At 73.8% G+C, this 230,686-nt stretch carries 185 protein-coding genes, 2 tRNA genes, 3 pseudogenes and 1 riboswitch (2 of these 191 cut by a window edge); of the genes and pseudogenes, 93 read left to right on the top strand and 97 right to left on the bottom strand.

The genetic code is table 11. From position 1 onward, the window contains the following. Both EMA09_RS26070 and EMA09_RS26065 read left to right on the top strand, forming a co-directional pair. Window positions 1–3,722, top strand: partial view of an RHS repeat-associated core domain-containing protein gene (locus EMA09_RS26070; RefSeq protein ID WP_346655859.1) — the 3' portion only. 898 nt of this gene lie to the left of the window's left edge; only the last 3,722 of its 4,620 coding nucleotides appear in the window; the start codon falls outside the window, past its left edge; the stop codon is at window positions 3,720–3,722. A 17-nt stretch (window positions 3,723–3,739) separates the two neighbouring features. Further along, on the top strand, window positions 3,740–4,294 hold the full coding sequence (locus EMA09_RS26065) for an SMI1/KNR4 family protein (RefSeq protein WP_206306006.1): 555 nt from the start codon (window positions 3,740–3,742) through the stop codon (window positions 4,292–4,294). An 84-nt stretch (window positions 4,295–4,378) separates the two neighbouring features. On the opposite strand, the gene EMA09_RS26060 is transcribed toward EMA09_RS26065, so the two are convergent. The 4 genes from EMA09_RS26060 to EMA09_RS28540 all read right to left on the bottom strand — a co-directional run bounded on the left by EMA09_RS26060 (window position 4,379) and on the right by EMA09_RS28540 (window position 7,341). Then, window positions 4,379–5,251, bottom strand: coding sequence for an RNA polymerase sigma factor SigF (locus EMA09_RS26060; RefSeq protein ID WP_129843405.1), 873 nt, complete (start codon window positions 5,249–5,251; stop codon window positions 4,379–4,381). A gap of 134 nt (window positions 5,252–5,385) precedes the next feature. Then, window positions 5,386–5,823 (bottom strand): ATP-binding protein, encoded by a 438-nt coding sequence (locus EMA09_RS26055; protein WP_129843404.1) that lies wholly within the window; start codon window positions 5,821–5,823, stop codon window positions 5,386–5,388. A 290-nt stretch (window positions 5,824–6,113) separates the two neighbouring features. Beyond that, window positions 6,114–6,911 (bottom strand): SAM-dependent methyltransferase, encoded by a 798-nt coding sequence (locus tag EMA09_RS26050; RefSeq protein ID WP_129843403.1) that lies wholly within the window; start codon window positions 6,909–6,911, stop codon window positions 6,114–6,116. 166 nt (window positions 6,912–7,077) lie between these two features. Then, window positions 7,078–7,341, bottom strand: a complete 264-nt coding sequence (locus EMA09_RS28540; protein WP_168220598.1) for a DUF6199 family natural product biosynthesis protein — start codon at window positions 7,339–7,341, stop codon at window positions 7,078–7,080. Between the two features lie 202 nt (window positions 7,342–7,543). Here EMA09_RS28540 and EMA09_RS26045 point away from each other — a divergent pair, with 202 nt between their 5' ends. Then, window positions 7,544–8,470 carry a helix-turn-helix transcriptional regulator gene (locus EMA09_RS26045; protein ID WP_168220807.1) on the top strand — a complete coding sequence of 309 codons (927 nt, stop codon included), beginning with the start codon at window positions 7,544–7,546 and terminating at the stop codon, window positions 8,468–8,470. 65 nt (window positions 8,471–8,535) lie between these two features. Next, window positions 8,536–9,066, top strand: a complete 531-nt coding sequence (locus tag EMA09_RS26040) for a TerD family protein (protein ID WP_129843401.1) — start codon at window positions 8,536–8,538, stop codon at window positions 9,064–9,066. A 13-nt stretch (window positions 9,067–9,079) separates the two neighbouring features. On the opposite strand, the gene EMA09_RS26035 is transcribed toward EMA09_RS26040, so the two are convergent. Continuing rightward, window positions 9,080–10,165 carry an NAD(P)-dependent alcohol dehydrogenase gene (locus tag EMA09_RS26035; RefSeq protein ID WP_346655858.1) on the bottom strand — a complete coding sequence of 362 codons (1,086 nt, stop codon included), beginning with the start codon at window positions 10,163–10,165 and terminating at the stop codon, window positions 9,080–9,082. A gap of 40 nt (window positions 10,166–10,205) precedes the next feature. Next, window positions 10,206–10,679: a DUF4334 domain-containing protein gene (locus tag EMA09_RS26030; RefSeq protein ID WP_129843399.1), complete on the bottom strand. Its 474-nt coding sequence runs from the start codon at window positions 10,677–10,679 to the stop codon at window positions 10,206–10,208. Window positions 10,680–10,936: 257 nt separating this feature from the next. Between EMA09_RS26030 and EMA09_RS26025 the strand changes: the two genes are divergently transcribed. The 12 genes from EMA09_RS26025 to EMA09_RS25970 all read left to right on the top strand — a co-directional run bounded on the left by EMA09_RS26025 (window position 10,937) and on the right by EMA09_RS25970 (window position 23,752). Then, window positions 10,937–11,977, top strand: a complete 1,041-nt coding sequence (locus tag EMA09_RS26025; protein ID WP_129843398.1) for a LacI family DNA-binding transcriptional regulator — start codon at window positions 10,937–10,939, stop codon at window positions 11,975–11,977. 7 nt (window positions 11,978–11,984) lie between these two features. After that, complete coding sequence (locus EMA09_RS26020) at window positions 11,985–12,950, top strand: sugar ABC transporter permease (RefSeq protein ID WP_129843397.1); 966 nt, start codon at window positions 11,985–11,987, stop codon at window positions 12,948–12,950. Continuing rightward, window positions 12,947–13,828, top strand: coding sequence for a carbohydrate ABC transporter permease (locus EMA09_RS26015; RefSeq protein WP_129843396.1), 882 nt, complete (start codon window positions 12,947–12,949; stop codon window positions 13,826–13,828). Before EMA09_RS26020 ends, EMA09_RS26015 begins: the two co-directional genes overlap by 4 nt. Continuing rightward, window positions 13,828–15,165: an extracellular solute-binding protein gene (locus EMA09_RS26010; RefSeq protein WP_129843395.1), complete on the top strand. Its 1,338-nt coding sequence runs from the start codon at window positions 13,828–13,830 to the stop codon at window positions 15,163–15,165. The genes EMA09_RS26015 and EMA09_RS26010 overlap by 1 nt, the downstream gene beginning before the upstream one ends. Window positions 15,166–15,241: 76 nt before the next feature. Beyond that, window positions 15,242–16,375 (top strand): ADP-ribosylglycohydrolase family protein, encoded by a 1,134-nt coding sequence (locus tag EMA09_RS26005; protein ID WP_240796575.1) that lies wholly within the window; start codon window positions 15,242–15,244, stop codon window positions 16,373–16,375. 11 nt (window positions 16,376–16,386) lie between these two features. Next, window positions 16,387–17,667, top strand: coding sequence for an ADP-ribosylglycohydrolase family protein (locus EMA09_RS26000; RefSeq protein WP_240796729.1), 1,281 nt, complete (start codon window positions 16,387–16,389; stop codon window positions 17,665–17,667). Then, window positions 17,664–18,827, top strand: coding sequence for an ADP-ribosylglycohydrolase family protein (locus EMA09_RS25995; protein ID WP_129843393.1), 1,164 nt, complete (start codon window positions 17,664–17,666; stop codon window positions 18,825–18,827). Before EMA09_RS26000 ends, EMA09_RS25995 begins: the two co-directional genes overlap by 4 nt. A gap of 8 nt (window positions 18,828–18,835) precedes the next feature. Then, a complete protein-coding gene (locus tag EMA09_RS25990) occupies window positions 18,836–20,257 on the top strand; it encodes an ADP-ribosylglycohydrolase family protein (protein ID WP_240796574.1) in 1,422 nt (473 codons plus the stop codon). Beyond that, window positions 20,254–21,234 carry a ribokinase gene (locus EMA09_RS25985; protein WP_129843392.1) on the top strand — a complete coding sequence of 327 codons (981 nt, stop codon included), beginning with the start codon at window positions 20,254–20,256 and terminating at the stop codon, window positions 21,232–21,234. Before EMA09_RS25990 ends, EMA09_RS25985 begins: the two co-directional genes overlap by 4 nt. Further along, entirely contained in the window at window positions 21,231–22,424 is a 1,194-nt protein-coding gene (locus tag EMA09_RS25980; protein WP_129843391.1) for a CoA transferase, read from the top strand. The genes EMA09_RS25985 and EMA09_RS25980 overlap by 4 nt, the downstream gene beginning before the upstream one ends. Further along, window positions 22,421–23,278 carry a CoA ester lyase gene (locus EMA09_RS25975; RefSeq protein ID WP_206306005.1) on the top strand — a complete coding sequence of 286 codons (858 nt, stop codon included), beginning with the start codon at window positions 22,421–22,423 and terminating at the stop codon, window positions 23,276–23,278. The genes EMA09_RS25980 and EMA09_RS25975 overlap by 4 nt, the downstream gene beginning before the upstream one ends. Before the next feature lie 195 nt (window positions 23,279–23,473). Then, complete coding sequence (locus EMA09_RS25970) at window positions 23,474–23,752, top strand: hypothetical protein (protein WP_129843390.1); 279 nt, start codon at window positions 23,474–23,476, stop codon at window positions 23,750–23,752. A gap of 127 nt (window positions 23,753–23,879) precedes the next feature. Here EMA09_RS25970 and EMA09_RS25965 read toward each other — a convergent pair. From EMA09_RS25965 to EMA09_RS25955, 3 genes and pseudogenes are all read right to left on the bottom strand, one after another. Further along, window positions 23,880–24,322: pseudogene (locus tag EMA09_RS25965) on the bottom strand (ankyrin repeat domain-containing protein). Between the two features lie 174 nt (window positions 24,323–24,496). After that, window positions 24,497–25,786 (bottom strand): geranylgeranyl reductase family protein, encoded by a 1,290-nt coding sequence (locus EMA09_RS25960; protein WP_240796728.1) that lies wholly within the window; start codon window positions 25,784–25,786, stop codon window positions 24,497–24,499. A 354-nt stretch (window positions 25,787–26,140) separates the two neighbouring features. Continuing rightward, window positions 26,141–27,145: an aldo/keto reductase family protein gene (locus EMA09_RS25955; protein WP_129843388.1), complete on the bottom strand. Its 1,005-nt coding sequence runs from the start codon at window positions 27,143–27,145 to the stop codon at window positions 26,141–26,143. A gap of 225 nt (window positions 27,146–27,370) precedes the next feature. On the opposite strand from EMA09_RS25955, the gene fdh reads away from it, so the two are divergent. From fdh to EMA09_RS25930, 5 genes are all read left to right on the top strand, one after another. Beyond that, a complete protein-coding gene (gene fdh / locus EMA09_RS25950) occupies window positions 27,371–30,625 on the top strand; it encodes a formate dehydrogenase (RefSeq protein ID WP_129843387.1) in 3,255 nt (1,084 codons plus the stop codon). Window positions 30,626–30,628: 3 nt separating this feature from the next. Beyond that, entirely contained in the window at window positions 30,629–31,618 is a 990-nt protein-coding gene (locus tag EMA09_RS25945; protein WP_129843386.1) for a 4Fe-4S dicluster domain-containing protein, read from the top strand. Between the two features lie 64 nt (window positions 31,619–31,682). Further along, window positions 31,683–32,729: an NrfD/PsrC family molybdoenzyme membrane anchor subunit gene (gene nrfD, locus EMA09_RS25940; protein WP_129843385.1), complete on the top strand. Its 1,047-nt coding sequence runs from the start codon at window positions 31,683–31,685 to the stop codon at window positions 32,727–32,729. Window positions 32,730–32,808: 79 nt separating this feature from the next. Further along, a complete protein-coding gene (locus EMA09_RS25935) occupies window positions 32,809–33,600 on the top strand; it encodes an ABC transporter ATP-binding protein (protein ID WP_240796573.1) in 792 nt (263 codons plus the stop codon). Then, a complete protein-coding gene (locus tag EMA09_RS25930; RefSeq protein ID WP_240796572.1) occupies window positions 33,597–35,204 on the top strand; it encodes a transporter in 1,608 nt (535 codons plus the stop codon). The genes EMA09_RS25935 and EMA09_RS25930 overlap by 4 nt, the downstream gene beginning before the upstream one ends. Window positions 35,205–35,330: 126 nt before the next feature. On the opposite strand, the gene EMA09_RS25925 is transcribed toward EMA09_RS25930, so the two are convergent. Then, window positions 35,331–37,115 (bottom strand): ABC transporter ATP-binding protein, encoded by a 1,785-nt coding sequence (locus tag EMA09_RS25925; RefSeq protein WP_129843383.1) that lies wholly within the window; start codon window positions 37,113–37,115, stop codon window positions 35,331–35,333. Between the two features lie 233 nt (window positions 37,116–37,348). On the opposite strand from EMA09_RS25925, the gene EMA09_RS25920 reads away from it, so the two are divergent. Beyond that, window positions 37,349–38,437, top strand: coding sequence for a Gfo/Idh/MocA family oxidoreductase (locus tag EMA09_RS25920; RefSeq protein ID WP_129843382.1), 1,089 nt, complete (start codon window positions 37,349–37,351; stop codon window positions 38,435–38,437). Window positions 38,438–38,455: 18 nt separating this feature from the next. Here EMA09_RS25920 and fahA read toward each other — a convergent pair whose 3' ends face one another. From fahA to hppD, 3 genes are all read right to left on the bottom strand, one after another. Next, window positions 38,456–39,697 carry a fumarylacetoacetase gene (gene fahA / locus EMA09_RS25915; RefSeq protein ID WP_129843381.1) on the bottom strand — a complete coding sequence of 414 codons (1,242 nt, stop codon included), beginning with the start codon at window positions 39,695–39,697 and terminating at the stop codon, window positions 38,456–38,458. Next, the gene (locus tag EMA09_RS25910; RefSeq protein WP_129843380.1) at window positions 39,694–40,899 is read right to left on the bottom strand and encodes a homogentisate 1,2-dioxygenase; all 1,206 of its coding nucleotides are present in this window, start codon (window positions 40,897–40,899) and stop codon (window positions 39,694–39,696) included. The genes fahA and EMA09_RS25910 overlap by 4 nt, the downstream gene beginning before the upstream one ends. 63 nt (window positions 40,900–40,962) lie before the next feature. Further along, window positions 40,963–42,168 (bottom strand): 4-hydroxyphenylpyruvate dioxygenase, encoded by a 1,206-nt coding sequence (gene hppD, locus EMA09_RS25905; RefSeq protein WP_129843379.1) that lies wholly within the window; start codon window positions 42,166–42,168, stop codon window positions 40,963–40,965. 172 nt (window positions 42,169–42,340) lie between these two features. Between hppD and EMA09_RS25900 the strand changes: the two genes are divergently transcribed. Further along, complete coding sequence (locus tag EMA09_RS25900) at window positions 42,341–42,874, top strand: Lrp/AsnC family transcriptional regulator (RefSeq protein WP_129843378.1); 534 nt, start codon at window positions 42,341–42,343, stop codon at window positions 42,872–42,874. A 173-nt stretch (window positions 42,875–43,047) separates the two neighbouring features. After that, entirely contained in the window at window positions 43,048–43,416 is a 369-nt protein-coding gene (locus EMA09_RS25895) for a hypothetical protein (RefSeq protein WP_129843377.1), read from the top strand. On the opposite strand, the gene EMA09_RS25890 is transcribed toward EMA09_RS25895, so the two are convergent. The 4 genes from EMA09_RS25890 to EMA09_RS25875 form a co-directional block, all read right to left on the bottom strand. Continuing rightward, window positions 43,400–43,990 carry an AAA family ATPase gene (locus EMA09_RS25890; protein WP_240796571.1) on the bottom strand — a complete coding sequence of 197 codons (591 nt, stop codon included), beginning with the start codon at window positions 43,988–43,990 and terminating at the stop codon, window positions 43,400–43,402. The genes EMA09_RS25895 and EMA09_RS25890 overlap by 17 nt on opposite strands. Before the next feature lie 169 nt (window positions 43,991–44,159). Then, complete coding sequence (locus tag EMA09_RS25885) at window positions 44,160–46,352, bottom strand: MMPL family transporter (RefSeq protein ID WP_129843375.1); 2,193 nt, start codon at window positions 46,350–46,352, stop codon at window positions 44,160–44,162. A gap of 95 nt (window positions 46,353–46,447) precedes the next feature. After that, entirely contained in the window at window positions 46,448–48,028 is a 1,581-nt protein-coding gene (locus EMA09_RS25880; protein ID WP_129843374.1) for an AbgT family transporter, read from the bottom strand. Between the two features lie 29 nt (window positions 48,029–48,057). Next, window positions 48,058–49,293, bottom strand: a complete 1,236-nt coding sequence (locus EMA09_RS25875; protein ID WP_240796570.1) for an amidohydrolase family protein — start codon at window positions 49,291–49,293, stop codon at window positions 48,058–48,060. A gap of 93 nt (window positions 49,294–49,386) precedes the next feature. Here EMA09_RS25875 and EMA09_RS25870 point away from each other — a divergent pair, with 93 nt between their 5' ends. Beyond that, window positions 49,387–50,466, top strand: coding sequence for an AsnC family transcriptional regulator (locus EMA09_RS25870; protein WP_346655857.1), 1,080 nt, complete (start codon window positions 49,387–49,389; stop codon window positions 50,464–50,466). Window positions 50,467–50,510: 44 nt separating this feature from the next. Here the strand turns inward: EMA09_RS25870 and EMA09_RS25865 are convergent, their stop codons facing one another. The 5 genes from EMA09_RS25865 to EMA09_RS25845 form a co-directional block, all read right to left on the bottom strand. Further along, window positions 50,511–51,113: a histidine phosphatase family protein gene (locus tag EMA09_RS25865; RefSeq protein ID WP_129843372.1), complete on the bottom strand. Its 603-nt coding sequence runs from the start codon at window positions 51,111–51,113 to the stop codon at window positions 50,511–50,513. Beyond that, a complete protein-coding gene (gene pgi, locus EMA09_RS25860; protein ID WP_129843371.1) occupies window positions 51,106–52,755 on the bottom strand; it encodes a glucose-6-phosphate isomerase in 1,650 nt (549 codons plus the stop codon). The genes EMA09_RS25865 and pgi overlap by 8 nt, the downstream gene beginning before the upstream one ends. Further along, window positions 52,748–53,767, bottom strand: coding sequence for a glucose-6-phosphate dehydrogenase assembly protein OpcA (gene opcA, locus EMA09_RS25855; protein WP_129843370.1), 1,020 nt, complete (start codon window positions 53,765–53,767; stop codon window positions 52,748–52,750). The genes pgi and opcA overlap by 8 nt, the downstream gene beginning before the upstream one ends. Next, complete coding sequence (zwf, locus tag EMA09_RS25850) at window positions 53,764–55,302, bottom strand: glucose-6-phosphate dehydrogenase (RefSeq protein WP_129843369.1); 1,539 nt, start codon at window positions 55,300–55,302, stop codon at window positions 53,764–53,766. The genes opcA and zwf overlap by 4 nt, the downstream gene beginning before the upstream one ends. A 140-nt stretch (window positions 55,303–55,442) precedes the next feature. Continuing rightward, complete coding sequence (locus EMA09_RS25845; RefSeq protein WP_129843368.1) at window positions 55,443–56,249, bottom strand: SAM-dependent methyltransferase; 807 nt, start codon at window positions 56,247–56,249, stop codon at window positions 55,443–55,445. Window positions 56,250–56,575: 326 nt separating this feature from the next. On the opposite strand from EMA09_RS25845, the gene EMA09_RS25840 reads away from it, so the two are divergent. From EMA09_RS25840 to gndA, 4 genes are all read left to right on the top strand, one after another. Continuing rightward, a complete protein-coding gene (locus EMA09_RS25840; protein ID WP_129843367.1) occupies window positions 56,576–57,298 on the top strand; it encodes an N-acetyltransferase in 723 nt (240 codons plus the stop codon). 9 nt (window positions 57,299–57,307) lie between these two features. Continuing rightward, entirely contained in the window at window positions 57,308–57,943 is a 636-nt protein-coding gene (locus EMA09_RS25835; RefSeq protein WP_129843366.1) for a nucleoside/nucleotide kinase family protein, read from the top strand. A 117-nt stretch (window positions 57,944–58,060) separates the two neighbouring features. After that, window positions 58,061–58,891, top strand: a complete 831-nt coding sequence (locus EMA09_RS25830; protein WP_129843365.1) for an aldo/keto reductase — start codon at window positions 58,061–58,063, stop codon at window positions 58,889–58,891. 71 nt (window positions 58,892–58,962) lie between these two features. After that, the gene (gene gndA / locus EMA09_RS25825) at window positions 58,963–60,402 is read left to right on the top strand and encodes an NADP-dependent phosphogluconate dehydrogenase (RefSeq protein ID WP_129843364.1); all 1,440 of its coding nucleotides are present in this window, start codon (window positions 58,963–58,965) and stop codon (window positions 60,400–60,402) included. Window positions 60,403–60,422: 20 nt separating this feature from the next. Here the strand turns inward: gndA and EMA09_RS25820 are convergent, their stop codons facing one another. Beyond that, entirely contained in the window at window positions 60,423–61,055 is a 633-nt protein-coding gene (locus EMA09_RS25820) for a TetR/AcrR family transcriptional regulator (protein WP_129843363.1), read from the bottom strand. Between the two features lie 175 nt (window positions 61,056–61,230). Here EMA09_RS25820 and EMA09_RS25815 point away from each other — a divergent pair, with 175 nt between their 5' ends. Together EMA09_RS25815 and EMA09_RS25810 are read left to right on the top strand one after the other, a co-directional pair. Beyond that, the gene (locus tag EMA09_RS25815) at window positions 61,231–62,850 is read left to right on the top strand and encodes an ATP-binding cassette domain-containing protein (RefSeq protein ID WP_129843362.1); all 1,620 of its coding nucleotides are present in this window, start codon (window positions 61,231–61,233) and stop codon (window positions 62,848–62,850) included. Between the two features lie 60 nt (window positions 62,851–62,910). Next, complete coding sequence (locus tag EMA09_RS25810) at window positions 62,911–63,579, top strand: CatB-related O-acetyltransferase (protein ID WP_129843361.1); 669 nt, start codon at window positions 62,911–62,913, stop codon at window positions 63,577–63,579. Window positions 63,580–63,637: 58 nt separating this feature from the next. Here the strand turns inward: EMA09_RS25810 and EMA09_RS25805 are convergent, their stop codons facing one another. The 7 genes from EMA09_RS25805 to EMA09_RS25775 all read right to left on the bottom strand — a co-directional run bounded on the left by EMA09_RS25805 (window position 63,638) and on the right by EMA09_RS25775 (window position 72,175). Continuing rightward, window positions 63,638–65,020, bottom strand: coding sequence for a GH1 family beta-glucosidase (locus tag EMA09_RS25805; protein WP_129844277.1), 1,383 nt, complete (start codon window positions 65,018–65,020; stop codon window positions 63,638–63,640). A 127-nt stretch (window positions 65,021–65,147) separates the two neighbouring features. Beyond that, window positions 65,148–66,140 carry an ABC transporter ATP-binding protein gene (locus EMA09_RS25800; protein WP_129843360.1) on the bottom strand — a complete coding sequence of 331 codons (993 nt, stop codon included), beginning with the start codon at window positions 66,138–66,140 and terminating at the stop codon, window positions 65,148–65,150. After that, window positions 66,137–67,159: an ABC transporter permease gene (locus EMA09_RS25795; protein WP_129843359.1), complete on the bottom strand. Its 1,023-nt coding sequence runs from the start codon at window positions 67,157–67,159 to the stop codon at window positions 66,137–66,139. Before EMA09_RS25795 ends, EMA09_RS25800 begins: the two co-directional genes overlap by 4 nt. Further along, entirely contained in the window at window positions 67,156–68,139 is a 984-nt protein-coding gene (locus tag EMA09_RS25790; protein ID WP_129843358.1) for an ABC transporter permease, read from the bottom strand. Before EMA09_RS25790 ends, EMA09_RS25795 begins: the two co-directional genes overlap by 4 nt. Further along, window positions 68,136–69,230: an ABC transporter ATP-binding protein gene (locus tag EMA09_RS25785; RefSeq protein ID WP_129843357.1), complete on the bottom strand. Its 1,095-nt coding sequence runs from the start codon at window positions 69,228–69,230 to the stop codon at window positions 68,136–68,138. Before EMA09_RS25785 ends, EMA09_RS25790 begins: the two co-directional genes overlap by 4 nt. A gap of 90 nt (window positions 69,231–69,320) precedes the next feature. Then, window positions 69,321–71,000 carry an ABC transporter substrate-binding protein gene (locus EMA09_RS25780; protein ID WP_129843356.1) on the bottom strand — a complete coding sequence of 560 codons (1,680 nt, stop codon included), beginning with the start codon at window positions 70,998–71,000 and terminating at the stop codon, window positions 69,321–69,323. Window positions 71,001–71,173: 173 nt separating this feature from the next. Continuing rightward, a complete protein-coding gene (locus EMA09_RS25775) occupies window positions 71,174–72,175 on the bottom strand; it encodes a LacI family DNA-binding transcriptional regulator (RefSeq protein WP_129843355.1) in 1,002 nt (333 codons plus the stop codon). Between the two features lie 510 nt (window positions 72,176–72,685). Here EMA09_RS25775 and EMA09_RS25770 point away from each other — a divergent pair. After that, complete coding sequence (locus tag EMA09_RS25770) at window positions 72,686–73,648, top strand: TIGR03557 family F420-dependent LLM class oxidoreductase (RefSeq protein WP_129843354.1); 963 nt, start codon at window positions 72,686–72,688, stop codon at window positions 73,646–73,648. Between the two features lie 67 nt (window positions 73,649–73,715). Here EMA09_RS25770 and EMA09_RS25765 read toward each other — a convergent pair whose 3' ends face one another. Both EMA09_RS25765 and ligD (EMA09_RS25760) read right to left on the bottom strand, forming a co-directional pair. Then, window positions 73,716–75,638: a Dyp-type peroxidase gene (locus EMA09_RS25765; protein WP_129843353.1), complete on the bottom strand. Its 1,923-nt coding sequence runs from the start codon at window positions 75,636–75,638 to the stop codon at window positions 73,716–73,718. 147 nt (window positions 75,639–75,785) lie between these two features. Continuing rightward, a complete protein-coding gene (ligD, locus tag EMA09_RS25760; RefSeq protein ID WP_276324206.1) occupies window positions 75,786–76,736 on the bottom strand; it encodes a non-homologous end-joining DNA ligase in 951 nt (316 codons plus the stop codon). A 181-nt stretch (window positions 76,737–76,917) separates the two neighbouring features. Here ligD (EMA09_RS25760) and EMA09_RS25755 point away from each other — a divergent pair, with 181 nt between their 5' ends. The 3 genes from EMA09_RS25755 to EMA09_RS25745 all read left to right on the top strand — a co-directional run bounded on the left by EMA09_RS25755 (window position 76,918) and on the right by EMA09_RS25745 (window position 80,689). Next, window positions 76,918–77,460 carry a type 1 glutamine amidotransferase domain-containing protein gene (locus tag EMA09_RS25755; protein ID WP_129843352.1) on the top strand — a complete coding sequence of 181 codons (543 nt, stop codon included), beginning with the start codon at window positions 76,918–76,920 and terminating at the stop codon, window positions 77,458–77,460. Further along, window positions 77,457–78,656, top strand: coding sequence for a Vms1/Ankzf1 family peptidyl-tRNA hydrolase (locus tag EMA09_RS25750; RefSeq protein WP_129843351.1), 1,200 nt, complete (start codon window positions 77,457–77,459; stop codon window positions 78,654–78,656). Before EMA09_RS25755 ends, EMA09_RS25750 begins: the two co-directional genes overlap by 4 nt. A 167-nt stretch (window positions 78,657–78,823) precedes the next feature. Further along, the gene (locus EMA09_RS25745; RefSeq protein ID WP_129843350.1) at window positions 78,824–80,689 is read left to right on the top strand and encodes a transketolase; all 1,866 of its coding nucleotides are present in this window, start codon (window positions 78,824–78,826) and stop codon (window positions 80,687–80,689) included. A gap of 27 nt (window positions 80,690–80,716) precedes the next feature. Here the strand turns inward: EMA09_RS25745 and EMA09_RS25740 are convergent, their stop codons facing one another. After that, window positions 80,717–81,088 carry a tetratricopeptide repeat protein gene (locus tag EMA09_RS25740; protein WP_129843349.1) on the bottom strand — a complete coding sequence of 124 codons (372 nt, stop codon included), beginning with the start codon at window positions 81,086–81,088 and terminating at the stop codon, window positions 80,717–80,719. A gap of 247 nt (window positions 81,089–81,335) precedes the next feature. Here EMA09_RS25740 and EMA09_RS25735 point away from each other — a divergent pair, with 247 nt between their 5' ends. Next, entirely contained in the window at window positions 81,336–82,751 is a 1,416-nt protein-coding gene (locus EMA09_RS25735) for an MFS transporter (RefSeq protein ID WP_129843348.1), read from the top strand. Window positions 82,752–82,802: 51 nt separating this feature from the next. Here EMA09_RS25735 and EMA09_RS25730 read toward each other — a convergent pair whose 3' ends face one another. Next, window positions 82,803–83,657: a substrate-binding domain-containing protein gene (locus tag EMA09_RS25730; protein WP_129843347.1), complete on the bottom strand. Its 855-nt coding sequence runs from the start codon at window positions 83,655–83,657 to the stop codon at window positions 82,803–82,805. Then, entirely contained in the window at window positions 83,654–86,137 is a 2,484-nt protein-coding gene (locus EMA09_RS25725) for a glycoside hydrolase family 2 protein (RefSeq protein WP_129843346.1), read from the bottom strand. The genes EMA09_RS25730 and EMA09_RS25725 overlap by 4 nt, the downstream gene beginning before the upstream one ends. 199 nt (window positions 86,138–86,336) lie before the next feature. Between EMA09_RS25725 and EMA09_RS25720 the strand changes: the two genes are divergently transcribed. Beyond that, complete coding sequence (locus EMA09_RS25720) at window positions 86,337–88,469, top strand: alpha-galactosidase (RefSeq protein ID WP_240796726.1); 2,133 nt, start codon at window positions 86,337–86,339, stop codon at window positions 88,467–88,469. Window positions 88,470–88,509: 40 nt separating this feature from the next. On the opposite strand, the gene EMA09_RS25715 is transcribed toward EMA09_RS25720, so the two are convergent. From EMA09_RS25715 to EMA09_RS25695, 5 genes are read right to left on the bottom strand one after another with little or no spacing between them, the layout of a single operon-like run. Further along, a complete protein-coding gene (locus EMA09_RS25715) occupies window positions 88,510–90,678 on the bottom strand; it encodes a glycoside hydrolase family 36 protein (RefSeq protein ID WP_129843344.1) in 2,169 nt (722 codons plus the stop codon). Then, window positions 90,675–91,604 carry an ATP-binding cassette domain-containing protein gene (locus EMA09_RS25710; RefSeq protein WP_129843343.1) on the bottom strand — a complete coding sequence of 310 codons (930 nt, stop codon included), beginning with the start codon at window positions 91,602–91,604 and terminating at the stop codon, window positions 90,675–90,677. Before EMA09_RS25710 ends, EMA09_RS25715 begins: the two co-directional genes overlap by 4 nt. Beyond that, window positions 91,601–93,541 carry a dipeptide/oligopeptide/nickel ABC transporter permease/ATP-binding protein gene (locus tag EMA09_RS25705; RefSeq protein ID WP_129843342.1) on the bottom strand — a complete coding sequence of 647 codons (1,941 nt, stop codon included), beginning with the start codon at window positions 93,539–93,541 and terminating at the stop codon, window positions 91,601–91,603. Before EMA09_RS25705 ends, EMA09_RS25710 begins: the two co-directional genes overlap by 4 nt. A 17-nt stretch (window positions 93,542–93,558) precedes the next feature. Further along, window positions 93,559–94,548 carry an ABC transporter permease gene (locus tag EMA09_RS25700; protein WP_129843341.1) on the bottom strand — a complete coding sequence of 330 codons (990 nt, stop codon included), beginning with the start codon at window positions 94,546–94,548 and terminating at the stop codon, window positions 93,559–93,561. A gap of 9 nt (window positions 94,549–94,557) precedes the next feature. After that, entirely contained in the window at window positions 94,558–96,249 is a 1,692-nt protein-coding gene (locus tag EMA09_RS25695; protein ID WP_129843340.1) for an ABC transporter substrate-binding protein, read from the bottom strand. Window positions 96,250–96,558: 309 nt separating this feature from the next. Between EMA09_RS25695 and EMA09_RS25690 the strand changes: the two genes are divergently transcribed. The 3 genes from EMA09_RS25690 to EMA09_RS25680 all read left to right on the top strand — a co-directional run bounded on the left by EMA09_RS25690 (window position 96,559) and on the right by EMA09_RS25680 (window position 100,577). After that, window positions 96,559–97,836, top strand: coding sequence for an ROK family transcriptional regulator (locus tag EMA09_RS25690; RefSeq protein ID WP_129843339.1), 1,278 nt, complete (start codon window positions 96,559–96,561; stop codon window positions 97,834–97,836). A gap of 283 nt (window positions 97,837–98,119) precedes the next feature. After that, window positions 98,120–99,325 carry a cytochrome P450 gene (locus EMA09_RS25685; protein ID WP_240796569.1) on the top strand — a complete coding sequence of 402 codons (1,206 nt, stop codon included), beginning with the start codon at window positions 98,120–98,122 and terminating at the stop codon, window positions 99,323–99,325. A gap of 151 nt (window positions 99,326–99,476) precedes the next feature. Further along, window positions 99,477–100,577, top strand: coding sequence for a type III polyketide synthase (locus EMA09_RS25680; protein ID WP_129843338.1), 1,101 nt, complete (start codon window positions 99,477–99,479; stop codon window positions 100,575–100,577). A gap of 2 nt (window positions 100,578–100,579) precedes the next feature. Here EMA09_RS25680 and EMA09_RS29365 read toward each other — a convergent pair whose 3' ends face one another. The 3 genes from EMA09_RS29365 to EMA09_RS25665 all read right to left on the bottom strand — a co-directional run bounded on the left by EMA09_RS29365 (window position 100,580) and on the right by EMA09_RS25665 (window position 103,270). Beyond that, window positions 100,580–101,119 (bottom strand): NUDIX domain-containing protein, encoded by a 540-nt coding sequence (locus EMA09_RS29365; RefSeq protein WP_129843337.1) that lies wholly within the window; start codon window positions 101,117–101,119, stop codon window positions 100,580–100,582. Window positions 101,120–101,163: 44 nt separating this feature from the next. Then, window positions 101,164–101,958 carry an SAM-dependent methyltransferase gene (locus EMA09_RS25670; RefSeq protein WP_240796568.1) on the bottom strand — a complete coding sequence of 265 codons (795 nt, stop codon included), beginning with the start codon at window positions 101,956–101,958 and terminating at the stop codon, window positions 101,164–101,166. A 202-nt stretch (window positions 101,959–102,160) separates the two neighbouring features. Further along, window positions 102,161–103,270, bottom strand: a complete 1,110-nt coding sequence (locus EMA09_RS25665) for an FAD-dependent oxidoreductase (protein ID WP_129843335.1) — start codon at window positions 103,268–103,270, stop codon at window positions 102,161–102,163. 53 nt (window positions 103,271–103,323) lie between these two features. Between EMA09_RS25665 and EMA09_RS25660 the strand changes: the two genes are divergently transcribed. Continuing rightward, window positions 103,324–103,746 (top strand): HIT family protein, encoded by a 423-nt coding sequence (locus tag EMA09_RS25660; RefSeq protein ID WP_129843334.1) that lies wholly within the window; start codon window positions 103,324–103,326, stop codon window positions 103,744–103,746. Here the strand turns inward: EMA09_RS25660 and EMA09_RS25655 are convergent. After that, the gene (locus tag EMA09_RS25655) at window positions 103,727–104,797 is read right to left on the bottom strand and encodes an ATP-dependent DNA ligase (RefSeq protein WP_129843333.1); all 1,071 of its coding nucleotides are present in this window, start codon (window positions 104,795–104,797) and stop codon (window positions 103,727–103,729) included. The two genes, EMA09_RS25660 and EMA09_RS25655, sit on opposite strands and share 20 nt — an antisense overlap. Before the next feature lie 77 nt (window positions 104,798–104,874). Between EMA09_RS25655 and ligD (EMA09_RS25650) the strand changes: the two genes are divergently transcribed. Together ligD (EMA09_RS25650) and EMA09_RS25645 are read left to right on the top strand one after the other, a co-directional pair. Beyond that, a complete protein-coding gene (ligD, locus tag EMA09_RS25650) occupies window positions 104,875–105,900 on the top strand; it encodes a non-homologous end-joining DNA ligase (RefSeq protein ID WP_129843332.1) in 1,026 nt (341 codons plus the stop codon). A gap of 190 nt (window positions 105,901–106,090) precedes the next feature. After that, on the top strand, window positions 106,091–107,125 hold the full coding sequence (locus EMA09_RS25645) for a porin PorA family protein (RefSeq protein ID WP_129843331.1): 1,035 nt from the start codon (window positions 106,091–106,093) through the stop codon (window positions 107,123–107,125). A 22-nt stretch (window positions 107,126–107,147) separates the two neighbouring features. On the opposite strand, the gene EMA09_RS25640 is transcribed toward EMA09_RS25645, so the two are convergent. Beyond that, a complete protein-coding gene (locus EMA09_RS25640) occupies window positions 107,148–107,963 on the bottom strand; it encodes an SAM-dependent methyltransferase (RefSeq protein WP_240796567.1) in 816 nt (271 codons plus the stop codon). A gap of 208 nt (window positions 107,964–108,171) precedes the next feature. Continuing rightward, a complete protein-coding gene (locus EMA09_RS25635) occupies window positions 108,172–109,344 on the bottom strand; it encodes an 8-amino-7-oxononanoate synthase (RefSeq protein ID WP_129843330.1) in 1,173 nt (390 codons plus the stop codon). 186 nt (window positions 109,345–109,530) lie between these two features. On the opposite strand from EMA09_RS25635, the gene bioB reads away from it, so the two are divergent. The 7 genes from bioB to EMA09_RS25605 all read left to right on the top strand — a co-directional run bounded on the left by bioB (window position 109,531) and on the right by EMA09_RS25605 (window position 115,652). Continuing rightward, window positions 109,531–110,592 (top strand): biotin synthase BioB, encoded by a 1,062-nt coding sequence (bioB, locus tag EMA09_RS25630; protein WP_129843329.1) that lies wholly within the window; start codon window positions 109,531–109,533, stop codon window positions 110,590–110,592. Next, window positions 110,585–111,913, top strand: a complete 1,329-nt coding sequence (locus tag EMA09_RS25625; protein WP_129843328.1) for an adenosylmethionine--8-amino-7-oxononanoate transaminase — start codon at window positions 110,585–110,587, stop codon at window positions 111,911–111,913. Before bioB ends, EMA09_RS25625 begins: the two co-directional genes overlap by 8 nt. After that, window positions 111,910–112,662 (top strand): dethiobiotin synthase, encoded by a 753-nt coding sequence (bioD, locus tag EMA09_RS25620; RefSeq protein ID WP_129843327.1) that lies wholly within the window; start codon window positions 111,910–111,912, stop codon window positions 112,660–112,662. The genes EMA09_RS25625 and bioD overlap by 4 nt, the downstream gene beginning before the upstream one ends. A 175-nt stretch (window positions 112,663–112,837) precedes the next feature. Continuing rightward, the gene (locus EMA09_RS25615) at window positions 112,838–114,277 is read left to right on the top strand and encodes a GH1 family beta-glucosidase (protein ID WP_129843326.1); all 1,440 of its coding nucleotides are present in this window, start codon (window positions 112,838–112,840) and stop codon (window positions 114,275–114,277) included. Between the two features lie 75 nt (window positions 114,278–114,352). Then, the gene (locus EMA09_RS28535) at window positions 114,353–114,529 is read left to right on the top strand and encodes a hypothetical protein (protein ID WP_168220806.1); all 177 of its coding nucleotides are present in this window, start codon (window positions 114,353–114,355) and stop codon (window positions 114,527–114,529) included. A gap of 52 nt (window positions 114,530–114,581) precedes the next feature. Further along, window positions 114,582–115,226, top strand: a complete 645-nt coding sequence (locus EMA09_RS25610; protein WP_129843325.1) for an endonuclease — start codon at window positions 114,582–114,584, stop codon at window positions 115,224–115,226. Window positions 115,227–115,307: 81 nt separating this feature from the next. Continuing rightward, the gene (locus tag EMA09_RS25605) at window positions 115,308–115,652 is read left to right on the top strand and encodes a DUF3140 domain-containing protein (protein WP_129843324.1); all 345 of its coding nucleotides are present in this window, start codon (window positions 115,308–115,310) and stop codon (window positions 115,650–115,652) included. 70 nt (window positions 115,653–115,722) lie between these two features. On the opposite strand, the gene EMA09_RS25600 is transcribed toward EMA09_RS25605, so the two are convergent. The 3 genes from EMA09_RS25600 to EMA09_RS25590 form a co-directional block, all read right to left on the bottom strand. Further along, window positions 115,723–116,802 carry an MBL fold metallo-hydrolase gene (locus EMA09_RS25600; RefSeq protein WP_240796725.1) on the bottom strand — a complete coding sequence of 360 codons (1,080 nt, stop codon included), beginning with the start codon at window positions 116,800–116,802 and terminating at the stop codon, window positions 115,723–115,725. 290 nt (window positions 116,803–117,092) lie between these two features. Beyond that, the gene (locus EMA09_RS25595; RefSeq protein ID WP_129843322.1) at window positions 117,093–118,193 is read right to left on the bottom strand and encodes a substrate-binding domain-containing protein; all 1,101 of its coding nucleotides are present in this window, start codon (window positions 118,191–118,193) and stop codon (window positions 117,093–117,095) included. Then, complete coding sequence (locus EMA09_RS25590; protein WP_240796566.1) at window positions 118,190–120,160, bottom strand: heparinase II/III family protein; 1,971 nt, start codon at window positions 120,158–120,160, stop codon at window positions 118,190–118,192. Before EMA09_RS25590 ends, EMA09_RS25595 begins: the two co-directional genes overlap by 4 nt. A gap of 131 nt (window positions 120,161–120,291) precedes the next feature. Between EMA09_RS25590 and EMA09_RS25585 the strand changes: the two genes are divergently transcribed. From EMA09_RS25585 to EMA09_RS25565, 5 genes are read left to right on the top strand one after another with little or no spacing between them, the layout of a single operon-like run. After that, window positions 120,292–121,632, top strand: coding sequence for an extracellular solute-binding protein (locus EMA09_RS25585; protein ID WP_129843320.1), 1,341 nt, complete (start codon window positions 120,292–120,294; stop codon window positions 121,630–121,632). After that, window positions 121,629–122,576, top strand: a complete 948-nt coding sequence (locus EMA09_RS25580) for a sugar ABC transporter permease (protein ID WP_129843319.1) — start codon at window positions 121,629–121,631, stop codon at window positions 122,574–122,576. The genes EMA09_RS25585 and EMA09_RS25580 overlap by 4 nt, the downstream gene beginning before the upstream one ends. After that, a complete protein-coding gene (locus EMA09_RS25575; RefSeq protein WP_168220805.1) occupies window positions 122,573–123,457 on the top strand; it encodes a carbohydrate ABC transporter permease in 885 nt (294 codons plus the stop codon). The genes EMA09_RS25580 and EMA09_RS25575 overlap by 4 nt, the downstream gene beginning before the upstream one ends. Then, entirely contained in the window at window positions 123,454–124,488 is a 1,035-nt protein-coding gene (locus EMA09_RS25570) for a hydroxyacid dehydrogenase (RefSeq protein ID WP_240796565.1), read from the top strand. The genes EMA09_RS25575 and EMA09_RS25570 overlap by 4 nt, the downstream gene beginning before the upstream one ends. Continuing rightward, on the top strand, window positions 124,485–126,488 hold the full coding sequence (locus EMA09_RS25565) for a DUF2264 domain-containing protein (protein WP_129843318.1): 2,004 nt from the start codon (window positions 124,485–124,487) through the stop codon (window positions 126,486–126,488). The genes EMA09_RS25570 and EMA09_RS25565 overlap by 4 nt, the downstream gene beginning before the upstream one ends. Here EMA09_RS25565 and EMA09_RS25560 read toward each other — a convergent pair. After that, entirely contained in the window at window positions 126,422–127,384 is a 963-nt protein-coding gene (locus EMA09_RS25560) for a sterol desaturase family protein (protein ID WP_129843317.1), read from the bottom strand. The genes EMA09_RS25565 and EMA09_RS25560 overlap by 67 nt on opposite strands. Window positions 127,385–127,777: 393 nt before the next feature. Between EMA09_RS25560 and EMA09_RS25555 the strand changes: the two genes are divergently transcribed. The 5 genes from EMA09_RS25555 to metG all read left to right on the top strand — a co-directional run bounded on the left by EMA09_RS25555 (window position 127,778) and on the right by metG (window position 135,413). Then, window positions 127,778–128,620 carry a phosphatase PAP2 family protein gene (locus EMA09_RS25555; protein WP_240796564.1) on the top strand — a complete coding sequence of 281 codons (843 nt, stop codon included), beginning with the start codon at window positions 127,778–127,780 and terminating at the stop codon, window positions 128,618–128,620. A 423-nt stretch (window positions 128,621–129,043) separates the two neighbouring features. Then, window positions 129,044–130,351: a transglycosylase family protein gene (locus tag EMA09_RS25550; protein WP_129843315.1), complete on the top strand. Its 1,308-nt coding sequence runs from the start codon at window positions 129,044–129,046 to the stop codon at window positions 130,349–130,351. A gap of 213 nt (window positions 130,352–130,564) precedes the next feature. Beyond that, window positions 130,565–131,377 carry an SAM-dependent methyltransferase gene (locus EMA09_RS25545; RefSeq protein ID WP_129843314.1) on the top strand — a complete coding sequence of 271 codons (813 nt, stop codon included), beginning with the start codon at window positions 130,565–130,567 and terminating at the stop codon, window positions 131,375–131,377. Next, window positions 131,374–133,539, top strand: coding sequence for an EAL domain-containing protein (locus EMA09_RS25540; RefSeq protein WP_206306003.1), 2,166 nt, complete (start codon window positions 131,374–131,376; stop codon window positions 133,537–133,539). The genes EMA09_RS25545 and EMA09_RS25540 overlap by 4 nt, the downstream gene beginning before the upstream one ends. 152 nt (window positions 133,540–133,691) lie before the next feature. Further along, complete coding sequence (gene metG / locus EMA09_RS25535) at window positions 133,692–135,413, top strand: methionine--tRNA ligase (protein ID WP_129843313.1); 1,722 nt, start codon at window positions 133,692–133,694, stop codon at window positions 135,411–135,413. Between the two features lie 9 nt (window positions 135,414–135,422). Here metG and EMA09_RS25530 read toward each other — a convergent pair whose 3' ends face one another. The 14 genes from EMA09_RS25530 to EMA09_RS25465 all read right to left on the bottom strand — a co-directional run bounded on the left by EMA09_RS25530 (window position 135,423) and on the right by EMA09_RS25465 (window position 150,103). Further along, window positions 135,423–135,971, bottom strand: coding sequence for a GAF domain-containing protein (locus EMA09_RS25530; RefSeq protein WP_129843312.1), 549 nt, complete (start codon window positions 135,969–135,971; stop codon window positions 135,423–135,425). Between the two features lie 199 nt (window positions 135,972–136,170). Then, window positions 136,171–137,694, bottom strand: coding sequence for an ATP-binding protein (locus EMA09_RS25525; protein WP_129843311.1), 1,524 nt, complete (start codon window positions 137,692–137,694; stop codon window positions 136,171–136,173). A 162-nt stretch (window positions 137,695–137,856) separates the two neighbouring features. Beyond that, the gene (locus EMA09_RS25520) at window positions 137,857–138,501 is read right to left on the bottom strand and encodes an alpha-ketoglutarate-dependent dioxygenase AlkB (RefSeq protein WP_129843310.1); all 645 of its coding nucleotides are present in this window, start codon (window positions 138,499–138,501) and stop codon (window positions 137,857–137,859) included. A 69-nt stretch (window positions 138,502–138,570) separates the two neighbouring features. Next, the gene (locus tag EMA09_RS25515) at window positions 138,571–139,629 is read right to left on the bottom strand and encodes a polyprenyl synthetase family protein (protein WP_129843309.1); all 1,059 of its coding nucleotides are present in this window, start codon (window positions 139,627–139,629) and stop codon (window positions 138,571–138,573) included. Further along, complete coding sequence (gene hpnE / locus EMA09_RS25510) at window positions 139,626–141,056, bottom strand: hydroxysqualene dehydroxylase HpnE (RefSeq protein WP_129843308.1); 1,431 nt, start codon at window positions 141,054–141,056, stop codon at window positions 139,626–139,628. Before hpnE ends, EMA09_RS25515 begins: the two co-directional genes overlap by 4 nt. Beyond that, complete coding sequence (gene hpnD / locus EMA09_RS25505) at window positions 141,053–141,994, bottom strand: presqualene diphosphate synthase HpnD (RefSeq protein WP_240796563.1); 942 nt, start codon at window positions 141,992–141,994, stop codon at window positions 141,053–141,055. The genes hpnE and hpnD overlap by 4 nt, the downstream gene beginning before the upstream one ends. 19 nt (window positions 141,995–142,013) lie before the next feature. After that, complete coding sequence (gene hpnC / locus EMA09_RS25500; RefSeq protein ID WP_129843307.1) at window positions 142,014–142,925, bottom strand: squalene synthase HpnC; 912 nt, start codon at window positions 142,923–142,925, stop codon at window positions 142,014–142,016. Between the two features lie 150 nt (window positions 142,926–143,075). Then, window positions 143,076–143,870, bottom strand: coding sequence for an ABC transporter ATP-binding protein (locus tag EMA09_RS25495; protein ID WP_168220804.1), 795 nt, complete (start codon window positions 143,868–143,870; stop codon window positions 143,076–143,078). Beyond that, complete coding sequence (locus EMA09_RS25490; protein WP_129843306.1) at window positions 143,863–144,777, bottom strand: ABC transporter permease; 915 nt, start codon at window positions 144,775–144,777, stop codon at window positions 143,863–143,865. Before EMA09_RS25490 ends, EMA09_RS25495 begins: the two co-directional genes overlap by 8 nt. Before the next feature lie 84 nt (window positions 144,778–144,861). Continuing rightward, a complete protein-coding gene (locus tag EMA09_RS25485; protein ID WP_168220868.1) occupies window positions 144,862–145,707 on the bottom strand; it encodes a glycosyltransferase in 846 nt (281 codons plus the stop codon). 47 nt (window positions 145,708–145,754) lie between these two features. Then, on the bottom strand, window positions 145,755–146,540 hold the full coding sequence (locus EMA09_RS25480) for a CDP-alcohol phosphatidyltransferase family protein (RefSeq protein WP_129843305.1): 786 nt from the start codon (window positions 146,538–146,540) through the stop codon (window positions 145,755–145,757). Continuing rightward, window positions 146,518–147,579, bottom strand: a complete 1,062-nt coding sequence (locus tag EMA09_RS25475) for an iron-containing alcohol dehydrogenase family protein (protein ID WP_129843304.1) — start codon at window positions 147,577–147,579, stop codon at window positions 146,518–146,520. Before EMA09_RS25475 ends, EMA09_RS25480 begins: the two co-directional genes overlap by 23 nt. After that, window positions 147,567–148,325 carry a phosphocholine cytidylyltransferase family protein gene (locus tag EMA09_RS25470; RefSeq protein WP_129843303.1) on the bottom strand — a complete coding sequence of 253 codons (759 nt, stop codon included), beginning with the start codon at window positions 148,323–148,325 and terminating at the stop codon, window positions 147,567–147,569. Before EMA09_RS25470 ends, EMA09_RS25475 begins: the two co-directional genes overlap by 13 nt. After that, window positions 148,322–150,103, bottom strand: coding sequence for a DUF5941 domain-containing protein (locus tag EMA09_RS25465; protein ID WP_129844255.1), 1,782 nt, complete (start codon window positions 150,101–150,103; stop codon window positions 148,322–148,324). The genes EMA09_RS25470 and EMA09_RS25465 overlap by 4 nt, the downstream gene beginning before the upstream one ends. A gap of 389 nt (window positions 150,104–150,492) precedes the next feature. Here EMA09_RS25465 and idi point away from each other — a divergent pair, with 389 nt between their 5' ends. Beyond that, window positions 150,493–151,062 carry an isopentenyl-diphosphate Delta-isomerase gene (gene idi, locus EMA09_RS25460; protein ID WP_129843302.1) on the top strand — a complete coding sequence of 190 codons (570 nt, stop codon included), beginning with the start codon at window positions 150,493–150,495 and terminating at the stop codon, window positions 151,060–151,062. On the opposite strand, the gene EMA09_RS25455 is transcribed toward idi, so the two are convergent. After that, window positions 151,037–151,546, bottom strand: a complete 510-nt coding sequence (locus EMA09_RS25455) for an ATP-binding protein (protein ID WP_129843301.1) — start codon at window positions 151,544–151,546, stop codon at window positions 151,037–151,039. The genes idi and EMA09_RS25455 overlap by 26 nt on opposite strands. A gap of 447 nt (window positions 151,547–151,993) precedes the next feature. Between EMA09_RS25455 and EMA09_RS25450 the strand changes: the two genes are divergently transcribed. After that, window positions 151,994–153,760, top strand: a complete 1,767-nt coding sequence (locus EMA09_RS25450) for an ABC transporter ATP-binding protein (RefSeq protein ID WP_129843300.1) — start codon at window positions 151,994–151,996, stop codon at window positions 153,758–153,760. Between the two features lie 49 nt (window positions 153,761–153,809). On the opposite strand, the gene EMA09_RS25445 is transcribed toward EMA09_RS25450, so the two are convergent. The 3 genes from EMA09_RS25445 to EMA09_RS25435 form a co-directional block, all read right to left on the bottom strand. Continuing rightward, a complete protein-coding gene (locus EMA09_RS25445; RefSeq protein WP_129843299.1) occupies window positions 153,810–155,414 on the bottom strand; it encodes an ABC-F family ATP-binding cassette domain-containing protein in 1,605 nt (534 codons plus the stop codon). Between the two features lie 292 nt (window positions 155,415–155,706). After that, entirely contained in the window at window positions 155,707–156,687 is a 981-nt protein-coding gene (locus tag EMA09_RS25440; RefSeq protein ID WP_129843298.1) for an acyl-ACP desaturase, read from the bottom strand. Window positions 156,688–156,877: 190 nt separating this feature from the next. Next, window positions 156,878–159,322 carry a Tex family protein gene (locus EMA09_RS25435; RefSeq protein WP_129843297.1) on the bottom strand — a complete coding sequence of 815 codons (2,445 nt, stop codon included), beginning with the start codon at window positions 159,320–159,322 and terminating at the stop codon, window positions 156,878–156,880. A gap of 392 nt (window positions 159,323–159,714) precedes the next feature. Here EMA09_RS25435 and EMA09_RS25430 point away from each other — a divergent pair, with 392 nt between their 5' ends. Further along, window positions 159,715–160,140: an ATP-binding protein gene (locus EMA09_RS25430; protein ID WP_129843296.1), complete on the top strand. Its 426-nt coding sequence runs from the start codon at window positions 159,715–159,717 to the stop codon at window positions 160,138–160,140. Window positions 160,141–160,168: 28 nt separating this feature from the next. Here EMA09_RS25430 and EMA09_RS25425 read toward each other — a convergent pair whose 3' ends face one another. Continuing rightward, window positions 160,169–162,346, bottom strand: coding sequence for a 3-hydroxyacyl-CoA dehydrogenase NAD-binding domain-containing protein (locus EMA09_RS25425; RefSeq protein WP_129843295.1), 2,178 nt, complete (start codon window positions 162,344–162,346; stop codon window positions 160,169–160,171). 21 nt (window positions 162,347–162,367) lie between these two features. Then, window positions 162,368–163,582: an acetyl-CoA C-acetyltransferase gene (locus tag EMA09_RS25420; RefSeq protein ID WP_129843294.1), complete on the bottom strand. Its 1,215-nt coding sequence runs from the start codon at window positions 163,580–163,582 to the stop codon at window positions 162,368–162,370. Window positions 163,583–163,771: 189 nt separating this feature from the next. Between EMA09_RS25420 and EMA09_RS25415 the strand changes: the two genes are divergently transcribed. Together EMA09_RS25415 and EMA09_RS25410 are read left to right on the top strand one after the other, a co-directional pair. Beyond that, a complete protein-coding gene (locus EMA09_RS25415) occupies window positions 163,772–164,137 on the top strand; it encodes an RIP homotypic interaction motif-containing protein (RefSeq protein ID WP_240796562.1) in 366 nt (121 codons plus the stop codon). Window positions 164,138–164,140: 3 nt separating this feature from the next. Next, window positions 164,141–167,500 carry a tetratricopeptide repeat protein gene (locus EMA09_RS25410; protein WP_129843292.1) on the top strand — a complete coding sequence of 1,120 codons (3,360 nt, stop codon included), beginning with the start codon at window positions 164,141–164,143 and terminating at the stop codon, window positions 167,498–167,500. A gap of 136 nt (window positions 167,501–167,636) precedes the next feature. Here the strand turns inward: EMA09_RS25410 and EMA09_RS25405 are convergent, their stop codons facing one another. Together EMA09_RS25405 and EMA09_RS25400 are read right to left on the bottom strand one after the other, a co-directional pair. After that, a complete protein-coding gene (locus tag EMA09_RS25405) occupies window positions 167,637–168,323 on the bottom strand; it encodes an endonuclease V (RefSeq protein ID WP_129843291.1) in 687 nt (228 codons plus the stop codon). 5 nt (window positions 168,324–168,328) lie between these two features. Beyond that, window positions 168,329–169,780 carry a glycine hydroxymethyltransferase gene (locus tag EMA09_RS25400; RefSeq protein ID WP_240796561.1) on the bottom strand — a complete coding sequence of 484 codons (1,452 nt, stop codon included), beginning with the start codon at window positions 169,778–169,780 and terminating at the stop codon, window positions 168,329–168,331. 22 nt (window positions 169,781–169,802) lie between these two features. Next, window positions 169,803–169,894: riboswitch (ZMP/ZTP riboswitch) on the bottom strand. Between the two features lie 109 nt (window positions 169,895–170,003). On the opposite strand from EMA09_RS25400, the gene EMA09_RS25395 reads away from it, so the two are divergent. Continuing rightward, on the top strand, window positions 170,004–170,225 hold the full coding sequence (locus EMA09_RS25395; protein WP_129843289.1) for a dodecin: 222 nt from the start codon (window positions 170,004–170,006) through the stop codon (window positions 170,223–170,225). Between the two features lie 17 nt (window positions 170,226–170,242). On the opposite strand, the gene EMA09_RS25390 is transcribed toward EMA09_RS25395, so the two are convergent. Then, window positions 170,243–171,145, bottom strand: coding sequence for a carbohydrate kinase (locus tag EMA09_RS25390; RefSeq protein ID WP_240796560.1), 903 nt, complete (start codon window positions 171,143–171,145; stop codon window positions 170,243–170,245). A gap of 151 nt (window positions 171,146–171,296) precedes the next feature. On the opposite strand from EMA09_RS25390, the gene EMA09_RS25385 reads away from it, so the two are divergent. Beyond that, window positions 171,297–172,217, top strand: a complete 921-nt coding sequence (locus tag EMA09_RS25385; RefSeq protein ID WP_129844253.1) for an alpha/beta hydrolase — start codon at window positions 171,297–171,299, stop codon at window positions 172,215–172,217. 24 nt (window positions 172,218–172,241) lie between these two features. On the opposite strand, the gene EMA09_RS25380 is transcribed toward EMA09_RS25385, so the two are convergent. Further along, window positions 172,242–173,171, bottom strand: coding sequence for a helix-turn-helix transcriptional regulator (locus tag EMA09_RS25380; RefSeq protein ID WP_129843287.1), 930 nt, complete (start codon window positions 173,169–173,171; stop codon window positions 172,242–172,244). A 92-nt stretch (window positions 173,172–173,263) separates the two neighbouring features. After that, window positions 173,264–173,506, bottom strand: coding sequence for a DUF397 domain-containing protein (locus tag EMA09_RS25375; protein ID WP_129843286.1), 243 nt, complete (start codon window positions 173,504–173,506; stop codon window positions 173,264–173,266). Between the two features lie 307 nt (window positions 173,507–173,813). On the opposite strand from EMA09_RS25375, the gene EMA09_RS25370 reads away from it, so the two are divergent. Then, window positions 173,814–174,383 carry an ATP-binding protein gene (locus tag EMA09_RS25370; RefSeq protein ID WP_129843285.1) on the top strand — a complete coding sequence of 190 codons (570 nt, stop codon included), beginning with the start codon at window positions 173,814–173,816 and terminating at the stop codon, window positions 174,381–174,383. Between the two features lie 93 nt (window positions 174,384–174,476). Beyond that, window positions 174,477–174,561: transfer RNA gene (locus tag EMA09_RS25365), tRNA-Leu, on the top strand. Window positions 174,562–174,775: 214 nt separating this feature from the next. On the opposite strand, the gene EMA09_RS28530 is transcribed toward EMA09_RS25365, so the two are convergent. Then, the gene (locus EMA09_RS28530) at window positions 174,776–176,356 is read right to left on the bottom strand and encodes a DUF1524 domain-containing protein (protein ID WP_240796559.1); all 1,581 of its coding nucleotides are present in this window, start codon (window positions 176,354–176,356) and stop codon (window positions 174,776–174,778) included. 35 nt (window positions 176,357–176,391) lie between these two features. Between EMA09_RS28530 and EMA09_RS28525 the strand changes: the two genes are divergently transcribed. From EMA09_RS28525 to EMA09_RS25355, 3 genes are all read left to right on the top strand, one after another. Further along, window positions 176,392–176,484: transfer RNA gene (locus EMA09_RS28525), tRNA-OTHER, on the top strand. A 31-nt stretch (window positions 176,485–176,515) separates the two neighbouring features. After that, window positions 176,516–177,466, top strand: coding sequence for a hypothetical protein (locus EMA09_RS29150; RefSeq protein ID WP_240796558.1), 951 nt, complete (start codon window positions 176,516–176,518; stop codon window positions 177,464–177,466). 15 nt (window positions 177,467–177,481) lie between these two features. Further along, on the top strand, window positions 177,482–179,191 hold the full coding sequence (locus tag EMA09_RS25355; RefSeq protein WP_206306002.1) for a cellulase family glycosylhydrolase: 1,710 nt from the start codon (window positions 177,482–177,484) through the stop codon (window positions 179,189–179,191). Window positions 179,192–179,244: 53 nt separating this feature from the next. Here the strand turns inward: EMA09_RS25355 and EMA09_RS25350 are convergent, their stop codons facing one another. Then, window positions 179,245–180,024 carry a methyltransferase domain-containing protein gene (locus tag EMA09_RS25350; protein WP_129843283.1) on the bottom strand — a complete coding sequence of 260 codons (780 nt, stop codon included), beginning with the start codon at window positions 180,022–180,024 and terminating at the stop codon, window positions 179,245–179,247. A 181-nt stretch (window positions 180,025–180,205) separates the two neighbouring features. Between EMA09_RS25350 and EMA09_RS25345 the strand changes: the two genes are divergently transcribed. Continuing rightward, complete coding sequence (locus EMA09_RS25345) at window positions 180,206–180,436, top strand: hypothetical protein (protein ID WP_129843282.1); 231 nt, start codon at window positions 180,206–180,208, stop codon at window positions 180,434–180,436. Window positions 180,437–180,494: 58 nt separating this feature from the next. Here the strand turns inward: EMA09_RS25345 and EMA09_RS25340 are convergent, their stop codons facing one another. After that, window positions 180,495–181,322, bottom strand: a complete 828-nt coding sequence (locus EMA09_RS25340; RefSeq protein WP_129843281.1) for an alpha/beta hydrolase — start codon at window positions 181,320–181,322, stop codon at window positions 180,495–180,497. Window positions 181,323–181,526: 204 nt separating this feature from the next. Between EMA09_RS25340 and EMA09_RS25335 the strand changes: the two genes are divergently transcribed. Continuing rightward, complete coding sequence (locus EMA09_RS25335) at window positions 181,527–183,746, top strand: NADP-dependent isocitrate dehydrogenase (protein WP_129843280.1); 2,220 nt, start codon at window positions 181,527–181,529, stop codon at window positions 183,744–183,746. An 87-nt stretch (window positions 183,747–183,833) separates the two neighbouring features. Here EMA09_RS25335 and EMA09_RS25325 read toward each other — a convergent pair whose 3' ends face one another. Beyond that, on the bottom strand, window positions 183,834–184,637 hold the full coding sequence (locus EMA09_RS25325) for an SAM-dependent methyltransferase (protein WP_129843278.1): 804 nt from the start codon (window positions 184,635–184,637) through the stop codon (window positions 183,834–183,836). 239 nt (window positions 184,638–184,876) lie between these two features. On the opposite strand from EMA09_RS25325, the gene EMA09_RS25320 reads away from it, so the two are divergent. Next, window positions 184,877–185,407, top strand: a complete 531-nt coding sequence (locus EMA09_RS25320) for a GNAT family protein (protein WP_240796557.1) — start codon at window positions 184,877–184,879, stop codon at window positions 185,405–185,407. A 588-nt stretch (window positions 185,408–185,995) separates the two neighbouring features. Here EMA09_RS25320 and EMA09_RS25315 read toward each other — a convergent pair. Together EMA09_RS25315 and EMA09_RS25310 are read right to left on the bottom strand one after the other, a co-directional pair. Continuing rightward, window positions 185,996–186,328: an Lsr2 family protein gene (locus EMA09_RS25315; protein ID WP_129843277.1), complete on the bottom strand. Its 333-nt coding sequence runs from the start codon at window positions 186,326–186,328 to the stop codon at window positions 185,996–185,998. Window positions 186,329–186,581: 253 nt separating this feature from the next. Then, complete coding sequence (locus tag EMA09_RS25310) at window positions 186,582–187,919, bottom strand: APC family permease (protein WP_240796556.1); 1,338 nt, start codon at window positions 187,917–187,919, stop codon at window positions 186,582–186,584. Between the two features lie 207 nt (window positions 187,920–188,126). Here EMA09_RS25310 and EMA09_RS25305 point away from each other — a divergent pair, with 207 nt between their 5' ends. From EMA09_RS25305 to EMA09_RS25290, 4 genes are all read left to right on the top strand, one after another. Next, window positions 188,127–189,176, top strand: a complete 1,050-nt coding sequence (locus EMA09_RS25305) for a lactonase family protein (protein WP_129843276.1) — start codon at window positions 188,127–188,129, stop codon at window positions 189,174–189,176. A 1,008-nt stretch (window positions 189,177–190,184) separates the two neighbouring features. Further along, complete coding sequence (locus EMA09_RS25300; RefSeq protein WP_129843275.1) at window positions 190,185–190,475, top strand: hypothetical protein; 291 nt, start codon at window positions 190,185–190,187, stop codon at window positions 190,473–190,475. Between the two features lie 212 nt (window positions 190,476–190,687). Then, complete coding sequence (locus EMA09_RS25295; protein WP_129843274.1) at window positions 190,688–192,487, top strand: glycosyl hydrolase; 1,800 nt, start codon at window positions 190,688–190,690, stop codon at window positions 192,485–192,487. 109 nt (window positions 192,488–192,596) lie between these two features. After that, window positions 192,597–193,631 (top strand): glycoside hydrolase family 5 protein, encoded by a 1,035-nt coding sequence (locus EMA09_RS25290; protein WP_129843273.1) that lies wholly within the window; start codon window positions 192,597–192,599, stop codon window positions 193,629–193,631. Between the two features lie 4 nt (window positions 193,632–193,635). Here the strand turns inward: EMA09_RS25290 and EMA09_RS25285 are convergent, their stop codons facing one another. Further along, entirely contained in the window at window positions 193,636–194,637 is a 1,002-nt protein-coding gene (locus EMA09_RS25285; RefSeq protein WP_129843272.1) for a small ribosomal subunit Rsm22 family protein, read from the bottom strand. Between the two features lie 27 nt (window positions 194,638–194,664). Here EMA09_RS25285 and EMA09_RS25280 point away from each other — a divergent pair, with 27 nt between their 5' ends. Further along, the gene (locus EMA09_RS25280; protein ID WP_276324204.1) at window positions 194,665–195,822 is read left to right on the top strand and encodes a LacI family DNA-binding transcriptional regulator; all 1,158 of its coding nucleotides are present in this window, start codon (window positions 194,665–194,667) and stop codon (window positions 195,820–195,822) included. Window positions 195,823–195,868: 46 nt separating this feature from the next. Here the strand turns inward: EMA09_RS25280 and mgrA are convergent, their stop codons facing one another. From mgrA to EMA09_RS25260, 4 genes are all read right to left on the bottom strand, one after another. Then, window positions 195,869–196,855 (bottom strand): L-glyceraldehyde 3-phosphate reductase, encoded by a 987-nt coding sequence (gene mgrA, locus EMA09_RS25275; protein WP_168220802.1) that lies wholly within the window; start codon window positions 196,853–196,855, stop codon window positions 195,869–195,871. A 127-nt stretch (window positions 196,856–196,982) separates the two neighbouring features. Next, window positions 196,983–199,478 (bottom strand): glycoside hydrolase family 2 protein, encoded by a 2,496-nt coding sequence (locus EMA09_RS25270; protein WP_129843269.1) that lies wholly within the window; start codon window positions 199,476–199,478, stop codon window positions 196,983–196,985. A gap of 144 nt (window positions 199,479–199,622) precedes the next feature. Further along, a complete protein-coding gene (locus tag EMA09_RS25265) occupies window positions 199,623–200,732 on the bottom strand; it encodes a serine hydrolase domain-containing protein (RefSeq protein WP_129843268.1) in 1,110 nt (369 codons plus the stop codon). Between the two features lie 190 nt (window positions 200,733–200,922). Continuing rightward, the gene (locus tag EMA09_RS25260; RefSeq protein ID WP_129843267.1) at window positions 200,923–201,645 is read right to left on the bottom strand and encodes a hypothetical protein; all 723 of its coding nucleotides are present in this window, start codon (window positions 201,643–201,645) and stop codon (window positions 200,923–200,925) included. Between the two features lie 486 nt (window positions 201,646–202,131). Between EMA09_RS25260 and EMA09_RS25255 the strand changes: the two genes are divergently transcribed. Together EMA09_RS25255 and EMA09_RS25250 are read left to right on the top strand one after the other, a co-directional pair. Continuing rightward, window positions 202,132–203,277 (top strand): wax ester/triacylglycerol synthase domain-containing protein, encoded by a 1,146-nt coding sequence (locus EMA09_RS25255; protein WP_168220801.1) that lies wholly within the window; start codon window positions 202,132–202,134, stop codon window positions 203,275–203,277. Between the two features lie 143 nt (window positions 203,278–203,420). Further along, the gene (locus EMA09_RS25250) at window positions 203,421–205,013 is read left to right on the top strand and encodes an alkaline phosphatase D family protein (RefSeq protein ID WP_129843265.1); all 1,593 of its coding nucleotides are present in this window, start codon (window positions 203,421–203,423) and stop codon (window positions 205,011–205,013) included. A gap of 24 nt (window positions 205,014–205,037) precedes the next feature. Here EMA09_RS25250 and EMA09_RS25245 read toward each other — a convergent pair whose 3' ends face one another. After that, window positions 205,038–206,240 (bottom strand): DUF4032 domain-containing protein, encoded by a 1,203-nt coding sequence (locus EMA09_RS25245; RefSeq protein ID WP_129843264.1) that lies wholly within the window; start codon window positions 206,238–206,240, stop codon window positions 205,038–205,040. Window positions 206,241–206,273: 33 nt separating this feature from the next. Continuing rightward, a complete protein-coding gene (locus EMA09_RS25240; RefSeq protein WP_129843263.1) occupies window positions 206,274–207,704 on the bottom strand; it encodes an MDR family MFS transporter in 1,431 nt (476 codons plus the stop codon). Between the two features lie 71 nt (window positions 207,705–207,775). On the opposite strand from EMA09_RS25240, the gene EMA09_RS25235 reads away from it, so the two are divergent. Then, window positions 207,776–208,426: a TetR/AcrR family transcriptional regulator gene (locus EMA09_RS25235; protein WP_129843262.1), complete on the top strand. Its 651-nt coding sequence runs from the start codon at window positions 207,776–207,778 to the stop codon at window positions 208,424–208,426. A gap of 36 nt (window positions 208,427–208,462) precedes the next feature. Here the strand turns inward: EMA09_RS25235 and EMA09_RS25230 are convergent, their stop codons facing one another. Continuing rightward, window positions 208,463–209,419: a nucleoside hydrolase gene (locus EMA09_RS25230; RefSeq protein ID WP_129843261.1), complete on the bottom strand. Its 957-nt coding sequence runs from the start codon at window positions 209,417–209,419 to the stop codon at window positions 208,463–208,465. A gap of 357 nt (window positions 209,420–209,776) precedes the next feature. Between EMA09_RS25230 and EMA09_RS25225 the strand changes: the two genes are divergently transcribed. The 4 genes from EMA09_RS25225 to EMA09_RS25210 all read left to right on the top strand — a co-directional run bounded on the left by EMA09_RS25225 (window position 209,777) and on the right by EMA09_RS25210 (window position 215,611). Then, the gene (locus tag EMA09_RS25225; RefSeq protein WP_129843260.1) at window positions 209,777–211,702 is read left to right on the top strand and encodes a methylmalonyl-CoA mutase subunit beta; all 1,926 of its coding nucleotides are present in this window, start codon (window positions 209,777–209,779) and stop codon (window positions 211,700–211,702) included. Continuing rightward, on the top strand, window positions 211,702–213,888 hold the full coding sequence (scpA, locus tag EMA09_RS25220) for a methylmalonyl-CoA mutase (protein ID WP_129843259.1): 2,187 nt from the start codon (window positions 211,702–211,704) through the stop codon (window positions 213,886–213,888). The genes EMA09_RS25225 and scpA overlap by 1 nt, the downstream gene beginning before the upstream one ends. Window positions 213,889–213,936: 48 nt before the next feature. After that, window positions 213,937–214,962 (top strand): methylmalonyl Co-A mutase-associated GTPase MeaB, encoded by a 1,026-nt coding sequence (gene meaB / locus EMA09_RS25215; protein ID WP_129843258.1) that lies wholly within the window; start codon window positions 213,937–213,939, stop codon window positions 214,960–214,962. Window positions 214,963–215,122: 160 nt separating this feature from the next. Continuing rightward, a complete protein-coding gene (locus EMA09_RS25210) occupies window positions 215,123–215,611 on the top strand; it encodes a hypothetical protein (RefSeq protein WP_129844246.1) in 489 nt (162 codons plus the stop codon). Between the two features lie 60 nt (window positions 215,612–215,671). Here EMA09_RS25210 and EMA09_RS25205 read toward each other — a convergent pair whose 3' ends face one another. Then, entirely contained in the window at window positions 215,672–217,732 is a 2,061-nt protein-coding gene (locus EMA09_RS25205; RefSeq protein WP_168220800.1) for a glycoside hydrolase family 31 protein, read from the bottom strand. Window positions 217,733–217,918: 186 nt separating this feature from the next. Between EMA09_RS25205 and EMA09_RS25200 the strand changes: the two genes are divergently transcribed. The 3 genes and pseudogenes from EMA09_RS25200 to EMA09_RS29520 all read left to right on the top strand — a co-directional run bounded on the left by EMA09_RS25200 (window position 217,919) and on the right by EMA09_RS29520 (window position 220,599). Continuing rightward, the gene (locus tag EMA09_RS25200; protein WP_129844245.1) at window positions 217,919–219,292 is read left to right on the top strand and encodes a hemolysin family protein; all 1,374 of its coding nucleotides are present in this window, start codon (window positions 217,919–217,921) and stop codon (window positions 219,290–219,292) included. Next, window positions 219,289–220,302: pseudogene (locus EMA09_RS25195) on the top strand (hemolysin family protein); the annotation flags it as partial. The gene EMA09_RS25200 and the pseudogene EMA09_RS25195, both read left to right, overlap by 4 nt. Next, window positions 220,276–220,599, top strand: a complete 324-nt coding sequence (locus tag EMA09_RS29520) for a DUF2795 domain-containing protein (protein ID WP_346655877.1) — start codon at window positions 220,276–220,278, stop codon at window positions 220,597–220,599. The pseudogene EMA09_RS25195 and the gene EMA09_RS29520, both read left to right, overlap by 27 nt. Before the next feature lie 97 nt (window positions 220,600–220,696). On the opposite strand, the gene EMA09_RS25190 is transcribed toward EMA09_RS29520, so the two are convergent. From EMA09_RS25190 to EMA09_RS25160, 7 genes are all read right to left on the bottom strand, one after another. Further along, window positions 220,697–221,980, bottom strand: coding sequence for an MFS transporter (locus tag EMA09_RS25190; protein WP_240796555.1), 1,284 nt, complete (start codon window positions 221,978–221,980; stop codon window positions 220,697–220,699). Between the two features lie 295 nt (window positions 221,981–222,275). Further along, window positions 222,276–223,460 (bottom strand): zinc-dependent alcohol dehydrogenase, encoded by a 1,185-nt coding sequence (locus tag EMA09_RS25185; RefSeq protein ID WP_129843254.1) that lies wholly within the window; start codon window positions 223,458–223,460, stop codon window positions 222,276–222,278. Between the two features lie 45 nt (window positions 223,461–223,505). Beyond that, on the bottom strand, window positions 223,506–223,967 hold the full coding sequence (locus tag EMA09_RS25180; protein WP_129843253.1) for an SRPBCC family protein: 462 nt from the start codon (window positions 223,965–223,967) through the stop codon (window positions 223,506–223,508). A 40-nt stretch (window positions 223,968–224,007) separates the two neighbouring features. After that, window positions 224,008–225,603, bottom strand: a complete 1,596-nt coding sequence (locus EMA09_RS25175; protein WP_129843252.1) for an NAD(P)/FAD-dependent oxidoreductase — start codon at window positions 225,601–225,603, stop codon at window positions 224,008–224,010. Beyond that, window positions 225,600–226,655, bottom strand: coding sequence for an NAD-dependent epimerase/dehydratase family protein (locus tag EMA09_RS25170; protein ID WP_206306000.1), 1,056 nt, complete (start codon window positions 226,653–226,655; stop codon window positions 225,600–225,602). The genes EMA09_RS25175 and EMA09_RS25170 overlap by 4 nt, the downstream gene beginning before the upstream one ends. A 4-nt stretch (window positions 226,656–226,659) precedes the next feature. Then, a complete protein-coding gene (locus EMA09_RS25165) occupies window positions 226,660–227,043 on the bottom strand; it encodes a DUF2267 domain-containing protein (protein WP_129843251.1) in 384 nt (127 codons plus the stop codon). Between the two features lie 9 nt (window positions 227,044–227,052). Next, a complete protein-coding gene (locus EMA09_RS25160; RefSeq protein WP_129843250.1) occupies window positions 227,053–227,472 on the bottom strand; it encodes a CBS domain-containing protein in 420 nt (139 codons plus the stop codon). A 310-nt stretch (window positions 227,473–227,782) separates the two neighbouring features. Here EMA09_RS25160 and EMA09_RS25155 point away from each other — a divergent pair. The 3 genes and pseudogenes from EMA09_RS25155 to EMA09_RS28720 all read left to right on the top strand — a co-directional run. Then, window positions 227,783–228,625: pseudogene (locus EMA09_RS25155) on the top strand (SigB/SigF/SigG family RNA polymerase sigma factor); the annotation flags it as partial. A gap of 28 nt (window positions 228,626–228,653) precedes the next feature. After that, the gene (locus EMA09_RS25150) at window positions 228,654–230,027 is read left to right on the top strand and encodes a cytochrome P450 (RefSeq protein ID WP_206305999.1); all 1,374 of its coding nucleotides are present in this window, start codon (window positions 228,654–228,656) and stop codon (window positions 230,025–230,027) included. 113 nt (window positions 230,028–230,140) lie between these two features. After that, on the top strand, window positions 230,141–230,686 hold the 5' portion of the coding sequence (locus EMA09_RS28720) for an ATP-binding cassette domain-containing protein (protein WP_129843248.1). It continues 519 nt past the right edge of the window; only the first 546 of its 1,065 coding nucleotides appear in the window; it begins with the start codon at window positions 230,141–230,143; its stop codon lies beyond the right edge, outside the window.

Raw genomic sequence — 230,686 nt, 5'->3', positions numbered from 1 at the left:
TGAAGGGCCTCACCACCCTCGGCGGCCTCGCCAAAGGTCTCCGAAGCCTCGGCACGATGGGCCTCCGTGGCATGGCGCAAGGGTTGCGCGGGCTGGCCCGCAGTGCCCGCGGGACGCTGAACGACGCCGCCCAGGGCGTCTACAGCCGCATGCGCAATCTCATCCGCAACCGGGGCACGGACCCCATCGACCTCGCCACCGGCCGGATGTACCTGCCGCAGACCGACGTCGTCCTGCCCGGCGTCCTGCCGCTCGCCTTCACCCGGCGCGCGGACTCCGGCTACACGACGGGCCGCTGGTTCGGCCCCCGCTGGTCGTCCACCATCGACCAGCGGCTCGAAGTGGACGACGAGGGCGTCGTCCTCGTCTCGGACGACGGCATGCTGCTGGCGTACCCGCACGGTCCGGAAGGACAGCCGGTGCTGCCGCTCGCCGGTCCGCGCCGGCCGCTCGTCCGCACCGCCGACGGGTACGTGCTCACCGACCCCGTCATCGGCCACACCCGGCGGTTCACCAGCCCGGACGCCGCCGGGTTCGCTCTGCTGACCGCGCTGCACGACCGCAACGACAACCGCATCACCTTCCACTACGACGCCGACGGCACGCCGACCGACATCCGTCACTCCGGCGGCCACCACCTCCGGCTGACCACCGAGGCCGGGCGCGTCACCCGCCTCGTCCTCGCCGGAGACGGAGCGCGGGAGAAGGACACCGTGCTGCGCCGGTACGACTACGACGGGGCCGGCAATCTGGTCGAGGTGGTCGACGCGGACGGCGGCGCCCTGCGCTTCACCTGCGACGACCGCCTGCGGATCACCTCCTGGACGGACAGCAACGACAGCCGCTACACCTACCGCTACGACGAGCTGGACCGCTGTGTCGCCGAGGGCGGTGATGCCGGGCACATCACGCTCCGGCTGTCCTACGACGGCACCGACCCCGACGATCCGGACCTGCGCGTCACGACCGTCACCACCGCCGCAGGGGCCGTGTCGCGGCTCTCCGTGGACGCGGCGGCGAATGTCGTCACCGAGACCGATCCCCTCGGCAACACGGTGCGCAACGCCTACGACAGCCGCCACCATCTCGTCGCGCACACCGATCAGCTCGGGCACACCACCCGCTACCGGGTCGACGCCCTCGGCCGCCCGCTCACGGTCACCCGCCCCGACGGAGCGGAGATCAGGTTCGCCTACCGGGGCGGGGGCGGTCCGGTGTCGCTCACCCTGCCGGACGGGACGTCCTGGGAGTACCGCTACGACTCCCGCGGCAACCGCATCGCCGAGATCGACCCGGCCGGGGCCGTCACACGGTTCGCCTACGACGAGCACGGCGGTCCGACCGAGGTCACGGACGCGCTGGGAGCTGTGACACGGCTGCGCTGCGACCCGGCCGGGTTGCCCGTCGAGATCACCGACCCGCTCGGCAACCGGTCGACCCGTGTCCTCGACCGGCTGGGCCGTCCGGTGACCGAGTGCGATCCGCTGGGGCGCGTCACCCGGAGCGTCTGGACCGCCGAGGGACGGCTGGCCGAGCGCGTCGAACCGGACGGCAGCCGCCAGCGGTGGACCTACGACGGCGAGGGCAACCGTCTCTCCCACACGGCGCCCGGCGGGGGCGTGACCACGTTCGAGTACACCCACTTCGATCTCCTGGCCGCCCGCACCGATCCGGACGGCGCGCGACACACGTTCTCGTACGACGCGTCGCTGCGGCTGACGGAGGTCGGCGACCCGCTCGGCCGGGTATGGCGGTACACCTACGACGACGCCGGACGCCTGGTGGGCGAGACCGACTTCGACGGGAACCGGTTCTCCTACCTGCTGGACGCGGCCGGGCGCGTGGCGGCCCGCACCAACCCCCTCGGGCAGACGGTCACCTACACCTACGACATGCTCGGCGACCCGGTCGCCAAGTCCGTCGACGGCGCCGTGACCACCTTCGAACGCGACCGCAACGGCGTGCTGATCCGCGCGACCGGCCCCGACTGCTCCATCGAGTGGGAACGGGACGCGCTCGGCAGGATCCTCGCCGAGACCGTCGACGGGCACACCCTCACCTACCGCTACGACCGGAGCGGTCAGCCCCTGGAGCGCGTCACGCCCTCGGGTGTGCGCACGGGCTTCGGCTTCGACGCGGCGGGCCGCCTTGTCACCATCGGCCGGCCGGACCGCCCGTTCCGCCTGGGCCTCGACGCCGCGGGCCGGGAGACCGGCCGGCGGCTCGACGGCGTGTTCGCCCTCCACCAGGAGTGGGACGCGGCCGACCAGTTGACCGGCCAGACGGTCAGCACCGGGCAGGGGCCGGGTTACCGCCGCTCCTACCGGCACAGCGTGGACGGGTACCTCCTGGGCTCGGACGATCCGCTGCGCGGCCCCAGCCGCTTCGAACTCGATTCCATGGGGCAGATCCTGGGCGTCACCCGGCCCGAGGGGACCGAGCGGTACGCGTACGACGCCACGGGCACGCTCACCCGCGCGACCTGGCCGGACTCCCTCCCGGGCGGCGAGGCCAGGGGGGAGTGGGAGCACGCGGGAATGCGGCTGACGCGGGCCGGTGACGTCCGATACCGGTACGACGCCGCCGGCCGCGTCGTGGAGCGCCGCCGGACCCGCCTGTCCCGCAAGCCCGACGTCTGGCGCTGCACCTGGGACGCGGAGGACCGGCTGACCGCCGTCACCACGCCGGACGGCACGCTGTGGCGCTACCGGTACGACCCGTTCGGTCGCCGTGTCGCCAAACTGCGGATGGCGGCCGATGGCGTCACTGTGGCCGAGGAGACCCGCTTCACCTGGGACGGCCAGCTCATCACCGAGACCGAGCACGTCGCGGGCGACGGCGGCACGTCCCACCGCACGACGCTCACCTGGGAGTACAACGGGCTGCGCCCGCTGTCCCAGACCGAGCGGCGGACGGACCCGGCGACGCAGGAGGAGATCGACACCCGGTTCTTCGCGATCGTCACCGACATCGCCGGCACGCCCGCCGAACTCCTCGACGCGTCGGGCGACGTCGTGTGGCACTCCCGGGCCACGCTGTGGGGTGTCACCGGACGCGGGCCGGATCCCGCCGTGTCCACGCCGTTGCGCTTCGCCGGTCAGTACTTCGACCCGGAGACGGGACTCCACTACAACCACCACCGCTACTACGACCCCCGGGCGGCCCGCTACGTCAGCCTCGATCCGCTCGGGCTCGGCGGCGGCCTGAACCCGGTCGGCTATGTGCGGAACCCCCACGTCTGGGTGGACCCCGAAGGGCTCTCGGCGTACGAGCCGGCCGACCCGACCTGGGGCGGCCGGGTTCAGTACGGCCCGACGGGACCGGGGGGCCGGGCGACCGGCGTCCGGGCGTACATCCAGAGCGACATGCTCGGCGGACGCACCCGCCCGCAGGGGATGCCCGCCGGATTCACCTGGCGCTCGGGGAACAACCGGACACACCTGCTCGGAGCGCAACTGGGCGGCTCGAACCGGATGCGGGAGAACTTCGTGACCTTCCGGTCCTTCGCCAACTCCCCCGTGATGCGGCACATCGAGAACCAGGTGGCGGCCGCCGTGCGGGCCGGTGAGGACATCACTTACACGGTCACGCCGATCTACCGGAACGGCACCGACGTGGTACCTGTGGGTATCACCATCGAGGCGTTCGGGACGAACGGCTTCCAGTTCACTCCCTACAACGGCACGAACCCCGCCAACTCCATCAGCATCCTCAACATCTAGCCCAGGTGATCCCTCTCATGAACGACGCACTGACACGGCTCGTCCGCGTCGCGCCTCCCGGGCAGGCTCCGGCCGGCTCGGACTGGTCGGGTGTGGCCGCCTCGCTGGCGATCGAGGCGTTGCCGCCCGACTACACGGCGCTCGCCGATCGCTACGGCGGCGGTCACTTCGACCAGTACCTGTGCCTGCTGCACCCGGCGTGTGAGGTGCCCGACTACAACCTGTTCACCGTCGCACGGCGGCAGGCCGAGGCGCTGCCGCAGCTGTGGGCGTTCGAGGCCAGGCCGCCGCAGCTCGAAGCCCCGGGGACGCGGGCCGTCCCGTGGGCGGTCACGGAGGACGGCGAGGTCCTGTACTGGCTGGTCGGGCCGGGGCGCGCCCCGGCGGAGTGGACGGTACTCGTCAACGAGGGGCGCGGCCCGTACTGGGAACACCACGACGTGGGGTGCGCGGAGTTCCTGGTGTCGCTGCTCACCGGTGAGCGGCGTTCGGAGGTGCTGGCGTCGGACCTTCCCGGGGAGCACCGCTTCGACCCGCTGCCGACGGGGGCGGGCGGGCCGAGCGGCGGCTGACCGCGGGGCGGCGTGCGGCCGCCCCGGGGCCGGCTGTGGTGCGGCGCTCCGGGGCGGGCGGGGTGGGGTGGGTGCGGTGGCCGGTCAGTTGGAGGCCAGCATGCCCTTGCGCAGGCGGGTGAGGATGCGGTTCAGGAGCCGCGAGACGTGCATCTGGGAGATGCCGAGCCGCTCCCCGATCTGCGCCTGGGTCATCTCGTCCACGAACCGCATGTGCAGGATCTGCCGGTCGCGCTCGCCCAGCTTGCCGACCATGGGCGCGAGGGCGCTGACGTCCTCGACCAACTGCATGCCCGGGTCCTCCTGGCCGATGAAGTCGGCGAGGACCGCCTCGCCGTCCTGGCCGGACTCGCCGGTGAGGGTGGCGTCCAGGGAGGTGGAGTGGTAACCGTTGGACGCCTTGCGGGCCTCGATGACCTCCGACTCGGGCAGGCTCATCAGCGCCGACAGCTCCGCGACGGTGGGGGTGCGGCCGAGGCGGGTGCGCAGTTCCTCGGTGGCCTTCGCCAGCTCCACGCGGGCCTCCTGGAGGCGGCGCGGAACGTGGACGGCCCAGCTCGTGTCGCGGAAGAACCGCTTGATCTCGCCCACGATGTACGGCACGGCGAAGGAGGTGAACTCGACCTCGCGGGACAGCTCGAAGCGGTCGATGGCCTTGATGAGGCCGATGGTGCCGACCTGGACGATGTCCTCCATCTGGTCGCCGCGGCCCCGGAAGCGGGTGGCCGCGTAGCGGACGAGGGAGAGGTTCATCTCGATGAGCGTGTTGCGGGCGTACTGGTACTCCCGGGTGCCCTCCTCCAGTTCGGCGAGGCGGGCGAAGAAGACGCGGGACAGCTCCCTCGCGTCCTTGGGGGCGACCTTCTGCGGGGCGCCGATGTGCGGCAGGGGGGCCGCCGAGGTGTCCTGCGCGGTCTCCGTCGCCGAGTGCGCTGTCGTCGCCGTCACGGCTGCCATGGCGTCCACCCCAAACTTTCTCGTCTTGTGTGTCTGAGGGGCACGTACCCGGGCAGTCCGGCGGCATGCCAACTTTTTTCGTGAGTGTTCGCGGAGGCCCCGTGAGGAGACCGGGGACGCCCGCGCGGGAGGGGTCAGCCCAGGGGGACGACGACGTGGATGGTCTTGCCGCCGCCGGCCCCGGGAACGACGGAGACGTCGCTGCTCAGCCGGTTGATGAGCGGCCAGCCGTAGCCGCCGACCGCGGGGCGCCCGGCGGCGTCGGAGTGGGTGACCGTGCGGGGCAGCTCGTCGCTGTCGTCGCTCACCGAAAGGAGGAGGTCGTTCCCGCTGACGGCGGCCGAGAAGCCGGTGACGCCGCCGCCGTGCCGGATGGCGTTGGTGACCAGCTCGGAGGTGACCAGCAGGATGTCGGCCAGGGTGAGATCGTCCCGGGGGTCCACACCGGGGGCCGGGTGCCGGCCCGCCAGGAGGTACTGGACGCGGCCGCGGGCCGCGGCCGCGCTCGTCGGTACGCGTGGCCCGGGGTGCCGGGCCGCCACGTCTTCCGCCGCCACGCCGATACGCTCCATGGTTCTCCCCCTGCTCTTCACTCACCGCATGCCCACGCACGGCTCGCGCACACGGACGCACGTCCACGCCGTCCGGTTCCTTCCCGGATTGCCTGAGATGCGACCGGTATGCGCCCGTGCGGTCCGGCGCCGAGGGGGGCACGGGCCGGACCGATGGCCCGGGAGACGGCGGACACGCCCGGTCGGCCGTCCACTCTACGCCGGAATCGTCCCATACGGGTCGGGGGGCACGCACGGGGCTGCGCCGCGCGACGGGAGGCCGCCGCGCGGCGGACGGGGGCGGGCGGCCGTCAGGGCTTGCGCGCCACGAAGCCCCACTGGTCGGCGGGCCGCTCCACCTCGCCCGCCGGGCGCCACAGGTCGACCGGGCCGAGGCCGGGCGGCAGCAGGTCGAGGCCGGCGGCGACCGCGGCGATCTGGTCGGCGGTGCGCACGATGTACGGCACGGCGCCGGAGTCCCGGTAGCCCTCCTGGGCCTTGAGCATGGCCGGGGAGTCGATCGAGTCGCAGACGACGAGGTGGCTGCCGGGCGCGAGGCGGTCGGTGTAGCGGCGCACGAGGGCCGCGGCCTCCGCCGGATCGGCGATGTGCCCGAGCATCGACAGGAAGAACAGGGCGACCGGCTGCGACAGGTCGAGGGTCTCGCCGGCCTGCGCGATGATCGTGTCGGGGTCGTGCACGTCGGCCTCGATGTACGCGGTGGCGCCCTCCGGGGTGGAGGTGAGGAGCGCCCGCGCGTGCAGCAGGACGACCGGGTCGTTGTCCACGTAGACGACGCGGGACTCGGGGGCGTGGCGCTGGGCGACCTCGTGCGTGTTGTCGGCGGTCGGCAGGCCGGTGCCGATGTCGAGGAACTGGCGGACGCCCGCCTCCTCCACGAGGTACTTGACGGCGCGGCCGAGGAACGCCCGGCTGGCGCGGGCCGCTTCCACGACGACGGGGTGGTGGGCCTTGATGTAGTCGCCGAGCTGCTGATCGACCTCGTAGTGGTCCTTGCCGCCCAGCAGGTAGTTCCAGAAGCGGGCCGAGTGCGGCTGGGTGGTGTCGATGACCGCGCCGGTCCGTGCGGCGTCCGGGTCGTGCGTCATGGGCTGCGTCTCCTGGGGTCAGGGCCTCCGCGCCGGGCGGAGGAGGGCGGGGGCCGGCGCACGTGGCGGCCGTGGTGCGCCCATCCTGCGCGGCGGGGGTCATCCTTTCCCCAAGTCGCTTGCGACGCAAGTTCGTTCGACGCTGGTGGGGGCGATTTCGAGGGTGTCACAAGGCCCGGGTGATGATGAACGCGCCCATCGCGAGGACGCCCACGGCCATGACGCGCATCATCACGTAGCCGGCGCGGGACGGCTCGTTGGCGTCGGGGTCGCGGTAGAAGGGGCGGTTGGCCTTCCAGAGGAGCTGCGGCCGGATGAGCTGGACCAGCGCGACCACCATGATCACGCCCGCCACGACGAAGAACCCGACCTGCTCCGCGCCGCCGCTCGGGCCGGCCGCCAGTGCGTCTCGTACCGTGTCCGAAAACATACGCTTCCGTATGCCCGCGGCGGCCGGTCGCACACGTCCTGATCCCGCACCGGCCCGGGAACCCGGGAACGTCCAACTCACGGCGCAGGTGCGACAACTGACGGGGCGCCAGTTCGTCACCCGGTGTACCGCGGAGCACACCCTCGCGCGATCACTCTGCAACTGGCAGAATGTCACTCGCATGCGCGGGAGAGGAGCACGGATGCGGGTGGAATGCGGGGGGTCGGCGTCGGCCCTCAAACAGCTCGGCCTGCGGCTGCGCACCATGCGGGCCGGTGCCGGCCGGTCGCTGCCCGAGACCGCCGCGGCCATCGGCGTCCCCGCCGTCCGCCTGCACGGCCTGGAGACCGGCCGCCTCGTCCCCGAACCGGCCCAGCTCCGCCCGCTCCTCGCGTTCTACGACCGCGCCGCCGAGACGGAGTCCGTGCTCGCCGAGCTGCGCCACGCCGGCCGGACCCCCTGGTGGACGGCCTACCGCGACCTGCTCCCCCGCTGGCTCGCCGACCACCTGCGGGCCGAGGAGCGCGCCGAGGCCATCCGCTACTACGCGCCGCTCCTCGTCCCCGACCTGCTCCAGACCGCCGAGTACGCCGCCGCGCTGCTGCGCCTCCAGCGGCCCACGGACGACGAGGCCACCACGGCCCGCCGCCTCGACCTGCTGGCCCGCCGCCAGTGCGTGCTGGACCGCCGCGAGCCCCGGCCGCCGGCCGTGTGGGCGCTGATCGAGGAGTCCGTCCTGCACCGGCGCGTCGGCGACGCCGGCGTGATGGAACGGCAACTGGCGCATCTGCGGCATCTCTCCGCGCTCCCCGGGATCACGATCCAGGTCATGCCGATGCACACGACGCACCGCGCGCTGATGAGCGGACCGGTGGAGCTGCTCCGTTTCCCCGGCCCGCACCTGCCCGACCGGCTGGTCCTGCACACCGCCGCGGGGGCGTCCGTCAGCCTGCGGACCAAGGAGGTGCGGCACTACCTGATGGCGCTCGACTCGGCGGCCTGCGCGCCGGACACCGTGCCGATCGGCGCGTGGCCAGGACGGCGCGCGGCGGGCGGGACCGCGTGCCCCGTCGCGCCGCCGCGACGGCCGGGCGGCACGGGCGGGGATCATGGCACTATGAGCAACTGAGGTGCGCGATCCGGTCGTTGCGCGCCGGGTGCGGGAGCGCCCCGGCGGCGGGAGAGGATGAGGCCATGAGCGGTCTTACCAAAGGTCTGGGCAAGGTCGAGGTCGCTGTCAAATGGGATGCCAGCCCCATGGGTGAACCGGACAACGACGTGGACATCGTCGCGGCCACCTACGCGGCCGACGATCCGGGCGGCGCGCCGGTGTACCTGGTGCACTTCGACAGCCGCTCTCCCGACGGCACGATCACCCTCAGCCGGGACAGCCGCACCGGCCAGGGCTTCGGTTTCGACGAGGCGATGACGTTCGAACTCGAGCGTCTCGCCCCCACGTTCGGCCGTGTCGTCGTCGGCGTGACCGTGCAGCAGCGCGGCGGCCCGAAGACGTTCGGCGCCATCCCGAGCACCCGGTTCCGCATCGCCGAGGGGTACGACGAGCTGGCCGCCGGGGACTTCGCGGCGGTGGCGGGGGCGACGTCGGCGGTGATCGCCGCGTTCGTCCGCGACGAGGCGGGCGCCTGGCGGCTGCGGACCGGGCTGCGCGGGTTCGACGCCGACCCGGCCGAGTTCCCGCGGGTGATGGGCGCCGGGCCGGCCTGATCCGCGCGCGCCCTCACCACACGAGGACGGGCTTCACCACCGCGCCCGACCGGTGGTCCGCGACGGCCCGGTTGATGTCCTCGAACGGGTACGTCGTGATCAGCTCCTCCACCGGGAAGCGGCCCGTGGCGTGCAGGTCGAGCAGGCGCGGGATGAAGCGCTCCGGCACCGCGTCGCCCTCGATGCAGCCGCGCACCGTCTTCCCGTTGAGCAGGATGTCCATCAGGTCGACGGTCAGCTCCGCCTCGCCGAGGCCGACGACCACGAGGGTGCCGGTGGGCGCCAGGGCCTTCGCCGCGTGCGCCACGACCGCCGGCACGCCCGTGGTGTCCAGGGCGTGCGTGGCGCCGCCGCCCGTCGCCTCCCGGACGGCCGCCACGAGGTCGGCGCCGGCCGGGTCGAGCGCCGCGCCGGCGCCGAGCCGCGCGGCGTGGGCGCGCCGTTCGGGATGCACGTCGACCGCCACCACGGACCGCACCCCGACCGCGCGGGCCGCGAGCAGCGCGGCCAGGCCGACCGCGCCCGCCCCGTACACGACGAGGCGGGCGCCGGGTCCCGGGCGCAGCACGTTCAGGACGGCGCCGGCGCCCGTCTGGAAGCCGCAGCCGAGGGGCGCGAGCGTGGTCAGGTCGGTGCCGGGGCCGACGACGACCGCGTTGTCCGCGCTGGCGAGGGCGTGCGTGGCGAAGCTGGACTGGCCGAAGAACGAGCCGGCCAGCGGCCTGCCGTCCTGCCACATGGTGGCGGAACCGTCCGCGCGGCGCCCCGAGTTGTTCAGCAGCGCGGTGCGTTCGCAGTACGCGGGCCGCCCCGCGTGGCACAGGCGGCACGCGCGGCAGCTCCGGTAGCTGAGGACGACCTGGTCGCCGGGCCGTACGCCGAGGACCGCGCGGCCGACGCGTTCCACGACGCCGGCGCCCTCGTGGCCGAGGACCACGGGACAGCGGCCCGCCGGCGGCGCAGCCTTCGTCACCAGGTCGGTGTGGCACAGCCCGCCCGCCGTGATCCGTACGAGGATCTCGTCGGGGCGCGGGTCGTCCAGGTCGACCGGCTCCAGGGTGAAGGGCGCTTCCGGGGCGCGCGATACCGCGGCGGTCATCCGCATGGCCAGTTCCTCCGTCGCGCGAGGGTGCTCGGGGTCAGACTCTCTCCAGGAGGAAGTAGAAATGCTGACCATTGTGGAGGACAAATTCGGCCTTGCCGTTCATGATGCCCATGAGGGTGACGTCGTCGACCCGTTTGAAGTGGTCGAACGCCGCGCGCCCGTCGTAGACCATGGTGGCGGTCACCTCGCCGCGGAACTCGATGTTCCACAGACTGGCCTCGCCCCGGCCCAGTTCGACGTCGGAGAAGAGCCGGCCCTTCTCGTCGTAGCAGATCAGGGGCTTGGCGTCGTGGAGTGAGTTGAACGACTTGCCGTACCACCGGCGGCCGACCAGCTCGCGGTGCAGACCGTGGCCGGTCGCGAACACCTCGCCGCGCCACCGGCCGAGGATCTCGGCGGCCGGGACGGGTTCGAGGCAGGCCCATATCCGGTCGAGTTCGTCGCTCGACACCCCCTCACGGGCGGATCGCAGTTCGTTCAGACGCTTCCGTGCCTCGTTCGCGTTCATGCCGTGTCAGCTCCTTCGTCGACGCGTCACGCGGGCGGCGCACCACCGCGCGCCGCCACGGTGATGTCTTCCCGGCGGGCGGGCGGCGTCCGCCCCGCCCCGCGCGAACTGACGGTGCGTCATCGAACGCGCGCGCCGTCGTCATCACTCCGTTGACGCCCTCTTGACGGAGAGGCCATATGGTCGCACCATCTGTAAACGATTTCCGTGCCTGTAAACGTTTACGACAACGCCTGCGACTCCGGGGGATGTTCCAGATGCCGAACGGCGGCCGGCCGACCATCGTCGCGATCGCGGAGCGCGCGGGCGTCTCCATCGCCTCCGTCTCCCGCGTCCTGAACGGGCAGGCGGCCCGCCGTGACACCGTGGAGCGGGTGCGCCGGGCCGCCGACGAACTGGGCTACGTCCCCAACGCCGTCGCCCGCTCCCTCAAGGACGGCCGCACCCGGCAGCTCACGTTCGCCATGCCGGACATCGGCAACCCCGTGTACGTCGCCATGGTCCGCGCCATCCAGGCCGTCGCCAAGGCCGCCGGGTACCGGCTGCTGCTGCACTCGACCGACGCCGTCGCCGAGGACGAGCTGGCCGTGGTGCGCAGCCTCGGCGACCGCACGAGCGACGGCCTGATCCTGTGCCCGATCCGGATAGGCGACGGCCACCTGCGCGCCCTGGCGCGGGCGGCGGGTCCGGTCGTCGTCATCGGGTCGCTGCCGCCGGGGACGCCGGTGGACAGCGTGCGGGCCGACTCGGTCGCGGGCGCCGCGGACGCCGTACGGCACCTGCACGGCACGGGGCGGCGGCGCATCGCGTTCGTCAACGGACCGGCGGACACCGTGCCGGGGCGCAACCGCGCCGAGGGCTACCGCGCCGGGCTCGCGGCCTGCGGTCTGCGCTACGACGAACGCCTCGTCGTGCACACGGAGTTCGGCATCGACGCGGGCACGGCCGCCGCGGGCGGGCTGCTGGCCGCCCGCCCGGACGCCCTGTTCTGCGCGAACGACCAGCTCGCCCTCGGCGCGCTGCGCGCCCTGCTCTCGCGGGGCGTGCGCGTACCGGAGGACGTGGCGGTGGCGGGGATGGACGACAGCGCGCTCGCGCAGGCGGCGTGGCCGCCGCTGACCAGCGTGGACCTGGGGTCGTCGGAGCGCGGGCGGCTGGCCGCGCGGCTGTTGGTGGACCGGCTGGCCGCGGGGCGTTCCGCGGGGGCGCGCGCGGCCGTACCGTTTCGCTCCACCACAGTCCCGCCCCGTCTCGTCGTGCGCGCCTCGACCGCGCCGGCGACCGACCCACCCGCATGAGGTGCGCATGAGTCTCACCGCCCCCCGGGCCGACGCCGCCCCGGGCAGCCGCGGCACACCGCCGCCGAGGACACCGGCCCAGCGCAGACGCGCGTTCGGCCTCGACCGCGGAGCGTGGTTCCTGCTGCTCCCCGCGCTCGTCCCGATCCTGCTGCTCAGCGTCGGGCCGCTGCTGTACGGCATGTCCCTCGCCTTCACCGACGCGCAGTCGGGCCGTACCGACCCCACGCAGTTCGTGGGCCTCGCCAACTTCGCCGACCTCCGGCTCGACCGGCTCTTCTGGGAGTCCTTCCGCATCGGGCTGGTGTGGGCGGTGGCCGTCACCGCGCTGCAACTGCTGCTGTCCACGGGGCTCGCGCTGCTGCTGGACCAGAACCTGCGGTTCCGCTGGCTGGCCCGCACGCTCGCCCTGGTGCCGTGGGCGATGCCCGAGGTCGTCGTCGGCGTGATGTGGCGCCTCGTCTACCACCAGGACGCGGGCGTGCTCAACAAGGCGCTCACCGATCTCGGCATCCTCGACCACAACATCGACTGGCTCACCGACCTGTCCCTCGCGCTGCCCGCCGTCATCGTGGTCGGCGTGTGGTCGGGCATGCCGCAGACGACGGTCGTCCTGCTCGCCGGGCTCCAGAACGTCCCGCACGAACTGCGGGAGGCGGCCCAGCTCGACGGCGCCGGGATGTGGCGGCGGTTCACGACCGTGACCTGGCCGGCGCTGCGCCCGGTCGTCCTCGCCATCACCGCCCTCAACTTCATCTGGAACTTCAACTCCTTCGGCCTGGTGTACGTGCTCACGCAGGGCGGGCCGGGCGGCGAGACGCGGCTGCCGAGCCTGTTCGTGTACGAGGAGGCGTTCGTGTACGGGCAGTTCGGCTACGCCGCCGCCATGGGGCTCGTGATGGTCGCGGTGATGGCGGTCCTGCTCACCGTCTTCCTGCGCAACCGGCTGAAGGACGAGGAGGCCGTCCGATGACCACCCTGGAAACCACCCGGCGCGCACGTCCCCGCGGGCGCCGGCGCGCGCTCGCCGCCGCAGGCCGCACCGGCCAGTACGCGGCGCTGCTGTGCTACCTCGTCTTCCTCGCCTTCCCGCTGCTGTGGCTGCTCTCCACGTCGTTCAAGTCGCCGCAGGAGCTGGGCTCGATCGACCCCGCGTGGATCCCGCGCGAACCCGGGCTCGACAACTACCGTGCGGCGTTCGACGCGCAGCCGCTGCTGCGGTCCGCGCTCAACAGCCTCGTCGTCGCGGGCAGCGCGGCGCTGATATCCGTGGCGATCGCCGTGCCGGCCGCGTACGTGATGGCGCGCCACCGGTCGCGGATCGGGCGGGCGGGCACCGGCTGGGTGCTGGTCAGCCAGATGTTCCCGTTCGTGCTGGTGATCATCCCGCTGTTCCTCGTGCTGCGGGACCTCCGCCTCATCGACTCACAGGCGGGCCTCGTCCTCGTCTACGTCGTGTGGAACCTGCCGTTCGCCCTGTGGATGCTGCGGGGCTTCGTGAAGGCGGTGCCGCCGTCGCTTGAGGAGGCCGCGGCCGTCGACGGCGCCGGCAGGCTGCGGACGCTGACGGGCGTCGTGCTGCCGCTGCTGGTGCCGGGGGTGGTGGCGACGCTGATGTTCTCGTTCGTCACCGCCTGGAACGAGTTCTTCTTCGCCCTGGTCCTGCTCAAGTCACCGGAGAACCAGACCATGTCCGTGATCCTGAACCGCTTCATCGGCGCCGAGGGAGCCGCGGACCTCGGGCCGCTGGCCGCCGCCGCCGTCCTGGCCACACTGCCGAGCCTCCTGCTGTTCGGGCTGCTCCAGCGGCGGCTCGCGGGCGGCATGCTCGCCGGGGCGGTGAAGGGCTGATGCGCGCCGACACCCGCGCCCGCGTGCGCCCCGCGCTCCGCGCCGCCGCTGCCGCCGTCCTCGCCGCCGCGCTGCTGGCCGGCTGCGGTGGCGGCGGCGCGGACGACGACGGCCGGGTCACCCTCGACTTCCTCAGCCTGGCCTGGCAGCAGGAGTCCGTCGAGGCCAACAAGGCCCTCGTGGACGAGTGGAACGCCGCCCACCCCGACGTGCAGGTGCGGTACGTGCAGGGGTCCTGGGACTCGGTCCACGACCAGCTCCTCACGTCGTTCATGGGCGGCGAGGCGCCCGACATCATCCACGACGACGCCGCCGACCTGACCGACTTCGCGTACGGCGGCTACCTCGCCGACATCGGCGGCCTCCTGCCCGACGACCTGCGCGCCGACATACCCGAGGAATCCTGGGGCACGACCACGTTCGACGGCGGCGTGTACGGGGTGCCGTTCCTCCAGGAACCGCGCGTCCTGGTCGTCAACACGCGCCTGGTCGAGGAGTCCGGCGTGCGCGTGCCGACCCCGGAGCAGCCCTGGACCTGGGCGGAGTTCGAGGACGCGAGCCGCGCCCTCACCCGCGACACGGACGGCGACGGCGACACGGACACCTACGGCGTCGCCTGGTCGATGCGCGAGCCGGTCAGCCAGTCGGTGAACCTGTCGCTGTCCACCGGCGGGCGGGTCTTCCACCGCGACGGGGACGGCCGCAACGAGGTCAGGTTCGGCGACGACGACGCGGCCGTCGCCGAGCTGATCAGGCGGCAGGTCACCGAGGACGGGTCCGCGCCCTCCAGCAGCCTCGGCATGTCCGGCTCCGACACGCTGCCCGGCTTCTTCGCCGGGCGCTACGCCATGCTGCCGCTGAACTTCTCCTTCCGGCAGCAGGTCGCGCAGCAGGCGCCGGACGGCTTCGGGTGGAGCGTGCTGCCGATGCCGTCCGGGGACGGCCCCGACGGGCTCGCGCAGGGCGTGTCACCGCAGACCCTCTCGGTCGCGGAGGACAGCGACCACCGGCAGGCGGCGGTCGACTTCATCGCGTTCCTCACCCGCGCGGACCACGCGGTGGAACTGGCGCGCGGGGACTGGATGCTGCCGACAAGCCGTGCGGCCCTGGCCGATCCGTCGTTGAACACGGCGGAGCTCGGCTGGTCGACGGGCGTCGCGGTGGCGGCGCACCTGCGGCCGTCGCCGGTGCTCGGGGTGCGGGGCTACCCGGAGTGGAAGGACAAGATCGCGGCCCCCGCTTTCCAGCGTTTCTACGACGGCGACTACGACCTCGGCGAGCTGCGCGAACAGCTCACCGAGGACGGCAATCGCGTCCTGGACCGGTACCAGCGCTGATCATGGCCCCGTCCCCCCACCACCCGTACCGCCCGCACGCAGCGCCCCCGCGGGGGCGCGGAAACGAGAACGACCCATGATGAGCGCCGGCCCGCAGCGCGTCCTGGCCTCGCCCGAACAGCCCCCACCCCCACGGCCCCCCGCGTCGCGGCTCCCCTCCGCGGCGCGCGGGGCGCCCGCACCGGCGCCGGCGTGCGCCGCGCGGGCGCGGGGCGCGCTCCTCGGCCTGGCCGTGGGCGACGCGATGGGCGCCCCGGCCGAGAACATGAAGCCCTCCCAGATCCGCGCCAGGTGGGGGCGGATCGAGGGCTTCGTGCAGGACGACCCGGCCGGCACCGACGACACCGAGTACGCGATCCTGTCGGGTCTGCTGCTCGCCGAACACGGCTCGGACCTGACGGTCGCCCACGTCGAGTCGGCGTGGCACCAGTGGATCGCCGACCTCGACGAGGGGCCGTTCCGGGGGGCCGGGTTCAGCGAGCGCGGCACGCTGGAGAACCTGCGGCGCGGTCTCGCCGCCCCGATCACCGCCCAGCACCGGCACGCCTGGAGCGACGGGCTCGCGATGCGGGCCGCGCCGTTCGGGGTGTTCGCCGCGGGGCGCCCGCGGGAGGCCGCGCGGCTGGTCGCGGTGGACGGCACGGTGTCGCACGACGGGGAGGGCATCTACGGCGGGCAGGCCGTGGCGGCCGGCGTGGCCGCCGCGATGGTGGCCGACGGGCCCGGCGCCGTGGTGGCGGCGGCCCTCGCCGTCGTTCCCGACGACTCGTGGACGGCGCGGTCGCTGCGCCGCGCGGTGGCCGCCGCGCGGCGGGCGCGCGAGGAGGCGGCGGACAGCGAGCCGGCGATGGAGCGGACGGTCCGCTCCGCGACCGTCATCGGCGGCTACCCGTGGACGGATCTCGCGCCGGAGGCGGTCGGTCTCGCGTTCGGCGCGTTCACGGCGGCGGCCGGGTCGTTCGCCGGGGCGGTGCGGATGGCCGTCAACATGGGGCGCGACGCCGACACGACGGCCGCCGTCGCGGGGGCGCTCGCCGGCGCGCTGCGCGGCGAGGGCGCGATCCCGCCGGAGTGGGCGCGCGGCATCGGACCGGTGCGCGGGAGCTGCCTGCCGTCCATGGCGGGGCGCCATGTGCTGGAGATCGCCGACCTGCTGACGGCCGCGCGGCTCGCCCGCCGGCCGGGCGCGGCAGCGGAGCCGGGCGCGTGACGGCGCGGACGGTGACGGGCGCGCCCGCGGGTCCTGCCCGGCCCGCCGACGACCTGGCGCGGCGTGTCGAGGGCCTGCTGCTCGGCATCGCCGCGGGTGACGCCGCCGGCTGGCCGTCGGGCCGGCACCGCGCGGCGCGGCTCCCCGAGTGGACCCGGCGGCTGACCCGTGAGCTGGACACCTTCGCCGAGGACAACGCGACGACGACCCTGCCCGTGCCGATAGCGCTCAACCAGCCGCCCGAACCGTTGCGGCTCGGCCCGTCCGACGACGCGGAGTGGGCGGCGTTCACCGCGCTCGCGGTCCTGTCGGCGGTGGACGCCGCCGCGCGCGCCGGGGCGGGGGCCGGGGTCGCGCCGCCCGTGGACGTGCCTGCGGCGCTGTCGGGCGCGTGGCACGGGCTGGCCGGGGAGATCGCGGCGGCGACGGACCGCGCGGACGAGATCGAGTCGGCGCAGGTCCCGCTGCGCGCCCGGATCTCCGTGCGCGCCGGCCTCGGCAACCTGGCGGCCGGCCTGCGCCCGCCGGCCACCGGCCACGACAACCCGCACTACTTCGACGACGCCGCCTGCGTACGGGCCACCGTGCTGGCCGCCGTCCACCCGGGTGATCCGGGGGCGGCGGCCGGGCTGGCCGAGTTCGACGCGCGCTTCACCCAGGACGGGGACGGCGTGCACGGCGCGTGCGCCATGGCGGCGGCGGTCGCCGCCGCGCTCGGCGGCGACCCGCTGGACGCGTGCGTGGACGCGGCCCTCGCGTGCCTGCCGGAGGGCACCGAGATCCGGCGCAACGCGCTGCGCGCCGTGGGCCTCGGCCGTGCGGCGGTCGCGGCGCGGCCCGGCCTGCCGGGGAACGCGTTCGCGCTCGTCCCGGTGCTGGAGCACGAGATCGTCGACCACGTCTACAGCTACGGCATCGCGGCCGCCGAGACGGTGCCGGTGGCCCTCGCGGTGGCGACGGCGGCCGCCGGCGCGGTGACCGAGGCGGTGCCGAGCGCGGCGTGCCTCTCCCGGGTCGCCGACTCGGCGCCGGCCCTCGCCGGGGCGCTGACCGGCGCGGTGTCGGGCGCCGGGGGGCTGCCGGGGACCTGGCGGGAGAGCTGTCGCGTCCTCGCGGGCTGCGCGCTGCCGCAGCTCGCCGGGACCGATCTCGTGCCGCTGGCCCGCAGGCTGGCCGGCGCGCCGTTCGGCACGTGGCCGCCCGGCGGGCGGCCGTCCGGTGAGCACCCCCGCCCCGGCGGTCCCGCCGGGGAGCACCCATCGAGCGACAGCAGAGAAGGACCTTCCGCATGAGCACGCCGACCACTCCCCCGCCGTCCCTCGACTCCCGCGTCATCGGCGCCCTGGTGGGCGCGGCCGTGGGTGACGCGCTGGGCGGCGCGGTGGAGGGCTGGAGTCCCGAGGACATCGTGCGGCGGCACGGTGGCCGGGTCACCGGGATCGTGGGGCCGTTCCACCGCGACGCGTGGCGGACGGCGCGGCCGATCGCCCCGTACCACAAGGGCGACGGGCACGTCACCGACGACACCCTGATGACGCACGCCCTGGTGCGGGTCTACGAGAAGGTCCGCGACCACCTCGACGCGTACGCCGTCGCCGACCACCTGGTGCCCGACCTGATCACGACGCCCCGCTGGATCCCCGAACTCGGGGCTGAGGCCCTGCCGTTGCAGCGCGTCTTCCTCGCGGAGAAGTGGATCGTCGCCCGCATCCACTACGGGCACACGGATCCGCGCGAGGCGGGCGTCGGCAACATCGTCAACTGCGGTGCGGCCATGTACATGGCTCCGGTGGGCCTGGTGAACGCCGGCCACCCCGCCGGCGCGTACGCCGAGGCGCTGGACGTCGCGGGCGCGCACCAGTCGAGCTACGGGCGGGAGGCGGCGGGCGTGTTCGCGGCGGCGGTGGCGGCCGCGTGCGCGCCGGGCGCCACACCGGAGTCGGTGACGGAGCAGGCCATCGCCCTGGCCAAGGACGGCACGCGGGCCGCGATCGAGGCGGTGGCCGGGGCGGCGGCTGGCATCGGTGACGTGGCGGCGGCGATCGGGCCGCTGCGGGCGGCCGTCGAGCCGTTCGACACGGTCGGCCCCGTCTACCGGGAGCCGTCCCTCGGCGCGCGGCGTCCGTCGCGGCTGCACGCCATCGAGGAGCTGCCCATCGCGCTCGGCATGCTGCTGGTCGCCGGCGGCGACTACCGGGAGACCGTCCTCGGCGCGGTCAACTACGGCCGCGACTGCGACTCGATCGCCACGATGGGCGGCGCGCTCGCCGGCGCGCTGGGCGGGGAGTCCGTGGTGCCCGACGAGTGGAGCGCGGAGGTGGCACGGGCCAGCCGCCTCGATCTGCGGGCGCCGGGGGCGGCGCTCGCGGCGGTGGCGCGCGAGGTGTTCGCCCGGGACGTCGGGCGACGCCGGGCGCACGAGGCCCTGTTCGGTGCGATCGCGGGGGTGTGAGGGGACTGATGAGCATGGACATGGACATGGGCGCGGGCGCGGTGGGCACGGCGAGCGCGCCGGACGAGCTGCGGCTCACCTGGGCGCAGCCGGAGGACCTGCTCGGCCACGAGCTGCGGCAGGCCGCGCAGGACGGGCGGGACACCACGGCGGTGGAGCGGCGCTGGCGCGCGGCGGGCGGCCGTGCCGCGCCGGAGCGTGCCGGGGCGTCGCCGGGCCCCGCCGATCCGGCGCTGCGGGCGCTCGCCGAGGCGCTGCTGGACGAACTGGCCGCGTTCCCCTCGGCGCTGGCCGACCGGGAGCCGAGCGGCCTGGACGCGATCCGGGCGGCCTGCCCGGAGTGGCCGGCGCCCCGGCCGGGCGCCGCCGCCCCCGCGTCACGGGCCAGGCTGCACGCGGGCTGGCTCGGCCGCGCGGTGGGCTGCGTCCTCGGCAAGCCGGTGGAGAAGCTGCCGCTCGAGGGCATCCGCGCGATCGGCCGCGCCACGGGCAACTGGCCGCCGCGCACCTGGTTCACCGCGCGGGGCCTGCCCGCCGACGTGGCGGCGGCACACCCGTGGAACCGCAGGTCGCGCGCCACGTCCCTCGCCGAGACGATCGACGGCGCCCCGGAGGACGACGACCTGAACTACCCGCTCCTCGGCCTGCTCGTGCTGCGCCGGCACGGGCGCGACTTCACCACGGCGGACGTGGCGCGGCTGTGGCTCGACGTGCTGCCCGCGGGGCGGACGTTCACCGCCGAGCGCGTCGCCTACCGCAACCTGCTGTCCGGCCTCGAACCGCCGCTGACGGCCTGCCACCGCAACCCGTTCCGTGAGTGGATCGGCGCGGTCATCAGGGCGGACGTCTACGGCTGGACGAATCCCGGCGACCCGGCCACGGCCGCCGCGCTCGCGCACCGGGACGCGCGGCTCACCCACACGGCGAACGGCGTGTACGGCGCGATGTTCGCCGCCGCCATGGTCGCCCGCGCGGCGGCCGGCGACGGCGACGTGCACGCGTGCCTGCGGACCGGCCTGTCGGTCGTGCCGCCCGCCTCGCGGCTCGCGGCGGCGGTGCGGTTCGGCGTGCGGGTCGCGCGGGAGGGGCGCGGCGGCGGTTTCGACCCCGTCGTGGACCGGCTGCACGCGCGGTACGGCGACCACCACTGGGTGCACGTCCTGCCGAACGCCGCGCTGCTCACCGCCGCCCTCACCCACGCGGACGGCGACTTCTCCGGCTCGGTGTGCCGGGCGGTCGCCGGCGGCTGGGACACGGACTCGAACGGCGCGACGGCCGGCTCGGTCGCGGGACTGCTGGCCGGCTCCCCCGAGGCGCTGGGCGCCCACTGGACGGCGCCCCTGAAGAACCGGCTCGCGACGACCGTCGCGGGCTTCGACGGCATCGGCTTCGACGAGCTGGCCGCCCTCACCCAGGAGGCATCCGCATGACACCCCCCACGACCGGCGGGCCGCCACCACCGCCGTCGTCCGCGCCGTCCGTGGTCGTCTTCGGGTCGGCCAACATGGACCTGGTCGCCTACGTCCCCACCGCCCCCCGGCGCGGGGAGACCGTGGCGGGCCGGGAGTTCCGTACGGTGCCCGGCGGCAAGGGCGTGAACCAGGCGGTCGCGGCGGCCCGCGCCGGCGGCCGGGTCACGATGATCGGTGCCGTCGGCGACGACGCGTTCGGCGCGCGGCTGCGCGAGGCGCTGGCCGGCGCCGGTGTGGCGACCGGGCCGCTGCGGACGGTGCCGGGGCCGAGCGGGACGGCGCACATCGTCGTGGACGACGACGGCGGCAACGCGATCGTCGTCGTCCCGGGCGCCAACGCCTCGGTCACCGGCCTGGCACCGGGCGACGAACCGGTGCTGGCCGCGGCCGACGCGCTGCTGCTCCAGCTCGAACTGCCCCTGGACGGCGTGCTCGCCGCCGCGCGCGCCGCCCGCGCGCACGGTGTGCTGACCGTGCTCACGCCCGCGCCCGCCCGGCCGCTGCCCGACGAACTCCTCGCCGCCGTCGACCTGGTGGTGCCGAACGAGCACGAGGCCGAGACGCTGACCGGCCGCGCCGACCCGCACGCCGCCGCCGTCGCGCTGCTGGAACGGGTCCCCGAGGTCGTCGTGACGCTCGGCGCGCACGGCAGCCTGTGGGCGGCGCGCGGCGCCGAGCCCGTCGCCGTACCGGCCGTACCGGCGCACGCGGTGGACTCGACGGCGGCCGGCGACACGTTCACCGGCGCGCTGGCGGTGGCGCGCTGCGAGGGGCGGCCGATGCCGGAGGCCATGGCCTGGGCCGCCGCCTCCGCCGCGCTGTCGGTGGCGCGGCCCGGCGCCTCGTGCTCCATGCCGGGGCGCGCCGAGATCGACGAACGGTTCCGCGCGCACCGGGAACAGGACGCGCGGCAGACCGGGGAGGTACCGCGATGACGCACCCGGGAGCCCTGGACGGTCTGCGCGTCCTCGACCTCGCGACGCTGTTCGCGGGGCCGCTGGCCGCGACCCTGCTCGGCGACTTCGGCGCCGAGGTGATCAAGGTGGAGCATCCGCGCCGCCCCGACCCGTCGCGCGGCCACGGGCCGAGCAAGGACGGCGTCGGCCTGTGGTGGAAGCTGCTCGGCCGCAACAAGCGCACCATCACCCTCGACCTGTCGACGGACGGCGGGCGGGACGTCCTGCTGCGGCTCGTCGCGGAGTCGGACGTCGTCGTCGAGAACTTCCGCCCCGGCACGCTGGAGCGGTGGCGGCTCGGCTGGGACGAGCTGTCGGCGGTCAACCCGCGCCTGGTGCTGGCCAGGGTGACCGGCTTCGGGCAGTTCGGCCCGTCGGCGCGGCGGCCGGGGTTCGGCACCCTCGCCGAGGCGATGAGCGGGTTCGCCGCGGTCACCGGCGAGCCGGACGGGCCGCCGACCCTGCCGCCGTTCGGCCTGGCCGACTCCATCGCCGCGCTGTCCACCGCGTACGCCGTGCTCACGGCCCTCGCCGGGCGGGACCGCACCGGCGCGGGCCAGGTCGTGGACCTCGCCATCATCGAGCCGATGCTGACGGTCCTCGGCCCGCAGGCCCTGTGGTACGACCAGCTCGGCTACCTCCAGCAGCGCACCGGCAACCGGTCCGCCAACAACGCGCCCCGCAACACCTACCGCACGGCCGACGGCACGTGGGTCGCGGTCTCCACGTCGGCGCAGTCCGTGGCGGAGCGCGTGATGCGCCTGGTGGGCCGCCCCGACGTCGTCACGCAGGAGTGGTTCGCGACCGGCGCGGGCCGCGCCCGGCACGCGGACGAGCTGGACGCCGCCGTCGCCGCCTGGATCGGGGAGCGGACGCGGGCCGAGGTGCTGTCGGCGTTCGAGAAGGCGGAGGCGGCCATCGCGCCGGTGTACGACATCCGCGACGCGATGGCCGACGAGCAGTACCGCGCGCTCGGCTCGTTCACGCGGGTGGAGGACGAGGAGCTGGGGACCCTCACCATGCAGAACGTCCTCTTCCGCCTCTCCGGCACGCCGGGCGCGGTGCGCTGGGCGGGCCGGCCGCACGGCGCCGACACCGACGAGGTGCTCACCGGTCTCGGGCTGAGCGGCGAGGAGATCGGCGCGCTGCGGGACCAGGGGGCGCTGTGACGGGCGCGCCGGCGCAGGAGGTGCGCCTGACGTGGCTGTACGTCCCCGGGGACCGTCCCGAGGTCGTCGCGAAGGCGCTGCGGTCGGGCGCCGACGTGGTGGTCGTGGACCTGGAGGACGCGGTCACCGCCGGCCGCAAGGCGTACGCGCTGGACGCCGCGGCCGACCTCCTGGCGGAGCGGCCCGCCGTGCCGGTCCACGTGCGGGTGAACGCCCTGGACGGCCCGCTCGCCGAGGCGGAGGTGCGGCGGCTGGCGCCGCTGCCGGGCCTTTCCGGGCTGCGGCTGCCGAAGGTCGAGTGCCCGTCCCTGGTCGGCCGGGTGGCGGCGTGGGCGGCGGACGCGGGCGGTGCCGTGCCGCCGCTGTACGCGCTGCTGGAGAGCGCGCTCGGCGTGGAGCGGGCGTACGCCGTGGCGACGGCGCACCCGGCGGTCGCGGGCATCGCGCTGGGCGAGGCGGACCTGCGGGCCGACCTCGGGGTGCGCGACGCGGCGGGTCTCGCCTGGTCGCGCGGCCGGGCGGTGGTGGCGGCGCGGGCGGCGGGCCTGGCGCCGCCGCCGCAGTCGGTCTTCCCCGACGTGCGGGACACGGCGGGTCTCGCCCGGTCGTGCGCGGAGGGCCGGGCGCTCGGGTTCCTCGGCCGGGCGGCGATCCACCCGCGCCAACTGCCGGTCATCAGGGACGCGTACCTGCCGACCGACGCCGAAGTGGCCGAGGCGGCGGAGATCGTCCGTGCGGCGAGGGAGACGGACGCGGGCGCGCTGGCACTGCCGGACGGCCGCTTCGTGGACGCGGCGGTGGTGTCCGCGGCACACCGCACCCTCTCCCTGTCCCGCCTGGCCCACTCGTCCTGACCCGTTCCCCGGGCGTGGCGGTCGCGGCCGGCGGAGCGCGGTGCCTCCGCCCCCGGCCGGACACCGCAGGCCACGGCCGTAACGCTGTCCGGGACTGTCCCGGACAGCCGGTTCCCCTTCCGCGGTTCAGCTCCGGAAGCCACTGTTGACCCGACTTCGGACCGGGCACAGCCCACCAGGGGAAAGGACGTGCACATGCGCATCCGACACGCACTCGTCGGCGCAACCGCCGCGATCGTCATCGGCACCGGCCTGGCCGCCGCTCCGGCGCAGGCCGCCGCAGGCGCCGCTCCCGCGACCGACTCGTGGACCGGCGACTATCGAGCAGCCGCGAGCTGGCACACCATCGATGAGTACTTCTGGGGCTGGGAGTGCGAGGCCGCCGCCATCCGTCTCGAAAGGGACAAGGGGTGGATCGTCCGGTGCTACGGGGGCAGCCTGGTCAGCTACTACGAACTCCAGCGCTGGTACTGACCGGCGGACGGCACCGCCCCGCCACGGACGCCACCCGTGGCGGGGCACACTTCCGCATGCACCGGGACGGGCACGTCGCGCCTTTCCGAAGCGGGTCGGCGCTGTGCCCCGGCCGATGGTCGCGTCGTCAGGTGTGCGAGGTCCCGGGTTCGTCCGTCGGGCGGGCGCCGGCGGAGTGCAGGGCTGCGAGTGTTTCCGTGTGGGTGCCCTTCTCCGCCCAGTCGAGGGGGACAGGCCCGTGCCGTGGTCCTCGCGGAGGTCGGGGTCGGCCCCGGCCGCGAGGAGTACGCGCACGGTCTCCGTGTGGCCCCAGGACGCCGCCGCGCACAGCGGCGTGCCCTCGTCGCCGTGGCCGCTCTCGGTGTCCGGGTCGGCGCCGGCGCGCAGGAGGAGGCCGGCGATGTCGGCGGCCCCGTGGACCGACGCCGCGTACAGGGGCGTCGTGCCTGCGGGATCGGCCGCCCCCGGGTCGGCGCCGGCGCGCAGGAGGCGGCGGACGAGCGCCGTGTCCCCGGTCATCGCGGCGCCGACCAGGCGGTGCGACAGCTTCTTGGCACGTCTCCGGTTCATGCCGGTCAAGGCTAGGGTCTGCCCGGCGGATCCTGCCTGTCTCGCGACGCTGGCCACGGCACCTCGCTGCGTTGCCGTATCGCGCGAATACGAACGGGTATGAGCTGCGATCCGGCGCCTTGCGATGCACCGCATCCGACGCCGCGAGCCGCGCCAAGACCCGCCGGACAGACCCTAGTGCGGAGAACGGGCCTTCGGGGGCGCCGGGGGCACCGGGCCGCGGGGGCGGCGCACCGGGACGACGCGGATCGCCGTCGCGAGCAGGCGGTCCACCATGTCGCCGCCCCGCTCGTCCGTCAGGTTGGTGAGGAGCCGGAGCAGCGTCCGCATCGCGGCGGGCGAGCGCATGACCTGGCGGCTGACGAACGACGCGGCGGCCGGGCGGGTCAGCATCGCCGCCCACGCCGTGCCGAGCCGGTAGTACCGGCCGTCCCTGCGCTGGATCTCGCGCGGGTACTGACGCAGTACGCGTTCGCGCCAGGCCGGGTCGCGGCGGGCGAAGGCGTCGCTGACGATCTCGGCGGCCAGTTCCCCCGACTCCATCGCGTACGGGATGCCCTCGCCGTTCCACGGGCTCACCATGCCGCCCGAGTCGCCGGTGAGGAGGAGGCCGCGCGTGTAGTGGGGCCTGCGGTTGTGGCCCATCGGGAGGGCGGCGCCACGGATCGGTCCCTCCGCGTTCGCCTCGTCGCGCAGGCCCCAGGCGGCGGGGGTGCCGGTGAGCCAGGTGCCGAGGAGGCGGCGCAGGTCGCCGCCTTCGGTGCTCGGGGTGGTGATCAGGCCGAGGCCGACGTTGACCCGGCCGTCGCCCATGGGGAAGACCCAGCCGTAGCCGGGCAGCGCGGGCGCGCCGGGGCGGGTGCGCAGGTCGGAGAAGATGTCGAGGTACGGGTCGGCCTGTTTGGCGGGGCTGCGGTAGTAGCGGCGGACGGCCGTGGCCATGGGGCGGGCCGGGTCGCGTTCGACACCGAGGGCGAGCGCGAGACGGGCGGAGACGCCGTCGGCCGCGATCACGACCGGCGCGGTGCAGGTGACCTGCCGCTTGTCCGGGCCGATGAGCACGTGGACGCCGGACACGCGCCCGGTCCGGTCCACCACCGGGTCGGTGACGCGCGCCCCGGTCCACAGCCGGGCGCCGGCACGGACGGCCTGGCGGGCCAGGATGTCGTCGAAGTCGTGGCGGGTGCGGGTGAGTCCGTAGCCGGGGTAACTGGTGTTCTCCGGCCAGTCGATCTCCAGGTGCGCGCGGTCGGAGAAGAAGCGGACGCCCTTGTTGCGGTGCCAGCCCTCGCCGGCGGTGTCGATGCCCATCCTGATGAGCTGCCGCACGGCGCGCGGCGTCAGGCCGTCGCCGCACACCTTGTCGCGGGGGAACTCCGACTTCTCCAGCAGCAGGACGTCCACGCCGTGCCGGGCCAGGTGGTAGGCGGCGGACGAGCCGGCCGGCCCCGCGCCGACGACGATGACCTGGGCGTCGGAGCCGCCGCCGGAAGCCGTGCCGGGCTCGGGCGGGGCGGGCGCGGTGACGGCGGGGGGCGTGGTGTCGGTCACGGTTGCGGTCCTCTCGGGAAGACGGGCGCGGCGGGGAGGAACGGTCGACTCCCCTGCTGGCGGGGGCAGTCGGTGCGCCGGTGCGCCGGCGTGCGGGTCCACGGCGGGCCGGTACAGACTGGGACAAGATACCCGCCGGTGGCCTGGGCAACCGGCATTTCGGACGGGGCGCGGCCCGGGTGCGGCACTCCGTCGCGCATACGCCAAAGGGCGGCGGCCGACGCGGAGTTCCGCGCCGGCCGCCGCCCTCGTGGGGGGCGTCCCGGTTCAGGGACGCTTGCGCGGCGTGCTCTGGTGCACGCGGTACGGGTCGGTGACCGCGACCGGGAGGATCACCTCGTCGATGCGGGCCATCAGGTCGGCCTCCAGCTTCACGCCGGCGGCCTTCACGTTCTCGGTGACCTGCTCGGGCCGGGAGGCGCCGACGATGGCGGCCGAGACGTTCGGGTTCTGCAGGACCCAGGCGACGGCGAGCTGCGCGAGGCTGAGGCCGACCTCGTCGGCGAGGGGGCGCAGCCGCTGGACGGCCTCCAGCACCTCGTCGCGGAGGAAGTCGCCCATGGTGCGGGCGCCGCCCTTCTCGTCGGTGGCGCGGGACCCGGCGGGCGGCTGCTCGCCCGGCAGGTACTTGCCGGTGAGCACGCCCTGCGCGATGGGCGACCAGACGATCTGCCCGATGCCCAGCTCCTCGCTCGTCGGCACGACGTCCTGCTCGATGACGCGCCAGAGCATGGAGTACTGCGGCTGGCTGGAGACCAGCGGTACGTGCATCTCGCGGGCGAGGGCGTGGGCGGCCCTGATGTTCTCGGCGCTCCACTCGGAGACGCCGATGTAGTGGGCCTTGCCGGCGTGGACGATGTCGGCGAACGCGGACATCGTCTCCTCGAGCGGGGTGAACCGGTCGAAGCGGTGGGCCTGGTAGAGGTCCACGTAGTCGGTCTGGAGGCGGCGCAGGGACGCGTCGATGGACTCCATGATGTGCTTGCGGGACAGGCCGCGGTCGTTGCGGCCGGGGCCGGTGGGCCAGAAGACCTTGGTGAAGATCTCAAGGCCCTCGCGGCGCTCACCCTTGAGCGCGCGGCCGAGGACGGACTCGGCGCGGGTCTGGGCGTAGACGTCTGCGGTGTCGAAGGTCGTGATGCCCTCGTCGAGCGCGGCGCGCACGCACGCGAGGGCGGCCTCCTCCTCCACCTGCGACCCGTGGGTGAGCCAGTTTCCGTAGGCGATCTCGCTGATGAGCAGGCCGCTGCGGCCGAGGTGACGGTGTTCCATGGGGGACAAATCTACGCCCGTCGCACAGTGCGCCGGAGGGGTGGCCCGGGGCGGTGACGCCGTGTGGCGGCGGTGGTTCGCGGCGTGGCGGAGCGGCTGGTGCGGTCGGGTGACACGGCCGTCGCGCGGCGGCGCGTTCGGGTGATCGCGCGCTCCGCGGCGGTACGGGCGGCCGTGGCGGGGAACCGGCGGTCGGGCAACCAACGGCGAGAGACGGGACACAGCATGGGCGTGCGGACCTGGATGCGGGACTGGCCCGTGTACCGGCAGCTCACCGGCTCCGACCCGCTGGGCCGCGGGTCCGCCGTCATGTCGCACCGTACGGCCGGCCTGCGGGCGCGCACGGAGACGGCGGACCGGGTCGTCGCCTCGGTGTGCCCGTTCTGCGCGGTGGGCTGCGGCCAGCAGGTGTACGTGAAGGACGAGCGGATCGTGCAGGTGGAGGGCGATCCGGCGTCGCCGGTGAGCCGGGGGCGGCTGTGCCCCAAGGGGTCGGCGACGCTCCAGCTCGTCACCGGCGGGGCGCGCCGGCACCAGGTGCTGTACCGCCGCCCGCACGGCACCGAGTGGGAGCCGCTTGACCTGGAGACGGCCATGAACATGGTGGCCGACCGGGTCGTGGCGACGCGGCGGGCGACCTGGCAGTGGGAGCACGACGGCGCGCGGGTGGCGCGGACGCTCGGCATCGCGAGCCTGGGCGGCGCGGTCCTCGACAACGAGGAGAACTACCTGCTGAAGAAGCTGTTCACGGGCCTCGGCATCCTCCAGGTCGAGAACCAGGCGCGGGTGTGCCACAGCTCGACGGTGGCCGGGCTCGGCACGTCGTTCGGCCGGGGCGGGGCGACGACGTTCATGCAGGACCTGCAGAACTCCGACTGCATCGTGATCCAGGGCTCGAACTACGCGGAGGCGCACCCGGTGGGCTTCCAGTGGGTGATGGAGGCGAAGGCGCGGGGCGCGACGGTCATCCATGTCGACCCGCGGTTCACCCGCACCAGCGCGCTGGCCGACCTGCACGTGCCGATCCGGGCGGGCAGCGACATCGCGTTCCTCGGCGGGCTGATCAACCATGTGCTGACGGAGGGCAAGGAGTTCCGCGAGTACGTCGTCGCCTACACGAACGCGGCGACGCTGGTGAGCGAGGACTTCCGTGACACCGAGGACCTGGACGGCGTGTTCTCGGGTCTCGACGAGGAGCGGCGGCACTACGACCCCGCGAGCTGGGCGTACGAGGGCGCGGACCTGCGCTCGCCCGCCGGTTCGCAAGAGGCGCAGCCGTCGGCGGCGGACCGGGTCGAGGTGGAGCACCGGGCCGGCGGCTCGGAGTCGCACGGTTCGGGCGGCCAGAGCGTCCCGCCCCGGCCGGAGCGTGACGAGACGCTGGAGCACCCGCGGTGCGTGTTCCAGGTGCTGAAGCGGCACTACGCGCGCTACACGCCGGAGATGGTGGAGAAGGTCTGCGGCATCCCGGCGGACACGTTCGCGCGGGTCTGCGACGCGCTGACACGGAACTCGGGTCCCGAGCGCACCAGCGCGTTCTGTTACGCCGTGGGCTGGACGCAGCACACGGTGGGCGCGCAGTACATCCGCGCCGCGAGCGTCCTGCAACTGCTGCTGGGGAACATCGGCCGGCCCGGCGGCGGCATCCAGGCGCTGCGCGGGCACGCCAGCATCCAGGGGTCCAGCGACATCCCGACGCTGTACAACCTGCTGCCCGGCTACATCCCGATGCCGCACGCGCCCGGGCACCCCGACCTCGACACGTTCATCCGGGCCGCCGGCACGCGCAAGGGCTTCTGGGGCGAGATGCGCGCCTACACCGTGAGCCTGCTGAAGGCGTACTACGGGGACGCGGCGACGGCGGAGAACGACTTCTGCTTCGACCACCTGCCGCGCGTCACCGGCTCGCACAGCACGTACGACACGGTGCTCGGGCAGATCGACGGCACCTGCAAGGGCTACTTCCTGCTCGGCGAGAACCCGGCGGTCGGTTCGGCGAACGCCCGCCTGCAGCGCCTCGGGATGGCCAGTCTGGACTGGCTGGTGGTGCGGGACTTCTCGCTGATCGAGTCGGCGACCTGGTGGCGGGACGGGCCGGAGATCCGCACCGGTGAACTGCGCACCGAGGACATCGCGACGGAGGTGTTCTTCTTCCCAGCGGCCTCGCACACCGAGAAGTCCGGCTCGTTCACCAACACGAACCGCTGGCTCCAGTGGCACCACAAGGCCGTCGAGCCCGAGGGCGACGCACGCAGCGAACTGTGGTTCGCGCACCACCTGCAGCGGCGGATCAGGGAGCGGCTCGACGGCTCGGACGACCCCGCGGACCGCCTGTTCCTCGACCTGGCGTGGGACTACCCGGTGGAGGGCCCGCACGACGAGCCGGACGCCGAGGCGGTGCTCGCGGAGATCAACGGCCGCGCCGCCGACGGCTCACCGCTGTCGGCGTACACGCAGCTCAGGGACGACGGTTCCACGTCCTGCGGCTGCTGGATCTACTGCGGGGTCCGCGCGGACGGCGTGAACCAGGCGGCCCGCCGCGTGCCGCACACGGAGCAGGACTGGGTGGCGTCGCAGTGGGCGTGGGCCTGGCCGGCGAACCGCCGCATCCTCTACAACCGGGCCTCGGCGGCGCCGGACGGGACCCCGTGGAGCGAGCGGAAGGCGTACGTGTGGTGGGACGCCGGCCGCGGGCGGTGGACCGGACACGACGTCGCGGACTTCCCTGCCGATCTCGCACCCGGCCATGTGCCGCCGGACGACGCGCGGGGCGCGGCGGCGCTGCGCGGCGACGACCCGTTCATCATGCAGGGCGACGGCAAGGGCTGGCTGTACGCGCCGGCCGGGCTGGCGGACGGCCCGCTGCCGACGCACTACGAGCCGCAGGACTCGCCGTTCGCGAACGCGCTGCACCCGGACCGGCCCAGGTCGCCGGTGCGGCAGCTCTACCCGCGCGAGGGCAACGCGTACCACCCCTCGGGCGGGGAGCGCGGGCACGAGGTGTTCCCGTACGTCGTCACCACGTACCGGCTCACCGAGCACTTCACGGCGGGCGGGATGACGCGGTGGCTGCCGTACCTGGCGGAACTGCAGCCGGAGATGTTCTGCGAGGTGTCGCCGGAGCTGGCGGCGGAGCGCGGTCTCGAACACGCTGGCTGGGCGACCCTCGTCACGGCGCGCGGCGCGATCGAGGCGCGGGTCCTCGTCACGACCCGGATGGCGCCGCTGCGCGCGGACGGGCACACGGTGCACCAGATCGGGCTGCCGTACCACTGGGGCGGCAACGGCTGCACGCGCGGCGACGCGGCGAACGAGCTGTCCGCCATCGCGCTCGACCCGAACGTGCACATCCAGGAGGTCAAGGCGCTGTCGGCCGACATCGTCCCGGGCCGGCGGCCGCGCGGCCCGATGCTGAACGACCTGGTGGCGAACTACCGGCGGCGGGCCGGCATCGACGAACGCACGGGCACGGAGGTCTGACCGATGACGATCCAGGAGCACCGGCCCGGGAACCGCATCGCCGGCCCCGAACCCGACGTGGCGGCCGACGCCGGCCACGGGAGTCCGCCGCCGCGCGTCGGGTTCTTCACCGACACCTCCGTGTGCATCGGCTGCAAGGCGTGCGAGGTGGCGTGCAAGGAGTGGAACGCCGTCCCCGAGGACGGCATCGCCCTGACCGGCATGAGCTACGACAACACCGGCGGCCTCGGCGCCTCGACGTGGCGGCACGTCGCGTTCGTCGAGCAGACCAAGCCGCTGGGCGGGCAGCGCGCCGAGGTGGACCACTCGCACATCGACGTCCTGGCGCTGGCGGCGCGCGGCTCGGGAACGCCGGTGGCCGAGGCGGCCGTCACGCCGACCACGCCCGGACCGCCCTCGCCGGACGGCCGTACGGAGCTGCGCTGGCTGATGGCGTCGGACGTGTGCAAGCACTGCACGCACGCGGCGTGCCTCGACGTGTGCCCGACGGGCTCGCTGTTCCGCACGGAGTTCGGCACGGTCGTGGTGCAGGAGGACATCTGCAACGGCTGCGGGTACTGCGTGCCCGCGTGCCCGTACGGCGTCATCGAGCAGCGGCCGGGCGACGGCCGCGCGTGGAAGTGCACGCTGTGCTACGACCGTCTCGGCGCGGGCATGGAGCCGGCCTGCGCGAAGGCGTGTCCGACCGACTCGATCCAGTTCGGGCCGCTGGACGAGCTGCGGGAGCGGGCGGCGGCGCGGGTCGAGCGGCTGCGGGAGGACGGTGTGCCGGACGCCCGGCTGTACGGCGCCGACCCGGACGACGGGGTGGGCGGCGACGGCGCGTTCTTCCTGCTGCTGGACGAGCCGGAGGTGTACGGGCTGCCGCCGGACCCGGTGGTGACGACGCGGGACCTGCCGGCGATGTGGCGGCACGCGGGCGGCGCGGCGCTCGCCCTGCTCGGCGGGCTCGCGGCGGTGTTCGCCGGGCGGCGCGGAAGGACCCGCGGGTGACGGGCGCGGGGCACGGACGGGACGGACGGGATGCGCGCCGCGTGCGGCGGGAAGGGCGGACGGCGTGAGCGAGGCGAGAGTGACGCGGGAGGGCCTGGCCGGTGAACGGCCCGGCCGCGACGCACTGTTCGGCAATGGCATGGACGGGGAGCCGGCGCCCCGGCGGCGGCGGGGCGGCGGCGGGGAGACACGGATGGTGCCGCCCGCCGGTTTCACCTCCTACTACGGCCGGCCGGTGGTCAAGGCGCCGTCGTGGGAGGCCCGCGACATCGCCGGCTACCTGTTCCTCGGCGGCCTCGCGGGCGCGGGCTCGGTACTGGCGGCGGGCGCCGACCTGTCGGGCCGGCGGCGCACGGCGCGGGCCATGAAGCTGAGTTCGCTCGGCGCCGTGTCCCTGTCGGCGGCCGCGCTGATCCACGACCTCGGGCGGCCCGAGCGGTTCGCGAACATGCTGCGCGTCCTCAAGCCGACCTCGCCGATGAGCGTGGGGTCGTGGCTGCTGGCGGGGTACGGGCCGCTGGCGGGCGCGGCGGCCGCCGCCGACGTGACGGGTCTCGTGCCGCGCGCGGGCCGCGCGGCGGCGCTGGGCGCGGCCGTCACCGGCCCGGCGGTGGCGGCGTACACGGGCGTCCTGCTGGCCGACACGGCGGTGCCGGCGTGGCACGAGGGGCACCGGGAGATGCCGTACCTCTTCACCGCGTCGGCGGCGGTCGCCGCGTCCGGCATGGCGCTGCTCGCGGGTCCGCGCGCGGAGAACGGGCCGGCACGGCGGGCGGCCGTCCTCGGGGTGGCGGCCGAGACCGTGGCGCTGCGCGCGCTGCGCCGGCGCACCGGCGTGATCGCCGAGACGTACGCGCGGGGGCGGGCCGGCCGCCTCCTGCGCGCGGCGGAGGGGCTGAGCGCGGCGGGGGCTGCGGGAGCGGCGCTGCTGGGCGGACGCAGCCGGGTCGCGGCGGCGCTGAGCGGGGCGGCGCTGCTCGCGGCGTCGGCGTGCACACGCTTCGGGATCTTCCACGCGGGCGTCGCCTCCGCGCGCGACCCGAAGTACACGGTGCTGCCCCAGCGCGAACGGCTCGCGGAACGCGAGGAAGCGGACCGCTCCGGCACCTGAGCCGCACGGCGTTCCCGACGCGTCACCACCCCCGGGGCGGCAGGTCATGAGCAGGACAGAGGTCCGTATGCTGACCGGCATGCGTGACGACCATCCCACCGGACATCATCCAGCCGTGCGCGTGCGCGGGCTGTGGAAGAAATACGGCGAACGGCTCGCCGTCAGCGGGGTGGATCTCGACCTCCCCGCCGGGCGGTTCGCGGGACTGGTCGGTCCGAACGGCGCGGGCAAGTCGACCACCCTGTCGATGATCACCGGGCTGGTGCGCCCGGACAGCGGGACCGTCGAGGTGGCCGGGGCCGACGTGTGGCGCGAACCCGAACGCGTCAAGCCGCGGATCGGCGTCCTGCCCGAGGGCCTGAAGCTGTTCGAGCGCCTGTCGGCCCGCGAACTGCTCACCTACCTGGGCCGGATGCGCGGCCTGTCCCCCGACGAGACGCGCCGCCGCACCGACCAGCTCCTCGGCGTCCTCGACCTGACCGGCGCCCAGCACGCCATGGTCGTGGACTACTCGACCGGCATGCGGAAGAAGACCGGCCTGGCCGCCGCGCTGATCCACAACCCCGACGTGCTGTTCCTCGACGAGCCGTTCGAGGGCGTGGACCCGGTGTCGGCGCAGGCCATCCGGGAGGTGCTGGAGCGCTACACGGCCTCCGGCGCGACCGTCGTGCTCTCCAGCCACGTGATGGAGCTGGTCGAGTCGCTGTGCGACTGGGTCGCCGTCATGGCGGGCGGGCGGATACGGGCGGCCGGACCGGTCGCCGAGGTCCGCGGGGACGCCGCGTCGCTGCACGCCGCGTTCCTCGACCTCGTCGGCGCCTCCGACACGGCCGGCGCCCAGGATCTCGACTGGCTGCGGGGTGCGCGGTGAACCGGATCTCCCTCACCGCCGTCGCGGGTACCTTCGCCCGCCTGAAGCTCAGCCTGCTGCGCAACGGCGCGCGCCAGTCCACCGGCAGGTCGGCCGCGTTCATCGGCTCCGTGGTCCTCGCGGTGCTGCTGGGCGCCCTCGGCGCGCTCGGTGTCTCCGCCCTGCGCGGCAACGAGCACGCCGCCGCCGGCTGTACGGTGCTCGTCGCGGTGATCGCCCTCGGCTGGGCGTTCCTGCCCATGTTCGTGGGCGCGGCGGACGAGACGCTCGACCCCGGGCGGCTCGCGATGCTGCCGCTGAGCCCGGTCGCCATGATGACCGGTCAGCTCACCGCCTCCGTCGTCGGCCCCGGCCCGCTCTTCACGCTGCTGCTGCTCGTGGGCAGCGCCGTCGCGACGGCGCACGGTGTCGGCGGCACGGTCGTCGCGGTGGTGGCCGTCCCGTTGACCCTGCTCGTGTGCACCGCCCTGTCGCGGACGATCGCCACGGTCAACGCGCGGCTCCTCACCAGCCGCAAGGGCCGCGACCTGGCCGTGCTCAGCGGCATCGTGGTGGTGCTCGGCGCGCAGTTCCTGAACGTCGTGCTGTCCCGGCTGGGCGAGAGCGAGTCCGCGGGACCGCTGCACTCGACGGCCGATGTCGTGCGCTGGATCCCGCCGGCCACGGCCGTCGAGGCCGTACGGGCGGCCGGCGACGGCTCGTGGGGCGTGGCGCTCGGCGCGCTCGCCGCCACGGCGGCGGCCGCGCTCCTGCTGCTGGAGTGGTGGCGCCGCGCGCTCACCCGGCTGATGGTCAGGCCGGACGCCTCGACCTACCAGGACGCGTCCGCCGGCCGGGCGCGCAGGGGGACGGGGGAGACGGGCGTCGCGGCGCGGCTCTCGGCCTCGGTGACCGGCACCGTCGCGCTGCGGACGCTGCGGTACGCGTGGCGGAACCCGAAGTCGAAGATGAGCTGGACGATGGCGCTCGGCATGGGGCTGATCATGCCGGTGGTCTCGGCGGCGCAGGGCAGCCCGAGCATCCACACCGCGTACTGGTCGTCCGCGCTGCTCGGCCTCCAGATGTTCAACCAGTTCGGGCTGGACCACAGCGGATTCTGGCTGGTGGCGCAGACGATCAGCACACCGGCCGACGCCCTGCGCGAACTGCGGGGCCGCACCGGGGCGATCGCCGTCATCGCGGTGCCGTACACCGTGCTGGCCGTGGTGTTCACGGCGGCGCTGTCGGGCGACTGGGCGGCCCTCCCCGGGGTGCTCGGCATCTCGTTCGCCGTCCTGGGCGCCCTGGTCGCCGTCGGCGTGGTGGGCAGTGTGCTCTTCCCGTACTCGATCCCCGAGGACGGCGCCATGAAGAACGTCGTCCCCGGCCAGGCGGGGCTGGCCTGGGGCAGCATCCTCTTCGGTGCCGTCGCGGCGGCCGTCCTGTGCGCGCCGGTGATCGGGTCCGCCGTCTGGCTCGGCACGTCGGACAGCGCGGCCATCGGCGTCGTCCTGCCGTTCGGGATCGTGTGGGGGCTGTTCCTCACCTGGGCGGGGCTGCGGCTCGCCGCCCCCAGGACGGTGACGCGGCTCCCGGAGATCCTGGCGGCGGTCACCAAGGCGTGAGTCCCAGGGTCTGTCCGGCGGTCCCTGCCTGTCTCGCGACAGGACCCGCCGGACGAACCCTGGCGGGCGGGCCGCCGGGACGCGTTCCCGGCGGCCCGCCCGCGTGCGTGCACGGGCCGTGCGCGGTCAGGCTCCGCTGCCGGGCGAGAGCTGGGCGTACAGACCGTCGGCGGCGATCAGTTCGCCGTGGTCCCCGATCTCGCGGATACGGCCCTGGTCCATCACCACGATGCGGTCGGCGTCGCGGATCGTGGAGAGGCGGTGCGCGACGACGAAGACGGTCCGGCCCTCCATCAGCCGTCGCAGCGCCTCCTGGACCAGCTTCTCGGAACGGCCGTCCAGCGCCGAGGTCGCCTCGTCCAGGATGAGGACCTTCGGGTCACGGATCAGCGCCCGTGCGATCGCGAGCCGCTGCCGCTGCCCCCCGGACAGCAGCGCGCCCCGCTGGCCGACCACGGTGTCCGTGCCGTGCGGCAGGCGTTGGACGAACTCCCAGGCGTTCGCCGCCCGCAGGGCCTCCTCCAGCGCCGCGTCGTCCACGTCGTCCAGACCGTAGGCGACGTTCTCGCGGATGGTGCCCTCGAAGAGGATCGACTCCTGCGGGACGACGGACAGGAACCGGCGGTACGTGCGCAGGTCCAGGCCGGCGGCGTCCGTGCCGTCCAGGAGGATGCGGCCGCGGGTGGGGCGGATGAAGCCGATGAGGAGGTTCAGCACGGTGGACTTGCCCGCGCCGGACGGGCCGACGAACGCGATGGTCTCGCCGGGCCGCGCGGACAGGTCGAAGCCGCTGATCGAGGGGGAGTCCGCGCCTTCGTAGGTGAACTCGACGTCCTGGAAGTCGATCCGGCCGCGCAGCGCGGTCACCTCACGCTTGCCCGCGTTGGTCTCCAGGTCGGGCGCCTGGAGGACCTCGCCGATGGACCGCACCGACTCGAGGCCCCGGCTGAGGACGGGCGTGAGGCCCATCAGGGAGTTCATGGATGCGGTCAGCGTGGTGAAGAAGGTGCTCAGCATGACGATGTCGCCGGCCGACACCGACAGCCAGCCGTTGTAGGCGATCAGGGCCGCGCCGAACAGGCAGACCATGCCGAGGAAGTTCAGCATGATCCAGGCGAGGGAGCCGATCCGGCCGTTGAGGATGTCGAGGCGGCTGCCCGCGCTGCGCAGGCGCGTCAGGGCGCCGTCGACACGGCCCATCGCGGTGCGCTCCAGGCCGTGGGCGCGCGTCACCTGGATGAGGCTCGTCATCTCGGTGACACGGGAGGAGACGAGCTCCACCTCGCGGCGGAACGACTCGTTGTGGCTGCGGACCCGGCTGCGCAGCGCCCGTATCAGCAGCGCGGCGGCGGGCACCACGACCAGGAACACCGGCAGGAACAGCGGCACCTTGAACCCGATGACGACGAGGCCGCCGATCATGGTCGTGGTCGAGCCGAGGCCGATCTCGGCGGACTGGCGCACGCTCTCCTCGATCGCGTCCACGTCCCGGACGACCTTGGCCTGCAGGACGCCCGCGCTGACCTTCGAGTGGTAGCCGATGGACAACTGCTGCATGCGGCCGCAGATCGCCGAGCGGAGCACGGTGCCCATGCGGCGCACGCTGGTGCTGATGAGCCGCGCGTACGTCACGCCGGCGGGATAGTTGACGGCGAACATGACGAGGAGCACGCCCGCGTTGACCCACAGCTCGTGAAGGGGACGGTGCTGCACCACGACATCGATGACGTTCGCCGTGATGAGGGGGAGCAGCCACAGCGGGCAGTGCCGGACGCAGAAGATCGCGACGGCGGCGATGAGCCGGCCCCGGTCGGGACGGAAGAGGTATGCCAGGGTGCGGACGGGGTGCTCGCCCTGGTAGCGGTGGTCGAGGGGGTGGCCCTGCGCGGCGGGGGAATGCGCTTTCTGCATGGGAGAAGTCAACGCCGCACCTCCCCGGCGGGCAACTCCGTATGAGCCGGTGAGACAGCTCTGACCTGCGGCTTTCCTTGACGGCCCGACAAGCGGCACGTGGTGTGCGTCACGTCTTCGACAGGTGGTGGCGCAGGGCGCGGAGAGGTGGGCGTACTGTGACCCGCCGGGTCCGGGCGGGGCGGCCGCGCCGGCCGGCCCGGCACCGTGGACAGATGTGAGGAGCAAGGCACGTGAGTGAAGCACCTGTACGGTTCGGCCTGGTCGGCAGCGGATGGCGGTCGGAGTTCTTCGTCCGGCTGGCGAAGGCGCTGCCGGACCGGCTGGCGGTGACGGGCGTGGTGACGCGTGGCAGTGAGCGCGGCGCCGAGATCGAGGCGGCGTGGGGCGTGCCGGCGTACCGGTCGGTGGACGAGCTGGTGGGCGCGGCGGACGCGCCGGAGTTCGTCATCCCCTCCGTGCCGTGGCCGGTGACGCCCGAGGTGACGAAGCAGCTCGTGCGGCTCGGTGTGCCGGTGCTCGCGGAGACGCCGCCCGCGCCCGACGCGGAGGGGCTGCGCGACCTGTGGCGGGAGACCGGTGCGAGCGGGCTCGTGCAGGTGGCGGAGCAGTACCCGCTGATGCCGGGGCACGCGGCGCGGCTCGCGCTGGTGCGGGAGGGCGTCATCGGCGAGGTGACGTCCGTCCAGTTGTCGTCGACGCACGGGTACCACGCCGTGTCGCTGATCCGGCACCTGCTCGGGGTCGGCTTCGAGCCGGCGACGGTGTCGGCGAGCGCGTTCACCGCGCCGCTGGCCGACCCCCTCTCCCCCGCCGGCTGGTCGGACGACCTGACGCCGAAGCAGGCGCGGACGACGATCGCGACGCTCGACTTCGGCGGGGGCCGCTCGGGCCTGTACGACTTCACCGACAACCAGTGGTGGAACCCGCTGCGCGCCCGCCGGATGGTGGTGCGCGGCTCGCTCGGCGAGATCGTGGACGACACGGTGGTGCGGATGGCGGACCCGCGCACGCCCGTGGAGTCGCCGCTGGTGCGGCGGGCCACCGGCACGGACCTCAACCTGGAGGGCCGCGAGCTGCGGCACATCAGCTTCGACGGGCGGGTGATCCACCGCAACGGGTACACGGGCGCCTCGTTCTCGGAGGACGACCTCGCCGTGGTGGACCTGACGTGCCGGATGGGCGCGTGGGTGCGCGGCGCCGGCCCCGCGCCGTACCCGCTGGCCGAGGGCTGCCAGGACCACCTGCTGAGCCTCGCGATCGACGAGTCGGCCCGCACGGGCCGCCCGGTGGTCACGGACCGCGAGGCCTGGGCGGACTGAGCCGGGCGCGGCCGGACGTCAGACGGCGGGGACGGCGGGGGTGACGCGGCCGCGGACCTCGCCGAGGCCGACGCGGGTGCCCGCCGGCCCCGGGGCGTCCGCCGTGACGGTGACCTCGTCGCCGTCGTGCAGGAACGCCCGGCGCGTGCCGTCCGGCAGGGTCAGGGGACGCGTGCCGCCCCCGGTCAGTTCGGCGAGCGAGCCGCACTCGCCGTCCCCGGGGCCGCTCACGGTGCCCGAGGCGAGCAGGTCGCCGGTCCGCAGCGGCGCGCCGCCCGCCGTGAGGTGCGCCACCTGCTGCGCCGCCGTCCAGTACATGGCGGCGAACGGCGGCCGGGCGACGGTGTGGCCGTTCAGCGTGACCGTCAGGTCGATGGCGAGGCCCCACGGCTCGGCCGCCGTGTCGTCCAGGTACGGGAGCGGGCGCGGGTCGCGCGGCGGCGGCGCGGTCCTGGCGTGCGCGAGGGCGGCGAGCGGCACAACCCACGGGGACACGGACGTCGCGAACGCCTTGCCGAGGAACGGCCCGAGCGGCACGTACTCCCACGCCTGGAGGTCGCGCGCCGACCAGTCGTTCACCAGGCACACGCCGAAGAGGTGCCGGGCGGCGCCGGCGAGCGGCACCGGGCGGCCGGGGGGCGCCGGCGTGCCCACGACGAAGCCGACCTCCGCCTCGAAGTCGAGCCGCAGGGACGGGCCGAACGTCACCGCACCCCCGCCGTCGCGCCGCTGCCCGGACGGCCGGGTGACCGGTGTCCCCGAGACGACGACGGAGCCGGCGCGGCCGTGGTAGCCGAGCGGCATGTGCCGCCAGTTCGGGGTCAGGGGCTCGCCGCCGGGCCGCAGCAGCCGGCCCATCCGCGCCGCGTGGTGCTCGCTGGCGTAGAAGTCCGTGAAGTCGGCCACGGTGAACGGCAGTTCCGGGACGGTGGTGACGGCCGGGCGGAGCAGCGGCTCGATCACCGGCCGGAACCGTTCGACCGTCAGCCAGTCCGTGACCGCGGCGCGCACCTCGGCCCAGGCTCCTGCCCCGGCGGCGAGCAGTCCGTCCAGCGTCCCGGCCGCGAACAGCGGTGCGCGGCCGGGCAGCAGGGCCGCGCTCGCCGCCGTCAGGTCGAGGACGAGGTCGCCGATGGCGACCCCCGTCCGCGGCCCGGGCAGGCCGGCCGCGCGGAAGCTGCCGTACGGCAGGGTGTGGACGCCGAACGGGTGGCCGGGGGGTACGTCGAGCCAGGTGGTGGCGGTCGGTGCGGCCGTCACCGTGTGCCGCCCGCCCAGCTGAAGGCGTACCGGCCGTCGTCGGCGGCCGAGCCCGCCTCGCCGAGTTCGAGGGGGTGGAACGTGTCGACCATGACGGCGAGTTCGTCGAAGAACGCGGCACCGAGCGAGCGTTCCACGGCGCCCGGCTGCGGCCCGTGCGCGTGGCCGCCGGGATGCAGGCTCACCGAGCCCTGGCCGATGCCCGAGCCGCGGCGCGCCTCGTAGTCGCCGCCGCAGTAGAACATCACCTCGTCCGAGTCGACGTTCGAGTGGTAGTAGGGCACGGGGACGGCCAGCGGGTGGTAGTCGACCTTGCGGGGCACGAAGTTGCAGATGACCAGGTTGCGCGCCTCGAAGACCTGGTGGACGGGCGGCGGCTGGTGCACCCGCCCGGTGATCGGCTCGAAGTCGGCGATGTTGAATGTGTACGGGTACAGGCAGCCGTCCCACCCGACGACGTCGAACGGGTGGGTGGCGTACACGTACCGCGTCCCGGTGACCCCGCCGTCCCCCGGCCGCGGGGAGCGGTGCTTGACCAGGACCTCGACGTCGGTGCCGGGCACCGTCAGCGGCTCGGCGGGGCCGCGCAGGTCGCGCTCGCAGTACGGGGCGTGTTCGAGGTGCTGGCCGTGCCGTGACAGGTGGCGGGCGGGCGGCGCGATGTGGGAGTTGGCCTCGATGACGTAGCAGCGCACCGGGTCGGGTCCTGTGGGCACCCAGCGGTGCGTCGTGCCGCGCGGCAGGACGAGGTAGTCGCCGGGGCGCACGTCGAGGCTGCCGAAGACCGTCTCGACGGTGGCTGACCCGGCCTCCGTGTAGACGCACTCGTCCCCGATGGCGTTGCGGTACAGGGGGCTCGGCGCGGCGGCCACGGCGTAGGAGATCCGCACGTCCGCGTTGCCGAGGACGAGGCGGCGGCCGGTCACCACGTCCCACGACCCGGCCCGCCGGGTGTCGAACAGGTCGTGCAGCCGGAAGTGCCGTGGCAGGAGCGGCGTGTTCGGGGTCGTCGCGAGGTCGCCGGGCCGCCACGGCGACGCGGCGGTGATCGCCGACGGGATGCCGGTGTGGTAGAGCAGCGCGGAATCGGAGGAGAAGCCCTCCTCCCCCATCAGCTCCTCGCTGAGGAGGGAGCCGTCGGGGCGTCGGTGCTGCGTGTGGCGTTTCGGCGGGACGTCGCCGACGCGGCGGTAGTGGGGCACGGCGGGCGCCTTTCGGTACGGGCGGGGGCGGTGCGGTGCGGGGCGTGCGGATGCGGGGGAGCGTCAGAAGTTGCCGCGCCTGGCCTGCTCGCGCTCGATGGCCTCGAACAGGGCCTTGAAGTTGCCCTTGCCGAAGCCGAGGGAGCCGTGCCGTTCGATGAACTCGAAGAAGACCGTGGGACGGTCGCCGATCGGCTTGGTGAAGATCTGCAGCAGGTAGCCGTCCTCGTCGCGGTCCACGAGGATGCCCCGGCTCCGCAGTTCCTCGACGGGCACCCGCACCTCGCCGATGCGTGCCCGCAGTTCGGGATCCGAGTAGTACGTGTCCGGTGTCGGGAGGAACTCGACGCCCCGCGCGCGCAGCGTGTCGACGGTGGTGAGGATGTCGCCGGTGGCGAGCGCGAGGTGCTGCGCGCCGGGGCCGCCGTAGAACTCGAGGAACTCGTCGATCTGCGACCGCTTGCGCCCCGCGGCCGGCTCGTTCAGGGGGAACTTGACGCGGTGGTTGCCGTTGGCGACGACCTTGCTCATCAGCGCCGAGTACTCCGTGGCGATGTCGTCGCCGATGAACTCCGCCATGTTCGTGAAGCCCATGACGCGGCGGTAGAAGTCGACCCAGGTGTCCATGCGGCCCAGTTCGACGTTGCCGACGACGTGGTCGAGCGCCTGGAACACGCGCCGCGGCTCGTCCGCGCCCCGCTTCCGCCCCGAGGCGCGGGCCACGTATCCGGGCAGGTAGGGGCCGGTGTAGCGGGACCGGTCCACGAGGCTGTGCCGGGTGTCGCCGTACGTGGCGATGGCGGCGACGCGTACCGTGCCGTGCTCGTCCGACACGTCGTGCGGCTCCTCGACCACCCGGGCGCCCTGCGCGCGGGCGTGGGTCACGCACCGGTCCACGTCCGGCACGGCGAGCGCGATGTCGATCACGCCGTCGCCGTGCCTGCGGTGGTGGTCGAGCAGCGGCGAGGCCGGATCGACGCCGCCCTTGAGGACGAACCGGACGGACCCGGAGCGCAGGACGTACGCGTGGTGGTCCCGGTTGCCCGTCTCCGGACCCGAGTGGGCGACCAGCTCCATGCCGAAGACCGACTGGAAGAACAGGGCGGCCTGCGTGGCGTTCCCGACGGCCCACACGACGGCGTCCCACCCGCTGACGGGGAACGGGTCGCCGGCGGGGTCGTGGTCCACGAGGCCGACGAGGCGGCGCAGCTGCTCGGCGTCGGGCTCGGCGGCCCGGTCGGGTCCGGTGAGGGTCGGGTCGGTGGTCATGCGGGCCTCCTCGCCGCGTCGTCGCGCACCGCGCGTCCGCCAGTCACCCCAGGACACGACGGGGCGCGGGTGGTGCGCAAGCGAGCCGTCACCGGCTGGTCCGTCTGCACCGGCGGCCCCCTCGCGCGGGTGACCGGCTGTACAATCTGCCCACTGCGCGGGAGGGGCGGGCATGGGGACAACCGGCGGCGGTCACCGGCTCGACGCGCTCGACGTCGACCTGCTGACGGCGCTGCGGCGGCAGCCGAGGGCGGGCGTCCTCGAACTGTCACGGGCGCTGCGCGTCGCGCGCGGCACGGTGCAGGCGCGCCTCGACCGGCTCGAGCGTTCGGGCGTCATCACGGGGTACGGCCCCGATCTGGACGTGGGCGCGGCGGGTTTCCCGGTGCAGGCGTTCGTGAGTCTCGAGATCGCTCAGGGCGCGCTCCAGGACGTGGCGGCGGAGCTGGCCGCACTGCCGACCGTGCTGGAGGCGTACGCCACGACGGGGCAGTCCGACGTGCTGTGCCGGCTCGCCGCCGCCTCGCACGAGGACCTGCAGGACACGCTGCTGCGGCTGAACCGCTCCGGGACGGTGGCGCGTTCGACGAGTGTCGTCGTGCTGTCCACGGTGGTGCCGCCGAGGACGGAGCCCCTGCTGCGCCGCCGGCCGCTGGACGGGCCGCGCCGGGCGCCGGCCTACCGGGCGGACGCGCCGGCGCGCTGACGGGCGGCACCGCGGGGCACATGGCGTCACATGTCCGGCATGACGGACGGATGTCACCTACAGTGCGAAGCGGGTGCCGCGCCCCGACCCGGGGTACCCGCAGGTCCGGCCGCCCGGCAGGCCCGGCCGGCCGTCCATCCGTAGTCCGCGATGCCGTGAAAGCTGTGATGACCATGGGTACTTCTCAGGACGAGAGCAGTGTCAGCGTCCATCTCACCGACTGCGGCCGTGACGCGGCCCGCGCGGTGTTCGACGTGCTGGAGGCCGCCTACCCCGGCCATGAGCCCGACCTCGGCTCCGGCGGGCAGCCGGGTCGGCCCGTCGTGTGGAGCATGATCGTCTCCACCGACGCGCACCGCGACGGGGCACGGCCCGCGGGGGCGCCGCTCGGCGAGGCCGTGGACGCCACCCTGACGGGCAGTCCGGACGGTGTGACGCAGGTCGGCGGCGTGCTGGCGGGCGCGTTCCGCGCCGAGGAGACCGGCCGGGTGCCCGGCGAGCACGAGTGCGAGGTGCGGGTGCGGCTCACCGGTCGGGAGTGAAGCACAGCAGGCGTATGGCCGCCGCGGCCTCCGCGTCGAGCAGGGTGGCCGAAGCGCAGCCGGGCGGGGGGCCGCCCGCCGCGACGTCGGCCACCAGCTCGGCCATCGCGGCCCGGTGCCGGCGGAACGCCCGGGCCGAGACGGACCGGCCGCGCTCCTCCTGCCGCGCGACGGCCAGGTCGGGCGGCACGTCGATGAGGACGAGGTGCAGTGCGACGCCGCGCCGCCGCGCGGTCGCGGCCAGTCTGCGCCGCACCCAGCCGCGCCGGCCGCAGTCGTGGACGACGAGGCTGCCGGCGGTGCGGGCGGCGCGCGCCAGCCGCAGGTGGTGGGCGGCGCGGACCAGCGGCCGGTAGACGGCGTACGGCAGGCGCGCGGGCAGCCGGCGCGCCCAGCGGTCGCGGGCGTCCTGGGAGTCCACGCGGATCACCGCGCCGTCCGGGTCGTCGAGGCGCGCCATGAGGGTGGACTTGCCGGCGCCGGGGAGTCCGGAGACGACGACGCGGTGTCCGGCGGGCCAGGCGAGCGTGCGCGGCCCGATGCCGGCGGTGCCCCGCAGATCGTGGACGGTCACCGCCCCGGTGCCCGGTCGCGCGGGCGCGGGATCACTGGGGCAGGAGGGTGATCCGGCGCTGTCGGGCCGGATCATCTGGCGCTCCGTATCGACGAGTTGGGTGGAACCGTGGACTCACGGTAGCCGCCGTGCACGAGCAGCCGCAATGCGGCGCGTATCACGTCGCCCGTCACGTCCCGCCGGCGTGCCGCGCGTGCGGCTCCGTGAGCCGGTGGCCCTCGATGTCCGGGTCGGGCAGGAAGCGGTCGAACCAGCGCGGGTGCGACCAGATGCGGCGTCCCGCGAGCGCCATGACGGCAGGCACCAGCGTCAGGCGCACCACGAACGCGTCCAGGAGCACGCCCACAGCGAAGCTGAAACCGATCGACCGGATGATCGGGTCGTCCGTCACCATGAAGGCGACGAAGATCGAGAACATGATGAGGGCCGCCGCCGTGACGACGCGGGCGGCCCGTCCGGTGCCGTGCTCGACCGCGGCCCGCGCGTCACCGGTCGCCGTGTACTCCTCCTTGACCCGCGAGACGACGAACACCTCGTAGTCGCTGGAGAGGCCGAAGATGATCGCCAGCATGATGATCGGCAGGAAGCTGACGGTCTCGGTGGGGGTGATGTCCAGCAGGTGCCGCCCCCAGCCCCACTGGAACATGGCGACCTGCGCGCCGAAGGCGGCGCACACCGACAGCAGGAACCCGGCGATGGACTTCAGCGGCACGAGGAAGGTGCGGAAGGCGAACGTCAGCAGGATGAACGCCAGGCCGACGACCACGACGAGGAAGACGGGCAGGGCGGAGGACAGCTTGGCGGACACGTCGATGTCGGAGGCGGTGCTGCCGCCGACCGTGAGGTGGGCGCCGGTGCCGGCGGCGAGGTCGTCGCGCCGGTCGCGGATGCGGTGGACGAGGTCGGCGGTGCCCTGGTCGCTCGGCCCGGTGCGCGGGACGACCTGGATGACGGCGAGGCCGTCGCGCTGCGCGAGGGGCTGCGCCGTGGCGACGCCGGGCAGGTCACCGAGCGCGCCGGTGACGCGCCGGACCGGCTCCTCGCCGTCCACGCCATCGGCGACGACGAGCAGCGGGCCGTTCGCCCCGGGGCCGAACCCGTCGGCGACCAGGTCGTAGGCCCTGCGCTGCGTGTCGGACTCGGGCTTGGACGCGCCGCTCGGCAGGCCGAGCCGCATCTGCGTGGCGGGCAGGGCGAGAAGCCCGAGGAGGACGATGCCGCCGATGAGCAGTGGGACGCGTGCGCGCACGACGAACCGCGCCCAGGCGGCGCCGGCGCCGTGCCCGGGCTCGGTGGCCGAGCGGCGGGCGACGTGCTCGGGCCGGCCGGGGCGGCCCGGCGGGCGCACGAACCGCACGACGCGGTCGCCCGCGAAGCCGAGGAAGGCCGGCAGCAGGGTGAGGGCGATCAGCATGGCGATCAGCACGGACACGGCCGCGCACACGCCCATGACGGTGAGGAAGGGGATGCCGACGACGGACAGGCCGAGCAGCGCGATGACGACGGTGAGCGCGGCGAAGACGACGGAGCCGCCCGCCGTGCCGGTGGCGAGCCCGGCCGCCCGCTCGCCGGGGATGCCGTTCAGCAGGTTGTCCCGGTGGCGGAAGAGGATGAACAGGCCGTAGTCGATGCCGCAGGACAGGCCGAGCATGAGGGCGACCGTCGTGGAGGCCGACGCGATGTCCACCAGGGCCGCGGCGGCGGTGACGCCCGTCATGGTGATGGCGATGCCGATGACGGCCGTGACGACGGGCAGGAGGGCGGCGGCGAGCGCGCCGAAGGTGATCAGCAGGATGACGAGGGCGATGACGAGTCCGGCGAGTTCCGGCAGTTCGGAGACCTCCGTCTGCCAGCCGGGGTAGACGCTGCCGGAGTACTCGACCCGCAGGCCGGCGCGCTCGGCGGGGCGCACGGCCCGTTCCACCGCGTCGAGGGTGCTCTGCTCGACGGTGCCGGGGTCGGTGCGGAACTGGACGGTGCCGAGGGCCACCGTGCCGTCGCGCGACACCTGGGGGCTGTCGCCGTCGAACGGGCCGGTGGCGGACGCGGCCTGCGGGACGTCCGCGAGCGCGCGGAACGCCTCCTCGATCCCGGCGCGCGGTCCGGGGTCGGTGACCTTCGCCGATCCTTCGGCGGCGAGGACGACCTGCGTCTGCCCGCCGCCGAAGGCGGGGAGCCTGCGCTCCAGCAGGTCGGTGGTGCGCTGGGCCTCGGTGCCGGGGATGGTGAACACGTCGGTGGTGGTGCCGCCGCTCAGGACGGAGGTCAGGGCGGCCACGACGGCGGCGGCGAGCCAGATGCCGAGGACCAGGCGGCGCCGCCGGAACGCCCACCGCCCCAGCCGGAACAGAAACGCGGACATGGAGTTCCTTCCCGCAGACCACTGGTGATCTTCTCCGGGGAGGACCGGTCACGACATTTCCGACACGCTGGGGCGGTGGACCGTGCGGGCGCGGGTCAGGGCATGTGGATGTCCGCGCCCGGGCCGAGCGGGATGTCGAACCCGTAGAAGATGCCGAGCACCGCGAGCCACGCGATGAGGTAGGGCACCACGAAGATCGACAGCCGCGACAGCAGGGTGCCGAGCTGCGCCGAGGGCTCGTACCGCCGCAGCAGGGCGAGCGTCAGGAACAGGTACGGGTTCATCGGGGTGATCATCTGCGTGGCCGAGTCACCGATGCGGAACGCCGCCTGGGTGAGCGCCGGCTCCATGCCGAGCAGCATGAACGTCGGCACGAAGACCGGCGCCATGAGGGACCACAGGGCGGAGCCCGAGGTGATGAACAGGTTCAGCAGGGTCACCAGCAGGACGAACAGGACGATGCCGGTGAAGCCGGTGAGCCCGATGGACTCCAGTCCCGCGGCGCACTTCACGGCCAGCAGGGTGCCGACGTTCGACCAGTTGAAGACGGCGATGACCTGCGCGATCGCGAAGATCAGCACGATGTAGGACGACATGCTGGTGACGGACTCGCCCATCATCCGCGGCACGTCCTCGGGCTTCGCGACGGTCTTCACGACCGCGCCGTACACGACGCCGCACACCAGGAACGCCACGAACAGGACCGGGATGACGCCGCTCAGCAGCGGGGAGGGCACGAGCGCGCCGCCCTCGCCGCGCAGCGGGCTGCCGGGGATCAGCCAGCCGCCGATGACGATCACGGCGTAGACCAGCAGGACGAGCCCGGCCCACAGCAGGCCGCGCCGCTGGATCGCGGTGACCTCGGTCGTCACGCCGTCGGCGCCGAACTCGGCGGACGGGTCAGCCTCCGGCTCGGGCAGACGGGGCTCCAGCACCTTGTCGATGAGGAAACCGCCGAGAAGGCCGAGGAGGGCGCTCGCGACGGCCGTGAAGAAGTAGTTGACCAGGATGTGGGTCGGGGAGTCGGCGCCCATCGGCAGGACGGCGGTGGCCTGCTCGGTGATGCCCACGTACAGGGCGTCGAGGGAGCCGACGACGAACCCGGCCGCGTAGCCGGCGCAGGTGCAGGCGAAGCCGCCGATGAGGCCGGCGACGGGGTTGCGCCCGGCGCTGCGGAACGCGAGCGCGGCCAGCGGCGGGATGACGAGGATCGATATGTCGCTCATCACGTGGCCCTGGCAGGCCACGAACGCCACGACGTACGGCAGGAAGCGGGCCGGGGCGCGGGCGATGGTGGCCCGCACCACGGTCTCCAGCAGACCGGACCGCTCGGCGACGCCCACGGCCATCATCATCAGCATGACGGTGCCGAGCGAGGGGAATCCGGTGAAGTTGGGGACGAGGTTCTCCAGCAGCCACTGGAGACCCTCGCCCGTGAACAGGCCCTTGATCTCCAGGGTCTCGCCGCTGCCCGGCACCGTCACGTCCGCGCCGGCGGCGGCGAGGACGCTGGAGATGGCGGCGAGCAGGACGAAGAGCCCGCAGAAGAGGAAGAACGGGTGCGGCAGGCGGTTGCCCGCGCGTTCGATGCCGCCGAGGACCCGGTCGAGGAGGCTGGTGCCTCCCGGTCCGGGACCCCCGGAGCCGCCCGGGGACTGGGCGAGGGTCTCCTGCATGATGCGCGTGTACCTTTCTCGGGCGCCCGTCAGTGCGCGGGAGCCGGGGCCTTGCGAACGACGCCCTGCTGGACGACGTAACGGATGCGGTCGGAGTCGGCGAGGACGGCGATGTCGGCGAGCGGGTCGCCGTCGACGACGACCAGGTCGGCGGCCTTGCCGCGCTCCAGGGTGCCGACCCGGTCGGCGAGACCGAGCAGCTCGGCGCCGGTGCGGGTGCCGGCCACGATCGCGTCCATCGGGGACATGCCGAGGGACACGAGGTGGCCGAGTTCGCGGAGGTTGCGGGCGTGCGGGCAGACGCCGGAGTCGGTGCCGAGCGCGATCTTCAGGCCGCGCTCGATGGCGCGGGCGATGTTGACCTTGGTGCGCTCGGACCAGCGGACCTTCTTCTCGTAGTGGTACGGCTCCATGCGGGCCTTGTCGATGCCGTCGAAGGTCGTGGAGAGCGTCGGCACGATGAAGGCGCCCAGCTCGCCGGCGAGGTCGCAGGCCTCGTCGTCGAGGCCGTAGGCGTGCTCGACGCTGGTGACGCCGCCGCGCAGCGCGTTCATGATGCCGGCGAGGCCCTGCGCGTGGGCGGCGACGGGGCGGCCGCCGTGGCGGGAGACCTCGTCCACGACCGTGCGGATCTCCTCCTCGCTCAGGCCCTCGTCGTCGGGCTGGTCGTGGGGGCTGCCCATGCCGCCGGTGGCGCACAGCTTGATCACGTCGGCGCCGTCGCGCAGCAGCCGGCGGACGGCGATGCGGGTCTCGTCCACGGTGTCGACGATCTCGCCCATGCCGGCGGAGGTGTCGTAGCCGTCGGGGGTGGTGAAGTCGGCGTGGCCGCCGGTGTGGCCCATGATGCGGACGGCCGTGTGGAGGCGCGGTCCCTCGATGAGGCCCTCGGTGACGGCGGTGCGGAAGCCGGCGGGGGTGCCGCCGAGGTCACGGGCCGTCGTCACGCCCGCGAGGAGCGTGTCGCGCATGCGTTCGGCGGTGCGCAGGACCTGGAGCGTCGGGTCGGAGGCGAAGCGCTGGCCGATTTCCGCCGGCTTGGCCACGGAGAAGTGGACGTGGCAGTCGATGAAGCCCGGCAGCACGGTCCGTCCCGCGACGTCGATGACGCGGGCGTCCGGGGCCTGCGGCGGGGCGCCCGCGGCGGGTCCCGCGTAGGTCACGTCGCCGTTCGCGTCGGTGTGGACGACCGCGTCGGCGACGGGGGCGGCGCCCGTTCCGTCGATGAGGCGGGCTCCGGTCAACGTCAGGGGTGTGCTCGGCACAGCGACTCCTCGGGCTGGGGATTTCTCTCGCGATATGGTCGTTTCATACTATGAAGACGCTGTTACATCGCAGGAATCGTTCAGGAGGCGCCCGTGACCGCAGGAATCGGTCATCCCCGGGGGACGCAGACATCGGTCGTTCCGGCGTCCGGCGGGGTACTCCTGGATGAACTGGATCTGGCCATCGTGCACGCCCTGCAGATCCAGCCACGCGCCCCCTGGACCCTCATCGGCTCGGTCCTCGGCATCGACCCGGTGACCGCCGCGCGCCGCTGGGCGCGGCTGCGCGACTGCGGCGCCGCCTGGGTGGACGGCTATCTGTTCCCCTCCCAGGAGGACATGACCTGGGCGCAGCTCGAGATCATGGTGAACGGCGCGCGGCTCGACGCGGTGGCGCGCACGCTGTGCGACGACCCCGGGCTCCTCAGCCTCAAGCAGACGTCGGGCGGTCGCGACCTCGTCGCGCTCGTCCAGGCCCGGGACCTCGACGCGCTGGCCGGCTACGTCAGCGACCGCGTCTGCCAGGTGCCCGGCGTCCACGGCGCGCGGATCCATGTGATCACCGCGACACCGTTCGAGGGCAGCCAGTGGCGGCTGCGCGCGCTGGACGCCGCCCAGCGTGAACGGCTGCGGCCGCCCGTCGCGCGGCCCTCGGGTCCCACCCCCACGGGCCCGCCGCTGCGGGAGGTGGAGCGGCGCATCGCGGTCGCCCTCGGCACGGACGGCCGGATGCCGCTGGCGGAGCTGGCCAGGGAGGTCGACGCGAGCGTCGCCACGACCCGCCGCAGCCTGACGCGGCTCATCAGCGGCGGGCGGCTCGCGCTGCGCTGCAACCTCGCCCGCCCGCTGACCGGCTGGCCGGTGTCCGCGATGTACTTCGCCTCCGTGCCCGCCGAGCACCTGGACGTCACGGCGGCGGCGCTGCGGACCCTGCCCGAGCTGCGGCTGTGCACCATGACGGCCGGGCCGCACAACCTGTTCCTCGACGTGTGGCTGCGCGCCCTGCACGACGTGCACGCGCTGGAGGCGCACCTCTCGCGGGAGCTGGGCCACCTGAACCTGCGGGTCGGCGAGCGGTCGGTGATCCTGCGCACGTACAAGCACGTGGGCCGCGTCCTCGATCCGCGCGGCCACAGCGTGCGGACGGTGCCGATCGACACCTGGTCGGCCTGAGCGGACGGCCGGCGGCCCGGGCAGGGGGGCCGCCGGCCGTCCCGTCACCCGGTGGCCGCCCCGGCGTTCCAGGCGGTCACGACGGGCTTGCCGTGCTCGGTGCCGAGGCGGCCGACCGTGCCCGTCTCCAGGAAGAACAGGCTGCCGCCGGCCACCGGCAGGCCGAGCCGCCGCGCGGTCAGGACACGCAGGAAGTGCGCGTGCGCCACGAGGACGACGTCCCCCGCGTCCGGGTCGCGCAGCAGGTGGCCGACGCGCGCCAGCACCCGGTCCGCGCGCTCGCCGACCTCGGCCGGGCTCTCCCCGGGGTGCTCGGGCGGGCCGGGGGCGACGCCGTCCGTCCACAGATCCCAGCCGGGCCGCTCCCGCTGGATGTCGTCCGTGGTGACGCCCTCGTACCCGCCGTAGTCCCACTCCCGGAGGTCGGCGTCCTGCTCGGCACCGTGCAGGCCCGCCAGCTCGGCCGTGCGGCGGGCGCGCTCGAGCGGGCTGACGAGGACCAGCGCCGGGGCACCGGCGAGGAGCGGGGCGACGGCACGCGCCTGCTCCTCGCCACGGGCCGTGAGGGGGAGGTCGGTCCAGCTCGTGTGCCGGTGCGAGGCGCTCCACTCCGTCTCGCCGTGCCGGACCAGGACCAGGTCAGCCATGGTCCCTGAGGGTGCGGTAGTGGTGGACGAGGGCGGTGGTCGAGGCGTCCAGGCCCGGTACGTCCGCGCCCTCGGTCAACGCCGGCTCCACCCGCCGCGCCAGCACCTTCCCCAGCTCCACACCCCACTGATCGAACGAATCGATCCCCCACACCGCACCCTGCACGAACACCTTGTGCTCGTACAACGCCACCAACTGCCCCAACACCGACGGCGTCAACCGATCCGCCAGCACCGTCGTCGTCGGACGATTCCCCCCGAACGTCCGATGCGGCACCAACTCCTCCGCCACACCCTCCCCCCGCACCTCGTCCGCCGACTTCCCGAACGCCAACGCCTGCCCCTGCGCGAACATGTTCGCCATCAACAGATCATGCTGCGCAGCAAGCCGCCCCTCCACCCCCGGCACCGGCCGCGCGAACCCGATCAGATCCGCCGGCACCACCCGCGTCCCCTGATGCAACAACTGGAAATACGCGTGCTGACCATTCGTCCCCGGCGTCCCCCACACCACAGGACCCGTGTCCCACCCCACCGGCTCACCCTCACGCGTCACCGACTTGCCGTTCGACTCCATGTCCAACTGCTGCAAATACGCCGGAAAACGCGACAAATAATGACTGTACGGAAGCACCGCATGCGCCTGCGCCCCGAAGAACGCCCCGTACCACACCCCCAACAACCCCAGAATCACCGGAACGTTCTCACCCAACGGCGCCGACCGGAAATGCTCGTCCACCAACCGGAACCCCTCCAGCAACTCCCCGAACGCCTCCGGACCGATCGCGATCATCAACGACAACCCGATCGCCGAATCGAACGAATACCGGCCCCCCACCCAGTCCCAGAACCCGAACATGTTCGCCGTGTCGATCCCGAACCGCCCCACCTCCTCCGCGTTCGTGGAGAGAGCGGCGAAGTGCAGGGCGACCGCCTCAGGACCGGCACCGAGCCGCTCCAGCAGCCACTCCCGCGCCGACGTCGCGTTGGTGATCGTCTCGACGGTCGTGAACGTCTTCGACGCGACGATGAACAACGTCTCCTCGGCGTCCAGGTCACGCAGCGCCTCGTGCAGGTCGGACCCGTCCACGTTCGACACGAACCGCACATCCAGCCGCCGGTCCGCATACGGCCGCAACGCCTCGTACGCCATCGCAGGACCCAGATCCGAACCACCGATGCCGATGTTCACCACCGAACGGATCGGACGCCCCGTCGCCCCCACCCACTGGCCCTCGCGCACCGCCCGCGCGAACACCGCCATACGGTCGAGCACGGCGTGGACGGCCGGCACGACGTTCTCCCCGTCCACCTCCACCACCGCATCACGCGGCGCACGCAACGCCGTGTGCAGCACCGCCCGGTCCTCCGTCACATTGATCCGCTCACCACGGAACATCGCATCCCGCAACGACGCCACACCCCGCGCCTCCGCCAGACGCCCCAACAACCCCAGCGTCTCCCCCGTCACCAGATGCTTCGAATAATCCACATACAGATCACCCACCGACACCGACAACCGCTCCGCACGCGACGGATCCGCGTCGAACAGCTCCCGCAGCCGGGTGCCGCCGAACTGCTCGCGGTGCTCCGCCAGCGCGGTCCACTCGGGCAGCCGGGTGAGGCGGGTCGCGTCAGACATGGTTCTTCTCCTGCTGGTCGTGCGTGTCGTGCGCTTCCTGTGCTTCGATCCTCCGCTCCCCTTCCGTCTCGCGCGACTCGCCGTCGCGCGGGCGGGACGGGGCGGTGACCCGGGCCGCCAGGGCGGCGGCGTACGCCTCGTCCGGGTCGAGGCGGCGCAGTTCCTCGGCGATCAGCTCCGCCGTGCTGCGGACCTTGAGCGCCAGGGTGCGCGTGGGCTGGCCCGGTATCGAGAGGCGGGCGACGGGGCCATCCGGGCGGTCGATGACGATCTGGCCGTCGGAGGTCCGCAGCCGGACGGCCGTGACGACCGGCCCGTCGGTGACGATCCGGTCGACCGGCACCCGCAGGCGGTCGGCGAACCAGCGGGCGAGCAGTTCGGCGCTCGGGTTGTCGGCCTCGCTCTCGACGGCCGCCGAGGTGACGGCCGCGCCGCCCTCGTCCAGCGCGGCGGCCAGCATCGACCGCCACGGCGTGAGCCGCGTCCAGGCGAGGTCGGTGTCGCCCGGGGCGTAGGCGGCGGCCCTGGCGTCCAGCGCGCGCAGGGGCTCCTCGACGGCGTACGCGTCGGTGATGCGGCGCTGCGCGAGCGCGCCGAGCGGGTCGCGGGACGGCACCTCCGGCGCGTCCACCGGCCACCAGACGACGACGGGGGCGTCCGGCAGGAGCAGCGGCAGGACGACGGAGTCGGCGTGCTCGGCCAGCTCGCCGTGCAGCCGCAGCAGGACCGTCTCGCTGCTGCCCGCGCCGGCCCCGGCCCTGATGTCGGCGTCGAGGCGCGACTCGGTGCGGCGGGGTCCCCGGCCGGGGCGGCGGATCACGACGAGGATGCGGGACGGGTGCTCGGTGGACGCGTCGCGGGCCGCCTTGAGCGCGTCGTGGGCGTTCTCCTCGTCGGTGACGATGACGAGGGTCAGGACCATGCCGACGGCGGGGCTGCCGGCGGCGCGGCGGGCCGCGACCAGGGCCGCGTTGATCCTGGCCGAGGTGGTACCGGTCAGTTCGGTGCTCATGGCCGCCGCCACGTCCTTCCGTCTCGTGCGAGCATCTCGTCGGCCTCCGCCGGCCCCCAGCTTCCGGCCGGGTAGTCGGCCGGGGCGCCGTGGGTGTCCCAGTACTCCTCGACCGGGTCGAGGATGCGCCAGGACTCCTCGACCTCCTGGTGGCGGGGGAAGAGGTTCGCGTCGCCGAGGAGCACGTCGAGGATGAGCCGCTCGTACGCCTCGGGGCTGGACTCCGTGAACGACTCGCCGTACGCGAAGTCCATGGTCACGTCCCGGATCTCCATCTGGGTGCCGGGCACCTTGGAGCCGAACCTGACGGTGACGCCCTCGTCCGGCTGGACGCGGATGACGAGCGCGTTGTGCCCCAGCTCCTGCGTCTCCGAGGTGTCGAACGGCGAGTGCGGCGCGCGCTGGAACACCACCGCGATCTCCGTCACGCGCCGCCCGAGTCGCTTGCCGGTGCGCAGGTAGAAGGGGACACCGGCCCAGCGGCGGGTGTCCACCTCCAGGCGCACGGCCGCGTAGGTGTCGGTGCGGGAGGCCGGGTCGATGCCCTCCTCCGCCAGGTAACCGAGGACCTTCTCGCCGCCCTGCCACCCGCCCGTGTACTGGCCGCGCACGGTGTCGCGGCCGAGGTCGGCGGGCAGGCGGACCGCGCGCAGCACCTTCAGCTTCTCGGCCATCAGGGCGTCGGCGTCGAAGTCGGCGGGCTCCTCCATCGCGGTGAGGGCGAGGAGCTGGAGGAGGTGGTTCTGGATGACGTCGCGGGCCGACCCGATGCCGTCGTAGTAGCCGGCGCGGCCGCCGATACCGATGTCCTCGGCCATCGTGATCTGCACGTGGTCGACGTAGCCACGGTTCCAGACCGGCTCGAAGAGCGTGTTGGCGAAGCGGAGCGCCAGGATGTTCTGGACGGTCTCCTTGCCGAGGTAGTGGTCGATCCGGAAGACGTCCCGGGGGCGGAACACCTCGTGCACGACCTCGTTCAGCTCCCGCGCGGTCGCGAGGTCGCGGCCGAACGGCTTCTCGATGACGGCGCGCCGCCACGAGCCGGCCGGCGCGTCGGCCAGGCCGTGCTTCTTGAGCTGGCGGACGACCTGCGGGAAGAACTTCGGCGGCACCGACAGGTAGAAGGCGAAGTTCCCGCCGGTGCCGCGTGCGGTGTCCAGGGCGGCGACGGTCTCCCGCAGCCGGGCGAACGCCTCGTCGTCCCCGAAGTCGCCGGGGATGAACCGCATCCCCTCGGCGAGCTGCTGCCACACCTCCTCGCGGAACGGCGTGCGCGCGTGTTCCTTGACGGCGTCGTGGACGACGCGGGCGAAGTCCTCGTCCTCCCAGTCGCGGCGGGCGAAGCCCACCAGGGAGAAGCCCGGCGGCAGCAGGCCGCGGTTGGCCAGGTCGTACACCGCCGGCATCAGCTTCTTGCGGGACAGGTCACCGGTGACCCCGAAGATCACCAGGCCCGACGGGCCGGCGATGCGCGGCAGCCGGCGGTCGTTCGCGGTGTCGCGCAGCGGGTTGGTCCACTGCTCGGTATCCGTCATGGGTCAGCCCTCCCGCGCGGACGGACCGGATGAGCCGGGCGCGCCGGCGGGGACAGTACGGGACATCGCATCTCCTGATCGTGTCGTGCGGAAGGTTCAATGTTCCGTGTGCCCGGCTCATTCCCGGGTCTGCCGGTCCGTCAGGGCTTGCGCGCGACGGCGCCGATGCCGCTGCTGCGGCGCTCGTCCTCACCGGCCGGAGTCTCCGCGCGCCAGTCCACCAGCGGTACGATGCCCGGCTCGACCGGCTCCAGGCCGTCGAAGTAGCCGGCGACCTGGGCGGGGGTGCGCAGGTTGTAGGGGACGGCGCCCGACTCGTTGTACTCGTCCTGCGCGGTGCTCCAGTTCTCGTCCGTGTTGACGGCGTCGTGCAGCGACAGCCAGCTTCCGGACGGCAGTCCCGCCATGAGGCGCCGCACGATGTCGCGGGCCTCGTCGTAGGTGCGGACGTGACCGAGGACGCCGCTCAGGATCAGGGCCACCGGCTGGGAGAAGTCGAGCAGTTCGGCGGCCTGGGCGAGGATCTTCTCCGGGTCGTGGAGGTCGGCCTCGATGTAGCGGGTCACGCCCTCGGGCGAGGAGACGAGCAGGGCGTGCGCGTGGAGGAGGACGAGCGGGTCGTTGTCCACGTACACGACGCGGGACTCCGGCGCCACGCGCTGCGCGATCTGGTGCGTGTTGTCGGCCGTCGGCAGCCCCGTGCCCACGTCGAGGAACTGCCGCACCCCGGCCTCGCCGGCGAGGAACCGCACCGTCCGGGCCAGGAACGCCCGCGCGGCGCGCGCGCTGGTGAAGATGTCGGGGAACGCCTCGGCGTACTGATCGCCCGCGAGCCGGTCCACCTCGTAGTGGTCCTTGCCGCCCAGCCAGTAGTTCCAGATGCGGGCCGAATGCGGCACCGTCGTGTCGATCGCCGGGGTGTCCTGGGCCGCGTACTCGTCAGTCATCCGCCGTTGTCTCCTGCTTCTCGCCTGCTTCGGGCGCGACCGTGTCCGGTCGGCCGTGGCGCCCATGGAAGCATCCCGCCCCACACCGCGCCACCACCGCCCCGGCACATCAACTCCACGATCGCGCAGGGAGGTTGCGCGATCACTTACCGGTCTTCCCGGCGGACCGCCGTGCCCCGTCCCCCGCCCCGGGCCTTCGGCCGGTCCGGCGAGGGTGCGCGCCGGTCCGGCGCGCGGACCGGGCCGTGACCGGCGGCGACCTTAAGGTGGCCGCCGGTCCGCGCCCCTCGGGCGGGCGCGGCGGGCGAGGAAACGGGTGAGGCGGCGTGGACGAGGGCGCGGCGGTCGTACGGACCCTGGACGGTCCCGGACCGGTGCTCGACCGGCTGGACGCCGAGGTGCTGCGGCCCTCGTTCAGCGACGACGAGCTGTCACCGCCGGACGAGCTGCGGGAGGGCGTGGCGTCCGGCGCGCTGTCCGTGCTGTGGACGGACGGCGGCGCGCGGGGGCCGCTCGCGGCGGCGGTCGGGGACTTCGACCGCCGGCACCGGATCGTGCTGCTGACGTGGCTCGCCGTGCGGCCCGGACTGCGGGGCGGCGGGATCGGCGGGCCGCTGCTCGACGCCGCGGTCGCGACATGGCGCACCGCGCACGCCCCGTGCCTCGTCCTGGCCGAGGTCGCCGATCCCGCGCACCACACGAGCGAGGCGGCGCACGGCGATCCGGCGGCACGGCTGCGCTTCTACCGGCGGCACGGCGGGCGGGTCCTCGACCTCCCGTACTTCCAGCCGGCGCTCGGCCCCGGGCGGCGGCGCGTGCCGCACCTGCTGCTCGTCGTCCTGCACGCCGATCCCGGGTTCGCGGGGTCGGCGCCGGACACGGTGGACGGCGGCGTGCTGCGGACCTGTCTGGAGGAGCGGCAGGCCGCGTCGGAGGGGGCGGTGGGCACCGATCCGGAGTCGGCCGCGCTGTGGCAGGCGGTGGAGCGCCCCGGCGGGGTGCCGTACCGGCCGGACGGACCCCAGGGTCTGTCGCCGGACAGGCCCTAAGGTCGGAGCATGGAGATGACCGACCTGGTGGCCGACGCCCGGGCGCTGTGCGGCGCGACGGGCCGGACCGTCCTCGGGCTCGCCGGTCCGCCGGGGGCGGGGAAGTCCACCCTGGCGCGGGCGCTCGTCACGGCGCTCGGCCCCCGGGCCGCGTATGTGCCGCTCGACGGCTTCCACCTGTCGAACGAGCAGCTCGACCGGCTCGGGCTGCGCTCCCGCAAGGGCTCCGAGCCGAGTTTCGACGTGTGGGGGTACGAGGCGCTGCTGCGCCGCCTGGTGACGGAGCCGGAGCGCGAGGTGTACGTGCCGGACTTCGACCGCGCCCTGGACGAGCCGGTCGCCGCCCGGCACGTCGTACCGGCCGCCGCGCGCCTGGTCGTGACGGAGGGGAACTACCTCGCCTGCGACCTGCCGGGCTGGCGGGCGGCGCGGCGGTGGATGGCCGAGGTCTGGTACGTGGCGGCGCCGCCGGAGACCCGGGACGCCCGGCTGATGCGGCGGCATGTGGGCCACGGCCGGGACGCGGCGGCCGCGCGGGCGTGGATCGACGGCAACGACGCGCCCAACGCCGGGCTCGTGGAAGGGTCCCGCGCCGCGTGCGACCGTGTCCTGCGGGACGTGCGGCTGCCCGGGGATGCCCGTTAGCGCATCTTTCCTCCCGGTTCGGGGGGTACGGCCGCATCCGCGCGTTAGGCTGGCGGGACATGATCGCGAGGGGACCGGCCGCGCCCGCTCCCCCGTCCCGCCGATCGAGGAGGAGCCGTGGCGACCGCCCCCCTGCACACCCTCAACGACTCGCACACCCTGCCGGCCATCGGATTCGGCACCTACCCGCTGACCGACGACCAGGCCGGGGAGGCCGTCGCCGGCGCGCTCGCCGACGGGTACCGGCTGATCGACACGGCCGTGAACTACCGCAACGAGACGGGTGTCGGCGCCGGCCTCGCCCGCTCCGGCGTGCCCAGGGACGCCTGGCTCGTCACCACCAAGCTGCCGGGCCGCGACCACGGCCACGACGAGACGCTGGCGTCCTTCGCCGGCTCCCGCGAGCGCCTGGGCGTCGACCGGGTCGACCTCTACCTCATCCACTGGCCGCTCCCCCGCGTCGACAAGTACGTGGCGTCCTGGCGCGCCATGATCGAGCTGCGGGAAGCGGGCCTGGTCCGGTCCATCGGCGTCTCCAACTTCACGCCCGAGCACCTGCTGCGTCTGGAGCGCGAGACGGGCGTCATGCCGGCCGTCAACCAGATCGAGATGCATCCGCTGCTGCCGCAGGAGGAGCTGCGGGCGTTCCACGCCGAGCACGGCATCGTGACCCAGAGCTGGAGCCCGCTCGGCCGGGGCAGCGACCTGCTGGCCGACCCGGTGATCGGCTCGATCGCGGCGGCGCACGGGGTGAGCCCGGCGCAGGTGGTGCTCCGGTGGCACATCCAGCTCGGCGCCGTGCCGATCCCGAAGTCGGGGAACGCGGAGCGCCGCCGGCAGAACGCGGACGTCTTCGGCTTCGCGCTGGACGAGGACGAGCTGGCGGCCGTCGCCGACCGCCCGCACCGCCGCATCGGCGGCGATCCGGACGAGCAGGAGGAATTCTGACCCCCGGGGGCAGAAGCGGCGGAAGGGGCGGGAGACAAGCAGCGTCGGACACGGACGATCGGAGTTGGGACATGGCGCGGCAGGCACAGATCGGGGTCACCGGGCTCGCGGTGATGGGCCGCAACCTCGCGCGGAACCTCGCACGGCACGGCCACACGGTCGCGCTCCACAACCGGACGGCCGCGCGGACCCGCGAACTGGTGGAACGGTTCGGCGACGAGGGCGACTTCGTCGCGACCGAGTCGGCCGAGGAGTTCGTCGCCGCACTGGAGCGGCCCCGCAGGCTGGTCGTCATGGTCAAGGCCGGCGAGCCGACGGACGCGGTGATCGACGCGTTCGCGCCGCTGCTCGAACCGGGCGACATGATCATGGACGGCGGCAACGCGCACTTCGAGGACACCCGGCGCCGCGAGGCTGCGCTCCGCGAGCGCGGGCTGCACTTCGTGGGCTGCGGCATCTCCGGCGGCGAGGAGGGCGCGCTGAACGGGCCGAGCATCATGCCGGGCGGCTCCGCCGAGTCCTACGCGGCGCTCGGGCCGCTGCTGGAGAGCATCGCGGCGAAGGTCGACGGGGAGCCGTGCTGCGCGCACATGGGGCCCGACGGCGCAGGACACTTCGTCAAGATGGTCCACAACGGCATCGAGTACGCCGACATGCAGCTCATCGCCGAGGCGTACGACCTGCTGCGGCGGGTCGCGGGCTTCGAGCCGGCGCGGATCGCGGAGGTCTTCCGCGGGTGGAACACCGGACGCCTCGACTCCTACCTGATCGAGATCACCGCCGAGGTGCTCTCGCACACGGACGCGGCGACGGACCGGCCGTTCGTCGACATCGTGGCCGACCGGGCGGAGCAGAAGGGCACCGGGCGGTGGACGGTGCAGACGGCACTCGACCTCGGGGTGCCCGTGTCCGGCATCGCCGAGGCCGTGTTCGCGCGCTCCCTGTCGGGGCACGGCCGGCTGCGGGAGGCGGCGCGCGGCCTGCCCGGGCCGGCGCGTCCGGTCCTGCACCCGGACGACGCCGCGCGCTTCGCCGACAACGTCGAGGAGGCGCTGTACGCCTCCAAGATCGTGGCGTACGCGCAGGGCTGGCACCTGATCGAGGCGGGCAGCGCGGCGTACGGGTGGGACATCGACCGGGGCGCGGTCGCGCGGATCTGGCGCGGCGGCTGCATCATCAGGGCGCGCTTCCTCGACGAGATCAGGGCGGCCTACCACGGCGGCGGGGACGCGCCCGTGACGCTGCTGACGGACCCGACGTTCGCGGAGGCGCTGCGTGCCGCGCAGAACCCGTGGCGCCATGTCGTGGCCGAGGCGACGGAGCTGGGTGTGCCGGTGCCGGGGATCTCCTCCGCGCTGGCGTACTACGACGCGCTGCGCGCCGAGCGGCTCCCGGCGGCGCTCGTGCAGGGGCAGCGCGACTTCTTCGGCGCCCACACCTACGAGCGGGCGGACCGTCCGGGCACGTTCCACACGGAGTGGGCGGGCGACCGGGCGGAACAGGAGGTCTGACCCGGCCCCGTGCGCCCCGCTCAGCCGCCGCCCGGCGGTCCATCCGGCGTGAAGGCGCCCGCCGCCCCGGCGAGCACGGCGGCCCTGGCGGCGTGCCGGGGCAGGCCCGGGTCGTGCGGTGTGTGGAGCAGCACGAGCTGGTGGTAGAGCGGCGCGGTGGCCGCGATGAGCAGGCGCCTCGCGTCGGTGCCGGGCGGCAGTTCACCGCGCCCGACCGCCCGGTGGACGACTTCCTCGCAGCGGGTGTACCGGTCGTCCCACAGCCGCCGCTGGGCCTCGGCGGCCTTCTCCGAGCGGAACGACGCCGCGATCAGCGCCGCCATGACGGACGGCCGCGCGGCCATGGCCGTCTGGATCTCCTGGTTGAGCGCCGTCAGGTCGCCCTCGATCGAGCCGGTGTCGGCCGGCCGCCAGTCGTCGTCGCCGGCGGCGTCGAGCACGTCGGCGAGGAGGCCGCCGACATCCCCCCAGCGCCGGTAGACCGTCGCGCGGTGCACGCCGGAGCGCGCGGCGACGGCGTCGACGGTGAGCCCGTCGTAGCCGTGCTCGCCCAGCTCCGCGAGCACCGCGTCGAGCACCTGCGCGCGGACGCGGGCCGTACGGCCGCCGGGACGGCGGCGGGGCGGGGGATCCGCGGGGGGCATCGCTGTCATGCGGTCGCTCACAGGTCGGTTGCTCGGGGTCGGTTGCCCGGAGGGGCGGTGCCGTGCCATCATCTTAACGCATCAGTTGTCGCACTAGTGGAGTGATCGATGCTCTTCCGCAGCGTTTCCCCGACCCCGCGGCCCTCGGCGGCCGCCCCGTCACCGAACGCTCAGGAGCACCCGTATGACCGCACAGATCACCGCGCTCGACGTCAGCAAGTCCTTCGACGGCCGGGTCGTCCTCGACTCGGTGACCTGCTCGCTCGCCACCCGTGAACGCGCCGGGATCGTCGGCGAGAACGGTTCCGGCAAATCCACCCTGCTGCGCCTGTTCGCCGGCCTGGAACAGCCCGACCGGGGAGAGATCGTCGTCCGGGCCACCGGCGGCGTGGGCCACCTGGCCCAGGACGAGCGGCTCGACCCGGCGGCCACCGTCCAGGACGTCATCGACCGCGCCCTGAGCGACCTGCGCGCCGTCGAGCGGCGGATGCGCCGTCTTGAGGCCGCGATGGCCGGCGGCGACACGTCCGGCATGGCCGAGTACGGCGAGCTGGCGACGGTCTTCGAACTGCGCGGCGGCTACGACGCCGGCGCCCGCGTCGAGCGCGCCCTGCACGGGCTCGGCCTCGGACTCGTCGGCCGGGACCGCACCGTGGGCACCCTGTCCGGCGGCGAACGGGTCAGGCTGCGGCTGGCCGCCCTCCTGGCCGCGGCACCGGAGGTGCTGCTGCTCGACGAGCCGACCAACCACCTCGACGGAGCCGCCCTGGAGTGGCTGGAGGACCACCTGCGCACGCGGCGGGGCACCACGGTGGCGGTCTCCCACGACCGCCTCTTCCTCGAACGCGTCGCCACCGGCCTGCTGGAGGTGGACGCCGACCGGCGCCGCGTCGTGCGGTACGGCAACGGGTACGCCGGCCACCTCGCCGAGAAGGCCGCCGCCCGGCGGCGCTGGATCGAGGCGCACGAGCGGTGGCGCGCCGAGACCGAACGGCTCCGCGAGGCCGCCGCGACCACCGCCCGCCGGGTCGCCCCCGGGCGCGCGATCAAGGACGGCAACAAGATGGCCTACGACCGCGCGGGCGGCCGCGTGCAGAAGTCGCTCGCCGGCCGGGTCCGCACCGCGGAGGAACGGCTGCGCCGCCTGCTCGCCGACCCGGTCCCCCGGCCGCCGGAGCCGCTGCGCTTCAGGCCCGCGCCGCGTGCCGGCCGCCCGGAGGGCGCCGCGCTCGCCGCCACCGGCGTCGCCGTCACCGGGCGGCTCGCCCCGGCGGACCTCACCGTCGGCGCGGGCGAGCGGCTGCTCGTCACCGGGCCGAACGGCGCGGGCAAGAGCACCCTGCTGCGCGTCCTCGCCGGGCGCCTCGCGCCCGACGCGGGCGGCGTCACCCGCCGCGGCAGGACCGGCCACCTCGCGCAGGACCCGCGGCCCGGCGCACCGGACGACACCGTGCTCGCCGCCTTCGCGCGCGGCCGGGCGGGCCACGCCGACGAGCACGCGGAGAAGCTGCTGTCCCTCGGCCTGTTCGGCACCGACCTGTTCGCGGTGCCCGTCGGGCGGCTGTCCACCGGGCAGGTGCAGCGGCTCGCGCTGGCGCGCCTGCTCGCCGAGCCGGCGGACATCCTGCTGCTGGACGAGCCGACCAACCACCTGTCGCCCGCGCTCGCCGAGGAGCTGGAGGCCGCGCTGGCCGGGTTCGACGGCGCCCTCGTCGTCGTCAGCCACGACCGCCGGCTGCGCGAGCGCTGGCGGGGAGCCCACCTCGTCCTGCGCGCGGCCGCGGAATCCGCCACCGCGGCCTGACGCCCACGACGACCACCCGGCTCATCACGAACGCGAACACCCCAGGAACGGAGCCCCCGCATGCCCGCACCCGTCCCCGCAGATCCGACCGTCCTGCACCCGATGCCCCACCAACCGCGCGTGGTGCTGCTGAAACCGCTCATCACCTCGCCCCTCATCGAGGCCGGTGAGTTCTCCTACTACGACGACCCCGACGACCCGACCGCCTTCGAGACCCGCAACGTCCTGTACCACTACGGCCCCGAGAGGCTGGTGATCGGGAAGTTCTGCGCGCTGGGCACGGGCGTGCGGTTCCTCATGAACGGCGCCAACCACCGCATGGACGGCCCCTCGACCTTCCCGTTCCCGATCATGGGCGGCTCCTGGGGCGAACACGCCGACCTCATCACCGGCCTGCCCGGCCGGGGCGACACCGTGCTCGGCAACGACGTCTGGCTCGGCCACGGGACGACGGTGATGCCGGGGGTCCGCATCGGTCACGGGGCGATCGTCGCCGCCGGTTCCGTCGTCACCGCCGACGTCCCCGACTACGGCATCGCCGGCGGCAATCCCGCCCGGATCGTCCGCAGACGGTACGACGACGCCGAGGTGGAACGTCTCCTGGCCGTGGCCTGGTGGGACTGGCCGCTCCCCCACATCACCGACCACATCCGCACGATCATGTCCGGCGGCGTCGACGACCTGGAGAGGGCGGCCCCCGGCGCGGCGGGGGCACCGGCTCAGCGGTGAGACGGGACGGTGGGAGGCCCGTGGCGCGGGCCTCCCACCGTCGCGGTGGCGTCCGCCGTCAGCCCGCCGTGCCCTCGCCCGCCTCGCGGGTCAGCCGGACGCTGTCGGCGAACCACCGGCCGCTGTCCTTCACGGTCCGCCGCTGCGTGTCGTAGTCCACGCGCACGATGCCGAACCGCTTCGCGTACCCCTCGGCCCACTCGAAGTTGTCGAAGAGGGACCAGGCGAAGTAGCCGCGCATGTCGACACCCGCCTCGCGCGCCGCGGCGACGGCACCGATGTGGTCCACCAGGTAGGCGGTGCGGTCCGCGTCGTGGACGCTGCCGTCCTCCTCGGCGACGTCGTCGAACGCGGCACCGTTCTCCGTGATGATCATCGGCAGGCCGTAGTCGTCGTGCAGCCGCGTGAGCAGGTCCGTCAGCCCCTCGGGGACGATCTCCCAGTCCATCGCGGTGCGCGGGCGGCCGTAGGGCACGCTGCGGACGACCGGCAGGCCGTCCTCGCCGGTCGTCGCGCCGTTCTCGTCCGTGCCGGACGAGCGGTGGCTGGAGTAGTAGTTGATGCCCAGGATGTCGAGCGGCGCGGAGATGATCTCCAGGTCGCCGTCCTGGACCGGCATCGTCACGCCGCGCGCCGCGAGGTCGGCCGTGACGTCCTCCGGGTAGCGGCCGTGGACCAGCGGGTCGAGGTAGATGCGGTTGCTCAGCCCGTCCGCGATGCGCCGCGCCTCCCGGTCGGCCTCGGAGTCCGTGGCCGGCACGAAGTGGCCCGTGTTGAGGGTGATGCCGAGCTCCAGCGGGCCGGTGTGCCGCTCGCGGATGCGGGCCGCCGCCAGGCCGTGGCCGAGCAGCAGGTGGTGGACGGCGTGCATGGCCGCGCCGAAGTCCTTGCGGCCCGGCGCGTGGATGCCGTTCTCGTAGCCCAGCATGGCCGAGCACCACGGCTCGTTCAGCGTGGTCCAGTGGACGACCCGGTCGCCGAGGGCGTCGTGGGCCAGCTCGGCGTAGTCGGCGAACCGGTACGCCGTGTCGCGCGCCGGCCAGCCGCCCGCGTCCTCCAGCTCCTGCGGCAGGTCCCAGTGGTAGAGCGTGATCCAGGGCGTGATGCCCCGGTCCAGGAGGGTGTCGACGAGCCGGTCGTAGAACGCGACGCCCGCCGCGTTCGCCGGGCCGCGCCCGCCGGGCTGGATGCGGGGCCACGCGAGGGAGAAGCGGTAGGTGTCCACGCCGAGGCCCGCGATGATGTCCACGTCCTCGGGCACGCGGTGGTAGTGGTCGCAGGCCACGTCACCGTTCTCACCGCCCACGACGGCGCCGGGGACGCGGCAGAAGGTGTCCCAGATCGAGGGGCCGCGGCCGTCCTCGTCCACGGCGCCCTCGATCTGGTAGGACGAGGTCGCCACGCCCCACCGGAAGTCACGGGCGAGCGCGGGGAAGGCCATGGGCGCGGGCGGACCGTCCTGGCGGCCGGTCGGGGAAGGGGTCGAGGAGGTCATGTGCGGTGCTCGCTCCTGTCGGTGGTGCGTGTGCGGATCGGCGTGCACGCCCTCGGGCACGCCTCGGGGACCCTCAGCGGTCCGTGTGCAGCCAGCAGGCGACGGTACGGTCGCCGCCCGGAGCGGGCGGCGTGAGTACCGGGACGTGCCGGTCGCACGGGTCGAACCTACGCGGGCAGCGCGGGTGGAACGCACACCCCTCCGGCATCGCCGTCAGATCCGGCGGCGACCCGGGGATCCCCGACAGCTCCCTGCGCGGCCCGTGCAGGGCGGGGAACGAGTGCAACAGGCCGTCGCTGTAAGGGTGATGGGCCGATTCGTAGATCTCCCGTGCGCCCGCCTGCTCGACGATCCGGCCGCCATACATGATCGCGATCCGGTCGGAGAACTCGACCAGCAGCGAGATGTCGTGCGTGATGAACACCACGGAGAAGTCGAGTTCGCCGCGCAGCCGGGTGAGCTGCCGCAGGATCTGCCGCTGCATCACGACGTCCAGCGCGGTCGTCGGCTCGTCGAGGATGACGATCTCGGGGTCGAGGGCGAGGGCCATCGCGATCATGACCCGCTGCCGCATGCCGCCGGACAACTGGTGCGGGTAGCTGCCGAGGCGGTCGGCGGAGATGCCGACGAGCGCGAGGAGTTCGGCGGCCCGGTCGGTGCGCTCCCTGCGGCTCATGCCGGGCCGGTGGGCCTTGAGCACGTCCGTGAGCTGGGCGCGGACGGTGTGCACCGGGTTCAGGGAGTTCATGGCGCCCTGGAAGACGAGGGAGATCTCCTGCCAGCGGAACGCCCGCAGTTCCTCGCTGCCGAGGGACAGGATGTCGGTGGTGCCGCCCTGGCGCGGGCTGTACAGGACCTCGCCGCCCGTGATCACGCCGGGCGGCGACAGGAGCCGCGTGACGGCGTACGCCAGCGTGGACTTGCCGCTGCCGGACTCCCCCGCCAGGCCGAGGACCTCGCCGCGGCGCAGCGTCAGGTCGATGTCCCGGACGGCGTGCACCGCGCCGGCGCCGAGACCGTAGTCCACGGTCAGGCCGCGGATGTCGAGGACCGCTTCGCTCGTCACGGCCGTGGCTCCTTCTCGTCCTTGCCGGGGGTGCCGGCCGCCGCGTCCGCGCCGGGCCGGCCGGCGCGCACGACGGGGGTGAACCCGACGCGCATCCGCACCGAGCGGCCGGGGCGGCCCTGGCTGCGCAGCCGGGGGTTGATGAATTCGTCGATGCCGAAGTTGATCAGGGACAGGGCGGTGCCGAGCAGCGCGATGCACAGGCCGGCGGGCACGAACCACCACCACGCGTTCTGGGCGAGCGCCTGGTTGCTCTGAGCCCAGAACAGGACGGTCCCCCAGTTCCAGTCGGAGATGCTGGCCACGCCGATGAACGCGAGCGTCACCTCCGACAGCACGGCGAAGACGACCGTGCCGATGAACCCCGACGCGATGACCGGCGTGAGGTTCGGCAGCAGTTCGAAGACGATGATGCGCCAGGTGGACTCGCCGGTCGCGCGGGCGGCCTGCACGTAGTCCCGCCCGCGCAGGGACAGCGTCTGCGCGCGGAGGACGCGGGCGCCCCACGCCCAGGAGGTCAGGCCGATGACGAGGGCGATGGTCCAGTCGCTCGTCTCGGGCAGGAAGCTCGTGATGATGATGATCAGCGGCAGGCCGGGGATGACGAGGAAGACGTTGCTGACCGAGGAGAGCACGTCGTCGCCGATGCCGCCGAGGTAGCCCGAGGTGACCCCGATCAGGACGCCGAGCACGGTCGCGATGAGCGCGGCGAGGAAGCCGACGAGGAGGACGCCCCGGGTGCCGACCAGGATCTGCGAGAAGATGTCCTGCCCGGTCTGCGTGGTGCCGAACGGGTGGCTCCACGACGGCGCCTCCAGCAGCGCCTCGCTGCGCGCGGACGGGTCGTACGGTGCCAGCCAGGAGCCGGCGACCGCCAGCACGGCGAACACGCCGAGGATGATCAGGCCGGTGAGGGTCTTCCCGTTGCGCAGGAAGCGGAACCTGTCCCTGCGCCGCGGCCGCAGCTCCGCGCCGTCCGGCGGGAGCGCGGCTTCGGTGGCCTGCTGTGCCGTGGTCATGACGCCTCCCGGCGGGTGCGCGGGTCGAGGAGCAGGTAGACGACGTCGGCCAGCAGGTTCGCCGCGAGGACGGCGAGCGTGACGAAGAGGAAGACGCCCTGCATGAGCGGGTAGTCCTTCGCGCCGACCCCCTGGAAGAGGACGTAGCCGATGCCCGGGTAGGAGAAGACCATCTCGACCAGCAGGGTGCCGCCGACGATGAAGCCGAGGGACAGGGCGAAGTTGGAGATGCTGGGGAGGATCGCGTTGCGCGCGGCGTAGGAGAACATGACGCGCCGTTCCGACAGGCCCTTCGCCTGGGCGACGAGCACGTAGTCCTCCGCGGAGACGGACACCATCATGTTGCGCATGCCGAGGATCCAGCCGGCCACCGAGCTGATGATGATCGTGATGCCGGGCAGCAGGCCGTGCTCGATCGCGCTGGAGATGAACGGCCAGCTCAGCTCGGGCACGAGCCCCGTGTCGTAGCCGCCGGACGCGGGGAACAGCGGCCACTGGACGGCGAACACGGTGATGGCGATGAGCCCGAGCCAGAAGTAGGGGATCGCGGAGAAGAACGTCGTCACCGGCAGCATCGCGTCGAGCCACGAGCCGCGCCGCCAGCCGGCGAGGATGCCGACGCCGGTGCCGAGGAGGAAGCCGAGGACGGTCGTGATCCCCATCAGGGTCAGCGTCCACGGCATGCTCTGGCCGATGATGTCCGCGACGCCCGTCGGGAAGTAGGTGAACGAGGTGCCGAGGTCGCCGTCGAACAGGTTGCCCCAGTAGTCGAGGTACTGCTGCCACAGCGACTGCTGCTCGTCCAGGCCGAACAGCGTGCGCAGCGAGTCGATGGCCTGGGTGCTCAACTGGCCCTGGTAGCGGTTGATGAGGGACTGGACGGGGTCGCCCGGCATGAGGCGGGGGATGAAGAAGTTGATGGTGATGGCGGCCCAGGCGGTGACCGCGTAGAAGAGCAGGCGTTGGGCGAAGTACCTCATGCGGGGCGCTCCTCACTCGCCGCGGGACGGCCGGCGGCCCCGTCGTACAGCCAGCAGGCGGCCCACTGGCCGTCCGGCAGGTCGAAGCGGGGCGGCAGTTCGGTGCGGCAGCGCTCCATCGCGGCGGGACAGCGGGGGTGGAAGCGGCAGCCGGCGGGCGGGGTGATGAGGCTCGGGGGCTCCCCCGCGCCCTCCTCGTCGGCCTCGTCCGCGGGCGCCGCCACGCGGTCGGGGTCGGGCGCTGAGCCGACGAGGAGCCGCGTGTACGGGTGCGCCGGGCGCTGGGTGACGGTCTCACTGTCACCGCCCTCGACGACGCGGCCCGCGTACATCACGAGCGTCTCGTCGGCGAAGTAGCGGGCCGAGGCGATGTCGTGGGTGATGTAGAGGACCGCCAGGTCGAGCCGTTCCTTGAGGTCGCGCAGCAGGTTGAGGATGCCGAGGCGGATCGACACGTCCAGCATGGACACCGGCTCGTCGGCGAGCAGCACCTTCGGCTCGGCCGCCATGGCGCGGGCGATCGCGACACGCTGGCGCTGGCCGCCGGACAGCTCGTGCGGGAACGCGTCGAGGTACCGCTCGGCCGGTGTGAGGTGGACGCGGGCCAGGAGGGCGGCGAGCGCCCGGTCGAGGTCGGCGGCGGTGCGGCCGGCGCGGCCGTGGATGCGCAGGGCGCGGGTGAGGTGGTAGCGGATCGTGTGGGTCGGGTTCAGGGAGCCGAACGGGTCCTGGAAGATGAGCTGGACCTCGCGGCACCAGGAGCGGAAGGCCCGGCCGCGGGTGGCGCGGACCGACCGGCCGCCGAGCAGCAGGCTCCCCGACGTCGCCGGCATGAGCTGGGCGAGGAGGCGCGCGACGGTGGACTTCCCCGATCCGGACTCGCCGACGATCGCGGTGACGGTGCCCCGGCGCAGGGTCAGCGACACGTCGTCGACGGCGTGGACGACGGGACGGCCGCGGTCGGCGATGGTGCGCAGGGTGCGGCGTACGGGGAAGTGCTTGCTCAGGCCGGTCGCTTCCAGCACCACGGGACGGTCGGCCGGGGCGGTGGGCGCCGCGGTGGCGGGCGGCGGTTCGGTGGTTTCGGGCATGGCGGGGTGTCCTGTCGTACGGCGGCTGCGGTGGCGGCGGGGCCCGTCCGGCGCGGGGCGGCGCCGGACGGGCCGGTGGAGCGGGCGGGCTCAGCCCTCGGCGGGCCGCAGGTGCAGGACGACGTCCAGGGCGCCGCGCTGCGTGGGCTGCGGGGTGGCGTACGGGTCGACGTCGGTGGGCCAGCCGATCCAGTTCTTCGTGCTGTACTCGGCGCCGATGGGCCCCGCGACGGTCGGGATCATCGGCACGTCCTCGACGAGGATGCGCTGGAGCGTGTACAGCGCCTCGGTACGGGCTTCCTCGTCACTGGCGTTGCGGTAGTCGGCCAGTGCGGCGGTCGCCTCGTCGTTCCGGTACCGCCCGAAGTTGCCGCCGGGGGACGACTCACCGACCGGCTTGTACAGCTCGCCGTCCATGATGTTCTGGTACATGTCGTACGGCGTCGCGCCGGTGTTGGTCCAGTGCAGGGTGGCGTCGAAGTCGCCGTTGTTCACGTCGTCCGTCCACGCGTCGACGGTCTGCGTCTCGACGGTGGCCTCGATGCCGATCTCCTTCAGGTTGTCGGAGATGATCGACAGGCCCGTCAGGTAGTCGGACCAGCCCGCCGGGTCGGTGAGGGTCAGGGAGACCGGGTCGCCCTCGGGAGTGCGCAGCGTGTCGCCGTCGAGGGTGTAGCCGGCCTCGTCGAGGATGTCCTTCGCCGCCGCGACGTCGACCTCCTGCGTCTCCCCCTGGTACTCGGGGGCGAGGAACGACGCGCCGGCCGGCAGCGGAAGTCCTGTCGGGTTCTCCAGCAGCGGGTACAGACCGGCGTGGGCCTGCTCGCTGATGGCGGCCCGGTCGATGACGAGCGACATGGCGCGGCGCAGCGCCGGGTCGTCGAACGGCGCCACCTCGTTGTTGATCCAGAGTCCGTGGATGCCGAGGCCGGTGGGGAACCACAGCTTGTGGTGGTCCGGGTCGCGCTCGATGAAGACCTGCTCGTAGTCCGGCATGAAGACGTACGACCACTCGGTGTCGCCGTTCGCGAGGGCGGTCGTCTGGGCGTTGTTGTCGTTGTAGGACGTGTAGCGCAGCTCCTCCACCTGCGGCAGGTCCTGCCAGTAGGTGTCGCGGCGCTTCAGCGTGACGGTCTGCGGGGTGAAGGTGTCCAGGACGTAGGGGCCGGTCCCGACCGGGTCCTGGTTCTCGAACGTCTCGGGCGCCTCGATGTCCGCCCATATGTGCTCGGGGACGATGTAGGTGTCGAGGATGCGGGTCTGGTTGACGTACTGGGACGTCTCGAACGTGAGGGTGACGGTGTCCCCGTCCTGGGTGACGTCCTGGTAGGGCACGCCCGCCTCGTTCAGGGCCGGGTTGTCGCGCAGCAGCGAGAAGGTGAACGCGACGTCCTCCGCGCCGAACGCCTCGCCGTCCGACCAGGTCGGCTCGGTGTTGACGGTGAGGACCACCTCGGTGAAGTCCTCGTTCCACTCCCATGAGGTGGCGAGCCACGGCTTGGGCTCCTGGTCGGGGCGCACGAGGTTGGTCATGGCCAGCGGTTCGTAGATCATCGCCCGGTAGCCGAGGGAGGCGCCCGCCGAAGTGCCGAGGAACGGGTTGCTGTTGTCGGCCTGCGGCCCGTTCGGCATGCCGACGGTGAGCACCCCGTCGCCGCCGCCGGAGCCGGTGGCGCCGCCCCCGCCACCGCATGCGGCGAGCAGGGTGAGGGCGGCCAGCACACCGACCGTGGCGGTGAGCGCTCTTCGGGGACGCGTGCGGACTCTCATGGGTACCTCCGGTGGCGGTGGGTGGGCACGGCGGTGCCGTCGGGCGCGCGGAAAACGGCGTCGGCGGGCGCGACCGTGCTGCTGGTGATGTGACGTGGCGGGCGCGCGGGACCGCGCCGTCCCATGGCGCGGCCGTACCGCGCGTGCGCGGTGGTACGGGTGGGCGGGTGCCGTCAGCCCGGCGCTGAGGACCGGATGACGAGTTCGGTGGGCAGCACGACCGGCACCGGCTCCAGTGGGGTCGTCCCGCCGAGGTGGTCGAGCAGGCGGCGGGCCGCCGCCTCGCCCATCGCCCGCATCGGCTGGCGGACGGTGGTGAGTGGCGGCTCGGTGTAGGAGGCGAGGGGGATGTCGTCGAAACCGATGACGGCCACGTCGTCGGGGACGCTGCGGCCCGCGCTCCGCAGGGCGTACAGGGCGCCGGTGGCGCTGAGGTCGTTGTGGGCGAAGACGGAGTCGAAGACGAGCCCGTCGGCGAGTGCCCGCTCGACCAGCGTCTGGCCGCGGCGGACGGTGAAGTCCCCGGTGAGTACGTGGCGTTCGGGCTGCTCGACACCCCACTCGCGCAGGGTGTCGGCGAACCCGCCGGTGCGGTCCCGGACACAGCCGAACCGCGGCGGCCCGGTGATGGTGAGGGGTGCGCGCCGCCCGGAGGCCAGCAGGTGCGCGGCGGCTCCGGCGGCACCCCGGGCGTTGGTGGTGACGACCGACGGGAAGTCGGGGCGCTGCCCCCGGTCGTCGATCATGACGAGCGGCAGGCCCTGCTGGTGCAGCGAGGCGAGCGCGCCGAGGGTGTTCTCCGGCTCGATGACGAGCACCCCGTCGAACGCGCGCGCCGACACCTGGCTCGTGAACTGCGCCATCGACCCCTCGCCCCGGTTGCAGGTGCAGAGCAGCAGCCCGTAGCCGGCGGCCTCCACCACGTCGGCCACGCCTTGCACCATCTCGCCGACCCAGGGCCAGGTGAGCGAGGGGACGAGCATGGCGATCGTGTGGCTGCTGCCGCGTGCCAGGCCGACGGCGCGGGAGCTGGGGACGTACCCGAGGTCGGCGATGACGGCGCGGACCCGTTCCGCGGTCTCGGCGTCGACCTCGCCCTTGCCGTTGAGCACCCGCGAGACGGTCGTCTTGCTGACGGCCGCCGTACGGGCGACGTCGGCGATGGTGACGCGCATGGGGTTCGCTCCTCGGGCACACGGGGGCCGCCGTCCACGGTCGGCGGCAGCGCCGACACCGGTTCCGGAACCGGTTCCGGCGACGTTGCCCGGGAGTAAATCCCTTGCCCCGGGGGCCGTCAATACTTCACACAGCGCCGCCCTCGGAGGCGGTCGTCCGCGGCCGTGCTTTCAGGAGTCGAAGCCAAAAACGTTGCAGGGGGCGTGAACTGGAGGATTCCCCGGGACACGCCGTCATGGTCACGAATGCGTCGCGTTCCACGCCCGGGTGGGCGATGCGCCGTCACCGCAGGTGAGTGGGCACGGGGGTGGCGAGGCGCCGCCCGCCGCATATCGATCCGGTGACGGCGCGCCCGCGCGGGTAGCCGGTGAGGCGGCCGGTCCGCCATCCGGCGGACCGCGCCCCGGCGGACGGCCTGTCGGTCCGGGCCGCACGGGCGCCCCTGGCAGCGTGCGCGGTACGGCGGGACCCTCCGGAAGACACCGGGATGCGAGGAGCAGGGATCAGCGATGCAGATCGGGTACAAGCTGGCGTCCGAGGCGTTCGGACCCGAGGAACTGGTGCGGCAGGCGGTGCTCGCCGAACGCGCGGGCTTCGACTTCGTCGAGATGAGCGACCACTACCACCCCTGGCTCGACGTCCAGGGGCACTCGCCGTTCACCTGGACGGTCTTCGGGGCGATCGCGGCGAAGACCGACCGGATCGGTCTGGCCACCGGTGTCACCTGCCCGACCGTGCGCTACCACCCGGCGATCATCGCGCAGGCGGCGGCGACTCTCGCCCTGGTCTCCCGCGGCCGGTTCACGCTCGGCGTCGGATCGGGTGAGCGCCTCAACGAGCATGTCGTGGGCACCGGGTTCCCCGACTCGGTGGCGACCCGCCAGGAGATGCTGCGGGAGGCCCTGGAGATCATCCGCCTGCTGTGGCAGGGCGGGTATCGGAGCTACGAGGGGAAGCACCTGCGGCTGAGCGACGCCCGGGTCTTCGACCTGCCGCCCGAGCCGCCGGTGCTCGCGGTCGCGGCCGGCGGCCCGGAGGCGGCGCGGATCGCCGCCGACCTCGGCACCGGCCTGTTCGCCACCGAGCCGCGCCCCGATCTGGTGGCGGCCTACCGGGAGGCCGGCGGCGACGGACCCCGCTATGTCGAGGTGCCGCTCGCCTGGGCCGAGGACGAACGCACCGCCGCCCGCGCCGCCCTGAAGACCAACCGGTGGGCCGTCACCGGCTGGAAGGTGATGAGCGAACTGCCCAACCCGGTGAACTTCGAGGCCGCGACCAGCACCGTGCGCGAGGAGGACATGCTCCAGCAGTTCGCGTGCGGGAACGACCCGGAGCGCCATGTCGAGGCGGCGCGCCCGTTCGTGGAGGCCGGGTTCGACCGGCTGGTGCTGATGAACGCCGGGCCGGACCCGGACGGGTTCATCGACTTCTTCCGGGACGAACTCGCCGACCGGCTGCGGGCACTCGCCTGAGCGTGCCCGACGGGGGGCGCGGGCGCGCGGTGCGGCCCGCGCCCCCCGTCCGTGCGGACGGCGCCGGTCAGTGCGCCGTGTCCGTGTGCCACAGCGTGGTGCCGTCCGGCGCGACGACGGCCAGGTCCCCGTCCGCCCGCGCCACGAGGACGGCGCCGGGGTTCCCCTCGGTGCCGGTGCTCCACAGCGGATCGCCGTTCACGTCGACCAGGACGAGCGCCCCGTCCGTGCGCATCTCCCCGCGGACCCCGGTGCTCCCGCCCATGCCGGCGTCCCAGCGCACCTGCTCGTTCTCGTCGCGCAGGACGAGGTTGTTGTCGCCCTCGTAGCGGAGGCGGGCCTTGCCCGAGCTGATGACCTCACCGCGGCCGATGACCGCGAACGCCGGGATCACGCGGTCGCGCGGCGGACCGCCGCCGGGCGGGATGCTGCCGTCAGCCAGCATCCGCAGCGCGGTCATCGACGGCGTGAAGGTGTACAGGGACCCCTCCGTCTTGACGAACTGCCGCAGGCTCAGCCGCACCGACTCGGTGCCCTGCGAGCCCGGGACCGGGAACGACACCTCGCTGTCCCGGCCGAGCAGCGCGTCCCGGCCGACCGGGACGTCGCGGTTCGGGAAGTCGTCGGTGTCGATCCAGGCGCGCTGGATGAACTCGAACTGGGAGATCAGGTCGCCCTGGTAGCAGACGAAGACGAGACCGCGCGGGGCGTCCGGGCCGTTGGCCCCGCCGGCGGCCGGGTCGAACGGCAGCCCGTACGGGATGCCGCGGCGCATGATGCGGCGCCCGTCGAGCGCGCCCTTCTGCGCGAGCGGCGCCTCGTCGTCCAGGTTGACCATGAGCCCGTCCCGCGGATTGCACTTGCGCATGTGCGCGCAGAGCGGGGTGACCCGGCCCTCCAGGTCGTCGGAGAAGATGACGTCGTTGTCGTCGCCGCCGGTCGGGGAGGCGCCCGGGTCGGTGTCGGGGTGCTTGGCGACCGGTGCGCCCGAACGCCAGCGGCCGACGAACCGCGCGGCGAGCCACTCCGAGCCGGCCTCCTCCGGCACGACCCCCTGCTCCTTCAGGACCTTGAGCTGGTCGGCGACCTGCGCCCACCAGCCCGGCACGTCCTGCCCGAGCCGGCGCACCACCTGGAAGGAGCCGTTCGCCATCCAGTCGGGCAGGAACGGCCCGAGCCGGTGGTCGGTCGGGTGGCCGGTGACGAACTCGCCGGCCGGCACGATGCGCGTGCCGGGCTTGCCGTACTGGTGCTCCGGGTCGCCGGGCTCGGGCTCGTCGAACCCGGCGACGGCCGGCTGGCTGACGGCGTCCTTGAACCCGAAGTGCTCCTTGCCGCTGCGCTCCCCCTCCAGGGTCGCACCGTACTGCTCGAAGGAGACGGCGACCTGGTAGGAGGCGGCCTCCTGGCGCTCCCTCGCGAGCGCGGTGTTCAGGTCCTCCAGGCGGTCGGCGGCGACCGTGAGGACGGCGTGGATCGGGGCGGTGTGGGGCGCGCCGAAGAGCCAGCCCGACGGGGCGTTCTGCCCGACGTCGCCGAGCAGGGACGCGCGCGCCGCCATGCCCTGGGCGAACGCCTCCGGGGTGCTGCCGGCGGGCATGTCGTCGTAGGGGGCGCCGCCGATGAGGCTGGTGAGCCCGGCGTGCGTGAAGCCGACGGCGCGCCACACGGCCGTCAGGGTGCGCGGGTCGTCGCCGCAGGAGTTGCGGCGGGCGCGGCTGAAGTCGGTGTTGAAGGCGGCGACCTCCTTCGTGGTCGCGATGCGGTGCCGCAGGCGGCCGAGCCAGCGGCGGGCACGGCGGCCGTCGCCGAAGGTCAGCAGGAGGAACTGGACGTGGTCCTTCTTGAAACCGGCGACGATGTCGCCCTGGATCTCGGTGTCCCGCCGCAGCGGCAGGTCCGGCGGTGCCTCGCCGCCGGCCTGTGCCGGGACGGTGGCCGGGGCCGGCTGGACGGTGGCGGTCGTGCGGGTGTCAGGTGACATGACCATGGGCTCTGTCGCTCCCCCGTAGCTGTCAGTGCGCTGTCGTCGGTGACCGGCACTCCGACGGGTTCCGGCCACCCGCAGGAACGTAACGCGGTGCGACCGCCGGGTGTGGGGACCGGCTTTCAATCCACCCCCACGGGGGATTCGGGGTCAGGCGCGGGGTGGTGCGGTGGTGAGCCGTGTGAGCCGGCGCTGCGCCGGGCGCAGGGAGCGGCGGAGGCGGTGGAGCCCGGCCCACGGGTCGCCGCGCTCGGCGAGCCTGCCGGGCAGGGTGCGCAGGGTCCAGTTCCGCGGCCCGAGGTCCGGGTCGTCCACCTCGTCCCAGGTCAGCGGCGTCGCGACCGGGGCGTGGCGCCGTGCCCGGACGGCGTAGGGGGCCACGGCGGTCTGGGCGAAGCCGTTGCGCTGGGTGTCCAGGTACAGCCGGCCCTTCCTGCGGTCCTTGCGGACCTCGGTGGTCAGCCGGTCGGGGTGGCGGGCCGCGAGGACGCCGGCGGCGTCGCGCGCGAACGCCCGCACGGTGTCGACGTCGCTCTTCCCGTCCAGGGGGACGAGCACATGCAGGCCACGTGAACCGGTCGTCATGACGACGGACTTCAGCCCGAGGTCGGCGAGCAGGTCGCGGACGGCGGTGGCGGCCCAGCGGACCGTCGCGAAGTCCGCGTCCGCTCCCCCGCCCTCCGGCGGGTCCAGGTCGATCACCATGCGGTCGGGGCAGTCCGGACGGTCGGCGCGGCTGAGCCAGATGTGCGGTGTGATGCACGCCTGGCCGGCGAGGTAGGCGAGCGTCGGGGCGTCGTCGCAGACCGCCATGGTGAGGCTGCCGCCCGCCTTCGGCACCTCCGCGCGGTGCACCCAGTCGGGGAAGTGCCGGGGGACGTCCTTGTGGAAGAACGAGTGGCCGGTGTACCCGTCCGGGTAGCGCTCCATGGAGACGGGGCGGCCCCGGGTGTAGGTGAGCATCGGACGGGCCACGGACCGGTAGTAGTCCACGAGTTCGGCCTTGGTGATGCCGTCGTCGGGGAACATCGGCTTGTCCGGGCGGGACAGGGGCACGTCCCGCCCTGCCACCCGGATCCGCTCCCGCTGCCGTCCGCTCACGTGCGGCCGGGTTCCCGCGCCCGCGGGGCGCAAACGGACCGGCGCGGCGGTGGCGGTCCCCGGGAGCGGCCGGGTTTTGGGGCCGGAGGCGTCGGTTACCCGGTCCGGGAGCAACGGGGGACCAACAGGGACACACTTCCCAGCGCACCCGGAAGCGGGCCGCGGAGAAAGGGCGAGATAGATGCGTATCGCGTTTCTGGTGGCACCGGAGGGCGTCGAGCAGGTCGAGCTGACGGAGCCCTGGCGTGCCCTGACCGAGACCGGCGAGACCCCTCAGCTCGTCTCCACGAAACCCGGCGGGATCCAGGCGTTCAAGCACCTGGACCACGGCGACACGTTCCCCGTGGACGAGACGGTGGACCGGGCGAAGGTGGACGACTACGACGCGCTGGTCCTGCCGGGCGGCGTGGCGAACCCCGACGCGCTGCGGCTCGACGACCGCGCCGTCGCCTTCGCGAAGGGCTTCTTCGACGCGGGGAAGCCGGTGGCCGCGATCTGCCACGCGCCCTGGACGCTGATCGAGGCGGACGTGGTGCGCGGCCGGCGGATGACGTCGTGGCCGAGCCTGCGCACCGACCTGCGCAACGCGGGCGCCGACTGGGTGGACGAGCAGGTCGTGGTCTGCACGGCCGGGCCGAACACCCTGGTCACCAGCCGCAAGCCGGACGACCTGCCGGCGTTCGACGACGCCCTGCTGCGCGAGTTCGGGAAGGCCGTGGCATGAAACTCGACTTCCTCGACCCCGTCCTGACCAGGCCCGGCCCGTGGGCGTCCGTCTACCTGGACACCTCGCGGACGGACGAGAACGCCGTCCCGGTCGCCGGGCTCCAGGCGCGCGACGCGTGCGACCGGCTCGCCGCCGACGGCGCGGACGACGCGACGTGCCGCGCCGTGTACGCGACGCTGGAGGGCCTCGGCCTCTCGGGCCGCGACGTGCTCGGCCACGCCGTCTTCGCCACGGACGGCGAGACGGTGCTCGACGTGCCGCTGCCGCACGCCCCGCCCTCGCCCCCGGTCACAGGCTTCGCGCCGCTGCCGCGCCTCGGCCCGCTGCTCGACGGCGGTGCCCCCGAGCCGAGCTGCCTCGTCGCGTACGTCGACCGGCGCGGCGCCGACCTGGAGCTGCGTTCCACGCGGCGGCACCCGAGCGGCGCCGGGCACGCGACCGGACAGCAGTGGCCGCTGCACCGCACCGGCCGGGACGACTGGTCCGAGCGCCACTTCCAGCTCGCCGTCGAGAACACCTGGGAGGAGAACGCCCGGCACGTCGCCGAGGTGCTCGCCGCCGAGGCGGAGCGGACGGGCGCCGGCATGGTCGTCGTCGCGGGCGACCCGCGGGAGCGGCGCTCCGTGTGGGAGCAGCTCCCCGAGCACCTGCGGGCCGTCGCCTACGAGGCGGACGCCGGCGGGCGCGCGGCCGGCGCGGACAACAGCGTGCTGGACGCGGAGATCGACGCGGCGCGCGCGGACCTGGCCGGGCGGCGGGCCGCCGAGGTCCTCGACCGGTTCCGCGCCGGCCGGATGCCGGAGCACGGCGACGCCGCCGAGGGCGTGCGGCAGCTCGTGGACGCAGCGCGTCAGCACCGGATCGACGCGCTGCTGATGCGCAGCGGCTCGCCCGACCTGCACCGCGACGTGTGGGTCGGCGAGGACCCGGACCAGGTGGCCGTGCGGCGGACGGACGCGCAGGCGCTCGGGGTGGACGAGCCCCGGTCGGCGCGCGCCGACGACGCGCTGCTGCGGTCCGCCGCGGCGACGGGCGCCGACGTCGTGCCGCTGCCCGCCGAGGCCGACGCGCGGGACGCGGGGCTCGGGCCGCCGCTCGGGTCCATGGAGCTGCCGGCGGGCGGCATGGGCGCGCTGCTGCGCTGGCCGTACCGGGACGGCGTGCCGGACGGCGGGCACCGCGTGATGCCCTGACGGCACCCGTGCCCCGCCCGGGCACCGCCGTACGGCCGGCGCCGCCGCGCGCCGGCCGTACGGCGGTGCCCTTCGCGGTGGCGGCGGCGTTAGGCGCGGCGTGCCGCCGGGTACCCGCGCCGGGTGGTACCGACGACCGGGGAGACCGGGGACCAGGAGGCTCGGACATGACCGCGACGATCGACACGACCACGGACCAGTTCCTCGGCGAACTCGGACAGCAGCTCCGCGTGGACTCCGTGCGCGCCACCTCCGGCGCCCACTCGGGGCACGCGACGTCCTCGATGTCGGCGGCGGACCTGATGGCCGTGCTGCTCGGCCGGCACCTGCGATACGACTTCGACTGGCCGGACCACCCCGGGAACGACCACCTGATCTTCTCCAAGGGCCACGCCTCGCCGCTGCTGTACGCGATGTACAAGGCGGCGGGCGCGATCGGCGACGAGGAACTGATGACGTTCCGCACGCTCGGCAGCCGCCTGGAGGGTCACCCGACGCCCCGCCTGCCGTGGGTGGACGTCGCCACCGGCTCCCTGGGGCAGGGGCTGCCCATCGGGGTGGGCGTGGCGCTCGCCGGCCGCCGGCTGGACAAGCAGCCCTACCGGGTGTGGGTGCTGTGCGGTGACAGCGAGATGGCGGAGGGCTCCGTCTGGGAGGCGTTCGAGCACGCCGGCCACGAGCGCCTCGGCAACCTCACGCTGATCGTCGACGTGAACCGGCTGGGCCAGCGCGGGCCGACCCGCCACGAGTGGGACCTCGACGCGTACGCCCGGCGCGCCGCCGCCTTCGGCTGGCACACGGTCGAGGTGGACGGCCACGACATCGCGGAGATCAGGGGCGCGTACGACGAGGCGCTGGCCGAGAGCGACCGGCCGACCGTCATCCTCGCCAGGACCAGGAAGGGCCGCGGGGTGCGGGCCGTGGAGGACCGCGAGGGCATGCACGGCAAGCCCGTCCCCGACGAGGAGGAGGCGGTCGCCGAGCTGGGCGGCGTCCGTGACCTGCGGGTCGAGGTGGAGCGGCCGGCCGCCGCGACCGCGCCGCGCCGCGCCCAGGGCGTGCACGCCGATCTGCCCCGTTACACGGTGGGTGACGACGTGGCCACGAGGAACGCGTACGGCGAGGCGCTCGCCGCGGTCGGCGCCGACCGCGAGGACGTGGTGGCGCTGGACGGCGAGGTCGCGGACTCGACGCGCTCGCAGTTCTTCGCCGACCGCTTCCCCGACCGGTTCTTCGAGTGCTACATCGCCGAGCAGGAGCTGGTGGCGACGGCGGTGGGCTTCCAGGTGCGGGGCTGGACGCCGTACGTGTCGACGTTCGCGGCGTTCCTGACCCGGGCGCACGACTTCGTGCGGATGGCGTCGGTCAGCCGGGCGCGCCTGTCGCTGGCGGGGTCGCACGCCGGGGTCGCGATCGGCGAGGACGGTCCGTCGCAGATGGCGCTCGAGGACCTCGCGATGTTCCGCTCGGTGCACGGCAGCACCGTCCTGTACCCGTGCGACGGGAACCAGACGGCGAAGCTGGTGGCCGCGATGGCGGACCTGGACGGCATCTCGTACCTGCGGACGTCCCGGGGGAAGTCGCCGGTGCTCTACGGCCCCGACGAGGACTTCCCGGTCGGCGGCAGCAAGGTGCTGCGCTCGTCGCCCGACGACGTGCTCACGGTGATCGGCGCGGGCGTCACGCTGCACGAGGCGCTGAAGGCGGCGGACTCCCTGGCGGACGAGGGCATCCGGGTGCGGGTGATCGACCTGTACTCGCTGAAGCCGGTGGACGCCGCGACACTGCGGCGGGCCGCCGAGGACACCGGCTGCCTGCTGACGGTGGAGGACCACCACCCGGAGGGCGGACTCGGCGACGCGGTCGCCGGCGCGTTCAGCGACGGCGGGCCGGTGCCCCGGCTGCTGCGGCTCGCGGTGACCGTGATGCCGGGCTCGGCGACCGAGGCCGAACAGCTGGGCGCCGCCGGGATCGACGCGGCGTCGATCGCGGCGGCGGTGCGCCGGCACGCCGCCGGCCACGGCACGGTGTGACCGCGCGGGCGGGCGGCCGGCGCCGGCTCAGCCGGCCCGGTCGCCGAACCGCGCGGCCTCCACGTACTCCGGGCGCGGGTCGAGCGCGGCGGCGAGGCGGAAGTGACGCAGCGACTCGCCGCCCCTGCCGGCGCGCTGGAGCGTGCGGGCCATGGCGAAGTGGGCGAACGCGTTGTCGGGCTCGCGCTCCAGCACGAGCCCGAACTCCTGCTCGGCGGCACGGAGCTGCGCCGCGAGGAAGAACGCCCGGGCGCGCAGCAGGCGGGCCGCGGTGTTCTCCGGGTAGGCGCTGACCACGGGGTCGAGCAGCTTGATGGCGCCACGGGGATCGCGGGCGTCCAGCAGATGCTCGGCGGCGCGGTAGGCGATGACGGTGGTCTCGGGTGTGACGTCGGGCACAGGTTCACTCCTCGCGCTCGCTGCCTGCGGACCGTTGCGGAACGCCCCGGGAGAACGCGGCCGACCGCCGCCGTATTCCCGCCGCGGGGCCGCCACCAGGGCGTTTCCCGCCCGGCTTCGGCCACGGAGGCCCGCGGCCGGGGCGCGCCGGGCCGGCACGCCTGACCCGTACTGCCTACCCAGTCCGCGCCCGCGTCACTGCGCGCCGCGGCCCGGCACGGCGGCACCACCCTGGAGGATCCTGTCCATGCCCGACGAACTGCCCCTGCGACGCCGCGTGCTCGTCCTGGCCATCTGCTGCATGAGCCTCCTCATCGTGAGCCTCGACAACACCGCCCTCAACGTCGCCCTGCCGTCCCTCGAACGCGAGATGCACGCGGACATCTCCGGCCTCCAGTGGACCGTGGACGTGTACACCGTCGTGATCGCGTCGTTCCTGATGCTGTCCGGCTCGATGGCCGACCGGCTGGGACGGCGGCGGGTCTTCAGGACCGGCCTCGTGCTGTTCGTCGCGGGGTCGGCGCTGTGCGCGCTGGCGCCGGGGCTCGGGTGGCTGGTGGCGTTCCGCGCCGCCCAGGCGGTGGGCGGGTCGATGCTGAACCCGGTGGCCATGTCGATCATCACCAACACGTTCCGCGACCCGAAGGAGCTGGCCCGTGCGATCGGCGTGTGGGGCGGCGTGGTCGGCATCTCCATGGCGCTCGGGCCGGTCGCGGGCGGCGCCCTCGTCCAGCTCTTCGACTGGCGTGCGATCTTCTGGATCAACGTGCCGATCGGTCTCGCCGCGCTGTTCCTGACGCTGCGCTTCGTCCCCGAGTCGCGCGCCCCGCACCCCCGCCGCCTCGACCCCGTCGGCCAGGTGCTCGTGGTCGTCGTCCTCGGCGGGCTGACGTTCGGCATCATCGAGGGCGGCGAGGAGGGCTGGACGTCGCCGCTGCTGCTGGTCCCCGTGGCGGTCTCGGCATGCGCCCTGATCGCTCTGCTGGTGTACGAGCCGCGCAGGGAACAGCCGCTGCTGGAGCTGCGGTTCTTCCGCAGCGCGCCGTTCAGCGGGGCGTTCGGCATCGCGATCGCGGCGTTCGCCGGGCTCGGCGGCTTCCTCTTCCTCAACACCCTCTACCTGCAGAACGCCCGGCACCTGAGCGCGCTGGAGGCCGGCCTGCACCTGCTGCCGATGGCGGCCGTCACCCTGGTGTGCTCACCGCTGTCCGGCTACCTGGTCGGGCACCTCGGCCCCCGGCTGCCGCTGCTGCTCGCCGGGACGTCCATCACCGTCAGCGGCCTCCTGCTGACCCGGGTGGACGCGGGCACGTCCCTCCCGCTGCTGTTCACCGCGTATGTCTTCTTCGGGATCGGCTTCGGGCTGGTGAACGCGCCGCTGACGAACACGGCGGTCACGGGCATGCCGCGTTCGCAGTCGGGCGTCGCCGCCGGCATCGCCTCCACCGGCCGCCAGGTGGGCTCGGCGCTCGGCGTGGCCGTCGTCGGCACCGTCCTCGGCACCGGGTCGCGGACGGCCGGGTGGTGGGTGATCGCCTGCTGCGGCGTGCTGGTGCTCGCCATCGGCGCGCTCACCACCGGACGCTGGGCGCGCGCCACCGCCGAACGGGCGACGGAGCGCCTCCCCCGGGACGCGGGCAGGCCCATCGCGGAGTCGCCGTAGCTCCCGCGCGGGGACGGACGGAGGCCCCCGGCACGGCCGGGGGCCTCCCTCTCAGGTCGCCCGGGCGACCGGCGCCGGGGCGGTCGACCCGCGCGGCAGGAACCGTACGGCCGGCGACCACCGCGACGTGACCGGCAGGTCGTCGACGAGTTCGAGCACCGACTCGGCCACGGTCACGCCGAACTGGTGGATGTCCCCGCGCATCACCGACAGCGCGGGCGTGGCGAGCTGGCACATGGCCGAGTCGTCCCACGCGACGAGCGACAGGTCGCGCGGCACCGCCACCCCCAGCTCCTTGGCCACGCCGAGCCCCGCGACCGCCATCACGTCGTTGTCGTACGTGATGGCGGTCGGCCGGACCGCGCGGCGCAGGAGCTGGGCCGTCAGCTCGGCACCCGACTCGGCGGTGTAGTCGCCCTCCAGCATCACCGGCTCGATGCCCGCCTCACGGCAGCACGCCACCATGGCGCGGGTCCGCGCCCGGGTGTGGAGCAGGTCGCCGGGACCGGTGACGCGGGCGATGTGCCGGTGCCCCAGCTCCACGAGGTGCCCGAACGCCTCCCGCACCGGGCCGACGTCGTCGCTGGGGACGGCCGGGGTGTCCGGATCCGCCGCCCAGGTGCCGACGACCAGGGATTTGAGGCCGAGGCTCCGCAGGACACCGGGCCTGCGGTCCTCGGCGGCCAGGTTGACCACGACGACGGCGTCGACGAGGCCACGTCTGGCCCACCTCTCGTACGCGGTGATCTCCGCGTCGTGGGAGGGCACCACATGGAGCAGGACGGACATCCCGCGCGCGGCGAGCGTCTCCTCTATCCCGGCGATGAACTCCATGAAGAACGGCTCCACGCCCAGCAGCCGCGCCGGCCGGGCGAGGACGAGGCCGACGGCACCCGACCCACTCACCCCTGGACTTCCACCGCCGGGGCCGCCAGGGAGTTGACGCTGCGCAGCACCAGCGGACCGGTGAACGCCGCCGGGTCGACGTCGGCCGCGGTCCTCACGGTGAAGGAGTGCGTCTCCCCGGGCAGCAGGGTGATCAGCATGTCGTCGGCCTCGGCGTCCGGCGCGACCCGGTCGGCGAGGATCGCCACGTCGCGGGCGAACGAACCGGCGGTGACGTCGATCCGGTAGCCGCCGGGGACGGCCTGCGCGTCGGCCGTCAGCGCGGCCGGGTCGTAGGCGAGGTCGCGGTCCTCCGCGAACAGGTGGACGGTGCGCACGGCGTCGGCGGTGGCCACCAGCACCTCCCGGGTCGCGTCGGCCGGCTTGACGAGGGCGTCGGCGAGCTCGAACTCGGCTGTCGAACGGGCCGCCACGTCCAGGGAGATGGTAGCGCTCTCGCGCACCTCGCCGTCGAACGTCACGCGGGACAGGGCGATTTCACCCCGCCACGGCTCGGCGGTGTCGTTCACCGCGATCAGGGTGGGGCGCTCGTCGCGCGGCTGGACGGTCAGCAGCCGGGGGGCGTACGCGTGGCGCAGGCCGTACCACAGCGGCTTCTTCCGCTCGTCGCCGTCCACGGCGGCCCAGGAGGTCACCGACCAGCAGTCGTTGAGCTGCCAGACGAGGGAGCCGGCGGTGCGCGGCCACCAGGACCTGAAGTGCTCGATGCCGAACGCCACGGCGCGGGCCTGGTTGAGCTGGGTGGCCCAGTGCCAGTCGGCGAACGTGTGGGTCGCGGGCAGGTGCGGCGCCATGCCGCGGTCGAGCTTGCCGTTGCCGTCCTCCGCCTTCTGGTGCAGCAGGAAGCCGGGGGAGGTCGGGGTCATCGGCTCGTCGTGGACCCAGTCGGTGAGGGTCGTCCACGTGGCGGGCCCCTGGAAGCCGAACTCGGAGCAGAACCGCGGGATGTGGGAGCGGTACTCGGTGTAGTCGACGCGGTTCCACACCTCCCACTCGTGGCGGGTGCCGTGGTCCTGCTCGTTCGGGTGGATCTCCTCGGGCGCGAAGCGCGGGCTGTACGGGCTGCCGTCCGAGTAGGCGCGCGTCGGGTCGAGTTCGGCGACGATGGAGGGGAACAGCTCGGTGTAGTAGCGCCGCCCCCAGGTGCGGCCGGCGAGGGGCTCCTGCCAGTTCCAGTCCATCCAGCCCCAGAGGTTCTCGTTGCCGCCGTTCCACAGGGCGAGGGAGGCGTGCGAGGTGAGGCGGGCGACGTTCTCCCGGGCCTCGGCCTCGAACTCGCTCCACAGCGGGTCCTCCTCCGGGTAGGCGGCGCACGCGAGGAGGAAGTCCTGCCAGACGAGGATGCCGCGCTCGTCGCAGACGTCGTAGAAGTCCTCGGTCTCGTAGATGCCGCCGCCCCAGACGCGCAGCATGTTCATGTGGGCGTCGACGGCCTGGTCCACGCGCCGCTCCAGGCGCTCGCGCGTGATCCGGGTGAGGAAGTGGTCGTCGGGGATCCAGTTGGCGCCCTTGATGAAGACGGGCGTGCCGTTCACGACGAAGGTGAACGGGGTGCCGGTGGCGTCCGGGGTCGTGTCCACGGTGACGGTGCGGAAGCCGACGCGGCGCTCGGCCCCGTCGAGGCGGGTGCCATCGGCGTCGGTGAGCGCCACCTCCAGGTCGTACAGCGGCTGCTCGCCGTAGCCGACGGGCCACCACAGCCGGGCGTCGGGGACCTCGACGGTCGCCTTCGCGCTGTCCGCGCCGGCGGGGACGGTGACCTCGGCGCGGTGCTCGCCGATCGCGGCGGTGAGCGTCAGCGCGCCGGCCTCCGCGAGGCCCGAGCGCTCGACGCGGACGTGGACCTCGGCGCGGCCGGTGCCGTCGGCGCCGACGGTCACGAGCGGGCGGACCTCGGCGAGGCGCGCCGTGCGCCAGCGCTCCAGGCGGACGGGCTTCCAGATGCCGGCGGTCTGGAGGTCGGGACCCCAGTCCCAGCCGAAGCTGCACGCCATCTTGCGGACCATGTTGAACGGGTGGTCGTACGCGCGGGGGCGGGAGCCGAGGCGTTCCTGCTGCTCCTCCGCGTAGGCGAGGGCGGAGCGGAAGGTGACGGCCAGCTCGGCCGGGGTGCCGTCGAGGAGTTCGCGGACGTCGAACCGGTAGGACCGGTGCATGTTGGCGGTGCTGCCGACGACACGGCCGGCGAACTCGACCGTGGCGATGGTGTCGAGGCCGTCGAAGACGAGGTCGACGCGCTCGTCGGGGCCGGGGGCCGCGGCCTCGACGGAGGTGACGTACCGCCAGTCGGTGCGGTGCGCCCACACCAGGTCCTCCTCGACCCGGTCGAGGAAGGGGTTCTGAATGAGCCCGGCGGCGAGCAGGTCGAGGTGGGCACTGCCCGGGACCTGGGCCGGCAGGGTGCGGCCCGCGACGGAGTCGGGGACGGGGCCGGCGACCGCCGTGAGGCGCCAACCGTCATGCAGGGCGTGGCGGATCATCGTTGAACACTCCCAAAAATTTCTCTGCCTCGAACCGGGTAGAGATTCTTATGCAACCAAATAAAGTAAGTCAACAGAGTCGTGCACCATCGATCAGCTAAGGACATCGGCCACCGTGGCACCCCCTTCCTCCCCCTCCAACTCCACCGCTCCCGCCGAGGTTTCGGCGCCGGAGACGGTCCACCTGCGCGCGGCCGGCGTGAGCCTGGTCCTCGACCTGTCGGGCGGCTCGCTCCCCCGCGTCGTCCACTGGGGATCGGACGTCGGCCCGCTGGACCCGGCCGGGCTCGACGCGCTGCGCCTGGCCGCGCGCCCGCAGCCGATCGGCTTCTCCGTGGACGGACCGGTCGAGGTCGCCGTGCTGCCCGAGCAGTCCGCGGGCTGGCTCGGCACCCCCGGCCTGGCCGGCAACCGCGGTGGCACGGCGTTCTCCACGGCCTTCCGCGTCGAGCGGACCGACACCGGCGCGCTCCCCCCGCCGGCCGGCGGCCCGGGCACCGTCACGGTCCGCGCCACCGACCCGGCCGCCGCCCTCGCGCTCGACCTGACCGTCGAACTGACGCCGGCCGGCCTCGTGCGCCAGCGCGCCACCCTCACCAACGAGGGCACCACGCCGTTCGCCGTGGACGCGCTGAACCTCGCCCTGCCGGTGCCCCCCGCGGCCACCGAACTCCTCGACTTCACCGGCCACCACCTGCGCGAACGCCAGCCGCAGCGCACCGCGTTCACCCAGGGCCTGCGGGTCCGCGAGAACCGCACGGGCCGCACCGGCTACGACGCCGCGTACCTCCTGCTGGCCGGCACCCCCGGCTTCGGCAACCGCACCGGCGAGGTCTGGGGCGTCCACACCGCCTGGTCGGGGAACCACCGGACGTTCGCCGAGCGCACGTACCACTCGGTGTCCCTCCTCGGCTCCGGCGAGCTGCTGCTGTCCGGCGAGGTCGTCCTCGACCCCGGCGCCGCCTACACCACGCCCTGGCAGTACGGGGCGTACGGCACCGGCGTCGACGGGATATCCGCCCGCTTCCACCGCCACCTCCGCTCCCGCCCCGGGCACCCGTCCACACCGCGCCCGGTCGTCGTCAACACCTGGGAGGCCGTCTACTTCGACCACGACCTCACCCGCCTCACCGAACTCGCGGACGCCGCAGCCGCCGTGGGCGCCGAGCGCTTCGTGCTGGACGACGGCTGGTTCGGCGGACGGCGCGACGACCGCCGCGCGCTGGGCGACTGGTACGTGTCCGACGAGGTGTGGCCGCGCGGCCTCGGCCCGCTGACCGACCATGTGACCGGCCTCGGGATGCAGTTCGGGCTGTGGGTCGAACCGGAGATGATCAACGAGGACTCCGAGCTGGCCCGCGCCCACCCCGACTGGATCATGGCACCGCACGCCGACGGCGCCAGGCTGCCGCGCCCCGCCCGGTCGCAGCAGGTCCTCGACCTGGCGCGCCCTGAGGCGTTCGCGTACATCCTGGAGCGCCTCGACGACCTCCTGACCACGTATCCGATCTCCTACCTCAAGTGGGACCACAACCGCGACCTCGTCGAGGCCGGGCACCGGCCGACCGGCCGCGCCGGTGTGCACGGCCAGACCCGCGCGCTCTACCGCCTGCTGGACGAACTCCGCCGCCACCACCCCGGCGTCGAGATCGAGTCCTGCTCCAGCGGCGGCGGCCGCGTGGACCTGGAGGTCCTGGAGCGCACCGACCGCGTCTGGGTCTCCGACTGCATCGACGCCCTGGAGCGGCAGCGCATCCAGCGCTGGACCAACACGCTGATCCCCCTGGAGCTGATGGGCACCCACGTGGGAGCCGGCACGGCCCACACGACCGACCGCAGGCACACCCTCGACTTCCGGGCCGGCACCGCGCTGTTCGGCCACTTCGGGATCGAGTGGGACCTCACCTCCGCCGACCCCGCCGACGTGGCGCGGCTGCGGGAGTGGGTCACGCTCTACAAGGACCTGCGGGGCCTGCTGCACACCGGCACCTCCGTTCACGCCGACCACGCGGACCCGGCGTACGAGGTGCACGGGGTCGTCGCCGACGACCTCTCGGACGCGGTGTACGCGGTCGTCGCGCACGGCACCTCCGAGATGTACCCGCCGGGACCCTTGCGGCTGCCCGGACTCGACCCGGAGGCCGTGTACCACGTGCGTCCCCTCCCGCCGGGCGACGTGCCCGACGGGAACGCCCACCGGTGGGGCGTCCCCCTGCCCTGGTGGACCCCCGAGGGGGTCCACCTGCCGGGCCGCGCCCTGGAGGCGGCGGGACTGCAGGCGCCGGTGCTCTTCCCCGAGCGCCTGATCCTCCTGCGCGCGACGCGGCACTAGCGCACGGCCGGCCGGCGGCACGCGCCGCAGGCCGGCCCCGTCAGCGGCGGCGCAGCCGGACGACCCGCGCCGTCGCCGCCGGTCCCGAGACGGGAGCGGTGACACGCAGGACGCCGCGGTCCGGCTGCCAGGACAGCGTCCAGTCGGCGGCCCCGGCGCCGGGGCCCGGGAAGACGACCTCCGGTTCGGCGTCCGCTCCCGCGAGGAGCGGCACCGGTACGTCCAGCGTGTCCGCCGCGCCCGGGCGGCGCCAGAGCGTCAGCAGCGCGTCGCCGAGACCGTCCGCCGGCTCCCCGCCGGAAGCCGGCACGGCCAGGCCGAGCGCGACCCACGGCCCCGCGCGGCCCGTCAGCCCGAGGGGCCAGAACGGCAGCGACCCGGCGATCTCCCCGCGCAGTTCCTTGTGCAGGTCCACCGCCTCGCGCACGAGACCGAGCTGCGCCGGGGTCATGCGGTTCAGGTAGCCGGAGAGGTACAGCCGCCCCATGATGCCGGTGGCCAGCGTGAACGCCGACTCCTCCACCGTCATCTCGGGCTGGGTGTACGCCCAGTTGCCGGCCTGCTCGGGCAGGACCGACGCGGGCGCGGCCGCGGCGATCGGCGGGTACAGCAGCGGGTTCTGCTGGTCGGACGTGGACTGCAGGTGGAGGCGCGACAGCAGGGCGTAGTCCATGCGCATCGCGCCCGAGGCGCAGTTCTCGATCAGCAGGTCCGGGTGCCGCGTCAGCACGCCGTCGAGCCAGGCGAGGTGGGCGCGGTTGTGGTCGAGCAGTCCCGCCCCCGGTGCCGCGCCGCCGAGGTCGGTGCCGGGTCCCGGCATGATGTTGTAGTCGAACTTGAAGAAGCCGATGCCGAAGTCGGCGATCAGCCGGTCCACGACCTCGTCCACGTGGGCGCGGGCGGCCGGGTGGCGCAGGTCGAAGTGGTAGCGGCCGTGCTCGACGACCCGGGCGCCGTGGCGCTGGAAGAACGCCTCGTCGGGCAGGGTCCGCGCGATCGGCGACCTGACGCCGACGACCTCGGGCTCAAGCCAGATGCCGGGGACCATGCCGCGGGCGCGGATCCGGTCGGTGACCTCGGCGAGGCCGCCGGGGAAGCGGGTCGTGGACGGCAGCCACTCCCCCACGCTGTCCCACCAGTGCCCGTCCTCGTCGTACCAGCCGGCGTCGACGCAGAAGTACTCGGCGCCCGCGTCGGCGGCGGCGTCGATCAGCGGCAGCAGCTTCTCCGTCGTGGGACTGCCCATGAGCGTGTTCATGTAGTCGTTGAACACGACGGGCAGGTCGGTACGGGTGCGGCCGGCCCGCAGGGCACGGCGCTGCCGGGTGAGGGCGCCGAACGCCGCGTCCACACCGCCGTGGACGACGGCGAGGGAGACCGGGACGGTCGTGAAACCGCGCTCCGCGTCGACCTCGGCGCTCCACTGGTGCTCGGCGTCGGTCGGGCCGAGGAGGGCGAGGTAGGCGCCGGAGCGCCGCTCGCCGATCTCGTAGTGCCAGGCGCCGTTGTGCTCGATCTGCCACGCAAGCGCGTACGTGTCGTCGGCGGCGACGATCGCGCCGGCGGGCAGCCGTTCCCCGGTGGACCAGGAGCTGCGCGTGGTGACGGCGAACCGGCCGCGCGAGGGGTGGTGATGGGCCTCGGGGTCCATCTCGGCGAGCCCCGCGTCCCGCAGCGGGACGCGGTGCCAGCGGCCCTCGGCGACCCAGTCGCTGTCGCCGTGGACGACGTCGAGACCCTCGATGGCCGCCCCCGAGTCGGCGAGGAACGTGCCGACGCAGGCCGAGGTGACGGCCTGGAGCCGCAGCGGCTCCGGCCGGGTGCCGCGCACCTCGGTCCAGGTCCGGACGGCCGGCACGGCACCCAGCGAGGTGAAGACGCTGGTGACCTCAAGACCCGTCTCCGGGTCCCGCTGGGTGATCCGGAGGGTGGGGTCGCCCTCCTCGCCCGGCCCGCCGGTCTCCGTGTGGCCGGTGTACCGCAGCCGGGCGCCGACGGTGGTGTCGGCGTACCGGTGGCTGCCGGGGAACCGGCCGTGGCCGAGCACCTGGAGCTCGGCCAGAGGCGGTGCCGCGGCCTCGTCCGGCGTACCGGAGGAGGCCGCCGGACCGGCGGGGCGCAGCGACAGCAGGGCGGCCGGACGGTCGCCCCCGACGCCGGCGACGAGCGTCACGCCACCGCCGGTCCAGGTGATCGGGGTGCGGCTCATACCGCGTCCCCGCCGGCCGGGTCGGCGACCGCGGCGGACAGCGGAGCGGCCCGGTCGAACGACGACCACTGCTTGGTGTGGTGGTCGTAGGAACGGCCGAGGTCCTCCTCGGAGATGGCGCCGGGGGTCTCGGCGAGGGTGCGTCCGCGTTCGTCCGGATTGGGGGCGGCGGAGGCCAGCAGCTGCGTGTACGAGTGCTGCGGGGTGAGGATCACGTCGTCCGACGGACCGCGCTCGACGACACGGCCGCGGTACATGACGAGGATCTCGTCCGAGAAGTGCCGCGCGGTCGCGAGGTCGTGCGTGATGTAGAGGACGGCGAGGTCGTCCTCGCGCTGGAGCCTGGCGAGCAGGTTGAGCACGCCGAGGCGGATGGACACGTCCAGCATCGACACCGGCTCGTCGGCGATGACGACCTGGGCGCCGGGCGCCAGCGCGCGGGCGATCGCCACGCGCTGGCGCTGGCCGCCGGACAGCTCGTGCGGCCGGCGGGCCGCCATCGCGTCGGCCGGGGTGAGGTTGACGCGCTCCAGGAGCTGTTCGACCCGGCGGCGCGTCTCCTCCCGCCCGCGCGTCACGTGGTGCAGACGCAGCGGGCGGGCGATGTGGTGCTCGATGCTGTGGAACGGGTTGAGCGAGGCGAAGGGGTCCTGGAAGACCATCTGGACGTGGTCCCGGTACTCCCGGTCCCCGACCCGCTTGCCGTCGGGCTTGGTGGCGATGATCTCGCCACCCGTCGGCCGCTCGAGCCGGGCGATCATCTTCGCGACGGTGGACTTGCCCGAGCCGGACTCGCCGACCAGGGCGACGGTACGGCCGGGCGTGAGCTTGAAGGACACGTGGTCCACGGCCCGCAGCCGGGAGCTGCTGAAGCCGGAGCGGATACGGAAGTCCTTCACCAGGTCGCGGACCTCGAGTGCGGTCATCGCCGGGCACCTTTTTTCACATCGGTGGTTTGCGGATCGGTGGAGCGCGCGCCCGACTCGCCGGTGCGGACGAACGCGCCCCGTTCGCCGGTCAGGCTGGGGAAGGAGTCCAGCAGCTGACGCGTGTACGGGTGCTGCGGGTTCGCGTAGATCTGCTCCGACGGGGCGTACTCGATGATCTCGCCCGAGCGCATCACGGCGATCCGGTCGCTGAGTTCGAGCAGCAGCGGCAGGTCGTGCGTGATGAAGATGACCGCGAAGCCCAGCTCGTCGCGCAGGCGGATGATCTCGCGGAGGATGCCGCGCTGCACGACCACGTCGAGCGCCGTGGTGGGCTCGTCCATGATCATGACCTGCGGGTCCAGGAGCATCGCCATGGCGATCATGACGCGCTGGCGCATGCCGCCGGACAGCTCGTGCGGGAAGGAGTCGAGGCGGCGGGGGTCGACCCCGACCAGCTTCAGCACCTCCTCGCAGCGGGCGCGGCGCTGCTGCTTCGGCATGTCCGGCTTGTGCGTGGTGAGCACGTCGTCGAGCTGCTCGTGGATGGTGATGACCGGGTTGAGCGAGTTCATCGCGCCCTGGAACACCATGGAGAGCTTCGACCAGCGGAACGTCCGCAGCTCCTCGTTGTCGAGGGCGAGCAGGTCGATGTCCTCGCCGGCGCGGTCGTGGAAGGTGACCTTGCCGGAGGAGACCTCGGCCGGCGGCCGGTGCAGCCGGTTGATGGCGTAGGCGAGGGTCGTCTTGCCGCAGCCGGACTCGCCCGCGAGGCCCAGGATCTCGCCCCGGCCCAGCGTGATGTTGACGTCCTTGACGGCGTGCACCGGCTTGTCGGTGCGGTAGACGACGTTCAGCCCCTCGACGGTGAGGACCTTCTCGCGGCGGTCCTCCTTCGCGGCACTGACCGCGCTCTGCACGGGCGGCGCCTCGACGGCCTCGCCCTCGACGGGCGGCTTGGGGGCGACCGGGGTCGCCTCGGCCTTCTGCTTCTTCAGGCGCTGGGTGCGCAGCTTCGGGTTGATGATCTCGTCGATGCTGAAGTTGATCAGCGAGAGACCGCAGCCGAAGAACGCGATGACCAGGCCGGGCGGGCCGAACCACCACCATGCCTCGTACTGGAGCGCCCAGCCGTTCTGGGCGAAGAACAGCATGGTGCCCAGCGTCTGGGAGTTGGAGGCACCGAGGCCGAGGAAGGACAGGCCGGCCTCGGAGAGGATGGCCGCGATGACGGCGAACACGAACTGCGAGGCGAGCAGCGGCAGCAGGTTCGGCAGGATCTCCACCGACACGATGCGCCAGCGCTTCTCGCCCGCGACGCGGGCCGCTGCCACGTAGTCCCGGTTGCGCAGCGACAGGGTCTGCGCGCGCAGGACACGGGCCGATGCGGCCCAGCTCGTGATCGCGAGGACCGCTGCGATGGTCCACCAGCCGCGGTCGGCCACCGGCACGAAGCCGGCGATGACGATGACGAGCGGCAGGCCGGGGATGACCAGCATGACGTTCGTGAAGAGGGAGAAGCCCTCGTCGAGCGCGCCGCCCGCGTAACCGCCGATGATGCCGAACAGCGCCGACAGGACGGTCGCCAGGATGCCGACGAGCAGGCCGATCTGGAGCGATCCGCGGGTGGCGTGGGCGAGCTGGGCGAAGACGTCCTGGCCGGTCTGGGTGGTGCCGAGCCAGTAGTCGCCGCTCGGTTCGGTCATGCCGATGTTGTTGATGGCGTCCGGGTCCCCGACGAACATGGGGCCGAAGGCGCCGAACAGGGCGATGACGGCGACGAGGAAGAGGCCGATGACGAGCTTCGGCGACCACCTCGGCATGAGGGCGCGCAGACCGCTGCTGCGCTTGGGGGCCTGATGGCCGGCGACGGGAGCGCTCTCCTCCAGGGGAGCGCTCTCGTCGGATGCTCCGGTGAGCGGGCTGAGATTGGTCATGATGCCTGCTCCTTGGCTCAGTTCTCGACTCGGGTACGGGGGTCGATGAGGCCGTAGAGCAGGTCGACGACCAGGTTGGCGCCGAGCACCGCCACCGTGATCACGAGGAAGATGCCCTGCATCAGCGCGTAGTCGTTGTTCTCCACCGACTGCAGCAGCTTGGAGCCGATGCCGGGGTAGGAGAAGACCTGTTCGGTCACGATCGAGCCCGAGACCACGAAGCCGAGGGAGATCGCGAAGCCGGCCACGGAGGGCAGGACCGCGTTCCTGGCGGCGTAGCGGCTCATGATCCGGCGGTTGCGCAGACCCTTCGCCTGGGCGGTGAGGATGTAGTCCTCGGAGGCGGTGGACACCATCATGTTGCGCATGCCGAGGAGCCAGCCGCCGACCGACGACACCACGATGGTGAGGGCCGGCAGGATGCCGTGCTCGATGGCCGAGCTGATGAAGTCCCAGTTCCAGCCCATGGAGAGGGCGACGTCGTAGCCGCCGTTGAGCGGGAACCAGCTGAGCTGCGTCGAGAAGACGAGCACGAAGATCAGCGCGAGCCAGAAGTACGGCACGGCCGCGAGGAGCGTGGTGGCGGGGACCAGGGAGTCCAGCCAGGAACCGCGCTTCCACCCGACGAGCATGCCCAGCACGATGCCGATGACGAACGAGATGAAGGTGGCGATGCCGACCAGGACGATGGTCCAGGGCAGGGAGTCACCGATGACGGTGCTGACCTGCGCGGGGAACGCGCTGACCGACACTCCGAGGTCGCCGCGGAACAGGTTGCCGAGGTAGTCGACGTACTGGTTCCACAGCGGGTCGCTGTCGTTGGTGCCGAGCATCAGCTCGAAGGCCCTGCGGGTCTCCGGGGTGACCTGGCCGCCACGCTGCTGGAGCTTCGCCAGCAGCGTGTCGACCGGGTTGCCCGGCATCATTCGGGGAATGAAGAAGTTGAGGGTCAGCGCCGCCCACAGGGCGACGACGTAGAACCCCAGCTTCCGGGCGTAGTACCTCATCGTCGTGCGTCACTCACCGTTGGGCTTCAGGTTCGCGAAGACCTCGGCCTGGTCCGGCCGGCTCCACACGGCGGGGAACGCGTACAGGTCCACATTCGTCGGCCAGCCGCTGAACTTCTCCGCGTTGAACACCGTGATCGTGCCGGCGGTCAGGATCGGGATGTACGGCATGTCCTGCTCGATCTGCGCCTGGATCTCGTCGTAGTACGGCTGGCGCGCCTCGGAGTCCGCCGGGTCGAGCTGGCTCAGCTCGTCGATGGCGGTGTCCACGTCCTCGTTGACGTAACGGGAGTAGTTGGTGGAGCCGATCTCGCCGACCTCGGCCGTGTTCCCGCTGCCGTAGAAGTAGCTGTAGACGTAGTACGGGTCGGCCGCCGGGCCGGGGTACAGCGAGTCGATCAGGAGCTGGTAGTTGCCCGTGGCGCGGGAGTCGGACATCTCGTTCCAGGAGACCTGGCTCGGGATCAGCTCGATGCCGACCTGCTTGAGCTGTTCCGACATGGTGTCGAGGGCGGTGATGTAGTCGGTCCAGCCGGAGACGACGGTGGCCGTGATGGACAGCTTCTGGCCGTCCTTGGCGAAGATGCCGTCGTCACCGCGCTCCCAGCCGGCGTCGGTGAGGATCTCCTCGGCGCGGGCGGCGTCGGCGTTGGCCGGGGCGGTGCGGTTCTCCAGGTCGGCGGAGAGGTACGCCGCGTCGCGCTCGGGGAGGGCGAACCCGGGCGAGATGTCGCTTGAGGTGTTCTGGAAGGCGAGGGAGTTGAGCTGCTCGCGGTCCATCGCGTAGTAGATCGCCTGGCGCACGGCCGGGTCGGTCTGCGGACCCTCGCAGCCGAGGTCCGCGTTGGCGCAGGCGTCGAGGACCGTCTGGTTCATCGGGACGATGACGGACTTGTAGCCGTCGTAGGCGGCCTCGACGTTCTCCAGGTTCGGCACCGGGCCGGTCTGGACGTCGATCTCGCCGGCCTCCAGGGAGGAGGCGGCGGCCTGGTTGCCGGAGAGGGAGCGGTAGCGGATGTTCTTGACCGCGGGCTCGCCGTCCCAGTACTCGGCGTTGGCGGTGAGGACGAACGCCTGGGGCTTGAAGTCGGTCAGCGTGAACGGACCGGTGCCGACGGGCTGCTCGATCGGGTCGGCGGCCGGGTCGGCTATCTCGCTCCATATGTGCTTCGGCACGATGTAGGTCTTGCCGAGGAGCTGGGGGCCGTCCATGTAGGAGGGCTCCTCGAAGGTGACCTTGACGGTGGTGTCGTCCACGACCTCCGTCTCACCCGTGAAGCCGATGGTGTTCGGCACCGCCTCGGACTTCACCAGGTCGAACGTGAACTTGACGTCCTCGGCCGTGAAGGGCTTGCCGTCCGACCAGGTGACGCCCTCGCGCAGGGTGATGGTCAGCTCGGTGCCGTCGTCCTTGGTCCACTCGTACTCGGTGCCGAGCTTCGGCTCCGGGTCCCCCTGGCTGGAGGCGTTGTAGTAGAAGAGCGGCTCGTAGATCGTCCCCGGGCCCTCGATCAGGGTGGGCGAGAAGGGGTTGAAGTTGGCCGTGTAGTCCGTGGCCTGTCCGGTGTAGACGACCAGGGTGTCGTTGGGGGTGGAGCTGCCGCCGCCCCCGCCCTCGCTGCCGCAGCCGGCCGCGAGCAGGGCGACCGCTGCCGCACCGATAGCCGCTGTTCGTACCCGTCGCCTCACGTGCAGGGACATGTCTGTTCCTCTCAAAACCTGCCCCACCGTTGGGGCATGGGGGCGAGTCACCCAGGGGAAGTGATTGTTAAGCCGCCGAATTAACAAAGTCAACCCTCGTATGACACGAATAGACAACGACGCGCATACATCGCCGTGATCATCGTTCGCGCCGGGTCGGCCGTGCGGCGGGGTCGGATCCGCGCAGGTCTTGCGCCTCCGCCCCCCTGGCGGCAGCCTTCGTCAGGCAAATAAAGTAAGCAACGCACAGCGTTACCCTTGCAACGCACACCGAAGTTGCGGACTCCCGTGACCGATGCGGAGGAGTAAGTGAGCGGACCGGCGGGGACCACGCCCCACGCCAGCAGCCGAGCCGCCGTCCTGGACGTGATCCGGGCGGCCGGCACGATCAGCCGGGTCGGCCTCGTCAACGCGACGGGCTTCACCGGCGCGACGATCTCCACCGTGGTCCGTCGCCTCATCGACGACGGCCTCGTCCTCGAAACCGGGCGGGCCGAGTCGACCGGTGGCAAGCGCCGGGTGCTGCTCCAGCTCAACCAGTCCTCCCGGTTCGCTGTGGGCGTGCATCTGGACCACGCGGGGATCACGTACGTCCTGACCAACCTGGGTGGTGCGGTGGTGGCCCGGATGTCCCGCGCGGGCGTCGGCACCGATGACCCTCCCGTCGTGGTCGCCAGAATGGCCACGGAGGTTGACGCCCTGATCGAGGGCGCCGGGGCCGACCGCAGCAGAATACTTGGCCTCGGACTCGTCGCTCCCGGCCCCATGAACCAGACCAGCGGCATGCGTCTGGTTCCGCCTGCGATGCGGCATTGGGACGACTTCCCGCTCGACCGCGAACTGGAGAGCGCGACCCGCCTCCCCGTCGTCCTCGACAACGACGCCACCGCCGCCGCGCTCGGCGAGCACTGGTCCGGCGACGTGGGCGCCACCTCGACGTTCGCCGCCGTCTACATGGGCACCGGCATCGGTGCCGGCCTCATGGTCAACGGCATCACGTTCCGCGGCGCCAGCGGCAACGCGGGTGAGATCGGGCACATCTGTCTCGACGTCGCGGGACCCGAGTGCTGGTGCGGCGCCCGCGGCTGCACCGAGGTGCTCGCCGGCCCCGCCGCGGTCGTCGCCGCGGCCCGTGCCGACCGCAAACTCGCCCGCGCCGCCGGCATCGACAGCGGCTCGGGCGATCCCTCCCGGCGGCTCGCGGACTTCGCCGCCATCACGAGGGCCGCCCTGCGCGGCGACACGAGGGCCAAGGAGCTGCTTGAGCGGTCCGCGCGGCACCTCGCCGTCGCCGCCAGGACCCTCGCCAACGTGATGGACCTCGACCAGATGGTGCTCACCGGGCCGAGCCTCGCCCTCGCGGGCTCCATCTACCTCCCGGTGGCCCAGGCGGAGCTCGACCGCTCGTTCTTCTCCCGGGCCACCCACGGCGTGACGGTCCGGCTGTCCCGGTCCGCGGCCACCGCTCCCGCGATCGGCGCCGCGGCCCTCGTCCTCCAGTCCGAACTCGTGCCGCTCCGCGAGGGTTTGCGGCTCCCCGGCAACCTCGCCGACGCCGAGCCGACGGCACAGCCCGCGGGACGCTGACCGCCGCCGGTCCTGGGCATGTCCGCCCCCCGGTGCGCGCGCCGGGGCGCCGCCCCGGCGCCACGGCGCGCGCACCGGGGCTCTCCCGTCCGCCGGCAACGCGTCGCGTCCGTGAAAGCTCCCGGCGCGACCGGCCTCCGTACAGGGCCGTTCGTTCCCCATGTCCCTCGCACGGGTTAATTCGGCGGGCTCGGGACATGACCCGGCAAGCCGCTGGGGACAGATCCGTCGTCCAGGTGGAACACGCCGAATCGCGGCGGTCCTCGACGATTGGAGCGCCGGAGTGGAACCCTCCGACACAGTGTGGTCCTGTCCGTTCGACTTCGCGGACGGGCTCGAATTCGACCCGTTGCTGCGGCAACTCATGACCGAGGCGCCGGTCGCCCGCATCCGCATGTCGTACGGAGAGGGCGAGGCGTGGCTCGTCACCCGCTACGAGGACGTGCGGATGGTGACGACCGACCGCAGGTTCAGCCGTGCCGCGGTGGCCGGGCGGGACTTCCCGCGCATGACGCCGGAGCCGATCGTGCAGTCGGAGTCGATCAACCTGCTCGACCCGCCGGCCAGCAACCGGCTGCGGAAGCTCGTCTCCCAGGCGTTCACCGCGCCGAAGGTCGAGGCGATGCGGCCCGCGACCCGGCGGATCGTGGACCGGCTCCTCGCCGGCATGGAGCGGCACGGGCCGCCCGCGGACCTCGTGAAGCACGTGTCGATGCAGCTCCCGCTCACGACCATCTGCGAGGTCCTCGACATCCCGGAGGCCGACCGGCCGGAACTGCGGCGCCGCGCCGTCGCCATGATGTCGACCGGGGCCGCCACCAAGGAGGAGGCGGTCCGCGCCAAGGCGGAGCTGCGGGCGTACTTCGGTGACCTCACCCGGCGCCGCCGGGAGGAGCCGGGGGACGACCTGATCAGCTCGCTGGCCACGGCGCGCGACGGCGACGACGTCCTCGGCGCCGACGAACTGACCGTCATGGCCATGGTCCTGCTGATGACCGGCCACGACACCAGCACCTACCAGCTCAGCAACCTCACCTACACCCTGCTCACCAGGCCGGAGCTGCTGGCCAGGCTGCGCGCGGAACCGTCCCTGCTGCCCCGTGCGCTGGACGAGCTGCTGCGGTTCGTCCCGTTCCGCAAGGGAGTCGGCATCCCGCGGGTCGCGACCGAGGACGTGGAGGTCGGCGGGGTGCTCATCCGCGCCGGGGAGGCCGTCCACGTGTCCTATCTGGCCGCCAACCGCGATCCGGCCCGGTTCGACCGGCCGGACGAGCTGGACCCGGACCGGCCCGCCTCGCCGCACATGACGTTCGGCTGGGGCGCGCACCACTGCATCGGCGCCCCGCTGGCGCTGATGGAGCTGGAGATCGCGATCGCCGGCCTCATCGAGCGGTTCCCGCGGCTGGCGCTCGCCGTGCCGGCCGGGGAGGTCCGCTGGAACAACGAGTCCATCTGGCGCTACCCGTACGAGCTGCCGCTGACCTGGTGACCGGGCCGCCGCACGGCGGCGCCGCGTCCCGCACGAGCAGCACGACCGACACGACCACCGTCCATCACCACCATCACCACCGCATGTCACGTGCCATCGAGGCCGCGGCGGCACACCAGCCGACCGCTGCGGCCAGGGGAGGGGATCGATCATGGCAACCCTGTGCAGACCGTCCATCGCCGTACCGGAGAACGTGCTCACCGTCGAGGAGACGCTGGAGCTCGCCCGCACCATGCACGCCGATCATCCGCAGCTCGGCCTGGCCCTGCGGCTCATCGAGAACACCGGCGTCAAGACCCGGCACATCGTCCAGCCCATCGAGGAGACGCTGCGGCACCCGGGCTTCGAGGCCCGCAACCGGGTGTACGAGGCGGAGGCGAAACGCCGCACCCCCCAGGTCGTCTACCGCGCCCTGGAGAACGCCGACCTCGGCGTGCGCGACATCGACATGATCGTCTACGTGTCGTGCACCGGCTTCATGATGCCGTCGATGACCGCCTGGCTCATCAACACGCTCGGCTTCAGGCCCGAGACCCGGCAGTTGCCCATCGCGCAGCTCGGCTGCGCCGCGGGCGGTGCCGCGATCAACCGGGCGCACGACTTCTGCCGTGCCTACCCGGAGGCGAACGTCCTCATCGTCGCCTGCGAGTTCTGCTCGCTGTGCTACCAGCCCACCGACCTCGGGGTCGGCTCGCTCCTGTCGAACGGGCTGTTCGGCGACGCGGTCGCGGCGGCCGTGGTGCGCGGGCACGGCGGCACGGGCGTCCGCCTGGAGCGCAACGGGTCCCACCTCGTGCCCGACACGGAGGACTGGATCTCGTACGCGGTCAGGAGCACCGGCTTCCACTTCCTGCTGGACAAGCGCGTGCCCACGACGATGCAGATGCTGGCGCCGCCGATGCGGACCCTCGCGGACCGGCACGAGTGGGACATGTCCCGGCTCGACTTCCACATCGTCCACGCCGGCGGCCCCCGCATCCTGGACGACCTGTGCCACTACCTCGGGGTCGCCCCCGAGATGTACCGCTACAGCAGGACGACGCTCACCGAACGGGGGAACATCGCGAGCTGCGTCGTCTTCGACGCGCTGGAGCGGCTGTTCGCCGACGGCGGGGCGGCGGAGTCCGCGCGGGGCGTGATCGCCGGTTTCGGACCGGGGATCACCGCGGAGATCTCCCTGGGCACCTGGACGACCGCGCGGCAGACCGTCGCGCCCCAGGGACGGCGCGCGGAGCGCGCGCAGGTCGCCTGACGTCAGCGGCCCGGCGCCCCGCCCGTGGCGCCGGCGCCCGCGAAGTACGCCGCCACCACGGCGTCATGGCCGGGGAAGGCGAGCGGCACCGGCTTGTCGATGACGAGCCACTCCATCGTCTCGTCGGTGGCGACGGGCTCGGGGAGGCTCTCGGCCGGCATCGGGGGCAGCATCGCGTAGAGGTTCAGCGTCCGGTCGCCGCTGTGCGCGTCCACCAGGCGCGCGCCGGCGGCCGGCGCGACGAGCCCGGTCTCCTCCCACAGCTCACGGACGACGGCCTCCTGCCACGTCTCGCCCAGCTCCATGTAACCGCCGGGCAGCGCCAGTTCGCCGAGGCACGGCTCGATGCCGCGGCGCACGGCGACCAGCCCGCGGCCCCCGCCCGGCAGGGTCACCGGCTGCAGGGCCACCGCGACGGGCAGCGGGTTCGCCCAGTGGGTCTCGCCGCAGCCGGGGCAGTCCCTCGGCCAGCTCGCGTCCACGCTGTAGGCGACGCCGCAGAAGGGACAGTGGGTGACCCTCCGGTCGTAGGTGTAGGCCATCGCTGTTCCGCCTTTCTCCAGGGAGCGGCCGCGCTCCGGACCGGTCAGGGTTTCCGGCCGACGCCGCCGAATATGTCGAGTTCACCGTCGGCCACGGGCCCGTCGGACGCGGGCCGCCACCGGGGGCAGGGCACCACTCCGGGCTCGACGAGGCGCAGCCCGTCGAAGAAGCCGGTGATGTCCTCCGGCGAGCGCAGGTGGTAGGGGACGGCACCGCTGTCGTTGTACTCCCGCTGGGCGTCCGCGCACGCCTGCGCGAAGACGGAGGTGCCGTCGCTGAGCAGGAGATGACTGCCCGGGGCCAGCGGCAGGAGCAGCCGGGTGACGATCGACCGCGCATCCTCGTACTTCTCGACATGGCCGAGGACGCCGCTGAAGATGACGCCGACCGGCCGGGTCAGGTCGAGCGCGCGGTCGGCCGCGGCGAGGATGGCGGCCGGGTCGTGCAGGTCGGCGTCGGCGTAGTCGGCGGCGCCCGCGGGGCCGCTGACGAGGAGGGCGCGCGCGTGCGCGAGCACCAGCGGGTCGTTGTCGACGTACAGGACGCGGGACTCGGGCGCGATGCGCTGGGCGATCTCGTGGGTGTTGTCCGCGGTGGGCAGGCCCGTCCCCACGTCGACGAACTGGCGCAGCCCCGCCTCCTCGACGAGGTAGCGCAGGGCGCGGGCGAGGAAGGCGCGCGACGCGCGGGCGAGCCGGGTGACGTCCGGGTAGGTGGCGCGGTAGCGGTCGCCGGCGAGGCGGTCCACCTCGTAGTTGTCCTGGCCGCCGAGCCAGTAGTTCCAGATCCGCGCCGAGTGGGGCACCGAGATGTCGATCGGGGGTGCTTCGTCGGTCACGGGGCGTTTCTCCTGTACTGCCGTGCTGGGCGGCGCGGGTGCGCGGCCCGCCGCCGGACCGCCGGTGCCGGGAGCGGTGGGCTGCCCGGCGCGCGATGATCCATAACAGCACCGGATCATAGACGCCGCCTATCACTTGGTCGACAAAGCGTCACGGGGAGACGGCATATGTCGCAGTCATGTGCTGCCGCTCCGTCCGGTCTCACGCCCGCACCGGCTCCCGCACCGCGTCCGGTGCCGGACCGATGAGGGGCAGCAGGTCGGTGACGGCCGCGCGGCCCGCCCGGTTCGCGCCGATGGTGCTGGCGGAGGGGCCGTAGCCCACCAGGTGGACCCGGGCGTCGCGGACGGCCCGGGTGCCCGCGAGGCGGATGCCGCCGCCCGGCTCGCGAAGCCGCAGCGGGGCGAGATGCTCCACAGCGGGGCGGAACCCGGTAGCCCACAGGATCGTGCCGGCCGGCCAGGTGCTCCCGTCGGGCAGGACCACGCCCTCCGGCACGATCCGCCGGAACATCGGATGCCGCGCGAGGACACCGCTCTCCCGCCCCCGGCGCACGGCCTCCGTCATGGCGAGCCCCGTCACCGAGACGACGCTGCGCGGCGGCAGGCCGCGCCGGACGCGGTCCTCGACGAGCGCGACGGCCGCGCGGCCCTGCTCGCTGTCGAACGCGGTGTCGCGGAAGACCGGCGGCCTGCGGGTGACCCACAGGGTGTCCGCCGCGACGTCGGCGATCTCCAGCAGGTGCTGCACCGCCGACGTGCCGCCGCCCACGACGACGACCCGCTCACCGGCGAACGGTCCGGGTCCCGGGTAGTCCGCGGTGTGGAGCTGGCGGCCGGTGAACGTCTCCCGGCCCTCGGCGTACGGCCAGAACGGGCGGTCCCACGTGCCGGTCGCGTTGATCACGGCGCGGGTGGTCCACTCCCCCGCCGTACTGGTGACCAGCAGCCGCCCGTCGCCGGCCTCCCGCACGGCCCCGACGTGCACCGGCCGCAGGACCCGCAGGTCGAAGGCGGCCTCGTAGCGGGCGAAGTAGTCGCCGATGACCTCGGCGGACGGCAGGGCGGGGTCGGCGCCGGTCAGCTCCATGCCGGGCAGGGCGTGCATGCCGTGCACCCGGCCGTACGTCAGCGTCGGCCACCGGAACTGCCAGGCGCCGCCGGGGCGCGGCGCGTGGTCGAGGACGACGACATCACGGCCGGGCACCAGGCCGCGCCGGCGCAGGTGGTGGGCGGCGGACAGGCCCGCCTGCCCGGCGCCGATGACGACGACGCGCACGTCGCGCGCCCCGCTGTCCCCTCGCGTACCCATGCCCTCGTCAACGCCGCCGGGCGCCGCGCGCTTCCCGCGCCGACACTGGAGGAGTGGATTGTGTCTTCTGCGCGATCGTCGCCGGCGGGGCGGCGGCGCACCGGGTCCTGGACGACGGGGTCGCCGTGGCGTTCCTCGACACGAAGCCGCTCTTCCCCGGGCACACGCTCGTGGTGCCGCGGCGGCATGTGGCGACCCTCACCGATCTGGCCGCGGACGACGTGGGGCCGTTCTTCCGCCGGGTGCGGCAGGTGGCCGCGGGGGTGGAGCGCGGCATGGCGGCGGAGGGGACGTTCGTCGCGGAGAACAACCGGGTCAGTCAGTCCGTGCCGCACCTGCACGTCCATGTGGTGCCGAGGCTGCGCAAGGACAGGCTGCGCGGCTTCTTCTGGCCGCGCGGGCGGTACGCGGACGACGCCGAGGCGGCCGCCGTCGCCCGGCGGCTGCGGAACGCGATCAGCTCGGTGGAGGCGTGAGCACGTCCGCCAGGTCGAAGCGGACGGGTTCGTCGAGCTGCGCGTAGGTGCAGGAGCGGGGCTCGCGGTCGGGCCGCCAGTGGCGGAACCGCGCGGTGTGCCGGAAGCGGTCCCCCTGGAGGTGGTCGTACGCGACCTCGCACACCCGCTCGGGCCGCAGGGGTACCCAGGACAGGTCCTTGCCGCCCGACCAGCGGCTCGGGCCGCCGGGCATGCGGCGCGCGGCGTGCGCGTCCTCGTCCGCCCACGCGGCCCAGGGATGGCCCGCGAGGTCGTCCATGACGAGGGGGCGCAGCTCGTCCATCAGCTCGGCGCGCCGTCGCGCGGTGAAGGAGCCGCATACCCCGACGTGCTGGAGGGCGCCCGCGTCGTCGTACAGGCCGAGGAGCAGCGAGCCGACGACGGGGCCGCTCTTGTGGTGGCGGAGCCCGGCGACCACACAGTCGGCGGTCCGCTCGTGCTTGATCTTGAGCATCACCCGTTCGCCGGGCCGGTAGGGCTGGTCGGGTGCCTTGGCGACGATGCCGTCGAGTCCCGCGCCCTCGAACCGGCCGTACCAGCGGCGCGCGGTCTCCCGGTCGCCGGTGGCCGGCGCCAGGTGGACGGGCGGTCCGGCGCCGCGCAGGGCGTCGGTGAGGGCGGCGCGGCGTTCGCTGAGCGGACGGTCGAGGAACGCGTCGTCGCCGAGGGCGAGCAGGTCGAAGGCCACGAACGCGGCCGGGGTGCGCTCGGCGAGCGCGCGGACGCGGGAGGCGGCCGGGTGGATGCGCTCCAGCAGGGCGTCGAAGTCGAGCCGGCCGTCCCGGACGATGACGATCTCGCCGTCGACGACGCAGCGCGGCGGGAGGGCGGCGCGCAGGCTGTCGGCCAGTTCGGGGAAGTAGCGGGTCAGGGGCTTGGCCGTGCGGCTGCCGATCTCCACGGTGTCGCCGTCGCGGAAGACGATGGCGCGGAAGCCGTCCCACTTCGCCTCGTAGTGCATGCCCGGCGGGATGTCGGCGACGGGCTTGGCGAGCATCGGCGTGACGGGCGGGGTCACCGGCAGGTCCATGGTCCGGATTGTGCTGGCCGCGCGGCCGGTGCGCCCGCCGGCGGGCGCGTCCGGGTGCCCGGGCCTACGGTGGCGCCATGGCGGACGCGATGGAACTGACGGTCGGCGGCCGGACGGTCCGGCTGTCGCACCCGGAGCGGGTGTACTTCCCCGCGCGGGGGTTCACCAAGCTGGATGTGGCCAGGTACTACTGCTCGGTCGGCGACGGCGTGGTGCGGGCGCTGCGGGACCGGCCGACGACGCTGGAGCGCTACCCCGGGGGAGTGGACGGCGAATCGTTCTTCCAGAAGCGGGCTCCCGCCAACCTGCCGTCGTGGATCCCGACCGGGCGGATCGCGTTCCCGAGCGGCCGGTACGCGGACGAGATGTGTCCGGGGGAGGTCGCGGCCGTCGTGTGGGCGGCGAACCTGGGTGTGCTGACGTTCCACCCGTGGCCGGTGCGGCGCGACGACACGGAGCATCCGGACGAGCTGCGGATCGACCTGGACCCGCAGCCAGGCACGGACTACGGCGACGCGGTGCGGGCCGCGCTCGGCCTGCGCGAGGTGCTGTCGGAACTCGGCCTCACCGGATGGCCCAAGACCTCGGGCGGCCGGGGCCTGCACGTCTTCGTGCCGATCGCGCGCGAGTGGACGTTCCCGCAGGTGCGGCGGGCGGCGATCGCGATCGGCCGGGAGCTGGAGCGGCGCGCGCCACGGCGCGTCACGACCGCGTGGTGGAAGGAGGAGCGCGGCGAGCGGATCTTCTTCGACTACAACCAGACCGCCAGGGACCGCACCATCGCGGGCGCCTACTCGGTGCGGCCGAACCCGCGGGCCACCGTCTCGGCGCCGCTGCGCTGGAGCGAGGTGGCGGACGCGCGTCCCGAGGACTTCGACCTCGCGACCATGCCGGGCCGGTACGCGGAGGCCGGTGACGTGCACGCGGACATGGAGCGGCACGTGTGCCGTCTGGAGGCGGCCCTCGACCTGGCCGCGCGGGACGAGCGCGAGCACGGCCTCGGGGACCTGCCGTACCCGCCGGAGCATCCGAAGGCGGCGGGCGAGCCGAAACGCGTCCAGCCGTCGCGCGCCCGGCGCCCGCGCGGCGCGCGCGACGAGTGACCGGAGGGTCATTCAACTCCCGTCTCCCTGTGCCTGATTGCCCCGCGTCCCGGTGTCCGCGCGGCGCGCTGATATCGAACGGGCCACGTACTGGTGCGCGGGCGTCCCCGCTTATTGACGCCCCCCTCCCCCGTCCCTACGGTGAGCCAGCCGTCGTACACAGGCGTACGACCGGTCTGGGGAGGCAACCATGCGAAGAAGCAGCTGGGTTCTGTCCGGCGCCGCCGCCGTCCTGCTCGCGGCGTCCGCCGTGACGCGGCTCGCGGTGTACCCGGCCGTGCACCAGCTCCCGTCCGACACCGACAGCACCTTCGCGTACACGGGCACGGCGTCCCTGCTGAACGCCGCCGCGCTCGAATCGGGGGACCTGGCGAACGCGATGCTGGCCGACGTGCCGGTGAGCGTGGAGCGGCACGTGCAGGTCGTGGCGACCGACGGCGGGACGGCCGTGGTGAGCGACGACGTGACGGTCGCCGGGCCGGACGGCACCGAGCTGTCGTCGACCGGGCACCGCTGGTCGGTGGACCGCACCGACCTCGACGACCGGCCCGTGCCGGACGGCGAGGAGGCCGAGGAGCACCAGGGCCTCGTGATCTCCTGGCCGCTGGAGCCGGAGCAGCAGGACTACACGTTCTGGGACCCGACGACCGCCTCCGAGGTGCCCGCCGTCTTCGACCGCGTCGAGGACGTCGAGGGCCGCGAGACGTATGTCTACGTGATGTCGGCGGCCGGCCCGCTGGCCGATCCGGACATCGCCGAGAACCTGCCCGCCGCCCTGCCCAGGGACGTCCTGGCGGGCATCGCGGAGACCCTGCCGGCCGAGCAGCGGCCCGACCCGGCGGCCCTGGCCGCCCTGCCCGACCCCGTGCCGCTGACCTACGCCGCGACCATCGAGCGGGTCGCCTGGATCGACACGGACACCGGGGCCGTCCTCAACGGCTCCCTGGAGCAGACGATCGTGGCGCAGACCGAGGGGCCCGACGGTCCGGTCACCCTGGCGCCGGTCAACACCATGGCGATCGAGGGGACGCCCGAGGGGATCGCGGACCGGGCCGACGACGCGGCGGACGACGCCCGCGCGCTGTGGCTCGTCGGCTTCCTGCTGCCGCTCGTCCTGCTGGTGCTCGCGGTGCTGCTGGCCGCGTTCGTCGTGTGGCGCGAGGTGCGGGGGCGGCGCGGGGCGGCCCCGGCCGGCGGGGACCCGGAGCCGGAACCCGCCTCCTGAGCGGCGGCGTGGGGCGGGGCCGTCAGGGCTTGCGTCCCACGCCGCCCGCCTGGCCGATGTCGTCGTGCCGCTCCACGGTGGGCGCCAGGTCGGGGCGCCAGCGCGGGACCTGCACGACGCCGGGCGGCACGAGGTCGAGCCCGTCGAAGAAGCCCTCGATCTCGTGCAGGGGCCGCAGCCGGTAGGGCTCGGCGCCCGACGCGTTGTAGGCGTTCTGGGCGCGGAGGTACTCGGGATCGGTGTCGGTGCCCTCGTTCAGGGAGAGGTAGCTGCCGGACGGCAGCCCCGCCATGAGGCGCCGGACGATGTCGCGGGCCTCCTCGTAGGTCTCGATGTGGCCGAGGATGCCGCTCAGGATCAGTCCGACGGGGCGTGTCAGGTCGAGCGTCCCGCCGGCCGCGGCGAGGATGCCCGCCGGGTCCCGGAGGTCGGCCTCCAGGTACTCGGTGACGCCCTCGGGGGCCGAGGTCAGCAGGGCGTGCGCGTGGAGGAGGACGAGCGGGTCGTTGTCCACGTACACGACGCGGGACTCCGGCGCCACGCGCTGCGCGATCTGGTGCGTGTTGTCGGCCGTCGGCAGCCCCGTGCCCACGTCGAGGAACTGCCGCACCCCGGCGTCCTGGGCGAGGTAGCGGATCGAGCGGGCGAGGAAGTGGCGGGACGCGCGGGCGACGTGCACGATGCCGGGGAACGCCTCGCAGTACGCGTCGCCGGCGGCGCGGTCCACGTCGTAGTTGTCGGTGCCGCCGAGCCAGTAGTTCCAGATGCGGGCGGAGTGGGGCACGCTCCGGTCGATCTTCGAGATGGGTCCACCGGGGGTCGCCGCGTCGTCCGTCACAAGATCAGCTCCTGCCGTCCGTCGTCCCACGCCGTGTGTCACGTCCTGTATCACGGGTGCGGGCCCAACGTAACGCACGCGGGAGCGGTAGGGCGGTTCACGCCGACGCTCAGCGGCGCGCACCGCCGGGGACGCCGGGGCACGGTGCGGCGGGAGAAGCGGTCCGCGACGCCTCGCGGCCGCACGACGGACGCCGCCGTGACCGGTCTCAGCCGGGTTCGACACCCGCCGGGCCGTCCGGGGCGGCGGCGAGCACGACGGCCGCAGCGCGGTCCAGCAGGTCCGCCGTCAGGTCGGCGCGGGCCGTCAGCCGCAGCCGGGCGACGCCGTCCGGCACGGACGGCGGGCGGAAACAGCCGACGGCTACGCCCGCCGCGCGGCAGTCCGCCGCCCAGCGGACCGCCGCGTCCGGCGACGGAGCGGGCACGGAGACGACGGCGGCGTCCGGAGCGGTGGCACCGAGACCGGCCAGCCGCCGGTGGATGCCCAGGGCGGCGGCGCGGACGGCGGCGGGGCGCCCCGGTTCACGGCGCAGCACGCGCAGCGCGGCGAGCGCGGCGCCCGCCGCCGCGGGCGCGAGGCCGGTGTCGAAGATGACGGTACGGGCGGTGTTGACCAGGTGGCGGATCACGCGCGCCGGGCCGAGGACCGCGCCGCCCTGGCTGCCCAGCGCCTTGGAGAGGGTCACGGTCGCCACGACGTCCGGCGCGCCCGCGAGCCCGGCCGCGGCCACCGTGCCCCGCCCCCCGGGGCCGAGGACGCCGAGGCCGTGGGCGTCGTCCGCGACGAGCGCCGCGCCGCGTTCCCGGCACACGGCGGCGAGGCCGGCCAGCGGCGCGGCGTTGCCGTCCACCGAGAACACGGCGTCGGTCACCGCCAGCGCCCGGCCCGCGCGGCCGTCGAGCGCGGCGCGGAAGGCCGCGGTGTCCGCGTGCGGGACGACGGTGACGTCGGCGCGGGAGAGGCGGCAGCCGTCGATGAGGGAGGCGTGGTTGCCGGCGTCCGACACGACGTGCGTGCCGCGGCCGGCGAGCGACGTGAGGACGGCGAGGTTCGCCGCGTAGCCGGAGGACAGGACGAGGGCCGCCTCGAAGCCGCAGAACGCGGCCAGTTCCCGCTCCAGTTCGACATGCAGCTCGGTCGTGCCGGTCACGAGGCGCGAGGCGCCGGCGCCGGCGCCCCAGCGCCGGGCGGCGTCCGCGGCGGCGGCGGTGACCTCGGGGTGCCGGCCGAGGGCGAGGTAGTCGTTGCCCGCGAGGTCGAGCAGCCCGCCGTCCGGTGGCCGGGGGCGCAGCTCGCGGACGAGTCCGGCGCGGGCGCGGTCCTCGTGGGCGGCGTCCAGCCAGTCGAAGACCCGCCCGGGGCGGTCCTGGTCGCGCATGTCGTGGACGCCTCCCGACGGCCCGGGACACGGGCGGGCCGGACACGGACCACCCATTGTGGGATGCGCATAAAACCTAGTGCCTGCGTCACCTGCCCCGACAGGCGGCCATGGACACAGTCGGATCCCGCGCTTTGGAGGTTTCCTCCTTTTCGGCGCTCGTCCGGCTGGGCAAGGATCGTCACCATGGATCTGCTGAGCACCCTCGTGGACAAGGGTCTGCGCCGCGAACCGCCCACCCGTGACGAGGCGCTCGCCGTCCTTTCCACGGACGACGACGCCCTGCTGGACGTGATCGCCGCGGCGGGGAAGGTGCGCCGCCACTTCTTCGGGCGCCGGGTGAAGCTCAACTACCTGGTGAACCTCAAGTCGGGCCTGTGCCCGGAGGACTGCTCGTACTGCTCGCAGCGCCTCGGCTCCGACGCCGGCGTGCTGACGTACACCTGGCTGAAGCCGGAGGCGGCGGCGGACGCGGCGAGCGCCGGGGTCGCCGGCGGAGCCAAACGCGTGTGCCTGGTCGCCAGCGGGCGCGGGCCGACCGACCGCGACGTGGAACGGGTGTCGGCGACGATCGCCGCGATCCGCGAGCGGCACGCCGGCGTGGAGGTCTGCGCGTGCCTCGGGCTCCTGACGGACGGCCAGGCCCGGCGGCTGCGGGAGTGCGGCGCCGACGCGTACAACCACAACCTCAACACCTCCGAGGCGGCCTACGGGGACATCTGCACGACGCACGGCTTCGCCGACCGGGTGGCGACCGTGGAAACGGCGCGCGACGCCGGCCTCTCCCCCTGCTCGGGGCTGATCGCGGGCATGGGCGAGAGCGACGACGACCTCGTCGACGTGGTGTTCGCGCTGCGCGCGCTCGACCCGGACTCGGTGCCCGTGAACTTCCTCCTCCCGTTCGACGGCACGCCGCTCGCGGGCCGCTGGGAGCTGACGCCGCAGCGCGCGCTGCGCATCCTCGCGATGGTGCGGTTCGTGTGCCCGGACGCCGAGGTGCGGGTCGGGGCCGGGCGTGAGGTGCACCTGCGGTCGCTCCAGCCGCTCGCCCTGCACCTGGCGAACTCGCTCTTCCTCGGCGACTACCTGACGAGTGAGGGGCAGGCGGGCCGCGCCGACCTGGAGATGATCGCGGACGCCGGCTTCGAGGTGGAGGGCGCCGAGCGGCCGACCCTGCCGCCCCACCGGCGGGAGCGGGTCGCGGTACGGCGGCGCGGTGCCGGCACGGAGCTGCCCCCGAATGCCTGACCGCCTCCCCGGTGTCCCGTCAGGTCCGCCCGGTCTGCCGGAGCTGCTCGACCTGGACCGCCGGCACGTCTGGCACCCGTACGGCCCGATGCCTGGCACGGTGCCGCCGCTGCTGGTCGAGTCGGCCTCCGGGGTGCGGCTGCGGCTGGCGCGCGAGGAGCACGGCCGGCGGGAGCTGATCGACGGCATGGCCTCCTGGTGGTCGGCCGTCCACGGCTACGGCCACCCCGCGCTCGACGCGGCGGTGACCGGGCAGCTCCGCCGGATGAGCCATGTGATGTTCGGCGGCCTCACCCACGAGCCCGCGATCAGGCTCGCGGAACGCCTGGTGGCCGTGACGCCCGCGCCGCTGCGGCACGTCTTCCTCGCGGACTCGGGCTCGGTGTCCGTGGAGGTCGCGCTGAAGATGTGCCTCCAGTTCTGGCGCTCGGCCGGCCGGCCGGAGAAGCGGCGGCTGATCACCTGGCGGGGCGGCTACCACGGCGACACCTGGCACCCCATGTCGGTGTGCGACCCGGACGGCGGCATGCACGCCCTGTGGTCGGGCGCCCTGCCGCGGCAGATCTTCGCCGACGTGCCGCCGGCGGGCTTCGAGGCCCCCGTCGAGGCGGCGTACGCGGCGGGGCTGCGGGAGCTGATCGCGCGCCACGCCCACGAGACGGCCGCCGTGATCGTGGAGCCGGTGGTGCAGAACGCTGGCGGCATGCGGTTCCACTCCCCCGGCTACCTGCGGGTCCTGCGGGAGGCGTGCGACGAGCACGGGGTGCTGCTCGTGTTCGACGAGATCGCGACCGGATTCGGGCGGACCGGCGCGTTCTTCGCGGCGGACCACGCCGGGGTCGCCCCCGACGTGATGTGCGTCGGCAAGGCGATGACGGGCGGCTATCTGTCGATGGCGGCCGCGCTGTGCACCGAGCGGGTCGCCGCCGGCATCTCGCGGGGCGAGGTGCCGGTGCTCGCGCACGGCCCGACGTTCATGGGGAACCCGCTCGCCGCCGCCGTGGCGAACGCCTCGATCGACCTGCTGCTCGGCCAGGACCTGGTGCAGCGGGTCCGGGGGATCGAGTCGGCGCTGCGGGCCGGGCTGGCCCCGGCCGCCGGTCTGCCCGGGGTGCGGGACGTGCGGGTGCTCGGCGCGATCGGGGTCATCCAGCTCGACCACCCGGTGGACATGGCCGCGGCGACCCGGGCGGCGGTGGAGGCGGGCGTGTGGCTGCGGCCGTTCGGCGACCTGATCTACACGATGCCCCCGTACGTCACGGACGACGACGACCTGGCGGCGATCTGCGCGGCGATGCGGAAGGCGGCGGTGGCCGGATGACGGCGGACGGGACGGCGACGCGGGAGCGGCCCGGCGAGGTGCTCGTGGTCAGCGGCACCGGGACGGAGATCGGCAAGACGATCGTCACCGCCGCTCTCGCGGCCGTGGCCCGGGCGCACGGCCGGACGGTCGCGGTGCTGAAACCGGCGCAGACGGGGATCGCGGCGGGCGAGCCGGGCGACGTGGCGGAGACGGCCCGGCTCGCCGGCCCGCTGACCGCGGCCGAACTGGTCCGCTACCCCGAACCGCTGGCCCCGGCGACGGCGGCCCGGCGCTGCGGGCTGCCGCCCGTCGCCACGGCCGTCGTGGCGAAGACGGCGGCCGGTCTCGCGGCGGAGCACGACCTGGTGCTGGTCGAGGGCGCGGGCGGGCTCCTGGTCCGGTTCGACGACGAGGGCGCCACCGTCGCCGACGTGGCGGCGCTCCTCGGCGCGCCGGTCCTGGTCGTGGCGGCGGCGGGGCTCGGCACGCTCAACACGGCCGCGCTCACCGCCGAGGCGCTGCGCGCGCGGGGCCTGACCTGCCCCGGCACGGTGGTGGGCCGCTGGCCGGCGCGCCCGGGGCTGGCCGAGCGGTGCAACCTGACCGACCTGCCGCGTGTGACGGGCGTCCCGCTGCTCGGCGCGGTCCCGGAGGGTGCGGGCGCGCTGTCGCCCGCCGTCTTCCGGGCGTGCGCGGCGTCGTGGCTCGCGCCGGCGCTCGGCGGGACCTGGCGCCCGCCGGCGACCGACGGCGATCACCCGGTGTGAACGGCGGGGGACCGTGGAGTGGTTGATGATCACGGTTTCCCTGCGACTGACGAATGGCCCTGTTCCGGGAGAGAACGGGCGGTGATACTGCTGCCATCCGGTGGGCTCCCGCCGCCGGAGCCGCCGGCGGGAGCCCACCGGGCCACGCACACGACGATGAGGGCTGCACGACTCCATGAGCGCATCCGAGACGGATCGATCCCTGTCCCCCGATGTTTCTGTTTCCGGTGGTCTGCCGGTGTTTCCGCGGGGGTTCTTCTTCGGGGCGGCGACGGCGAGTTACCAGATCGAGGGCGGGGCCGGGGAGGACGGGCGGGGACCGTCGATCTGGGACACCTACTGCCGCCGGCCGGGCCGGATCACCGGCGGCGCGAGCGGGGACGTGGCCTGTGACCACTACCACCGCTGGCCCGAGGACATCGCCCTGATGAAGGACCTGGGCCTGGACACCTACCGCTTCTCCATCGCCTGGCCCCGTATCCAGCCCACCGGCACCGGCCCCGCCAACACCCCCGGCCTGGACTTCTACGACCGCCTCGTCGACGCCCTCCTGGACGCCGGGATCACCCCCGCCGCCACCCTCTACCACTGGGACCTCCCCCAAGCCCTCGAAGACACCGGGGGCTGGCGGGTCCGCTCCACCGTCGACGCCTTCACCGACTACACCCGCATCGTCGCCGAACGCCTCGGCGACCGCGTCGGCCGCTGGTTCACCCTCAACGAACCCTTCTGCACCGCCTTCGTCGGCCACGCCATCGGCCGCCACGCCCCCGGCACCCGCGAAGGCACCCCCGCCCTGGCCGCCGCCCACCACCTCCTCCTCGCCCACGGCCACGCCGCCCGCATCCTCAAAGACACCACCCGAGGCGACGTCGGCATCGCACTCAACCCCGACCGGCTCCTGCCCGCCACCCACGACCCCGCCGACCTCGCCGCCTGCGCCCGCGCCGAAACCCTCCACAACACCATCTGGCTCGACCCCCTCCTCGCCCACCGCTACCCCACCACCGAAACCGACACCTGGGGCCCCCTCATCCAGGACCCCACCTGGCGCCACGACGGCGACCTCGACATCATCACCACCCCCCTCGACTTCCTCGGCATCAACTACTACCGGCCCATCACCATCGCCCACACCCCCCACCAGGACCCCGACCCCACCACCCGCACCGCCACCGACATCCGCGCCACCGAAACCTGGCAGGACGGCGTCCGCCACACCGCCATGGACTGGCCCGTCGTCCCCTCCTCCCTCACCGACCTCCTCACCGACCTCAAACACCGCTACCCCACCCTCCCCCCCATCGTCATCACCGAGAACGGCTCAGCCGAACACGGCGACACCCCAGGCCCCGACGGCCGCATCCACGACACCGACCGCATCACCTACCTCCACACCCACCTCACCGCCCTCACCCACGCCATCAACAACGGCATCGACATCCGCGGCTACTACGCCTGGTCCCTCATGGACAACTTCGAATGGGCCCACGGCTACACCAAACGCTTCGGCCTCATCCACATCGACTACACCACCCAAACCCGCACCCCCAAAGACAGCTACCACTGGTACCACCACCTCATCACCCACCACCACAACACCCACACCCCCTGACACACCCACACCCGGTGGGCCACCGGTTTCACCGTGTGCGGCCTGGGCACCCGCACTGACCGAGGTGATGAGGAAATGCCGGAGACGGTCAGCAACGCGTACGGCGTCCACCGCGCACCCTGGCGGCGGGAGACGGAACCCTTGCGGCAGGACGCGAACGAGGCACTGCATCTCGCCCCGCGCTGGCAGCGCGGGGCGGCCGGGGCACAGCGCCCGGGCCGCGCTGAGGAGCAGCGTCCCGAGACCGACTGAGCCCGGCCGCCCCTGCGGGCGGCCGGGCGCCGAGGCGGGAGGTGTGCCGGGAATGAGTGCGAGGACCGAGAGGATCGCGCGGGCGCTGCTCGACCGCTGCGGCCGGACGTACGCGGACGAGACGGGCATCCGCCTGCGGAACGCGCCCGGGTCGCTCTACCAGTTGCTCGTGCTGTCCCATCTGCTGTCGGCCCGCATCAGGGCCGATGTCGCGATGGCGGCGGCGCGGGCGCTGTTCGACGCGGGCATGCGCGATCCGCGGCACATGCGGGGCGCGAGCTGGCAGGACCGCGTGGACGCGCTCGGGGCCGGTCACTACCGGCGCTACGACGAGCGGACCGCGACCCAGCTCGGCGACGAGGCCGGCCTGCTGCTGGAGCGGTACGGCGGCGACCTGCGGCGGCTGCGCGGCGACGGTGACGGGAAGGCCGCCGGGCGGCTCACGGAGTTCCGCGGCATCGGGCCGGCCGGCGCGGACATCTTCCTGCGCGAGGCGCAGGCCGTCTGGCCGGAGTACGCGCCCTACATCGACCGCAAGGCGGGCGACGGCGCGGAACGCGTGGGGCTGCCCCCCTCCCCCGGGGCACTCGGTGGGCTGGTGGCCCGCGAGGACCTGGCCCGCCTGTCGGCCGGCCTCGTCCGGGTCGCGCTGGACAAGAAGCTCGCACAGGACGTGGTTGCGGCGGGCCGCGGGTGACACGGGCCGGCGCCGGGACGTTTCCCCACGTCGGCGGCGGGGGACCCGGACGTGACCGGTCCGCCCGACACGGGAGGCAACATGGCCGACGCAGAGGCACTGGAGATCGACGCGCTGTGGGCCGAGTTCCACAACGCGGTGAACATGACGTCCCAGGAGCTGGCCGCGTGGCTGCGGACGAGCAGCGCCGGCGAGCTGAGCGAGGAGGTGCCGGAGAACTCCGGCCCTGAGCAGGGCCGCGGGGTCCTGTCGATCCTGCGGAAACGGCAGATGGATCTGACCGACGACGACGTCTCGCTCATGCGGGACGTGGTGGACGAGGTGACCGCGGAACGCGAGCTGGGTCCCCGGCCGACGGTCCCGGAACCGGACTGGCGCCACCGGCTCATGTCCCTCGGCCACGATCCGCTGCGCGCGGAGGAATGAGGGCCGGCCGGGGCCGGGGCGTGCGCGGATGTCTCCGCCTGACGGCCCGGCCCCGGCCCCGGCCGCGCCGTCAGGCGCCGGGCGCGGCCACCGCCTGCCACCACGGCTCGGTGGGCAGCTCGCCGTCCGGCTCGAAGGACTCCCCGGGGCGCGGCAGCGCGACGGTGACCCCGCGGCCCTTCGCGTCGGCCACCGTGCGTTCGACGGGCTCGTCCCAGGCGTGCAGGGCGAGGTTGAACGTGCCCCAGTGGATGGGCAGCAGCACACCGTGCGGGGTGCCGCCGGACAGGTCGAGGTGCGCCTGGACGCCCTCCTCGGGGGTCATGTGGATGTCCGGCCAGTAGTCGGAGCTGTACGCGCCGATCTGCATCATGGTCGCGTCGAACGGGCCGAGGCGCCGGCCTATCTCGGCGAAGCCGGGGAAGTACCCGGTGTCGCCGCTGTGGAAGACGCGGTGGCGCGGCCCCGTGACGGCCCAGGAGGCCCACAGGGTCCTGCCCTGGTTGCGGACACCGCGCCCGCAGAAGTGCTGGCCGGGGGTGGCGGTGAGGGTCAGCTCGCCGAGGCTCGCGGACTCGTACCAGTCGAGCTCGATGATGCGGGACGGCGGGACGCCCCAGTGCTCCAGGTGGGCGCCGACTCCCAGGGGCACGGCGAAGACGGTGTCCGTGTGGCGGGTGATGGCCCTGACGGTGGGCATGTCGAGGTGGTCGTAGTGGTCGTGGGAGATGACGACCGCGTCGAGGTGCCCGAGGTCGGCGAGCGGCGCGGGCGACGGGTGGAGCCGGCGGGGGCCCGCGAAGGAGAACGGCGAGCAGCGCTCGCCCCAGACCGGGTCGAACAGCAGGCGGTGGCCGTCGATGTGCACGAGGACGCCGGCGTGTCCGGTCCAGGTGAGGCGCAGCCCCGAGGCGGGCGCGCCGCTCAGCTCGGCGGCGCTGGGGCGGACGACCGGCAGCCTGCCGGCCGGCTTGCGCCGCACGCGGTCGGAGCGGCGGAGGAAGTCCCGCAGCATCGGGAGGGCGGCCCGGGGGGCCGCGGTGGTGGTGGACCGCTCGTTGCGGAAGGCGCCGTCGCGGAACTGCGGTGAGCGGCGGATGCGGGCGAGCCGTTCACCGGTGGGCTCGGCGCCGAAGGAGGCGGGCCACAGCCGGGGCCGCGCGGGGCGGGCGGCCGTGGAAGCCGGGGGGGCCGGGGATCTCGGCGCTGCGGATGGTTCGGACACAGGAACCTCCCTGGACACGGTTGACGCAACTGTAGTGGACGTCAGTGACAATGCGTGACGAACCGTGGGATTCACCGGGCGAACGACCGTGCGGCGACCTGCGGTTGACGCGCGGCGAACCGGCGTACCGGCGGGAAGGACGCGGCACGGCCGGTCCACGTTGCCTCCCCCGGGGCTGAAGGTGCGGAAGTGGCATGAGGGGCGGGTGCGACCGGTCAGGCACCGGGGTGCCCGCCGCATGATTCCCTGATCTCCAGGGTCGGCCACAGTTCCACCCGGTGGACGGGCCGCGGGCCGGCCTCCGCGGCCCGGGCGAGGGCGAGTTCGGCGGCGAGGCGGCCGAGCCGGTGCTTCTGGGGCCGCACGGCCGTCAGCGGCGGGTCGGACGTGGCGGCGACCTCGTCGTCGTAGGAGACGAAGGCCAGTTCGCCGGGGACGGCGATCCCGAGGTCGCGGGCGCGCTCGACCATCCCGATGGCCTCGCGGTCGGAGTGGACCAGCAGAGCGCGCACGCCGTCCTCCCGGCAGCGGCGCAGCACGGCGTCGTAGGTGGCGGCCCAGCCGGGTGTGCCGTACGCCGGCACGTCGATGTCGAGTCCTGGGTCGGCCGGCAGGCCGAGTTCACGGGTCGTCTCCTCCCAACCGCGCCGAAGGGCACGGCTGGTGGGGCTGGTGCGGGAGGTGACGAGGGCGACGGAGCGGTGGCCGAGCGTCACGAGGTGGCGTACGGCGAGCCCGGCGCCCAGCGCGTGGGCCGTGGTGGCGGCGTCCAGCGCGAGGGTCGGCAGTGCCGGCGGCGGCAGGCGCTCGACGAGGGTGACGGGTACCGGCAGACCACCGAGCCAGCGGAGGAGTTCGAGGCCGGCGGGGCCGGTGACGACGGGGGCGGCGAGCAGGGTGCGCACCCCGCGGTCGAGCAGCGCGGCGATCTGGCGCCGGTCCTCGGCCGGATCGTAGGAGGAGACGCGCATGACGAGCCGCCCGCCCGCCGCCTGCACGGCGGTCTGGGCTCCCTGGACGACGTGCGGCCAGTAGTACTCGACGGAGGGCACGACCATGCCGACCAGCGTCCCGGCGGCCGGCGGTCCGAAGACGGTGCCGCCGTCGGCCTGCTGCTCCTGCCGTCCGAGGCGGTGCGGCAGGGTGACCCCGCCGTGGACGCGCAGCAGCAGGCCGCGGTCGGCGAGTTCGGTCACGTCGCGCCGGACCGTGACCGCCGACACGCCCAGACGGTGGACGAGATCGGCGAGGCGCACCGTTCCCTCGCTCCGCACGGCGGCGAGGATCACGGCGTGCCGCTCGGCGGCCAGGGTCATGGCAGGACCTCCATCCGGACGTCGAGCGCGGTGACGGCGGGCCGCGCGGTGAGGGTGAGCCGGGTGAGCCGCTCGCCCCAGGACGCCCGCAGCAGCGGGTCGTCCAGTTCCCGGTGGTCGAGCGCGGCCGTCGCGGCCGCCGGGTCCCACGTGATGCGCAGGGCGCGGCCGTCCGGCGGGCGGACCGTGGCGTGGGCGGCGGCGAGTCCGACTTCGCCGGCGAGGATGTGGCGCAGGCGGACGGTGCGGCCCGCGCCGGTCCAGCGGTCGCCGACGACCACCTGCGCGGGGGCGGTTCCGTGCGCGGTCCGGGCCGGCCGTACGAGGCGGACGGTGCGGTGCCAGCCGTCGAGGGTGCCGGGCGGGTAGGCGGCGGTGAGATCGGCGGCCAGCTCCGCCGCCCCGTCGGTCAGCCGGGCCTCGGCGCCGCGCGCGGCGCGGTCGGCGCCGGGGGCCTGCTCGGCCCCGGGTTCGGGGACGTTGTGCCAGGCGCTGCGCAGCGGCCAGGCGGTGTAACGGCCGGGTCCGAAGCTGTCGGCGGTGTACGTGGGCTGGCCTATGTCCACGATCAGGGGGCGGCCGTCGACGGCGACCCAGTACGAGCCGACGTCCAGGTGGTTGTGGCGCTCGCCGTTGTGCCCGGCCTTGGCGGCGACGGTGAGGCCGCGGGCCGAGCGCGGCCGTTCGCGGGCGACCAGCACCTGGACGCGCGGCAGCCACTGCGCGGGGGCGAGCCACGGGCTGTCGCCGGCTTCTGCGCGGTCGGCGCGGGCGGCCGTGTGGGCGGCGTTCCACAGCGGGTCGGCGAGGGCGGCGAGGGCGCTGCCGAGGCCGGCCTCGGGCCGGGCGGCGAGCGGGTCGGCGGCGGCGCGGGCGAGGGCGTGGGCGCGGACGGCCGGGTCGCCGATGGCGGCTCCCCAGCGGTGGAGCACGTGCCAGGGCTGGGGTCCCGCAAGACGGGCGCGCGCGTCGCCCGGGTTGACGTACCAGGGGCCGCCGAGGTGCATCCGGTGGGGGAAGCGCGCGAGTTGACGCAGGACCGGCAGGTCGCGCGCGTCCAGGCGCGGACCGCCCGCGGCGGCCACGAGGTCGAGGCTCTCCAGCAGCCGGCAGGCACCGTGCCACCAATAGGCGACTCCCTCGTCGACACCGCCGTCGTCGGGCAGCGCGGCGATGAACCGGTCGAGCCCCGCGAGGGCGAGGCGCACGACGCGGGCGCGGTCCGCGGGGTCGTCGGTGAGGAGCAGCGCGGCGGCGAGCACGGCGCTGTGGATCCAGGGGTTCCAGTTGTCGGCGGGCTTGCCGATGCCGATCCAGTGCCAGTCGCGGACGCGGACGAACGGTTCGACGGCGCGGGCCGCGACCTCGCGCCGGATGCGGCGGCGGAGCCCGGGAACGCGCCGGTCGAGGTGCGGGCCGAGCACGTGGTCCGCCCAGGCGAGCAGCGCGGTGACCTCGGCGGCGCCCAGGTCGAGGAACGGGTCGTCCGGGTCGGCGAGGACCTCGCCGCGGGCGGCGGTGCGGGTGTCGTGCGGCGCCCAGCACCAGGTGGTGGTCTCGCACAGGGCGACGATGCCGTCGGCGGCGGCGTCGAGGTGGGGGGTCGCGCCGGGTGGCGCGGTCGCGTCAGCCTGTTCCCCGGTGAGGACGGCGGCGAGGACGAACAGCGCGGTGCGGGTGCGCAGTTCCCTGGCGGGGTCCTCGTGTGCCGTGCGGACGCCGTCGCGGAGGGCGCGGGACCAGTCCGACGCTCGGAGGACCGGTGGCGGGCGGCGCAGCGCGGAGGCGGCGAGCGCGAGGAGGCCCTCGCGGGTCGCGGGGGCGACGGCGTCCCAGGTGGCGCGGTCGGTCACCGGTGGCACGGGCAGCCGTTCCGGCGCGTCCCGCAGGGCGTCGGCGAGCGGGTCGTGACCGTCGGCGGGCGGCTCGGTGAGGGCGAGCCGCGCGCTGAGGGTGTTCCCTGCCACTTTCGCTCCTGATCGATTCTGAACGATTGTGTCGAACTGATTGACTCGAACTATCGCACACCGTTGAAGTGGGCCGGCATCCCCGGGCTCACCGGGGCGCACCCCAACGGGGCTCAGAGGGGAAGTGAACAATGACGTTTTCCACGGGGGCACCGGCCCTCGGCCACCCCCGCCGCGCCTTCCTGCGCGCCACGGCCGGCGCGGCGGCACTCGCCGCCGGCGGCACCGCGCTGACCGGCTGCTCATCATCGACGACCGCTTCAGGCGCGACCCGCGTCACCATCTGGTCGTGGATGACCGGCATGGACCGGTACGTGGCGGCGTTCAACGCGGCCCAGGACGACGTGCGAGTCGAGCTGAGCGTCATCGCCGCCGGCCTGTCCGGGGGGTACGCGCAGCAGACCAACGCCATCCGCGCCCACAACGCGCCCGACATCCTCCATGTCGAGTACCAGGGACTCATCCAGGTCATGGCCACCGGCGGCCTGCGCGAGATCACCGACGAGATGGCCGACCTGGCGGACGGCTACTCCGAGGCCGCCTGGCGCGCGGTCCGCCCGGACGGCAGGACGTGGGCCGTCCCCATGGACATGGCCCCCATGGCGTTCTACTACCGCAAGGACCTGTTCGACGCGCACGGCATCGACGTCCCGCGCACCTGGGACGACTTCGCCGCCGCGGCCGAGGCGGTGCGCGCCGCCGACCCGGGCGCGCGGATCACCACCTTCCCGCTCAACGACGGCTCGTTCTTCGCCGGCATGTCCTGGGGCGCGGGCGACCCGTGGTGGCGGATCGAGGGCGACACCTGGATCGTCGACGTGGCCGGCGACGGGACGCTGCGCACCGGCGACTACTGGCAGGACCTCATCGCCTACGACCTCGTCGCCGCCGGCGGCACCGGCACGCAGGACTGGATCGCCGGCATGCACGAGGGCCGGCTGTGGGGGCTCCTCGGCGCGGCCTGGAGCGTCGGCACGCTCAAGAAGTCCATCCCCGACGACACCGGGCGCTGGGCCGTCGCCACGATGCCGGTCTGGCGCGCCGACGCCCCTGCCAACGGCATGCAGGGCGGCACCGCGTTCGGCATATCGAGGGAGAGCGAGGTCGCCGACGCCGCCCTGACGTTCCTGCGCTGGCTGAGCACCGACCCCGAGGTCCCGCGCATCGGCGCCGAGTTCACCTCCCCCTTCCCCGCCTACCTGCCGAACCGCGACGTCGCGCGGCAGGTCGTGCAGAACGACTACTTCATCGGCGACGCCGTGTACGACGTCCTCGACGAGGCCGACGCCCGGGTGCCGGAATGGACCTGGGGACCGAACGCCCTCGGTCTGTTCTCGTCGATCGCCGACGCCCTGGGCGGCGTCAGCACCGGCGGCACCACCATCCCGCGGGCCATGCGCGGCGTGCAGGCGGAGGCCCTCTCCGACATGCGCGACCGCGGGCTCTCCGTCCGCGAGGGGAGCCCGGCATGACCGCCACCGCCCCCGCGCCCGCGCCCACCGAGGGAAACGCCGCGCCGGACGACCGGAGCACCCCGCCGCGGCGCTCCCCCGGACACCGCACGCGGCTCGCCGGCCTCGCGCTGGCCGCCCCGTTCGCCGTCCTGCTGCTGTGCACCGTGCTGGTGCCCATCGGCTACGCCCTGTACCTCAGTCTGTTCACCGAACGCCTCTCCGGGCTCGGCTTCGACGGCCCGCACGACGTCTTCGTATGGTTCGCCAACTACGGGGAGGTCCTGTCGGACGGGGCGTTCCTCGACAGCGTCGGGCATGTCGCCCTGTACGCCGTCGTCCACGTCCCGCTGATGCTCGGGCTCGCGCTGGCCCTCGCCCTGCTGCTGGACGGCGCGATGGTGCGGCTCCGCCAGGTGTGGACGCTCGCCGTCTTCATCCCGCACGCCGTGCCCGGTGTCATCGCGGGCCTCATCTGGGCGTACCTGTTCAGCCCGGGCGTCGGCCCCCTGAACGACGTCCTGCCCTGGGACCCGCTGGGCAGCAACGGTGTCCTGCCGTCCATCGTCACGATGGCGACCTGGCAGTGGACCGGCTACAACATGATCATCTTCCACACGGCGCTGCGCACCGTGCCGCGCGAGGTGCTTGAGGCCGCGCGGGTCGACGGGGCCGGCCCCCTGCGCACGGCCCTCACCGTCAAGGTCCCCCTGATCCGGCCGACCGTCTTCGTCGCCCTCGTCTTCACGGTCATCGGGTCGCTCCAGCTGTTCACCGAACCCCTCGTGCTGCGGGCGTTCAGCCCCTCCGTCACCAGCACGTGGACGCCGAGCCTCTACGTCTACGAGGCCGCCTTCATCAGCAACGACTACGGCCGGGCCGCCGCCGCCTCACTGCTGCTGGCCGCCGCGTCCGCCGTCCTGTCGGCCGTCGTCATGCGCCTGTCCTCCCGGAGGTCCCGATGACCGCCCCGACCACTGTCAGGACCGCCCGCGACGGACGGCGCCCCGCCTCCCGCTGGATGTCGCGCGGCGCCGTGCACACCCTGCTCGCCGTCGCCGCCCTCTACAGCCTCCTCCCGCTGGTGTGGCTCGTGACCTCGGCCACCAAGAACGTCGGCGACTTCTCGACCACCAGCGCCTTCGCCCTCGGCGACTGGAACCTGTGGACCAACCTGGGCGACCTCTTCGCCGAGGAGGACGGCGTCTTCCTCGACTGGGTGCGCAACTCCCTCCTGTACGCCGGTCTCGGCTCGGTCCTGGGCGCGCTGATCTGCTCGGCCTGCGGCTACGCCATCGCCAAGCTGCGCTTCCCGGGCCGGCGCCTGCTGTTCGCCGTCACCCTCACCGGCGTGCTCGTGCCCACGACCGCGCTCGCCCTGCCCCTCTACCTGCTCGCGTCCGAACTCCGGATCGTCGACACGTTCTGGGCCGTCTTCATCCCGCTGCTCACCAACCCGTTCGGCGTCTACCTGGCCCGCGCCTACGCGGAGGCCGCCATCCCCGACGAGGTCCTGGAGGCGGCCCGCCTCGACGGGGCGGGCGAGCTGCGGATCTTCTTCACCATCGTGCTGCCCATGATGCGGCCCGGCGTGGTGACGATCCTCCTGTTCCAGTTCGTGGGCATCTGGAACAACTTCTTCCTGCCGCTCGTCATGCTCACCGACCCGCGTCTCTTCCCGATGACGCTCGGTCTGTACCAGTGGAGTTCCCGCGTGTCCCAGTTCCCCCAGTACAACCCGCTCGTGATCACGGGCTCGCTGCTGGCCGTCGTGCCGCTCGTCGTCGCGTTCATCGTGCTCCAGCGGCAGTGGCGTTCCGGCCTGGCCGCGGGGAGCGTCAAGTGACGGCCGCGGGCGCGGCGGACGCGCGCCGGCCCGAGACGCTCGTCGTGATGGACCGCGCGTGGTTCGGCGTCCAGTTCGGCGACGCCGAGCTGGCGCGGCTGGGGGCACTCGCGTCCCTCGGCGACCCAGTCGTCACCGACGAGCTGGACTCCCCCGCCGTCCGCCGCCGCCTCGCCCGCGCCGAGGTCCTCCTCACCTCATGGGGCTGCCCGCCCCTCGACGCGGAGGTCCTGGACGCGGCACCGCGCCTGCGCGCGGTGCTCCACGCCGCGGGCACGGTGCGCGGCCACGTGGGGGCGGCCGCCTTCGACCGCTCCCTGCTGGTGACGACCGCCGCCGCCGCGAACGCCGAGCCCGTCGCCAGGTTCACCCTCGGCGCGGTGCTGTGGGCGTTCAAGAAGGTGCCGTTCCTCGCCGCCGAGGCCCGCGGCGCGCGCACCGACTGGTCCTACCGCGACCGGCACGGCGAGCTGTCCGGCAGCGACCGCACGGTCGTCCTCGTCGGCTTCTCCCGCGTCGGCCGCCGCGTGTGCGAACTCCTCGTCGGGCTGCGGCTCGCCCGGGTCCTCGTCGTCGACCCGGTCGCCGACCCGGCGGCGGTCCGGGCGGCGGGGGCCGAGCCGGCCACGCTCGCCGAGGCACTTCCCCGGGCCGACGTGCTCAGCCTGCACGCCCCCTCCCTGCCGGCCACCCGGCACATGATCGCCGCCCCCGAACTCGCGGCGCTCCCGGACGGCGCCGTCATCATCAACACCGCCCGCGGCGCCCTGGTGGACACCGCCGCCCTCACCGAGGCGTGCGCCGGCGGCCGCCTGTACGCAATGCTGGATGTCACGGAGCCCGAGCCGCTGCCCGCCGACTCCCCGCTGTACGACCTGCCGAACGTCATGGTGACGCCGCACATCGCCGGCTCCCTCGGCTCCGAGACACGCCGCATGACGGCCGCAGCCCTCGACGAGCTGGAGCGCTACGCCCGCGGCGAACCGCCCATCGACCCCGTCACGCGCGACGGACTGGCGGTGCAGGCATGACGGCCCCGCCGCCGGAGGACCGCGCGCTGTCGCCGTACACGGGCTGGACGCGCGCCCATGTCGCCGCGTACGCGGACCGGCTGCTGGCCGCGGCCGGCCGGTACCGCTCGCCGCTCGGCGCCCGGGTGGACCTGCCGGGACCGGCCAGCCGACACGGCAGGGCGTCGGACGGTCTCGAAGGGTTCGCGCGCACCTTCCTCCTCGCCGGCTTCCGCGTCGCCGGGGAGGGCGGCGCCGACCCGGACGGCCTGCTCGACCGGTACGCGGAGGGCCTGGCGGCCGGCACCGACCCGGCCGGTCCCGAGTACTGGCCGCGCCCCGACGAGCTGGGCCAGGCCAAGGTCGAGGCCGCGTCCATCGCGCTGATCCTCCAGCTGACCCGCCCCTGGCTGTGGGACCGCCTGGACGACGGGGTGCGCGAGCGGACCGTCGCCTGGCTCGCCACCGTCGTCGGACAGCCCTACCCGCCCATCAACTGGGTGTGGTTCCGGATCGTGGTGGAGTCCTTCCTGCGCGAGGCGGGCGGCCCCTGGTCGGCCGCCGACATCGAAGAAGACCTCGCCGTCCACGCGGCGTTGCGCCGGCCGGGCGGCTGGCTCAGCGACCACGCGGAGGAACGCGCCTACGACCACTACACCGGGTGGGCACTGCACCTCTATCCCGCTCTGTGGACACGGCTCTTCGACGTGACCGGCGTTCTGTGCCCCCCTGCCCTGCGCGCCCGCTGGGACGCCGACCTCGGCGACTACCTGCGGGACGCGGTGCACCTCATCGGCGCGGACGGCTCGCCCCTGCTCCAGGGGCGCAGCCTCGTCTACCGCTTCGCCGCGGCCGCGCCGCTGTGGGCGGGCGCGATCGCCGCCCCGGACGCCCTGCCGCCCGGTCTGACCCGCCGGGCCGCCGTGGGCATCGTGCGGCACTTCGCCGACCGGGGTGTGCCGGAGCCGGACGGACGGCTCACCCTCGGCTGGTACCGCGCCTGGCCGCCCATGCGGCAGGCGTACTCGGGCCCCGGCTCGCCGTACTGGGCGTCGAAGGGGCTGCTCGGCCTCGCGCTTCCGGCGGACCACCCGGTCTGGACCGCCGCGGAGGAGCCCCTCCCCGTCGAACGCGGCGACACCGCGCGCGTCGTGGCGGCGCCGGGCTGGCTGGTGACGGGCCGGCGGGCCGACGGCGTGGTGCGCGTCCTCAACCACGGCACCGACCACGCCGCGCCCGGGGCCGTGACGACCGACTCCCCCCTGTACGCGCGCCTCGGGTACTCCACCGCGACGCTCCCGCCGCTGACCGGCCCCACCCTCGGCGCCCCCCTGGACAACGCCGTGGCCGTCCTGGACGACCGGGGCCGCGCAACGCACCGCACGGGCTTCGCCGCCCTCTACGCCACCGTGCTGCCCTGCGGTACGCCCGCCGCCGCGTCCGGCGGCCGGGTGTCCTGGGTGGACGCCTCGGACGACATGTCGCCCGACCACGGCTCCGGACGCACCGGGCGGATCGTGCCGGGGCCGCTGGTGACGGTCGCGTCGGCCGTGCGCGGCGGGACGGAGGTACGGCTCGTACGGCTGGCCGTGCCGCCCGGCACCGCGGCCGGCGCCTCGGTCCGGCTCGGCGGCTGGCCCGTGGCCGCCGACGCCCCGCCCGCCGCCGGCCGGACGCCGGAGACCGGACACGGCCCGGGCGCCGAGGCGGCCACCCCGACGCTCCGCTCCTCCGTGCGCGGCCTGCTCGGCTTCACGGTGTCGGACGTGGCCGTGGAGCGGGACACCGGCCCGCTCGGCGAGTGGACCGCGATCCCCTGGCTGGCGACCGACGCCCCCGCGCCGGACGGTGGCGTCCTCGCCGCGGCCGTCCGACTCGACGGCGGCACCGGACCCGACGCCGGCACCGGCACGGACACCGCCACGGCCGGCCCCGAGGTGACCGCGGGAGCCGGTCACGCCCTGGTGCGCTGGCCGGACGGCACCACTTCGGAGGTGCCGCTGCCCCTCCCGCCCGCCTGACCGCCAGTGCCCGGCTCCCCGTCAGCGGGGGCCGGCCGGGCCGGGACGGCGGAGCGCCGCCAAGGGTGCGCCAGGCTCGCGATCACCTCGCCGGTCCCGGGGAAGGAGGAGGGGTCCACCACTCCCACCGCCGCCGGCCGGCGCCCGGGCCGCCATGTGAAGCTGCCGAAGACGTGGTCCCACAGGGACAGGTCGGTGGCGTAGTGCCCGGCTTCGGCGAGGTCGGTGCTGTGGTGCAGCCGGTGCTGCTCGGGACCGACCACCACGTGGTTCAGCCAGCCGAGGCGGACCTCCGCGTTGGTGTGGCTGAAGTACCCCTGGACGATGACGACCAGGCCCACGACGAAGACGCAGTTCCCGGAGAAGCCGGTCACCGCCAGCGCGAACTGGCTCGCGGCCTGGGAGAGCGCCACGTCGAGTATGTGGTTGACCCCGGTGTTGCCCACATTGACCTTCTCCGGCACGTGGTGCAGGCCGTGGACGCGCCACAGCCACGGGTTGGTGTGGCCGAGACGGTGCACCCCGTAGCCGACCAGCGAGGTGGCCAGGAGGGCGACGGGTATCTCGCCCCCCAGGGGCAGCAGGGAGCCGGGCCCGGCGAGCGTCCCCGCCAGCGTCGCGACCACGCCCTGCCCGACGGCGGTGCCGATCACGGAAAGGCCGAAATAGACGCCGTACCAGCGCCATTCCCGCCGGTCGGGGTGCCACGAGCGGTCGTGCGGGATGGCCCTCTCCAGCGCCACGAGGCACGTCAGGGTGCCGATCATGAAGAGGGCCGACACGGTGCCCTGGTCCCACTCCCGGCGCACCGTGAGGACCGCCACGGTGACGAGCGCGGCGAGCAGCACCGGGTAGGCCAGGTGCCCCAGCAGCGGGGCCGGCGGCTGTCGGCTCATACGCGTGCACACCTCCTTGTGACAGACTTCGCGTCGCGCCCCCGTTCGCGTGACCGGTGCGCGCGAGCCGTGTCCCCCACCACAGCCCTTCACGCACAGCAACAGCATGCACGCTTTTGGATACTCTCCGCAATCCCCCTGTGGGGGCGTGCGGTGGTGACCGCGGGAGCGCGGCCCCCCGCGCACGCCGCCCCCCACGGGGCCGATCCTGGGTGACGTGCCCTCCGGAAAAGGGGGTAGGCGTGAGACCATCGCCCGACCGGGAGGACGGCCTCGTAAACTCGGCGCGGGGGAACTGAAGACCGCACTGCGGCCCGGCGGAGACGTCCGCGTTTCCGCGCCCCGGCCCGGTACTCCTGCCATTCGGGAATAGAGCTTATGCAACGTACTGGTGTGCTGAAGCGAGTCCTCACCGCCCGGAAGCGGCCCGCGCTCTCGCCGAGACCGCCGCTGGTCCGTGAACTCCTGCTGGTGACAGCGCTCTATCTCGCCTACAAATTCGGCAGGCGCGTCGCCAACGGCCAGTTCGCCGACGCGTACGACAACGCGCACCTGGTGTGGGACCTCGAACGCGCCCTCCATCTCCCGAGCGAGGGCTGGGTCCAGGATCTCCTGATGCACAGCGAGCCGGTGATCCGCTTCATCAATGTGTACTACGCGACCGTGCATTTCCCGGCCATGCTGGTCTTCCTCGTGTGGATGTACTGGCGCCGCCCGGGCCACTATCTGTGGGTCCGCTGGGTGCTCACCTGGCTGACGGCCGCCGCCCTCGTCCTCCACCTGCTGGTGCCGCTCGCGCCGCCCCGCCTCTTCCGGCCGAGCGGACTCCTGGACACCGGCCGGATCTTCGGGCCCGCGGTCTACGGCAAGCCCGAGGCGGACTCGATGGCCAACCAGTTCGCCGCGATGCCGTCCCTGCACGTCGGCTGGGCGCTCGTGATCGCGATCGCCCTCATCGTCTCCTGCCGCAGCCGCCTGCGCTGGCTGTGGCTCCTGCACCCGGCGATCACCGTGCTCGCGGTCGTGAGCACGGGGCACCACTACTGGATGGACGGCATCGTGGCCGCCACGTTCCTGGCCCTCATCCTGGCCGTCCTGCGTCCGCCGCGCCGCGCGGCACCGGCGGACGCGCCGCCCACCCCGGCACCGGCGGAACGGCCGGCCGTGGCGGCGGTGGGCGGCACCCCACGGACGGAACCGGCGCCGACGGCCGACCTCGCCCACCGCGACGGCTGATACGGGAGGGCGGGATCCGGTCCCCTTCGTTCCCGCCCTCCCCTCCCCCCCCCTCGTCCGCCCCTTCCGCAACAGGCAGGAATGCGCGATCAAGAGGGCGCGGCGACCTTTCCCGAACATGGCCGGAAAACAGCGCGCCACGGCCTGTTCGCATCCCCGGAATGGATCACCGGCCCTTTTCCGCCCACCGGACAGGCCCCTGACATGCGGGAAAGGGGCAGCGCCTTTCCGGCACGCCCGCACAGGCCATTTCCCTGTCCCTTCCACCGCACCGGTGTGCTCCGGGGGCGCGCCCCCCGCTGCACCGGACGCGCCTTGCCGTGCCCATTGCCCGCCCCTATGGTGGGTCCGCCCTGACAACTCCCGTGTCGGGCGCACCAATCGGAGGGCGAAAGGGCCTGCCGGCCGGGGAGGGGAACGCCCGTGACCACTCGTGGACGCCACCGCCGTCACCGACCGAACGCGGTCTCCCGCGCGTCGCTGACCGTCACCGCGTCGGGCGCCGGCCTCGCGCTGCCGCTCATCGGCGCGACGGGCGCCTCGGCCGCGTCGGACGACACGTGGGAGCAGGTCGCCGAGTGCGAGAGCAGCGGCCGCTGGGACATCAACACGGGCAACGGCTTCTACGGCGGCCTCCAGTTCCAGCAGAGCACCTGGGAGGCGTACGGCGGCACGGCCTACGCGCCCCGCGCCGACCTCGCGACCCGTGAGCAGCAGATAGCGGTCGCCGAGGCGGTGCTCGAAGGCCAGGGACCGGGTGCCTGGCCCGCCTGCTCGGACGAGGCGGGACTCACCCGCGGCGGCCCCGCACCGGAGTCCGTGCCGCAGGAGGAGGTGGCGGCGCCGCGGCAGGCCGCCGCGGAGGTGACCTCCGTCCCGACCCAGCCCCGGCAGACGGCCGGCCGCTACGAGGTGGTGAGCGGCGACACGCTCTCCGCGATCGCCCTCGACCAGGAGGTGCGCGGCGGCTGGCAGACCCTCTACGAGCTCAACAGGTCGACGGTCGGTTCCGACCCCGATCTGATCTTCCCTGGCCAGCGGCTCGTCCTGCGCGGCGAGTCGTCCCCGGAGGCGCCCGCCGCCGGCGAGGAGACCGCCGACGAGGGGGCAGGGCAGGCGGCGGCCGAGGCAGCCGAGGAGGCCGAACGCGAAGCCGCCGAAGAGGCCGAACGCGCGGCGGCCGAGGCGGCCGAAGAGGCTGAACGCGAAGCCGCCGAGGCAGCCGAACGCGAAGCCGCGGAACAGGCCGAGCGCGAGGCGGAGGAAGCGGCGGCCCGCGAGGCCGAGGAGGCCGCGGAGCAGGCCGCCGCCGAACGCGAGCGCGCCGCCGCCTACACCGCCCCCGTGTCCGCGGGCACCGGCACCGCGTACCACGCCACCGGCAGTTCCTGGTCGCGCGGCTACCACACCGGCGTCGACTTCCCCGTCTCCACCGGCACCTCGGTGAAGTCCATCGCCGCCGGCGAGGTCGTCTCGGCCGGCTGGTCCGGTTCGTTCGGCTACGAGGTGGTCATCCGGCACGAGGACGGCAGGTACAGCCAGTACGCGCACCTCTCCGCCATCTCCGTCTCCGCCGGGCAGCCCGTCAGCGGCGGACAGCGCATCGGACGGTCCGGCTCCACCGGCAACTCCACCGGCCCGCACCTCCACTTCGAGATCCGCACGGGCCCCGGCTTCGGCACGGACATCGACCCCCTGGCCTACCTGCGCGACCACGGCGTGACGATCTGACCCGTGCTCCGGCCTCCTCCCCCGCCCCTCACCGATGACGGAACCCATGCATCCACCAGTCGCCAACCAGCAGGATTTTCAGGACAGATGCTCTACTAACCCCCCGTCAGAGGGGCGTTGAGCCGGTCTTTCCTTCCCTCACCAGCCGCCGGGTCGTTACCCTCGACCGACTGGAGCCGAATCGCCCGCGCACAGGGGATCTGGGAGGCGCCGATGGAAGGACCCACCGGGTCGCCGCCGGGAATCGACCTGTCCCTGCCGAGCGTCTCCCGCATGCACGACTTCTACCTCGGCGGCTCGCACAACTTCGAGGCCGACCGCGCCGCCGCCCGCCATGCGATGGCCGCCTTCCCCGCCCTGCCGAAGCTCGCCCAGGCCAACCGCGCGTTCATGCGCCGCGCCGTCCGGTACGCGCTCGCCGAGGGCGTCACCCAGTTCCTCGACATAGGCTCCGGCATCACCGCCCACGGCACGGTGCACGAGGCGGCCCGCGCGACGTGTCCCGACGCCCGCGTCCTGTACGTGGACCACGACCCGGTGGCCGTCGCGCACAGCCGGGAGCTCGTCGCCGACGACGACCGCACCGCCGTCATCGCCGCCGACATCCGCGACCCTGGCGCCATACTCGCCAGTCCGGAGGCCCGCCGCCTCATCCACCCGGACCGGCCCACCGCCCTGCTGCTCGTCGGCCTCCTGCACTTCCTGCCCGACACCGACCGCCCCGGGGAGAAGGTGGCCGAGCTCCGCGACGCCCTCGCCCCCGGCAGCCTCCTCGTCCTCAGCCACGCGACGACCGAGGCCGGCCACGCGACGCACGAGGAGGGCGCCCGGCTCAGCGAGGTGTACGGACGCGGCGGCATGTCCTTCGTGCTGCGCGGCAGGCGCGCGACAGCGCGGTTCTTCGACGGTTTCGAGCTGGTCGAACCCGGCCTCGTCCCGCCGCCCGCGTGGCGGCCCGACGGACCGGCCGACGAGGACGATCTCATCGTCTGCGCCGGGTTCGCGGGAGTGGGGCGCAAGGCGTGACGGCACCGGCACCGGACCCCGGCGGTCCGCACGGGCACGGCAAGGGCGGCGAACCCCGGGACGGGGTCCGGCGGTTCGCCCGCATCTGGTCCCGCGCGGTGTACACGGCGACCGCCACCTCCCTGACGCGCGCCGAGTTCGAGGAGCTGATGGAGACCCTGGCGGCGCGGCTCGCCGCGGCGCTGCGCGCGCGTCCCTTCGACACGGCACCCGGCCGCGCGGTCGGCGAGGCCCTGGTCGCGGCGCACGGCACGACGCCCGAGACCCTGCCGCACATCCTGAGCGTGGTCGACGCCTACCTGCCGCTGTACTGCTCCGACCCGGCGGAACTGCCCGCCGACGAGGCCAGGACGCGCAGCACGCGCCTCCAGCACGCCATCGCCGCCGGATTCGCCGCCGCCCTGCAGGAACGCACGCGGGGCGAGCAGGAGGCCGTGTCCCGCGCCGCCCTCACCGCGCAGCAGGAGGTCGCGCGCGCCCTCCACGAGAGCGAGACGCGGTTCCGCGCCGTGTTCCGCGACGCGGCCCTCGGCATCGCGCTGGCCGACATGTCAGGCCGCGTCCTGGAGGTCAACGACGCCCTGGCCCGCATGTTCGGCGGCTCGGAGCACCATGTGCGCAGCCGCAGCATCCTGGAGTGGACGCATCCGGAGGACTCCCCCGATCTGCGGCGGATGCAGCGCGAACTGACGCGCGGCGAACGCGAGCACTTCCAGGTCGAGAAGTCCTTCGGCCGCACGGACGGCACCGTCCTGTGGACCAACCTGACCGTCTCCCTGCTGCGGGACGCGAGCGGCGAGCCGCGCTATCTGCTCGCCATGGTGGAGGACGTCTCCGAACGGCGCCTGCTCAACCTGCGCCTGCGCTACCAGGCCACCCATGACGCGCTCACCGACCTGCCGAACCGCTCGCTGTTCTTCGAGCGGCTGGAACAGGCACTCTCCCGCGCCGGCGAGGGCACCCGTGTCGGGCTGTGCTACCTCGACATCGACGGCTTCAAGGCGGTCAACGACAGCCTGGGCCACGCGGTCGGCGACCAACTGCTCATCGCCGTGGCCGAACGGCTCCAGACCTGTGCCTCGGGTCCCGGGCAGATGCTGGCGCGGATCGGCGGGGACGAGTTCGTCGCGCTGGTGATCGACCCGCCGGCCCGCCGCACCGTCACCGATCTCGCGGAGCGCGCGCTCGAAGCCCTCTCGTCGCCGGTCGAGGTGGGCGGCCGCGAGCTGATGGTCCGGGCGAGCGTCGGCGTCGTCGAGGGGCCGGCGCGCCACCTCAGCTCGGCCGAGATGCTGCGCAGCGCCGACATCACCATGTACCGGGCGAAGGCGGAGGGCGGCAACCGGTACGCCGTCGCCGACCCGGACTCCGACGCCCGCGCGATCAGCCGGCACCACCTCACGCACCACCTGCCGGCGGCGCTGAAGGGCGCCGAGTTCTTCATCGAGTACCAGCCGCTGGTCAAGATGGAAGACGGCAGCCTGGAGGGCGCCGAGGCCCTGGTCCGCTGGTGCCACCCCCGGCACGGCGTGCTGGGTCCCGACCGTTTCATCCCGCTGGCCGAGCACACCGGCCTGATCGTCCCGCTGGGCCGCTGGGTCCTGCAGGAGGCGGTGCGGCAGGCGTGCCAGTGGCAGGTGCGCGGGATAGGGGGTGCGCACCCCCTCAAGGTCAACGTCAACCTCTCCCCCCGCCAGCTCCACCACCCGGAGCTGGTCGAGGACACCGTGGCGGTGCTGGAGGAGGCGGGGCTGCCGCCCAGCTCGCTGTGCCTCGAGGTGACCGAGACGGCCATGATCCGCGCCGACGAGAACGAGCTGCGGCCCTTGCGCGAGCTGGCCGAGCTGGGCGTGGGCATCGCCCTGGACGACTTCGGCACCGGCTACTCGAACCTGGCGAACCTCCGCAGGCTGCCGGCCAGCACGCTCAAGCTGGACCGGTCCTTCACGCTCGGCCTGCAGCGCGCCCCGGCGGACCCGGTGGACCTGAAGATCGTCGAGAGCATCGTCTCGCTGGCGCACACACTGGAACTCTCGGTCACGGTCGAGGGCGTCGAGACGTCGACCCAGGCCGACCAGCTCAGAGCACTCGGGTGCGACTCGGCACAGGGCTGGTTCTACGCACGCCCCGGCCCGCCGGAGCGGCTGCCGGAAGCCGTGTGAGGGCGGTGCCCGCGTGCCTGCCCACCGCTTCATGACCGATGGAGGGCGGGCGCCCGCAGATCGGTAGGATGCGTGATGTCCACAACAGTGATCCATCACTCTCCGTGATCCGGTCACGTCGCTGTTTTCCCGATCAATTGGAGCATCCGAGGATGGCCCGACACCTCATCACCAGTGCGCTGCCCTACATCAACGGGATCAAGCACCTGGGGAACATGGTCGGCTCGATGCTCCCCGCCGACGTGTACGCCCGCTACCTGCGGCAGCGCGGCCACGACGTCCTCTACATCTGCGCCACCGACGAGCACGGCACGCCCGCCGAGCTGGCCGCGAAGGCCGCCGGGCTGCCGGTCTCCGAGTTCTGCGCGCGGCAGCACGACGCGCAGAAGGCGGTCTACGACGGGTTCGGCCTCGCCTTCGACTACTTCGGCCGCACCTCGTCCCCGCAGAACGTCGAGATCACGCAGCACTTCGCGCGCCGCCTGAAGGAGAACGGCTTCATCGAGGAGCGGACCACCCGCCAGGTGTACTCCCCGGCGGACGGCCGTTTCCTCCCCGACCGGTACATCGTCGGCACCTGCCCCTTCTGCGGCTACGAGGCCGCGCGCGGCGACCAGTGCGAGAACTGCACCCGCGTCCTCGACCCGACGGACCTCGTGGACGCGCGGTCCGCCGTCAGCGGCAGCACGGACCTGGAGGTCCGGGAGACGAAGCACCTGTTCCTGCTGCAGTCCGCGCTGGAGGGCGAGGTCGCCGCCTTCGTGGACGCGCACGGCGAGCAGTGGCCGACCCTCGCCTCCTCCATCGCCCGCAAGTGGCTCACCGAGGGGCTGCACGACCGCGCCATCACCCGTGACCTGGAGTGGGGCGTCCCGGTGCCGGCCGACGTGTGGCCCGACCTCGCGGCCGAGGGCAAGGTGTTCTACGTCTGGTTCGACGCGCCGATCGGCTACATCGGGGCGACGAAGGAGTGGGCGGACGCCGCCGCGCCGGGCGAGGAGCGCGACTGGCGGTCCTGGTGGTACGAGGCGGACGACTCCGTGCGCTACACGGAGTTCATGGCCAAGGACAACGTCCCGTTCCACACGGTGATGTTCCCCGCCACGCAGATCGGCACCCGTGAGCCGTGGAAGCGCGTCGACTACGTCAAGGCGTTCAACTGGCTGACGTACTACGGCGGCAAGTTCTCCACCTCCCAGCAGCGCGGCATCTTCGCCGACGCCGCGCTCGACCTGCTGCCGGCCGACTACTGGCGCTACTTCCTGATGGCGGGCGCCCCGGAGTCGGACGACGCCTCGTTCTCCTGGGAGCTGTTCTCCTCCACTGTCAACAAGGACCTCGCCGACACCCTCGGCAACTTCGTCAACCGCGTCCTGTCGTTCTCCCGCAAGCGCTTCGGCGACACCGTGCCGGCCGGGCACGACGCGGGGGACGCGGAGCGGCGGCTCGGCGACGAGGTCGCCCGCCTGCTCGCCGAGTACGAGGAGCACCTGGAGGCCCTGCAGTTCCGGAAGGCGGCGTTCGCGCTGCGGGCGCTGTGGAGCGCGGGCAACTCCTACCTGGAGGAGAAGGCGCCGTGGCGGGAGATCAAGACGGACGAGGACGCCGCCGCGCTGACGCTCCGCACCGCGATGAACCTGATCCGTCTCTACGCGGTCGTCTCCGAGCCGTTCATCCCCTTCACCACGCGCGCGCTGCGGTCGGTCTTCGCGTTCGACGACACGGCGACCTGGGTGTCGGCCGACGAGGCACGGGCGCTGTCGTCGGTGCCGGCGGGCACGCCGTTCACGGTGCCGCCGGTGCTGTTCACCAAGATCACCGAGGACGACCTGGAGACCTACCGGGAACGCTTCGGCGCCGTGGACGCGGCCTGACGGGCCGACTCAGCGGACCTCGCCCGTGCCCCGGGGCCGGGCGAGGAGGCGGCCGGCCACCTCGTCGGCCGCGGCCTTGATGGCACCCACGCCGGCGCGTCCCCAGGACCGCGGCAGGTGGTCCATGACGCAGAGGGTGCCGAGCGCCATGCCCTCGCCGTCGAGCAACGGCGCCCCCAGGTAGGCGCGGATGCCCGCCTCGTCCACGAGCGGGTTGCCCGCGAAGCGCGGGTAGTGGGTCACGTCGTCGAGGGCCAGCGCCCTGCGCCGCGCCACGACGTGCGGGCAGAAGCCGTGGTCGCGCGCCATCGTGCGGCACTTGCCCGTGCCGGGCGCCGCGTACAGGCCGGCGAAGAACTGGCGGCGCTCACCGACCAGGTTGACCATCGCCAGCGGTGTGCCCGTGAGCCGGGCCAGGTCACGCGCCACCGTGTCGAACTCGGGGCGCGACTCCGCGCCGATGCCCAGTTCCCTGAGCCGCGCGGCCCGTGCGGGGGCGTCGGGGTCGTCGGGGGTCAGGAGCAGGCGGCCGGTGGGGTCGGGGGGCAGTGCGGTCATCGGTCGTCATTCTTCGCAGGGGCGGATGGGCGCGAGGGGGTGGAGCGTCACCTGCCGCCCCGGCGCGGCGGGAGGGCGCGGCGGGGCGGCGGAAGGCGCGGGACAGCGGGGCCGGACGGCCGCCCCGCTCCCGGACGTCAGCCGTCCGGGGCGGTCCCCGGCCGGGCGGCGGCACGGCGGCGGGTGAGGCCCCGTACGCTCACCGTTCCTCGCCGTCCCCGGCGAGGCGCAGACCGCGGTGGAAGGCGGTGGTCAGTCCCGGATCGAGGGGCGGGAGCTGCTCGGTGCCGGCCCCGGCGGGGAGCGCGGCGTCGTCGCGGTGCGGCGGCACGAGCTGCGAGGACCTGCGGCGGCGCGGCAGCGGCGGCCGGCCCTCCGCCTCGGGGACCAGGGCGTGCGCGGGGGTGCGGCCCGCGCGCTCGTGGCGGTCCTGCGCCGGGACGTCCGACGGCGGGGGCTCCTCCGGCGCCGCGGCGTCCCCGGGGGCGGCCGGCAGGGCGGGCTGGAGGGCGTGTTCGGCGCCCCGGGGGCCGTCCGGTTCGTCGCCCAACAGTTCCGGGGGCAGGACGAGGACGGCCTGCACGCCGCCGTAGATGTTGCTCTGGAGCTGGACGACGATGTTGTGGCGCCTGGCGAGCGTCGAGACGACGAAGAGGCCGACCCTGCCGTCCTCGAGCAGTTGGGCGACGTCGAGGCGTTCCGCGCCGGAGAGGACGGCGTTCATGCGGTTCTGCTCGGTCGCGGTCATGCCGAGGCCCCGGTCCTCGACCTCGATGGCGACGCCGGCGGTGACGCGCTGCGCCCGCAGCAGCACCTGGGTCTGCGGGGCGGAGAACTCGGTGGCGTTCTCGACGAGTTCGGCGAGGAGGTGGACGACGTCGGCGACGGCGTGGCCGCGCACCGTGCCCTCGAAGGGCGGGACGAGCTTCACCCGGGCGTAGTGCTCCACCTCGGCGATGCAGGAGCGCAGCACCTCCGACATGGCCACCGGCCGGGTCCACTGGCGGCGCGACACGGCGCCGCCGAGAACGGCGAGGTTCTCGGCGTGGCGGCGGATGCGGGTGGCGAGGTGGTCGATGTGGAAGAGGCCCTTGAGGAGTTCGGGGTCCTCGACGTCACTCTCCAGCTCGTCCAAATACTCCAGTTGACGGTGCACGAACGACTGCATGCGGCGGGCCAGGTTGACGAAGACCTCGACCCGCTCGTCCCCGGCGGACAGCGCGCCGGCGAGCGACGCCGCCTGGGCGACGGCGGCCTCGGCGGCGTAGCCGGCGGCGGCGATCTCGTGGTCGAGGCGGTCGTGCGGCCCGGCCTCCTCGGGCTCGGCGGGCGGCGCGCCCTCGGGCGGCTTGATCCGCTCGCCGCGCTCCACCTTCCGCAGCAGCGCGTGGAGTTCGACGCGGGAGCGGGCCGCGCGGCGGCGCAGGGCGGTCAGACGGGCGGTGTGGTCGCGGGCCTCGCCGACGGCGAGGAGCACGGCACCGGCGAGCACCAGGGCGGCCAGGACGGCCGCGGCGAGGAGGACGGCCCAGTGGCCGCCCGGCCCGTCGGCGGCGAGCAGGTAGGCGACGGTCACCACGGCGAGCGCGGTGACCAGGCCGGTGGGGAGTACGGCCAGACGCAGCAGCCGGCGTCTGCTGCCCGGCTCCCCACCGGCCGTCGCCGTGGCGGCGGGCCGGCTGTGGCGGCCGGTGGGTGCCCCGGTGCGGAGCTGTTCGGGCATCGGTGTCCTTATCGGGCGGAGCAATGTGCCGAGGCCACGCTATGACTCAACACCACTGCGCAGAGCTACAGTTCCGCCAATCGCCACCCCTCGCCACCTTCCAATGAGTGAATACGGCAGGGCCTGTCTTGACCGATTCCGGCCGGGACGGGTGTGCTCCGATCAGGTGAGGCCGGACGCGCGGACCGTCACATTGAGCCGTCCCGTGAGGCCGAGCCGCGGCGGCGCCGTGCCGGGACGGGTGCGCGGAACGCCGTGGAAGGCCAAACGGGCGGGGCCTCCGAAGACGAACGCGTCCCCGCCGCGCAGGGGGACGTCCGTCCAGGGGCGGGCGCGGCTCTCGGTGTTCCCGAAGCGGAAGACGCAGGAGTCGCCGAGGCTGAACGAGACGACGGGGGCGGGTGAACGCTCGTCGCTGTCCCGGTGCATGCCCATGCGGGCGCCGGCTGCGTAGAAGTTGACGAGCGCCACGTCGTACGGGTCGGCGGGGGCCGGGAGCCCCGCGTCGGCGACGGCCCGGAGCGCCCAGGTGCCGAGCCAGGCAGGGAACGGCTTCACGGGGGCGCCGTCGCCGTCGCACGCCGTGCGCGCGTACCCGTACGGGTACCAGTGCAGGCCGAGTGACATCTGCCGCACCGACATGATTCCGCCGCGCAGCCGTACGGTCCGCAGGCCGGCGGGCGGTCCGGCCCAGGCGCGGCAGGCGTCGAGCAGCGCGCGCTGCCGGTCGTCGCCGAGCCAGTCGGGCAGGTGGACGGCGCCGGGGGCGATCTCGTTCCGCTCACGCGGGAAGAGGGTGTCGCTCATGCCCTCATGGTCCGCGCCGGCCCTCCTCCGGTCGCACGCGCGTACGAGAAAGGGGGCGGGGTGGCGGCGTCACTTCGTGCGGACGACCACGAAGTCCGCCAATTCGGCGAACCGCCGGTGCACGTCCGCGGGCAGGCCCAGGCCCTCCAGGGCGGTCAGGGCGGCCTCGTGCTGGCGGCGCGCCTCCTCTGCGGCCCAGCGGCGGCCGCCCGCCTCGTCGACGAGTGCCGCCCGCGCCGCGAACTCGGCCTCGTCGAAGTCCTCGAACTCCTCCGCCGGCTTCTTCGCGTCCGCCATCAGCAGGGCGCCGAGCCGCTCGGCCGCGGGGTTCGAGCCCGCCAGGGCCGCCACCACGGGCAGGGACTTCTTGCGCTGCCGCAGGTCGCTCCAGGCGGGCTTCCCCGTGGCCGCCGGGTCGCCCCAGATGCCGAGCAGGTCGTCCACCGCCTGGAAGGCGAGGCCGAGGCGGTGGCCGTACGTCTCCAGCGCGTCCGCCGTCGCGTCGTCCGCGCCGCCGAGGACGGCGCCGATGGCGGCGGCGCACGCGAGGAGCGCCCCCGTCTTGTTGCCCTCCATCTCCAGGCACTCGGCGACGGTCACCCGCTCGCGGTGCTCGAACGCGATGTCCTGCGCCTGCCCGTCGACCAGGCGGCGGCTCGCCGTGGCCAGCCGGCGGGTCGCGCGGGCGGCGTCCGTCGTCCCGGCCTCCAGGACGACCTCGATGGCCAGGGCGAACAGCGCGTCACCGACGAGGATGGCCTGCGCGGGACCGTGCACCTTCCACACCGTGTCGCGGTGCCTGCGTTGCTCGTCGCCGTCCATCAGGTCGTCGTGGAGCAGCGAGAAATTGTGCACCAGTTCGACGGCGACCGCGCCGGGGACGCCCGTCTCCGCCGGCGCGCCCGCGGCCTCGGCGGACAGCAGCGCGAGGGCGGGCCGTACGGCCTTGCCGCTGTCGGCATCGGTCGGACGGCCGTCGGCGTCGATCCAGCCGAAGTGGTAGGCGGCCACGGTGTCCATCGGCGGGGCGAGCCGGCCGACGGCCGAGCGCAGCGCGGGAGCGGCCAGCGTCCGTCCGCGTGCGAGCAGGGCGGCGGCGCCGCCGGACCGGTCTTGCGGGGGGTTCACGTGGTCTCCTTGATGCTGTCCACGGCGCTGTCGGCCGCGCTGTGCCGGTCGGGGGTGAGGAGGCCGGTCGCGGCCGCGCGGGCGGCGGCGACACCGCTGCGGACGGCGCCCTCCATCGTCGCGGGCCAGCCGGTGGCGGTCCACGCGCCGGCCAGGTGGAGTCCGGGGGCACGGGTGACCGGTCCAGGACGCAGGCGGCCGACGCCGGGGGCCGGGGCGAACGTGGCGGCCCGCTCCCTGGTCACGAAGAAGTCGACGACGCGCGCCGTCCGCGCGGCGGGCAGCAGCCGCGCCAGCTCGGGCAGGTAGCGCTCGCGCAGAACGTCCGCCGGGAGCCCGATCTCCTCCCCCGCCGCGGACTGCGACAGGACGAGGTACTGGCCGCCGCGCGCGCCCGACGCCCGGGTGCGGTCGAACACCCACTGGACGGGTCCGCCGATGGCCGCGAAGAACGGACGGCGCGACACCGTCCGGTCGTACAGGACGTGCGCGTTCAGGATGGGCGCCGTCCCGATGCCGTCGAGCCGCTCCGGGTCGGGGACGGCGCCGGCCGGCAGGAGACGGCGTGCGGCGTCCTGCGGGACGGCGAGGATCACGGCGTCGGCCGTCAGCTCGCGTACCGCCGGGTTCTCCGCGCCGGGGCCGCGCGTGCCGAGCACCAGGTGCCAGCCGCCGCCCGGCGCGGGCCGCAGGGCGCGCGTCCTGGTGGCCAGGCGCGTCGTGACACCGGCCCGGTCGAGGGCGGCCAGGGCGAGGGTGTGGTGGAGCGTGCCGAGGGGGACGCGGGCCACGCCGATGTCGGCGGCCCCCGGATCGGTCAGCAGCCCGGTGCGGAACACCATGGCGGCCAGGGCGAGGGAGACGTCGGCGGCGCGGGCGTTCAGCGTGGCGACGCCGATGAGGTCCCACAGCGCGGTGATCGCGCGGTCGCTCTGCCCGTGGCGGCGCAGCCAGCCGGCGAAGTCCTGCCCGTCGAGCGCGGGGTCGGCCGGGTCGAGGCGGCGCAGCGCGAGGACGGCGCGCGGTACGGCGGCCCGCTCGGCCGTCGACAGGTGGGGGTAGCGCGCGAGGGTGCCCGCGAGGTGGAACGGCACGGGCAGGGCGGCCCTGCGGATGCGGCCGGCGCGCCCGCCCGCCGCGTCCAGGACCGGCACGTCCAGCCGCGGCTGGAGGGGTGCGAGGGCGGCGCCGCCGACGCGGTGCAGGAAGGCCCGGTAGGCCGTGCAGCACCGCAGGTGGACGTGCTGCCCGTTGTCGACGGTGAGGCGGCCGGCCGGCGAGTCGCGGTGGAAGGAGAACGCGAGGCCGCCGAGCCGCGGCCGGGTCTCCAGCAGCGTGACGCGGTGCCCCCGGTCGGCGAGGGCGAGGGCCGCCGTGATCCCGGCAAGACCGCCGCCCACGACCGCGGTGTGCCGGGGCGCGGTCATACCAGGCCCGCCCGTGCGGCACGGCGCGTGTCCAGGCCGCTGAGGCCGCGCAGGGCGACCATGGCCTTCTGCATGCCGGGCAGCCCGATCCTGCCGCGCAGGACGGCGCGGGGGTCGTCGTCGATGCGGTCGAGCAGCCGGTGGTAGGTGCCGGCCATCGCTGCGACGCAGGCCCCCGACCTGCGGTCGAGCATCGGCAGCAGACGCAGGCCCTGGGCGAAAAGACCCCGGGCGCGCGCCACCTCGAAGCGGACGAGACCGGCGAAGTCGGCGCCGGAGGGCGGCGGGTCGAGGTGCGGTCCCGACGCGCAGCCGAAGGCGCGCAGGTCCTCGGCCGGCAGATAGGTGCGGCCGTTGGCCGCGTCCTCGCGGATGTCGCGGAGGATGTTGGTGAGCTGGAGGGCGAGGCCGAGGGTGTCGGCGTACTCGGCGGCGCGGGCGGTCCCGCGCGCGCCGGGGGCCGTGCCGAAGACACCGAGGCACAGCCGGCCTATGGCGCCGGCGACGCAGCGGCAGTAGTGGCGCAGGTCGTCCCAGGTCTCGTAGGCATGGCCGCGGACATCGAGCAGGACGCCGTCGATCAGCTCGTCGAGGCCGCCGAGCGGGATGGGGAAGCGGTGGGTGGCGTGGGCGAGGGCCACGGCGACCGGGTCCGTGTCGTCCTCGTCGACGCGCTTGTCGCGGACGCGGTCCAGGAGGGCGCGGGTACCGGCGAGACGTTCCTCCTTGACCGCGGGGTCGAGGGTGCCGTCACCGATGTCGTCCACGCGGCGCGCGAAGGCGTACAGCGCGTAGAGGGCGTTGCGCTTCGCGGGCGGCATGAGGCGGGCGCCGTAGCTGAAGTTCTTCGCGTGGCGGGTGGAGACGGCCGCGCAGTACCGGTAGGCGGCGTCCACGGCCGGGGACAGGGCGGGTCGTCTGGGGGCTGGGGTGGTCACGGGGGTCACGGACTGAAGCTCACGTTCCTCTTCGCAGGGTCGTTCCGGCCGCGCGCAGCAGGCCGCTCCTGCTCGGTCGGGGAGGGCCGGCCAGCACGTCGTACCCGGCGTCGGCGATGGCCCGGGCCGCCGCCCGTCCGCCGCCGACGAAGCCGGCGAGGAGGAGGCGCAGCCGCCCTCGGAGGGCTCCCACCAGCGGGGCGCCCTCGTCCAGCAGCCTACGTGCCTGCTCGGTCAGCCAGGCGACCAGGGTGCGCACGGAGGCGCTGGCGGTGGGCAGGGCGAGGTCGGACTCGGTGACGTGGAAGCGGCGCATGGCGTCGGCCGGCAGGTAGATCCGGTCCCGGCGCAGGTCCTCGGCGACGTCCTGGAGGTGCTCGATGATCTGGAGCGCGGTGCAGATGGCGTCGGACCTGCGCACGCTCTCCTCGGTCGCCGTGCCGGTGATGCCGAGGACGAGGCGGCCGACGGGGTTGGCGGACAGCGTGCAGTAGTGCAGGAGGGCGTCGAGATCGGGGTAGCGGCTGACCTGCTGGTCCGTGCGGTTGGCCTCGATGAGGTCGAGGAACGGGCGGGGCTCCAGGCCGGCGCGGCGGACGGTGGGGATCAGTTCGCGCAGCAGCGGATGGCGGGGCGGGGTGCCGCCGCGGGCGCTGTCGAAGACGCGGTACAGGTCGTCGGTCACGGCGTCCAGCAGGGCCGGCCGGTCGTCGGCGGCGGAGGCGTCGAGGCCGAGGAGGACGGCGTCGCCGCCGCCGGGGGCGAGATCGCCGTCGCCGATGTCGTCGACGAGGCGGGCGAAGCCGTAGACGGCCATGAGGTCGTCCCGCCAGGCGCGGGGCAGGAAGCGGGGGGCCACGGGGAAGTTCTCGTGGGCGGCCTTCGCGAGGACGCCCCCGGTGTCGCCGTCGCCGGGCGGGGCGGTCAGCACGGGCGGCCCCCGGGCGGTGTGCTCGCCGTGGGGGCCGTACGGTCCGTGGGCACCGGGGGCGCCGTGGTCGTCATGTCTGTTGTTTTACCTTATGGTCTGACGAATCCCGGCGCGGGACACGCGGTGACGCCGGGACCTGAGGGGCGCGGGCTACTTGCCCGTCTCCTCCTCGTACGCCTTGAGCACCTGATCCGTGGGGCCGTCCATGACCAGCTCGCCCTTCTCCAGCCACAGGACGCGGTCGCACGTGTTGCGGATGGACCGGTTGTTGTGGCTGACGAGGAAGACGGTGCCGGCCTCCTCCCGCAGCTCCCGCACCCGCGCCTCGGAGCGGCGCTGGAACTTCTTGTCACCGGTGGCCAGCGCCTCGTCGATCATGAGCACGTCGTGGTCCTTCGCCGCGGCGATGGAGAACCGCAGGCGGGCCTGCATGCCGGAGGAGTAGGTCCGCATCGGGAGGGAGATGAAGTCGCCCTTGTCGTTGATCCCCGAGAAGTCGACGATGTCGTCGTAACGCGACTTGATCTGCTCGCGGGTCATGCCCATGGCCAGGCCGCCGAGGATGACGTTGCGTTCGCCGGTGAGGTCGTTCATCAGGGCCGCGTTGACCCCGAGCAGGGACGGCTGGCCGTCCGTGTAGACCCGGCCGCGCTCCGCCGGGAGCAGCCCGGCGATGGCCCGCAGCAGGGTCGACTTGCCCGAACCGTTCGTCCCGATGAGGCCGATCGCCTCCCCCCGGTAGGCGACGAAACTGACGCCCCGCACGGCGTGCACCTCCCTCACGCGGCGCGAGGGCTCGCGGCGGACCATGCGGCGCAGGGCGGCGGTGGCGTTGCCCCGGTTCCCGCCGCCGTAGACGCGGTAGACGATGTGGAGGTCCTCGGCGATGACCGTGGGCCGGCGCCCGTCGTCCGGCGCCACCGCGGAAATGCTCTGCTCAGCCACGGCCGTACTTCTCCTCTGCCTTCCAGAAGAACACGAATCCGCCTATGCCGACGACGACCGCCCAGCCCAGCGCGAACCACCAGGTCGTGGCGGGGACGGTGTCGTGGTAGCTGCCGTCGATCAGCGCGTAGCGCATCAGATCCATGTAGACGGCGGCCGGGTTGGCCTCCAGCACGCTCGCGACCCAGCTCGGGCCGTCCGCCCGGGTCTCGATCATGTGCCGGAGCGGGAACATGACGCCCGACGCGTACATCCAGGTGCGCAGGATGAACGGCATCAGCTGGACGAGGTCGGGGGTGTTGCTGCCCAGCCTGGCCATGATCATCGCAAGACCGGAGTTGAAGACGAGCTGGAGCAGGAGCGCGGGGACGATGAGCACCCAGGTCCACATCGGCATGTGGCCGAAACCGAGCACCACGACGAAGAGGATGATCATCGAGAACAGGAGCTGCTGGAGCTGCTGGAGCGAGAACGAGATGGGGAGCGACGCCCGCGGGAAGTGGAGCGCCCGCACCAGGCCGAGGTTCCCCGAGATCGACTTGACGCCGGAGAGGACCGAGTTCTGGGTGAACGCGAAGACGAAGACGCCCGTGACGAGGAACGGGACGTACTCGCCGTTCTCCATGTCACCCCGGCCGCCGAGCAGCAGTCCGAAGATCAGGAAGTAGACGGCGGCGTTCAGCATCGGCGTGAACACCTGCCAGAGCTGGCCGAGTTTGGCCTGCCCGTACTGGGCCATCAGCTTGGCCTGCGAGAACGCGACGATGAAATGCCGGCGCCCCCAAAGCTGCCTCACGTAGTCCGGTAGGGACGGCCGCGCCCCGCTGACGGTCAGACCGTGTCTGGCCGCCAGCTCGGCCAGGGGCACGGCACGTGGGGGCGCGCTCTCGCGCGTGGTCTCACTCACCTGGTAACTCTCGTCCTCGCAGGGCAAAGGCGGTAGGCGCTGCCGCGTTACTGCGGCACCGGGATGTTCTCAGACCCGAGCTTGTCAGATGACAGGGGGGCGTCCCAGACGGGTCAGGCGCCATACCGTACGCCAACGCATCGGCCTGCGGGGACCGCACGGCGTGCGCCAGCCCTCGGCGAAGCCGCGGAACCACGCCCCGAGCGCCGCGCGCGACGGGCGGCGGGCGAGGGTCAGGAGCACCCATACCAGGAGATAGACGGGGATCAGGGGCATCGGCAGGTTGCGCCGGGCGAGCCACACGCGGTTCCTGGCGACCATGCGGTGGTAGACCGCGTGCCGGGACGGCGGGGTCGCGGGGTGGTGCAGGAGCATGTCGGCGCGGTAGTCGATGAACCAGCCGGCGTCCAGGGCACGCCAGGCGAGGTCGGTCTCCTCATGGGCGTAGAAGAAGTCGTCCGGGAGGCCGCCGACCTGCTGGAACACGGCGGAACGCACCGCGTTCGCGCCACCGAGGAACGTCGTCACGCGCGAGGAGCGCATCGGGTCGGAGGCCCGCAGCCGGGGCACGTGGCGCCGCTGGGTGGTACCGGTGGCCGGATCGGCGATGCGGAAGCTCACGATCCCGAGGCGCGGATCGTCCGCGAAGGCCGCCCGAACCAGTTCCGCCGTGTTTTTGTCCGGAAGTAGTCCATCGTCGTCCAGAAACAGGAGGACATCGACGTCCCTCCCCCCGGGGCCGAACGTCTCGATGCCCACGTTCCGGCCACCGGGGATGCCGAGGTTCTCCGGGAGTTCGACGCTGCGGACGCCGGGCGGCAGATCGGGGAGGGCCGCGCCGTTGCCGACGACGACCACCTCGATCCGCTCGCCCTCCTGCGCGGCGACGGAGTCCAGCAGCGCGCGCAGCTCCGCTGGACGGTCCCCCATCGTCAGGACGACCGCGCCGAGCCGCAGCTGTGCCGTGCCCACGCCCGTCACCTCAGCCTGCTCGACGCGAGGATCGACACCAGGTGCAGCAGCGTCTGCAGTACCGCGATCGCCGCCAGCAGCGCGACGCCGAGGCGCGTGAAGAACAGGTCGCCCCGCACCAGGTCGAGGATCGCCACCACCAGGATGAGCAGTGACGCCTCCACCCCGCCGACCAGGCGGTGGAACTTCAGCGCCGACGCCGCGCGGCGGGCCGCCGCCACGCCCGACGACCGGGGCGCGGCCGCCTCGTCCCGCACGGCGGGCAGCCCGCTGCGGGTCCGCGCGACGTCCACGAGGTCCGTCTCGGCCTTGATCAGGATCGCGCCGAGCGCGGCGAGCGTGCCGAGGAAGGCCCACAGCCAGTTCGGCGCGTGCTCCTCGACCGCGAACACGTCGGCCGCCCGCACACCGAAGCCGACCAGCAGGGCCGCCTCCGCCAGGTAGTGGCCGACGCGGTCGAGGTAGACGCCCGTCACGGACGTCTGCCGCCGCCAGCGGGCGACCTCGCCGTCCACGCAGTCGAGCAGCAGGTAGAGCTGGATCAGCAGCGCGGCGACCAGCGCGCCCGCGAGACCCGGCACCAGCAGGACCGCGCCGGCCGCCACACCGGCCACGACCATCAGGTAGGTGAGCTGGTTCGGCGTGACCCGGGCGTTCACCAGGTGCCGGGTCCAGCGCAGGGAGATCTCCCGCATGTACAGGCGCCCGGCCCAGTGCTCACCGCTGCGCCGGTCCTTCACCCCGGCGGGGTGCACGACCGGCCTGAGTTCAGCTACCGATGGTTTTGACATAATCCGCGTACGCGTCCCTGATCTCGTCGTTCGACAGGTCGAGGTGTTCCAGGATGGTGTAACGGCCGGGCCTGGTCCGGGGGGCGAACGCCACGGCGGACACGAACTCCTCCGTGCTGAAGCCGATGTCCCCGGGCAGCACCGGCAGGCCGTGCCGGCGCAGGACGTCCGCGATCAGCAGGCAGTCGTCGCGCGCGCCGCGCAGGTGCATCGCGAAGGCCGCGCCGAGCCCGACCTGGTCCCCGTGCGGTGCGGAACGGCCCGGGTAGAGGATGTCCAGCGCGTGGGAGATCTCGTGGCACGCGCCCGACGACGGCCGGGTGTGGCCGGCGATCGTCATGGCGATGCCGGACAGCACCAGGGCCTCCGCCAGCACCGTGAGGAACGCGTCGTCGCCGCAGCCGCCGGGGTGCCGCAGCACGGCCTCGCCCGCCTGCCTCGCCATGGCGGCGGCCAGACCGTCCACCTGCTCGCCCGTCTCGCGGCGGGACAGCTCCCAGTCGGCGATGGCCGAGAGGTTCGACACGGCGTCGCCGATGCCGGAGCGGACGTAGCGCAGGGGGGCGTCGCGGATGACGTCGAGGTCGACGACGAGGGCGATCGGGGTGGGCACGCCGTACGAGCCGCGGCCGGCGTCGTTGTCCAGCGTGGAGACCGGGGAGCAGATCCCGTCGTGCGCCAGGTTCGTGGCGACGGCGACCATGGGCAGGCCGACGCGTGCCGCCGCGTACTTGGCGACGTCGATGATCTTGCCGCCGCCCAGGCCGACCACGGCGTCGTAGTGGCCCGAGCGCATGGCGTCGGCCAGCCCGACGGCGGCGTCGATCGTGCCGCCGCACACCTCGTACCACTCGGCCCCGGGCAGCGCGGGCGCCAGGCGCTCGCGCAGGGCCGTCCCCGAGCCGTTGCTGATGGCGACGGCGAGCCGGCCGGAGGATGAGATCCGCTGGTCGGCGAGGAGCCCGCCGAGGTTGTCCAGCGCCCCGGCGGCGATGTCCACCGACACCGGGGACGGGATCAGACGGGTCAGTACCGGCACGCGATCTCCCGTCCCCGGGCGAGGTCCTCGTGGTTGTCGATCTCGACCCAGCTCACCTCGCCGATCGGCGCGGTGTCGACGCGGAAGCCGCGGTTGACCAGCTCCTGGTACCCGTCCTCGTAGTAGAGCTGCGGGTCGCGCTCGAAGGTGGTGCGCAGGGCGTCGGCCAGTTCGCCGGCGGCCTCGGGCTCGATGAGCGTGACGCCGATGTACTCGCCGGTGGCCTCGGCGGGGTCCATCAGCTTGGTGATGCGCCGCACGCCCTTCCCCGGCTCGGTGACGACCTTCATCTCCTCGTCGGCGAGCTTCTTCGCCGTGTCGAGGGCCAGGATGATGCGCCGGTCCTCGCCGCGGGCGGCGAGCAGGGTGCGCTCGACGGACGCCGGGTGGACCGTGTCGCCGTTGGCGAGGATCACGCCCTCGCGCAGGACGTCACGGGCGCACCACAGGGAGTAGGCGTTGTTCCACTCCTCGGCCTTGTCGTTCTCGACGAGGGTGAGGCGGACGCCGTACCGCCGCTCCAGGTCCGCACGGCGCTCGACCACGGCCTCCTTGCGGTAGCCGACGACGATCGCCGCCTCGGTGAGGCCGACCTCGGCGAAGTTGGCCAGCGTGAGGTCGAGGACGGTTCTGCTCTCCCCGTCCTCGCCCTCCGGCGTCACGACCGGCACCAGTGCCTTGGGCAGGGTGTCGGTGTAGGGGCGAAGACGCCGTCCGGCGCCGGCGGCCAGCACGAGGCCGATCATGCGGGTTCTCCTGTTTCGTCGTGTACGGCCGGTGCGGAGGAGGAGATCCAGAATCGGATGCTCTCCGCCAGCACCAGGAGCGCCACCGCCCCCGCGAGGACGGCCAGCGCGGTGGTGAAGCCCTGCCCGGCCGCCCACAGGGCGGCGGCGACGGTGACCACGAGAACGCGCCCCTCGTGACCCCCGGTGGACATGACCAGCCAGGGCGGAGGCGCCCCGGCACCGCCGCGGAGGCGGTACACCGTGTCGTAGTGATGGTAGGCGCAAGCGGCCACCAGACCGAAAGCCGCCGGCAACGCCCCGTTCACCCCGCTGCGGGCCGCGAGCACGAGGATCGTGAGGTACTCCGCCGCGCGGAACAGCGGCGGGAGCAGCCAGTCGAAGGGCCTGCGCAGGGGCGCCGCCTGCGCCCGGCCCGTGGCGATGGCGTAGCAGACGGCCGCCGCCACGACGTACCAGGCGTGGTCGGTGCCGGCCCACAGGGCGGACGCCACGAGCAGCACGGTGCCGCCGAGCGCCCACGCGGGAGCGGGGAACGGGCCGCGCGGCGCGGGGATCCTGCTGATCAGGCCGGCCAGGGGGCCGCTGTCGGTGAGGCCGGTGAGCGTGCGGGCCGCCTCGGGTGTCGGGCCGGGTAGGCGGCGGGACCGCAGCAGGCGGCCGGCCGTGGTGTAGCAGGCCGCGAAGCCGCAGGCGGCCAGCAGCACGATGAAGGTGACGCGGGGAGTGGTGAGTGCCGTGAGGACGGCGATCAGCAGCCAGCGTTCACCGATGGGGAGGACGATCATGCGGCGGGCCCAGACGGTCCAGCCGATGCTGTCGAGGCGGCCCGACAGGGCGGTGGCCGCCGCGGGGGCGCGGCTTCCGCCGCCGGGCGGCGCCGGCGGGTGGGCGTCGTTGAACGCGAAGTCGACGATGTGGCGGCAGGACTGGAGCACCATGGCCGCGAGGGCGAGCGCCCACACGTCGTCGCCGCCGCGGGCCGCGCCGAGGGCGAGCCCCGCGTAGTACGCGTACTCCTTGGCGCGGTCGAAGGTCGCGTCGAGCCAGGCGCCGAGGGTGGAGTACTGGAGGGAGTAGCGGGCGAGCTGGCCGTCCGTGCAGTCGAGGACGAACGAGGCGAGCAGCAGGACCCCGGCGGCGATGAAGCCGCCCCGGGTGCCGGTCGCGGCGCAGCCGGCCGCGATCAGCGCGGTGACCAGGGACGCGGTGGTGACCTGGTTCGGGGTGAGGCCGCGCCGGGCGCACCAGCGGGCGATGTAGCGGGAGTACGGGCTGACAAGGAACGTCGTGGTGAAGCCGTCGCGGGACTTGACGGCGGACCGCAGCCGGACCGCCTCGTCGTCGACGGCGGCCACGGCCTCGGCGGCACGGGCGCGTTCGGTGTCGGTCGCGGGGACGGTGGCGGTGAGCGTGCCGAGTTCGGGCCGGTGGACGGGGGTTCCGGCGGCGGCCAGCGCGTCGGTGAGCCGGTCGGTGCGGGGCGCGCCGCCGGCGGCGGCGGACGCCAGCGCCGGGCGGGCGGGCGGCAGGACCGTGAGGGCGCCGGGGATCGCCGCGGCCTCGAACCGGGGATCGGTGAGGGCGAGCCGCAGGGCGTGCCGGTGGCCGGTGAACCGCGGATCGACGACGGCGACGCGCGCTTCGGGGGCGGCCCGGTCGAGCGCGGCCGTGAGGTCGCCCTCCGCCGCCACCGTCACGGTGAATCCGAGCGCGCGCAGGTCGTCTTCCAGTGGCGACCCGGGGACGGGCGAACCGGTGAGGATCGCGATCGACAGCAGACTCACTCCTTGGGGCGTGACCGCTCTGTGCGGCCGCACGTCGGCAGAGATTATCCGATGACCATCGCGCGGCAAGCAGGGCGTTGGCATCAGGAAACCCGGAGTTCATATCGGGTTGCCACTCCGGGAGCCGATGCGACCCTACGCGATCACGGGAGAGGGCCGCGCCCCGGTCCCCGCGGGCGGGATGCGCCCGCGTCCTGCGGCGACCGCGCCCGCGCGCCCGGCCCGGTGGGGCAGACTGAACAGGAAACCGGTCAGATCCCGGGAAAAGCAGAAACAGGCGATATCCACCGCGCCGGCATCACGCTGGGCGACATTCGGCGACAAAGGCCGGGAAGCACCGGAAAACACGCATGCGCAACGGGAAGAAGAGGAAAGCATCCATGCCCCACAGCAGCGCCGCAGCGGCGGAGCCGATCATGCTGGAACTCGTCGACGAGGACGGCACGACGATCGGCACGGCCGAGAAGCTGGCGGCCCACCGGGCTCCCGGCCGGCTCCACCGGGCGTTCTCGGTCTTCCTCTTCGACGCCTCGGGCCGGCTGCTGCTCCAGCGCCGGGCGCACGGCAAGTACCACTCCCCCGGTGTCTGGTCGAACACCTGCTGCGGTCATCCGCTGCCGGGCGAGGCGCCGTTCCTCGCCGCGACGCGGCGGACCACGGAGGAACTGGGCGCGGCGCCGGAGTCGCTGCGGGCGGTGGGCACGGTCCGCTACAACCACCCCGATCCCCTTTCGGGGCTGGTCGAGCAGGAGTACAACCATCTGTTCGCCGGCCTGGTGGCGGCCCCGCTGCGGCCGGACCCGGCGGAGGTGGCGGAGACGGAGTTCGTGACGGCCGCCGAGTTGGCGCGGCTGCGTGCCGGGGACACGTTCTCGGCCTGGTTCGGGACCGTGCTCGACGCGGCGCTGCCGGGCATCCGCCGGGTCACGGGGACCGACGCGGGCTGGTGAGCGGGCCGGGCGGGTGGCCGTCGAGCGGGAGGACCGCCCAGACGGTCTTCCCGCCGGCCGCCGTCGGGTCGGCGCCGGAGGAACCGCCCGCCTCCTCCGCGATGGTCTGGACGAGGAGCAGGCCGCGCCCGCCCGTGCCGTGCCCGTCGGGGGGCACGTCGAGGGCGTGCGGGCGGTAGGGGTGGCCGTCCTCGACGGCCACCCGGAGCGTGCGGCCGTCGAGGGCGATGTCCACCCCGATCTCCGGGGTGAGGAGGGCCGCGTGCCGGACGGCGTTGGTCACGAGCTCGGACAGGATCACCAGCACGCTGTGCAGCCGGTCCGGGGTGAGGGGGACGGCGCGCCGGACGAGGAGGTCGCGCACCGCGTGCCGTGCCCGGGGGACGGAGAGGTCGTCGGGCGGCACGGTGAACCGCCACGTCCCCGCGTGGCCGGACGGTGCGGTGGTGCCGGGACGGGGTGGCGCTTCGGGTCTGCTGTCCATGCTCCGAGTCTTGGCATGTGCCAGGGCGACGTGACACGGTGACCGTAATTCATCGTGAATCCTTGCCGATATGATCGCCGACTTTCAGAAGTCGCCTTATTCAGAACGGTTTTGCCGCGACCCCCGGTGCGCCGTTCACGCCCCCCATCACTCGACCGGCCGAGGCGCACGGTTGCGAACGCCGGGCGGGGCCGTACGGCAGCGCACTCCGCACCACCTTCCGCGACTATACGGAAGTTGCGAAATCGGACCGCTGAGGGATGACACCGCCACCGTTTCGGAAAGAGTTGGCGCCCGCCGGGGTGACTATCACCATGTATATGAAGTACCGCGAACCTGAAGGAAAAGGGAAGAGTCCACCCGGTATCGACATTTCGGAGGATGTTCGATCGCGTCCGGGGGCACAGTGACCCCAACTCATTCCCCGGACGTTGGAGTGCTGCTGTCATGGCTCTTCCGCAAGGACCCCTGGAGCACCGCTACCAGGGGGAACACCCGGTGCGGACCCTCGTCTACCTCTTCGGGGAAGCCCGTTTCAGGCTTCTCACGGCGGTGCTGGCGTTCATCGTCAAGCACAGCCCCGTCTGGCTGCTTCCCCTGATCACCGCCAACATCATCGACATCGTCGTCGAGAAACGCCCGGCCTCCGAACTGTGGGTCAACACCCTCGTGCTGGTGATCGTTCTCCTGATGAATTACCCGACTCATCTGCTCTACGTCCGCTGCATGCACGGCAGCGTGCGGCGCGTGGGCACCGGCCTCCGGTCCGCCCTGTGCCGGCGTATGCAGGAACTCTCCATCGGCTATCACTCCCGCGTCAGCGCCAGCACATTGCAGACCAAGGTCATCCGGGATGTCGAGAACATCGAGCAGTCGGTGCAGCAGAGCGCCGACACCGGACTGGCCGCCGTCATCACCCTGGTCGGCGGCCTGATCGTCATCGCGGTCCGCGTCCCGGCCGCGCTGCCCGTCTTCGTCGTCCTGGTGCCGGCCTCCGCCCTGCTGGTGCGGCGGCTGCGCGGCCGGCTGCGCGGCCACAACGAGAAGTACCGGCGCCAGGTCGAGCAGTTGTCCGCGCGCGTCGGCGAGATGACCAGCCTCATCCCCGTCACGCGCGCCCACGGCCTGGAGCGCGCCGCGCTCGTGCGTGTGGACGGCACCCTGCGGAAGGTCCTGACGGCGGGCATACGGCTCGACCTGCTGAACGGGCACTTCGGCGCGATCGCCTGGATCCTGCTGAACACCATCGGCATCGGCTTCCTGTCCGGCGCCGCCGTGATCGCCTACTACGCGTGGCTCCCGATCACGGCGGGCGACGTGGTGATGCTCAGCACCTTCTTCACGACCCTCACCGGTTCGATGACCATGCTGATGGGCCTCGCCCCGATCATCAGCAGGGGGCTCGAATCGGTCCGCTCGGCCGGCGAGGTGCTCCAGGCGCCCGACCTGGAGATCAACGCCGGGAAGACCGAGGTGACGGCGGTCAAGGGCCGCATCGACTTCCAGCGGGTGGACTACCGCTACGACGGCGAGGGCGCGGCCGCGGTCACCGGCTTCGACCTCGCGGTCCGGCCGGGCGAGACCATCGCCCTGGTCGGGGCTTCGGGCGCGGGCAAGTCCACCGTGCTGAACCTCCTCATCGGCTTCATCCGGCCCGTCTCGGGCCGCATCCTCCTCGACGGCACCGACATGGCGACGCTCGACCTCCGCAGCTACCGGCGGTTCCTGTCGGTGGTGCCGCAGGAGTCCGTGCTCTTCGAGGGCAGCATCAGGGAGAACGTCGGCTACGGCATGGCCGACGCCGACGACCGGGCCGTACGGGCCGCGCTGGCCGACGCGAACGCCCTGGAGTTCGTGGAGGAGCTGCCCACCGGCCTGGACACGGTCGTCGGCGAGCGCGGCGCGCGGCTGTCCGGCGGCCAGCGGCAGCGCATCGCGATCGCCCGCGCCCTGATCCGCGACCCGCGGATCCTGGTGCTGGACGAGGCGACCTCCGCGCTCGACACCCGGTCGGAGGCGCTGGTGCAGGAGGCCATGGACCGGCTGATGCGCGGACGGACGGTGTTCGTCGTCGCGCACCGCCTGTCCACGGTCAGGAACGCCGACCGGATCGTGGTCCTCGACCAGGGCCACATCCAGGAGATCGGCACCCATGCCGAGCTGCTGCGGCTCGGCGGCGCCTACGCGCGGCTCCAGGCCAAGCAGATGACCTGAGCCGCCGGGGCTCCGCCCCGCGGCCCGACGGCGGCGGGGCGGAGCGCGCTCACAGCGGGTCGGTCTCCGTCAGCCCGCCGTCCAGGCGCAGCCAGCGGGTGACGCCGAGGCCGCGGAGGAACGGCACGTCGTGGCTGACGACCAGCAGCGCGCCGCGGTACGACTCCAGGGCGGTCGTGAGGCTGCGGACACCGGCGAGGTCCAGGTTGTTGGTCGGCTCGTCGAGCAGCAGGAGCTGGGGCGGCGGCTCGGCGAGCATGAGGGCCGCGAGGGTGGCCCGGAAGCGTTCGCCGCCGGAGAGCGTGCCGACGAGCTGGTCGGGGCGTTCCTTGCGGAACAGGAAGCGGGCCAGCCGCGCCCGGATCTGCTGCGGGTCGGTGCCCGGCGCGAGGTTGCGGACGTTCGTGGCGATGCTCGCGCGCGGGTCCAGGATGTCGAGGCGCTGCGGCAGGTGGCGCAGCGGCACGTGCGCCTCCACGGTGCCCGCGGCGGGGGCGGTGGCGCCCGTGACGATGTCCAGGAGGGTCGTCTTGCCCGCGCCGTTGTCCCCGGTGAGCGCGATCCGCTCGGGGCCGACGACGTCCAGCGTCACCGGCTCCGCGCCCTCCCGCGCCACCACGTCCCGCAGCGTGAGCACGCGGCGGCGCGGCGGTACGGCGGTGTGCGGCAGGTCGACGCGGATCTCGGCGTCGTCGCGGACGGCCTCCTCGGCCTCGGTGAGGCGCTCCCTGGCCTCCGCCAGACGCTCGCGGTGGCGTCCGATGAGCTTCCCCGCGCTGACCTCGGCCGACGAGGCAAGCCCGCCGGCGACGATGCGCGGGATGCCGCCCTGCGCCTTCTTCGCCGTCCGTGCGCGGCCGGCCAGTCTGTCGTGGGCCTCGGTGAGCTCCCGCTTCTGCCGGCGCACGTCGGCGCCGGCCGCGCGGACGGCGCGCTCGGCCGCCTCCTGCTCGACGGCGATGGCGGCCTCGTACGCGGAGAGCGGGCCGCCGTACCAGGTGATCCGGCCGCCGCGCAGGTCGGCGATCCGGTCCACGCGCTCCAGCAGCTCCCGGTCGTGGCTCACGACGACGAGGACGCCGTTCCAGGCCGCCACGGTGTCGCACAGCCTGCGGCGGGCGGCGAGGTCGAGGTTGTTGGTCGGCTCGTCGAGCAGCAGGATGTCGGGGCGGCGCAGCAGGAGGGCGGCGAGACGCAGCAGGACCGTCTCGCCGCCCGACACCTGGCCGACCGTGCGGTCGAGCGCCACGTGGGCGAGGCCGAGCTGGTCGAGGGTGGCGCGGGTGCGCTCCTCGATGTCCCAGTCGTCGCCGACGGCCGTGAAGTGTTCCTCCGCCGGGTCGCCGTTCTCGATGGCGTGGAGCGCGGCGCGGGTGGCGGCGATCCCGAGGACCTCGTCGACACGCCGGGTGGTGTCGAGGGTGAGGTTCTGCGGGAGGTAGCCGATCTCACCGGCGGTGCGGACGGTGCCGGCGGCGGGGGTGAGCTCGCCGGCGACCAGGCGCAGGAGGGTGGATTTGCCCGAGCCGTTGAGTCCGATCAGGCCGGTGCGGCCCGGGCCGACGGCGAGGTCGAGCCCGTCGAACAGGGGGGTGCCGTCCGGCCAGGCGTAGGTGAGCCGGGATGCGGTGATGTGCGTGCCCGTGGCGGTCACGGTGGTCTCCAGGTGGTGTGCGGAAGGTTCCGGTCACGGGGAGACACCGGAGCCCGGGTCGGGGCCGACCGGGCACGGGCTGATCGCGGGGAGGACGGGGACGGATGGCCGTTCACGTCGAGGTCGATCGTGCGGCGCACGGGGCGAGGGCATGCTGATGGGGCACGCCTGCCACGGGGCTCGCGGTGTCATCGACCTCAGATCCTCAACGGCCTCTCCAATCATCGGCGACAGGCCACGTCCAGGGTAGGACGGGCCGCCGCACGGCGGCAAACGGTTTTCCCGCGGGCGGTCACGGGGTCGGCTTGACGCCGCGGGCGGCGGCGCGGGCGCGGCGGGCCGCGATGCGTTCGTCCAGGATGCGGGCCTCGCCGTCCAGGCCGGTCATGAAGGTGCCCAGCTCCTCCTGTGCCTTCATGCCCTCGGGGCCGAGACCGGGGATGTCCATCACCTTCAGGTAGCGCAGGACGGGCTGGATCACGTCGTCGTGGTGGATGCGCAGGTTGTAGATCCCGCCGATGGCCATGCGGGCGGCCGCGCGCTCGAAGCCGGGGATGCCGTGGCCGGGCATGCGGAAGCCGACGACCACGTCGCGGACGGCGCACATCGTCTGGTCGGGGGCGAGTTCGAACGCGGCCCGCAGGAGGTTGCGGTAGAAGACCATGTGCAGGTTCTCGTCGGTGGCGATGCGCGCCAGGAGACGGTCGCACACCGGGTCGCCGGACTCACGGCCGGTGTTGCGGTGGGATATGCGGGTCGCGAGTTCCTGGAAGGCGACGTAGGCCACCGAGTGCAGCATGGAGTGCGAGTTGTCGGACTCGTAGCCCTCCGACATGTGCGCCATGCGGAAGTTCTCCAGGGCGACGGGGTCCACGGCGCGGGTGGTCAGCAGGTAGTCGCGCAGGACGATGCCGTGCCGCCCCTCCTCGGCGGTCCAGCGGTGCACCCAGGTGCCCCAGGCACCGTCCCGGCCGAAGATCGAGGCGATCTCGCGGTGGTAGCTCGGCAGGTTGTCCTCGGTGAGGAGGTTCACGACGAGCGCGGTGCGGCCCACGTCGGTGACCTTCGACTGGGACAGGTCCCAGGGCTCCCCGCCGAGGGGACCGTCGAAGTTCCGTCCGTCGCTCCAGGGGACGTACTCGTGGGGCATCCAGTCCTTGGCGACCCCCAGATGACGGTTCAGCTCCTGTTCGACCACCTCCTCCAGGGCGAGGATCAGGCGGGTGTCGGTCCACTCGCCGGGCCTGACCGGGGGGGTGGGGTGTGACGTCACGAAAGCTCCTGTCGGACTACCGGATCTACCTACGAGACCGTAGGTTACGGTACCGTAAGTTGTTACCGGCCGGTCTGGCAAGGGAATCGGGGGGCATGGCGACGTGATCTCGCATACGCGACGGCCCGGACCGTGGGGACGGTCCGGGCCGTTGCGGGGTGCCGCGCGCCGCGCGGCGGATGACGACGGATCAGCGCCTGCCACCGTCCGGGCGGAGGAGACCGGCGCGGCGCAGGGCGTCGGCCATCGCGCTGTTCGCCGGCGGCGCGGCGCCGTCCTGACGCCGGCCGCCACCGCCCCGGCGGTCGCGCTGCCGCGGCGCACCGCGCTCCCCGCGCGCCTCACGAGCGCCCCGGTCCTCCCGCGCACCGCGCTTCGCCCCACCGCTCCGGGCGCCGCCGCCGGCCGCGTCGGACTCGTCGTCCAGCCGCAGGGTCAGCGAGATCCGCTTGCGCGGCACGTCCACGTCGAGGACCTTGACCCGCACGATGTCCCCCGGCTTCACGACCTCCCGGGGGTCGGAGACGAACTTCCGCGCCATCGCGGACACATGCACCAGACCGTCCTGGTGGACACCGACGTCCACGAACGCGCCGAACGCCGCCACGTTCGACACGACACCTTCGAGCACCATCCCGGGCCGCAGGTCGCCGATCTTCTCCACGCCCTCCTTGAACCGGGCGGTGCGGAACGCGGGCCTCGGGTCGCGCCCCGGCTTCTCCAGCTCCCGCAGGATGTCGGTGACGGTCGGCAGACCGAACACGCCGTCCACGAAGTCCGCGGGCCGAAGCGCCCGGAGGGCCGTCGTGTTGCCGATGAGGGAGGGCACGTCACCGCCCGTGGAGCTGACCATGCGCCGCACCACCGGGTACGCCTCGGGGTGCACGGAGGAGGCGTCCAGCGGGTCGTCGCCGCCCCGGATGCGCAGGAAGCCCGCGCACTGCTCGAACGCCTTCGGACCGAGCCGGGCCACGTCCTTCAGGGCCGCCCTGCTGCGGAACGGCCCATGGGAGTCGCGGTGGGTCACGATGTTCTCGGCGAGGGTGCCGCTGATCCCGGAGACACGCGCCAGCAGGGGCGCGGACGCGGTGTTGACGTCGACACCGACACCGTTCACGCAGTCCTCGACGACGGCGTCGAGCGAGCGCGACAGCTTCACCTCCGACAGGTCGTGCTGGTACTGGCCGACGCCGATCGACCGCGGGTCGATCTTGACAAGCTCGGCCAGCGGGTCCTGCAGGCGGCGCGCGATGGACACCGCGCCGCGCAACGACACGTCCAGATCCGGCAGTTCCTGCCCGGCGTAGGCGGACGCCGAGTAGACCGAGGCGCCGGCCTCGGAGACCACGACCCGGGCCGGGGCGGCGTCCGGCAGCGCGGCGATCAGCTCACCGGCCAGCTTGTCCGTCTCCCTGGACGCCGTGCCGTTGCCGATGGCGATCAGCTCGACGCCGTGCGCCTTCACCAGGGCGGCCAGCTTCGCCAGGGCCTCGTCCCAGCGGCGCTGCGGGGCGTGCGGATAGATCGTGTCGGTCGCCGCCACCTTGCCCGTGGCGTCCACCACGGCCACCTTGACGCCCGTCCGCAGGCCCGGGTCGAGGCCCATCGTGGGGCGGGTGCCCGCGGGCGCGGCGAGCAGGAGGTCGCGGAGGTTCGCCGCGAAGACGCCGACCGCGTCGTCCTCGGCGGCGGTCCGCAGCCGTGTCCGCAGGTCGATGCCCAGGTGGACGAGGATGCGGGTCCGCCACGCCCAGCGGACGGTCTCGGCGAGCCAGGCGTCGGCCGGCCTGCCGCGGTCGGTGATGCCGAAGCGGTGCGCGATGGCCCGCTCGAACGGCGACGGGCCGGCGTCGGCGCCGTTCTCCCGCTCGGGCTCCGGCTCCAGCGCGAGGTCGAGGACCTCCTCCTTCTCGCCCCGGAACATGGCGAGGACCCGGTGCGACGGCAGCTCGGTGAACGGCTCGGCGAAGTCGAAGTAGTCCGCGAACTTCGCGCCCTCCGTCTCCTTGCCCTCCCGCACCCGGGCAACGAGCCGGCCCGATGCCCACATCCGCTCGCGCAGCTCGCCGAGCAGGTCGGCGTCCTCGCCGAACCGCTCGGTGAGGATGGCCCGCGCGCCCTGGAGGGCCGCGTCGGCGTCGGCGACGCCGCGCTCCGGGTCGACGAAGCCCTCGGCGGCGGCGCGCGGTTCGGTGCCCGGATCGGCCAGCAGGCCGTCCGCGAGCGGTTCGAGACCCGCCTCGCGCGCGATCTGGGCCTTGGTGCGGCGCTTCGGCTTGTGGGGCAGGTAGATGTCCTCCAGGCGCGCCTTCGTCTCCGCGGCGCGGATGGCGGCCTCCAGGGCGTCGTCCAGCTTGCCCTGGGCACGGATGGACTGGAGGATCGCCTCGCGCCGCTCCTCCAGCTCCCGCAGGTAGCGCAGGCGCTCCTCCAGCGTGCGCAGTTGGGCGTCGTCGAGCGTGCCGGTGACCTCCTTGCGGTAGCGGGCGATGAACGGCACGGTGGCGCCGCCGTCCAGCAGGCCGACGGCGGCCCGCACCTGCTCCCCCCGTACGCCAAGTTCCTCGGCGATCCGGTCCTCGATGGTCACGATCACGCTCCGCTTCCCCGGCGCCCCGTGCGCCGCGCTGTGCATTGTGACAGGCGGTGCCGACAGCGGGCCGTTCACCACGCGGTCGGCGGGCCCGGGCACGTGAGCGGCACGGGACTTGCCGCGCGCCACGCCCGGTACCCGTCAGCCCTGCGGGTGATCTGTGCGGCCCCGGACGCGCCCGCGGCGTGCCCGTGTCCCGGTGCCGCCGGGCGGCGCGGCACCGGTGCGGCCCGCGCGGAGTCCCACGTACCGCGTCCCCATCCGCCGGACGGCGCGGCCGCGACGACCCGGGCGCGCGGCGCCCGGCGGACACAGGGGCGCTCCCGGTAACTGATCGGCAGTCAACTGAAGTCATGTCGAGGTGATATGAACTCCCCACGTGCGGCCGTATCCTCGCGGAACCGACTGCGGACCGCCGGGATTCAGGAGGGACGATGACGCTCACCAGTCCGGGCACCGGGACCCGGCGACTCACCCACAGCTGGCTGCTCACCGCGCGTCGCGAGGACCTGGCGCGCTTCCGCAGGCTCGCCTCGCTCGCGATGCGCGAGTGGCAGCAGGCCCCGCACGTCACCGAGGTCGTGCTGCACGGCGTCACCGAACTGCTGTCGAACGTCGCCCGGCACGTCGACGATCCCCGCTGCACCCTCGAACTCGCCCTGACCGGCGGCGACGTCGAGGTATCGGTCCACGACCGGTCGCGGGAGGTGCCGCGCGTCACCCTCCCCGACTGGACCGCCGAGGAGGGCCGCGGCCTGTGGCTGCTGAGCGAGATGGCCGATGAACTGGGCTTCGAGCGCACGGCGGAGGGGAAACGCGTCTGGGTCCGGGTGAGCGGGGAGCCGGTCGACGCGCTCTGAGCCCCCGGGACTTCCGCGGGCCGCGCGGTCAGGGGGCCGGGGCGGCCGCCGCCGTCCGTCCGCCGGCGTCCTCGAACGGGCGGCCCGCGGCGGCCCGTTCGAGCAGGGCGGGCGGCGGCGCGAACCGTTCCCCGTGGACGTCGGCCAGCCGGCGCGCGCGCTCCGCGAAACCGGCGAGCCCGCCGTCCCAGCCGTTCGCGCAGCTCAGGACGCCGCCCGTCCAGGCCGGGAAACCGGCGCCGAGGAGCGAGGCGGTGTTGGCGTCGGCGACGGAACCGACCACCCCCACCTCCAGCAGCTCGACGGCCTCAAGTACCGGGCCGATCATCAGGCGGTCGCGCAGGTCGTCCGGGGGGACGGCGACGCCGGGGCGGGCGAAGTGCTCGCGCAGCCCGGGCCACAGATCCGTACGGCGCCCGTCCTCGTACCCGTAGAAGCCCGCACCGGCGGCGCGGCCCGGACGGCCGAACTCCTCGATCATGCGGCCGAGCACCCCGGCGCCGGACCCGGTGCCCGCCGGGCGGTGCGCGGCGGCGGCCCTCGCCGCCAGGACCGACGGCAGCGACAGGTCGTCCAGCAGCGCCAGGAGGGGCGTCGCCCAGCCCGCCCGGGCAGCCGCGCGCTCGACCGACGGCGCGGGCACCCCCTCAGCCAGCAGCGCGAGGCCCTCGTCGATGAAACGCCCGGCGACCCGGGCCGTGAAGGGGCCGGGGGCGTCCCGTACGACGACGGCCGTCCGCTCCAGTGCCCGGGCCAGGTCGTACGCGCGGGCCAGGGCCGTCCCGCCCGTGGCCGGTCCGCGCACGATCTCCGCGAGGCCGCCCTCGGGCGGCAGACGCAGCCCGACCAGGCGCGCCGCGTCCCGCAGGCCCCCGGCCAGGTCGGCGACGGCGAGCACCGCGGTGCCCGTGCACAGCAGAGCGCCGGGCGCCGCCTCCTCCGCGTCCCGCAGCACCGCGCGCTTGAGGTCCGTGTCCTCGGGGACCGCCTCGATGACGGTGTCGCAGCCGGCGAGCGCGCCGGTCCCGGTCGCCGCGGCGATACGGGCGAGAGCCGCGTCGCGCGCGTCCCCGGCGATACGGTCCGCGGCCACGGCGCGGTCGAGCACCGCGGCGGCCGTGTCCCTGCCGCGCCGCGCCGCCTCCCGTGTCACGTCCGTGAGGACGACGTCGAGGCCGGCTGCGGCGGCGAGCCCGGCGATGCCGGCGCCCGTCGTGCCCGCGCCGACGACGGCGACGCGGCGGACGGGCCGCTCGGGCACGTCGGCGGGGCGGGCGCTGCGCCGGCCGGTCGCCCGCAGGTCGAGCGACGCGCGGATCATGTTCCTGGCCACCTGTCCGGTGGCGACCTCGGTGAAGTGGCGCGACTCGATCGTCTGGGCGGTGTCGAAGTCCACCTGCGCGCCCTCGACGGCGGCCGCCAGGACCGCGCGGAGCGCAGGTGCCGGGGCGCCGCCCGTGCGGGCGCTCAGCAGGGCCGGCCAGTACGGCAGCCGGGCCGCGAGCGCCCGGTCGCCGGGTGTGCCGCCCGGGATGCGGTACCCGGGGGCGTCCCAGGGCTGGCGGGGGTCAGGGGCACCGTTCAGCCAGGCGCGGGCGCGGTTCGTCATCTCGTCGGGGTCGGCCGCCAGTTCGTGCACGAGCCCGAGCGCCAGGGCGCGGGCGGGGCGGTGGGCGCGGCCGTCGAGGAGGACGGTCTCCAGTGCGGCTCGGACGCCGAGGAGCCGCACGGTCCGGGCGACGCCCCCCGCGCCCGGCATGAGGCCGAGAGCGGGCGCCGGGAGGCCGATCCGGCCGGCCGGGTCGTCGACGGCGATCCGGTGGTGGCAGGCCAGGGCGAGTTCGAGAGCGAGGCCGGTGGCCCCGGCGTTCAGGGCCGCGACGACGGGCCTGCCGAGCGTCTCGATGCGGCGCAGATCGCGGGTCACGCGGCGGGCGAGGTCGAACACGCGCCGGGCGTCCTCGGGGCCTGCGGCCAGGAGTTCGGCCGGGGCGCCGCCGGCGGAAGCGTCGCCTGCCGAGGTGATGACAATGCCGCGGACGGTCGCGACCTCGGCCGTGAGCCGGTCGGTGACGGCGCCCAGGGCGTCGGCGAACGCGGCGTCCGCGACGGCGGCCGGCAGCCGGGCGGCGTCGAGGGTGAGGGTGACGATGCCGTCGGCGTCGCGGTGCCAGTGGATCGTTCCGTGGGCGTCGTGTTCCGGCACGGTGAGTCCTTCGGGTCGGGATCAGAGGCGTTCGATGACGGTGGCGATGCCCATGCCGCCGCCCACGCACAGGGTGGCGAGTCCGCGGCGGAGGTCGCGGCGTTCCAGCTCGTCCAGGAGGGTGCCGAGGATCATCGCGCCGGTCGCGCCGAGCGGGTGGCCGAGCGCGATGGCGCCGCCGTTGACGTTGACGCGGTCCGGATCGGCGCCGGTCTCCCGCAGGAAGTGGAGGACGACGGCGGCGAACGCCTCGTTGATCTCCACGAGGTCGATGTCGTCCATCGTGAGGCCGGCGCGGGCGAGTGCCCTGGCCGTCGCCGGCGCGGGGCCGGTGAGCATGATGGTCGGCTCGGAACCGGTGACCGCGGCGGAGACGACGCGTGCGCGGGGGGTGAGCCCGTGGCGCTCGCCCGCGGCGCGCGAGCCGACCGCGACGAGGGCCGCGCCGTCCACGATGCCGGAGGAGTTCCCCGCGTGGTGGACGTGCTCGATGCGTTCGAGCCAGTGGTACTTCTGCAGGGCGACCGCGTCGAAGCCGCCCTCGGCGCCGATACGGGCGAACGCGGGCGGCAGCGCGGCGAGGCTGTCTGCGGTCGTACCGGGCCGCGGATGCTCGTCGCGGTCGAGGACGGTGAGGCCGGCCCCGTCGGTGACGGGCACGACCGACCGGGCGAAGCGGCCCTCCTTCCAGGCGCGGGCGGCCCGTTCCTGCGAGGTCGCGGCGTACTCGTCCACGGCGCGGCGGTCGAATCCGCCGAGGGTGGCGATGAGGTCGGCACCGATGCCCTGCGGCACGTAGCCCGCGCGGAGGCTCGTCATGGGATCGTTCATCCACGCGCCGCCGTCCGAACCGATCGGGACCCGGGACATGGACTCGACGCCGCCCGCCAGGATCAGGTCGTCCCAGCCGGCCCTGACCCTGGCTGCGGCCGTGTTGACGGCTTCGAGTCCGGAGGCGCAGAAGCGGTTCACCTGCACCCCGGCGACGGTGTCGGGCAGGCCGGCGGCGAGGGCGGCGACCTTCGCGATGTCGGCGCCCTGGTCGCCGTGCGGGGAGACGACGCCGAGGACGATGTCGTCGATCGCGGCCGGATCGAGCCCGGGGTTGCGGCGCAGCAGGGCGTGCAGGAGGCCGGTGACGAGATCGACGGGCTTGACGCCGTGCAGCGCGCCGCCGGCCTTGCCGCGTCCGCGGGGCGTGCGGAGGGCGTCGTACAGGTACGCCTCGCTGGTCATGGGTCCGCTTCCTTCCTCGGGCACGGACGGCCGGGCGCCGTCGTCCCGGTCCGCCGGGTCCGGGGTTCAAGCGTCCCACCGTGACGGCGGGCGGGGCCACAGCCACCGCGGCCGGTGCCCTGGCCAAGGCGTACCCCGCGGGCCATACTGGGGCAACCGTGCCGACGTGGGGGGAACATGGACCCGGTGATGGTGATCGCGAGTGCCCTGGCGGCGGGGGCCGCCGCCGCCGCGCAGGACGTGGCCTCCGCCGCGGTCCAGGACGCGTACACGGCTCTGCGGGAGTCGGTCCGCCGCCTGTTCGCGGGGCGCCGCGGCGCGGAGGAGACGCTCGACCGGCACGCGGCCGATCCCGGGGCGTGGCAGGCGTCCCTGGAGGAGGCGCTGACGGAGGCCGGGGCCGCCGATGACGCCCGCCTCCTCGCCGCGGCGCGGGACGTGCTGCGCGCTATCGGCCGGGAGGAGGGGCGGCCCGGGGAGCCTCCGGTGGATCTGCGGCATGCCAGGGGCGTCCAGGTCGGCGACCACAACGAGCAGCACAACACGTTCTCCTGACGCGTGGACGGGCAGGACGAGTCCGGAGGCAGGATCGATCTGCGCCATGCGCAGGGTGTGCTGATCGGCAGCGGCGTCCAGCACAACACGTACGTCCTGCCGGCGCACCATGTCGAGTGGCCGCACCGGGTCGGGGTGGTTCCGCCGCCGGCGGCGTGCTTCCACGATCGGGGTGACCTGGCCGATCCTCCTGCCGGTGAGCCGGTGACGACGTATGTCCTGACCGGTCTCGGCGGTGTGGGCAAGACCCAACTGGCCGCGCACTGGGCGCGCATCGCGCAGGCCCGGGGCGATCTCGACCTGCTGGTGTGGGTGCCGGCGGCCAGTCGCCAGGCCGTCGTGGCGGTGTACGCGGAGGCGGCGGCGGACGTGTGCCCCGGCCAGGTCGCCGACGCCGACCAGGCGGCGGCCAGGTTCGTGGCCTGGCTGGAGCGCACCGACCGGCGGTGGATGGTGGTCCTGGACGACGTGACCGCGCCGGGGGACCTGCACGGCCTGTGGCCCCCGCAGCGGCCCGGTGGCACCACCCTGGTGACCACCCGCCGCAAGGACGCCGCGCTGGCGGGCGAGGGGCGCGGGCTGGTGGACGTGGGGCTCTTCACGCCCGACGAGGCGGCCGGCTACCTGACCCGCAGGCTCGGTGGTGATCCCGGCCGGCTCACGGAGGCCGGGGAACTGGCCGACGACCTCGGGCGGTTGCCGCTGGCCCTCGCGCAGGCGTGCGCGTACATGCTGGACCAGGACATGGGGTGCGGCGCGTACCGGGCCAGGCTCGCCGACCGGGCGCGCCGTCTGGACAGCCTGCTGCCGGAAGCCTCCGCCCTGCCCGACCAGCAGCGGCTCACCGTGGCCGCGGCCTGGGCACTCTCCATCGAGCTGGCCGACGGGCTCAACCCGGCGGGTCTGGCCCGGCCGGTCCTCGAACTGTCCAGTGTGCTCAGTCCGAACGGGATTCCCGCCGGCCTGTACACGACCGCCGCCGCACGGGCGTTCCTGGCCGCCGCCCGGGGCGGCCGGGAGGTGGACGCGGAGGACGCGCGCGGTGCCGTGCGGTGCCTGCACCGGCTCAGCCTGGTCAGTGCCGGTCCGGACGGCGCCCCCGTACAGGTGCACGGGCTCGTCCAGCGGACCGTGCGCGAACAGCTCGGCCCCCGGCGCGAGTCGGTGGTCGTCGGAAGGGCCGCCGACGCGCTGCACGAGATGTGGCCCCGGACCGAGCGGGAGTACGCCTTCGGGCAGTTGCTCCGTGCCAACGCCGAGGCGCTGCAGGACCACGGGGGTGCGCTGCTGTGGTCGGGCGGTGACGTCCACCCCGTTCTGCTGAGGGCGGGCCAGAGTCTCGGCACCGCTGGGCTGCTCAACGCCACGATGGCCCACTACCGACGGCTCGCCTCGGCCGCCACGGCGTACCTCGGCCCGGACCACCTCCGTACCCTCGCGTCACGCAGCAACGCGGTCCGTTTCCTGGCGCTCGCGGGGGATCCGCCCGGCGCGGTGGCGGCGTACGAGGACCTGCTCGCCGACTTCCTGCGCCTCGCCGGCCCCGACGACCCCAGGACGCTGGACACGCGACGCGAGATCGCCGCGGCGCGGGCGCAGGGCGGCGACCGGGCGGGCGCGCTCACCGCGTACGACCGCCTGTACGACGACTGCGTCCGGGTCTTCGGGCCGCGGGACCGCGAGACCCTCGACATCCGCTTCCACGTCGCCAAGCTGCTGAACGACACGGGGGACACCGCGCGTGCGACCGCGCTGTGCCAGGAACTGCTGCGCGACTGCCTGCGGGCGCTGGGGCCGTCGCACTCCCTCACCCTGGACGTCCGTATGAAGCTCGCGGATCTGCGGGGGGACGCGGGAGATCCGGCCGGGGCCGTCGCCGCGTGCGAGCAACTTCTCGCCGACTGTCTGGCGACGATCGGCGCGGACCACCGCGACGCTCTGTCCGTCCGGAGGCAGCTCGCGCACTGGCGGGGTGCGGCGGGAGATCCCGCCGGGGCGATCGCCGACCTGGAGGCGCTGCTCGACGACTCCGTGCGCGTGCTCGGCCCTCACCATATCGACGTCTCCGCAGCGCGCTTCGACCTCGGTCTGAGACGCAGCGAGGCGGGCCATCCGGCGGGGCCGATGGCCGCGATCGAGCAAGCGGCGGCCGGCATGGAACAGCTCCTCGGCGCGGGCCACCCGCTCACCATCACCCACCGCGTCCTGATCGCGGCGTGGAAGACCGCCCTGCTGGAGAGTGACCCGGCCGGGGCCGCCGCCGCCATGGAGGAACTGCTTCCCGAGCTGGTGGCCGCCGCGGGTCCGGACGACCCGGGGGTCCTCATGCAGCGCCGCATGCTGGCGGGGATCAGAGGCGCCATCGGTGATCCCGCCGCGGCGGCGCGCGAGTTCGCCGGTCTGCTGGCCGACTTCGTACGCGTGCTGGGTCCCGAGCATCCGCAGACCTTCGCCGTACGGGCCGACCTGGCCGACTGGCGGAGCGAGGCCGATGCCCCGGACGGAGCCGTCCCGGAGGCCGAGGACGTGCTCGGCGCCTGCAGGCGTGTGCTGGGGCCGACGCATCCGGAGACGCTGCACGCCCTGCAGGTGGTCGCGAAGAACCGGCGCGCGGCGGGTGACACGGCGGGGGCCGCGGCGGCCTACGAGGACTTGATCGACGTGCGGCGGCGGGTTCTGGGTCCTGACCATCCCGAGACCCTGCGCGCCCGCGGCACCCTGGCCGACCTGCGGAGCGAGGACGCGGACCCGGCCGATGCGGTCGCGGACCACGAGGAGCTGTTCGCCGACCACCTGCGGGTACTCGGTCCGGAGCATCCGAGGACACTCGATGTGCGCGGCCGAGTGCTCACCGCGCGGGGAGAGGCCGGAGATCCGGCGGGGGCGGCCGCTGCGTACGGGGAGCTGTTGCAGGACTACCAGCGGCTGCTCGGGCCTGACCACATGGAGACCCTTGTCGCTCGCACCACTTACGCGGGGCTGCTCGCACAGGCGAAGGAATACGCGCGTTCGGCCGCGACGTACGAGCGGGTGCTGACCGCGGGCCGGCGGATCTGGAGTCCCGAGCACTTCGCCACCCTGATGATCCGGGGATGCCTGGCCGAGATGCGGAGCCATGTCGACGGCGATCCGGCGTCGGGGCTTCCCGCGTTCGACGCGTTGCTGGCGGACTGTGTGCGGGCACTGGGGCCGGATCACTACGTCACGGACGCCACGCGTGCGTACATCGCGGGGCTGCGGGAACGGGACGCGACCGGGGCCGAGGGGGAGGCCGTCACGTTCCACGGCCTGCTGGAGAGCCGGGGGAAGGCCGCGCGTGCCGCAGGCGGCGACTCCGAGCACGTTCATCACTCTCCGGAGTGAAAAACGAGCGAAGCGTTGCGCACGGTGACGATGGTGGCTACGTTGGTCACCGTAAGTGATGTAGCAGGAAGGGGACCGCGCCATGGGCAGCACTGCGGGGATCAACACACGGGCCGGCGGCGGCCGGGGCGGTGGCTCAGGCGTCGCGCAGGGCCTGCCGGCACAGCCGGTCGGCCGCCCGCGTCGTCTCGGGCAGCCGGTAGCCGAGCGTCGTGAGGTGCAGGGTGTGGGCGCACGCGTCGGCGAGCGTCGTGCGGTGCCCGGCGGACACGAAGACGGGCTTCACCCCGTCTCTGGTGCGCAGGGCGCGGCCGACCTCCTCGTCACCGTCCAGCAGCGGAGCCGCGTCACCGCGCCGTGGCCCCGGTGGCCCGTACCGGAAGAGGAACGGGGTCTTCGCCACCCCGATCGCGGGCAACCCCGTGAGGACCCCCAGGTGGCAGGCGAGCCCGAAACGCCGTGGATGCGCGACACCGTAACCGTCGCAGACCACGAGGTCGGGAGTGTGCCGCAGGGCACCCAGGGCGTCCAGGACGGCGGGCAGTTCGCGGAAGGCGAGCAGGCCCGGCAGATAGGGGAACGGGACGGCCCGCGCCGCCGTGGCGCTCTCGACCACGGTGAGGGTCACCGCGTCGAGGACCACGGCGGCGGCCACCACGAGGTCCCTGCCGTCGTCGTAGGCGACGTCCACCCCGGCCACGAGGGTGCCGGCCAGCCCGGGAGCCGGTCCGGACGAGTCGAGGACGGTGGCCTCGCGCAGCCTCAGCTGCACGGCCACGGCCTCGTCCTCGCCGGCCGGAGTGGTGTGCTGCAAGGGAGACACGCCGCTCAGCTCAGGTCGATACCCGGGTACAGCGGGTGCTTGGCGAGAAGGTCCGCGGCGCGGTCGGCGACCTGCTCGGCGACCCCCTCCTCCAGCACATAGGTCGCCTTGGAGGCGGCACCGCTCTTGGCCGTGCCGGGCTTCGTGCGCGAGAGCACGGTGTCGATGAGAGCGGCGACCTCGTCCATGCCATCGGTGGTCAGGCCCCGGGTCGTGAGCGCCGGCGTGCCGATGCGGATGCCCGAGGTGTACCAGGCGCCGTTCGGGTCGCGCGGGATGGCGTTGCGGTTGGTCACGATGCCGGCGTCGAGGAGGGCCGCCTCCGCCTGGCGCCCGGTGAGCCCGTAGCCGGACACGTCGATCAGGCACAGGTGGTTGTCGGTGCCGCCGGTGACCAGGCGCGCGCCGCGCCGCATCAGCCCCTCGGCGAGGGCGCGGGCGTTGTCCACGACGCGCTGCGCGTAGTCCTGGAACTCCGGCTGCCGCGCCTCCGCGAGGGCCACGGCCTTCGCCGCCATGACGTGCGGCAGCGGACCGCCGAGCACCATCGGGCAGCCGCGGTCCACCTGGTCCGCGAGGGAGTCGTCGCACAGCACCATGCCACCGCGCGGGCCGCGCAGGGACTTGTGGGTCGTGGTGGTGACGATCTGGGCGTGCGGCACCGGGTCGAAGTCACCGGTGAGGACCTTGCCCGCCACCAGGCCGGCGAAGTGGGCCATGTCCACCATGAGCGTGGCCCCCACCTCGTCGGCGATCTCCCGCATGATGCGGAAGTTGACCCGGCGCGGGTAGGCGGAGTACCCGGCGATGAGGATCAGCGGACGGAACTCGCGCGCCGCCTCGCGCACCCGGTCGTAGTCGAGGAGCCCCGTCTCCGGGTCCGTGCCGTACGACCGCTGGTCGAACATCTTCCCGGAGATGTTGGGCCGGAAGCCGTGCGTCAGGTGACCGCCCGCGTCCAGGGACATGCCGAGCATGCGCTGGTTGCCCAGCTCGCGGCGGAGCGCGGACCAGTCGGCCTCGGTCAGGTCGTTGACCTGCCGGACACCGGCGCGCTCCAGCGCCGGGCTCTCCACCCGGGCGGCGAGAACGGCCCAGAACGCCACGAGGTTCGCGTCGATGCCGGAGTGCGGCTGGACGTAGGCGTGCCGGGCGCCGAACAGCTCGCGCGCGTGCTCGGCGGCCACCGACTCGACGGTGTCGACGTTCCGGCAGCCCGCGTAGAAGCGGCGGCCGACGGTGCCCTCGGCGTACTTGTCGCTCATCCAGTTGCCCATGGTGAGGAGCACCGCCGGGGAGGCGTAGTTCTCACTGGCGATGAGCTTGAGCGAGGCACGCTGGTCCTCGATCTCGCGGCCGATGGCGTCGGCGATCCTCGGCTCGACACCGCGGATCACGTCCAGGCTGCTGCGGAACGCCGTGGACGCCGTGGCGGATGTCGTGGAATCTGCGGTCACTGCGGGGCCTCCAGAGGTGAGTCGCGACGGCCCAGGCGCACGGCTCCTCATCGCTCGGCGGGGGCCGCTCCCCGATGGTTGTCCATCTTCGACGCGCCAGTCACGGCCCGCAGCGAGGGTAGCATCGCGTGCCCCGCGGGACGGCGGCCGAGGTCGCGGATGGGACGCCGCGGGTGCACGGTGGAGGAGCGGTGTCGGTGACGACAGCTTCCGGGAGGCCATCGTGAGCGAACACATCTACCGGGTGACGGAGATCGTCGGGTCGTCCACCGAGAGTGTGGACGACGCCGTCCGCAACGCGGTCGACCGCGCGTCCCGCACCCTGCGGATGCTGGAGTGGTTCGAGGTGACGCAGGTGCGCGGGCACATCGAGGACGGGCGCGTGGCGCACTTCCAGGTGGGCCTGAAAGTCGGTTTCCGTCTGGAGGACGAGGCGGAAGCCTGACGTGCCGGCGGACGGCGTCAGGCGCCGAGGGCGGCCCGGGTGGGCGGGTCGGCCCCCGGCCGGGTGCACGTGATCGCGGCGGCCCTCGCGCACCGCGTGAGCACGGCCGTCAGGGCCTCCGGCCCCCGTGGCGGGCCGCCCTGCTCGGCGACCGCGTCGAGCAGGGCCGCCTGGAACGTGTCGCCGGCGCCCACCGTGTCCACGACGCGGACCCGCGGCGCCGCCACGCGCACCTCGTCCGCCGCCGTGACGCCGATCGCGCCCTCCGCGCCGAGCGTGACGGCGACGAGCCGGGGTCCCTCGGCGAGCAGCTCCCGCGCGGCGTCCGCGGGCGCGAGGCCGGGGAACAGCCACGCCAGGTCCTCCTCGCTGGCCTTGAGCACGTCCGCCGAACCGGCGAGATCGCGGCACGCCGCGCGGTAGGCGTCCCGGTCCGGCTGGACGGCGGGCCGCACGTTCAGGTCGGCGACGACCGTCGTGCCGCCGCGCCGCAGGGTGCGGCACAGCTCCCGCACCCGGTCGGCACCCGGCTGGACCACGACGGCGAGCGAACCGGTGTGGAGCACCGCGGTGTCACCGGGCACGGACAGTTCCCGCGGGTCCCAGCCCCCCAGGAAGTCGTAGGTCGCACCGCCGTCCCCGTCCAGGTGTGCCAGGGCGAGCAGTGTGCGGTCGGTGCCCGACGGCACGCGCCGCACGTCCACGCCGATGCCCGCCAGGTGCTCGGCCACCACGACGCCGGGCGCGTCGTCGCCCCACGCCGTGAGGAGCGTGACCGGGCGGCCGAGACGGTGCAGGCCGACCGCGACATTGGCGGGGCTGCCGCCCGGGACGGCGCGGAGTTCCGTTTCGCCCGCACGCCACAGGAGATCCACCAGGACCTCGCCGACGACTGTGACCCGGCTCCCGGACCCGCTCACGGAACCACCCCGATCCTTCCTCATCACTCCCGCGCGACACCGCGGGCCGATCGCACGATACTTGCCGCACTCTCCCCCGGACTCGACGAGGAGTGACGCAGCGATGACCGAGGACAGCGCGCGCACCGCAGGGGACGGACCGGCCGGGCGCATGCGCGCCGGCGTCACGCCGGCCCCCGACGGCGTGCCGATCGCCACCTACACCTGGCTCCCCTCCGCGGCGCCGCCCCGCGCCTGGGTGCAGATCGTGCACGGCGCGGCCGAGCACGCCCGGCGCTACGACCGGTTCGCCCGCGGGCTCGCCGCCCGCGGTTACGCGGTCGTGGCGTCCGACCACCGCGGTCACGGCGCGACCGCGCCCCGCACCGGCGGCCGGGGCGTCGTGGGCGACTCCGGATGGCGGGCCGTCGTCACCGACCTCGCGGCCGTCGCGGCCCGCGCCCGCGCGGACCTGCCGGGCGTTCCCCTGGTGATGCTCGGCCACAGCATGGGGTCCCAGCTCGCCAGGGACTTCGCACAGACGTACGGCGATACGCTCGCGGGGCTCATCCTGTCGGGGACCTTCCGCTCCCTGCCGGGCTGCGAGACGGAAGGGGCGATCCAGCGGCTCCGGGAGGAGATCGAGGTCGGGGGCCGGTCGGCCGCATCGTCGTTCGTCGGCGACCTGTTCGCGTCCTTCAACGCCCCTTACGCGCACCGGACCGGCTTCGAGTGGCTGTCGCGCGACGAGGCCGAGGTGGACCGGTACGTCGCCGACGAGGACTGCGGTTTCCCGTTCAGTGCGGGCCTCGCCCTCGACTGGGTGCTGGGTGTGCGGACGATCAACGACCCGGCCCGCCAGGCACGCGTGCCCCCCGGCCTGCCCGTGCACATGGCGGTGGGCGACCAGGACCCGTGCCACAGCGGCATGACCCTGGTCTACGAACTGCTGGAGGACTTCCGCTACGCGGGCACACGCGACCTGACGTGGCGGGCCTACCCGGGCGCCCGCCACGAGATCCTCAACGAGACCAACAGCGCCGAGGTCGAGGAGGACCTCATCGCCTGGCTGGACGCCCACGTGCCGGGATGACCCCGCGCCCGGCCGGCGTGGAGATCAGTCCGTCTCCTCGTCCTTCAGGCTGTCGAGCAGGCGGAGCTGATCGAGGAACACCCCGGTCTTCCGGTGGGGTTCCGCGGTCGCGCACAGGCTGTCCATGACGGCGAGGTAGTCCTCGACGTCATCGCGCTTGTCCAGGTACAGGGCGCTGTTGAGCTGTTCGAGATAGACGATGTCCGGCAGGTCGGGCTCGGAGAACCGCAGGATGGTGACCGGCCCGCCCGCCGCCGCGAGACCGCCCATGCGGAACGGCGCGATCTGCAGGGTGATGTTCGGCTGGTCCGCGACCTCGCGGAGGTGGCGGAGCTGCTCCCGCATCGCCCGCTTGCCGCCGAGGGGACGCCGCAGCGCCGCCTCGTCCACCACGGCCCAGAGCTTCGGCGCGTCCTCCTTGAAGAGGAGGTTCTGCCGCTCCATGCGCAGTTCGAGCCGGCGCTCGATCTCGCGCTCGCCGGCGCGGGGATGGCCGAGGCGGATGCACGCCCTGGCGTAGTCGGGGGTCTGGAGGAGCCCCGGGACGAACTGCACCTCATAGGTGCGGATGACCGACGCCGCCTCCTCGAGACCGATGAGCGTCTCGAACCAGCTCGGCAGGACGTCGTTGTACTTCTGCCACCAGCCGGGCGTGCCGGCCTGCCGGGCGAGCGCGATGAGCTGGCCGCGACGCGGCTCGTCGTCCACTCCGTAGAGCGTCAGGAGGTCGGCGACATCGCGCTCCTTCGCGCCCACCCGGCCCAGTTCGAGGCGGCTGATCTTCGCGTGCGAGGCACGGATGGCCTCCCCGGCCGCCTCCCTGCTGATGTGGCACTCCTCGCGGAGGCGGCGCAGGTGGGTGCCGAGGACGATCCGCAGGACCGTCGGGCCACCCCTCGGGCGGGCGAGGAGGTCCCGCACGGAAGAGGCCTGACCTGGCTGAACTGGCGCCATGAGCGTTGTCCCCTGAGTGTTGAATTCGCGCCCAGTGTTGCACTGTTCGAGCCGGGCGTACAGTTGCTCCCGGGCAACTCAGGGCGTAACGGTCAGCCCCGGTCCACGAGGTCGTCGAAGTCGCCGTCCTTCGCGCCGAGGACGAACGCCGTCATCTCCGCGCGGGTGTAGATGAGCGCCGGCCCCTGGGGGTCCCGGGAGTTGCGCACGGCGACATCCCCGCCGGGCAGGGCCGCGACCTCGACGCAGTTGCCGTTCGGGTTGCTGCGTGCGCTCTTGCGCCAGGCGGCACCCTCGATCCGGCCGGCCGGCACACCGTTGACGAGCTGCGGCATATGCACTCCTACCTTCCGTCGACACGACCGCCGCCCGCACAGCGGGCGGACGGCCACTGCGTGGATTCTGCCCCAACTCCCGGCGTTCTTGCATCTGTTCTTGCAGATGTTCTTGCATCCGTCCTTGCAGGCGTTCTTGCATTCGTTCTTTACGATGTACTTGCAGCGATACGCTGTGTGGGTTGAGGATGGACTTAGCGGAGCCGCCGCCCCAGGGCGGTCCCAGCACGTCGCGGAGGTCGTCATGCCAGCTCTTCCGTTCGCAGCAACGGCGCCCCACGTGATGGCACCAGCTCCCAGAGGGGTCGTGGACGCGGCAGGCTTCGTGACCTTCCCGCTGGCCTGTACCGCCGGTTCGGCCGGTGAGGCGCGCCGCCTGACGTCACGCACCCTGCGCGGCTGGGGGCTCGGATCCCTGGTCGACGACGCCTCGGTGATCGTCTCCGAGCTGGTGACGAACGCCGTCCGCTACGGCCGCCCGGTGAGCGTCGGCCACCGCCCGATGCCCCCGGCGACGGTGGACCAGCCGTTCCTCCTCAGCCTGGTCCACTGCGAACAGGCGGTCCTGTGCGCCGTCTTCGACCCCGGCCGCGACGCCCCCCGCCTCAAGGAGCCCGACTTCCTGCGCGAATCGGGCCGCGGGCTGCATGTCCTCGCCTCTCTCGCCGCGAACTGGGGCTGGACCACACCGGACCGCCACGGCAAGGCCGTGTGGGCGCTGCTCTCGGAGCAGCCGGCCGACGACAACGGCACCGGCCCGGCGCAGGACGACCCCGAGTGGGACCCGTTGACCCGCCTCCTGCTGCTCCTGGAACTGCTCAGCGGCCCGTCCTGGCTGAAGGCGCTGGGTACGTCCTCCTCCGAGCTGGCGAGCTGACCGGCACAGGGAGGGAATCGCGGCGCGGACACCACGCGGGACTTGGTATGGTTGCCCATGTCACCGCGACCCCACAGGTCGCGCGCACACCTCGTCCGGGTGGCGGAATGGCAGACGCGCTAGCTTGAGGTGCTAGTGCCCGTTTAAGGGCGTGGGGGTTCAAGTCCCCCCTCGGACACTCACTGAAAACCCCAGTCGACCTGGGGTTTTTCTGCTGCCAGGGGCTCTCCGAGGTCCCGTAAGAGCACGGACAGCGCGCAAGCCCCGCCACGAGCGGGGCACCCTCTCCCCCGCCCGTGGCGACGAGCACCCTGCTCGGACGGCCGCGTCCAGGACCGGGCGGGTCCCATTGGGGGCGTACGCCCCCTGGGTACCGCGCCGCGGCTTGCCGCTCAGTGCCCTTGCACGCGCTGCAGGGCAGCAGTATGCACGAACCACTCCAACACGGCACAGATCTGCTCACTGTGCCGTGCGAAGACGGACAGCGGGAACGATGGCCGCAGTTCCAGCTTGCCCTCGACGAGGTTGATGCCCTCGACCTCATTGAGGCGGTGCATCAGCTCACGCCGCTGCTCGACGTCATCGAACGGGCTGCGCCTCTTCAAATGCTGGAAGACAACCTCGACCGTGCCCGACACCGGGTAGACGGCCATCGGCCACAGCGCGTTCGGCCGCCCGGTGAGTGCCACCCCGAGTGTCGGGAAACAACTCGTCTCCTCATGGCGGCCGCATTCGCGGTGGCCGCCCTGCCGCTCCCAGAACTCGAGCATCGCGAGGACACCGTCGGCCGCCTCGGCCTGGTTCTCCTTGAGCTGGGCCTCGAATCGGTGCGCCGCTGCGGCCCGTTCCGGGTCCGGGAGTGCGGGGTGGGCAGCGTCATGGGGGACGTCCCGGCCGATCAGGGTGGCGAGTTCCGCGGCCACCAGCCGGTGGGAGCGGTGAGCACGTCCTGCTGGGCCGAAGGCGATTCCCTGGTCCGCCAGGAGCTGTGCGGGGTCATCCGTCCTGCCGTCCGGCCGGCGGAAGCCCGACGGGACACGCCCGTCCGCCGTGAGAACACGGTAGGCCGCGATGACACCCGGTGACGCGGCGAGGTGATTGCCGACGGCCACGGCGTGAGTACCGATGAGCTCGGCGATATCGCCGAAGGTGGTCCAGGTCCCGCTCGGCATGGCGACGAGGGCTGCCCGAAGATCGGCCCAGCCGTGCCACTCCTCACCCGTCGCACGGACCACTCCCACGGGCCCCGGCCACAGGCGGACCGCACGGTCGGTGAGCCTGTCGGCGCGGTCGAGGATCTCCGCCTTGCCCCAGCGGCTCGCAGCGGCGATCTCCTGGTTCATCCGCAGGGCGCTTGAATCGAGGATCTCCTGCTTGCGGCGGAAAGGATGGTTGGAGAGCTTGCTGTTCTCTCCCGTGAGCGTGAGGTTGCCCAGAGTGTGGACCAGTGCGTCGTGAAGCTCCTGCGGGGTCTGCCCCTCGTCCGTCTCCTCACCCAGCAGGTCGTACCAGGACTGTGCGGGGTGCTGAGGAAGGACGTGTTCGACCGTGAGTCGCGCCGCCTCGAAGTCCACCGGCTCACTCGCGCCGTAGCTCTCCTCCAGTCGGCGCAGCACATGCCGGCGGTGACCCGGCTGCCCTCCCCAGTAGAAGGGCTTGTGACGGACCGCGTCCCTCAGTTCCTCATCCGTCGGCCAGTTGCGGCGGCGTCCGGAGAGGAAGCGGCGCACGGCCTCGGCCGCGGAGCGGTCGCGCTCCAACTCCCTGGGGGCCTCCATGAAGATCCGGTTCAGATTGTTCGTCGGAACCTGACAGATCATTCGGCGGACGAGGTACGACTCGGCGAACTCCAGGGCCTGCGCGGCCTCGTCCGGATCGGTCGTCCCCTCGTCGACCAGGGTGAGCAGGTGAAGCGCCAGGGGGTAGTGGATGCGTCCGCCCCACGCGTCGAGCCGCCGGAGGGCCGCGCGCAAACGCGGAACGGGCTCGCGCTCCGGTTCCAGGATGCGCAGCAGTCGCCCGGCGTGCTCGAAAAGCCGTGCGATCTCCTGCTCAAGGGCAGTCTCGTCCCCGGCCAGGGGTTCGAGTCCCTTCTGCTGCTGACGATACACATCGCCCTTGTTGGCCTTGCTGTGTCCACGCACCACCAGGTCGAGCCATACCAGCAGGTCGAGATTCTTCGGCCCGAGTCGCTGCTGCATCGGCAGCCACAACTCCCGGTACACACGCTCGCCCCGCGTGGGCAGGAGCATGAACACGTAGTTCCGCAGGAGATCACTCTGGCTGAGCCCGACTCCCGTGTTGTTGATGGACTCGAAGATCCGGTACACGTTGTCACCGGCCTCCGCGGTGATCTCGACGATCGAGAGCAGATCCTTGAGGACGGTCTCGACAGCGGTCTCCCAGCCTTCCCGGCCGTTGGTGCGGCCCTCGGCGAAGGCTCCCAGGAAGAAGCGATACGCAGCTCCCACCGTGTCCCCGCCGCCGGCCTCCGGGGTGGCCGCCACACACGCGGCGAACGCATCGCGATCGGCCTGGGTTGGGAGCAACCGGTAGTGGTCCAGCCCTTCATGGAACTCGTTGACCAGCACCTGGCGGTGTACACGGTCCGCGGCACGGGCATCCCCGACATGTTTCAGGTGGTCCCGCAAAGCGGCGAAGGCCAGCATCAACGTCGTCAGACGCTGCTGGCCGTCCACTACGAGCCAGCGCTGCACTCCCCCCGCTTGCAGACGGCCAGGAGCGAGAACGACGGACCCGAGAAAATGCGGCGCAGGGCTCTCCCCGCTGAGGTGCTGCTCCACCAACTCACCGATGTCGTCCCACAGCCTGTCCCATTGCGGTCGGCCCCAGCTGTAAGTGCGCTGGTACAGCGGCACCTGGAACTGCTTCTCGCCCTGGACGAGCTTGAGGAACGTGATCTCCTGAGCCCGCACCGGCCCCCCTCGTGGTCGCCTTGTCGCGTCGATCGCGCTGCGCTGGCCACACGGTACGCGCAGCCACTGACACGCGCGGTGTCTTCTGGGAACGGCGTTCGATCGTTAGCATCCCCGGCGGTCATGGGAGCGCTTCCCCGCCGTTGATCGAAAGGGACCACCGTGAGAAGCCGTTCACGCGGGGCGCTGACCGCCCTCGCCGTTCTGCTCGCCCTCGTCGGGGTGTTCGCCGCTCTGCCGCCCACCGCCGTGGCCGCCGAGGCCGGGCGGGCGCGGCCCTCGTCGGCCCGGGCCGTCGTCGCCGACATGCAGCCCGGGTGGAACCTCGGCAACACCTTCGACGCCACCGGTGCCGACGAGACCTCGTGGGGGAATCCGAGGGTCACCCGCGAACTGCTCAGCAATGTCAGGGAGCAGGGTTTCCGCAGCGTCCGCATCCCGGTGACCTGGGGGCAACACCAGGGAGGCGCGCCGGAGTGGACCATCGACGCAGCGTATCTGGAGCGCGTCCGTGAGGTCGTCGGCTGGGCGCTGGACGAGGGGCTCTACGTCCTCCTCAACGTCCATCACGACTCCTGGCAGTGGGTCAAGGATCTCCCGACCCGGCACGACGCGGTCATCGAACGCTTCACCCGGACGTGGGAGCAGATCGCCGACGCGTTCCGCGACGCTCCGCGTGAGCTGCTGTTCGAGAGCATCAACGAGCCGACATTCGAGGGAAGTTCCGGTGACGCGCAGAACGCCGTGCTGATGGACGAGCTGAACACGGTGTTCCACGGGCTCGTCCGGGAATCCGGCGGCGCGAACGCCACACGTCTCCTCGTCCTGCCCACCCTCCACTCCTCCCCCGAGCAAGCACGGCTCGACGAACTGGCCGCCACGTTCGCGGCGCTGGACGACCCCCATCTCGTCGCGACAGTCCACTTCTACGGCTACTGGCCGTTCAGCGTGAACATCGCCGGCACCACCCGCTTCGACGCGACGACGCGCCAGGACCTGACGGACACCTTCGACCGGGTCCACGACACGTTCGTCGCCGCCGGCGTCCCGGTGATCGTCGGTGAGTACGGGCTGCTCGGCTTCGACCGGAGCACGAGCGCGATCGAGCAGGGCGAGAAGCTGAAGTTCTTCGAGTTCCTCGGCACGTACGCGAGGCAGCGGCAGCTCACCACGATGCTGTGGGACAACGGACAGCATTTCGACCGCACCGCGTTCACCTGGAGGGACCCGAGCCTGTTCCGGCAGATCAGGTCGAGCTGGCACGTCGCGTCGTCCACGGCGTCGACCGACCAGGTGTTCGTCCCGCGCGACGGGGAGCCGCCGGACACGACGATCACGCTCGACCGCAACGGCAACCGTCTCACCGGGGTGCGCGCGGGGCACGACCGGCTCGCCCCCGGGCGCGACTACACCGTGGCCGGCGACCGGCTCACCCTCCGGGCCGCCACGCTCCGCCGCCTCACGGAGGACCGCGAGTACGGGGTGAACGCCGAACTCACGCTCCGGTTCTCCCGGGGCGTCCCCTGGTCGGTGTACGTCATCACGTACGACACCGCTGTCCTGCAGGACGCCACCGGCACGACGCAGTCACTCGTGGTGCCGGCAGCGTTCAACGGTGATCGGCTGGCGACCATGGAGGCCGTGTACGACGACGGCACGTTCGCCGGGCCGCAGAACTGGACGTCGTTCAAGGAGTACGGTGCCGCCTTCGTGCCGGACACGGCGAACGGCACGATCACGCTGCCGGCCGCGTTCTTCGCCGAGGTCAGGGACGGTTCGACGGTGACGCTGACCTTCCACTTCTGGAGCGGTGAGAAGGTGACGTACACGCTGGAGCGCACGGGCACGACGGTGACCGGCACCGCCGTGTGACGATCGCGGGTCCGCCCGGCGGCGCGGTCGAGGGCCGCCGGGCGGAGCGCCCGTCAGGAGGGGAGGGCGCGGATGAGGACGAGGGAGCCGTCCCAGCTCGGCAGCCGGCGCAGGTCTCCGTACCGCTCGTCCCAGCGGCCGGAGTCGAGGTCGCGGCGCAGCCGGTCGATGTACTGCTCCTGGACGTCCCGGCCGACGAAACTCCAGGCCGAGCAGGCGAGGCGGGCGCCCGGTTCGAGGAGCCGTTCCGGGCGGCCGTAGTAGGCCTCGTTGAACCCGTCGGTGCAGTCGGCGGGGATCGGCACGCGCTCCACCGTCGCGGTGCCGCCGAGCGCCCCGGTGATGTCGGCGAGGGCGGGGTAGCGCCTCGCCTCGGTGTCGAGGACGAGCGGCGCGTACTCGTACAGCCAGAAGTCGCGCACCAGATCGGGGTCACAGGTCAGGACGACGACCGGGCCGCGCGCCACGCGCCGCATCCCGGAGAGGCCGGCCGCGAGGTCGTTCCACTGGTGCACGCTGAACGTCGTCATGGCGGCGTCGAACATGTCGTCGGGGAAGGGCAGGTTCTCGGCCGTGGCGTCGATGGCGGGGGCGAGATGGGCGGGGCGCTGGTCCCGCATGGACTGCGAGGGTTCCACGGGGGTGACGGTCAGCGCGGTGCTCTCGTACGAGCCGGCGCCGGCTCCGACGTTGACGACTGTCGTGGCGTCGCCGAGCGCGCGTCGGACGGCCTCGGCGATGCGCGGGTCGGGCTGCCGGTAGATGCTGTAATCAGTGCCGATGACAGCGTAGTTGGCGTCACCAGCGCTACCGTCCGCCTTTTGTTCATCCACGGAACTAATCTAGATGTGCCGCCCGTCCGAGTCCAGCGGCAATCGGCGGGCACCTGAGAAACCGGTTCACCCGTGCGGGTGGGATCCGGCTCGGCGGCGCCCGCATGCGGCCCGCGTCCGCGGTCCGCTCGCCGAGGCTGATCCGGTGCCCGTGCCCCCTCCCGGTCAGGAGACGCCCCCGATGTCCGTGGATCCGCTCGCCCATTTCCTCCGCCAGCTGAGCCCGCAGAACCGCGAGTGGATGGAGAACCAGCCCGAGGACAAGCAGCGGATCATCGCCGACCGCTGGCAGCCCGCCGAGGGGAAGGGCGCGTCCCTGCTCAGCTCCGTCGACCTGGTGCCCGATCTCGTGGACGAGGGGGCCTCCGCCAACGCCTATTTGCAGGAGGTCCGGGACGCCGAGGACTACTGAATCCGCACGCGGAAGGCCGGCCCCTCGGCCGGGAGGAGCCGGTCGCGGCGGGCGGAGGTCAGCCCCGCAGGAAGGCCATGAGGTCCCGGCCGAAGCGCTCCTTCGTGCCGGGGACATTGGCCAGGCCGTGGGAGCCGCCTTCATAGACGGTCAGGGTGGCGTCCGGGATGATCCGCGCGGCCTTCTGCGACGCGGGGCCGATCGGGACGACCTGGTCGTCGTCGCCGTGGATCAGCAGCGTCGGGACGTCGAACTTCTTGAGGTCCTCGGTGAAGTCCGTCTGCGAGAAGGCGTCCACGCAGGCCACGCCGGCCTGGATGCTCTCCTGCATCGCCATCAGCCAGAAGGCGTACTTGTTGCCGCTCGTCACCCTGTTGCCGGGGCGGTTGGCGCCGAAGAACGTCTCGGCGGTGTCGAGCCAGAACTGGGAGCGCTCGTTCAGGATGCCGTCCTTGAGGGTCTCGAAGACCTTCTGCGGCGTGCCCTCCGGGTTGGACTCGGACTTGACCATGACGGGCGGGATCGCGCCGACCATCAGCGCCTTGCTGATCCGCGAGGTGCCGTGCCGGCCTATGTAGCGGGCCAGCTCCCCGCCGCCCATCGAATGGGCGACCAGCGTGACGTCCCGCAGGTCGAGACTCGTGATCAGGTCGTCGAGGTCGTCCGCGAAGGTGTCGAAGTCGTAGCCACCCCAGGTCTGGTCCGAACGGCCGTGACCCCTGCGGTCGTGGGCGATGGCGCGGTAGCCGTTGTCGGCGACCAGCTTCATCTGGTCCTCCCACGCGTCCGCGTTGAGCGGCCAGCCGTGGATGAACACGACAGGGGGACCGGAGCCCCAGTCCTTGTAGAAGATGTCGGTGTCGTCGCGCGTCGTCACGAAGGGCATCGTCCGCTTCCTCTCGTCGACTCTCGTGGTCTCCTCTCTTTCGACGCTACGACTGGACATATATGGATCTAAGTGGATGAGAAGGTTTATCTCGGGCGTCGAGGGGTTGCCCCTCCTTCACACGGCGAGGAGCCCTGTCGAGCGGAGTGCACGGAAGAGATATCTTGATGTCGAGCAATGTTGCAGACGTGAGCGGAGCACCCGGTGACTGACTCGACGATCATCTACACCCATACCGACGAGGCCCCCGCCCTGGCGACGTATTCGTTCCTGCCCGTGATCGAGGCGTACGCGTCGGCGGCCGGCGTCCGGGTGGAGAGCCGTGACATCTCGCTGTCCGGACGCATCATCGCCGGCTTCCCCGAGTGGCTCACCGAGGAGCAGCGCATCGACGACGCGCTCGCCGAGCTCGGTGCGCTGGCCGGCACCCCCGGGGCCAACATCATCAAGCTGCCGAACATCTCGGCGTCCATCCCCCAGCTCAAGGCGGCCATCGCCGAGCTGCAGGAGCAGGGCTACGCGCTGCCCGACTACCCGGACGACCCGAAGACCGACGAGGAGCGCGACATCCGCGCCCGCTACGACAAGGTCAAGGGCAGCGCGGTCAACCCGGTCCTGCGCGAGGGCAACTCCGACCGCCGCGCCCCCGCCTCGGTGAAGGGCTACGCGAAGAGCCACCCGCACCGCATGGGCGCCTGGACCCCCGAGTCGCGCACGAATGTCGCGCACATGGCCGGCGACGACTTCCGCTCCACGGAGAAGTCGGCCGTCATCGAGCAGGACGGCGCGCTGCGCATCGAGCTGGCCGGCGACAACGGCAGCACGACGGTGCTGCGCGAGTCGGTTCCCGTGCTGGCCGGCGAGATCGTGGACGCGTCGGTGATGCGGGTGGCGGCGCTGCGGGAATTCCTGGCGGCGCAGGTGGCGCGGGCCAAGGAGGAGGGTGTGCTGTTCTCGGTGCACCTGAAGGCCACCATGATGAAGGTGTCCGACCCGATCATCTTCGGTCACGTGGTGCGCACGTTCTTCCCGAAGACGTTCGCCGAGCACGGCCGGACGCTGGCCGAGGCCGGGCTCACCCCGAACGACGGCCTCGGCGGCATCCTCAAGGGCCTGGCGGGCCTGCCGGAGGGCGACCGCATCAAGGAGTCCTTCGACGCGGAGCTGGCCGAGGGTCCCGCGCTCGCCATGGTCGACTCCGACCGCGGCATCACCAACCTGCACGTGCCGAGCGACGTGATCGTGGACGCATCGATGCCGGCCATGATCCGCACGTCCGGCCACATGTGGGGGCCGGACGGCAAGGAGGCGGACACCCTCGCGGTCATCCCGGACAGCTCCTACGCCGGCATCTACCAGGTCGTGATCGACGACTGCCGGGCCAACGGCGCGTTCGACCCGGCCACCATGGGCTCGGTGCCGAACGTCGGACTCATGGCGCAGAAGGCCGAGGAGTACGGCAGCCACGACAAGACGTTCGAGATCCCGACGACGGGTACCGTCCGCGTCCTCGACCAGGACGGCACGGTGGTCCTGGAGCACGCGGTGAGCGCGGGCGACATCTGGCGCATGTGCCAGACGAAGGACATCCCCGTCCGTGACTGGGTGAAGCTGGCCGTGACCCGCGCCCGGGCCACCGGCGACCCGGCCGTGTTCTGGCTGGACGAGGACCGCGCCCACGACGCGCAGCTCATCGGGAAGGTCGAGGCGTACCTGGCCGAGCACGACACGGACGGCCTGCGCATCGAGATCATGCCGCCCGCGGCGGCGATCGCGTTCTCCCTGGAGCGCATCCGCCGCGGCGAGAACACGATCTCCGTCACGGGCAACGTCCTGCGCGACTACCTCACCGACCTCTTCCCCATCCTGGAGCTGGGCACCAGCGCCAAGATGCTGTCGGTCGTGCCGCTGATCAACGGCGGCGGGCTGTTCGAGACGGGCGCCGGCGGGTCCGCGCCGAAGCACGTCCAGCAGCTCGTCAAGGAGAACTACCTGCGCTGGGACAGCCTGGGCGAGTTCCTCGCGCTCGCGGTCAGCTTCGAGCAGCTGGCCCGGACGACGGGCAACGACCGTGCCCAGGTCCTCGCCGACACCCTCGACCGGGCGACCGCCACGTTCCTCGACGAGGACAAGTCCCCGAGCCGGCGAGTGGGCGGCATCGACAACCGCGGCAGCCACTTCTACCTGTCCCTGTACTGGGCGCAGGAGCTGGCGCGGCAGACGGACGACGCGGCGCTCGCCGAGGCGTTCGCGCCCCTCGCGAAGACGCTCACCGAGCAGGAGGGGCAGATCGTCGACGAGCTGATCGCCGTGCAGGGCTCCCCGGCCGACATCGGCGGCTACTACCGGCCGGACGCGGCGAAGGCGGCGGCGGTCATGCGGCCGTCGGCCACGTTCAACAAGGCGCTCGCGATGCTGTCCTGACGGCGGCGCGCCCCTCGCGCACGGCACCGCCCCGGCCGGCGTCCCCCACGCCCGGCCGGGGCGGTCGTGTGTGCGGCGGGCGGCGCGTCAGGGGACGCGGGCGACGCCTCCCATGCCGACGCTCGCCGGGTAGTCGCCGACGACCACGTCGGGACGCCACTCCGGCATGGGGACGACGCCGGGGTCAAGCAGGTCGAGACCGTCGAAGAACCCCGTGATCTGCTCCTGTGTGCGGAGGATGTAGGGGACGGCGCCGGTGTCGTTGTAGTCCTCCTGGGCCGCGATCAGCTCCGGGTCGTTGGCGGCTCCGTGGCTCAGCATCAGGTAGCTGCCCGGCGACAGGCCGGCGACCAGGCGGCGCACGATGTCGCGGGCCGCCGCGTAGTCGGCGACGTGGCCCATCACGTCGGACAGGATGAGGCCCACGGGCCGGTCGAAGTCCAGGGTGGCCGCGGCGCCGGCGAGGACGGCCGCGGGATCGTGGAGGTCCGCGTCGATGTACTGCGTGACCCCCTCGGGGGCGGAGGTGAGCAGGGCCTGGGCGTGGAGCAGGATCAGCGGGTCGTTGTCCACGTAGACGATCCGGCTGGAAGGCGCGACACGCTGGGCGACCTCGTGGGTGTTGTCCACGGTGGGCAGGCCGGTCCCGACGTCGAGGAACTGGCGGATGCCCGCCTCGCCGGCCAGGAAACGGATCGACCGGGTGAGGAAGTAGCGGGAGGCGCGGGCCATCGCGTCGATACCCGGGACGGTGCGGCGGTACGCGTCACCGGCCTCGCGGTCGACGCGGTAGTTGTCCTTGCCGCCGAGCCAGTAGTTCCAGATGCGCGCCGAGTGGGGCACCGAGGTGTCGATGCCGGCGGGGCCTTGCTGGGCGTCGCGCGTGGTCATGCTGCTTCGTCTCCGCTCGCGGTCGGTCGGTGTTCCGGGACGGGTGGGGGCGCCGGCCCGGGGACATCCTCTCCGAGGCCGTGCGGGCGGCGCCAGGCATGTTCCGGCCCGGAGTGGCTGACGGGCCGCCCGGTGCGGGAGGTGCTGTGGTGGTTTGAAGGGTGTTGGGTGCCCGGATGTCACGGGGCCGGGTCGTGGCCGGAGGTCGGGGAGCCGGTGGGTGCGGCAGGATGGGCCGCATGCGCGTCATGGGGGCGATCGAGGGGCGGGGTGTCCGGCTGCGGCCGGCCGTACCGGCCGACCGGGCGGCGTTCCGCGCGGTGCTGGCGTGCCCCGAGGTGGCCAGGTGGTGGGGGGATCCGGACGAGGAGGCCGAGGATGCGTGCGCGCCGTCCGGCGACGGGCGCACGTACGCCATCGAGTTCCGCGGCACTGTGGCGGGACTGATCCAGGCGTGGGAGGAGCCGACGCGCGACTTCCGGCACGCCGGCATCGATGTGGCCGTGCACGCCGGCGTCCATCGGCGGGGGATCGGCGGTGCGGCCCTGTACGCGTTGGCGCGCCACCTGTTCGACGCCGACGGGCACCACCGGCTGACGATCGATCCGGCGGTGGAGAACGAGGGAGCGGTGCGGCTGTACCGCCGGCTCGGTTTCCGGCCGGTGGGTGTCATGCGGCAGTACGAGCGGCGTGCGGACGGACTGACACGCGACGGTCTGCTGATGGACATGCTGGCCGGGGAGCTGACCGACCCGGGGCCGGCCGGGTGATCAAACGGCTTGTTGACAGCGGGAGTTGAGGGAACGCGATAGCCGAGTGGTGATGCTCGGGGGAAAGCCCTTGCCAACGATGATTACTGAGCGTAATGTTGGGTATGCGTTCCGGTGGGAGAAGCGGGCTCGGAAGTCCGCGCCGGGGAAATGGGGAGGTGCCCGATGGGGGACGGACGGAAGATGAGGCGGATGCCGGGTGAAAGCGTCGGCAGCGGGGCGGTGGCTGCCGGGGCGGCGGCAATGGCGGGGAGCCGCCGAGCAATTCGGGAGGCGCCGGGCGGCGGCGAATTGCGGGATTGGGTGCGGACGGTCCGCGGGCGCCCTCTCGCGGGGCACCGGTGGGGCGGCGGGATTCCTTCCGCGGCGCTCCCGGGCGGCCGGTCCATTACCGTGCCGCCGGGCCGCCGCCGGCGATCGGAATCGTCCGCACCCGCCGCGCCGCCGGGGCTCGGGGAGTCGCTTTCCCGGGGCGGGCCGAAGGGTGCGGGACGCATACGCGCGGCGGCGCGCCGGTCCTCGTGAACGTGGGACGCGTACCGGCGCCGCCCGGTGCGGCCTGCGGTCCGTCCCCCGGTGGGCCGTGGCTCAGTGGGCCTTGTCGTAGGCCTCCTGGACGTGTCCGGGGACTCGGCCCCGGTCGTTCACCTCGAAACCGTTGGCGCGCGCCCATTCACGGACCTTCGCCGGGTCGGCGCCCGTCGCGGCGCGCTTGGGGGCGGAGGCGGACCGCTGGGTCCGGCCGGTCTTGCGGCCCTTGTCGATGAAAGGACGCAGGGCGTCGAGAAGGCGGTCGAACGAGTCGGGACCGAGGTCGATCTCGTAGTTCACGCCGTCGAGACTGAACGTATGGGTACCGACATCGGCGGCCTCGCCGCCGGTGAGGTCATCGGTGTAGATGGTGACAACTTTCTTGGCCATGCGGGGAGTATACGGCCGAAGGAGTGGTGTTCCGTCCGGCCGGGAAGTCGGCTTTCCCCGAATGCGGTGCCGGACCGGTCGAACAGGAAGGAGGAATTCTGCTCGCGCCGGGGATTTCGCCACCCCGCGCCAGGGTGGTGAGCGGAAGCGGACAGTGATACATGGGGCGGTGGTCCGGCCGGCGGTCCTCACCCGGAGTGCACGCGGCCCGGTGCGGCGGGCTCGGCGTCACCCGGTGACGGCGGGCCGCCCGTCAGGCCAACTCCTCCTCCACGGCGGCCCCGCGCCGGTGCCGGACCCGCGCGACGGCCCCCAGGACGAGCCCGAGCGCGATCAGTGGCAGCGCGCGCTGCCAGACCTCCTGCTCGATCCGTGTCGCGAGCAGGACGCAGGAGGCCGCCCCGAGGACGGGCACCGCTCGCGGCACGCGGAAATGGTCCGTGTCCACCTGGTCGCGGCGCAGGACGAGTACGGCGATGTTGACGGCTCCGAAGACGCACAGCAGCAGGAGGACGAGCGTCGACGCGAGGCTCGCCACATCACCGGTGAGTGCAAGGAGCATCGACAGGGCGGTCGTGACGGCGATGGCGGCCCAGGGGGTGCGGCGGCGCGGCAGTACCCGGGCCAGGAAGCCGGGCAGCAGGCGGTCCCTGGCCATGCCGTAGGCCAGCCGCGACGACATGATGCCGGTGAGCAGGGCGCCGTTGGCCACGGCGACGAGAGCGATCGCGCTGAACAGCCGGTCCGGGACGTTCCCGGCCGTATGGACGACTTCGAGGAGGGGGCCGCTGGAGGAGACGAGACGTTCGGTGGGGACGACGGCACTGGCCACGACGCCGACCAGGCCGTAGACCACGCCGGCGGTGGCGAGGGCGCCGAAGAGGGCGCGCGGGTAGGAGCGGCCCGGATTCCGGGTCTCCTCCGCGAGATTCACGGAGGTCTCGAAACCGACGAACGAGTAGTAGGCGAGCACCGCGCCGCCGAGGACGGCCGCGGCCGGTCCCGCCTCGGCGGTGCCGACATCGGCCAGGCGCGAACCGTCCCCGTCGCCGCGCAGGAGGACCCATACCCCGAGCCCGACGACGAGGAGCAGCCCGCTGGTCTCGATCACGGTGGCGACCGCGTTGGCCCGCAGGGACTCCGCGATGCCCCGGGCGTTCAGCAGGGCCAGCGCGATCGGGAAGAGGAGCGCCACCAGGGGCATCGGGATGTCCACGAAGGCCGACAGGTAGTCGCCGCCGAAGGCACGGGTGAGGGTGGCGACGGAGACGGTGCCGGCCGCCAGCATGCAGAAGCCCACGGCGAAGCCGACGAACGGGCCGAAGGCGAGGTGCGCGTAGTGCGCCGCTCCCCCGGCACGCGGGTACTTGGTCGCCAGTTCCGCGTAGGAAGCGGCGGTCAGCAGGGCGAGGCACAGGGCGGCCAGCAGCGGCGCCCACACGGCCCCGCCGGACTCCTCCGCGACCTGTCCGACCAGGACGTACACGCCGGCGCCGAGCGTGTCACCCAGGATGAACAGATACAGCAGGGGCGTCGTCAGCGCCCTCTTCAGAGGGGGCGTCCCGCGCTCCGATGTCTCCGCAGTCGTCACCCGGTCCGCTTGCCCGGTCCGCGGCCGAGCAGACACGTGTTCGGCCGGTCGGCCCACAACGCACCGCGCGCACGGGGGAGGCTCGGTGTCCGGCCCGGGGCCGTCCGGGCGGCCGGCCCGCAGCGCGGAGCGGGGGCCGGCGGGCAGGGCCGAGCGGCTTGGTAACGTCCCGGGCGTCGATCCGATCCACGGCGAAGGGGAGATGTCATGTCCGACCGGCTGTTCTGCGTCGGCTCCTACACGGCGGAGACAGGCGGCCGGGGTCCCGGCATCACGCTGCTCCGCGAGGACGGTCGGGGCGGGCGGCTCGTCCCGGCCGGAGAGCTGGCCCTTCCCGGCTGTTCGTGGCTGGAATGGCACCCCACCCTGCCGGTGCTGTACACGGTGCACGAGCGGGCCGAGGGCGGGGTGAGCGCGATCCGGTTCGCCGGGGACGGGGAGCCCGAGGTCGTGGGCGGACTGCCGACCGGGGGCGCCGAACCGTGCCACCTGGCCGTGACCCCGGACGGGCGTCATCTCCTCGCGGCGAACTACGGCTCGGGCAGCGTCGCGGTGTTCTCCCTCGACGAGGCCGGCGTGCCGGTCGCGCGCACCGACCTCGTCCGGCTCACCGGCTCGGGACCCGTTCCCGACCGCCAGGAGGGGCCGCACGCCCACATGGTGACGCTCGACGCGGCCGGGTCGCTCGTGACCGTGGTCGATCTCGGCACCGACACGCTGTGGTCGTACCGGTTGGATCCCGGGGCCGGCACGCTGACGCGGTCGGCGGCCTCCGGCCTGCCCGCCGGCACGGGGCCGCGCCAGCTCGTCCGGGCCGCGACGGGCCGCGCCCACGTGGTGGCGGAGCTGGCGGCGGGGCTCGTCACGGTGGCCGAGGAGACGCCGGGCGTGTTCACCGCGCTCGCCTCGAGTCCCGCGTCGGCACGGCCGGGCGCTGGAGCCGATCAGCCGGCCCACCTGGTGATCAGCGCGGACGGCCGTACCGGTCACCTGTCCAACCGGGGCGCGGACACCATCGCCACCTTCGCCCTCGGCACGGACACCCCGAAGCTCACCGCCGAATACGTCCTCGGGGCCGCCTGGCCCCGGCACTTCACGGTGGACGGGGACCGCATGCTGGTGGCCGCACAGGAGAGCGACGCCGTGCTGGTCCTCACGCTCGACACCGTGTCCGGTGCGCCGGTCGCGGAGGAGTACCGGCTGTCGGTCGGTTCCCCGGCCTGCGTCGTCTCCCGCCCGGTGGGCACGCGGTCCTGACACGGTCACGGGCCGGGAGCGGCCCGTCCGGCGAGCGGGTGGAAGTGGGCGTGGGCACGTGCACCCGGGGCGACCACCGGAGTACCGGCGTGTGACCGGCTGCTGAGCGCCGAGTGACCATCCGCCCCGCGGGCGTGAGCCCCGGCTTCGACCAGCACCCCGGCCTGGACCGGGCGGCCCGGGCACACGCCTGGCCGACCACCGAGCCCGGCTGTCGGCGATGGCCGTGGGCGGCGAGCGGACGCGGGCGCCCCGGGCAACCACCGGAATGCCGGCGTCTCGACCGACCGACGCAGCACCCGTGACCGTCACCCCACGAGTGCCAGCCCCGGCAACCGGACCGGAGTCATGTGGTCAGGAACACGCTGGACCAGCCACCCACCGATGTGCCGATGTATCGACCAGCCAACTCGACACCGCATGACCATCACCCACGGGCACCGACCCCGGCAGCCCGTCCGAAATCACGGAGTAAGGAACGCGCTGGGCCAGCCGCAAGGCCGGGTACCGGCGGCAGTAGTGGGCGCGTGCGGACGCCCCGGGTGGCCACCGGAACGCCCTGTATCGACAAGCCGACCAAGCGCAGAGTGAACGTCGCTTCACCACCGCCGCCCCCAGCACGATCGGCGGCCCGGCCAGAGCCGGGCAGTCCGGGCACGCGCTGGACCAGCCACGGAGGCCAGGCATCAGCGGCAATAGTGGGCGGCGTGCGGACGCGGGCGCCCCGGGCGAGGGGCGGGCGGGGCCTTCGGCGGGCGTGCGGTGGGATGTCAGGAGGCGGCGCGGCACGTGTGACGGACAGGGGCCGGAGCTGTTGTCGTGTCGACATGTCGCCCGGTGGAGCGAGCGCCGGGACGGCACCGGATGGCTCCGCAGATTGGATCAGTGGGCGCCTCACGTGGCACCCGCTGGGGCCGCCGGTGACGATCGGGGTGTTCCGGACGCCGTGCCACGACAAGGGGCGGACGAACAGCGTTTCGCCGGACGGGCAGGGGCAATCCGCATGTCATGTCCGCGCATACAACGAGATTCGGCCCGGCGGCTGCGGTGGTCGCGGTGATCGCCGACGTGGCCGCCTGCATCATCGGCCTGTGGATCCTGATGTACCTGCTGGACGCCAACCGGGGCAACATGCTGGTGGACTTCGTCCACGACTCGTCCCGCTGGCTGGCCGGCTGGTCGCACGACCTGTTCACGTTCGACGAGGAGTGGGCGCGCGTCGTGTGCGGCTACGGACTCGCGGCGATCGTGTACTTCGCGATCGGCAATCTCGTGGCCAACCGCGTCAGGCGTTACTGACACGGTGCTCAGCACCCCGCACGTACGGAAGTCCGGCGGCCGCCGAGGAACAGCGCATCCGTGGGAGGTACCGCCCGCAGGGGCGGCACCTCCCACACCCCTTTCCGGCCGCCCATGAGCCGATCGTGCGCATGTCATTGACGTGATCCTGCGGGTACGGTCCAATGACCCTCGCTTGGGAGCGCTCCCACCCACGAGGAGGCAGAGACCGCATGCGTACGCGTTCCACGACCCGCGGACTGGCGGCCGGCGCCGTGGCAGGCGCGCTGTCCGCGCTGCTGGTGTACGGCTCCGCACCTGCCGTCGCCGCCCCCGGGGACCCGGCGTCCGGCACGGCCGGCACCACAGCCACCGGCAGCGTCGCCCCCGAGACCGAGATCTACGAGGCCGAGGACGGCGTCCTCACCGGCGTCACGGTGGCCTCCACCGCCGCCGGCCACTCCGGCACCGGCTACGTCGAGGGCTTCGACACCGCCGGCGACCAGGTCACCATCACCATCCCCGACAGCGTCGGCGGCCTGTACGACCTCACCGTCCTCTATCGCGCTCCCTACGGCCAGAAGGACGCGAACCTCCGCCTCAACGACACCGGGATGGGCTCGGTCACCCTCGTCCCGACCGACACCTTCTCCGAGGCCGCGGCGGGCAAGGTGCTCCTGCGGGAGGGCGACAACACCGTCACCATCGAGAACGGGTGGGGCTGGTACGAGATCGACGCCATCGCCCTCTCCCCCGTCCCGCCGCGTCCGCCGCACCAGGTCGGCGACGCCCCCGTCGACCCGGACGCCACCCCGGAGGCCCGGTCCCTCCTCAACTACCTCACCGACGAGTACGGCAGTCACATCCTCAGCGGCCAGCAGGACATGGCGAGCATCGCGTGGCTGGAGGAGAACATCGGCCGCGCCCCCGCCGTCGCCGGGCTCGACATGATGGACTACTCCCCCAGCCGCGTCGAGCGGGGCACCACCTCGCAGGAGGTCGAGAACGCCATCGCCTGGGACGCCCGCGGCGGCATCACCACCTTCGTGTGGCACTGGAACGCCCCCACCGGCCTCATCGACGAGCCGGGCAAGGAATGGTGGCGCGGCTTCTACACCGACTCGACCACCTTCGACATCGCGGCCGCGCTCGCCGACCCCGCGTCCCCCGAGTACCAGCTCGTCCTGCGGGACATCGACGCCATCGCCGTCCAGCTCGGCCAGCTGCAGGACGCGGGCGTGCCGGTGCTGTGGCGCCCCCTGCACGAGGCCGAGGGCGGCTGGTTCTGGTGGGGGGCGAAGGGTCCCGAGCCGGCGAAGGAGCTGTACCGCCTGCTCTACGACCGCCTGGTCAACGTCCACGGCCTGCACAACCTCATCTGGGTGTGGAACTCCGTCGACCCGGCCTGGTACCCGGGCGACGACGTGGTGGACATCGTGAGCACCGACTCCTACCCGCCCGCCGGCGACCACGGCCCGGTCAGCGCCGACTACGAGAAGCTGGTCGAGCTGGGCCAGGACCGGAAGATCGTGGCCCTCACGGAGGTCGGCTCCATTCCCGACCCCGACCTGCTGGAGGCGTACGAGGCCGACTGGAGCTGGTTCGTGACCTGGAGCGGCAGCTTCCTCACCGACGGCGTGAGCAACTCGCGCGAGCACCTGGAGCACGTCTACAACCACCCGCGCGTCATCACCCTGGACGAGCTGGGCGACGTCAAACACCACGGCGGCTGCCGGGCGACGCACACGGTCACCGAGAGCTGGGGCACCGGCTTCCTCGCGGAGGTGACCGTCGAGAACACCGGCGACGCCCCGGTCGAGGGCTGGCGCGTGGGCTGGCGCCACGACGGCGGCGCTGCCGTTCCCTCCAGTGTGTGGGGCTCGCAGGTGACCACCGGTGAGTCCACGGTCCTCGCGACCCCCTCCGGGTGGAACGCCGAGCTGGCACCGGGTGGGAGCACCACCTTCGGCTACCTGGGCTCCGGCCCCTGGCCGGAGGACACGGCGCTCGCACCGAGCTGCACGGCAGGCTGACGGGGCGGACGCACTCGGGCGCGCCCCCGGCGGACGGTTTGACCGCCGCCCGGGGGCGCGTCTACTTTCCTCGGCGACCCGCGCGCTCCGCCGAGAGGACCGACCTTCGATGGGCAGACCCCGCCTCCCGCGTCCCGTACCGGCCCTCCTGGGAGCGGCGGCCCTCGTCCTGACGGCGGCCTGCGGCGGTGACCCGCCCGCGGCGGACGCGTCCGGCGGGGGCGGGGCGACGCCGTTCGAGGAGCACGGCCGGCTGCGGGTGTGCGGGACGGCCCTGTGCGACGAGCACGGGGACACCGTGCAGTTGCGCGGCATGAGTACGCATGGCACGCAGTGGTACGCGCAGTGCGTCACGGACGCGTCCCTCGACGTGCTCGCGTACGACTGGGGCGCGGACGTGCTGCGCGTCTCGACGTACGTCCACGAGGATGGCTGGGCGACGAATCCGGACCATCTGACGGACGTGGCGGTCCGCGCCGTCGAGGCGGCGACGGAGCGCGGCCTGTACGCGATCGTGGACTGGCACATGCTCGACCCGGGCGACCCCAACGCCGACACGGCGCTCGCCGAGGAGTTCTTCCGCACCGTCACCGCGCGTCTCGGTGACCGGGGCAATGTGCTCTACGAGATCGCGAACGAGCCGAACGGCGTGGACTGGCGGGCCATCCGCTCCTACGCCGAGGAGGTGGTCCCCGTGGTGCGCGAGGGGGCGCCGGACGCCGTGGTCCTGGTGGGCACGCGCGGCTGGTCGTCGCTCGGCGTCTCGGACGGCGCGGACGAGTCGGAGATCCTCGCCGACCCCGTCGGCGCGGACAACATCATGTACACCTTCCACTTCTACGCCGCCTCGCACGACGACCCCGTCTACCGGGACACCCTCGCCCGCGCCGCGCGGGAGCTGCCGCTGTTCGTGACCGAGTTCGGTACGCAGGAGGCCACGGGTGACGGCCCGGACGACTTCGACTCGGCCGGGCGCTACCTCGACCTGCTGGACCGTCTGGGCGTGAGCTGGGTGAACTGGAACTGGTCCGACGATCCGCGCTCGGGCGCGGTGTTCGAGCCGGGCACCTGCGCGGCGGGGGCGTTCGACGATCCCGAAGCCCTGAAGCCGGCCGGCCGGTGGGTACGGGACCGCGTCGGCTGACGGCTCACCCGCGGTCCCCGGGCGGCGGCCAGGCGTCGCCCCAGCGCGTGTCCCGCGCCGCCCGGTAGAGGTCGCCCTGCCGCTTCGTCACGGTGACCTCGGCCAGCCCGTCGTCGGCGGTGCAGGTCCGCAGCCCGACGAGCCCCTTCCGCTTGAGCGGGTGCCGCAGCACGCGGGCGCCGGCGCGGCCGTGGGGCACGGCCGACGCGGCGACGTAGGAGAACTTCTCGTCCTCGAAGCCGAGCGTGCCCTCCTTGATCCGCCGGTGCGCGTCCTCGCGGGGCAGGCGGGCGGCGAAGTGGCACCAGTCGCGGCCGCGCGGGACGGGGCACGCGTGGTCGTGCGGGCAGGGCGCGACGACGGTCAGGCCACGAGCGATCAGCACGTCGCGCGCTGCGGCGATGCGCTCGTAGCCGTCGGGGGTGCCGGGCTCGACGAGGACGACCGTGCCCGTCGCGCCGGCTGCGTCGGCGAGATGCGACACGGCCGCCTCGCGGGCCGGCTCGGGCAGCTCACCGAGGACGTAGGAGAGGGTGACGAGGTCGGCCGGGGGCAGGGGGGCCGCCGGGTCGATGAGGCCGCGCCGCCAGGTGGCGGAGCGCAGCGCGGGCGCCGAGGCGGCGGTGGCGAGGCGCCGGCCCAGCGCGATGGCCTCGGGTGCCTGCTCGACGACGGTGAGGGAGTCGAGGCCGGGCCACACCCCGTGCGCGGCCCACAGCGCGGCGCCGGTGCCGCCGCCCACGTCGGTCATCGCGCGCGGGGCGAAGGCCGGGGCGGCGAGCGCCACCTCGGACAGCGCCGCGTGGACGGCCGCGTAGGTGGCGGGCATGCGGTAGCCGGCGTAGGCGGCGACGTCGCCGGCCGTCGCGAGGATCGGCGCGCTCGCCGCCCGGCCCTCCCGGTACCGGCCGCTGAGGCGCTCGACGGACCGGGCGAGCCCCTGCCGGTCGAGGCCGCGCAGCGCGTCGTCGAGGGCGGACCGCAGGTCGTCGGGGAGGGCTGTCATGGGGGGCATTCTCCCCCGGGCCTGCGGGTGCCCGCCGGGGCGGGTCGGGACGGGCCGGTCTCCGTTAGGCTGACGGCCGCGTCGGACGGCTGCCGTGGCCGACCGCGGAGGGACGGTGACGGGCGAGTGGGCGCGGGTGGTGCCACGGGACGTGCCGGTATCCGGGAGCGTGCGGGCATCAGGGAGGTCGCAGCGGCGGCCGGGGTGTCGATGTCCACGGTCAGCAACGTCCTCAACAATCCGGCGGTCGTCGCCCCGCCGACACGGCTGCGCGTCGAGGCGGCGATGGACCGCGTCGGGTACGTGCGCAACGGCGCGGCCCGTCAGCTCCGCGGCGCCCCGAGCACGGTCGTGGGGTGCGTGCTGCTCGACACCGCGAACGCCTACTACGCCGCTGTGGCCCGTGGCGCTGAGGACCGGCTCGCCGAGGCGGGGTGCGTCCTGGTGCGGTGCAGCAGCGACGTGGACGCGGGCCGGGAGGAGCGTTTCCTGCGCATGCTGGAGGAGCAGGGCGTGCGGGGAATCCTGGTGAGTCCGGCGGGTGAGCGCCTGGAGCGGTTCGAACGGCTGGCGCGGCGCGGTGTGCCGGTGGTGCTCCTGGATCTGCCGCGGGGCCGCTCGGAGCTGTGCGCCGTGACGGTGGACAACGTGACGGGCGGCGAGCTGGCCGCGCGCCACCTGCGGGAGCTGGGTCACCGGCGGATCGCGTTCGTCCGCACGGAACCGGCGATCCGGACGATCAGGGACCGCTCGGCCGGCATCCGGCGCGCTCTCGCCGGGCACGGGACGGGAGCGGGCGGCGCCCCCGGGTTCATCGAGGTGCCGGTGGCGTCGGGGCCGCTCGCGGCCGTGGCGCGGGAGGCGACGGACGCGCTGCTCGCGCTGAGCCCCCGGCCGACGGGCGTGCTGTGCGTCAACGACATGACGGCCCTCGCCGTGCTGCGGGGGCTGCGCCGGGCGGGGGTGCGGGTTCCGGCGGAGATGTCGGTGGTCGGCTACGACGACCTGGACTTCACCTCCGAGCTGTCGCCCGCGCTGACGACGGTGCGGCAGCCCGCGTACCGGCTCGGGCACGCGGCGGCTGACCTGCTGCTCACCGAGGGCGCGCCGGGGCACACGCACCGGGAGTGCGTCTTCCTGCCCGAGCTGGTCGTGCGCGATTCGACGGCGCCCCACCGGGCGTGAGACCGCCGCCCGCCGGCGGCCGGGCCGTCGGCGGGCGAGGGGTGCGTCAGGGCAGCAGGGCCGCGATCTCGGCCAGTTCCCCGTCGGTGAAGTCGAGGTTGGCGACGGCGCCGACGCTGTTCTCGAGCTGGGCGACGCTGCTCGCGCCGATCAGCGCCGAGGTGACGCGTCCGCCGCGCAGCACCCAGGCGAGGGCGAGCTGTGCGAGCGTCTGGCCGCGGCGCCGGGCGATGTCGTCGAGCGCCCGCACGGTGTCCACGGTCCGCTCGACGTCGGCGGCGCCGAGGAACGGGCTGGTCCCGGCGGCCCGCGAGCCCTCGGGGATGCCGTTCAGGTAGCGGTCGGTCAGCAGGCCCTGGGCCAGGGGCGAGAAGGCGATCGAGCCGGCGCCGACCTCGTCCAGGGTGTCGAGCAGCCCGTCCTCGACCCACCGGTTGACCATCGAGTACGACGGCTGGTGGATCAGCAGCGGCGTGCCGAGGTCGGCGAGGATGCGGGCGGCCTCCCGGGTCTGCTCCGGCGAGTAGTTCGAGATGCCGGCGTACAGGGCCTTGCCGCTGCGGACGGCGGCGTCGAGGGCGCCCATCGTCTCCTCGAGCGGCGTGTCGGGGTCGGGGCGGTGGTGGTAGAAGATGTCGACGTAGTCGAGGCCGGTGCGGGCCAGGCTCTGGTCCAGGCTGGCCAGCAGGTACTTGCGCGAGCCCCACTCGCCGTACGGGCCGTTCCACATGTGGTAGCCGGCCTTCGTGGAGACGATGATCTCGTCGCGGTACGGGCGCAGGTCCTCGGCGAGGACGCGGCCGAAGGTCCGCTCGGCCTCCCCGGGCGGGGGGCCGTAGTTGTTGGCGAGGTCGAAGTGGGTGACGCCCAGGTCGAACGCGCGCCGCAGGATCGCCCGCTGGACGGCGAACGGCTTCTCGTCACCGAAGTTGTGCCACAGGCCGAGCGAGATGGCCGGCAGCCGGAGTCCCGAGCGGCCGGAGCGGCGGTAGGGCATGGTCTCGTAGCGCTGCTCGGAGGCGGCGTAGGTCACACGTACTCCCTGGTCGTTCCGCCGCCCCGCGCGGGGCGCGGGGCGGCGGGGGTCTGGGCGGCCGTCTGCGCGGCCGCGGCGTTGCGGCGGTGACGGCCCGCCGCATCCTGGCACACGGGCCGGTACGTCACAACCGGTCATCGGCGGCTGCGGGCTCCAGCAGGTCGTTGGCCGTGCGCAGGACGGGGGCGGCGAGCAGCACCGCCGGGTCGAACTCCCGGTCGGAACGCACGGTGACGACCGCTCGTTCCCCCGGCAGCAGGGTGATCAGCGCGTCGTCGGCCTCGGCGTCCGGGGCGGCGCGGTCGGTGAGGAGGGTGAGGTCCCGGACGACGCTGTCGGCGGTCAGCTCGACCCGGTAGCCGTCGGGCGTCCTGGTGGCCTCGCCGCGCAGGCGTGCCGCGGGCAGGCCGGAGTCGCGGTCCTCGTGGCTCCACCACACGGCGCGGCGTGCCCCCGGGGCGGTGGCGGTGACGACGCGGGGCGTCGTGCCGTCGCCGGCGAGCGCGGCCGGGACGGCCAGGGTCACGGTGCCGCGGGGCGCCACGTCGAGGGGGACGGTGGCCTCGCCGAGCGGGGCGCCGGTCATGTCGTGGGCACGCAGGATGAGATCGCCGCGCCACGGTTCGGCGTGATCGTCGAGCGCGGTGACGGCGAGGCCGTCGGGGGTGTCGCGGAAGTGGAGCAGCCGGTCGGCGTGGGCGTGCCGCAGGGCGTACCAGGCGGGCTTCTGCCGGCCGTCGCCGTCGATGACGGACCAGGACACCACGGGCCAGCAGTCGTTGAGCTGCCACAGCACGGAGCCGGTGCACAGCGGCGCGAGGGAGCGGAAGTGGGAGACGCCGAAGCCGATGGCGCGGGCCTGGTTCAGCTGGGTGGCCCAGTGCCAGTCGGCGAAGCCGGCCGGTTCGGGGAAGTGGGCGAGCAGGCCGCGGCGGAGCTTGGCGTTGCCGTCGTCGGCCTTCTGGTGGACGAGGAGGTGCGGGCCGTCGGGGTGCAGCGGCGTGTCGTGGACGACACGGGTGAGGGCGGTCCAGGACGGCGGCCCCTGGTAGCCGAACTCGGAGGCGAAGCGCGGGGTGTGGTCGGCGTAGTGCGTCCAGTCCTTGGAGTTCCACACGTCCCAGATGTGCATGTCGCCGAGGTGGGGAGCGTCGGGCGACGCGTAGGGGGCGTGGGAGTAGGGGCTGTTGGGGACGTAGGGCCGGGTGGGGTCGAGTTCGGCGACGACGCGGGGCAGGAGGTCCTCGTAGTAGCCCTGGCCCCAGGTCTTGCCGTGCAGGTGGTGCCGCCAGCCCCATTCGGCGAAGGCGGCGATCGTCTCGTTGCCGCCGCACCACAGGACGAGGGAGGCGTGGGAGGAGAGGTCGGTGACGGCCTCGCGCGCCTCGGCCTCGACCTCGCCGCGCAGCGGTTCCTCCTCGGCGTAGCCGGCGCAGGTGAACAGGAAGTCCTGCCAGACGAGGACGCCGAGTTCGTCGCAGGCGTCGTAGAAGGCGTGGGACTCGTAGATGCCGCCGCCCCATACGCGCAGGAGGTTGCAGTCGGCGGCGACGGCCTGGTCGACACGGCGGCGGTAGCGGGCGGCGTCGATGCGGGTGACGAACGCGTCGTCGGGGATCCAGTTGGCGCCCCGGACGAGGACCACGGTGCCGTTGACGGTGATGTGGAGCGGGACGCCGTGCTCGTCGGGTGTCGTGTCGAGCGTGACGGTGCGGAAGCCGACGCGGCGGGCGTACCGGTCGAGGAGGGCGCCGGCGGCGTCGTGCAGGGTGACCTCCACGTCGTGCAGGGCCTGGTCGCCGTAGCCGCGGGGGTACCACAGGGCGGCGTCGGGGACGTCGAGGGTGACGGTGACGCGGGAGGCGCCCGGCGTGATGGTGGCGCGGGCCGTCCGCTCGCCGACGCGGACGGTCGCGGTGACGCCCGCCGCGGGCGCGTCGGGGGCGGCCCAGGCGAGGTCGAGGTGCGCGGTGAGACGGCCGGTGGTGCCGTCCACGGTGGTCAGGGGGCGGACGGCGGCGAGGCGGGCCGTGTGCCAGCGTTCGATGGACACGGGGCGCCATATGCCGGCGGTGACGAGGTCCGGTCCCCAGTCCCAGCCGAAGTTGCAGGCCATCTTGCGCAGTGCCCAGAAGGGGTGCGCGTTCACGTGGGGCCGGGGACCGTAGATCTCGGCGGCGCGCTCGACGTGATCGGTGGCGGAGGAGAAGGCGACGGACAGCTCGCGCTCCCGGTCCTCACCACCGGTGAGACGGTGGGTCAGGTCGAACCGGTAGGTGCGGAACTGGTTCTCGGTGCGCCCGAGAAGCTCGCCGTCAAGGCGCAGCGCGGCGAGCGTGTCGAGGCCCTCGCAGACCAGTTCGACGCGCTCCCCCGGCGCCGGCGGGGCGGCCCGCAGGGTGGTGCGGTATTCCCAGGTGTGGCGGCCGATCCAGGCGAGGGCGGTCTCGTTGTCGCCGTCGAACGGGTCGGGGATCAGGCCGGCGGCGAGCAGGTCGGTGTGGACGCAGCCCGGCACCTCGGCGGGGACGGTCGTGGTGACCGCGTCGCGGTGGTCCGGGGCGTCGGGGCCGCCCGCCGAGCGGAGGGTCCAGCCGGAGTGGAGGTACGTACGGTCCACGGGTCGTCCGATCGTCGCGGGGTGTGCCGCGGCGCGGCGGCACGGTCGTGCAGGGGGCGCGGGGCGGTGGCGCCGCGCGCAGCCGAACAGTAGACGAGCCGGTGGGCGCGGTCGTCGGTGCCCCCCTCGCACGGTGGCGCGCGGTCAGTCGCGGGCGGCGTCCTCGATGACGGCGCGCAGCAGGCGCCGGCCGGCGCGCAGCGCGGTGCGGTCGCGGGTCGGTGCGGCGTTGACGAGGAGCGCGGCACCGGCGCGGACGTCGGGACTGAAGCCGATGAACGCGGTGAATCCGCCGGTGCTCCCGGCGTGCCACAGCACCGATCGGCCGTCGGTGACGCGGTGCGTCCAGCCGGGGGCGGCGGCGTCCGCGCTGCCCGGGTAGCGGTGGTAGGGGCGGTGCGTGGCCGTCAGGGCTCCCGGGATCGGGGTGTGGTGGGGGTGGAGGTGGGCGTGCAGGTAGCGCAGCATGTCGCCGCCCGACGCGTAGGCCCCGCCCGCGCCGGCGAGGGCGTCGAACGTCCAGGGTGCGGCGGGCCGGCCGTGCCGGTGCCCGGTGGCGGCGTGCGCGGGCGGCCCGTCGGCGCCCGCGACGAACGTCTGGGTCATGGTGAGGGGGCGCAGGACGCGGTCGGTCAGGAGGGTGGCGTAGTCGGTACCCGCGGCGTCGGCGAGGAGGTGGCCGAGCAGGCCCATGCCGAGGGTGGAGTGGCGGACCCGGTGGGCGGACCGCGGGCGGGCGCGGGCGGTGGCGCGGTACAGGTCCTCGGCGCCGAAGCGGGCGTACGGGTCGGGGGTCCACGGGCTCCGGGCGCGGCGGAGCGGGGAGCCGGGGAGGCGGGGCAGCCCGGAGCTGTGGGTGGCCAGGTCGAGGAGGGTGACGGGCGGCTCGGCGCTGCGGCGGGGCCCCGCCGTGGGCGGGAGGTGGTTCTCGACGGGGTCGTCGAAGGAGAGGTCGCCGCGGCTGACGAGTTCGGCGAGGAGCAGGGCGGTGAGGGTGCCCGTGACGGAGCCGAGGGCGAACGGGGTGTCGGCGCGCACCGGCCTGCGGGCGCCCCGGGCCGGGTGTCCGGCGGGACGGATCGCCTGGTGGGTGCCGCGCACGGCGACGGCCACGGCGCCGGGGACGGCGGGTGATGCGAGGACCGTGTCGGTGGCGGTCGTGAGGAGGGCGCGCAGCGCGGCGTCGGGGGTCGCGGCCGGTGGTCCCGGCGCGGGGGCGGCGGGGTCGGGTCCGGACGGTTCGGGCTCGCTCATGCGGTGGTCCGCTCGCTGGAGGGTGCGGGGACGGGGGTGGGGTGCGGGGACGGGGGCCGTCCGGCGGGTCCTGTCGCGGCCGGCGGCGTCCGACGCGGTGCGGCGCGGGACGCCGGAGCGCGGCGCGTACCCGTCGCATGCGCGCGGTACGGCGACGCGGCGAGGCGCCGTGGCCGTACGCGCGGGGCACTCACCGGGCACCGCCGTCCAGGAGCAGGCGGGCGACGGTGATCTCGAAGAGCGCGCGCGGTTCGCTGGCGGCCGCGGCGATGCGCTCGACGGTCGTGCGCAGCGGTGAGTCCGGATCCGCGTCGAGGGCGAGCCAGCGGGCGAGTCTCGCCGCGGTGCGGTGGTCGCCGGCGCGGGCGGTGTGGGTGAGGCCGCGCAGGGCGGCGTCGCGGTGGCGCGCGACCTGGTCGCGGACGGGGCCGCGCACCGGGGGGAGCGCGGCCATGGCCAGCGGCGCCAGGGTCTCGGCCCAGGCGGACCAGTCGCCGCGCGCCGGCCAGGTGAAGGAGGGCTCCGCGGCCTCCCTGGCTCCGGCGAGCCCTTCCCACGCGGCGGTCCTGACGCCGAGCACGGCGAGGACCTGTGTCAGGGCCGCGTCACGCAGCGACCAGAGGGCGCTGTCGGGGCGGCCGGGGGCGGGCGCGGGGAACGCCGTGGCGCCGGCCCGGATCAGGGCCACGTCGGCGGGGCGCAGGGGGTGCCCGGCGAGCAGGTGCGGCGTCAGGAGGTCGGCGCCGGCGCGCCGTACGGCGCCCAGGGCGCGGACCGGGTCGACGCGGCCGTCCAGGCAGGCGCGCAGATCGAACGGCGCCGCGCCGGGGAGCAGGGCGCGGGTCAGTTCGTGGGCCAGGGTGCCGGCGGCCGTGGCCGTGGCGCCGGGGGCGACCCGTCGTGCGGCGGACATCGCGGCACCACCTTCCCCTCACCCCTTCCCCACCCCGGAAGGGAGCACCTTCGCGACGGTGCTTTCCAGCCCGCCGCGCTTTCATGCGGGACAGGAGAGAAGTGCCTCTTTCTGGCGTTTTTCTGGCGTTTCGAGAAGCCGGGATTTCCCTCCCGCGTCCACTCGGGGCGAACACCTGGCCGATACAGAAATTCGAATGATGAACCGATTTACAGAAATTCGAGAGCTTCTTCGGAACCGGTGACACAACGACGAAGCCCCTGGTCACAGCGTCACCTCTCAGGCGGAAAATCGCCCCCCGCATGCACGCTCCCGCCGCGCGCTGGGCAGGGTGCTCCCGACAACCGAGGCCCACGCCCAGGACGCCGAACAGGACGCCGAAAAGCCATGGAACACCGCGTTTCCCCCCGACCCTTCCGGGCCGGCCCTCTTGAGCGGTATCTTCTCTCCTTCGCCGGAAGCCGGACCATCCCCACCGGCTTCTTCATGGACCTCCCCGGCACGCCCCCGTCCCCCGAGGCACTCCGCACGCGGACGCTGGAACGCGTGGGCCGGCTCCCCGCCCTCCACCAGCTCGCCACGCCCGCGCCCCGCTGGGGCCGCGCGACCCTCCTCGACGGCGACCTCCACATCCGCGTCCGCGACATCGCGCCCGGCCGCGCCGCCCTCGACGCCGCCGCCACCGAACTGCTGCGCACCCCCCTGCCGTCCGGCACGGCCCCCATGTGGGACATCTGGCTCCTGCGCGCCCCCGGTCACGACGGCTACCGCCTCTGCTTCCGCGTCCACCACGCCCTCCAGGACGGCGTCGGCGCCGCACACACGGTCACGCGGCTGCTCGCCGACGACCCGGGCACACCGGGACCCCACGCGCACCGCCCCGTTCCGGCCACCCTGCGGGGCCTCACCGGGCTCGGGCGCGACCTGTACGGCTCGCTGCGCCGTGACCGGCACTGGCGCATGTTCGGCGCGCCGCCCGCCGGCGACCTCGCCTGGGCCTGCGTCGACGCGGCCGACGAGCGCCTGCGTCTCCTGGCCGCGCGCTGGGGCGGCACGGTCAACGACATGTTCCTCTCCGCGCTGGCCCGCGCGTTCCGTGCCTGGCACGCGGCGCGCCCGACGGGCGGCGCGCCGTGCGCGGACGTGACGGCCGTCGTGCCGATGTCCGTGCGCCGCAAGGGCGAGGAGCATCTCCCGGGCAACCGCCTGGTCTTCGCCCGCGTCCCGCTGCCCTGCTCGCAGCCGGGACCCGCCGAGTGCGTACGGCGTCTCGTCGGCCGCACCGGGGAGCTGCGGACCTCCGGCCAGCGGGAGCTGGCCGGGCGGCTGTTCGCCTGGCCGCCCGCCTCGGCGACCATAGCCAAGCAGCTCGCCCTCACCACACCGCGCATCTCGCTGATCGCGAGCAACGTGCACCTGCCGCACGGCATCGAGTGCTTCGGCTCACCGGTGGTCGCGGCCAGCATGTTCACGGCGCTGCCGCGCGGCGTCCTGTGCTACGTCTCCCTCACCCGCACCGGCGGCACGGCCCGCTGCACCGTGGTGCACGACAAGGCGCTCCCCGGCGCCGCCGCCCTGCCGGGCCTGTGGCTCGACGCCCTGGCCGAACTGGAGGCCAGCGCCCCGGTCTGACGCACCGCCGGCCGTGCCGCACGGCAAGGCCACATGCGGTCGTCATGTCATGTCCGCCGCGTGTTCAAGGGGCGGTCCCGTCCCGCTGTCACCGTCTCCTCACGTCGCTCACCAGACAACGGCACGATCGACGGAGGGGACCCATGTCCCACGAAACCACCCCCGCCTCCCCCACCACCGCGCGGCGGCGCTTCCTCACCGGCGGCGCCGCGGCGCTCGGTGCCGCGGCGGCCGGCGGTCTCACTACCCCCGCGCCGGCCCGCGCCGACGTGCGGACCACCCCGGCGGCACGGCCCGCGCGGCCTGCGCTCCCCGAGGCCCCGTACACCCTCGGCGTCGCCTCGGGCGACCCGCTGCCCGACGGTGTGGTGCTGTGGACGCGGCTCGCGCCCGACCCGCTGAACGGCGGCGGGATGCCGGACCGCACCGTCGAGGTCGAGTGGGAGGTCGCCACGGACGCGCGGTTCCGGCACGTCGTACGGCGCGGCACATCCCGCGCGCGGGCCGCGTACGGCCACAGCGTGCACGCCGACGTACGGGGCCTCGCCCCCGGCCACGACTACTGGTACCGCTTCCGCGCTGAGGGCCGCGTCTCCCCCGCGGGCCGGACGAGGACGGCCCCGGCCGCGCACACGACCGGGCGGCTGCGGCTCGCCCTCGCCTCCTGCCAGAACTGGCAGCACGGCCACTTCACCGCCTACGCCGACATGGAGCGCCAGGATCCGGACGCGGTCCTCTTCGTCGGCGACTACATCTACGAGAGCGCGCCGTCCGCCACCGCCGTCCGCACCCACGAGGGCGGCGGTGAACCGGTGACGCTGGAGCAGTACCGCAACCGCTACGCCCAGTACCGCAGCGACCCGCACCTCGCCGCCATGCACGCGGCCGCCCCGTGGATCGTCACCTTCGACGACCACGAGGTGGACAACGACTTCGCCGGCGAGGTGCCGCAGGACCCCGACAAGCAGACGCACGACGCGTTCACCGCGCGCCTCACCGCCGGGTACCGGGCGTACTACGAGCACATGCCGGTGCGCGCCACGGCCGTGCCCGACGGGCCGCACATCCGGATGCACCGCATGCTGCGCTTCGGCAGGCTCGCCCAACTGCAGATCCTGGACACGCGGCAGTACCGCAGCGACCAGGCCACCACGCAGGAGGGCGCGCTCAGCCCGCTGATGACGATGCTGGGGGCGAGCCAGAAGCGCTGGCTCGTCGACGGGCTGCGCCGCTCCGACGCCCGCTGGAACCTCGTCGCCTCGCAGATCATGCTGGCCGAGACCGACCTCCTGCCCGGCACCGGCAAGCGCTGGTACTACGACGCGTGGGACGGCTACCAGACCGAGCGCGACGAACTGCTCGGCGAGCTGGCGGCCGTCCGCAACCCGGTCGTCCTCACCGGCGACCGGCACCTCACGATGGTCAGCGACCTGCGCCGCGACTTCGCCGACCCGTCGTCCCGCGTGATCGGGACCGAGTTCGTGGGCTGCTCGATCACCTCGAACGGCGACGAGGACCAGGACGCGTTCCACGCCCGATGGGACCCGCTGCGGGCCGACAACCCGCACTGGCGGTTCCTGGACGCCCACCGCGGCTACCACCTGTTCGACATCGACCGGCACGGCGTGGACGCGCAGGTGCGCACCGTGGAGACCGTGCGCAGTCCGCAGACGGGGATGCGGGAGCCGGTGCGGCTGCGCGTCGAGGAGGGGCGGCCGGGCGTCACCCTCGTCTGAGGAAACGTTCCGCCCCGGCGTCCGTCACTCCCCGCGCAGCCGGGCCACGTAGTCGTCGGCCGCGGTCTGCATGGTCACGTCCTCGCGGCGCAGCTCCGAGAGTTTCAGCCGGCACTCCAGCAGCTCGTGGTAGATCTGCGCGGTGTCCAGGCCGTCGCGCAGCTCGCGCGGGACCAGGCGGACGGCGGGGCGGAACACGTCGCGCACCCAGCGGTGCGCCAGCACCTCGGGCCGTGCGCCGAGGGGGTCGCCGGGCGCGTAGTCCTCCTGGGAGGCCATCCAGGTCTCCAGGTCGTTGAGGAGGCTGCGCGCCTGGTTCTCCTCGGCGTCGAGGCCGGTGAGGCGCAGCAGTTGCCGCTGGTGGTGGCCCGCGTCCACGACCTTGGGGACGAAGGTGACGGCGTCCCCGTCGGGGGAGCGCTGGATCTGCATCTCGGCGACGTCGAACCCGAGGTCGTTGAGGCGGCGGATGCGACGGTCGATGTAGTGCCGCTTGTCGCGCGGGTAGACGGAGGTGCGGGTCAGCTCGTGCCACAGCGCGCCGTAGCGGTCGACGATGTCCTGGCCGAACGGCACCGGGTCGACGGCCGGGTGCAGGGAGCCGCCGGCCTCCAGGTCCATCAGCTCGCCGGCGATGTTGACGCGGGCGACCTCCAGGTCGTAGTCGCGCTGCCCCTGGCTGAGGGTGGGCTGGATCTGGCCGGTCTCGGCGTCCACGAGGTAGGCGGCGTAGGCACCGGCGTCGCGGCGGAAGAGGGTGTTGGACAGGGAGCAGTCGCCCCAGGCGAAGCCGTTGAGATGGAGCCGGACGAGCAGCACGGCGAGCGCGTCGAGGAGCCGTTTGATGGTGCTGGGCCGCATGGTCGTCTCGAACATGGACCGGTAGGGCAGCGACCCCTTGAGCTGCCGGGTGATGAGGACGGGCTCCAGCGGCTCGCCGTCCGCGCCCTTGCGGCCGGTGACGACGGCCACCGGGTCGACGGAGGGCACGGCGAGCCGGTCGAGGTCGCGCAGCAGCCCGTACTCGCGCACGGCGGCCCACTCCCCCACCTCCTTGACCGCGAAGACCTCGTCGCCGGCCCGCGCGAACCGCACGACGTGCCGCGAGATGCCGCGGGGCAGGGCCACGAGGTGCTTCTCGGGCCACTGTTCGAGCGGCATGTGCCACGGCAGGTCGAGCAGCGTCGCGGGGTGCTGCGGATCGGTCGCGGTGATCTGGAGGTCCATGGCCCCCAGTGTCCGCCACCGCGAAGCAGCAGGTCAAAGGTCCGGTTCGGCGGACGGTCCCGCCCGTCGGCGCCCGTCGCGCGGCAGGAAGAGGGCGAGCAGCAGCGGAACGGCGCCGAGGGCGAGCGTCCACCGGAACGTGCCGGTGAAGGCCGCGAGCACTCCGGCCGGCGTGGTCGCGGTGTGCAGGGCGCTCTGCAGGATGGCGGCGACGACCGCCACGCCGAAGGGCGCCCCGACGCGCTGGACGACGCTGAACGCGGCGCTCCCGCGCGGGACCTCGTCGGGGTGGAGGCCCGCGAACGCGAGGGCCATCACCGGGACGGTGCAGGCGCCCATGCCGACGCCCTGGACGAACTGCGCGGCCAGCAGGACGGCGGTCCCCGGCGGGTCGGCGAGGGTGAACGGGACGATGCCGGCCATGGTCAGCAGGACTCCGGCGGCGACCAGGAGGCGTCCGTCGGCGCGGTCCGGCAGCCGGCGGGCGGCCAGCAGGTAGGACATGGTCCCGAGGCCCTGGGGGATGAGCAGGAAGCCGGTGTGGAGGACGCTTTCGCCACGGACCTGCTGGTAGTAGAGCGGGAGCAGGAACGACAGCGCGAAGGTGGAGAAGCCGCCGAAGAACGTGATGACGCCGGAGAGACCGAAACTGCGGCGGGCGAAGACCCGTACGTCCAGGAGGGGCCGGCCGGAGGCCCGCCGCGCGTACACGATGAAGCCGGTCAGCAGGACGGCGCCGGCGGCCAGCGGTGCCCAGGCGGCGGGGGCGGCGAAGCCCTCGGTGCCCGAGGCCCGGCCGACACCGAGCGCGAGTGCCGTGACCGCCGGTGTGAGCAGCAGGAAGCCGGTGAGGTCGAAGGTGTGGCCGCGGCGGCCCGGCTCGCCGGGGAGCAGGGCGGGGGCGAGGGCGAGGGCCGCCAGGCACAGCGGGACGTTGACGTAGAACAGCCAGTGCCAGTCCAGCCGGTCGAGGATCGTTCCGCCGATGACGGGGCCGAGGACCGGTGCGAGCTGGCCGGGCAGGGCGATGGCGGCCATGGCCTGTCCTATCCGGTGGGGGCCGGCGGCGCGGGTGAGGATCGAGATCGTCACGGGGAGCACGAGGCCGCCCCCGGCGCCCTGCAGCACCCGGAAGACGATCAGGGCGGGCAGGGACCAGGACAGTCCGCACAGCACCGAGCCCGCCAGGAACGCGGCGACGGCCAGCATCCACGTGCGGCGGGCGCCGAGGCGTTCGGAGAGCCAGCCGCTGACGGGGATCACGGAGACGAAGGCGAGGAGGTATCCGGTGGCGACCCACTGCGTGGCGGCCACGGAGGCGTCGAAGGTCGTGCGCAGGTGGTCGAGGGCGATGGCGACGATCGTCGTGTCGAGCAGGGTCGTGACCGTGCCGAGGACGAGGACGAAGCTGATGAGGTTCAGCCGGCGCTGCGGCACCGTCTGGACGGAATCGGTGACGTTCACTCTTCTACACTACACCGTGCAGTGTAGAAGTGGGCCGGCGCTGTAGAGTTCCGGCCGGAGGTGGCGCGGTCATGGCTACGGAGGCGACGCGACGGGTGGGCGGCGGCCGGGCGGCGGCCAAGCGCGCCGCGGTCCTCGCGGCGGCGCGGGAGCTGTTCGTCGTGGACGGGATCGAACGCACCAGCATGGACGCCGTCGCCGCGCGGGCGAACGTCTCCAAGCGCACGGTGTACGACTACTACGGCGACAAGAAGAGCCTGTTCCTGAGCGTCCTGGAGGACGCCGGCACCTCGCTGCTGGCCTCCCTGCGGGCGGCTCTGGACCGGCACCTGTCCGACGCGGCCCCGATCGGGGACCTCCCGGCGCTGGAGGACGCCCTGACCGCCTTCGCCGTCGAACTCGGCACCACCGTCATCGGCTCGGCGGACTACGCGGCCGTGTTCGCCCTGGTGTCGGAGCAGCGGAGGACCGTGGCGGAGCTGCAGGCCCACCCGCTGGCCTCGCTCCCCGAGGAGGCGCTGGCCGAGCGCCTCGGACACTTCGCCGGCCGGGGCCTCCTCGACGCGCCCGACCCGCGCCTGGCCGCCGACCATTTCAACGCCCTCACGACGCTGCTGGCCTACAGCAACGAGCCGGACCCGACCCGCGCCGACCCCGACCGGGTCCGCCGCAGCATGATCGACGGGGTGCGGGCCTTCGTCCGTGCCTACGGCGCCCGGTGACCCGGGCGGGCTGATCCGGGGCTCCGGAGCGGTCCGCTACGGCCGTTGGCCGGCGGGCCGCGGGTCGCCCAGGCGGGCGACGGCGTCCACCACCCGTTCAAGGAACCCGTCCCGGTCCAGCGTGGTGGCGACCTTCGCGTTGGGCGGGCGGCGCAGGTAGTCGTGGAGGTCGACGACGGTGGCGCCGCGGGTGTGCTCGCCGCGCAGTTCGATCTCGACGGACGCGTCGACGCAGCCGACGAGCGCGGGATCGATGACCCGGGCGACGGCGACCGGGTCGTGCAGGGGCGGCGCGGGGAAGTCCCACAGGCGCTGGTAGCTGCGGCCGTAGTACGTGATCAGTTCCGCGCAGACACGGCCCGGACCGGTGCCGAGGGCGTTCAGGCGGTCGATGACGTCGGGCGTGACGAGCGCCTGGTGGGTGACGTTCAGGCCGCACATGGTGACCGGGAGGCCGGACGAGAACACGATCTGCGCGGCCTCGGGGTCTCCGTGGATGTTGGCCTCGGCGTAGGGGGTGACGTTGCCGCGCTCGGCGGAGCCGCCCATCAGGACGATCTCCCGGACGGCGGGGGCGACCTCCGGGTACCGCGTCAGCAGGACCGCGATGTTGGTGAGCGGCGCGGTGGGGATGATGGTGACGGGCTCCGGGCTGGTGGTGAGGACGCGGTGGAGGAGGTCCACGGCGTGCTCGCCGGTGAGGGCGACGGTCGGCTCCGGGAAGGACGAGCCGTCGAGCCCGGAGATGCCGTGCATGTCGTCGGCGATGCGGAGGGGCTGGTTCAGGGGGCGGGCGCAGCCGGCGGCCACGGGGACGTCGATGCCCGCGGCGGAGCAGACGCGCCGGGCGTTCAGGGTCGTCTTCTCCAGGGTCTGGCTGCCGCCGACCGTCGTGACGGCGAGCAGGTCGACGGCGGGGTCGCCGGCGGCGAGCATCAGGGCGACGGCGTCGTCGTGGCCGGGGTCGCAGTCGATGACGACGGGCACGGGCATGGGCTCTCCCTCCGGTCCGGGGCTACGGGACGGCGGCCGTCCGGGTGCCCCGTCGGGAGGCCGTCGAGTCCCGGGCCGGCGCCGAGGCAGGTACGAGCCCAGCAGGGCGTACGGCCGCCGGGCGTCCGGCGCGCCGGTGCCGAACGGGTGACGGCCCGGTGCGGCGCGGGCCGTGCGGCCGGTGACGACCCCTCGGACAGGTGTGATGACACGACAGTGCGATGACCGCATGGGGCCTGTGGACAGAGACGGGTCGGGCGCGGGCGTCCTCGGGCACGATGGGACACGCGTCGCGCGTAGACCCCGCCCCCGCGGGGGGAGATGTAGGAACAGGAGCGTCACGAGAGGAGCGTCACCATGCCGGGCATCCCTCGCTCAACGGACTCTGTGCGCCACCCCGGCGCCGGGGAGCCGCCGCCGGCCGCCGGGTTCCCCGCCGCGGACCGGGCCGAGTGGCAGGCCCTCGTGGCGGACGTGCTGCGCAGGACGGGGAGGGGCGAGGCCGAGGGCGCGGCCGCCGAGGAAGCGCTCAGCACCCGGCTGGGTGACGGGATCGTGGTCCGGCCCCTCTACACGGCGGACGACGCCCCCCGGCCGGCGGGCGCGGCCGGGTTCCCGGGGTTCGCGCCGTACGTCCGGGGGGCACGCCCCGCGGGCACGGTGGACGGGTGGGACGTGCGGCAGCGGCACGCCGATCCCGACCCCGCACCGGCGAACGCCGCCGTGCTCGCCGACCTGGAGAACGGCGCGACGTCCCTGTGGCTGGTCCTCGGCGACGCGGGCGGGCCGCCCGTCTCCCGGCTGCCGGCCGTCCTGGACGGCGTCCTGCTCGACCTGGTGGCCGTCGTCCTCGACGCGGGCGCCGACACCGGAGCCGCCGCGCGGGAGCTGCTGCGCCTCGCCGGGGAGCGGGGCCTGCCGCCCGGCACGCTGCGCGGCTCGTTCGGGGCCGATCCCCTCGGCCGGGTCGCCCGCACCGGCCGGGCCGACGACCTCGCGGCGGACCTGCGGACGATGGTGGGGCTCGCCGCCCGCGCGCACCGCGACCACCCGGGCGTCCGTGCCGTCACGGTGGACGCGCTGCCCTACCACGAGGCGGGCGGTTCCGACGTGCAGGAGGTTGGCTGCTCGCTCGCCACGGGCGTCGCGTACCTGCGGGAGCTGGTCGCCGGCGGGCTGCCGGTGGACGCGGCGCTCGGGCAGGTGGAGTTCCGGTACGCGGCGGGCGCCGACCAGTTCCTGACGATCGCGAAGCTGCGGGCGGCCCGGCGGCTGTGGGCGCGCGTCGCCGAGGTGTCGGGGGCGGCCCCGGGGGCCGGGGCGCAGCGGCAGCACGCGGTGACGTCCCGGGTCATGATGACGCGCCGCGACCCCTGGGTGAACATCCTCCGCACCACGGTCGCCGCCCTGGCGGCGGGGCTCGGCGGCGCCGAGGCCGTGACGGTCCTGCCGTTCGACGACGCCCTCGGCCTGCCCGACGCGTTCGCCCGCAGGATCGCGCGGAACACGTCGTCGATCCTGATGGCGGAGTCGCACCTCGCGCGGGTCATCGATCCGGCCGGCGGCTCCTGGTACGTCGAGGCGCTGACCGACGCGGTGGCGCGGGCGGCATGGGCGTGGTTCCAGGAGCTTGAGCGCGCCGGCGGCCAGGCCGAGGCGCTGCGGTCGGGGCTGGTGGCGGGCCGGATCGCGGCGACCTGGGCGGAGCGCTCCCGGCGGCTCGCGACCCGTCGGGAGCCGATCACGGGCGTGAGCGAGTTCGCGCAGGCGGCCGAGCGCCCGGTGGTGCGCCGGGCGGCGCCACCGCCGGCCGGCGGTGGCCTGCCCCTCGTCCGGCGGGACGACGCCTTCGAGGCGTTGCGCGCGAGATCGGACGCGTACGAGGCGGCGACGGGCGGGCGGCCGGCCGTGTTCCTCGCCGCGCTGGGCCCGCCGGCCGCGCACGCGGCGCGGGCCGCCTTCGCGGGCGGCCTGGTGCAGGCGGCGGGGGCGGTCCCGGTGCACGACCCGGTGACGGTCGACGCCGCCTCGGCCGCCGCGGCGTTCACCGCCAGCGGCGCGCGGGTCGCATGGCTGTGCGGCACCGACGCGGCCTATGACGAGGAGGCGGTGCCGGTGGCGGCGGCGCTGAGGGCCGCCGGGGCACGGCGCGTGCTGCTGGCGGGCCGGCCCGGCGAACGGGCCGGGGAACTGCGCGATGCGGGTGTGGACGCATTCGTCTCCGCCGGCAGCGACGTGGTCGCGGACCTCGCCGCCCTGCTCGACTCCCTGGAGGTGGCGTGATGCGGCGGATCCCCGACTTCTCCGACATCGAACTGGGGCCTCCCGCCCCCACGCAGGCAGGCCCCGACGAGTGGCGCGCCGCCCTGGAGCGGTCGACCGGGCGCGGCGCGGACGAGTTGCTGTGGGAGACGCCGGAGGGCATCGGCGTGCGGCCGCTGTACACGGCGGACGACCTGGCCCCCGTCGGCTTCCTCGGCACCTACCCCGGCATCGCGCCGTTCCTGCGTGGCCCCTACCCGACGATGTACGTGAACCAGCCCTGGACCGTGCGGCAGTACGCGGGTTTCTCGACGGCGGAGGAGTCGAACGCCTTCTACCGCCGCAATCTGGCGGCCGGTCAGAAGGGCCTGTCGGTGGCGTTCGACCTCCCGACGCACCGGGGGTACGACAGCGACCACCCGCGGGTGACGGGTGATGTCGGCATGGCGGGGGTGGCCATCGACTCGATCCTCGACATGCGGCAGCTCTTCGACGGCATCCCGCTGGACCGCATGAGCGTGTCGATGACGATGAACGGCGCCGTGCTCCCGGTGCTGGCGCTGTACATCGTGGCGGCCGAGGAGCAGGGCGTGCCGCCGGAGCGGCTTGCCGGGACCATCCAGAACGACATCCTCAAGGAGTTCATGGTCCGCAACACCTACATCTATCCGCCCGGTCCTTCCCTGCGGATCATCTCGGACGTGTTCGCCTACACCTCCGCGCGGATGCCGCGGTACAACTCGATCTCCATCTCCGGCTACCACATCCAGGAGGCGGGGGCCACGGCCGACCTGGAGCTGGCGTACACCCTGGCCGACGGGGTGGAGTACATCCGGGCCGGGCGGGCCGCCGGTCTCGAGGTGGACGCGTTCGCGCCCCGGCTGTCCTTCTTCTGGGCGATCGGCATGAACTTCTTCATGGAGATCGCGAAGCTGCGCGCGGCACGGCTCCTGTGGGCGGAGCTGGTGTCGCGCTTCGGCCCGCGGAACCCGAAGTCGCTGTCCCTGCGGACGCACGCGCAGACGTCGGGCTGGTCGCTGACCGCCCAGGACGTGTTCAACAACGTGACGCGCACCTGCGTCGAGGCGATGGCCGCCACCCAGGGCCACACCCAGTCGCTCCACACCAACGCGCTGGACGAGGCGCTGGCCCTGCCGACGGACTTCTCCGCCCGCATCGCCCGCAACACCCAACTGCTGCTCCAGCAGGAGTCCGGCACGACACGGGTGATCGATCCCTGGGGCGGCAGCGCATACGTCGAGCGGCTCACGCACGACCTGGCGCACCGTGCACGGCAGCACATCGAGGAGGTGGAGGCGGCCGGCGGCATGGCCCGCGCCATCGACGCCGGCATCCCGAAGCTGCGGGTCGAGGAGGCGGCGGCCCGCACCCAGGCACGGATCGACTCGGGGCGGCAGCCGGTGATCGGCGTCAACCTGTACCGCGCCGCGGCGGACGAGCCGATCGAGGTGCTCAAGGTGGACAACTCGGCGGTCCGCGCGCGGCAGATCGAGAAGCTGCGGCGGCTGCGCGCCGAGCGGGACGAGGCCGCCTGCCGGGACGCGCTGCGGGCGCTGACGGCGGGCGCGGCCGGAGACGCCAACCTGCTGGCCCTCGCGGTGGACGCGGCGCGGGCGCGGGCGACGGTCGGGGAGATCTCCGACGCGCTGGAGGCGGTCTTCGGACGGCACGCGGGGCGCATCCGTACGATCTCCGGTGTGTACCGCGAGGAGGCGGGCACCGCGTCGGCCGTGGAGCGGACCCGGGCGCTGGTGGCCGCGTTCGAGGAAGCCGAGGGGCGCAGGCCGCGCATCCTCGTCGCCAAGATGGGCCAGGACGGGCACGACCGGGGCCAGAAGGTGATCGCCTCCGCGTTCGCCGACCTCGGGTTCGACGTGGACGTGGGTCCGCTGTTCCAGACGCCGGATGAGGTGGCCCGGCAGGCGGTGGAGGCGGACGCCCACATCGTCGGCGTCTCGTCGCTCGCGGCGGGGCACCTTACGCTGGTGCCGGCGCTGCGCGAGCAGCTCGCGCGCGCCGGCCGCGAGGACATCATGATCGTCGTGGGCGGGGTGATCCCCCCGGCCGACGTGGCGGAGCTGCGCGCGGCGGGGGCGGCGGCCGTCTTCCCCCCGGGCACGGTGATCCCCGAGGCAGCGGCGGATCTGCTGCGCGCGCTGGCCGGGGCGCTGGGCCACGACGAGTGACGCACCGCCCCGACGGGCGGTGCCGGACGGCGGACGGAGGACGCGGGCGTGCCGAGACCGATCGATGTGGGCGCGTATGCGGCGGGTGTCCTGGCGGGCTCCCGCGCCCAGGTGGCGCGCGCCATCACGCTGGTGGAGTCGAGCCGCCCCGACCACCGGCGGCTGGCACAGCGGCTGCTGCTCGACCTGCTGCCGCACGCGGGCCGGGCGCTGCGGGTGGGGATCAGCGGCGTCCCCGGCGTGGGCAAGTCCACGTTCATCGACGCCCTGGGCACGGTGCTGACCGGCCGCGGGCACCGGGTGGCGGTGCTGGCGGTCGATCCGTCGTCCACGCGGACGGGCGGTTCGATCCTCGGGGACAAGACACGGATGGCGCGGCTCGCCGTCGATCCGGCGGCGTTCGTCCGGCCGTCGCCGACGGCGGGGACGCTCGGCGGAGTCGCCCGGGCGACGCGCGAGACGATCGTCGTCATGGAGGCGGCCGGGTACGACGTGGTGCTGGTGGAGACGGTCGGCGTCGGCCAGTCGGAGACGGCGGTCGCCTCGATGGTCGACACGTTCCTGCTGCTGACGCTGGCCAGGACGGGCGACCAGTTGCAGGGGATCAAGAAGGGGGTCATCGAACTCGCCGACGTCATCGCCGTCAACAAGGCGGACGGTCCGCACGAGCGGGACGCCCGCGCCGCCGCCCGCGAGCTGGCCGGCGCACTGCGGATGCTGGGGCCGGCCGACCCCGTGTGGTCCCCGCCCGTCCTGACGTGCAGCGCGCAGGAGGGCACGGACCTGGACCGGGTGTGGGAGCGGGTCGAGGCGCACCGCTCGGCGCTGGACGCGGCCGGGCTGCTCGCGGCGCGGCGGCGCGAGCAGCAGGTGGAGTGGACGTGGTCGATGGTGCGGGAGCACCTGCTGGCCCGCCTGCGCGACGACCCGGAGGTGCGCCGTGTCGCGCCGCTGGTGGAGGAACGCGTGCGCGCCGGCACCCTCACGGCGACCCTCGCGGCACAACGGTTGCTGGCCGCCTTCGGCATGCCGGAGGACGGCGCGGACGGCGATACGTCGTACGCGCCGCTGTGATCGGTGGAACCGGGCACCGTGTCGGCCCGGTTCGCGGGCTCATGGGCAGCATGGCCTCGCCACCGCAGGCCACAGGGCCGCCGGATACACTGCGCCTCCCCGGCAGGAGGTCGCCCCCGTGTCACGCGTCTGGATACGTGCCGGTGCCCCGTCGGCCCTGGTGCTTTGCGCCCTGTCCGGATGCTCTTTCCCCCTGGGCTGCACCGACACGACGGCGGAACGCGGTGAAGCCGGTGTCAGCGTGCAGGTCGAGGACACGTACGGGCAGCGCCTCGGTGTCACCGCCGAGGTCGTCGACTGGCGTCTTGAGCCCCACCCGCAGGTGCCCGCCGAGGGCGACCGGATCCACTTCCACTATCGCTTCGACGGCGCCGACGAGATGAACGGCCCCGCGGTGGATGCCTGCGCGGTCGACGAGCAGCGCGTGGCCCTGGGCTGCCTGACGGTCTATTCGGACATGGCGTGGCCCGAGCCGGACGGTACCCGCACGGGCGACGAGTGGCTCTCCGTCGAGCGTCCCGAGCGGGTCGCCCGCGTGTTGCTGATCCCGAACGACCAGTCCTACGATCCGCGGTACTGCGAGCAGGACCTCAAGGACGGCGGCGGGACGCATCCCCCGGAACCGGCCGAGGCCGGGGACCAGTTGTAGGGGGCCGCCGGAGTCCCGGTGCCGGCGCCGTCCGGACCGGCTTTCCCGACGGAAGCGCGGTCACGGCGCCGTGGTGTCCTCCGTGAGCAGGCCCTCCAGGCCCCGGTCCGCCCGTACGAAAGCGGGGAACTGACCCGGCTCGCAGTGCACCTCGCGCCAGCCCGCGCCCTGTTGCGGCGGGCAGCCGAGGAGCGGCAGCCAGTCGCCGTCCGGCACCCAGAACGTCCGTGAGCCGCCGGCCTCCAGGATCGGCGCGACCAGGATGTCGGGGCCGAGCATGTACTGGAGTTCCGCGTCGCGCGCGGCCCGGTCGCCGGGGAAGGCGAGCGGCATCGGGCGCATCAGCGGCAGCCCGTCCGCCGAGTCGTACAGGTAGCGGCGCATGCGGTGCCGCAGGCGGCACGCCGCGATGGCGGCGGAACGGGCCGGCTCCGGATAGGCCGTCGGTTCGCGCCGGCCCACCCCGTGGAAACGCATGATCGGCGTGAACGCGGCCCACTGCGCCCAGCGGCCGTACAGCTCGGGATCCACGTCGGCGAGGACCGCGTCCGGGGTCATGGTCTTCCGCAGTTCGACGGCGCGGCGGTAGGCGGCCGGCGTCCAGTAGCCGCCCCCGTCGTGGCTGACGGCCGAGCAGCCGCTCAGCGACATGGACAGCACCGCCCGCAGCGTCGAGACGAGGCCGCTCCACGACGAGGGCAGGTCGCCCGCCCAGTGCGCGGCGTCCCGCTGGGAGCCGGCCGTCCCCGACCTGGCGACGGGGACGAAGTCGCCGCCCCGCGCGCGGAGGCCCGCCTCGCGGACGGCCCGCTGGTAGAGCAGCCCGTAGCTGTTGCGGCGCTCGGGGCCGCGCGTCCCGTCGGCGAAGACGGCACCGTCGGGGATCTCCTCGCCGAAGTCGGCCAGCACGGCCGCGTTGCCCTCCTCGCGGAGCGTGCGGGCGAGGCGGTCGATCCACCACTCGCGGGCGTCCGGGTCGGTGAAGTCGACGGGGAGGCAGTCGGGGTTGTCCGCCGTGTGGACCGGCCGGCCCGCCGGGTCCCGCACGAGGAAGCCGCGGCGCGTCAGGTCGTCGGCGAGCGGGGTCCCGCGCTGGATGTACGGGTTGATCCACAGGCTGGTGCGGATGCCCCGGTCCGCGAGGCGTTCGCTCCAGCCGGCCGGGAACCGGTCGCGCGCGGGCGGCGACGACCAGGCGGCGGAGTCGAGAACGGGGTCCTCCAGCCACTCGTCGACGTGCACGACGTCGACCGGGCAGCCGGCCGCGTCGAGACCGTCCACCGTGCGGACGACCTCGTCCGCGGTGAAGTAGGACGACCGGCTCATCCACACGCCGTACGCCCAGTACGGCAGGTCGAGGGAGTGCCCGGTGAGGCCGAGATAGGAGCGCAGCACGGTGGGCGCGTCGCCGCTGAGCAGGAACAGGTCCATCTCGTCCCCGCGCACCTCGATCCGGGCGGCCTCGGAGTGGGTCGCCCCGATGTCCGCCTTCACGGGGCCGCCGGTGTTCGTGAACAGGCCCCAGCCGGCGTCGGACCACAGGAACGGGATGTTGAGGTAGGCGGAGTCGCGGCCGGCGGCGCGGTTCTCCTCGATGTTGCGGAGGTTGCGGTGCCGGCCGCGCAGGCCGATGCCCTGGTAGCTCTCGCCGCCGCCGTAGACCTGCGAGTCGGGCGCGAGGTGGATGGTCTCCACCCAGCCCGCGGGGCTGCCCTGCCGTGCGGGCAGGAAACCGGCGTGGAACGGGACGGTCGCCCCCTCCGGCTCCGAGAAGCGTTGGAACGCCCCGAAGCGGAGGCCCTGCGGGGCGCTCTCGCCCGGCGGCATCCCCGCGGTCGTGCCCGCCTCCCACTCGGCGTGGACGCCGGGGCCGGTGATCTCGGTACCGCCGGGCACGCGGCGCAGGCGCGCCGGCCGGTGCGGCAGGTCGACCAGCAGCGGCGTCGAGCCGCGCGGGCCGGGGTCGGCGCCCGTGGGGCTGACCAGCCGGACGCGCAGGACACCGGGCAGGGGAACGGTGCACGAGAAGCGCACCGTGCGGCCCGATGCGAGGGTGACCTGGAGGAACTCCAGGTCGGCCGCCGGCTCGGCGGCCACGTAGGGGTCCGTGCCGTTCTCCATCGGCGCCGGGTACCCGGCGGCGGCACGGCGTAACGGCGGCTGCGCTCCCCGCCCCGGGGTAGACGGGACCGGGGGTGGCTGCATTCGGGTACCGGGCGCCCGCATCACTGCGCGGCACGCGGTCACCCCTCCGGGCGGGCGCGGACAATGTGCGCCGCCGGTGCGCGAGAAGGAAGGGGCGAGATGCTGACCGAGGTTCTGCTGCTCCTGCTGGCGGTGGCGCTGACGCTGGCCTGCTCGGTGTTCGTGGCGGCGGAGTTCTCCCTCACCACGGTGGAGCGGGGCGAGCTGGAACGCGCGGAGGCCGAGGGCCTGCCGGGCGCGGCCGGCGCGCTGAAGGCCGTGCGCGCCCTCACGCTGCAGCTCTCGGGCTCGCAGCTCGGCATCACGGTGACCTCCCTCGTCATCGGCATGCTGGCCGAGCCGTCCCTCGCGGCCCTGCTGCGCGGGCCGATCGGTGCGACGGGGCTGCCCGCGGGCCTCGCGTCGTCCCTGGCGGTCGCGCTCGGCGTGGCGATCTCGACGGTGGTGCTCATGGTGATCGGCGAGCTGGTGCCGAAGAACTGGGCGATCTCCCACCCGCTGCTGCTCGCGCGGCGCGTCGCGGGACCGCAGCGGGCGTTCACCCACGCGTTCGGGCCGTTCATCCGGCACCTCAACAACACGGCGAACCGGCTGGTGCGCCGCGTCGGCCTGGAGCCGACGGAGGAGCTGGCGTCGGCGCGGACCCCGCAGGAGCTGGTGGCGCTGGCCCGGCACTCGGCGGCCGAGGGCGTGCTGCCGCCCGACTCGGCCGAGCTGTTCGTGCGCACGCTGCACCTGGGCGACCTGACGGCGGAGAACGTGATGACGCCGCGCGTCGAGGTGCACGCCCTCGCCGCCACGGCGTCGGCCGCCGACGCCGCGAACCTGACGCTCGCCACCGGCCTGTCGCGCTTCCCGGTGTACGACGACGGCCTCGACGACGTGGTGGGCATCGTGCACATCAAGGACGTGCTGGCCCTGGAGGACGCCGACCGCGCGGAGACCCCCGTCTCGCGGCTCCTCACCGAGCCGCCCCTCGTGCCCGACAGCCTGCCCGTGGACCGGCTGCTGGAACGGCTGCGCGGCACGCGGTCGATGGCCGTCGTGGTGGACGAGTACGGCGGCACCGCGGGCGTCGTCACCATGGAGGACATCGTCGAGGAGGTCGTCGGGGCGGTGCGGGACGAGCACGACCCCGACGAGGAGCCCGACCTGGCTCCCCGCGGCACCGGCCGCTGGGAGGTGGAGGGCGGCCTGCGCACGGACGAGCTGGCGTCCGTCGGGATGCGCGTCCCCGAGGGGCCGTACGAGACGGTGGCGGGCCTGGTCGCCACCTGGCTGGAGCGCATCCCCGAGGAGGGGGACACCGTCGAGGTGGACGGCTGGCGCTTCGAGGTGCTGGTGGTCGCGCGGCACCGGGCGGAGCGGGTCCTCGTCACCTCGCCGCCCCGGCCCGGCACCGGCGGCGACCGTGCCGGCGGAGGCGACGGCGACGGCGACGGCGACGGCGACGGCGACGGGAGGAGCGCGCGGTGACCCTCGTCCAGCTCGCCGTCGGATTCCTGACCCTGCTGACGAACGCCTTCTTCGTCGGCGGCGAATTCTCGCTCATCTCGGTGCGGCGCGACCAGATCGAGCCGCGCGCCGAGGCTGGCGAACGCCGCGCGCGCACCGTCCTGTGGGCGCTGCGGCACCTCTCCCCCATGCTCGCCACGGCGCAGCTCGGCGTCACGGCGTCCTCGCTGGTGCTGGGCGCGGTGGCCGAGCCCGCCATCGCGCACCTGCTGGAGCCCGTCTTCCACGCGGTGGGCGTGCCGGGCGGCATCGGTCACACGATCGCGTTCGCCGTCGCGCTGGCGGCGGCCACCTACACGCACATGCTGTTCGGCGAGATGGTGCCGAAGAACATCGCCCTGGCGGCGCCGGAACGCTGCGTCCTGCTGTTCGTGCCTCCGCTCGTCGCCGTGACCCGCGGGCTGCGGCCCCTGGTCTTCGGCATCAACGCGCTGGCCAACGGGTGTCTGCGGCTGCTGCGCGTCGAACCGAAGGACGAGGTGTCGTCGGTCTTCACCGACGAGCAGCTCACCCGGCTGGTGCGCGACTCGTCGGCCGCCGGGCTGCTGCCGGAGGACGAGAGCGACCGGCTGCGGGACGCCCTGACGCTGGGCCGGCGCACCGTCGCCGAGGTGATGGTGCCGCTGGCCCGCATGGTGACGGTCGACCGCCGTGTCACGCCGCGGCGTCTTGAGCGCGTGTCCGCGCGGTCGGGCTTCTCCCGCTTCCCGGTGACGGGTCCCGGCAGCAGCGTGCTGGGCTTCCTGCACGTGAAGGACGCGCTGGAGACGGCCGAGCGCGACCGGCCGTTCCCCCGGGACGCGCTGCACCCGGTCGTCACGGTGCGTCTCGACACGCCGCTGGACGACGCCCTCACGGCGATGCGCCGCACGGTGACGCACCTGGCGGCCGTGATCAGCGGCCGGGGCCGGCTGCTGGGCTTCGTCACGATGGAGGACGTGCTGATGGAGCTCGTCGGCCCGCCCGCGCCCGGCGGGACCGGGGAGACGGCCGGATTGGACGGCCCGGCCGGAGGGTACGCGGGAGAGGCCGTTACCGGACATTCCGGTCGATCCGGCGCACAGGAGAAGGAGGCCGCCATGGGCAAGCCCAATCCGATCGAGGTGCAGAAGGCCCTGAAGGGCATCCGGTACCCCGCCGACACCTCGTCGCTGGCCGAGCAGGCCAGGAAGAACCACGCCGACAAGGATCTCGTGCAGCGCATGGAGAACCTGAAGGGCAGGAAGTTCGACGGGCCGAACGACGTCGAGAAGGCGATCTTCGACTGACGCCCGCCCGGCCGCCGCCCCCATCCCCCTTCCGCGGCGGCGTGCCCGGCATGCCCGTGCCCCGGCCCGCGAGGACCGGGGCACGGGCACGTCCGCGTCAGGCGACGGAGGCCAGCTCCTCCTTCGGCGCCGGAGCGGCGGCGGCCGCCGGCATCCGGGCGGTGACGACGCGCGCGGCCCTGGCCCGCCGGCCGTGGACGCACATCCCGGCCGTCGAGGCGGACGCGATGAGCACGCCGCCCAGGACCAGGGCGCCCCTGGCCCCCATCGTCTCCATGAGGACGCCGATCAGCGGCGGTCCCACGAGGCCCCAGCCGGTGCTCAGGCTCCGCCACACGCCCAGCACGCGGCCGCGCATGTGCTCGGGCGGATCGGTCTGCAGCACGGTCGTCCCCGCCGTGTCGGACACCGACTCGACCACCGCCATCGGCACCACGAGCAGGATCAGCAGGCCGAGGGACGGGCTGAGGCCCGCCGCGATCTGGAGCAGCGCCCCCACGGCCGCCATCGCGGCCACCAGCCGCACCGACGGGCGCTGGAGGACGCCCGCGACGAGGGCGCCGGCGGTGCCGCCGATCGCGAGGGCCGTTGCCACGCCGCCGAACGACCCCGCGCCGCCGGCGAGCGGTCCGGTCACCAGGACGGCGAGGGTGAGGCCGTAGTTGCGGCCGAACACCGCGCTCAGCCCGGTGACGGCCGCCAGCGCGACCAGGCGCGGGCTGTGCAGGAAGAACCGCAGCCCGTCGCGCGCCCCGGCGTTCGCGGCGGGCGCCGGCCGTCCCCGCCGGCGGTGCCCCGCGGGGGGTACGGCGACCGGCTCGGCCGCGGCGTCCCGCTCGGCGGGGCGGAGGAACGGGATGACGGCCGTGACGAACAGGAACGACAGACCGTTCACGGCGAACGCGGCGGCCGTACCGGCCAGCGCGACGGCGGCGCCCGCCAGCGCGGTCCCGGCGAGCCGGCCGACGCTGTGGACGGCGGAGCCGAGGGCGATCGACGAGGGGACGTCCTCGCGCCGCACCAGGTCGTTGCCGAGCAGGGCGCACGCGGGGCCGTCCACGGTCGCGATGATGCCGGTGACGGCCGACAGCACGAGCAGCGCGGGGACGTTCAGCGCGCCCATGACGACGAGCAGGGCGGTGGTGAAGGCGACCAGGCCGAGGGCCGCCTGGCTCACGGCCGCGGTGACCTTGCGCGGCCACGCGTCGACGGCGGCGCCGCCGGCCAGGCCGAGGAGGAGCCCGGGGCCGGCCTGCACGGCCAGCGAGACCCCCGTCATGGCGGCGGAGCCGGTGACGTCGAGGACCAGCAGGTTCTGGACGGTGAGCTGCATCCAGGTGCCGGCGTTCGAGAAGAGGTTGGCGAGCGACCACCAGCGCATGCTGGGGTACCTGAGGCAGCGCCAGGGACTGCGGTCACTGCCCGCGGCGCGCCGGACGCGCCCGGGGGCAGGGGCGGAGGAGGGCATGGGAATGGGATCTGCCTGGAGAAGGAGGGGGACGCTCCCGGGACCGGGCGGCGTCGCACCGCCGGAAGCGGCACCCACCATGACAGAGCGGCGCCCGGCCCGGAAGACCAAGATCGCCCCGGACCGGGCGCGGCACACCGACTCCCCTGATGAGAGCCTGTTCTGCCCGCCCCCGTGCCGTTGGTCACAGACGGCCGACGTGCAGCCGTCAGGGCTTGAGGACGATCTTCGCCGCCTCCTTGTGCTGGAACATCCGGTACGCCTCGGGCGCCTCCGCCAGCGGCATGTGGTGGGTCGCGAAGTCGTCCACGCCCAGCGGATCGCCGTCGCCGAGGAGCGGCAGGATGTCCGGGACCCAGCGGTGGACGTTCGCCTGGCCCATGCGCAACTGGATCTGCTTGTCGAACAGCCGCAGCATCGGCATCGGGTCGGCCATCCCGCCGTAGACACCGCTCAGGGAGACCGTGCCGCCGCGCCGCACCATGTCGATGGCCAGGTACAGCGCGGTGAGCCGGTCCACGCCCGCCTTGCCCGCGAGCTTCTCGGCGATCCGGTCGGGCAGCAGGCCGGGCAGCGCCTGCATCATCTTGCCCACGCTCGCTCCGCCGCCGCCGTGCGCCTCCATGCCGACCGCGTCGATCACGGCGTCGGGTCCCCGGCCGTCGGTGCGGTCGCGGACGGTCTGCGCGATGTCGTCGTGCTGCGTGAGGTCGAGCGCCTCGGCCCCGCGCGCCATGACGCGGGCGAGCCGCTCGGGCACGAGGTCGATCCCGAAGACCTTGCCCGCACCTCGGTGCAGGGCGATCCGGCAGGCCATGTCGCCGATGGGGCCGAGCCCGAGGACGGCGACGCTGCCGCCGGGCGGCACGGCGGCGTACTCCACGGCCTGCCACGCGGTGGGCAGCACGTCGGACAGGTAGAGGTACCGGTCGTCCGGCACGTCGGCTGGCACCTTGAGCGGCCCGTACTGGGCCTGCGGCACGCGCAGGTACTCGGCCTGGGCGCCCGGCACCGAACCGTACAGCTTGGTGTAGCCGAACAGGGCGGCGCCCGAGCCCTGCTCCCGCACCGCGGTGGTCTCGCACTGCGTCTGGAGGCCGTTGCGGCACATCCAGCACCGCCCGCACGCGATCTGGAACGGCACGACCACCCGGTCCCCCGGCCGCAGGGAGGTCACCTCGGCGCCCGTCTCCTCGACGACGCCGAGCGGTTCGTGGCCGAGGATGTCGCCGGGTGTCATGAACGGCGCGAGGACCTCGTACAGGTGCAGGTCCGAGCCGCACAGCCCGGAGGACGTGACGCGGATGACCGCGTCCGTGGGTTCCTTGACCGCCGGATCGGGCACCTCGTCGATCCGGACGTCGCGCTTGCCGTGCCACACCGCCGCCTTCATTCCGGCTCACCTCCGTGGGGGACTTGACGGGTGCCGGGTACCCCGTCAGGCGGCCCGCCTCCCCTGCGCCCCGGACGGCTCGGCCTCGACCAGCGCGCACAGCAGGCGCAGCATGTGGCGGTTGCGGAGCTGGAGGACGGCGTCGGCGGCCCGGTTGTGGAGCCGGCCGCCGGGGCCGCGCAGCGGGTGCTCGTCGACGATCACGAGGCTGTCCTCGCCCCAGGGCCGGATCTCGATGCCGATCCTGGCCGATCCGAGGAGCCGGGTCTCCGCCTCCAGCTCCAGGCGGTGCGACGGCTCGCTGTCGCGCACGACGGTGCGCCCCGAGTTCCGCAGCGGCCCGAGGGCCAGCGTGTAGCGCAGGGACGCGCCGGTGGCGGGCCAGTCGCCCTCCAGGGGCACGGAATCCCGGGTGCCGACGACCCAGCGGTGGTAGTTCTCCGGGACGGAGAGGAACTCCCACACGCACGCGGGCGGTCGGCGGATCAGGACGGAACGGGCGGCCACGGCAGACCTCCTCCGGTACGCGGCGGGCGAGGCGCGGACATCAGCGCCCGGCCCTGCGGAAACGGGCGGCCCACAGGGCGGCGCGGGCCGCGTTGGCCCCGGGCGCGCCGTGGACGCCGCCGCCGGGGTGGGCGCCGGCCGAGGCGAGGTACAGGCCCGCGACGGGCGTCGTGGGGCGGCCGCTGCCGGGCACCGGGCGGAGGAAGAGCTGCTGGTGCGCCTGGGCCGTGCCGCCGTTGAGCGAGCCGCCGACGAGGCTGCGGTTCAGGTCCCGCATGTCCGGCGGGGCCAGGACGCGGCGGGCCGTGACGCGTGAGCGGAAGCCGGGCGCGAGGCGTTCGACGGCTTCCTCCATCCGTTCGGCCACGGTCTCGCGCAGCTCCGCCGTCCAGCCCCCGGCGGGCTCCTCGAAGTGCTGGGGCAGGTGCGTGTAGGCCCAGGCCGACTCGCCGCCGGCCGGCGACCTGGTCGGGTCGGAGGTCGTCATCTGGCCGAGGACGAGGCAGGGTTTGTCGGGCAGCCGGTGCGCCGCGATGTCGGCGGTCTCTCTGGCGAGGTGGTCGATGCTGTCGGCGACGTGGACGGTGCCGGCGCCGACGGCGTCGCCCGCGCTCCACGGGATGGGTCCCGACAGCGCCCAGTCCATCTTGAAGGTGGCGTAGTCCCATTCGAAGCGCCGCATGTCGGCGCGCAGGCGGGCCGGCAGGTGCTCCCAGCCGACGAGCCCTCCGTAGAGGTCGGGCGCGGGCACGTCGGCGAGGACGCGGCGGGCCGGGACGCGCTCGCCGTCGGCCGTGACGACACCACGGCAGCGTCCCGACGCGACGACGACGCCGGTCACGGGCGTACCGCAGCGCAGTTCGCCGCCCCTCTCCCGCAGCCGGCGCACGAGGGCCGCCGTCAGCTCCCCGGCGCCGCCCTCGGGGACGGGCCAGCCGTGGTGCTGCCCGAGCATGACCATCAGCAGGCCGAACGCGCCGCTGCCCGGCATCTCGGGCGAGAAGTCGGCGTGCAGGCCCGCGCCGGTGAACAGCAGCGGGCCGCCCTCGCCGGCGAAGTGCTCGGCGCCGAACCGCCGGGCGGGCAGGGCCAGCATGCGCAGGGTGCGCAGGCCGCCGCCGCGTCCGGGGAGGCGGGCGGCGAGCCGGGCGGCGGCGCGCACCGGCGGGAAGGGGGCGAGGATGGCGTCCATCACCCGGTCGCCGAGACGGTCCCACAGGGCGGCCAGCCGCAGGTACGCGTCACCGTCGCCGGGCGCGAACGCCTCCAGGGACGCGGCCGTCACGTCGCGGTCGCGGTGCAGCACGGCGCACCGCCCGTCCGGCAGGGGGTGGGCCAGGACGGAGGGCGCGTGCCGCCAGCGCAGGCCCCAGCGTTCGAGGTGCAGGGACCGCAGCACGGGGGACGAGACGGCCAGCGGGTAGAACGAGCTGAACGTGTCGTGCACATGGTCCGGGTGGACGGCGCGGTCGCTGCGCACGGCCCCGCCCGGCGTGTCCTCGGCCTCCAGGACGAGGACACGCCAGCCGGCGTCGGCGAGGACGTTGGCGGCGACCAGGCCGTTGGGCCCGGCGCCGATCACCACGGCGTCCCATGCGGCGGGATCCGGTGCGTCGGGAGCGTCGGGCAGGATCATGCGCGGCCTCCGGTGCCGGTGAGGATCTCGCGCAGCCTGCCGCCGCCCGGCAGCCGGCCGCGCAGGGGCGGGGTGTCGGCGCCCGCGCGGTCGCGCAGGCCGGCGAGCAGGGCGGTGAGGGTGTCCTCGGCCGAGTGGGCCGGTGTCCAGCCCAGCTCGCGGTGCGCCCGCCCGGTGTCCATGAGCGGGAGCGCGGCGACGGCGTCGAGCAGCCACGGTGAGGTGGCGAACAGGCGCAGCCGCCAGGCGGCGGCCGTCGCCGCGCGCAGCGCCGCGTACGGGACGCGGACCGTCCGCGCGCCGGTGAGGCGGGCGAGCAGCGCCGCGTCCACGGGCGGGTCGGCGGCGAGGTTGAAGGCCCCGGTGACCGGCCGCGTCACGGCCAGGTGGAAGGCGTCGGCGGCGTCGTCCGAGTGCAGGACCTGGAACCGCACCCCCGGCGCGGCCGGCAGGACACCCGGGAGCCGGGACGGCATGAACGGCCCGCCGAACGCGCGGCGCTGGTGCGCGGACGAGCCCGCCGACAGGACGAGTCCCGGCCGCAGCCGGACGGTCCGCACCCCCGGGTTGCGGGCCTCGAACGCGTCGAGGAGCCGTTCCGCGTACGCCTTCTCCCGCGCGTAGGCGCACGCCGGGTCGGCGCCGTGCGTCGGGTGGTCCTCCGCCACACGGCCGGCGCCGGGGCCGGCGGGCGCGTACGCCACGACGGACGAGGCGTGGACGAACGCCGGGACGCGGGCGGCGGCCGCCGCTGCCAGGACCCGCGAGGTGCCCAGGACGTTGGTGCTCCAGGTCCGCTGCGGCCGGTGCGACGGCTGGAAGAGCACGCTGAGGTGCGCGATCACGTCCGCGCCGGCGAACACGTCGGCGAGCCCCGCGTCCCGGGTGACGTCGCACGCCGCCCAGGTGACGCCGGGCGGTGACCCGTCGCGCGGCGGGCGCCGTGCGATGCCGGTCACCGCGGCGACGGCCGGATCGGCCGCGAGGCGCGCGACGAGGCCGCTGCCGATGTTGCCGGTTGCGCCGGTCACCACGACGCGCAGGCCCGCCACGGCGTCAGGCCAGTTCCGCGTAGCCGAAGAGATCGGCGTAGCCGGAGGGGAGCTGGCTGAGCAGTTTGTTCATCTCGCCGCCGCTGACGCGTTCGGTGATGGCGGAGAAGACGTTGCGGGTGTCGGTCTCCGCCGTCTCCTCGTCCTCGCCGGCGTAGGTGGCCACCTGCGTGATGAACTCGCTCACGCCCCACGTGGTGCCGCCGTCGCCCGCGCCTTCCAGGATGTCGGCGACCGGGTCGGGGAGCTGGTCGGCGAGGTGCTGGGACGAGTGGGCCGGCAGCCGTTCGCCGAGGGTGCGCACCACCGCCTCGACGACGGTGGCGGCCTCCTCGTCGGGGTAGTCGCCGCTCTCTCGGACCTTGCTGAGGAACTCTCCGTACGTCATGACGCCCCCTCAGCGGTTCGGCTCGGCGGCGGCGATGGCGGCGAGCCCCGAGTCGGAGTCCAGCTCGATCGCGAGGTCGCCGAGGGCCAGCATGCCGACGAGTTCGCCGTCGCTGACGACGGGCAGCCTGCGCACGGAGCGCTCCCGCATGAGGCGGGCGGCGTCGGACAGTCCGCTGTCGGGTGCGACGGTGACGAGGTCGCGGGTGCTGGCGGCGTCCCGTACCGGTGTGTCGCCGCCGCGGTCGTCCGCGACGACCCGGACGGCTATGTCCCGGTCGGTGACGACGCCGACGAGGCGCCCCCCGTCGGTGATCGCGACGTCGCCGGTGTCGCGGTGCTTCATCAGCCGCGCCGCGTCCGCGACGGACTCCTCCGCGCCGATGGTGGCGGGCTCGCGGGTCATCAGGTCGGCAACGGTCTGGGCCATGACGGTCATCTCCCATGGACGTGGCTGCTGGGTCGCGGCTGGCGGGTAACCAGGCGCGGCCCGGGAAAACCTGCGGAACGACATTCCCGACATTCCCGAGATGTGTGATTCGCGAATCACCGGCAGACTGAGGGGAACGCAGTCCCGACTCCCGTGGCGAGCACCGAGCCGAACGCGCGCCCCCTCACCTGGGAGAACAGATGAACACTCCCGTCCCGCCGTCCCCCGGCGACGCCGGACCGCCCCCTCCGGGTCACCGTCGGCGTCCCCCGGATCCGGGCCGGCGCAGCCCCGCGCCCGGCGCAGGGGACGCCACCCGCACGACGACGCCCCCGACACCCGGCGGCAGTTCGAACGCATCGCCGAACTCCCGCCGTGTCCCGAACGGGACCAACTGCTGCGCGAGGTGGTCTGCGCCTGGATCCCCATGGCCGACCGGCTGGCCCGGACGTTCCGTGACCGGGGGGAGGCCCTTGAAGACCTGGAGCAGGTCGCGGCGCTCGGGCTCGTGAAGGCCGTCCACCGGTACGACCCCAGCAGGGGGCGGCCGTTCGAGAGCTACGCCGTGCCGACCATCGTGGGCGAGGTCAAGCGCCACTTCCGCGACCACATGTGGGGGCTGCACGTCCCGCGCCGCACGCAGGAGCTGCGCAACCGCGTGCGCGCCGCCGCCCGCCAGCTCACCTACCGCATCGACGAGCGCGGCCCGAGCGTCGAGCAGATCGCCGAGCACTCCGGCCTGACGGAGGACGAGGTCCGCACCGGCCTCGAAGCGCTGGAGAGCTACAGCACCCTGTCGCTGAACGCCGAGCTGCCGGGGTCCGACGGCGACTACTCCCTCATGGACACCCTCGGCGAGCCCGAGCCCGGCTTCGACCGCGTGGTGGACCGCGAGTCCGTCCGCTCCCCGCTGCGGGAACTCCCCGAGCGCGAGCGGGAGATCCTCTACCTGCGGTTCTTCCACGGCATGACGCAGAGCCGCATCGCCCGGCGGCTCGGCATCTCGCAGATGCACGTGTCCCGGCTGCTGGCCCGCGCCTGCGAACGGATCAGGGAACAGGTCGAGGGCCCCGGGGAGGCCGAGGCGGAGACCGGCGCCGCGCCCGGCACGGAGCGCGGCGCACGGCCCGCCGGCCGCCGCGCGGCGGCATGACCGGACGGCCGCGGGGAAGCGGACGCCCGTGACTCCGCACTCCTTCGCCCTCCCGTCCACCGGCCCCACGCCCGTCGGCACCCTGCCCCGGGTGCGGGCGGCCGACCAGACGCGCCTGGTCGCGCGGCTGCTGCTGCCCGCGCTCGCCGAGGGCGTGATCCGGCGCCGCCCGCTGCCGATGGCCCTCGCGCAGCGCGCCCGCGCGGACCGGGGGGCGATCGACGAGCTGTGCCGCCTGCGCGAGCGGTACGGTCCGGGGCCGCTGCGTCTCACACCCGCCGGGCGCGACGTCGCCGTCGTGCTCGAACCGGACGACCTGGCGCGGATGCTGGCGGAGACGCCCGACCCGTTCACGCCCGCGGCGTGGGAGAAGCGGCGCGCGCTCGACCGCTTCCAGCCGCACGGCTCGCTGATCACGCGAGGGCCGCGCCGTGCCGCGCGTCGGGAGGTCAACGAGCGGGCGCTGCAGTGGCGGCGCCCGCTGCACGATCTCGCGCCGGCCGTCACCGCACGGGTCGCGGACGAGGCGGCCGGTGTCCTGCGCGCGGCGGACGGGTGCCTCACCTGGGACGGGTTCGCCGTCGGCTGGTGGCGGTCCGTGCGGCGCGTCGTGCTCGGCGACGGGGCGGCCGGCGACGACCTCCTCACGGACCGGCTGGCACGGCTCAGATCGGCGGGGAACTGGTCGTTCCTGATGCCGAGGCGTCACAGCGCCCGTGCCGCCTTCCTCGACCGGCTCGCCCCCGCCGTCGCGGCGGCCGGCCCCGACACACTGGCCGGACGGCTCCCCGAAGCGGCCGCGGAGGCCGGAGCGTCGGACACGGAGGCCGCGGGCCAGGTGCCGCACTGGCTGTTCGCGTTCGACGCCGCGGGGGCCGCGACGCTGCGGACGCTGGCCCTGCTGGCCGGGCACCCGGAAGCCGCCGAACGGGCGCGCGCCGAGGCCGCCGACGGCGACCCGGCGTCGCCACGGCCGCTGCCGTACCTCCGGGCGTGCGTGGAGGAGGCCGTACGCCTGTGGCCCACGACTCCCCTGCTGCTGCGCGAGAGCACCGGGGACACGGTGTGGCACGGCACCGTCGTGCCGGCCGGGACGGCGTTCGCGGCCTTCACGCCGTACTTCCACCGCGCCCGCCCTGCCGGACCCTACGGCGACGCGTTCGTGCCGGAGATCTGGCTGGACGGCCGGGCGGAACGCGACCCCGCCCTGGTCCCGTTCAGCGGCGGCCCCGGCGTGTGCCCGGGCGAGAACGTCGTCCTGCTGACCGCCACCGCCTGGCTCGCCGCGCTCATCGCCGACCGCGCGTACGCCGTCCTCTCCCCCGGCGCTCCGCGCGCGGACGCGCCGGTGCCGCCGACGATCGACCACTTCGGGCTGCGCCTGGCCGTCGGCCCGGCCTGAGACACCCGGCGCGACCAGCGGTTACACGCCTGGGACGAAACAGCGATCCGGCCGACCCCGGCGACTCCTAGAGTCGGTGTTTTCGCGCGTTCCCGGTTGCACGGAGTATGGACATGATCGAAGCGGTCGGCCTGACCAAGAGCTACGGCTCGAAGACGGCCGTGTACAACCTGTCGTTCCGGCTCCAGCCCGGCAAGGTGACCGGGTTCCTCGGCCCGAACGGCGCGGGGAAGTCCACCACCATGCGGATGATCCTCGGCCTGGACCGGCCGACCGCGGGCAGTGTGACGGTCGCAGGCCACCCGTTCCGCTCGCTGCCGAACGCGCCGCGCACCGTCGGGGCCCTGCTGGACGCCAACGCGAAGCACGGCGGACGCAGCGCCCGCGCGCACCTGACGTGCCTCGCCCGGCTCGCCGGCATACCGGACCGCCGGGTGGACGAGGTCCTGGCCATGGTCGGGCTGCAGAGCGTGGCGGACAAGCGGTCGAAGGGCTTCTCGCTCGGCATGGGCCAGCGCCTCGGCATCGCCGCCGCGCTGCTCGGCGACCCGCCGGTGCTGCTGTTCGACGAGCCGGTGAACGGCCTCGACCCGGAGGGCATCCTGTGGGTCCGCGGCCTGATGCGGGGGCTCGCGGCGCAGGGTCGGACGGTGTTCGTC

This window comes from Streptomyces sp. RFCAC02, assembly GCF_004193175.1.
Lineage (GTDB): Bacteria > Actinomycetota > Actinomycetes > Streptomycetales > Streptomycetaceae > Streptomyces.
This window is presented reverse-complemented; position numbering and strand designations above follow the sequence as displayed.

Coding starts and splice junctions, on each gene's coding strand:
- EMA09_RS26065 (WP_206306006.1), top strand. CDS start 3,740: ATGAACGACGCACTGACACGGCTCGTCCGCGTCGCGCCTCCCGGGCAG.
- EMA09_RS26060 (WP_129843405.1), bottom strand. CDS start 5,251: ATGGCAGCCGTGACGGCGACGACAGCGCACTCGGCGACGGAGACCGCG.
- EMA09_RS26055 (WP_129843404.1), bottom strand. CDS start 5,823: ATGGAGCGTATCGGCGTGGCGGCGGAAGACGTGGCGGCCCGGCACCCC.
- EMA09_RS26050 (WP_129843403.1), bottom strand. CDS start 6,911: ATGACGCACGACCCGGACGCCGCACGGACCGGCGCGGTCATCGACACC.
- EMA09_RS28540 (WP_168220598.1), bottom strand. CDS start 7,341: ATGTTTTCGGACACGGTACGAGACGCACTGGCGGCCGGCCCGAGCGGC.
- EMA09_RS26045 (WP_168220807.1), top strand. CDS start 7,544: ATGCGGGTGGAATGCGGGGGGTCGGCGTCGGCCCTCAAACAGCTCGGC.
- EMA09_RS26040 (WP_129843401.1), top strand. CDS start 8,536: ATGAGCGGTCTTACCAAAGGTCTGGGCAAGGTCGAGGTCGCTGTCAAA.
- EMA09_RS26035 (WP_346655858.1), bottom strand. CDS start 10,165: ATGACCGCCGCGGTATCGCGCGCCCCGGAAGCGCCCTTCACCCTGGAG.
- EMA09_RS26030 (WP_129843399.1), bottom strand. CDS start 10,679: ATGAACGCGAACGAGGCACGGAAGCGTCTGAACGAACTGCGATCCGCC.
- EMA09_RS26025 (WP_129843398.1), top strand. CDS start 10,937: ATGCCGAACGGCGGCCGGCCGACCATCGTCGCGATCGCGGAGCGCGCG.
- EMA09_RS26020 (WP_129843397.1), top strand. CDS start 11,985: ATGAGTCTCACCGCCCCCCGGGCCGACGCCGCCCCGGGCAGCCGCGGC.
- EMA09_RS26015 (WP_129843396.1), top strand. CDS start 12,947: ATGACCACCCTGGAAACCACCCGGCGCGCACGTCCCCGCGGGCGCCGG.
- EMA09_RS26010 (WP_129843395.1), top strand. CDS start 13,828: ATGCGCGCCGACACCCGCGCCCGCGTGCGCCCCGCGCTCCGCGCCGCC.
- EMA09_RS26005 (WP_240796575.1), top strand. CDS start 15,242: ATGATGAGCGCCGGCCCGCAGCGCGTCCTGGCCTCGCCCGAACAGCCC.
- EMA09_RS25995 (WP_129843393.1), top strand. CDS start 17,664: ATGAGCACGCCGACCACTCCCCCGCCGTCCCTCGACTCCCGCGTCATC.
- EMA09_RS25990 (WP_240796574.1), top strand. CDS start 18,836: ATGAGCATGGACATGGACATGGGCGCGGGCGCGGTGGGCACGGCGAGC.
- EMA09_RS25985 (WP_129843392.1), top strand. CDS start 20,254: ATGACACCCCCCACGACCGGCGGGCCGCCACCACCGCCGTCGTCCGCG.
- EMA09_RS25980 (WP_129843391.1), top strand. CDS start 21,231: ATGACGCACCCGGGAGCCCTGGACGGTCTGCGCGTCCTCGACCTCGCG.
- EMA09_RS25970 (WP_129843390.1), top strand. CDS start 23,474: ATGCGCATCCGACACGCACTCGTCGGCGCAACCGCCGCGATCGTCATC.
- EMA09_RS25955 (WP_129843388.1), bottom strand. CDS start 27,145: ATGGAACACCGTCACCTCGGCCGCAGCGGCCTGCTCATCAGCGAGATC.
- fdh (WP_129843387.1), top strand. CDS start 27,371: ATGGGCGTGCGGACCTGGATGCGGGACTGGCCCGTGTACCGGCAGCTC.
- EMA09_RS25945 (WP_129843386.1), top strand. CDS start 30,629: ATGACGATCCAGGAGCACCGGCCCGGGAACCGCATCGCCGGCCCCGAA.
- EMA09_RS25935 (WP_240796573.1), top strand. CDS start 32,809: ATGCGTGACGACCATCCCACCGGACATCATCCAGCCGTGCGCGTGCGC.
- EMA09_RS25925 (WP_129843383.1), bottom strand. CDS start 37,115: ATGCAGAAAGCGCATTCCCCCGCCGCGCAGGGCCACCCCCTCGACCAC.
- hppD (WP_129843379.1), bottom strand. CDS start 42,168: ATGACCACCGACCCGACCCTCACCGGACCCGACCGGGCCGCCGAGCCC.
- EMA09_RS25900 (WP_129843378.1), top strand. CDS start 42,341: ATGGGGACAACCGGCGGCGGTCACCGGCTCGACGCGCTCGACGTCGAC.
- EMA09_RS25895 (WP_129843377.1), top strand. CDS start 43,048: ATGGGTACTTCTCAGGACGAGAGCAGTGTCAGCGTCCATCTCACCGAC.
- EMA09_RS25885 (WP_129843375.1), bottom strand. CDS start 46,352: ATGTCCGCGTTTCTGTTCCGGCTGGGGCGGTGGGCGTTCCGGCGGCGC.
- EMA09_RS25880 (WP_129843374.1), bottom strand. CDS start 48,028: ATGCAGGAGACCCTCGCCCAGTCCCCGGGCGGCTCCGGGGGTCCCGGA.
- EMA09_RS25865 (WP_129843372.1), bottom strand. CDS start 51,113: ATGGCTGACCTGGTCCTGGTCCGGCACGGCGAGACGGAGTGGAGCGCC.
- pgi (WP_129843371.1), bottom strand. CDS start 52,755: ATGTCTGACGCGACCCGCCTCACCCGGCTGCCCGAGTGGACCGCGCTG.
- opcA (WP_129843370.1), bottom strand. CDS start 53,767: ATGAGCACCGAACTGACCGGTACCACCTCGGCCAGGATCAACGCGGCC.
- zwf (WP_129843369.1), bottom strand. CDS start 55,302: ATGACGGATACCGAGCAGTGGACCAACCCGCTGCGCGACACCGCGAAC.
- EMA09_RS25845 (WP_129843368.1), bottom strand. CDS start 56,249: ATGACTGACGAGTACGCGGCCCAGGACACCCCGGCGATCGACACGACG.
- EMA09_RS25835 (WP_129843366.1), top strand. CDS start 57,308: ATGGAGATGACCGACCTGGTGGCCGACGCCCGGGCGCTGTGCGGCGCG.
- gndA (WP_129843364.1), top strand. CDS start 58,963: ATGGCGCGGCAGGCACAGATCGGGGTCACCGGGCTCGCGGTGATGGGC.
- EMA09_RS25820 (WP_129843363.1), bottom strand. CDS start 61,055: ATGACAGCGATGCCCCCCGCGGATCCCCCGCCCCGCCGCCGTCCCGGC.
- EMA09_RS25815 (WP_129843362.1), top strand. CDS start 61,231: ATGACCGCACAGATCACCGCGCTCGACGTCAGCAAGTCCTTCGACGGC.
- EMA09_RS25810 (WP_129843361.1), top strand. CDS start 62,911: ATGCCCGCACCCGTCCCCGCAGATCCGACCGTCCTGCACCCGATGCCC.
- EMA09_RS25805 (WP_129844277.1), bottom strand. CDS start 65,020: ATGGCCTTCCCCGCGCTCGCCCGTGACTTCCGGTGGGGCGTGGCGACC.
- EMA09_RS25795 (WP_129843359.1), bottom strand. CDS start 67,159: ATGACCACGGCACAGCAGGCCACCGAAGCCGCGCTCCCGCCGGACGGC.
- EMA09_RS25790 (WP_129843358.1), bottom strand. CDS start 68,139: ATGAGGTACTTCGCCCAACGCCTGCTCTTCTACGCGGTCACCGCCTGG.
- EMA09_RS25785 (WP_129843357.1), bottom strand. CDS start 69,230: ATGCCCGAAACCACCGAACCGCCGCCCGCCACCGCGGCGCCCACCGCC.
- EMA09_RS25780 (WP_129843356.1), bottom strand. CDS start 71,000: ATGAGAGTCCGCACGCGTCCCCGAAGAGCGCTCACCGCCACGGTCGGT.
- EMA09_RS25775 (WP_129843355.1), bottom strand. CDS start 72,175: ATGCGCGTCACCATCGCCGACGTCGCCCGTACGGCGGCCGTCAGCAAG.
- EMA09_RS25770 (WP_129843354.1), top strand. CDS start 72,686: ATGCAGATCGGGTACAAGCTGGCGTCCGAGGCGTTCGGACCCGAGGAA.
- EMA09_RS25765 (WP_129843353.1), bottom strand. CDS start 75,638: ATGGTCATGTCACCTGACACCCGCACGACCGCCACCGTCCAGCCGGCC.
- EMA09_RS25755 (WP_129843352.1), top strand. CDS start 76,918: ATGCGTATCGCGTTTCTGGTGGCACCGGAGGGCGTCGAGCAGGTCGAG.
- EMA09_RS25750 (WP_129843351.1), top strand. CDS start 77,457: ATGAAACTCGACTTCCTCGACCCCGTCCTGACCAGGCCCGGCCCGTGG.
- EMA09_RS25745 (WP_129843350.1), top strand. CDS start 78,824: ATGACCGCGACGATCGACACGACCACGGACCAGTTCCTCGGCGAACTC.
- EMA09_RS25735 (WP_129843348.1), top strand. CDS start 81,336: ATGCCCGACGAACTGCCCCTGCGACGCCGCGTGCTCGTCCTGGCCATC.
- EMA09_RS25725 (WP_129843346.1), bottom strand. CDS start 86,137: ATGATCCGCCACGCCCTGCATGACGGTTGGCGCCTCACGGCGGTCGCC.
- EMA09_RS25715 (WP_129843344.1), bottom strand. CDS start 90,678: ATGAGCCGCACCCCGATCACCTGGACCGGCGGTGGCGTGACGCTCGTC.
- EMA09_RS25710 (WP_129843343.1), bottom strand. CDS start 91,604: ATGACCGCACTCGAGGTCCGCGACCTGGTGAAGGACTTCCGTATCCGC.
- EMA09_RS25705 (WP_129843342.1), bottom strand. CDS start 93,541: ATGACCAATCTCAGCCCGCTCACCGGAGCATCCGACGAGAGCGCTCCC.
- EMA09_RS25700 (WP_129843341.1), bottom strand. CDS start 94,548: ATGAGGTACTACGCCCGGAAGCTGGGGTTCTACGTCGTCGCCCTGTGG.
- EMA09_RS25695 (WP_129843340.1), bottom strand. CDS start 96,249: ATGTCCCTGCACGTGAGGCGACGGGTACGAACAGCGGCTATCGGTGCG.
- EMA09_RS25680 (WP_129843338.1), top strand. CDS start 99,477: ATGGCAACCCTGTGCAGACCGTCCATCGCCGTACCGGAGAACGTGCTC.
- EMA09_RS29365 (WP_129843337.1), bottom strand. CDS start 101,119: ATGGCCTACACCTACGACCGGAGGGTCACCCACTGTCCCTTCTGCGGC.
- EMA09_RS25665 (WP_129843335.1), bottom strand. CDS start 103,270: ATGGGTACGCGAGGGGACAGCGGGGCGCGCGACGTGCGCGTCGTCGTC.
- EMA09_RS25655 (WP_129843333.1), bottom strand. CDS start 104,797: ATGGACCTGCCGGTGACCCCGCCCGTCACGCCGATGCTCGCCAAGCCC.
- ligD (WP_129843332.1), top strand. CDS start 104,875: ATGGCGGACGCGATGGAACTGACGGTCGGCGGCCGGACGGTCCGGCTG.
- EMA09_RS25645 (WP_129843331.1), top strand. CDS start 106,091: ATGCGAAGAAGCAGCTGGGTTCTGTCCGGCGCCGCCGCCGTCCTGCTC.
- EMA09_RS25635 (WP_129843330.1), bottom strand. CDS start 109,344: ATGCGCGACCAGGACCGCCCCGGGCGGGTCTTCGACTGGCTGGACGCC.
- bioB (WP_129843329.1), top strand. CDS start 109,531: ATGGATCTGCTGAGCACCCTCGTGGACAAGGGTCTGCGCCGCGAACCG.
- EMA09_RS25625 (WP_129843328.1), top strand. CDS start 110,585: ATGCCTGACCGCCTCCCCGGTGTCCCGTCAGGTCCGCCCGGTCTGCCG.
- bioD (WP_129843327.1), top strand. CDS start 111,910: ATGACGGCGGACGGGACGGCGACGCGGGAGCGGCCCGGCGAGGTGCTC.
- EMA09_RS25615 (WP_129843326.1), top strand. CDS start 112,838: ATGAGCGCATCCGAGACGGATCGATCCCTGTCCCCCGATGTTTCTGTT.
- EMA09_RS28535 (WP_168220806.1), top strand. CDS start 114,353: ATGCCGGAGACGGTCAGCAACGCGTACGGCGTCCACCGCGCACCCTGG.
- EMA09_RS25610 (WP_129843325.1), top strand. CDS start 114,582: ATGAGTGCGAGGACCGAGAGGATCGCGCGGGCGCTGCTCGACCGCTGC.
- EMA09_RS25605 (WP_129843324.1), top strand. CDS start 115,308: ATGGCCGACGCAGAGGCACTGGAGATCGACGCGCTGTGGGCCGAGTTC.
- EMA09_RS25595 (WP_129843322.1), bottom strand. CDS start 118,193: ATGACCCTGGCCGCCGAGCGGCACGCCGTGATCCTCGCCGCCGTGCGG.
- EMA09_RS25585 (WP_129843320.1), top strand. CDS start 120,292: ATGACGTTTTCCACGGGGGCACCGGCCCTCGGCCACCCCCGCCGCGCC.
- EMA09_RS25580 (WP_129843319.1), top strand. CDS start 121,629: ATGACCGCCACCGCCCCCGCGCCCGCGCCCACCGAGGGAAACGCCGCG.
- EMA09_RS25575 (WP_168220805.1), top strand. CDS start 122,573: ATGACCGCCCCGACCACTGTCAGGACCGCCCGCGACGGACGGCGCCCC.
- EMA09_RS25565 (WP_129843318.1), top strand. CDS start 124,485: ATGACGGCCCCGCCGCCGGAGGACCGCGCGCTGTCGCCGTACACGGGC.
- EMA09_RS25560 (WP_129843317.1), bottom strand. CDS start 127,384: ATGAGCCGACAGCCGCCGGCCCCGCTGCTGGGGCACCTGGCCTACCCG.
- EMA09_RS25545 (WP_129843314.1), top strand. CDS start 130,565: ATGGAAGGACCCACCGGGTCGCCGCCGGGAATCGACCTGTCCCTGCCG.
- metG (WP_129843313.1), top strand. CDS start 133,692: ATGGCCCGACACCTCATCACCAGTGCGCTGCCCTACATCAACGGGATC.
- EMA09_RS25530 (WP_129843312.1), bottom strand. CDS start 135,971: ATGACCGCACTGCCCCCCGACCCCACCGGCCGCCTGCTCCTGACCCCC.
- EMA09_RS25525 (WP_129843311.1), bottom strand. CDS start 137,694: ATGCCCGAACAGCTCCGCACCGGGGCACCCACCGGCCGCCACAGCCGG.
- EMA09_RS25520 (WP_129843310.1), bottom strand. CDS start 138,501: ATGAGCGACACCCTCTTCCCGCGTGAGCGGAACGAGATCGCCCCCGGC.
- hpnE (WP_129843308.1), bottom strand. CDS start 141,056: ATGACCGCGCCCCGGCACACCGCGGTCGTGGGCGGCGGTCTTGCCGGG.
- EMA09_RS25485 (WP_168220868.1), bottom strand. CDS start 145,707: ATGGGGGACCGTCCAGCGGAGCTGCGCGCGCTGCTGGACTCCGTCGCC.
- EMA09_RS25480 (WP_129843305.1), bottom strand. CDS start 146,540: ATGTCAAAACCATCGGTAGCTGAACTCAGGCCGGTCGTGCACCCCGCC.
- EMA09_RS25470 (WP_129843303.1), bottom strand. CDS start 148,325: ATGATCGGCCTCGTGCTGGCCGCCGGCGCCGGACGGCGTCTTCGCCCC.
- idi (WP_129843302.1), top strand. CDS start 150,493: ATGCCCCACAGCAGCGCCGCAGCGGCGGAGCCGATCATGCTGGAACTC.
- EMA09_RS25455 (WP_129843301.1), bottom strand. CDS start 151,546: ATGGACAGCAGACCCGAAGCGCCACCCCGTCCCGGCACCACCGCACCG.
- EMA09_RS25450 (WP_129843300.1), top strand. CDS start 151,994: ATGGCTCTTCCGCAAGGACCCCTGGAGCACCGCTACCAGGGGGAACAC.
- EMA09_RS25435 (WP_129843297.1), bottom strand. CDS start 159,322: ATGCACAGCGCGGCGCACGGGGCGCCGGGGAAGCGGAGCGTGATCGTG.
- EMA09_RS25430 (WP_129843296.1), top strand. CDS start 159,715: ATGACGCTCACCAGTCCGGGCACCGGGACCCGGCGACTCACCCACAGC.
- EMA09_RS25420 (WP_129843294.1), bottom strand. CDS start 163,582: ATGACCAGCGAGGCGTACCTGTACGACGCCCTCCGCACGCCCCGCGGA.
- EMA09_RS25415 (WP_240796562.1), top strand. CDS start 163,772: ATGGTGATCGCGAGTGCCCTGGCGGCGGGGGCCGCCGCCGCCGCGCAG.
- EMA09_RS25385 (WP_129844253.1), top strand. CDS start 171,297: ATGCGCGCCGGCGTCACGCCGGCCCCCGACGGCGTGCCGATCGCCACC.
- EMA09_RS25380 (WP_129843287.1), bottom strand. CDS start 173,171: ATGGCGCCAGTTCAGCCAGGTCAGGCCTCTTCCGTGCGGGACCTCCTC.
- EMA09_RS25375 (WP_129843286.1), bottom strand. CDS start 173,506: ATGCCGCAGCTCGTCAACGGTGTGCCGGCCGGCCGGATCGAGGGTGCC.
- EMA09_RS25345 (WP_129843282.1), top strand. CDS start 180,206: ATGTCCGTGGATCCGCTCGCCCATTTCCTCCGCCAGCTGAGCCCGCAG.
- EMA09_RS25340 (WP_129843281.1), bottom strand. CDS start 181,322: ATGCCCTTCGTGACGACGCGCGACGACACCGACATCTTCTACAAGGAC.
- EMA09_RS25325 (WP_129843278.1), bottom strand. CDS start 184,637: ATGACCACGCGCGACGCCCAGCAAGGCCCCGCCGGCATCGACACCTCG.
- EMA09_RS25320 (WP_240796557.1), top strand. CDS start 184,877: ATGCGCGTCATGGGGGCGATCGAGGGGCGGGGTGTCCGGCTGCGGCCG.
- EMA09_RS25315 (WP_129843277.1), bottom strand. CDS start 186,328: ATGGCCAAGAAAGTTGTCACCATCTACACCGATGACCTCACCGGCGGC.
- EMA09_RS25305 (WP_129843276.1), top strand. CDS start 188,127: ATGTCCGACCGGCTGTTCTGCGTCGGCTCCTACACGGCGGAGACAGGC.
- EMA09_RS25300 (WP_129843275.1), top strand. CDS start 190,185: ATGTCCGCGCATACAACGAGATTCGGCCCGGCGGCTGCGGTGGTCGCG.
- EMA09_RS25295 (WP_129843274.1), top strand. CDS start 190,688: ATGCGTACGCGTTCCACGACCCGCGGACTGGCGGCCGGCGCCGTGGCA.
- EMA09_RS25290 (WP_129843273.1), top strand. CDS start 192,597: ATGGGCAGACCCCGCCTCCCGCGTCCCGTACCGGCCCTCCTGGGAGCG.
- EMA09_RS25285 (WP_129843272.1), bottom strand. CDS start 194,637: ATGACAGCCCTCCCCGACGACCTGCGGTCCGCCCTCGACGACGCGCTG.
- EMA09_RS25265 (WP_129843268.1), bottom strand. CDS start 200,732: ATGAGCGAGCCCGAACCGTCCGGACCCGACCCCGCCGCCCCCGCGCCG.
- EMA09_RS25260 (WP_129843267.1), bottom strand. CDS start 201,645: ATGTCCGCCGCACGACGGGTCGCCCCCGGCGCCACGGCCACGGCCGCC.
- EMA09_RS25255 (WP_168220801.1), top strand. CDS start 202,132: ATGGACCTCCCCGGCACGCCCCCGTCCCCCGAGGCACTCCGCACGCGG.
- EMA09_RS25250 (WP_129843265.1), top strand. CDS start 203,421: ATGTCCCACGAAACCACCCCCGCCTCCCCCACCACCGCGCGGCGGCGC.
- EMA09_RS25245 (WP_129843264.1), bottom strand. CDS start 206,240: ATGGACCTCCAGATCACCGCGACCGATCCGCAGCACCCCGCGACGCTG.
- EMA09_RS25235 (WP_129843262.1), top strand. CDS start 207,776: ATGGCTACGGAGGCGACGCGACGGGTGGGCGGCGGCCGGGCGGCGGCC.
- EMA09_RS25230 (WP_129843261.1), bottom strand. CDS start 209,419: ATGCCCGTGCCCGTCGTCATCGACTGCGACCCCGGCCACGACGACGCC.
- EMA09_RS25225 (WP_129843260.1), top strand. CDS start 209,777: ATGCCGGGCATCCCTCGCTCAACGGACTCTGTGCGCCACCCCGGCGCC.
- scpA (WP_129843259.1), top strand. CDS start 211,702: ATGCGGCGGATCCCCGACTTCTCCGACATCGAACTGGGGCCTCCCGCC.
- EMA09_RS25205 (WP_168220800.1), bottom strand. CDS start 217,732: ATGGAGAACGGCACGGACCCCTACGTGGCCGCCGAGCCGGCGGCCGAC.
- EMA09_RS29520 (WP_346655877.1), top strand. CDS start 220,276: ATGGAGCTCGTCGGCCCGCCCGCGCCCGGCGGGACCGGGGAGACGGCC.
- EMA09_RS25190 (WP_240796555.1), bottom strand. CDS start 221,980: ATGCGCTGGTGGTCGCTCGCCAACCTCTTCTCGAACGCCGGCACCTGG.
- EMA09_RS25185 (WP_129843254.1), bottom strand. CDS start 223,460: ATGAAGGCGGCGGTGTGGCACGGCAAGCGCGACGTCCGGATCGACGAG.
- EMA09_RS25175 (WP_129843252.1), bottom strand. CDS start 225,603: ATGATCCTGCCCGACGCTCCCGACGCACCGGATCCCGCCGCATGGGAC.
- EMA09_RS25165 (WP_129843251.1), bottom strand. CDS start 227,043: ATGACGTACGGAGAGTTCCTCAGCAAGGTCCGAGAGAGCGGCGACTAC.
- EMA09_RS25160 (WP_129843250.1), bottom strand. CDS start 227,472: ATGGCCCAGACCGTTGCCGACCTGATGACCCGCGAGCCCGCCACCATC.